A 230,686-nucleotide genomic window follows, 5' to 3' on the forward strand; every position below is an offset into this window, starting at 1 on the left:
TGTGGTTGAGCATCCGGGCCTCTTCCTGGGCCAGGACAACGACACGCCTCGCGCGGTCGGTGAACCTCTCGAACATCTGGCACTCCCTCGCATATCCCGAGTGGATTGCTATACTAAACAATAGTAACATTCGGCCGAGCTGAAGCAAGACGCCGCCACACCGCCGAACGTCGTTGCCACACGCGAACTTCCGCGAGATTGCCCTCTTCCGGCCGATTCGCGCCGCCACGCCGGGGCCGGGTGTCATCATTTTCCCGCTGTCCCCGGTCACCCGCATCGCGTCGAGAGGATCTAGCCATGCCCCTGCCCACCGAACCGATCGGAAGCATCCCTCGACCGGCCGCCCTGCTCGACGCCATCCAGAGCCACACCGCCGGGCGCATCGACGACGCCACGCTCGCCGACCACTACGAGACAGCGGTGAAAGACACCATCGCGCAACTGGAATCGCTCGGATCGCCGATCGTCACCGACGGTGAACAAAGCAAACCGAGCTTCGTGACCTATCCCCTGCACGGCCTGCCGAACCTGGATCCCGATGGCGCGATCATCCCGTTCGCGGACGGCCACACGCGTCAGTTGCCCAGGCTCACCGCCGGACCGTTCCGGTACGCGACCACCATCGACCAATATCTGCGCACCGCACGGAAATTCGCGACGGTACCGATCAAACAACCGGTCATCGCGCCGTCCGCGCTCAGCCTGATCTACCCATCGGACGGCATCGACGGATATCCCCGGGAACAATTCCTCGCGGATCTCCTCGACAGCGCCGAAGCCGATATCCGCGCCGCACTCGACGGCGGCGCCCACTCCGTGCAACTCGACTTCACCGAAGGCCGGCTCTCACTCGCGCTCGATCCGTCCGGCGCACTGCTCGATTCGTTCATCGCACTGAACAACCGCGTGCTCGATCGGTTCACCGCCGAGGAGCGCGGTCGCATCGGAATCCACACCTGCCCCGGCGGTGATCAGGATTCGACGCACAGCCTCGGCGTCGACTACACGCAATTGCTGCCGCGCCTGTTCAGCCTGCACGCGGGGCGGTTCTATGTGCAGCTCGCCAGTGAAGCCGAACCCGATCGCATACTCGCGGTCATCGCCGAACATCTGCCGCCGGAGGCCGCGATCTTCATCGGCGTCATCGATCCGATCGATCCGGCCGTCGAAACCCCCGAGCAGGTTCGCGACCGGGTGCTGGCGGCCGCTCGGCGGCTGCCCGTCGAACGGCTCGGCACCTGCGACGACTGCGGCTTCGCGCCGTTCGGAGACGATGTCTCGACATCACGCGATACGGCCTTCGCCAAAATTCGCGCTCGTATCCAGGGAACTGCCGCGGCATCCGAGACGCTCGGAGTGTGATCGCCGTGGCATATATCGATCTCGGCGTCGACGAGGAACGGAATCCCGGCATAACCGGGCTGCTCACTTACCGCCCGGATACCGGACGGCTGCTGGCCGGCTTGGCCGAAGCGCTGCTGCGCGAACACAATACGCTCGGCGCCGGAGAACGCGAGCTGATCGCGGCATACGTTTCGGCGCGCAACAATTGCACCTTCTGCACCGATTCGCATGCCGCGTTCGCGTCGGCGCAGCTCGACGGCGGTCGGTCGTTGACGGACTCGGTATTGCGGAACCCCGCCACCGCACCGATTTCGGAAAAACTGCGCGCGCTGCTCGCCATCGCCGCAGCGGTACAACAATCCGGACGTGCGGTGACAGCCGACATGATCGCGTCCGCCCGCGAAACGGGTGCGACCGATCGCGAAATTCACGACACCGTCCTCATCGCGGCGGCGTTCTGTATGTACAACCGATACGTCGATGGGCTCGGTACGACCACACCTGCCGAGCCCGCGGCGTATGCGGGCCGGGCCGAGTCCATAATCGGCCACGGTTACCTGCCTGCGGCCGCCCGCGCAGATGCGGAACATTGAGTCGGGCGATCAACCCGAACAGTGGGCCTATTCGTCAATTCCCGCTGGACTCAACGCTTGTGGGCGGCTCGTACTCATGACGAGCACGAGCCGTTCGCATGCCGTTCTGTCCGTGGTCAGTTCGGGAACCGGACGGTACGAAGAAAGGTCGGCAGCAGCCATGGGCGCGGACCTCCCACGATCACCTTGCCGGTGATAGCCGCGCGCGGCCGGCTGATCCGGCCGAACATCATCAGGTTCAACGCGACCGGCTCGAAACGCACGCGAACGTCTGCCGAGCCGTTCCGCACGCCGACGGATACCCGGCTTCTATCCAGCACCAATGTCACCGGTGCCGTGTACCGGGAACGGAATTCGACCGCGACGCACCGATCGTTCGGCGGGCCGGATTTGTCCAGCAACCGCCCGACACCATGTCGCGCCAGCCCTACTACGAACAGATCCATGAACTGCCCGGAGTACTCCTGCGGCATCACCCACCGACATCCGGTGGCTCGCGCGATATCGCGCCCGTGAATCTGCAGTTCATTCGTCAGATGAGCGAATAGCCCGGCGACCGGAACATTCGATCCGCCGAGCCAGCGTATCGGCAGATCGGGATCGACGTCGGCCGTGGCACGCACCACGTCATCGATATGTCCGAGCAACCGGTCGGCGAGCACCCCGACGTCACGTTCCGGAAACCGTTCCATCGTGTGCTCGTTGAGCACGGCGACCGTATCCACATTGGTGATCCGAATCCGATCCTCGAGCACATTCCACGGATAGGGAAACTCGCCTGTCCGCACCAGCGCGGTATCCCACAGCGCGATCGCGGTGACATGGGCGACCACATCCGCCACCGTCCAATCCTTGGTGGCCATCGCATCCGGCGCGACCGAGCGCACCAATTCGGCGAAACGATCCCCGCTGTTTCGAAGAGCTTCCCGCGCCGCCCCCCACTGCCCGGTGGTAATGGCCTCGACCATAACTCCAAGCTAACAATCGCTTCCGCGACAACGCTTCTTCCTGCTTGCGCAATTCATCGTCGCCGCGATGCCGCTGCTCGCGGATCCGACACCGGCACAACACGATTCGACTCGACCCGGGCCTGGACGCCGCATCTCGTCCGAGAGGTCCACACTAGCAACAGTTCCCGGCCCGCGGCCAGGCCCCGCAACTGCGGGCACTTCTGCGGCTATCACGGGATCTATTCTGGTGCAATGGATTTGGGAGACAAAGTCCAATTTCACGAGCTCCGCGTATTTCTGGCGGTCGCGGAGCTACTACATTTCGGGAGGGCGGCACAGCGGCTCGGCATCTCGCAATCGCGGGTCAGTCAGATCATTCGGGAGCTCGAGCACGCCATCGGCGGACCGCTGTTCACCCGGACGAGCCGCCGGGTCGGTCTCACCGCCCTCGGTGAGCGGCTCCGCACCAGCGTCGAGGGCCCGCTGGCTGAACTGCGGCGCGGATTGGGTACCACCGCGGCGGCGGCCGGCGGCCTGCGCGGGCGGGTCCGGATCGGCTTCGCGACACCACTCGCGGCCGGACCGTTGATGCCGGAGATCGCCCGCCGATTCGGCGAGCAGTATCCCGGTTGCGCCATCGAATACATCGATCTCGGCTTCGATCGGGATCTGCTGTCCTGCCTGCGCGGAAACGAGATCGATCTATTGGCCTCCAGGCTGCCGGTGAACCGTGAGGATCTGACGGTCGAACCCGTATTGACCTGTGAGAGAAGGGTTCTCGCGGTTTCCAGGGACCATCCGCTGGCCGCCTACGCGGCGGTGAGTTGGGACGACGTCGCGGACTATCCGGTGCACAATCTGCCGTTCCTGCCCGAGGAGGCCGCCAGGGACCTGGTTCCGGAGTACGCGTCTACCGGTCGCCCGATCCGGCGCGGCCCCGACGCACGGACCTTCAACGAAATCCTGTTACAGGTCGCGCACGGCGATGTCGTGCAGCCGACGGTGGCGTCGTACGGCGACTATCACCGCCATCCGGGGGTGGTCGCCGTGCCGCTGAAGGATCCGACGCCGAGCCGTAGCGGATTGGTCTGGCCCACTTCCGCCATCGCGCCTGCGGCCCGCGCATTCGTGGAATGCGCCTGCGAGATCGTCGCCGAACGGCCCCGGCATCGAATCGATTAGTACGGCTGATCGCAGCGTGCAGTTTCGGATACTTGATCGGCGAACCCGTCGCCACGCAGAATTGCGAGGGCATCGCATTTCCGATCGGCTGTTCTCACCAGGGGGGAGCCAGGATAGTGGGTGGAATGATACAGCAGGATCCGGACTGTTTCGACATCTGCGTTATCGGCGGCGGGGCGAGCGGCGCCGTTTCGGCGGCAGAATTGGTACGGACCGGATTGCGCGTGCTGCTTTTGGAAGAAGGCGACCTGAAACGGGCGCGCCGCATGGGGGATGTCGAACCGGAATGGCCACGCGCCTATATCGTGCAAGACGGTATCCGAAACGAACTCGGGCGGCCGTGGAGTGCGCGGGGCATGGGTGGCGGCACCGCCTTTTACGCGGGCATATCCTTTCGGTACCGGCACGTCGATTTCGATGCAGGCGACCATGTCGCCGCCGATGCGCTCAATCCGAAATGGCCGATTTCATATGACGATCTACTACCCTACTACGATGAAATCGAGCGGCGGATCGGAATCGCACGCGACGACACCGATCCGCTCGCTCCGCCCGGCCCCGCCGCATTGATGCCCGCCCATCCGCCGAGCCTGCCGGGCAGCCTATTGGCCGACGCGGGGCGCACCATCGGCCTGCGCCCCTTCCCTACCCCGTTGGCGATAAATTCCATTCCCTACGGCGGCAGGCCGCAGTGCGCCCGGCTCACCCCGTGCAACGAATACGCCTGTCCGACCGGCGCACGAGCCGATGCCGCCGCACTCTTTCTCGAACCGTTGCGCACCGCGGAGAATCTGGTGATCGCCGCGAGCAGCCGGGCCCTGCGCCTCGAACTGAGCGGGCCCGATCGCGTGGGATGGGTCGAATGGCTGGACCCGGCGACGAAGTCTCGCCGCCGGACCCGGGTCGGCCTGGTGATACTCGCCGCGAACGCCGTCCAATCATCGGCGCTGTTGCTCCGGTCCGCGCAGCGTTGGGCGCCGGCCGGGCTCGGCAATCGGCACGATATGGTCGGGCGCGGGTTATCGTTCAAGGTCAGCGGGTCGGTCGAGGGCAGGCTGCCCGTCCCGCGGAACAGAATCAACACCCCGACCGGACCGCATTCCACCGTCGCATTCTCGGACCACTACCTCGACCCGGACTGTCCATCGGGCCTCGGCGGCATGATGTACGAGGCCAGCCCGGAACAACGCGGGCCGAGCAACGGCCGAATAGTCGTCAGAATGCATTTCGTGGCCGGCGACCAACCCATGCGCGCCAACCGGGTCCGGTTGGCCCGGGAACTCGACGAATTCGGCGTGCCCAGGATCGCGATCGACTACGTCACCCACCCGACCGATGCCGAACGGCTACATTATCTGGAAAAGCGCGCGACCGAAATAATGGTCGCCGCCGGGGCATCCGACACAACGTATCTGGAATCCGAATACGAGCGCGGCAGCCGCCATTTGCAGGGCGGGTGCCGGGCGGGAGACGATCCCGCCGATTCGGTGGTCGATGCCGCCGGACGAATACACGACCTCGCGAACGTCTATGTCGTCGACGGTGGATATTTCCCGTTCGCCGGTGGCGTGAATCCGACGATGACGATCCAGGCTAATTCGCTACGCATTATCCGACAACTGACGGCCGGAAATTTCTAGCCACAATTCACCGAGGTGTACCCATGAGTCACGCGATGTTGGAACGCGCCCGCAAGGTGACCGCGTCACAGAATTGGGAGGTGCATCCTCGTTTCCCGTTCATAATGGACCGCGCGGCCGGGGTGCATATGTGGGATCACGATGGGAATCGATATGTCGATTTCACCTCGTGCAGCGGCGCGGCTCCGCTCGGGGCGGGTTTCCGGGAGGTGTTGGACCGGACCGTCGAGGAAATGTATCGCACCGGCGGAATCGTGGCGGGTCCGCTGTCCACCCTGCGGGTCGAGTTGGCCGAAAGGCTTTGCGCGCTATTTCCCGGCGCGGAGCGTGTCCTGTTCTTCCGCACCGGCTCATGCGCGACAACCGCCGCGGTGCGCCTGGCCCGAATACACACCGGGAAACGGCACGTGCTGACCAGCGGCTTCCACGGTTGGCACGACTGGCACCTGCAATACCGGCCGCATCTGGCCCTGCCGGACCGGGATCCGGACACCACCGATTTCGGTTACGACCTGGCCCGGCTCGCCGAACTCGGCGCGGCGCGGGAGCCCGCCGCCGTCATCGTCACGCCGGAGGTGAATTTCTTTCCGGAAAGCTACTTGCGCGAACTGGCGAAAACGACCCGATCCTTCGGCGCATTGCTGATCGTCGACGAGGTGATGACGGGTTTCCGTTACGCGCCGGGCGGTTACGCGGCCGCCGCCGGGGTGCGGCCCGATCTCATCACGATCAGCAAGGGATTGGCGAACGGCATGGCGCTATCCGCCGTGCTCGGTAGCGATGCGGTCATGTCGGCGCAGGAAAAGACCTACGTCGGCAATACATTCCAGCGTGAGCTGACCCCGTTCGCGGCGGCGTTGGCCACCCTCGACGTCTACCGGCGCGAGCCCCCGCTGGAGCGGATGGACCATATCGGCAAGCTGCTGATGGATGGGCTCAACGACCTGTTCGAGCGCAATGATATTCCCGCTTGGGCGTTCGCGAGATCGACCATGTTCGACCTCGTCTTCGCGGATATCGACAACGGCCACGACTTCTGCACGGAAATGTGGCGGCGCGGCTTTCTCATGCAGTACGGTGGCCGCTTCATGCCCTCGGCCGCCACCGCGGAGGACGATATCGAGCAGGCGTTGCACGCGGCCCGACTGACCATCGAATCGACCTGCGAGCGCGGGCAACGCCCGCCGACGCCGCCCGTCGCGGCCCTGATTCCATTCGCGGGCGAAAACTTCGCCGCGACAAGCGATTCGGTCGAGCGCTGGTCCAGCGATGCCGATCAATAGTTCAGGAGTAGCTGTGCGACAACCACTTTCGACTGCCACACACCCGGATCGCGGTGTCACACTGTGGCTTACCGGTCTGCCGAGCGCGGGAAAGACGACGCTGGCCGGCGCGGTGGCGAGTCGGCTTCGCGCGGCGGGCACGCGCTGCGAGGTCCTCGACGGTGACGTCGTCCGGCAACACCTGGCCCAGGATCTCGGGTACAGCCGCGCCGACCGCGACTCGAATGTGCGCCGGGTCGGCTGGGTGGCCCGCCTGCTGGCCACGCACGGCGTGGTGGCGATCGCCTCGATCATTTCGCCGTATCGCGCGGCCCGCGACGAGGTGCGCGCATACCACCGGGCGGGGGGTATCGGATTCATCGAAGTCCATGTCGCCACACCGCTTTCGGTGTGCGTCCAGCGCGATGTGAAAGGGCTCTACGCGCGTGCCGAGGCCGGCGAGATCACGGGGCTCACCGGTATCGACGACCCGTACGAAGAGCCGGAATCCCCCGATATCCGGCTCGATACCAGCGTCCAGACCGTCGAGCAGAGCCTGACCGAAATTCTCGAAGCGCTCCGCGGCGAGCTGCCACAGCCATCCGGTTCCACGTCCGTCTGACCCGCGAAGGAAGTAATGTCATGGGAGTCCAGCTCGATTCCGATCCGATTCTCCTGGGAGGCGAAAACCGTTCCGGCACGACATTATTCAGTGTCGTACTGGACTCCCACCCGGATCTCACCGTCGGCCCGGAACTCGATTTCGTCGAACCGATGAACCTCGGTTCCCATATCATCGAGGCCTGCGATCTGCTGGTGGCCGCAGATCCTCGGGTGCTCGGCCCCGGAACCGACACCGCCGATCCCTTCTGGTATCACGGTGCGCACTTCGTCAAACAATGCGAGCGCTTCGGCGTCGGACCGGAGGTGCTGCGGACATTGGTCAAGGAGGTCTCGGTGGCCTGTGGTTCCGATTTGGAGACGCTGGCGGACCGGTGCCGGCTCATCGAGGCGATCGGCGAGTACCGCCGGGCCGGGGACCGAACCGCGCGGTGGGGAATCAAATTGCAGCGCAAGATATCCCGGGTGGACGAATTCGGGAGCATCTGGCCCCGCGCGCATTTCGTGCATATCGTGCGCGACGGCCGGGATGTCGCTGCCTCCCACCTGAAGACGGTCACCTGGGGTTATCGCGAACTCACCGCTGCCGCACGCGGCTGGCTGGAGGTCGTCGAGCGGCCGCACACGGTCGCGCCGGCGGATCGCTATCTCGAGATCCGCTACGAGGATCTGGTGGCGGATCCGAAGCGCACGCTCACGCGGGTATTCGACTTCGTCGGCCTACCGTGGCGCGACGAAGTGCTGAACCATTCCGCGCTGAACCACACCCTGTTCGACAAGGCGTGGGGGCATCCGGCGGCCGAGGCCGCGGCGAAACCGCTGTACCGCCAGCGGGTGAGTCGGTATCGCAATGACCTGACCGCCAGCGAGATTCGTGAGTTCGAGGCAATCGCCGGACATCAGCTCACCCGCTTGGGCTACGGCATCGGCGGTGAGGCGTGATCGTACGGCACCTTCGAGCCGCGCCGCCGCGTTGAGCGGGGCCGGTGGACCTCGGTCGTCGACGGCGGAGCTGGGCGCGCCGCCGTTGCGGCGCAATCGGTCCTTCGTGCTGCTCTGGTCGGGTCAGAGCATTTCGCTGATCGGCTCCCAGGTGACAGTTCTCGCGCTGCCGCTCGTCGCCGCGCTGACGCTGGGTGCGAACGCGTGGCAGATGGGCGTCCTGACCGCATGCGGCCGGGCTCCGTATCTGGTGCTCGGGCTGCCGGCCGGGGTCTGGGTGGATCGGCTGCCGCGCCGAAAAGTGTTCATCGCCTGTGCTTTCGGTCAGGCCGCCACCTTGGCGTCGATTCCCGTGGCGGCCGGGCTCGGTCTGCTCTCGCTGGCGCTGCTGTCCGTGGTCGCGTTCACGGCGGGCGCGTTCGCGGTGTTCGCGGATATCGCCACGCTCTCGCTCGTGCCGATGGTGGTGCCGCGCACCCAATTGACCACGGGCCAGGGTGCTTTGGAAACAAGCCAATCCGCGGCGCAGATAGCGGGTCCGGCGCTCGCGGGCTGGTTGGTGCAGGCGCTCACCGCACCGCTGGCCATCCTGGCCGACGCGGCGAGCTTCCTGATCTCCGCGCTGGCGGTGGCGAATATCCGGACCCAGGAAGTCCGGCGCGATCCGGATGCGGTGCCGCAGCGAATGATTCGGCAGATCATCGCGGGCGCTCGCGCCGTATTCGGGCATCGGGTGCTGCGCAATGTCACGCTGTGCACCACCACCCATATCGTCTGCTTCAACGCCTACACAGCGGTTTTCGTGCTGTATCTGGTGCGGGACCTGCACCTGAGCCCCGCCGTCGTCGGAGCCGCGCTGTCCGCCGGCGCGGTCGGCGGCCTCATCGGATCGGTTGCCGCCGTTCATGTCGGCGCCCGGCTCGGCCTGGGGCGGACGATGGCCACGGCGATCGTCGCGACCGGCCTGGCCTCGGCTACCGCGGCCGCCGCCGGACGACTGCCCGTCTCCGCGATCGCCGTGGTCGCGACCGCCCAGCTGCTGATGTGGTTCGCACTACAGATCTACAACGTGCTGCAGGTGCCCATCCGCTACGCGGTAACCCCTGAGGCCATGCACGGCCGGGTCAACGCGACCATCCGCACCACCGTCTGGGGAATCGCTCCGCTGGGCGCCCTCATCGGCGGAACCGCAGGCAACCTCATCGGCCTGCGCACCACCTTGGTGGCAAGCGGTATCGGCGCCGCCCTCGCCGCGCTCTGGCTCATCGCCACCCGCACCACCGCGATCCGCGACCTGGACGCCGCGGCGCAACCCACGTCCTGACCGCGGCATCAGATCGGCAGTGCGTATCACATCCCTGTGATACGGCTGTGCTCGAACAGCGTCTGCTCGCCCAAGTTCCGGAGTTGGATACCGTGGTCCTACGACCATTGGCTCGAGTACGCCGCCGCAGGTTACGGGGAGCACGTTCGGGGAGTCTCACCGATCCTGTTCCCTGGGGACCTCGAGCGGTTTCGATTGCGTAGTACCGCAACGGATTCCGACAGCATGCTCATGGAGATGAGATCGTCGTGCCGGTCGTTGTCCAGTCGCGCCGCCTGCACGCCCTGCGGCCCGAGTCCGACCGTATGTTGCTCGACGAAGGTGAAGGTACGGTCGCCGTTGTTGCGGAAGACCATCGCGGTGGACGGCAGGTATGGCAGTGCGGCGACATCCATCCGGCCGCGGCCGGTGAAATCGCCGACCGCGACCGCGCAGAGACCGATCGGGCCGACGGTCGGCTGGGGCGGACCGAAATTGCCCTGGCCGTCGCCGTACATCACCGCGAAGCCGAACGCCGCGACATTCGCCGAGATCACATCGAGGTTGCCGTCACCGTCGATGTCGGCGACCTTCAGGTCCTCGTCGGGCAGCGGCAGCAGGTTCCATCACGGCGGCAGAAAGCCGCCGTGCCGGTCGTTGAGCAGCACCCAGAAGCCGGTACCGAGTCGGAAAAGGTTGTCACCCACACAGCCGCGGCGCTGACTCCCGTTCGACTGAATCGTGTGACGATTTCGGGCCACCTGAACTCGGGCCGAACCGCTCTCCCAGTCGGGACGGCCCGTATCTGTCATCCAGGCGATAGCGTTGCCCCACTGTGGTTTTCGCGCCTAAACCGGAACCGAGACGCGACCTCGGTTGGCAACTCTTCGGCCAGCATGCCGACGGTCTCGCTGCTGACCCCCCGGAATGTCGTGCCCTCATCGGCCAGCCGCCGACGGGCATGCCGACCAGGATCGACCGCTCGGCTCCGTAGCGGATCTTCTCGACGCCGAGTACGGCCCCGAACACCTCGTAGACCGGACGGAGGTCACCGGCCACGTCCACCCGCACGATCGGCAGTCGCATGGGCAGCACATCCTGCTGGATGGTCCAGATGGCCGCGACATCGCGTTCGAGTGCGAGGCGGCGGATCTCCTCGGGCACACAGCGATCGTGGCGGATCAGCCACACCTCATCGCCGTGGTCCTGCATCTCGTGCTCGGCGACGGTGAACGAGAGGTCGGCGTAGCGCAGCGCGGTCTCGGCGGCCTCGCGCATGGTGGGACAGCTCACCACCGCGAAGAACAGCCTAGCTGATCTTCGCAAATTCCGGTGTGCCGCAATATGTCCGGCGTAGTAAGGCCGCGCCCGGTCGCGTACTCCACCAGTTGAACCGCGCCGGTGATGGATCGCAGCTGGGTCGATCGCTGTGCCGCGTTGCCAGCACTAACCCTATGAATAGTCGCAGACCAGACCGGTGCGATCGGCCGTTACCCGACAGTAGATTGCTGGATGTCACACCTCGATCCCGAACCACGGCACGTCGCCCGGAGACCCGGCAAGTCGGGGAGACTGCATTTCATGTCGAACAAACATAATCTCGTCTACTTCGAAAGTCCGTCCATGCGTGGGCTATATGCCGATATGGAGCAGTGGCAGCAGTCCAATGATCAACGCCTGCTGTCGATCAGCGTTCAGCAGGATGGCGGCAACTACTGTTGCATCGCCCTCACCAATCCGGCCGAGGTCGTGATCACCAGCGTCGACGGACATCATCACGCCAGCGTCAGCCGGTTCGGACTGTTGGCCGTCGACACTCAATCGTGAGTGCGCGGGTCGATCCGTAGTCGTCGACCCGAACGCAACCATGAGAACCGCTGTGCCATAGACCATCCCGTGGGCGGGGCGTCCGCTCCCACCGAGCGCGCACCCCATGGCACGGATTACCCGTCCGCTGCCGGAAGCGGTTCCACCCCAAGCCGATATCGCGACGCCCAGCCCCTCGCGACCGCACCGGATGCCGTGGAGGTCCGCGGCATCTGGATGTCAAGCAATTTCAGGCGGGCTTAACGGCACGGCGAATTCACAGCATTCCCACCGGGATTCGCGTACTCTCTACACGAGTTCGATCGCGTATCGGTCATTTGTTTGCAACTATCGGATAACAGGCAGCTCAGCGGTGCTCGGTGCGCTGGCGAGGTCTTACATGTCTATCGAGGTCATTCCGGATGCGCACAGGGGTGCAGGCGCATAGCGATGCGCGGTGCCGGGCAATCCGCCACCAGTACAGCGGGCCCCAGCTATGCCGAGCGGGTGCGGCATGAGCGGCAGGCCGGTTGACAGCAATGCCACGGGATCGGGCCCGACCACGTGCGCGCGACGCGACGGTCTCCCCTCCACCGGCCCGATCACCAACTGGCACAACGCATTTCGAAGGTTCGGCGGGCGTACCGGCATGCTCAGCGGCCCGCCGTTGATCGAGATCAGAGAGCCGGGCCGCGCGGCTCGCAGCCTGATGCTCACCGGTCCGGTGGTATTCGGCAGCGGCCGCAATGGCGAACCCCTTGCCGACGCAACGGTTTCGCCGCGGCATCTGCGACTGGTGCCGAGTCCCACCGCGCTGTCGGTGGTCGATCTCGGCAGCCGCGACGGCACCACGGTGAACGACGCCCCGCTCACCGGACGGATGGCGCTGACGTCGGGTGACCGGATCCGGCTCGGTCACACGGATATCGTCGTGCTGTACGCCCCGGCGGCGGATCCGCAGGGACGCGAGGACACTCAACCCCAAAAGCCGGTCGCTACAAGCACATCCCCGTCCGCCGATCCCCCGCCATCCCGGCCGATCTCGATCGCCAACCGGATACTCGGCATCGATCCGACCGGCGCCCGCGATCTGTTCCCGGCGTCCACCGAACTGCCGAGCCGACTGCCCGCATCGCTGTGGCCGCTGGTACGAATCGTGAGCATCGCCGCGTACATCGAGGTGGTCGTCGCGATGTTCTTCGCGCCCGCCGAGGGCTTGTTCATCTTCTTCGGCGTGGTGGTGCCGCTGCTGCCGGGACTGTTCCTGATCGCGCCGGGCGGATGGCGCAACAGCTGCCCGCTGGCCGCGATGAATCAGATCCCACGGGCCCTGCGCTTCACGCGCGGACACAATCCGCCCCGATGGCTTTCCGCCCGAAGCTATTTGGTCGCGATGACACTGTTCTTCGGTATCGCAGGCGCGCGGTTGGCCGGCCTGGACCGCAACGGCGCGGCCTCGGGTATCGTGCTGCTGCTGATCGGTGTTTCCGCGTTCACGGGCGGTGTGCTGTTCAAGGGAAAGAGCGGCTGGTGTAGCAGTATCTGCCCGCTGTTCCCGCTGCAGCGCGTCTATGGTCAGACACCATTCGTGACGGTGCCCAACGCGCATTGCAAACCGTGTGTCGGCTGCGCCAAGAACTGTTTCGACCTCAAACCGCGCGCCGCCTACCAGGCGGATCTGGCCGACCCCGATGTGGCGTGGAGTGCGCCGCGCAAGCTGTTCGCGGCCGCGCTACCCGGCTTCGTGCTCGGCTTCTTCACCCTCACCGGGCACCTCGAAACCAGTGTGGCACACCGATATTCGGTGCTTGCGCTGTTCATGCTCGTCGCCGTCGGACTGTTCTTCGCCCTCGACGCGATGACATCGCTGAGCACGGTGATGGTCAGCGCCTGCTATGCCGCGGTGGCGCTCAATATCTTCTACTGGTTCGCCGGAGTGACTCTGGCACGGTCGTTCTCGATGATCACCGGCCTGAACGCGCCGTGGCTACGCTGGCCGATCAGCGCCGTGATCCTGCTCGCGACAATCCTCTGGATAGCCAGAACCCGGGTGGTGGAACTGCAATTCGCGTTGAGCACGGGCGTCCGCACCGAGCCGGTGCTGCTCCCATTCCCGAAGCGGCGGTCCGAGGATGCCGCAAACCCGAGCGAGCCAACGGTTTCGGTGACCTTCGAACCGAGCGGCGCCGAGGTCGCGGGCGATACCGGAATGAGCCTGCTCGATATCGCCGAGCGCGGCGAACAGCCGATCGAGGCCGGCTGCCGGATGGGCGTGTGCGGCGCCGATCCGGTCGCGGTGCTCGACGGTATGGCGTGTCTGTCACCACCCGGACAAGATGAGCGGAATACTCTGCGGCGGCTGGGATTCGGCAACGATGTCCGGATGGCCTGTTGCGCCCGGATCGGCAGCGGGAAGGTGAAGGTCGCGCTGGCGCCGCAGCCGCGGCGCGGAAATGCCGCCAGGCCACGGCGATTCGACCGGTCCATCGTCAGCGTCGCGGTGATCGGCAACGGTATCGCCGGGATGACCGCCGCCGACTTCCTCCGGCGCGGCCACCCGGACTGCGAAATCCACCTCGTCGGCCGGGAATCGCACGCCTTCTACAATCGGATGGGCATCTCGCGGCTGATGTACGGACGCTCGGCCATGCAGGGCCTGTATCTGTTGCCCGAGCAGTGGTGCGACGACCACCAGGTCACCGCGTGGCTGAATACCCTTGCCACCAGCATCGATACGTCCGCCCGCCGGGTCTTCCTCGGCACCGGCGACGCACTGCCCTACGACCGGCTGATCCTGGCCATGGGCGCGAGCAGCGCACTGCCGCCGATCGAAGGTCTCTCGCGGCCGGGCTGTTTCACGCTCCGCGAGGCGGGCGATGCGCTGTGGATCCGCTCCTATGTGCAGCAATTCCATTGCGACCGTGCGGTTGTCGCGGGCGGCGGACCGCTCGGGCTGGAGGCCGCCTACGCCTTGCATGAGCTCGGCTTGCAGGTCACCGTGCTGGAGCGCGGGGATCGACTGCTGCGCAAACAGCTCGACGCGCGCTGCTCGCAGCTGGTGCGGGAACATTTCGCCAGGATCGGGATCCAGGTGCTGCGCCACGCCGAAACCATCGCCGTCACCGGCGATCCCGCGGTGCGCGGCGTCATTCTGCGGGACGATCGCCGACTCGACTGCGATATCTTCCTGACCGCCACCGGAATTCGGCCCAATATCGAGCTGGCCCGGGCCGCCGGTGTGCCCGTCGGGCGCGGTGTGCTGGTCGACGACCGGATGCGCACCGGCATCCGCGACGTGTACGCGGCGGGCGACGTCGCCGAACATCGCGGCCAGGTGCTCGGGCTGTGGCCGATCGCGGCGGAACAGGCGCAGATCGCCGCCGAGAACGCGCTCGGCGGCAACCGGTCGCACACCGAATCGATGCCCGCGATGCTGCTGAAAGGCGTCGGGCTGGAATTGTTCGCCACCGGACGGGTGGAACCGGAAACCGGCGACGAGCTGATCGTCCTCGACCAGCCGGAGTCCTACCGCCGGCTGATCCTGTCCGAAGGGCGGGTCGTCGGCGCCACCGTACTCGGCCACCATCCCGGCGATCTGGCCGCAGCACAGCAGGCCATCGCCCACCGGACCCCGATCCCGGCCACCGCGCTCTCGGCGTTGCGCGCCGGCGACTGGTCCGCGCTCGGATAAGCGCGGTGCTACTGCGGTACTACCATGGTGGCATGAAGATCTCCGTCAGCCTTCCCGACGACCGAGTGACCGAACTGATCAAGGCACAACCCAACGTGAGCGAATTCCTGTACCGCGCCGCGCGGCGGATGCTGGTCGCCGAGGAACTGGCCGCGCTCGCCCCGGACGCCGAGGCGAAGGCGTTCGCCGAAGCGGCCGAAGCCTCGGCGTCGACGGCGTGGGCCGCCGATGAGTGAACCCGCGGTCCAAGGCGAAATTTGGACACTGCGCGGAATAAAGGATCGCGTGCATACCGTCGTGGTTCTCGATTCGGTACCGCAGGTGGTGCGCGGTGGTCTGATCGCGGTCGCGATGGTGATCCCGGCGCGTGAAGCGCCCAACCCTCGTGCGTTGCTGACGGTCCCGATCACCGGCACCCAGGACGCCGTTGCGGTGTTCCGCCTCGGCACATTCAGCGCCGCACTGTTCATCGAGAAGGTGGGGATGCTCGATCCGGCGACGCTGGACAACGTCCGGATGGCGCTGCGGGCGCGGTTCGACCTGTAAGGCCACGAGCCTTCATCGATAGCCGGGTCGGGGTGATCGCTGGACTCTCGGTGCCAGACCCTATCGTTTTGATCTGTCGGTGTCGGGTGGATGGAGGGGGTCGGGGCCATGGGTAAGAATCGACGGCATCGAGCCGCCGCGCAGCGGGCGCGGGCGGGCGGCGGATTCACGCATTCGGCGCTCACCGAGGCGGCGACGGCCGAGCAGATCGAATACGCGATTCTCGCGGGCGCCATGGAGTCCGCACGCGGAAATCCGCGCGCCGCACAACATTTCGCGACGGAACTGGCCGGACGCGGACCGCTCACACCGGAACTGGAGCGGGGTGTGGATCTGGCCGCCCGGCACCTGATCATCGAGACATACCAGAACGGGTGGCTGCCCGGGGATATCCATCAGGCGGCCCTGCGGCGGGTCGACGAGTTCGCGGTGGGCTATCTGCTCGACACCGTCGCCGCTCATATCGAGCAGTTCGCTCCCGAAACAGTTGACGCGACGTGGGTTTCGCAGCTCACGGAGATGGGGGCCGCGCGCTGGTGGTCGCCCGAAGCTCCACATCTGGGTCAATGGGCGGGTAAGCAGCTGCTGATCCCGGTCGAAGCGCTGACCACGGTAATCGAAGCGCTGGCCCTACTTTTCCGGTTCCCGAAGCTGGCGCTCATCCGGCCTTTGCCCGGTACGGCGCGGCCATCTGCCGGACGGCATCGCACCGTCGACGAGAAGGTACTGGGCCGGGTTCGGGGTTTGCTCGCGAAGGCGGAGTCCACCGACTTCCCGGACGAGGCCGAGAGCCTGTCGGCGAAGGCTCAGGAACTCATGACGAAATACGCGATCGACCGCGCGCTGATCGATGCCGAGACCAGCGCGCCCGATCTGCCGGGCGCGCGCAGGCTTTGGTTGCAGACCCCGTATGTCGACGCCAAGGCCCTGCTCGTCGACGCGGTCGCCGGGGCCAACCGTTGTCGCGCGATCTTCTCCGCCGAATGGGGCTTCGTCACCATCGTCGGCGATGAAGCCGATCTCGATGTCGTCGAGCTGTTGACGACATCGTTGCTCGTCCAGGCGACCAGAGCGATGATCGCCAACGGCAGTGACGCCGGACGCGACAGCCATTCCCGCAGCCGGTCATTCCGCAAGTCCTTCCTCATCGCCTACGCCACCCGCATCGGCGAGCGACTGAGCAGGATCAACGACGACACGATCGCGAAATCCGCAGAACCCGAACGCTTGTTGCCGGTCCTGGCGTCCCACCAACTGAAGGTGGACGACGCCTTCGACGCCCTGTTCCCCACGGTCACTGCGGCGCGCGTTTCGGCGGGCAGCGCCGCGGGCTGGGCGGCCGGGCGCGAAGCCGCCGACCGTGCCCAGCTGGTGGCCCGGCGCCCGGTCGAAAAGCAACGCGGGTAGTCTTCGATCGGAATCGACAGAGGAGCCCGCCATGTCCTATATCGTCGACTTCGATACCGTTTCGACCGTCGGTCTGGAATCCTCGCCGGTCGCGGCTGCGCTCGCCGGTCTGCGGGCGAATGAGGCCCGATATTTCAAGAACAAATACGATCACGTCTTCACGGTGGAACCGGCGAGCGAGGCCGAGACGACCATTGATTGGGTGAACCACATCCTCGAGAAAGAACGCGGCATCGTCATCTCCGCGCGCCCGCTCGAGGCCACGAGCTTCCAGGTCGAGAACATCCGGATCGCCTACGTCTTCTACGAAAGCGGCCTCTCGATCAACGTGATGTACACCCTCGACGATGCCAAGAAACGCGCGGTCGGATTCAAACTCTCCGACGGTATGGAAATCCCCGCCGAACTCTCGTCGTTCAAGTTCGCCAGGCAGAAGTCGAAGCTGGCCGGAACCATTCGCGGGTCCTACTTCGTCATCAAGAACGAGTACTGACCGCAGTGTCGGCAGGCTCGAGCCGGCGTAACGTTTATGCAGGTACGACAGTTGGTACCGGCGGCGGGCGAGTGAAGGGCGGCCACGGTGACACTCGACCGGAAACAGATCACCAGGTTCATCCACGATGGGTTCATCCGTCTCGAAGCGGTCTTCTCTCGTGCGATCGCTCGCCAGTGCGTGGATACGATCTGGCCCGACACCGGCTGCGATCCGAACAATCCGGCGACCTGGACGAAGCCGCTGGTGCGATTACCCGGATACGACACCGAACCATTCCGCATCGCCGCCCAAATGCCCGTTCTGGAACGGGCTTTCGACCAATTGGTCGGCCACGGCCGATGGGTGCGCAGGTCCGGGTTCGGCGCCATTCCGGTTCGCTTTCCGCATCCCGATCCGCCGCACGATGATTACTGGCACTTCGAGGGCAGCTATCTACCTCAGGGCTGGACGGGTCATTCGTTCACCAATTACCGTTCCCGGGCCCGGGCATTGTTCATGCTCGTATTGTTCACCGACGTCACCGACCTCGACGCACCCACCCGGATTCGCGTCGGCTCCCACCTGGCCGTACCCAGCCGCCTATACCGCTACGGCGATACGGGTATCGATGCCACCCGAATCGACGAGACCGGAATTCTGGACGCCACCAACGATTTACCGGTCGTGCACGCCACCGGCCACGCGGGCGATATCTACCTGTGCCATCCATTCCTGATCCACGCCGCCCAAGCGCATCGCGGCAGCACGCCGCGCTTCATCGCCACACCGACGCTGGAACCGGCGGTGCCGCTGGATATCGACCGCGCCCACACACCCGTCGAAGCCGCCATCAGACTCGGGCTCGACTCGCGGAGCCCCGTTGGGAGTCCAGATGTATTGCGCCCATAGGCATCTCGGCGCACGACTCGGGTAATTCACCTATCGATGGGTCAGTCGCGCGGTGAGCCAATCCACCGAGGGCGCGCCCGCAAGGACGGCGGCGAGGTTATGTCCGGTGGCCGAGGCACCGAGCGCCGGTGGCAGCACCGGCGTGTCGATATCGGCCTCGGTGACATCCGCCCCGCCCGCACGCCACCTGGCACCGAGGGCTCGGACGCCGCCGTTCGGGACCACATCGTCGTTCGGGCTGGACAGCAGCAGCACCGGTGCGGCGGGCGGGGTGCCGCCGATGACGAGATCGTCCAGGACGGAACGGATCCGGGGATCGGACCGCAACGCGTCGGCAATCGTCGTGCCGCCGACCGTATAGCCGGAGGTCGTGCGGAACCCCTCCTGTACTGCGCTGCCGATGACGCACTGTTGCGCGGTGCGGCGGACGAATTCGAGCCCTTCCTGGTTGAGCAGTGCGGTGATGCGCGGGGCCAGCTCGGGGTAGCTGGCGATCAGACCGTTCACGAAGTACCCGTTCACGCCGACCAGGATCTTCCCCTCGTTGAACCGTAAGGCGGCAACGGGATCACCGGTCGGCGCACCGGCGACCGTGCCGCGCAGATCGAGTTCGGGCGCGTAATCGCGCGCCTGTTCGGCAGCGGCCGCCGCCGCGCTGCCGCCCTGTGAGTAACCCCAGATCCCAACGGGCGCACCGGGATCGGCGAGGCCGAGCCGGATGGCCGCGCGGGCGGCATCGAGCACGTCGTACGCGGCGGGCCTGGGTTGCAGGTACGGGTGCCCGCCGGGTACCCCCAAACCCTGGTAGTCGGTGATCACCACGGTGATGCCGCGGCCGAGCAGGGCGGCGAGATCGAGCAGGGCGTATTCGGCCATCGGCGCCGATGATCCATCCGTCAGCACACCGCTGGACAGCAACTTCGACGGTGCGCAGTTCGCACCGGCGCCGTGCGCGCCGACCGCGAAACTCACCAGCGGGCGCGGCCCCGGTCCCGGCCACGCCACCGCCGGAACCAGCACGGTGCCGGTGACCGCGATCGGCGCGCGGTGCGCGTCCGCACTCGTGTACATCACCTTGCGCGCCTCGGCGATCGGCAGCAGTGTGGCGAGCCGGGCGCGCGCGTCCGCCGCGAAAGGCTCACTGCGCACCACATCTCCACCGCGAGCCCCGGCGACCGGGTTCGGTGGGAGATAGAAATCCTCCCCTGGATCGGCAACGGCCGATGACGCCGGCCCGAGCAATACGGACACCGCCACCAACGCGATCGTCACCACAGCCCCGGCCCCGCGCGAAAAGCGCTTAGACAAAACAACTCCCATTGGTTCGGCTCGGCGCGACACCTCACTCATCGCCGAGTACACCGCTGACCCCCTTCAAGCCAGCGCACCCAGCGTACTCATCGAACGCTCCAGCGGGCTCTCGACGCGGCAGACGCCCTTCGTATTCGGGGCCGGTCCCGTTTCGGCCAAACCCGTATCCGCGCTTTAGAGTTGACTCGGATTACGGATCGGACCACGTCGCGCACACGGAGGGGAGCGATGACGACCCCACAACCGCCCCTCGGGGCAGCGACGCGGTTCGGGCATTATCGGCTGGACCGTCTCATCGGCCGCGGTGGGATGGGCGAGGTGTTCGAGGCCTATGACACCGGCAAGGATCGCACCGTCGCGATCAAGGTGCTGCCCGAGCGGCTCGCCCACGATCCGGTCTACCGCGAGCGATTCCGGCGCGAATCGCACGCCGCCGCTCGGCTCAAGGAACCACATGTCATCCCGATCCACGACTACGGCGAGATCAACGGGCGACTCTATTTGGACATGCGTCTCGTCGATGGTGTCAGCCTGCGCGCGCTGCTGCGGCCGGACGCCCCGCTGGCACCGGAACGCGCGGTGGCGCTGATCCGGCAGATCGCCTCCGCGCTCACCGCCGCACACGCCGACGGCCTGATCCATCGCGACGTCAAACCCGACAACATCCTGGTCACACCGGACGACTTCGCCTACCTGGCCGACTTCGGAATCGCCTACTCGGGCAACCGTCCGGACCTCACCAACGACGGAACGCCGATCGGGTCGTTCCACTATATGGCGCCGGAACGATTCGTCTCCGGCACCGTAACACCCGCCGCCGATGTGTACTCCCTGGCTTGCGTCCTGTACGAATGCCTCACGGGCACTTGGGCTTATCCCGTCGAGAGCGATGGCGAACTGGTGCGGGCGCATATGTTCGAGCCCGTACCGCGACCGAGCACCGTCCGCGCCGACATACCACCCGCATTCGACGCGGTCGTAGCCCGGGGCATGGCCAAGGATCCGCGAGATCGTTACGGCACGGCGGCCGAACTCGCCGCCGCCGCCCATGCCGCCCTCACGGACCGCCCGCCGGTGGCCGAACCCGCGCCGGAGCCCGCGCAGACGCATCGGCCCGATGCACTGACCCAGCCATCGGCACCGACCGTCACCGAATTACCTTGCGGCACTGTGTTGCCCGGCCCCGCCGCATTGCCTGGCGGTCCCGAATCACCGGGCGGTCCCAAACCACCGGGCGGCACCAAATCACCCGGTGGCACCGAAACACCCCGCGGCACCACACCGCCCGGCAGCACCACAACGTCCGGCAGCACCACAACGCCCGGCAGCACCGAAACACCCCGCGGCACCACACCGCCGGGCGGCACCGAACCACCGGGCGGTGCTAAACCACCCAGCGGCACCGAAACACCGCGCGACACCGAAACACCCGGCGGCACCACACCACCCGGCAGCACCGAAACACCCGGCGGCACCGAACCACCGGGCGGTGCTAAACTACCCGGCGACACCAAAGCACCGGGCGGCGCCAAACCAACCGGCGGTGCCGAAACATCGCGCGGCATCGAATCACCCGGCGGCACCGCCGAGTTCGCGAGCCGAGCCGACCTCAAGCCGCACATCCCGCGGTACGTCTTGGCACTTGTCGTCACCGTATTCGTCGCCGCCGCGGCCATTTTCGGCGTGTGGACGCTGACCGGCCGATCGGTCGCGGGCACCGCCGTCGCCGACGACACCGCACTGCGCGGCGCCGATATCGATTTGCTCGGCATCGTCGGCCCCGTTGGATACAAGCGCGCCAACTGCGCACACCAGAATCCGGGCGCGTCGGCCATCGCCATCATCTCGTGCACCGCAAACCCGGTCGCCGGGGATCCGGCCGCGCGCTTCTTCCGGTTCCGCGGACCTGACAAACTGCAGAAGTTCTACCGATCGTTCGTCGAGATCTACCGGACCACAAGCTGTCCCGGAGATTCACCGGGTGCCGATGGACCTTCGATCGTCGACGGCAAGACGGTCGGCCGGAAGGCGTGTTTCGTCGATCGCGCCGACGATCCGAACGTGCCGAAACCGGCGCTCATACTGACCTCCGACAACGGTTCGACCGCCGCCATATATACCTGGGCGACACCGGCCGACGCGCCCTTGCGCGATTACATCGCCGCACGGAACGTCTGGCAGTTCGCGACGATGGACGCCGCCCGCGATCCCGACCGGTTCTCCCCGGCGGATCGCGCGGTATTCGCCCAGCTGCCACCCGATTTCGGCCCGGCCAACTGCCTGCACACCGAGCTGCAGGCCGGACCGGTGAATGCGCGAGTGGTGTGCAGCACCCGGCTCGGCTATCCAACGGCCGCGTTCTTCGGATTCCCGGACCGCAAATCCGCGACGCGGTTCTATCAAGGCGATCTTGGGCAGTTGGCGGGTCACGCCTGCGATGGTGGCGGCGGCCCGGATTCCTTGTGGCTCAAAGATTCCGCGCCAGTCGGCCGCTTCTTCTGCTATCCGGATTACGACACTGACGAGGCGCCGACGACCTGCCTGCTCGCCGTCCACGACGACCGGCTGCTCGGCGTCCTGCTGTGCGCGCTGCGTGCCGACGACGCCGACCCCGGCCCGAAAAACGAAAAGGATCTACTGCGTTGGTTCCAGCGGAATTTCGGCTGAAACCAACCAATTATCGTTGCGGCACAATGGCATTCGGCCGACAATCGGCATCAGCGACGCAGCGGTGCGCCGACGTGGTGCAGGTGCGTCAATGCCTCGCGGTAAGAGGCGATCAACCCGGTCTCGTGGTACGGCACACCGATTTCGGCGCAGTAGTCGCGGACGATCACCTGGGCGTGACGCAGATTCGGCGTCGGCATACTCGGGAACAGGTGATGTTCGATCTGATAATTGAGCCCGCCGAGAGCCAGGTCGGTCAGCACGCCGCCGCGAATGTTGCGGGAGGTCAACACCTGACGACGCAGGAAGTCGGGCCGGTCGTCGCCGGTCAGCGTCGGCATCCCCTTGTGGTTCGGGGCGAAGATGCAGCCCATGTACAGGCCGAAAAGCGCTTGGTGCACAACGAGAAACGCGAATGCCTTGTCGGCGGGCAGCAGCACGAACAGCGTGGCCAGGTAGGCGACGAAGTGACCGAAGAGCAGCGCACCCTCCCGGCCACGATGTTTGACCGCTCGATTTCCCAGCGCACGCGCACCGGCCACATGCAGGTTCAAGCCCTCCAGCATCAACAAGGGGAAGAAAAGGTATGCCTGCGCCCTCCCGATGAGGCGCGGCAGACCACGGCTGGCCCGCGCCTGCCGTTGTGACCACACCAGAATGTCGGGTGCGACATCGGGGTCGAGTTCCTCGTGATTCGGGTTGGCGTGATGCCGGGTGTGCTTGTCCTGCCACCACCCGTAGGCCAGGCCGATGCCCGCGTTGCCGACGATTCGGCCCATGAGCTCCGTCGGCCGCCTGCGCCGCAGCACCTGACGGTGCGCGACATCGTGCATGACGAGTGCGACCTGAGCGAAGCTCACCGCCATGAACGCCGCGATCAGCAGCGTCCACCACGAGTCGCCGACGAGTACGAACGCCACCCAGCCCGCCACGAACGCGACCCCGACAAGACCGAGCCGGACGGCATAGTAGACGGGCCGCCGGTCCATCAGCCCGGCATCGGAGACCCGGCGCAACAGGCGGGCGTAATCCCCCTCGGCGCCACCACGCCGCGCTGACCGCGGAAATGACTCGGGGACAAGTATTGTCATATTCCGGAAGCTATCCGCCGAATTCTCAACCAAGGTAAGCCCTCGGTATGACACGGAATCGGATTGCGGTGTGCTAAAGGACCATTCGTATCCGGCTAACCGCGCCCCGCGTTGCGAGCGGTGCCGCGGTGGGCGGGCACGGTGGTGGGGTCCTCCGGCCAGGCGTGTTTGGGGTAGCGCCCGCGCAGGTCCGCGCGGACCTGGGACCAACCGGTGCGCCAGAAGGATGCCAGATCCGCGGTGATCGCGACGGGCCGTTGGGCTGGCGAGAGCAGGTGCAGCACCACCGGGACCCGGCCGTCGGCCAGCCGCGGTGCGTCCGCCCAGCCGAATGCCTCCTGCACCTTGACCGCGAGCACCGGCGGATCGGTCGAGTAGTCGAGCCGGATGCGGCTGCCGGAGGGCACCGGCAACCGTTCGGGCGCCAGCTCGTCCAAGCGGGCCGCCTCCGGCCAAGGCAACAGGCGGCGCAGCGCCTGTCCGGCATCGATGCGTTCGAGGTCGGCGCGGTCGCGGGCGGCGGCGAGTTCGGGGCCGAGCCAGGTGTCGGCGGCGGCGAGTAGCGATTCATCGTCGACCGCGGGCCACGGAGCGCCGAGGACGCGGTGTAGGAATTCGAGGCGCTGGCGCAATGCGATCGCATCCGAATCCCAATGCAGCAGCCCGAGACCCGTCGAGCTCAGTCCGTGACGCAGCGCGGCGCTGAGCAATTCGGGATCAGGGTCACGAATCGGCTGCTCCGACAATACGATCGCCCCCAGTCGTTCGACCCGCCGGGCTGCCACGTCGCCATCGATCCACGCCACCTCGTCGACGGTCCGCAGCAGGCTCGACGCGGCCCGCCGGGCCAGCTGCTCATCGGCGACCGCGGCCAACCGGATCCACCCCTCGGACCGGCCCGGATCTCGCGTCGCGACACCGACCGCCAGCCACTGCGCATCGCCCAGTCCGGAGCCGGGCGGCAGCGTCACCGCGGTACCGCCCGCCATGAGATAGCTCGCCGACCCCGGGCCACGCCGTCGCGCCAGCCGCTCCGGATGAGCCAGTGCGACAACGAAAGCCGGATCGTCGACGCCCTCCGACGCCTCGACCATGCGGACCAGCCGATCGACCTCGCGCCGCCAGCGGGCCGGGCGCTCACGCCGCAGCACTCGCAGACCGGCCGCGAGATCGACACCGGTGGTGAGGGTTTCGTCGTCGAGGACGGTGACGACCTCGGCGGCCGCCCGCGCACCGACCGTGCGGGCCCCGTCTAGTAATGCCCGAGCCAACCGCGGATGCAACCCGATCCGGGCCATCCGGCGCCCGCGCTCGGTGACCGCACCGTCCGCACCGACTGCCCCCAACGCGCGCAACACATCCCGGCCGGATGCCAACCCACTCGGGGGCGGAGCATCCCACCAGCCGAGACCATGACCGTCGGCCGTACCCCAGCACGCCAGCTCCAATGCCAACCGGGTCAGATCTGCCGTCCGGATCTCCGGCTCCGGGTAGGCGGGTAGCGTGCTGTGCTCGTACTCCGGCCAGCATCGCCACACCCGCCCCGCCGCCTCACGTCCGGCCCGGCCTGCGCGCTGCGCCGCCACGGCGGCCGAAACCCGAACTGTCGCAAGCCCGGACAATCCCCGCCCGCGATCGATGCGCGGTACCCGAGCCAGCCCCGAATCCACCACCGCGCGTACACCGGGCACCGTCAGACTGGATTCCGCCACGGCCGTCGACAACACCACGCGCCGCCGCGGCCCGGGAGATAACGCCGTGTCCTGCTCGGAGGCGGGCAGTCGGCCGTGCAGCACAACGAGATCCACGTCGATATCGGCCAGAAGCGCTGCCGTCCGGCGGATTTCGGCCGCCCCGGGGAGGAAGACCAGCACATCCCCATCGGTCGCGGCGACCGCGGCCCGGGTGGCGCGCGCAACGTGCGCCTCGACCCGTTCCCGCGGCAACGGCGGAACGTAGGTCGTGTCCACCGGATAGGTCCGCCCGTCGACCCGCACCACCGGCGCCGCGCTATCTCCACCCAGCAACTCCGAAAGCCGTTCGGCCGCAACGGTCGCCGATGTGGCGAGCACCCGCAGATCCGGCCGCAATCCGGCCCGGGCGTCGAGGAGCAGCGCCAACAGCAGGTCGGCGTCCAGGTGCCGTTCATGACATTCGTCGAGCACGACCACATCGACCCCCGCCAATTCGGGATCGCCCTGCAACCGGCGCACCAGCAATCCGGAGGTGACGACCTCGACCCTGGTCCCCGGACCCACCCGCCGATCGCCACGCACCGAGTATCCGACCGTCTCGCCCACCGATTCCCCCAGCAGAGCGGCCATCCGCCCGGCTGCGGCCCGCACCGCCAACCGCCGCGGTTCGGCCACCAGCACTCGCCCGGCGGTCCCCACCGCCAAAGCCAACGGCACCAATGTCGTCTTCCCGGTTCCGGGCGGCGCGACCAGCACCGCGGTCCCCTGCCCCGTCACCGTCTCGACAATATGATCGAGGACGCCGCGTACCGGCAGATCGGGAAATTCGGGACGTTTCATGACCGACAAGTCTGCGACATCGGCCCCGGTCCACCCACTCCGACCGCCTGGATTCCTAGCGACCGAGGATCCGGCGCAGCCATCCCCCGCCGCCGGTATCCGGATGGCCGTCGCACCATTCCTCCACCGGGACAACGGCTTTCACCTGATCAATATGTTGGCCGCAGCCTGACCAGGTGGTCTTTCCGCAGCTCTTGCAGCGGACGGGATTACACATCGGTCCTATTCCTTTCGTCCGGCCGGAGTTTCACCGGTGGTGGCGGCATCCCCGAAACGATCACACTGGAGAGGCCGCGCCATCGCGACTTCGAGGAGACAACCATGAAGATCATCGGGCTGGAAGAACATATCGCGACCGAGCGGGTTCTCGATATCTGGCGCACAACCGACCCGCACCTGACCGATCCGGCGTTGCGGCTCACGCTCGGCGGCGTGCTCGGACCCGAAATCGAGGGTCGATTGCTTGATCTCGGTGCGGACCGGCTGCGCGCGATGGACGAGACCGGCCTCGACGTTCAGGTTCTGTCCCTGACCACGCCGGGTTTGCAGGATATGGAGCCGTCCACCGCCCTCGCGCTGCAGACCGAAGTGAACGACGCGATCGCCGCGGCCATCCGCGCCAACCCGGACCGCCTCCAGGGCTTCGCCACCCTCGCCACCCCGGTCCCCGCCGCGGCGGCGGACGAATTGCGGCGCGCGGTAACCGAATTGGGGCTATCCGGTGCCATGCTCTACGGCCGCACCGGCGATCGTCACCTCGATCACCCGGACTTCTGGCCGATTTTCGAGGCCGCGGACGCGTTGCGGGCTCCGCTGTATGTGCATCCGCAGCCGCCACCGGCGCAGGTTCGCGCGTCGTACTACGGCGGATTCGACGAGCTGACCAGCGCGCTGTTCGCCACCGGCGGGATCGGCTGGCACTACGACACCGGCATCGAGATCCTGCGGATGATCATCGGTGGAGTATTCGACCGCTTCCCGAATCTACAAGTGATAGCCGGACATTGGGGCGAGGTCGCACTGTTCTACCTCGACCGTCTCGAACTACTGCACACCGTGGCGAAACTGCCGCGTCCGATCTCGGATTACTGGCGAACGAATATATCGGTGACACCGGGCGGCATTTTCAGCCAGCGATACCTACGCTGGGCCATCGAGGTCGTCGGCATCGACCGCATCATGTTCGCCAGCGACTATCCCTACGGATATGCCGCCGGGTCGGCTTGCCGCCGATTTCTGGCGGAGACCGATCTCACCGAAACCGACCGCGAAAAGATCGCGTCGGCCAACTGGGAACGCCTGCGCGCCGACATCCGTCGATAGCTGTTCTCGCCGCCCTGAACGTGGGGTCATCGCGGACGCATTCCGCATCAGCATCCGCGCGGCGTACCGTTTATGCGGGTACACGTCTCGTGTACCGCGTACAGAGTGATCAACAGCGAGCGAACCTTCTCCGAAAGGAACAGCCGTGAGTGATACGTTGCAGATCGGTGACGAGCTTGGACTGGGTCAGTCTCTTCAGAACGGCGCATACTCCCTGACCCTGCAGAACGACGGCAACCTGGTGTTGACCGAACCGGGTAACGAGGTGTGGGCCTCCGGTACCCACGGCCGGGATGTCCAGCGAGCCGTCATGCAGGACGATGGCAATTTCGTCCTCTACCAGGCCGACGGCGCCGCCGCCTGGTCCACCGAAACGAATGGCAAGGGCGCCGACCGGCTGACCTTGCAGTCGGACCGCAATGTGGTGCTGTACGCGGGCGACAAAGCCGTATGGTCCACCAAGACAGCCACCGACAAACCCATGCCCGAGAGCCGCTCCGATGCGGCGCCCGCGGCGGCGCAACCCCACACCTATACCGTCGAATCGGGCGACACCCTCGAATCGATCGCGGAACGTGAGCTCGGCGACCGCGCCCGTTTTATGGATATCGTGCGCGCCAACGGCATCAGCGATCCGGACATGATCAATGTCGGGCAGGTCCTGACCATTCCTTGACCGGAGGCCGACACGCCTCGACCGGTTCTACGGTCGAGGCGTGTGGGCGGCCCTCATCTGCGAATCGCCGCGATGACCCCGATCATGCCGACCGCCATCAATATGGCTCGCTGCCCGTACGAGAACTGAAAGGTCCGGATAATCGGAATGTAGCGGCCGAGAGCATATCGGCCAGGGCCGGTTATGCCGATTACCACGGCGCCGGCCGCGAACAGCGGCTCGTATTTGACACCCTCCGGAATGAAGAATCCGCCCGCGATGGCGGCGCAGTACAGCATTATCGCCGCGGTGACGAATGCGGCGGGCAACACGAGTATCCCCAGTATCATCCCGAGCCCGCCGATGGTTTCCCCGAGTCCGACGACGACGGCCAGCCGTCCGGCGTCCTTCGGATAGCCCATCTCGGTGAGCTGTTGGGTGGTTGCGGAAAGACCCGCACCGCCGAACCAACCGAAGAGTTTCTGCGCACCATGCGCGAAAATCGCCAGCCCGAGCCCGACCCGCGCGAGCAGCAGGGTGATATCGAGCCCGACCGTCCCACTTCCGGGGACCGCGATTTCCGGTACCCGCATGCGAATTTCCGCGGTATTCGATGACAAGGGCACCTCCCGGTCAGATCGAATTCTCCGAACCACCGCGACGAGCAGATATGTCGAGAAGGAGAATAGCATTCGGCTGCCCGGCCGCCGTCGGCTCAGTATCCCGCGGCGGTAAGCCGGTAATCGGCCTCTAGCAGCATCCACCCGCTCAGCTGTACCGAGAGATCGCGACTCAGGTTCGCGGGCGTTGCGGGCGGAAAGGTTCCGGGATCCTTCGGCGGCGTGACCGCGCGGGTCCAGTCGACGCCGAACAGGGGCAGCCCGTCCACCTCGGCGCGATGTGCCCAGGCCGCCCGCGCGGAGGCGTGCACGATATTCGCCGCGGTGGTGTCGCCCAGTGCCAGCGCGGATTCGGCGAGATATCTGGCGAGGATGCCCATGAAGAGCCCGGAGTCGTTGCCGGAGGCCGCGGCGATAACACCCGCGTCGGTGAGCCGGTGCGCGGTCGCCCGGACGAGCGCCGCCGCACGGCCGCGATGGTCCGATTCGCCTGTGCGCATTGCCAATTCGGTTTCCAGCCCGATGGTGACGCCCTGGCTGTAGGTGTGCACGGTCCGGTCTATGCGACCGCCGGGCTCGTGGATGCCGTCCAGGATCAGGCCGCTGTCGGTGTCGCGCAATCGAGTGTGCAGGAATTCGGCGAGTTGCCCGGCGCGCGGCAGTTCACCCAAGCGCGCCATGGCTATACCGGCCGGGCCGATCGCGGGTGTGTTGTAGAAGTCGTCGCCGGAGCGCCAGGGCACCGCACCGGCGGCCGGATTCCAGCCGGCGACAAGGGCGGAGCGCAGGTCCCCGACGGCGTCGCCGAACCGCACGCCGAGCAGCCGGTCGGCGCGCTCGAGCGCCAGCACCAGCCACGCCATATCGTCGTAGTACTCGTTGGTCCAGCCGGTGAGATTGCGGGTCCGGATGCCGCGCGCGATGGCGACGACCCGGTCGATGTGTTCGGGGGTGCGGGCGCGGCACGCTGCGTCCACCGCACAGTCCAGCAGGTGGGCTTGCCACCAGTAGCACCAGCGCACGAAGGCCAGATCCAGCAGGGATGCGGGCCAGACGAGCAGGCCGAGCCGCGTCCGCGGGCGACCCCACAGTGTGCGCACATGTCGCCGCACGATCGCCCGTTCCGCCAGGGCGGCCCGCTGCCCGGCGTCCTCCGGATCGGCCGATATCTTCCGCGTGATCATCGCGGCCTCTGTCGGCTGCGCCATCGCGGTGAGGGCGATCGAGGCGCCGGCGGCCATCAGCACACTTCTTCGGCTGACTCCCCTGTTCGGGCGGTCCATCGGCTCGGACTCCCTTTACCGAACAACGATCACCGGAGCCGGAAACCGCACGGCCACATTCTATCCCGACGGTCGGATCTCATACCTGTTCGCCGCGTTCGCGGCGAGCATCGAGATCGCGCTGGCGCGCCTCTTCCTGTCGACGCGCCTCGGCGCGCTGTTGTTCGGCACGCTCGCGCAGGCCGCGCAGAAATTCCTCGTCGGCCGCCGGATCCTGGGCGACGTAGCGACCGGGACGGTCGTATTCCGCATATCTGGTCGTGCTGCGTGGGCCGGACCCTTCGTGCAGCGGACGGCCGACGAACAACCACAGCAGAGCGCCGACGGTCGGTAGGAAGATGACGACCAGCAGCCATCCCACCTTCGGCAGGTGCCGGATACCCGGCTCCGGCGCCGTGATGATGTCGATCAGACAGTAAACCCACAGCGCCAGCGTGAGCAGGCCGATAAACGCGTACGGCATGGAAATCCCCTCCGTGTTCGTGTCGAAAATTCTCGCCGTAGCGCCGAGCCGACAGCAGGCATGAGGCTACCGACCCGCCGAACCGGCCACAAGTTCGATTAATCCCACCGGTGGAGGGTGTAATGGACGCGAACGCCGCCCGCGGTGACCCGGAATGTATGACCTATCTTGTCGGCCTTGGATACCAATAGCCCGCAGACTTCCGCCTCATCCTTTCCGGCGACAACGGCGTCCTTGGCGTATGCCTCCAGGGTTTTGCGAATCTCGTGCAGGTCGGCGGCGAGAAATTCGGGAAAGAATCCCGCGCCGCTCGTGTACGCCGTATCCGTCGCACCGGCGAGTGCGAACAGCACCGCCTGTTCGCGGGCGGTGCGGTCGACCTCGACATGCCAGGTCGCCGGGTGCGGGATCACGGCCGTCACCTCCCGGAATTCGCCCGGGCGCAGGCGCCATTGGGTGGGCGGTGAGCCGTTCACGTAGACGTACCAGGTCACCGGATTGCGCTGCCGCGGGGTATCCCACTGCACGATCGGGGGCGCGTCCGGATGCACGGCTGTCACCATCGCGCCGTAGTTGGCATTCTCCCGGGGCACCGCGAATTCGATGCGTTCCGCGTCCGGAAGGACGGTGCGCGCGAACTTCTCCCAGGTCATCACCACCGGCTCGGCGTCGAGATCGATTGTGCCCCTGCGCTTTTTCGCGGGTACGAGGTGGCCGAAGACGCCGCCCGGCGGTGGCGCGTCCTTTGCCGCGGACCAGATCGGGCACACGTCGGCGAGTTTCGCGAAGCGGCGCTCCAACGATCCGGCGGCACGCAGTTCGGCGATGACCCGCTCGGCGCGCGCGATCATCGCCGCTGTCGGGGCCGCGGTGGGCCGACGGTATTGCAGCGGATGCATTTTTTCCGCGAACCGCGCCTTGACGCTGTCGAAGGGCAGTTCGTCGGCGAGATCGCGCAGCAGTGTGCCGATCATTCCGCTCCTGACATGACAGTATCCGGCGGGTGCGGTCGCGGCGGCCGACCAGATGAGGTTGTCGCGTCGCCGCTGCGCGACCTCGCCGCGGCCACCGGCGGTCTCGATCCTCTTGTGCAGTGCCAGCAGCCAGGATCCGGCGCCGAGTATCGCGTCCGAGCGATACAGGTGCTCCGAACGCAGCAGGGCCACAGCCTTTTTCACGACCGGGTGCGGAAACTCTGCGAGTGCGCGGGCGACCGTTTCCCGGTCGGCGTTTTTCGCGGCGATGTACTGTCCGGTCGTGGCGAGAGCCGAGGGGGTGTGCACCTGATGCTCGGGCGGGATGACGGCGAGGTGGGTCCACGGCCCGCGCTCGGGAAATCCCCAATTCGTTGCGCTGGAGCGGAATACGGAGATGATGGGCCGCCGCTCGACCTCGTCCGCGATCGCCGCGACCGCCCGCGCGTATTGGGGCGGCGCATCTTTCGCCGACCACAGCGCCGAGGTCGCCTTCCCCTTGGCATCGACGACTACGAGCCCGCCGTAACGCTTCATGAACGCACGGCATGTGCCGCAGGTGTTCTCCGCGGCCAGTTCCGGTGTGAGCGCGGCGAGGAACATGTCGTACAACCCCCGGCCACCGACGGAGAACAGCGGCGTCCCCACCGTGGCCAGCGCCAGGAACCGGCGCTGAACACCGGCCAGCAGCTCGTCGTATCGGTCGTCGGCGGATGGTCCGGCGCTATCTGCCGCGAGCATGTTCATGGTGAATACCCCCTCGTCTCGATGGCTGGCCCCGACTTCAACGTCCGACCGACACCCGTGGATATTGAATCGGGTTGCCGCTCAGGCGATTTCTGGCACGAAAGTCGAGGAAGCCCCGGGGTGTAGCCTACCCCGGGGCCTCGGGGGCCGCCCAATTGCGGGACACCGACACGTTTAAGAACGGAATGAGTTTCATTGACGTGGTGCTCTTCGATTGAGCTACGGCCGATCGGTGGCTCGGCCGGCGGGAGTTGAACCCGCAACCTCCACGCTGACAATCCGTCCTCTCGATTCGGCGTGCGGCGGCGAATGCTGAAGCTGGAGCGATAATGTGAATTTGCGGGCGGCGGCGCCTCTACCGGTTGGGCTACCCCGCCTCGTGTGGCGGGAGGAGGATTCGAACCTCCACTGTGCCGCTGTGCCTTGTCACATTGAACTTCTGATTCAGCTTGCGCTCTTGCGCACTGCCGACTTTAGCCGGTGCGGTGGGCTCAGCCAAACAAATATCCGAAGACGTCCGCGCCGACCTTGCGCTGGGTGATCTCGGCGTTGTTGGCCTCCTCGCGCGCGAATTTCACCGCCTCCGCGAGTTTTTCGACGCGCTCGGTGAGCTCGTTGACGCGCTTGGCCGGCAGCGCGCCGGAGAACTTGATGGTGCGCCAATAGCCGACGACCACATCCTCGTGATACACCTCGACCTGCGCCGGATGCTTCTCCGTCGCTTCGGCTTTCACGTGGTTGCGCGGAATCTTCTTGGTGCGCACCGTCTGTACCGGCTCGGTGGCGTAGCAGTCCGCGGCGGCGTCGTACTCCCAGGACTCCGCCGCGTCCAGCACCGGCAGCTTGCGCACGAAGGTGTGCAGATCCACCAGCTGCTTCTCCAGGAACAACAGGTAGGTGATGGGCGCGTTCGCGATCAGGGTGCGGCCGTCGACCACCACGTCGGCGGTGGCGGTGCAGTTCGCCCAATCCTTGGTGGCGACAACGTCGAACAGTTTGGTCAGGATCTCCGCCGTGGTCGCGAGAACCTCCTCCGACTTCACCTGGACGCGCGTCGATTCGGGCGGCAGCTGCTCACCCTCCTCGTCCTTGGGCCGGTAGGTACGCGAAATACCGCTCAGCAGCGGGTTTTTCGCCAACTTGTGATGGGCCTCGGTGAGCTCGGAGAACGTACGGGACTTGATCCCTTTCTCGACGGCGACAATCTGATTCAAACGTGTCATTGCGGCACTGTATCGACCGTCTTCCGCTCAGCACCAGCGATTTTCGCGACGCGAAGCCCCCACGCCCACCCGGCAGTGGATGGTGTTCTTTCCCAACCCCGCCGGAAACGCATTGGAGTTCAAACCATTCCACGACGAGTCACAGATATTCATCCCATGAGGCGAGCGTCGGCTCAACCGGGGTGAGCGGCCAGCCATGCATCCGAACCGAGCGGCGCGTCGGAAATTCGCGGGATGCCATTCTGGACAACCGGCAACATGGCGGTAATGATCTCCGGGTTGGTTCCGTTCGATTCGGGGGTTCGATACTCCATGTCCTTGTTGGGAAGGTGCGCGGTGGCCACGGTGACTCCCAGCACGGCCGCCCTGTTCACGGTCGGCCTCGCCCGAATCGAGAAGCCGCTGTTCGGCCTCGACACCATCTGCACCGCGAACGCCAGTTGAGCCCGGCACCCCCAGTCATCATGGATGATCGCGGGGGCGGCCGCTGAGTAGGGAGGTTCGGTGTGGGTGAGTTGATCGTCGGTATCGATATCGGCACGACGGCCGTGAAGGTGGTGCTGTTCACCGGCCGTCACGAGCTCATCGATACCCATGTCACCGAGCATCCGATGACCCACGGCAAGCCGGGTTGGGCCGAACAGGATCCGCGGGACTGGTGGCAGGGTTGCCTGCGCGGCATCGACGCGGTGACGGCGGGCGCCGCGGCCGGGGCGGTGGGCGCGGTCGGCGTCACCAGTCAGGTCAATACCCATGTGTTCGTCGACGCGCGGTTGCGCCCGCTGCTGCCCGCCATCACCTGGCAGGACCAGCGCTGCGCGGAGATCGCCCGCGAGTTGAACCGGACCGTCACCGCCGAGCGAAGGAATGAGATCTGGGGCAGGCCATACGCTTTCGACGCGTCCGGGCTGATACCCCGCGCACTGTGGGTGGCGCGGAACGCGCCCGATACCTGGCGGGCCACCCGCTGGGTGCTGAGCCCGAAGGATTACGTCAACGCGCTGCTCACCGGGGAGATCGCCAGCGATGCGATGTCATCGATCGGGCTTGTCGACACCGATGGCATCGGCTACCTCGACGCGGCGGTCGCACTCGTGGACGGCCTCGGCGACCGGCTGCCACCGCTCGCCCGCCCGACCGATACCGTGGGGCGGATAGGTCTGCCCACGCTAGCGTGCGATGCGGCGGTCGGCACCATGGACGCGCTCAGCGAGATGTATGCCGCGGGCCTGACCACACCGGGCCGGGGGATGATCTCTTGCGGCACTTCACTTGTCGTCGCCGGGGCGGCCGAACTGTCCATACCCGCCAAGGGCATCGTCACCTTCCCGCCCGTCGACGGCCTGCGCATCCACGCCGGGCCGACGCAGGCCGGCGGCGACGCGCTGCGCTGGTGGGCCCGCGCCAGCGGACAACCGATCCAGCAGGTGCTCGCCGATGCGGCCGCGGTCCCGCCCGGCGGATCCGGTGTCGTGTTCACACCGCACCTCATGGGCGAACGAGCACCGCTGTGGGATCCGGATGTGCGGGGCGGTTTCCTGGGGCTCAGCACCGCCACCACCCACGCCGAGTTGAGCAGAGCGGTCCTCGAAGGCGTCGCCATGTCCGGTCGGCAGGTGCTGGCCGAGGTCGAGTCCGCATGCGGAAAACCCTTGGACCCCATTACTTTTTCCGGTGGCGGTGCCAACAGCGAACTGTGGGCGCAGATTTTCGCCGACGTGCTCGGCCGCCCGCTGCACCGGCTGGCCAGCCGCGACTACAGCGCCGTCCTCGGTGCGGCGCTGTTCGGCGCCGGAATCCGGCCCGACCGGACGGCCCCGTCGATCGACCGGATATTCACCCCCGATCCGGTCCATACCCGGCGATTGGACCCGCTGTTCGAGATCTACCAGGACACCTATCCCGCGTTGCGCGAGGTCCACGCGAAACTCGAAAAGTGGCGCTCCGCAACGTCATAGGCCGATCGACTCGGGCGAGAAAATGTGCGAGGACCGCGTGGACCGCTTTCGGATAAACGCGACAATATCTACCAATATCCCGCGGCCGAACACACTGTCTCGCACGACTGGGCCACACCGAGTGGCGATCCGTCCACATATTCATTGGTGCGATTTCCGACATTGCGGCCCGTTGACAAATGCCTCGCCGTATGGCCTCCGACGTCCGAACCATTATCTGCCGGAACGATTTTCAAAATCCACGAAGCGTGTATATGATCGGTGCGGCGGGCCGTGAATCACCGGCCGTGCACGAAAATCCGGGAATGCGAGGAGGTTCTATGGCGGGACCGGAATTTGCGACGCTGCGCGAACAGGTGGCCGCACTGCGGGCCAGGACCATTTCGGCCACCGAAATGCTCGAGCAGACCATTGCACGCATCGAGAAGTTCGACGACAAGGTCAATGCCGTGGTGGTGCGGGATTTCGACCGCGCCCGCGCCGCCGCGCAACAGGCCGACACGGCGCTGGCACGCGGTGAATTCGCGCCGCTGCTCGGTGTTCCGGTGGCGGTGAAAGAATCGTTCAATGTGGCGGGTCTGCCGACCACGTGGGGATATCCGGATGCGAAGGGTTGGCTGCCCACCGAGGACGCGGCGCTGGTGACGCGGGTCAAAGCCGCGGGCGCAGTCGTCATCGGCAAGACCAATGTGCCTCGCTCCCTTCATGATTGGCAGTCCTACAACGACATCTACGGCACGACCAGCAATCCGTGGGATCTGACCCGCTCGCCCGGCGGTTCCTCGGGCGGCTCGTCCGCCGCGCTCGCGGCGGGCTACGTCTCGCTCGCCCTCGGCTCCGATATCGCCGGATCGCTGCGGGTGCCTGCGCATTTCTGCGGCATCTACGCCCACAAACCCTCGCGGACGCTGCTGCCGGGACGTGGAAATACGCCGCCCCGGACACCCGCGCTGCCCGCCCCGCAGGATCTCCCCGTGGTCGGGACCATGACGCGCAGCGCCGCCGACCTGACCATGGCGACCCTGCTGCTCGCCGGACCCGACGAGGTGGAGGCGGTGGCGTATCAGCTGGCGCTGCCGCCGCCGCGCGGCGCCGAATTCGGCGACTTCCGGGTGCTGATCGTCGACACCCACCCGCTGCTGCCGACATCGACCGTCATCCGCGACGGTTTCGACCGGATCGCGCGGGGACTGGAAAGGGCAGGCGCCACCGTCGCCAGGCACAGCGAACTGCTGCCCGACCTCACGTTGACGGCGAAAACCTATCTGACACTGCTGATTTCGCAATTCGGCGCGGATACGCCGGTCGACAACTATCGAATGCTCCAGACCGCCGCCGCCGAAATCCCGCCGGACGACGACACACTGGAAGCGGTCATCGGCCGAGCATGGGTGGCCAGCCACGGGGACTGGATCAAGGCGGACCGGGTTCGCATCGGTCTCGCCGCCGAATGGCGCCGCCTGTTCGGCGAATTCGATGTGGTGCTGTGCCCGGTCACGCCGACACCGGCCTTCCCCCATGACCATTCGGATATGGGCACCCGCACGATCGAAATCGACGGCACCACATATCCATACCATTACCACCTCTTCTGGGCGAGCATCGCGACGCTCATCGGCCTACCGTCCACCGCCGCACCGATCGGCCGCACCCCCGAAGGCCTCCCCTACGGCATGCAGATCATCGGCCCCTACCTCGAAGACCACACCACACTGCGGTTCGCCGAACTTGTAGAGCAGGAATTAGGCGGTTTCACCCCACCACCGGGTTTCGCGTAACGGGGCGATGCCGCAAAGGCGGCAGGTGTGAATATCCGGACCGTAGACTGTCGCGATGTTCGAATACCACGGGTGGATTTCCTTGCGCGCCACCGCCGCAGCAGTCGACGATGAGCCACCGCTGCCGCTGGCGGAGATCGAGGTACTGGTGGGCGAGCTGTCCGGATACGCCCTGATGGACCTGCGTGCGATGAACGGGAACCACTACGTTCACATGGGAGGACACCCCAATCATCGTGGTATCCATGGAGATCGGCTGATCACGATGTTCCGGCGAATCGGTGAATTAGCGCCCGGATCATATGGCCTCCTGTACGTACGCGACGACGAAGACCCGCATCACCCAACGGAATTTCGGGTGTACCGCATGGTCAGGGGCGCCGTCACGGAACAGGCCGACACCCTTCTCTCACCGGTCATCCCGGTTCTGGAAGACCCGGATACCGGATTGGCTGAATCACCGCACTAGTTCACGGGCATCGGGAGTTGAAAATATGCTGCGCCGCAACGGCATCGCTGCGACGACCGCCCCGTAAGCAATACGAGGAGCACACCGAATAGGCGAGAAGTCGCCCTACCTTCATGGTGTTGTCAACATCGCAGTCTATTGACAACCGCCGCAAAGTGCGCCCCTCCTAATGGCAATCACTATCTGCTGCAACGATTTTCGAAATTCTCGAGGTGCGCATAGACTGCCGTCCGGCACGGCGAGTGCCTCGGCCACAAGCTCCCGGTGTACGAATCCGGGGAATTCAAGGAGATTTTATGCCTGGAATGGAATTCGCGACTCTGCGTAATCAAGTGGCCGCGTTACAGACCAAGACGATATCGGCCACCGAATTGCTCGAGCTGACCATCACGCGCATCGAGAAGTTCGACGACAAGGTCAATGCCGTGGTGGTGCGGGATTTCGACCGCGCCCGCGCCGCCGCGCAGCAGGCCGACACGGCCCTGGCACGCGGTGAATTCACGCCGCTGCTCGGTGTTCCGGTGGCGGTGAAGGAATCGTTCAATGTCGCGGGCCTACCGACCACCTGGGGCTTTGCCGATGCGGAAGGCTGGCAGCCCGCCGAGGACGCCGTACTGGTGACCCGGGTCAAGGACGCGGGCGGCGTCGTCATCGGCAAGACCAATGTGCCTCGCTCCCTGAACGATTGGCAGTCATACAACGACATCTACGGCACGACCAACAACCCATGGGACCTGACGCGCTCGCCCGGCGGCTCGTCCGGCGGCTCGTCGGCCGCGCTCGCGGCGGGCTACGTCTCGCTCGCCCTCGGCTCCGACCTCGCCGGATCGCTGCGGATACCAGCGCATTTCTGCGGTGTCTACGCACACAAGCCGTCACTGCCCCTGCTGCCGGGTCGCGGGAACACGCCGCCTCGCACGCCGACGCTCCCGACTCGGCCGGACCTCGCCGTGGTCGGCCCCATGACGCGCAGCGCCGCCGACCTCACCCTGGCGACCCTGCTGCTCGCCGGTCCCGACGAGATGGAGGCGGTCGCCTATCAGCTGGCGCTGCGGCCGCCGCGCGGCGAAGAGTTGCGCGACTATCGGGTGCTGGTCATCGATAGCCATCCGCTGGTGCCGACCGGGACCGTCATCCGCGACGGACTCGACCGGATCGCCCGCGGGCTCGAACAGGCCGGCGCCACCGTCGCCCGGCACAGCGCACTGCTGCCCGACCCCACACTGACCGCGAAAACCTATCTGGCCCTGCTGGTCTCGCAGTTCAGTGCGGATGTGCCCGCCGACGTCTACCGGGCGGCCCAGGCCACCGTCGCGGCCATTCCGCCGGGCACCGACCCCTTGGAGGCCATCATCCGTGGCCCCTTCGTGGCCAGCCACGGTGATTGGGTCGCCAACCACGGTGATTGGGTCAAGGCCGACCGGGTCCGCGCCGACCTCGCCGACCAGTGGCGACGCCTGTTCGGCGAATTCGATGTGGTGCTGTGCCCGATCACGCCGACACCGGCCTTCCCCCACGATCATTCGGATCTCGGCACCCGCACGTTCGAAATCGATGGCACCACATACCCTTACGATCACCACATGATCTGGATCAGTGCCGCCACGGCGCTCGGGCTGCCGTCGACCGCGGTCCCGATCGGACACTCCCCGGAAGGACTGCCCTTCGGCATGCAGATCCTCGGCCCCTACCTCGAAGACCACACGACGCTGCGATTCGCGGAACTGATCGAGCAGGAATTCGGCGGCTTCACCCCACCGCCCGGTTTCGCGTGATGCCTCAGCGGCCGAGCGCGCAGCGGACGCCCGCAAAACCGATCAGCGAATCGCTGTTCCAGGATTCGTAGCCAGCTCGGTGATGATTCGTTCCAGCTCGTGCAGCGGATCGCCCACCGGCTCGGGCGAAGGCGTCGTGGTGTGCGCCTGGATCAATTGGATGACATCGGTGAAGGATGCCTGCCGGATCGGCGGGAGCAGTGAGCCGGTTTTCGCGATGATCGCCTCACGCACCCGGCACAATCGCGCGGCCCGGTCCCAGTCGCGGCGGTCGGCGGCGATCGCCATGACACCCTCGGCGCACCACGACAGGTAGAGCGGATTGCCGAACTCCAGCATGAGCCGGGTGGCCTCGGCGAACAGTTCGAACGCGTGGCCGGTGGCCTGTTGCGCCAGCGCGAGATGACCGGACAGCAGCAGGCTCATGGCGATCGCCCACGGGTCGTCGTAGCGGCGGGAGGCCTCGAGCGAGGTCTCGGCCAGCAGCTGTCCCTGCGCGAAGTCACCCAGGTTCAGCGCCGTATGCGCCTGCACCGCCGCCACCACGCCCGCACGGAACTCGTCGCCGCGATCACGGTGCAGCGCATAGCTTTCCGCCAGCAGCGCCTCGGCCTCCCGGTAGCGACCACAGGTACTGGCCGAGGTGCCGAGCACGCGCATCACCTCGGCGAGCTGTCCGGATTCGCCCAGGTCGCGGTACAGCGCCAGCGCCTCGTTCCCATACGCGTCGACGCGGTCGGGTTGGCGACCGTGGAAGGCGAGCCAGGCGAGCATCTGCAGCATGTCGGCTCGTGCGCGCGGATCCGCCAGGTCACGCGCGGCGGCGTCGGCCTGCTCGGTCAGCGCGGCGGCTCGCTCCAGATCACCGCTGATGGAGGTGACGTAGGCCAGGCCGACCGAGATCTTCGCGACCGCCGCCATATCGTTCAGATCGATGGCCAGCGCGAGCGCCTCCTCGTACGCGGCGACGGCATCGGGATGGCGGGACCGATGCCGGGCGATCAGGCCCTGTGCGGTCAACGCGAGCATCAGATCGGCCCGGTCGTGACTGCGGCGCGCCGCCTCGACCGCAGGCCCGCACAGCTCGCAGGCCCGGTCGAACGCACCCTGCTCGACGGCCAAAGTCGTTGCGCCGACCAGTACTTCGGTCAGGGCCGAGACGTTCGTCTCCACATCCGGCAGTCGCAGTATCGCCTCCAGCCAGCGCCGCCCCTCGGTCAACTGCCCCCGGCGGGACCAGTACCGCCACAGCGCCCCACCGATATCCAGTGCGATCGCGGTATGTCCGGTGGCCACCGCCCAGCTCAGCGCGGCGCGCACATTGTCGATGTCGGGCGGCTCCGGACCGGGGTGCGGCGGTACCGCGCCGCCACGGACCAGCTCCGCGAAATACCGGGCATGCCGGGTATGGATCGTGTCGGTCTCGCCCGCGGCGTCGAGCCGTTCGAGCCCGTATTCGCGGATGGTCTCCAGCATCGTCATGCGGGACGGATCACCGGTGGTCAGCGGTCGGAGCATGTTCTGCCTGGTCAAGCCGGACAACAGGTCGAGAACGCCGCCCTCGGCCTCGGTGGCGACCGCCGCGATGGCCGTTTCGTCGAAACCTCCGGTGAAGACGCTCACCTGCCGGAACAGTCGTTGTTCGGCGGGTGTGAGCAGGTCATAGCTCCACGCGATGGCGTCGCGCATCGTCCGCTGGCGGGTGGGCAGGTCGTGCGGACCGTCGGTCAGCACCGGCAGCCGGTGACGCAACCGGGCCAGCAGCGCGGCCGGGTGCAGCACCGCACTCCTGGCCGCCGCCAGCTCGATCGCGAGCGGCAGGCCGTCCAGGTGACGGCAGATCGCGATGATCGCGGCGTCGGTGTCCGGATCGGACGCGATCTCGACACCGGCCGCCTCCGCGCGTTCACGAAACAGTACGACCGCGGCATACGCCCGGCCGGGCTGGTCGGTCCCCTCGAGCGGGGGCAGTTCCAGCGGCGCGATCCGATAGACGCGCTCACCGCGGACCGCGAGCGGAATTCGGCTCGTGACCAGGACCGTCAGCCCCGGACATGCCGCGAGCAGCTCGAGGATCCTGGTCCGCGCCCGCACAACCTGCTCGACATTGTCCAGCAGAAGCAGCAGCATGCGGTCACCGACGGCGGATACCACCCGCTCCCACAGCGACATGGGTCCCTCGTCGGTGACGTCCAGCGCCGCGGCGATCCTGGACTCGACCTCCGGCACCTCGCGCGCGGGCGTAAGGTCAACCGGCACAACGCCATCGGGAAAGTCGGCCGCCAGCTGCCCGGCGACCTCCATGGCGACTCGGGTCTTGCCGACACCACCCGGCCCACTCACCGTCACCAGCCGGTAGCGCCGCTCGCGGACCAGATCCACCAGCGTCCGCACCACCCCGGCGCGCCCGATCAACGGGTTCGGCGGACACGGCAATCGGCTGGGCGCCGCGCCGCCCCGCGGCGGTCGAGCCGCGACAACACCCGGCCTGGCCGCCGCCAGCAGCAGAGCCCTGCCGTCCGCGTCCTGCCCCAGCGCCTCGGACAGTGCCACCACGGAATCCAGCCGCGGTTTACGCGCCGGATCGCGCTCCAGGTCGCTGATGGCTTTCGCGCTGATTCCGGACCGCTCGGCCAAACCCTCCTGGGTCAACCCCGCCGATACTCGAAGCCGCCTGAGCAGTTCCCCGAATCCGGCATCCGCCATCTCGGCCAGCACCCCCGATCAGTCCGGCAGTCGGTGCCACAGTACCGCGCGTCACGTTCGGACAGAACGGGGAGAACTCGGGGAGTGAACGTCCTGTCCCGTCGCCGATGCCGGAGCGCACCCTTACCTCGAACGAACACTCGGTGAGGGAAGGTGGCACATGACGCCCGAGGATCTCAAGGAACGCAACCGCCGATTCGTCGACGAGGCCTGGGTGCAGGGCGATCTCGCGGTCGTCGATACCCTCTTCGGGGCGGACATCGTGCATCATGTGGCAGGTCCGCGGCCTGCTCCCGGTCCACAGGGCGTCAAGGATTTCATCACCGGGCTGCGCTCGGTATTCGCCGACATGCACGTGACCTACGAGAACGAGGTCGTCGAGGGCGACAAGGCGGTGCAACACATCACCGTCGCGGGGATCCACGCCGGGGAGTTCCTCGGCATCGCGCCGACCGGACGCCGGGTCGCGTTCGAGGTCGTCGATATCAACCGCTTCGATCGCGACGGCCGGATCGTGGAACAGTGGTCGATCGCCGACCTGTTCTCGGTCCTGCGGCAGATCGGCGCACCGACCGATCCCGGGCACGAATGATCACCGCAGCGACGCCCCGTATGCCGGAAACCGTTCCGGCAGTGCCGGATCACGATCGGGCCGGACTGTTCTACCGGGTTCTCGGACCGGTGGAAGTGGAGGTGAACGGCACCCCGGTGCGGACCGGCCCGACGGTGCGCCGGGCGCTCGGCGCACTACTCGCCGCCGAGGGGCAGGCACTCACCGATGATCGGCTGATCGACCGGATATGGCCCGAGCCGCCGCGCGATCCGGTCGCGGCGCTGCGGCTGATCGTCTGGCGCATTCGCAATCTTTTCGGCCCGGCGCTGCGAGATACCTTGCGCCGCACCTCGATCGGATACGTGCTGGCGGTGCCGCCGCACGCCACCGACCACGCCGTATTCACCGCCCGGGTAACGGCCGGACTGTCGGCCCTGTCCGAGGGCGAATTCGATTATTCCGAAAGGACTTTCGAGGCCGCGCTGGCGCTGTGGTGCGGCGAGCCGTGGTCCGAATTCGGTGAGGACGCACCGTTCGTCCGAAACCGGTTGCGGTTGACCGAACTCCGCGACATAGCCGTCGAGGAGCTGCTGGCCGCCCGGCTGGCACGCGGGCAGCTCGGCCCCACCGTCGCCGCCTTACGAGCGGCGGTCGGGGAAGCGCCGTATCGCGAACGCCGCTGGGAACTGTTGGCGCTGGGGCTGTATCGCAGCGGACGGCAAGTGCAGGCGCTGGCCGAACTGCGCCGAGTGCGGGATCTGCTCGCCACCGAAATCGGCATCGAACCCGGTCCGCGACTGCGCACACTGCAACAACGCATGCTCACACACGATCCCGGCCTCGCCGCCGATTGTCCGCCGATACTGTTGCGGGCCGGGTGATTCCGAAACGGCTTTCAGCGGCCGGAGCCGTTTCCGGTGCGCGGCGCCGACGGCGTGATGTGGTAACGGCGGCCCCGGATACGAGCGGGCCGGAATCGCACCGCCGGATCGGTTATCACCGTCCAGTCATCGGAAGTTCCCGCGATCATCCTGATAGTGCTGGAAATAAACACCGCACCTCCCTCATTCGCCCAGATGAACGATTGGGCCGAATTGTTGTTCATAGTTGCTCATGCTGTCGTTGAGTGTTTGCATCAGGCGAAAGATCATCGACGGCGGGAATTTCACGCGCGCCACCACTTGCACGGGTTGCCGCATCAGGGGCCTGCCGCTGTCGTCGACACCGGGATCGGTGGGCAGATGTACGACGAAATCCAGCGTGAAATCCGTCCGGTTGTACCAGCAGGTGAAACCGTTGGCGTATACCCCGGCGCTCAGCGCCTCGGGCACGATCACCTCGACGTTCACCGGCGGATTCGTCTCGTCCATTACCGAACCTGTCCCCGATGGTCGGAAGGGCCACCCCTGCGGTGACCCTTCCTGTGCACGTGACTATCGGGCGGCCATCCGTGTTTGATGCCGCATCTGGCTCAGCTGCATCTCCCCTTGACTTGCCCGGTCTTGTGCGCGGGTGGCCTGGTCATCGGCTTGTTGAGCCAATTGGTTGGCCTGGTCGGCCTGATCCTGAGCCGACTGCGCCCGCTGCTGCGACTGGTTGGCCTCGTTCTGCGCCTGCTGGGCCTGGTTCTGCGCCCGGTCGGCTTCGTTCTGGGCCTGCTGCGCCTGGTTCTGCGCCTGTATGGCCTGCTGGCGGGCCTGTTGAGCCTGCTGATTGGCCTGGTTCGCCTCACTCTGCGCCATGCTGGCCTGATGCTGGACCTGGCGCGCCTGCTGCTGTGCCTGACGAGCCAGATTCTGTGCCTGCTGGGCGGATTGACGAGCGCTCTGCGCTTCCAGGCGCGCGTCTTCGACCTGCATTCTGAGCATTTCGATATCCCGGATACCCGACATGTCCTCGCGCCCGGTTTCGGCCGTCTCTTGTGCCATCTCGACTTCCCCTACCTCGGTGGGTATGTGGTGTCCGCTGCGTCGATGGAGTTGGGACCAGAAAATCATCACTCCCCGGTTGATCCGCACGCAAAGCATTGGAAATATTCCCGAAACAATTGAATGCGAAGGCACGACTCGCGATCCGTGATTCATCCGACCTTTTTCGCAGCACATCTCCGGCAGTTCCCAACGATCGGGGCAGACCCGGATCGCACGGATCCGGCGCCGAACGGCAAACACCGGGCAGCCGGACATCGTCGAAACCAATTGCGTTTCTTGCATTTTCAACGGTAATTTTTCCGGTGCGCTCGGGCACGCCCGCCGGTGATTCCGGTGGCGCACACACCGTGCCGCGCGGGTTCCCCCGCCTACCGCCGACGCCGACGATCCGCTGACCAGGAAGGCTTGCCGACCGGCCACACCGGACGGGAGGTCGCCGATGGCGGACACGTAGTCGCCGAACCGGCTACCGGCCGCGAAGATCGGCCGCGCGATCACTGCGCCGACCACTCCGGTCGCAATCGATCAAGTCTTCTCGATATCGCAGCATTATTTTCCGAAATATGTCGATCGTTGTCGATCTTGTGCGCACAGAGTTAGTCTCATTCGGAAACCGGTCTGTTTCACGCTCATTCGACCCGCAGTCCTCATCGACCTACCGGGAAAGGCGTGTGGCTGTTATGACGGTGGATGAAGTTCCTGATGTCGGCATCTCGGCCGACGACACAGAGGCAGCCTATAGAAGTAGAGTCGTCGAGCTGTCCGAGGCGTCGGTGACGCGACGGTTCAATCCCTACGTCGACATCGACTGGGACGCGCCCGATATGACCGTCGTTCCGAACGATCCGAGCTGGATCCTGCCGGATACCAGCCTGCCGATGGGCCACCATCCCTGGTATGTGAGCCTTCCCGACGATCGCAAGGCCCAGATCGGCATGTGGCTGCATATCAATACCCTCCGGCGGCAGCGGCAGTTGGAGCTGCTCCTCGTCAACGGGCTCGCGGAGCGCCAATTTGCACTGCCCGACGGGTCCCCCGAAATTCGCTATATGACCCATGAGATGGCCGAAGAGTGCGGCCATACCCTGATGTTCCAGGAGATATGCAAGCGGACCGGACTCCATGTCCCCGGCGCGGGCCGGCTGGTGTGGCTGCTTTTCCTATTCTCCCCGATCATCGCTGCCATCATGCCGTTGACTTTTCTCCTCTCGGTGCTGGCCGCCGAGGAGATCGTCGACTACTACCAGCGCAGTGTGCTTCGGGCCGGGGCGGAAGCCGGGCGCATTCCGCCGATGCTGGACCGGTGTTTCTCCGCGCATATCGCCGAGGAGGCCCGGCACATGTCCTTCGCCAGCGACTATGTCCGGCAGCGGGTCCCTTCGCTGAGCCGGATCGGCCGACTGTGGCTGTCGGTGACGGCAGCGTATGTCTCCCGGGTGGAGGCCGATATCCAGCTGTTTACGCCGAAACAGTTCTTCCGCGACTGCGGGGTGCCCAGGGAGATCGAGCGGGATTTCCGGCTCCGGTCGCCATACATCAAAGCGGAACGACGCCGCGCGCTCGGCAGCATGCGCCACCTCGTCGCCGAACTCGGACTGATGAATCCGGTGGGGAAACTGGCGTGGCGACTGTACGGCGTCTCCGGGCCGCCGACGCGCCATCGACTGGAACCGAAGCGGAAGGCGGTGTGACCCGATGCCACACGTGGTGACGCAACCCTGCTGCAGCGACGGATCCTGTGTGTACGTGTGCCCGGTCAACTGCATCCACCCGACCCCCGACGAACCCGACTTCCTCAGTGCCGAAATGCTTTACATCGATCCGGGAACCTGCATCGACTGCGGAACCTGCATGTCGGCGTGCCCGGTCGACGCGATCGTCTCGGACCGGGACCTGACCACGGCGCAACGTCCGTTCATCGATATCAACGCCGCGTTCTATCGGGAGCCGCGCCCGCGCCCTCGGCTCGCGCCGCTGATTCCGTTGCCCGCCATGAATACGGGCGGGGAACGGGTCCGGGTGGCGATCGTCGGTTCGGGACCCGCGGCGATGTACGCCGCCGACGAACTGTTGTCGCAGCGCGAGGTTCGGGTCAATATCTTCGACCGCTGCACGGTGCCCTATGGCCTCGTGCAGAACGGCGTGGCACCGGATCAGCGGGAGGTCAAAGAGATTCGGCACCTGTTCGACAAGGTGTCGGCCCGGTCGCGGCTGAATATGTATCTGGGTGTGGAAATCGGCACCGACGTCTCCCACGATGAACTACTCGCCTACCACCACGCCGTCATCTACGCGGTCGGTGCGTCGGCGAGCAAACGGCTCGGCATCCCCGGCGAGGATCTGCCGGGCTGCGAATCCGGAATCGACTTCGCGGCCTGGTACAACGGCCATCCCGATTACGCGCAGAGCTCATGTCAACTGTCGACGCGCCGGGCCGTGATCATCGGCAACGGCAACGTTGCACTCGATGCCGCCCGCATTCTCACCCTCGACCGGGATCGGCTGGACGAATCCGATATCGCGCCTGCCGCGCTGAGCGCGTTGCGGCACAGCAAAATACAGGAAGTGATCATCGTCGGACGACGCGGTCCGGCGGAATCGGCGTTCACCGTGCCGGAATTCGTCGGCCTGCTCGGACGCGATATCGATATCGTCGTCGACGCCGACCTGCCCGATCCGCACGCCTACCCCTACGCGACCGAACAGAAGCTGCTCTTGTTGCAGCGCGCGCAACAACGCACGGGCGGCCACCGCAAGCGGATCGTATTCCGCTATCAGCTCTCCCCCACCCGGATATACGGCAAAGACCGGGTGACCGGAGTCTCGCTGGTACACAACGAAATTCGCCGCAGCGGTGGCCACGAGCAGGTGGTGCCGACCGACCGGTCCGAGCGATTGTCCTGCGGGCTGATCCTCACCGCCATCGGCAATCGCGGCGTCGGCGTCGCCGGACTGCCCTTCGACGAGCACACCGGCGTCATTCCGAATACCGACGGGCGGGTGCTGGCCGCCGATGGCCGGTCGACATTGCCCGGGGTGTATGTGACCGGCTGGATCAAGCGGGGTTCGGTGGGTTTCATCGGCACGAATCGGAGCTGTGCGCAGGAGACGGTCCGCAAGGTGGCCGAGGACGTCAACAGCGGTCTGCTGCGCAGGCGCACCCTCACCCGGCGCGATCTGGAACAGATGTTGAGCCGCCGCAAACCGACCACGCTTCGCAACGCCCTGCGGCGGTCTTAGCCGAGACAGGAGGTCCCATGACGGTACTGGCGAAACCTGAGCCGTTATCGCGAAACGCGCGGATCGCGGCGCTGGTGGCGCTGTGTCTCGCGGAACTACTTGTCGTCCTGGACAATACGCTGGTCAATGTGGCGCTGCCGACGATGGCGGTGCGGCTGCACGCCTACATGAGCGGACTGCAGTGGATCGTCGACGCGTTCACCTTGGCGTTCGCCGGGCTGCTCCTCGCGATGGGCCATCTGGGTGATCGGTACGGGCGACGCCGGATGATGCTGATCGGCTTGTCCGGAGTCGCGGTCATGTCGGCCGTCGGCGCGCTGTCCACCGGACTCGGGCAGGTGATCGCGGCCCGCGCGGGCATGGGGGTCTTCGCGGCCGCGGTGTATCCGTCGACCTTGGCGATGATCACCAATATCTTCACCGATGCCCGCGAGCGCGCCCAGGCCATCGCCGCGTGGTCCGCGATGGCCGGTATCGCCATCGCGCTCGGGCCGACCGTCGGCGGTTGGCTGCTCGGCGTGTTCTCCTGGCACGCGGTGTTCTGGATCAACATCCCCATCGCGCTGGTCACCATCGTCGCGATCGTGACGCTGACACCGGAGTCCCGAGCCGATCACGGCGGCCGCCTCGATATCGTCGGATTGGCACTGTCGCTGATCGGGGTGACATCGCTGGTGTACACGATCATCGCCGCGCCGCGGTGGGGCTGGTTGTCGACCGCGAGCCTGGCGGGTTATGCGATATCGGTCGTATTGCTCGTGCTTTTCGTGGCCTGGGAGCTGCGAGTGGCCGCACCGGTGTTGGATGTGCGGCTGTTCCGGAATCCGCGTTTCGCGGTGCCCGCCTTCGCGATCACCGTTTCCTTCTTCTCCGGGTTGGGATTCCTGTTCCTGTTCACGCAGTACTTCCAGGGCATCAAGGAATTGTCCGCATTCGAATTCGGCGTGCACTCTTTGCCGTTCGCGGCCGCGGTCTGTGTCGCCGCACCGGCCGCGACCCTGCTGGCCCAGCGTATCGGCGCGACGGCGGTGATCGTGACCGGGCTGGCGCTGATGGCCGCCGCCATGGCGATGATCATGCTGATCACGGTCGACACACCGTATTTGGGGCCGGTGCTCGTCACGATGGTGGTGCTCGGGGTCGGCTTCGCCGTGGTGCAGGGGCCGGCCACGGATTCGATCATGGCCTCGGTACCGGTCGAACAGGCCGGAGCGGGCTCGGCGGTGAACGACACCACCCGGGAGACCGGCGGTGCGCTCGGCGTGGCCGTCCTCGGCTCGGTGATGGCCTCCGTCTACACCGCCCGGGTCGGCGCGCGCATCGACGCCGTACCGTCCGCGCTCATGACCGCGCAGCAGAAGGATCTCGCCAGGCACAGCCCGATCAGCGTGGTGGATATCGCCGCCGCGCGGGTGAGCCCCTTTCTGGCGGGCCCCCGCGACGACCTGGTCCGGGCAATAAAGGTCGCGGCGATGACCGGGGCGCATCTGTCCGCCGCCGTCACAGTCGTCGTACTGCTTATCTCCGCGATCACGGTCGCGGTCCTGCTGCCGTGGCGGCCGGAGCGCACCGACGATATCGGGGAGCGCGCCATTACGGACCGTGACCGTGAATTCGCCACCGCCGCTGGAGATTCCACGCGCACACCGGCGGACCGCCATCTCGTCGCCGATCCGGTACGTTCCAGCCGAGGGTTGCCGAGATCCGCGAACAGGCCCCGTGTCGAAGTCAGGCGGCGGATGAGACTTCGACGCAGGGCCTACAGGTCGAGAAGGCGATCGAACAGCGGATTGGAGAAGCGCCGGTAGGAGTCGGCGGAGGAGACGCCCCCTTGGGCGTGGATGCGGGACATGCGGGATTTGAAGTCGGCGAATTGCTGGGGGTAGGCGACGTTCTTCAGATAGTCCTCGGCCGGGCGGCCCCGAAAGGTCAAGTGCTGCCACTGTTTTGCCCAATGCGGGCGGACGTTCAGCGGGTTGCCGAGATGGTCGGTTTCCGAACACCAGCGGTCGGTGATGGCTTGGGTGAAGGCGTTCCAGAGGGGTTCGGGGGTGTGCAGGCTGGTGAGGACCTCGATGGAACAGGTGCCGAAGGTGTTACCGCGCTCGGGAGCCAGGTCCATGGCGGAATCGCCCATGACGCGCATCTCCAATGCGATGCGCATGGGTCCTTCGGGCCAGCGGTAGACCTCATCGATGGCGTTCCACCAGGCGCGGCGGCAGACATCCCAGTCCGGGCGGGTGGGGTCGTCGGCGCGGGCCGGAATCGGGATGAGAAGTTCGACATCCAGAACGCGCCAGTTCTGGATGCCGCGGCGGAAATGCAGGGCGTCGATCAGCGGGGCGACGATACTCGGTTCGAAGTCCTCGACGCCGGGGAGCTGGATCATGGCGGTGTTGGCGAGGAACGATGCCTGGGTCGGGCCGGGGAGGGCCTGGAACGGCGGAAAGTCGTTGATACCCGAGGCAATCCAGGATTCCAGCCACTGCTGCAGCGCCTCCGGCGGGGACGGGTAGTCGACGGCGGCCGCGCGCGGGGCGTCATTGTTCCAGGAGTGGGTCCAGCCCTCCCGGTGATAGGGGAACCAGAACCATTCGGAGTAGAAATCCTCCGCACAGCGGCGCTCGAAATCCACTCGGGCCGCTTCCATCTGATCGGGCGTGACCGCCGGATCGGCGAGGGCGGGTGGTATGGGGAAACCGGGCGGCGGCGGCACGGTCAGCAGAATCGACTGTTTCACCGGGCGCATATCGGCGAAACTCATGGGGTCGAGTTTCAGCGTCAACGAGGTCACCACGCCGAGCAGGCCGAAACATCCGGCGGCGGCGCGCAGCAACTCCGGATCGGACACCGTTTGGAATTCGCCGTTCGCGTTGACGAATTCGATTTCGTGGACCAGATCGCTGAGGGTTCGATTCCGCAATCCCGCGCCGTGACACATCGGCCCGTTGCTGCCGCCGTAGGTGATTTCGACCATGATGACGTTCAGCGGCAGCGTCCACTGCCAGCGGCCGCCGGAATCGCTCAGACACCATTGCCGGAACTGTTCATTGGTGGTCCCGGCGCCGATACGGCACAGCGCCTTCGTGACGCCGTCCTCGGCGATCGTGCCGACGATATTTATGCCCTGCAGTTCGTTCGCCGGATCCAGCGGCGTGGGAAAGGACGGGATCTGTTCCGCCTCGCGCAGCGGCAGCAGGGAGATCAGCACGCAGCCGTCCTCGCCGAAAATATCGGTCCAGCTGTGCCGGTATCCGGCGACCCGCACCCGTTTGTCGTGCTCGCGGGCCCAGCGCACCAGATTCTGGATACCGCCCCGCGTGCGCGGTAGAAAGGTGACGGCGGGCCGATTCCCCACCGTCAATCCCCAGTTCGCGAAATCGTGCGCGAATACGCAACCCATTGGCGTGCCGTCACTTTCCGACACTTCCGGGTGGCCAGACGCGTTATTCAGCAGCCAGCGCTGCAATTCCACGGTCGGCGGACTGGGCGGAAACGCACCGCCGGGCGCCGAAACGATATCGCCGCCCGCGCGCAGATGCTCCGCGACCGCGCGCACCTGCGGCGGTAACTGATCCAGGGAGGCCAGCTCTGGATGCGCGTCGACGAAATCGAGCAGCCGCCGCAGCAAGATATCCCGCGTCATCCCACCCGCGGCCGATTCGGCCAGCAACGGTTGCATCGGATCGAAAAGTCCCGGGAGCTCGGGTAGACCCGGCATCGCGGATGCCTTGCCCGCGGCGGCAAGGCCGAATGCAGCCAGAAACGCGGTAACGAAACGGCGACGGTCCATGGACGCAGACTATTCAGCAAATAGTTGGTAATCGTGAGGGCGCGCCGGATTCGATCGTGTTCCAGCCCGAGCCCGCACTCGCAGCGTTCCGGTGTGGGATTGCCAGCGTATTCCAAGACTGCGTCCGCACTCTGGTCTCCAATCGGGCACCCCGACCCGGACCGACGAATAGAGCGCAACCATGAAGCCAACCCATCCCGGCCGGCGAGCCGGGCGTGCCGCCACCATGACGCTGGTGGCGTTCGCCGCCGTCGGCACCGTCGCCGCGGCGGCGGCCGCCTATCACGACACCGACACCGGCACGACGGCGAACAGCACCGGCGATCAATCGGCCGACACGGGCGATCCGGCCCCCGCCGCCACCGACGGCTCGGCGCCGCAGTTGGGATCCGGCTCCGGGCCGGTGCACGCCCACTCGCACGGGTCGTGATGATTCCAGCACACCGAGCCGATCAGGTCGGCACGAGCGAATGGCAGGTCTGGGGAACCACCGCGCGGGTCGTGGTGACCGATCCGGCGGCGCTGACGACTGCCAAGGCGCTGATCGTCGACTATCTCGGCGCTGTCGACAAGGCGTGCAGCAGATTTCGCGACGACTCGGAGATCAGCGAGGTGGCGGCGCGTCCGGGACGGCCCGTTCCGATCGGCGCGCTGCTCGCCGAATATCTGCGGGTCGCGCTCGCGGTGGCCGACGAAACCGACGGCGATGTGGATCCGACGGTGGGAAATGTGTTGCGGGACTTGGGTTATGACCGCGACTTCGCACTTCTCGCCGGTGCGGCCGCTCCGGTCCGGGCGGTGGTGACTCGCCGCGCCGACTGGACACAGGTGCTGCTCACCGACCAGGAGGTGACGGTACCGCCGGGTGTGCTGCTCGACCTCGGCGCCACCGCCAAGGCGCACGCCGCGGACCGGTGCGCGCGGCTCGTCCGCGATCGGCTGGGCTGCGGCGTTCTGGTCGCCCTCGGCGGCGATATCGCGACCGCGGGCCCGGCGCCCGGCGACGGCTGGCAGATCCTGGTCCGGGACGAGCCCGCCGAGCCGAGTTCGCATATCCGGTTACCCGGCGCGGCGGCGCTTGCCACGTCGAGTACGGTGCGGCGTCGCTGGTTGCGCGGCGCAGAGTTGGTGCACCACATCGTCGACCCGCGCACTTGCGTTGCCGCCGAACCCATTTGGCGGACGGTATCGGTGGCCGCCGCATCGTGTGTGACGGCCAACGCCGCGAGCACCGCCGCGATCGTCCGCGGCGGATCCGCGCCGGCCTGGCTGCGCGGGCGCGGCCTGCCCGCACGGCTCGTCGCCCGCGACGGCAAGGTGATCACGCTCGGCGGCTGGCCCGCGGACAGGGGCAGGCGATGACTCGGGCGGGAATCGACCAGGCGCTGTGGGCATTCGGGCGCGGCAGCGGCATCGTGGCGCTGGTGCTGCTGACCATCGCGGTCGCGGCCGGAATCGCGGCCAGGTCGGGGCGCGCGATCCTGCTGCCGCGCACCGGTTTGGCCGAATTCCACCGTGGCGCAGCGCTTTCGGCGACCGCACTGGTCGGCCTGCATATGCTCGGTCTGCTCGCCGATCCGCGGGCACAACTGCGGCTGATCGATCTGCTGGTGCCGTTCGCCGGACAGTACCGGCCGATGTGGTTGGGGTTCGGGACCGTCGCGGTCGATCTGCTCGCCGCGGTCGTGCTCTCCGCGCTGCTGCGACATCGCATCGGGCCGTTGGCATTCCGGATCGTGCACTGGGCCGCCTATCTCCTGTGGCCGGTGGCGCTGCTGCACGCGGTGGGCACCGGCACCGACAACACACGGCCGTGGCTGCTCACCGTGGTGGCCGCATGCGTCCTCACCATCGCCGCCGCCGTCATCTGGCGGACGAGCGGCGAATTCACCGAGTACCGCCGGAGTCCCCGATGACCACACAGCTGCCGTACCCACGCTCGGCCGCGCCGGTGGGCGCCCGCAGGCTGCTCGCCGCCCCGGATCCGAGCCTGGCCGCGCACCTCGCCTGTTACGGACAACAACCGCCGCAACGGGATTCGGCCGCGCTGATCGCCGCCGTCGTGGCGGCGGGATTGCGGGGCCGCGGCGGCGCCGGATTTCCGGTCGCCCGCAAATTGGCCGCCGTGGCCGCGGGTCGGCGCGCGATCGTCATCGCCAACGGGGCCGAGGGGGAACCGGACAGCCACAAGGACGCGACACTGCTGACCCGCGCACCACACCTCGTGCTGGACGGCCTGTCCGCCGCGGCCGCCGCGGTCGGAGCCCGCGAATGTCACCTCTACGCTCCCGCGCCGCTGCTCGAACCGGTCCGGCGCGCGCTCGACGAGCGTACGGCATCCGGATACGACCGCACGCGCGTCGAAATCACCACGGCCGCAGACGGTTTCCTTGCCGGTGAGAAGACGGCCGTCATCAACCGACTTGCGGGCCGCGCACCCATCCCGTCCGACCAGTTGATCAGCACTTCGCAGGCCGGGCTGCGGGGACGCCCGACGCTGATCCAGAACGTGGAAACGCTGGCACATCTGGCGTTGATCGCCCGCTACGGGCCCCGCTGGTATCGCGGCGCCGGAACCGGCGACGAGCCGGGCACCATGCTCGTCACCCTTTCGGGAACCGCCGTCACCGGCGTCGTCGAGGCCGAATTCGGCTGCAGTCTAACGGATTTGATCGAGAACGCGGGCAAGACCGACCTCGCCGGTGTCCGTGCCGTCCTGATCGGCGGCTATCACGGCTCCTGGATTCCGCGCGCCGCGCTGCATCGCGCGACGCTCGCCACGGCGACTCTGCGACCGCTGCATGCGAGTCTCGGCGCGGGCGTCGTCAGGGTGCTGTCGCGCACCGAATGCGGTCTGCGCGCCACCGCCGACATCACCGCATATCTCGCCGCACAGAGTGCCGGGCGCTGTGGTCCCTGCCGAAACGGACTCCCCCAGTTGGCCGCCCGGCTCACCGAACTGGCCTACGGCCCGGCCGGAGATCCCTCCGAGATCGCCCGGCTGGCCGGGTTGGTCGACGGTCGCGGCGCCTGCCACCACCCCGACGGCACCGCCCGCCTGGTGCGCTCCGCGCTCACCGTCTTCGCCGACGACCTCGCGCCGCACCTGCGCGGCGCCTGCCATGCCTCGGCCCGAACCAGAGAGACCGTGCCGCGATGACCCCGAAAACCTGGCGACTGCATATTGATTGGACCCGCTGCGACGGCCGCGGCCTGTGCGCCGAACTACTTCCCGAACTCCTCGCCCGCGACGACTGGGGCTACCCGCTCGCACCCGGTCGCGGCGATCCCGCACTCGAAATCCGCCAGCTCGGGGCCGCCACCGACGCCGCGGCCCTGTGCCCGCGCCTGGCCCTCACCCTCATACCGCCCTCGCGGTGACGTAGGCACAGCAGGTCACACCGTCAGGGGACCATCGGCCTCCGTCGATGGTGGCGATATGCCCTCCTGGCGGTGGGTGAGCGGGCGGACAGTGAACATGTCGGGCGGTTTACCGGCCCCGGCCGTCTTACCACGGTTACCGAACTCCACTCCGCTATCGAGGTCCGGCATGACAACCACCGAAATCGCCTCCGCGCCACTGTTGTTACGCGGGGAAGAGCTGATCCTTCCGGCCGGGGACGCCGAATTGGCCGGGCTGCTGCGGATTCCCGAGCAGCCGACCGGCGTCGTCGTCTTCGCGCACGGCAGCGGCAGCGACCGGCGCAGCCCGCGCAACAGGTTCGTCGGCGACATCTTCGCCGGGCACGGCCTGACGACGGTGACGATCGACCTGCTGACCCCCACTGAGACAACCGATCTCACGAAGATATTCGATATCGAACTGCTCGGCGGCAGGCTCGCCGCGGTGCGCCGCCTGCTGTGGGCGCTGCCGGGTTGCCGCAGACTTCCCGTGGGACTCTTCGGCGTCGGCACCGATGCGCCCGTAACGCTTTGGGCGGCAGCCGAACTCGGCGGCGATATCGGCGCCGCCGTGGTGCGCGGCGGCCGGCCCGATCTGGCCGGTGACCGGTTGGCCGACATACTCGCCCCGACGCTGTTCCTGGTCGGCGGGCAGGACCCGCGGGTGCGCGAACTCAATCGGCGTGCGGCGAAATCGCTCTGCTGCGTGCACCGCGTCACCGAACTGACGGGCCTCGGCAGCGGGCCGAACGAATTCCGGCTGTCGAGGTCGGCCGCGTATCTGGCGGCGGTCTGGTTCGCCGAGCACCTGACACCGATGGCGCAACCGTACGACGTGTCGGCGATATCGGCGACGCGATGATCGCGGCGACCAAAGTCTTCGGCGCAGCGGCCGAATTGCTCTCGATTCGAGTGGCCGTTCGGCGGACCGTTCCAGGTATGCGGACAACAACGGCATTCGGGGTCGGTGTGGCGACCTACTTCGCGGGACTTGCGATCGGATATCAGGTTCTGCTGCGCAAGAAGTGTCTGACCTGGGGTGCGAGCGCCGACGAGGTGGCGCGGACCATGCCGGGTGACGAACTGCTCGGCAGGCCCGACATCGTGACGACCAGGGCGATCGAGATCGAGGCGGAGCCGGCGCGGATCTGGCCGTGGCTGGTGCAGATGGGACCCGGGCGCGGCGGTGCGTACACCTACGACTGGGTCGAGAATCTGCTCGGCCTGGATATGCACAGTGCGGACGAGATCCTGCCGCAGTTCCAGAATCTGTGCGAGGGCGATGTTCTCGCGCTCGGCGAGCAGGGCCCGAAAATGCGGGCCGCCATCGTCGAGCCGCCGCATATCCTCGTTTTCGCCTCGACGGACGGGAATTGGGTGTGGGCGTTCAGCCTCTATCCGAGTGAGCGCGGTACTCGGCTGGTGAGCCGCAATCGCATCGCGCTGCCCGGCGCGAACGTCGCATCCCGCCTCTTCTACCGGCTGATCATGGAGCCGGGCAGTCTGATCATGGAACGAAAGATGTTGCTGGGGCTCAAAGAACGGAGCGAACGAGCGCGGCCGACAGAGCGGGCCACCCAACCGGCCACCGCGGCGCAGAGCTGAATTCTGGATCCGGCATGTACGACTCCGCGCGACCCGCGGCCAGCGGTCCCCGCGGCACCCGACCGCCTTACGACGCCGTACTTTTCGATATGGACGGTGTGGTCACCGATACCGCGAACATCCACGCGGCGGCGTGGAAGCAGCTGTTCGACAGCGTCTTACCGCGGATCGAAACCACAACGCCGCCACGCCCTTTCGGCGGCGACGACTACAGTAGGCTGATCGACGGCAAGGCGAGGATCGACGGGGTGACCGCCTTTCTGAAATCCAGGGGCATCACCCTGCCGCCGGGCGCCGCCGACGACCCGGACGACGCGCTGACCGTGGCCGGACTGGCCGATCGCAAGAACACGATCTTCCTGGAAATGCTTGCCCGGCAACCGGTTCACGTCTTTCCCGGCACGGTGGACCTGGTGCGCAGGCTGCGGCGGGGCCGGGTGCGCACCGCACTGGTGACGGCGAGCAAGAACGCCCGCGCCATCCTGCGCTCCGCGGGTCTGAGCGAGGACTTCGACACCGTCGTCGACGGCACCGTCGCCGAAGAGCTCGGACTGCCCGGAAAACCCGATCCCGCGATGTATCTGGAGGCGGCACACCGACTCGGCGTGCCGCCGGGGCGCACGGTGGTGGTCGAGGACGCGCCGTCGGGGGTGCGCGCGGGCGCGAACGGCGGTTTCGGGCTGGTGGTCGGCGTCGACCGGGTGCACCATCCCGACGTGCTGACCGCCGCGGGCGCCGATATCGTCGTACACGACGTCAGCGAATTGGATCTCGGTGTGCTGCTGACCGATCCGTGGGTGCTCGGTTACGGCGGCTACGATCCGGCGCACGAGGGTCAGCGCGAGGCGCTCACCGCGCTGTGCAACGGCTACCTCGGCACTCGCGGCGCGGCGCCCGAATTCCGTTGCGACGACGCGCATTACCCAGGAACCTACCTTGCGGGCGTGTACAACCGGTGCACAGGTTCCGCCGGCGGCCGGGTCATCGAGGACGAGCATATGGTCAACGCACCGGACTGGCTGCCGTTCGATGTGCGCGTCGGCAACGGCTGGTTGTCCGAAGGTCTGCTCACGGTGCGCGACGAGCGCCGCGACCTCGATCTGCGCACCGGCGTCCTCACCAGATCCGCGGTATTGGTCGAACCGCTCGGCCGCGCCCTGCGGCTGACCCAGCGGCGCCTGGTTTCGATGGCCCGGCCACACCTGGCCGCCTTGGAGACGACGCTGCAGGCGCACGGGTGGAGCGGTCAGGTGGAGATACGCTCCGGCGTAAACGGCGGGGTGACGAACGCCAATGTTCCTGAATATCAAGCATTTTCGCATTGCCACCTGACCAGGATCACCGGCGAGGCGGTCGATCCGGCGACGCTGCTGGTCCAGGCGGAGACGAGCAGCAGCCGGATCCGGATCGCGCTCGCCGCCCGCACCAGGGTGCGCGGACAGCCCGGAATACTGCCACGGCTCGAAACCCTCGGCGTCGCACAGTATTTCCACCGCTTCCCGATACGATTGCGGGATGGATACCCAGTGGTCGTCGACAAGATCGTCGCCATCGTCACCTCGCGCGATACCGCCATCGCCTCCCCCGCGCTCGGGGCCGCTGCCGAATTAGCGCGTGCACCAAGGGATTTCGAGGCGCTGCTGCCCGAGCACCGCGCCGCGTGGCGGCAGCTGTGGGACCAGTTCGGAATCGAACTCGACGGCGCGGACACCAGGACCCGGCTGGTGTTCGACCTGCACCTGTTCCACCTGGCGCAGACGATCACCCGGCACACCGCCGACCTCGACGCCGGCGTGCCCGCGCGGGGCCTGCACGGCGAAGGCTATCGCGGGCACGTGTTCTGGGACGAGCTGTTCGTGCTGCCGGTGCTCACACTGTATCTGCCGGAGGTGGCCAAGGCGGTGCTGCGCTATCGGTCACGGCGGCTGCCCGCGGCCCGATTCGCCGCCGCCGGAGCGGGTTTGGCGGGCGCGCTGTTCCCGTGGCAGAGCGGCAGCGACGGCAGGGAGGAGACCCCGGCCCGGCTGTTCAATCCGCGTTCGGGACACTGGATCGCCGACAACTCCGCTCGGCAACGCCATGTCGGGCTCGCCGTCGCCTACAACGCCTGGCAGTTCTACGAATGCACCGGCGACCTGGACTGGCTCGCCGAATACGGCGCCGAGTTGATCGTCGAGGTGGCAAGGCTTTTCACCGCGCTGGCGAGTTACGACCCGATCGAGGACCGATATCACATCGCGGGCGTGATGGGTCCCGACGAATACCACGACGGCTATCCGGACACGCCGGGCAGCGGTGTGCGCGACAACGCCTACACCAATGTGCTCACCGCCTGGGTCTGCGGCAAGGCGGTGGAAACCCTCGACCTGCTGAACGGGCATGGTCGCGAAACCCTGTGCGCCAGACTGGGAATCGACGACCCGCAGGAGTACGCGGCATGGCAGGGGCTCAGCGCCAGAATGGCCGTGCCGTTCCACGACGGCGTCATCAGCCAGTTCGACGGCTATGCCGATCTCGCCGAATTCGATTGGCCCGCTTACCGGCAGCGCTACGGCAATATCGGCAGGCTGGATCTGATCCTGGAGGCCGAGGGCGACAGCACCAACCGCTACAAGCTGTGCAAGCAGGCCGATGTGCTCATGCTCATCTACCTGCTCGGCCCGGGAAAGCTGCTGGCCGTACTCGACCGGCTCGGCTATCCCGGCGACCGCGCGACCCTCGACCGCACCCTCGACTACTATCTGGCGCGCTGCGCGGACGGTTCGACGCTGAGCGAGGTGGTGCACGCCTCGGTACTGGCCCGGATGCGGCCCGACGCGGCCTGGTCGGTGTTCCAGCAGGCGCTCGTCGCCGATCTGGACGACACCCAGGGCGGCACCACGGCGCACGGCATCCACCTCGGCGCAATGGCGGGCACCATCGATATCGTCATCCGGTCCTTCGCCGGGCTGCGCTGCCACGGCGATCGGCTCACCTTCGATCCACGCCTGCCCCGCGAGCTGACCGGCGTGCGTTTCGGCCTGCACTATCGCGGCCAGCGCATCGATATCGCGCTCGATCACCACCGGTTGCGGCTCACCAGCAGGCATGGCGCCCCGGTGGCGGATATCGAAATCGATGTCGCGGGCGCCAAGGCCACACTCGGCGCCGGGCAGATGCGGGAATTCGACCTGCGCCCGCCGGACGGCGGCTACCCGCTGCCCGCCGAATAGCCCGAGGACGCACGGCCTTCGGACCGGTGACCTTCGCCCGTCTCCGGCGGCGGCGATCCGCGCGAGGCTGGAGGAAACCCGATCGACGGAGGTCATCGTGCAGACATTCAGCGGAAGAAGTGCGATCGTCACCGGCGGCGCGCGCGGAATCGGCGCGGCCATCGTGCGGGCGTTGGCGAAGGAGCATATCGCGGTCGTCATCGCGGATCTGCTCGAGCGCGACGGCACCGAACTGGCCCGCTCGCTCGGCGGCGACGTCATGTTCCAGCGCCTCGACGTCACCGACGAAAACAGTTGGCGCGCCGCGATAGACCAGACCGAGGCGACCTTCGGCCCGCTCGCGGTGCTGGTCAACAATGCGGGCATCCTCGACTTCGGCGGTGTCGAATCCGAATCGCCGGCGCTGTTCCGGCACGTGATCGATGTCAACCTGTACGGCTCCTGGCTCGGCATGCATCTGGCCGCGCCGCGGCTGCGGGCCGCCGGCGACGGCGTGATCGTCAATATCTCCTCCACCGCCGGGCTGATCGGCTATGCGGGCATCGGCGGTTATGTGGCGAGCAAATGGGGGTTGCGCGGACTGACCAAGGCGGCGGCCGTCGAACTCGGCCCGGCGGGGATCCGGGTGTGCTCGGTGCATCCCGGGCCGATCCATACCCCGATGACCGCCGGCCTCAGCGAATCCACTGCCGCCGCACAGCCTTTGGCCCGTTTCGGCGAACCGGAGGAGGTGGCCGCGATGGTCCGCTTCCTGATCACCGAGGCGACCTTCTCCACCGGATCGGAATTCGTACTCGACGGCGGCGCGACCGCGGGCCAAACCCTGCCGCTGCCGAGCTGATCGGCGAATACGACCGTCATCGACGATAAGGAACGAATAATGCTCAGCAGGCATCCCGATCACGAAACCATCCGTGCCGCATTGGCATTGGCCGTGCGCGCGCCCTCGGTGCACAATACCCAGCCGTGGCAGTGGCGGGTCGGGGACACCACCGTCCACCTGTACGCCGACGAGACCAGACGGCTGGCGCTCACCGATCCGGACGGCCGCGATCTACTGCTCAGCTGCGGCGCCGCGCTGCACCACTTCCGGGTGGCCATGCGCTCGTTCGGCTGGCATACGGTGGTGCACCGGCTGCCGAATCCCGCTGAGCCGCAACATCTCGCATCGATCGAATTCAGCGCGGCCACCCCGACCGCCGATGTCGTCGAGTTGACGAGGGCGATCAATCACCGGCGCACCGATCGGCGCCGCACCACCTCGTGGGAGGTGCCGCGATCGCATATCGACGCGATCCGCGCGGCGGGTGACGCCGAGGGTGCGCTGGTGTCCGAGATTCCGGGTGGACAGCACCGCACCCGCCTGGTCCGGGCGTTCGAAACGGCCGCCGCACAGCATCGCGACAGCCGCGGCTACCAGGCCGAGCTCGCCGCGTGGAGCGGACGGCACGCGGCGCTGGAGGGTGTGCCGTCGCGCAACGCCGTCCTCGCCGACGATCCGCTGACCAGGGAATTCCACGGACCGACCCTCGTCGAGGCCGTACTGCACGACCTGAACGACCGCGGCGATCTGCTGCTCGTGCACACCGCCTCGGACGACCGGATATCCCGGCTGCGCGCGGGTGAGGCGGCCAGCGCGGCACTGCTCACCGCGACCTCGTTCGGTTTGGCGACCTGTCCGCTCACCGAGCCGTTCGAAGTGCCGGGCACCCGCGACCTGGTGCGCGCGGATGTGCTGTCCGACAGCGGTTTTCCACAGCTGATCATCCGGATCGGCTGGGCGGCAACAAGTGCCGCGAAGGTTCCGCCGACACCGCGCCGGCCGCTCGCCGACGTCGTACGATCGCTCTGAAGTTCCGGAACCCGGTAGTGACGGCTACCGGGTTCCGTTGTGTCGCGCGGCATTTCAACGATTATCGAGCACACCCTTGACGACCATCAGGCCGAATGCGCAGGCGATCACCACGATCAGCGCCCAGGACGGCAGCAGGCCCACCGCGCCGACGATGATGGTCACGGCCACCAGCGTCACACCGAGCAATACGATCAATTGACCGGGCAGATCCCGATGTTCACCGCGGGCGCTCATCGTTCGGCCTTCGTTCCACCGTTGGCGTGCAGTGTCGCCAACCTGGCGGTGTATTCCTGCTCATCGATCTCCCCACGGGCGAAGCGTTCCGCGAGCAGATGTTCCGCGGTCGGCGGCGCGGCCGGATGTGGATGATTCGCGATCGACCTGAGCAGGTAGCGAATCGCGACCACGAACGCCACTATCAGCAATGCCCAGAACAGCACCATTCCGATACCCATGCCGGCGTATCCCCAGCCGCTGACACCGTCGTCGTACCAGCCGCACATCGTCGTCTCCTTTCGATCGGTTCGCGGCACCGCCGCGTTCCTTCACTGTCGAGGCGGCCGCGGGCCCGGCGGCAGGGCCGATCGCCACCATTGCGCGGGTACAAGGCCCGCAGGTGGCGGGGCCGTGCGGAATCGGGGTCCGACGACTCGGCGAGCCGGGGACTTTCTTCCCTGCTGAGCGGGCCGCCACCGGCGGGATGCTCATAGCCGAGAAGGGATCGACACCGCCGGAAAGAGGTAGCTCACATGTCCGCGTATCCGTCGCTCGCGCTGCGCACTTGGCGGATCCTGCCCTGGAGTCCGAATCCGCTGATGCGGATGACCGATCGGCTCGAATCGCTCGTGCGGTGCGTGCTGCTGATCGGCTGTCTGCTCGCCGTTCCGATCGCGGGTGCGGTCGGCACCACGACATATACCGCCACCGCGGCCCGGATCAATACCGAGAACCAGGGCAAGACCGCTGTCGCCGCGACCCTGCTGGCCGATCCCGAATTCGACAAGGCCACCCACGGTTACACCGCATCCGCCGACTGGACCGGCGCGGGCGGCACGATCACCGCGCCGGTGCCGACGGTGGCCACCGCGGCCCGCGGCGACCGGGTCACGGTATGGCTCGGCCCCGACGGCAAACCGGTCGCCGACCCGCGCCGGCCCAGCGACGCCGCGGTCGCCGGAATAGGCGCCGCCGCAGCGATTCTCATGTCCGCGCTGATCATCGCCGTCGGCGCCGACCTCGGCAGCCACTGGGTCGCCGACCGCCGCCGCCACGCCCGATGGGATCGCGAATGGCGTCAGGTGAATCGCCCGCTGAAGGAGGACAGGCAGTAATGACAACCGCGATGCGCGGCGGCGCAACCGAACACCGGTGGCCGTCGATCGAGAAATCCGAGATCCAGCGGGCCGAGGCGAATCTCACCGACTACGACCGCGCGCGGCGCGAATTCGACTGGGCAGACGCGCGATCCGAATTAGCGGGGTTACCGGGCGGCGGGGTGAACATCGCCTATGAGGCGGTCGATCGGCATGTGGGCGGCCCACTCGCCCACTCGATCGCGCTGCGCTGCCTGCGCGCCGACGGCGGCGAAACCACCTACGATTACGCCGAACTCGCCGCGGCCAGCGATCGTTTCGCCGCGGTACTGCGTTCGCTCGGGGTACACCGCGGCGACCGCGTCTACACCCTGCTCGGCCGGACACCGCAGCTGTACATCGCCGCACTGGGCGCCTGGAAGGCGGGATGCGTTGTCTGCCCGCTGTTCTCCGCGTTCGGGCCGGAACCGGTGCGCCAGCGGCTGAGCATCGGCGCGGCCACCGTACTGGTCACCTCGTCGGCGCTGTACCGGCGCAAGGTCGCGCCGATCCGCGCCGCCGTGCCGGAACTGCGGCATGTGCTGCTCACCGATACCGAACTGCCGGGCTGCCTGGATCTCGGCGCGGCCATGAACGCGGCCGATCCGTCCTTCCCGATCACCGCGACCGCGCCCGACGACCCGGCGCTGCTGCACTTCACCAGCGGAACCACCGGAAAACCCAAGGGCGCCATCCATGTTCACGGCGCCGTCGCGGCGCACCGGGTCACCGCGCGCTACGCGCTCGATCTGCGCGCCGGCGACACCTTCTGGTGTACCGCGGATCCGGGCTGGGTCACCGGCATGTCCTACGGTGTCATCGCACCGTTGTGCCTGGGCGCCACCATGATCAGCGACGAGGCGGAATTCGACGCGCGCCGCTGGTATCGGATCCTGACCGCGCAGCGGGTCACCGTGTGGTACACCGCGCCGACCGCGCTGCGCATGCTGATGCGCTACGGCGACGAATTACCTTCGGGCACCGACCTTTCGGCACTGCGGTTCATCGCCAGCGTCGGCGAACCGCTCAATCCCGAAGTGGTGGTGTGGGGCGATCGGGTGCTCGGGCGCCCGGTGCACGACAACTGGTGGCAGACCGAGACCGGCGCCATCATGATCGCGAATCTCGCCGCGGCACAGGTCCGTCCGGGTTCGATGGGCCGCCCGCTGCCCGGCGTCGACGCGACCGTGCTGCGCCGCGGCGCGGACGGCCGGGCGGCACTCGACAACGGTTCGGTGACCCCGGCGGCCGACGACGAGCCCGGTGAACTGGCGCTACGGCCGGGCTGGCCGTCCATGTTCCGCGGCTACTGGAACGAATCCGAGCGTTACGCGAAATGTTTCGCCGACGGCTGGTATCTGAGCGGGGATCTGGCGCGGCGTGATTCGGATGGTTACTTCTGGTTCGTCGGACGCGCCGACGACGTCATCAAGACCGCGGGGCATCTCGTCGGGCCGTTCGAGGTGGAGAGCGCGCTGATGGAGCATCCGGCGGTGGCCGAGGCCGGTGTCATCGGCACACCGGATCCGGTGGCGGGCGAGCTGGTCAAGGCGTTCGTACTGCTGCGGCCCGGATTCGCCGAGTCGGAGCAGCTGCGCGCCGAGCTCACCGCGTTCGGCCGCAAGGCGCTCGGCGCGGTGGCGCCCAAGGAGATCGTGTTCACCGACGCGCTGCCGCACACCCGCAGCGGAAAAGTGATGCGGCGCTTGCTGAAGGCCCGCGAGCTCGGTCTGCCCGAGGGCGATATCTCGACACTGGAGGGGGCCTCATGACCGGCACCGACCGCCGGAGCGCGCACAAGCGACGGCTCCCGTCCGTGGCGGTCGTCCCATCCGCCGACGGCGAGGACGAACCGCACATCACCACACCGCAATTCAGCGATGACGAGCGAATCGACATGCTGCGGCAGATGATTCGCATCCGCCGCTTCGAGGAGCGGTGCGTGCAGCTGTACAGCGCCGAGAAGATCCGCGGCTTCCTGCACCTGTACATCGGTGAGGAGGCGGTGGCCGCCGGGATCCTGCGCGAGATCGGACCGGAGGACGCGGTGGTCTCGACCTACCGCGAACACGGGCACGCCATCGCCCGCGGTATCCCCATGACCGCGCTGATGTCCGAAATGTACGGCCGCACAACGGGTTGCAGCCATGGCCGGGGCGGGTCCATGCACCTGTTCGACGCCGGTCGCCGGTTCTACGGCGGCAACGCCATCGTCGGCGGCGGGCTGCCGCTCGCGGTCGGGCTCGGACTCGCCGACGCGATGCGGGGCCTGCCGCGCGTAACGGTCTGCCTGTTCGGCGACGGCGCGGTCGCCGAGGGCGAATTCCACGAATGTCTGAATCTTGCCGCGCTGTGGCGGCTTCCGGTGCTGTTCGCCTGTGAGAACAACCGCTACGCGATGGGTACCGCGCTGGCCCGCGAGCACGCCGTGACCGATCTGGCGCTGCGCGCCTCGACCTACGGTCTGGTGTCCTGGCCGGCCGACGGCATGGATCCGGTCGCCGTCGCGGCGGCCGCCCGGCGGGCGGTGGAATCCATTCGGGCGGGCGGCGGTCCGTGCTTCCTCGAGCTGCGCACCTATCGGTTCCGCGCCCATTCGCTGTACGACGCCGACCGCTACCGCGGCAAACCGGAGATCGAGGAGTGGAAGAAGCGCGATCCGATTCCACTCGTGCAGGCGGCCCTGGTGGAGTCCGGCGCGCTGGACGTAAAAGCCTGCGCCGCACTGACTTCCGCCGCCGACGCGGAGATCGACGCCGCTATCGCCGCCGCCGAATCGGCGCCGCTGGAACCCGTCACCGAACTCACCAGGCACCTCTACGCGGAGCGATCATGACCACCACCTACCGGGATGCGATCCGGGACGCTTTGCGCGAGGCCATAACCCGTGACGATCGCGTCTTCCTCATGGGCGAGGACGTCGGCGCGTACGGCGGCTGCTTCGGGGTGAGCCGTGGCCTGCTCGACGAATTCGGTCCCGAACGAATCCGCGACACACCGCTGAGCGAATCCGCCTTCGTCGGCGCGGGAATCGGTGCGGCGCTGGGCGGTATGCGCCCGATCGTCGAAATCATGACGGTGAACTTCAGCCTGCTGGCGCTCGATCAGATCCTCAACAACGCGGCGACGCTGCGGCACATGTCCGGCGGCCAGTTCGGGGTGCCGCTGGTGATCCGGATGGCCACCGGCGCGGGACGCCAACTGGCGGCACAGCATTCGCACAGCCTGGAGGCGTTCTACGCGCACATCCCCGGATTGCGGGTGGTCTCCCCCGCGACGCTCACCGACGCCCGGACCATGCTGTGGGCCGCACTGCGAGATCCGGATCCGGTGCTCATATTCGAACCCATCGCCCTCTACAACCTGGAGGGCGAGCTGCCCGACGATCCGGCGACCACCGACCTGGTGCACGCCGCGATCCGGCGGCCGGGATCCGATGTCACCGTCGTCGCGTACGGCGGCGCGCTGCGGGTCGCGGAGGCCGCCGCGGCCGAACTCGCAACGGCCGGAATCGATGCCGAGGTCATCGACCTTCGCACGCTGCGGCCCATCGACGAACCCACACTGCTGGAGTCGATTTCGCGGACCCACCGCCTGGTGATCGTTGACGAGGGTTGGCGTAGCGTCGGTGTCGCGGCCGAAATCGCCGCGCGCGCGGCCGAATCCGGCTACTACGAGCTCGACGCGCCGATCCGGCGAGTGTGCACGGCCGAGGTGCCGATCCCCTACGCGCGGCAGCTGGAGGAGGCCGCGCTACCCCGACCCGCCGCCGTCGTCGCGGCGGTCCACGCGGTGGTGAACTGACGTGGCCGACTTCCGGATGCCATCGCTGGGCGCCGACATGACCGAGGGCACGCTACTCGAATGGCGGGTCCACCCCGGCGATACCGTGCACAAGGGCGATATCGTCGCCGAGGTCGACACCGCCAAGGCGGCCATCGAGATCGAATGCTTCGACGACGGGGTGATCGGCGACATCCTGGTGGACGCGGGCGCGACGGTGCCGGTCGGCACGGTGCTCGCGACCATCCGGGCCGCTGCGGAATCGGCGAACTCCGTTGCCGCCGTGCCGGACTCCCGTGAACACGATGCCGCGATCCCTGCGGCACCCGAGCCGGTTACCGCGCCCACCCAGCATCTCGACGACGAACCCTTGGAAATCCGTGCGACACCGCTGATCCGGAAGCTCGCCGAGGCGGCCGGGTTGGACCTGGCGGCCGTGCACGGCTCCGCGCCGGGCGGGCGCATCGTGCGCGCCGATATCGATCGCGCGGTCGCCGAGCAGGGTGTATCGCTACTGGGCTCTACCACCACAGAACCCGAGAGGCACACCGCCGCAGCGTCTTCCGCGGGATCACGGCACGACCGGAAGCGCGTCGGCGCCCATGTGCGCGCGACCGGCTACGCCCGCCGCCTCGCTGCCGAACTCGGCATCGAGCTCGGCGGTATCACCGGAAGCGGCCCCGACGGCGCGGTGCGGGCGGCCGATATCCGTGCGGCACAGTCCAAATCGAAGTCCGGAGCCGACACCGCCGCGCCCACCGGGGACGGATCGGCCGCCGCGTCCCGGCCACACACCGCCGAGCGCGATGCCGCCGCCATGCGCAAGCTCATCGCCGCCGCCATGACCCGGTCGAAACAGACCGTGCCGCACTACTATCTGTCGCGCACCGTCGATATGTCGGCCGCGCTGACCCGGCTGCGCGAAAGCAACAGGCAGGCACCGGTTTCCGAGCGGGTGCTCGCACCTGCCCTGCTGTTGCGGGCGGTCGCGCTGGCCGCGCGCAAGGTGCCCGAGCTCAACGGCCACTGGCGCGACGACGCGTTCCATCCCGCCGCCACCGTCGATCTCGGGATGGTGGTGTCGCTGCGCGGTGGCGGCATCATCGTGCCGACCATCGCAGGCGCGGATCGGCTCTCGGTCACCGAGACCATGGCCGCCATGCGCGGCGCGGTCGCGCGCTGCCGCGACGGTCGCCTGCGTTCCGCCGATGCCGCCCCGGCCACCATCACGGTCACCAATCTCGGTGATCTCGGCGCGGAAACGGTGTACGGGGTGATCGCGGCGCCGCAGGTCGCCATCGTCGGCTTCGGCGCCATCAGCGAACGCCCGTGCGCGGTGGACGGCATGCTCGGGGTCCGGCCGCAGGTGACAGTCACCCTTTCGGCCGATCACCGGGCCAGCGACGGCGCCGTCGGATCCCGCCTGTTGAACGTCGTAGCGGATCTGCTGCAACATCCCGAGGAGTTGTGAATCACCATGACCGTCACCATGTCCCGCGATCAGGCCGACACCGCCGTGCGTGCGGCGCTGCAGGGTTTCGCCACCGACGCCGAGATCGCGGCGCTCGCCCCCGACGAACCGCTGCGCGAAGCGTTGGAACTCGATTCGATCGATTTCCTGACCTTCGTCGAACGACTTTCCGCGCGAAAGGATTTCCGAATCGAGGAGGACGACTACCCGAGGCTGACGACCGTCTCCTCCTGCGTCGACTTCCTCACCGCGCACTGAGGAGGATCAGCATGACCGCCGCACCATCCGTGAAACGACTCGGCGACTTGCCTTTCCAGCAGCGGGCGGCCCCGAGCGCCCTGCGGCGCATGCGCGGTGCCATCCTGCTCGCCGCATCGGTGGGTGTGCTGACCGCGGCGGGCGGCATCGCCCGGATTTTCGGCACGACGCCCGCGGATCTGTGCTGGCTCGGCGCGGACGCGGTGGCGCTGGTCCCGGCCGCGTACTGGGTTTACCTCGATCTGCGTAAGCGGCGCTACGGCGCGGATCTGCTCGCGCTGCTCGCGCTGGTCGGTGCGATCGCGGTCGGCGAGTACTTCGCGGGTGCGCTGATCGCGCTGATGGTCGTCACCGGACGGGTATTGGAGGCGTATGCGGGTCTACGGGCCGGGCGCGACCTGTCGGCGCTGCTGGAACGCGCACCGGCACAGGCGCATCGGCGGCGCGGAACCGAACTCGAATCGGTGCCGGTGGCCCAGATCGTCCCCGGCGATATCGTCGTCGTGCTGCCCGGTGAGACGGTGCCGGCGGACGGCGCGCTGGAGACCGAGGGTGTCTTCGACGAATCGGTATTGACCGGCGAATCGGTGCCGGTGGTCCGCCGCGACGGCGCTGATGTGCGCAGCGGTGTGGTGAATTCCGGTGCGGCCGTTGATATCCGGGCCACCGCGACGGCCGAGTCGAGCACCTATGCCGGAATCGTCACGCTGGCCGGTCAGGCGGCCGCCGCGGCGGCGCCGGTGGCCAGGCTGGCCGACCGGGTCGCGGTGTGGTTCCTGCCGCTGGCCGTCGGGATCGCGGCCGTCGCCTGGCTGGTGACCGGTGATCCGGTGCGGGCCGTCGCGGTGATCGTCACCGCGACGCCGTGCCCGCTGCTGCTGGCCGTGCCGGTCGCGATCACCGCGGGCATGTCGCGCACGGCCAGGGCCGGGGTGGTGGTCAAGGACGGCGCGGCACTCGAAACGCTCGGGCGCACAAGGTGTCTGGCGATGGACAAGACAGGAACCATCACGGTCGGCAGGCCCGAACTGCTCGATACGATCACCGCGCCGGGGCTCACCGCGACGGATGCGCTGCGCTGGGCCGCCGCCGTCGAACAGTATTCGCCGCATGTACTGGCCCAAGCCGTGACCAGGGCCGCGCGCGATATGGATATACCTGCCGCACAAGATGTTTCGGAGCAACCCGGGCGCGGCGCGAGCGGACTGGTCGACGGCGCGCGAATCGCGGTGGGCCGCTGGCCCGCGGCGGCCGATTCGGCGCCGTGGGCCGATGCCGCCCGCCGCCGCGCCGCACTCGACCTGGCCGCGGTGATCTGGGTGTCCCGCAACGGAATTCCGGTCGCCGCGCTGCTGGTGCGCGACCGCATCCTGCCCGACGCGGCGCGCACCATGCGCCGCCTGCGCGCCGCCGGATTCCGGAAACTCTTGCTGCTCACCGGCGATCGCGTGGACAACGCCACCGAGGTCGCGCACCTGCTGGGAATCGGTGAGGTGATCGCGGACGCGGATCCGGCCGATAAGATCGCCGCGATCCGGGCCGAGCGACAAGACGGCACCACCGCCATGGTCGGCGACGGGGTGAACGACGCGCCCGCGCTGGCCGCCGCCGATATCGGCATCGCGCTGGGCTCACGTGGGTCCACCGCCGCGGTGCAGGCCGCCGATGCGGTGATCGTGGACGACCGGATCGACCGGCTCGCCGACGCGGTCGAGATCGCGCAGCGCGCCCACCGGCTCGCGGTGCAGAGCGCGATCGCCGGTATGACGCTGTCGCTGCTGGCCATGGTCGCCGCCGCCACCGGACTCCTGATGCCGGCGGCGGGTGCGCTGACGCAGGAGGCCATCGATATAGCGGTCATCCTGAACGCGTTGCGCGCCTTACGTATTCGACGCGGGCCGGCCACCGGCACGATCGATCCGCTCGTCGCCCGCTTCGCCCGCGAACACGACCGACTGACCACGGCCCGCGCCTCGGTACGCGCCGCCGCGGACGCGCTCGACGGGGGCACGGGCCCGGCCGCCGACGCGGCGGTGCGCCGCGCCGCGCAGCTGCTCGACGAACATCTCCTGCCGCACGAGCATGCCGAGGAAACCCAGCTGTATCCGGCGCTGACCTCCTATCTGCGCGATCCCGAGGCCCTGGTCACCATGAGTCGCGAACACACCGAGATCGAGCGGCTCGTCAACCGCCTGCACCGCCACCTCGCCACCGGGCACGGCATCGCCGCCGACCAGATCGACGACCTGCGCGCCACCCTCTACGGACTCGACGCCATCCTCACCCTCCACTTCGCCCAAGAGGACGAGGCGCTGTTCACCTTGGCACGTCAGCCGGGCTCATCGGCCGATTGATGACATTCGGCCACCGGATCGGGATCACCGGACTCCGTTGTCGGACGCCCGTGGCGGAGAAGCTGGAGACGACGACTCGGTAGGAAGGCACGGCGATGGCGGCGATCATACGGACCGAGGACTTGACCAAGTCCTATCGCGGCAAGCCCGCGCTGATCGATCTCACCCTCGAGGTACCGCCCGGGGTGGTGTTCGGATACCTCGGCCCGAACGGTGCGGGAAAGACGACGACCATCCGGCTGCTGGCGGGGCTGATCCGGCCGACCCGGGGAACGGCGGCGATCGCGGGCATCGATACGGTGCGGGAGCGGGCCGCCGCGCAACACCGGATCGGCTATCTGCCAGGCGAATTCGTCGCCTACCCGGATCTCACCGCCGAGCAGTATCTGACCTATCTCGGGAATGTGCGGGGCGGGGTGTCGCCGAAGACGCGGACCCGGTTCTGCGAACGACTCGAGCTGGATCCCAAGGCGCGAATCGGCGCCATGTCGCACGGCAATCGGCAGAAGGTCGGCATAGTCCAGGCGTTCATGAGCGAGCCGGAGCTGCTCGTGCTCGACGAGCCGACCGCGGGCCTGGATCCGCTGGTACAGCGCGAATTCCACGCGATGATCCGCGAGGTCAAGGCGGACGGACGTTCGGTCTTCCTGTCCTCGCATGTGCTCTCGGAGGTGCAGGAGGTGGCCGACTCCGTCGGCATCCTCCGGCAGGGCCGGCTGGTGGAGGTGCGTTCGGTGGCCGAGCTCACCGCGCAACCGCTGCGTCGGTTGGATCTCGTATTCGACGGTGCGCCACCGGATCTCGATACGCTCAGGCGGATACCCGGGGTGCGAACGGTGCGCGGGACCGGCCGCGCCGTACATGTCGAGATCGCCGGGCCCACCGCCGAACTGTTGCGGACGGTCGCGCCGTACGGCGTCGACGACATCGTCAGCCGGGAACCGGATCTCGAGGAAATCTTCCTCACCTACTACGGACGGAACTGAATCGCCATGCTGCGCAACGTCTACACCAAATGCCTGCGCGATCAGCGCCGCGGATTCCTCGGCTGGAGCATCGGCATCGTCGCCCTGGTATTACTGGAATGCGCTCTGTGGCCGTCCATTTCGCGGATGTCGGGGGTTCAGGAGTTCCTGCGGAGCTACCCCGAGCCGCTGCGCAAGCTGTTCAATATGGATCAGTTCATGACCGGCACCGGATTCCTGAACGCCGAACTGTTCAGCATGATGCTGCCGATACTGTTCCTGGTGTTCGCCATCGGCCGCGGCGCGCGCGCCATCGCGGGTGAGGAGGAGCGCGGCACGCTGGAAGTCCTTCTGGTCAACGGTATTTCGCCGAACCGGCTGGCGCTGGAGCAGGCGGCCGTTGTGCTCACCTCGGTGGCCGGGCTCGGCGCGGTCCTGTTCGGCTCGATCGTGATCTGTTCGGCGCTCTTCGATCTCGGTGTCGGCATCGGCGCCGCCGCGACCGGCGCCCTTTCGATGACATTGCTCGGCATCGAATTCGGTCTGCTGGCGACCGCCGTCGGCGCGGCGACCGGCCGGCGAGCGGTGGCCATCGGCGCGACATCGGTGCTCGCGGTCGCGGCCTACGTGCTGTACGTAGCGTCGAAACTCGTTGCGGCCGTGCGTCCGTGGGGTCCGTGGTCACCCTTCCACCAGGCGGTCGACGCCGGCCCGCTCGGCGCCGGACTGCCGATGGCCTATCTGTGGCTGCCGCTCGCCGGAATCGCCGTCCTGCTCATCGCGCTGCCGGTGTTCGACCGCCGCGATATCGCGGCGGCGTGACCGCCGCCGCACCAGCATCCTGCGCAATTCGTCCGCGCCCCAGACGATGAACGGGAACGGGGCCGCCACGGCCAGCATCTCCGGGGTGAGCGCCGCGGTGCCGAGCATCGCCTGCAGCGGCGGTAGATAGCTGATCGCGAAGGTGAGCGCGAGTTCGAAGGCTATGCCCCACAACAGCATCGGGTTGGAGAACACTCCGATCGAGCGCAGCGAGACGCGTTCGGTGCGCGCCGCGAAGGCGGTGCCGATCTGGCCCATCACCATCCCGTAGAACGTCATCGTGGTGGCTTGCCGGTACGCGTGATGCAGGCGCGCACCTTCCCCCGTCGGATCGCCCGGGTGCCATCCGGCGTGCAACAGCACGAAGAAGAATCCGGCCAGCGACAGCGCGGCGCACAGCACACCGAGAAACAGCCAGGCGCGCACCAGCATTCGGCCTTGGATCACCGACTCGCCGCGCCTGCGCGGCGGCTGGCGCATCAGGCCGGGCTCGGCCGGTTCGCGGCCGAGGGCCAGCGCGGGCAGCGTCTCGGTGCCGACGTCGAAGGCCAGCAGTTGCAGCACCGGCAGCGGCACCGGGATGGTGCCGCCGGACAGCGCGAACACCATGACCGGAACGACCTCCGGGGTGGCATGGGCGAAGATGTAGAAGATGAATTTGCGGATATTGTCGTAGACCCGCCTACCGGACTGCACGGCGGCGGCGATGGTGGCGAAATTATCGTCGGTGAGCACCATGGTCGCGGCCTCGCGGGCCACATCGGTGCCCGAGCGGCCCATCGCGATGCCGATATCGGCACGGCGCAGCGCGGGCGCGTCGTTGGCGCCGTCACCGGTCATCGCGACGACGTGCCCGGCGGCCCGCAGCGCGTCGGCGATCCGCAGCTTGGCCTCCGGCGAGGACCGCGCGAATATGAAATCACCTGGGCGAGCGAGTAATTCGTCGAGTTCCCGCTCGCTCATCCGGTCCAGCTCGGCACCGGTGACAATGATCGGCGTGCCGCGCACGATGCCGACCCGCTCCGCGACGGCGGCGGCGGTCAGCCCGTGATCGCCGGTGATCACGATGATGCGAATACCCGCCTCGTGGCAGCGGGCCACCGCCGCCGGCACCTCGGCGCGCGGCGGATCCACCATCGCCATCAACCCGAGCAGGGTGAGATCGTGCTCGGCCGCCGCGCCGTCGGTGGGCGCGGGATCGGCGGATTCGAGCCTGCGATCGGCGACCGCAAGCACCCGCAGCCCGGCGCGCGCGTCCGCGTCGACCTGTGCGGCGAGTTCCGCGCGCCGGGCCGCGGTGAGCGGCCGGACGCGGCCGTCCGCATCCAGCTCGGTCGTGCAGATCGGCAGCACCGCCTCCGGTGCGCCCTTGACATGCACCCAGCGCCCGTCTGGCCGCCGGTCGAGCGTCGACATCCGCTTGCGCACCGCGTCGAACGGGAACTGTGCGCACCGATCGCGTTGCCGCTCTTCGAAATCCAGTGGGCCACCGAGCGCGACGGCGGCGGCGAGCATGGCCGTCTCGGTCGCGTCGCCGACCATGCCGCCCTGCTCATCGATGCGGGCGTTATTGCAGGCGAAGACGGCGGAGGTCAGCCGATCCAGCCCGGAATCTCCTGCGCCCCAGTCGGTTCCGGTGAGGTCCAGCTCACGTCCCGCGGTGCGCACCGCGACGACGCGCATATGGTTCTCGGTGAGCGTTCCGGTCTTGTCGGTGCAGATGACATCGGTGGAACCCAGCGTCTCGACGGCGCTCAGCCGCTTCATCACCGCACCCTGTTCGGCGAGTTTGCGCACGCCCATGGCCAGCGCCAGCGTGATCACCGGCAGCAGACCCTCCGGCACATTCCCCACCAGCAGCGCGACCGCGAAGAGGATCGAGTTCACGAACGACAACCCGGCCCCGAACGCGGCCAGCGGAATGAACGCCGCCCCGAGCAGCACCGAAACCAATGCGATCAGCCAGGCCACCCGGCGCACCTGCGCCTCGAGCGGGCTCTGTTCCTGCGTCACCCGCTCCGACAGCGAGGCGATGCGGCCCAGTTCGGTGCGCATACCGGTGGCGAAAACCACGGCGCGCGCATTTCCCGCGGTGCAGGTGGTGCCGCTGAAGACGAGATCGCGGGCCTCCAGCAGCGGCACCCGGGCATCGACCAATTCGGCGGCGCGGAACACCGGGACCGATTCTCCGGTCAAGGTGGACATATCGACCTCGATACCGCCGTCGAGCAGGCGTGCGTCGGCCGAGATGCGGTCGCCCTCTGCAAGCGCCAGAATATCGCCGGGCACCAGCTCCACGGCATCGATGGTGTGCTCGACACCGTCGCGGATCACGTTGGCGCGCTGCGGGATAAAGGCCGCGAGCACCTCGACGGCATGTTCGGCGTGCCGCTCCTGGATGAAGGCGAACGCGGCATTGACCACGATGATGACCACGATCGCGATGGCGACCGGCACGATGCCGATCGACCAGGCCAGCCCCGCCGCGGCCCACAACAGCAGCGCGAGTGGGTGGGTGAACTGTCTGGCCAGTTCCTTCGGCCAGCGCCGGCCGCCGCGGCGCCGCAGCCGGTTCGGGCCGTGATGGACCAGCCTGCGCTGCGCCTCCCGGCCGGACAGCCCGGATCGCGTGGTCCGCAGATCGCGAAGCAGCAGGTCCAGCCGCTCCGTCGGGGTGAAGACGGCGGTGTCGTATTCCACTTCTGCCGAGTCGGGCATCGTTACCTCCGAGACGGTCACGCCGGTGGGCATGCGTCGGCGACCGGGGCGGTTCCGGCATCTCGACGCTACGGAGCCCCACCGCACCGCCCCAGGGCCGAAACGATGTCCGGCGAGGGACTTTCGGCCGTCGGGTGGTCGGCCTTGGCCTCTCGTACCCGCGATCGCGGACCGGCACAGTCGGATCATGGAATTCGTACGTGACATCGCGGACATCCGATTGACCGATGAGGTCGAGGCCGGCGGTAAGGGCGCCAACCTCGGCGAGCTGACGGCGGCGCGACTGCCGGTGCCCGCCACCTTCGTCGTACTGCGGTCCGGCTACCTGGACGCGATGCGGCGTGGCGGTGTCGCCGAGGATTTGGCCGCCGAACACAAGGCTGCGCTGGCCGCCGTCGGCTCCGACGCCGAACTCACCCACCGCTGCGAGCGGCTTCGGGAGCTGGTCGGAAATGCCGGTATACCAACGGATTTGGCCAAGCAGATCCGGCGCGCCTACGCGGCGCTCGGCACCGAGGACGAGCCCGCCGTCGTCGCGGTGCGGTCATCGGCCACCGGTGAGGACAGCGCGTCGGCGTCGTTCGCGGGCATGAATGTCACCGCGACGAATGTGCGCGGGGCCGACGAGGTGGTCGAGGCGGTGCGCGCCTGCTGGGCCTCACTGTTCAGCCCGCGCGCCGAAACCTATCGCGCCGAACGGAAATTCGACGGCGCACCGGCCATGGCCGTCGTCGTGCAGGTGATGGTGGACGTGCGCCGCAGCGGCGTCGCCTTCACCGCGGATCCGGCCACCGGCGATACGGATCGGGTGGTCATCGAGGGTGCGCGCGGACAGGGCGAGGTGGTCGTCTCCGGGGCGGTCGAACCCGATCATTACGTGGTCGCCAAGGATGATCTGCGGATTCTGGTGGCGCACACCGGAAATCAGCGCTTCGAGATCGTCCGCGACGCGGCGGGCGGCGGTGACAAGACGGTCGAGCTCACCGACCCGAACGAGCGGGTGCTCAGCGACGGCGACGTCCGCGGCATCGCCCGGCTGGCCATCGCGGCCGAAAAGCATTACGGCAGACCGCAGGACGTCGAATGGGCGATCGACGGCGGGCAGATCTGGCTGGTCCAGGCCCGGCCGATCACCACGCTCGGCCCGGCCGCGGTGCCCGAGGCGCCGCAACACACCGGAGCCGTCCTGGTGTCCGGACTGCCCGCGTCGCCGGGCACCGCCACCGGAACGGTCCGGGTGCTGGCGGGCCCGGAAGAGGGACATCTCTTGCGGGACGGGGAAATCCTCGTCGCCGAACGCACCACACCCGACTGGGTGCCGACCATCCGCCGGGCGGTCGCGCTGGTCACCGACAGCGGCGGCGTCACCTGTCACGCGGCGATCGTCGCCCGTGAGCTCGGCGTACCCTGCGTCGTCGGGACCCGCACCGCGACAACGGATCTGCGCAGCGGACAGGTCGTCACCGTCGACGGCGGCAGCGGCCGGATCCTCGAGGGCGCGCTGCCGCAACCGGTGCACATGCGCGAACCCGCGCCGGTCCCGTCCGCGATCGCACCCACCACCGCCACCAAGATCTACGTCAACCTCGCCATGCCGGACCTCGCGGAACACGTTGCGGCGCAGCGGGTCGACGGCGTCGGGCTGCTGCGGGCCGAATTCCTGCTCACCCGTGCGCTCGGCGGCTATCACCCGCACGAGCTGATCACCCGCGGCGAACAGCGGACCTTCGTCGACCGGATGGCCGACTCGCTCGGCCGGATCGCCGCCGCTTTCGCACCCCGTCCGGTGATCTATCGGGCAACCGACCTGCGCAGCAACGAATTCCGCGCGCTCACCGGCGGCGCGAGCTACGAACCGGTCGAGGACAACCCGATGATCGGGTACCGCGGCTGCTTCCGCTACGTGCGCGAGCCGGAGATGTTCCGGCTGGAGCTGGCGGCGCTGGCCCGGGTCCGGGAGCGGACGCCCAACGTGCACTTGATGATTCCGTTCGTGCGCACCCGCTGGGAGCTGGAGGCGTGCCTGGAACTGATCGACGCCGGCCCGCTCGGCAGGGCACGCGGCCTGCACCGCTGGGTGATGGCCGAGGTGCCCTCGGTGGTGCACTGGCTACCCGAGTACATCGGCCTCGGCATCGACGGCGTCTCGATCGGCAGCAACGACCTGACCCAGCTCATGCTCGGCGTCGATCGCGATTCCCAGTTGTGCGCCGACATTTTCGACGAGGCCGATCCCGCGGTCCTCGCCGCCATCGAACAGATCGTGCACATCGCTCGCGCACACGGCATCACATCGTCGCTGTGCGGCCAAGCCCCTTCCACCCGCCCCGATTTCGCCGAACATCTCGTACGGATGGGCATCACTTCGATCTCGGTCAACCCCGACGCGATCGAGCAGGTGCGCACGGTGGTGGCCGCCGCCGAACGCCGCGTGCTGCTCGACGCGGCCCTCGACCGCCCGCACGCGCGGTAACCACATCGTCGGATCGGAGGACGCATGCCGGGATGGCAGGATTTCCTCGACCGCTTCCGGCCCGCGGGCGCACCGGGATCGGCCGTGCCGCGCGGGATTCCCGCGGATCGGCCCGCGGAGGCCGCCGCCGAATTGCTGCCGGTGCTCGCCCTGCTCGATGACGCGCAGGATCGGGCCGACCGGATCCGCCGTGATGCGATCGCCTTGGCGGCTCAACTGCGCGGGGAAGCCGCGGCGGAAGCGCGGGCGATCGTCGAAAGGGCAAGGGAACAAGTCGAATTCGTCGCCCAGCAAGCCACCGACCGACTGCTCGCCGCGAATCCGCCGACGGATACCGCACCCACCGCCATCGAGCTCCGGGCCGAGGACCGGCTGCCCGCCTATGTCGCACGGGTCACCGCCCGCGCACACCAGCTGATCGCGGAATTGTGCACCGCGACAGGGCCGGTGGCCCGATGAGCGCCGGATGGGTCGCGGGAAACGTTCGCGCCGTCGCACTTTCGAACCGTTGTCTCGGCGCCGCGCGCGCCAGGGAGCTCGCCGCATCCGGATCGCTCACGGCCGCACAGCGATACCTCGCCGACGGCCCGTACCGCAGGGGTATCGATGTCGGTGCGAGCCTGGCCGACACCGAGGACGCGATAGCCGCGACCGCGCTCTGGCAGCTGCGGGTGCTGGCGGGCTGGCAGCCACGACCGGGCGCGCGGATGATCCGCACACTCGCGGGCGGTTTCGAACTGGCCAATATCCGGACCCTCGCGGCCGCGCTCGACGGCCGGATCACCGAGTCGAGACCCTTCGAACTCGGCGCCCTCGCCATCGCCTGGAATCGGCTGCGCGACAGTGCATCCACCACGTCGCTGCGGGCCGCGCTGCGGCAGACCCCGTGGGGCGACCCGGGCGGCGACTCGGCCGCCGACATCGCCGTCGGCACCGCACTCACCTGGGCGAACCGGGTGGTCACCCAGGTGCCCGCCGCGGTCAGGTGGGCATCCGGCGGGGCGGCGCTGCTGGTGGCCCGGCATCGGCTGCTCGAATCCCGAACACTCACCGAACCCGGTGCGCGGCAGGCGGTTCGGCTCCTCGGCTCGGCCGCCGTCACCGCCGCGGACCTGACCGCGTTCACCGCGGCGCTGCCCGTCGCCGCGCGCTGGGCACTCATCGGAACCACCTCGATCGACGAGCTGTGGCGCGCCGAGTTCCGCTGGTGGTCCACCGTGGCCCGGGACGGCGCGGAACTGTTGCACGCCAACCACTTCGGTGCCGCGAAACCGGTCGGCGCGGTCGCGGTGCTCGGCGCCGACGCCTGGCGCGTCCGCGCCGCACTGCACTTCGCCGCGGCGGGCGCCCCGGCCACGGAGGCATACGATGAGCTGGTCTGAAGCGCTTACGCCGGTTCGGATGCGCCGGATCGCGCTGGTCGCGCCGGCGGACTCGCTGCGGGCGGTCCTGGTACGGGTGGCCGCGACCGGCGTCGTCCAACTGGACCGAATTTCCGATACCGACACCGTCTCCGGGACTCCACGGCTTTCGCGTACCGAGCCGGATCTCGCGGAGCTGACGCGTACCGGTCGCACCGAACTACTCGCAGGCGAACACCAACTGCGCGGCTATCTCGACGCGGCGGTGCGCCGCCGGTCCGTCGCCGCGGTGGCCGGATGGTGCCCGGAGACCGAATTGCCCGCGCTCACCACGCTGCTGCGCCCGCTCGGGGCCGCCGTGGTTCCGCTCGCCACCCCGCGCGGCATCGACCCGCCCACCCTGCTCACCGAAAATCGGCCGCTGCGTGCGAGTTTCGCGCCGCTGGTCCGGATATACGGCACCGTGCCCTACCGCGATATCGACCCGACGATCCCCGCCGGGCTGGCGTACGTCGCAATGTTCGGGATGATGTTCGGCGACGCGGGCCATGGGCTGCTGCTGCTCGCCGCGGCGCTGGTGCTGCGCGGCGGCTGGATTCGGCGGCTCACCGCACTGCGCAGGCTGTGGGTCTTCGTCGCCTGCGCGGGCGGCACCGCCACCGTATTCGGACTGCTCTACGGCGAATTCTTCGGCCCGACGAGGGTACTGTCGGTGCTGTGGCTGGACCCGATCGACGATCCGGTGCGCCTCATGGTCGCCGCGGTCGGGGTGGGCGCGGCGCTGCTCGCATTCGCCTACGGGATCGGGACGGTGAACCGCTGGCGCGAGGGCGGTATCCGCGCTGCTCTCTACGCCACCTCCGGAATAGCCGGGGCCACAACATTTCTCGGCCTCGGTACGACGACATGGGGCGTACTCGCCCACACCATCGGACTACTGATCGCGGGCGCGACGAGCACCGTCATCGGCCTGGCACTCTCGGTGATCGGTATGTTCACCGAATCCGGCGGCGGCGCAACCGGTATCGCGCGATCCGGCATCGGCGTGTTCGATCTGGTGTTGCGCATCGGCGCGAACCTGGTGTCCTTCGCCAGGCTGGCCGCCTTCGGCATGACCCATGCGGCGATCGGCTGGGTGATCTGGCAGGCCGCCACCGCGGTCGCCGGTCGCGGAATAGCCGGAATCGTATTGGCGGCAGCCATTTTCGTCGTCGGCAACGCATCGGCCTTCGCGTTGGAGGCCCTCGTCGCCGGAATACAGGCCCTGCGCCTGGAATTCTACGAACTGTTCTCCAGAGTCTTCGAGGGTACGGGGCAGCCGTTCACGCCGTGGCACATTCCGGTTGACGAATCGGAGCACACCCCATGCTGAGCCACCTGATCATCGCTACAGCCGACTACGGATCGGAGAGCTTCCCATGACGACCTGGATCATCGCGCTACCCGCCCTGGTGATCGTCGCGACCGTCAGCATCTTGGTGCTGCGCCACCGCGGCCGGTCGGCCCTGCGGCCGTTCGCGTTCATGACCGCCGCCGTACTCGCCGCCGCGATGGTGGCCATGCTGATCGCCACCTCGGCCGGACCGGCCGCCGCACAGGCCGCGACGGGATCCGGTGGCGGCGCGGCCGATTGGGCCGCGCTCATCGGCGCGGCCATCGCCGTAGCCGGGTCTTCGATCGCCGCCGGTATCGCAGTGGCCTACACCGGTGCGGCCGCACTGGCCGCGATGAGCGAGCGCCCGGAGATCTTCGGCCGCGCCATGGTCGTGGTCGGCCTCGCCGAGGGCATCGCGATCTACGGCCTGATCGTCGCGGTCATGCTGATCGGGAAGGCCTGAGATGGGTGCGGTCGCGGTGATCGGCGAACCGGACCTGATCGCGGGTTACCGGCTGGCGGGCGCGCGGGCGATACCCGCGGCCGAGCCGGATGCCGTTCGCGCCGCTTGGCATTCACTCGGCCGCGACACCGCGCTGGTAATCGTCACCGCGACGGCCGCACGGTCTCTCGCCGCCGAACTCGCCGCGGGTCGGCCGCTCGCCGTTGTGCTGCCGGAATGAACACCGCCTTACGCACACCTGTTGCCGTACAAAATGATTCGGAGGTCACGACACCATGAACTCCACGAGCGACCCGGCGACCGCGCTGCGACCGCTGCGCGACGAACTGCTGCGCGCCGCGGCCGCCGACGCCGAACACACCCTCGCCGCCGCGCGGATCGACGCGCGGACAACCGTCGAGCAGGGCCGGACGGAGGCGGCCGCGATCACCGCGCGCGCCGAGGCCGCCGGTACCGCGCGGGCCGAGGACCGACTGGCCGTCCGCCGCCGCGACACCGAACGCGCAAGGCGCACCGAACTTCTGGCCGCGCAGCGCACCGCCTACGACCGCTGGCGGGCCGCCGCGACGGACGCCGTACTGGCGCTGCGCGACACACCGGACTATCCGGTGATCCGAGATGGTTTGCGCACCAAGGCAGCCGAACTGCTCGGCGAGCGCGCGGCGATCACCGAGGACGCCGAGGGCGGGCTGACCGCGACAGCGGCCGGGCGGGTAGTCGATTTCCGGTTGCGCACCATCGCATTACGGGCCATAGAGGATGTCGAGCCCGGCATCGGCGGGCTGTGGACATGAGCGCACCGCATGTGCTGCGCGTCGCGGGGCCGCTCGTCGAGGTCGGCGCCTTCACCGGTGCCGCGATGAACGACCTCGTCGCCCTCGGCGAATCCGCGTCGCCCGGGGAGATCGTCGCGATCCGCGACGACCGGGTGACGGTTCAGGCATACGAGGCGACCGGTGGGCTCGGGCCCGGCGCACCCGTCGCACCTCTGCACCATCCGCTGTCCGCGCGATTGACGCCCGAACTGCTCGGGGGCGTATTCGACGGGTTGTTGCGTCCGCTGCATACGGCCCCCACCTGGCTCACGCCCGGCGGCTTTCGGGAAACGGACGGTCGCCGCTGGCATTTCCGACCCACCATCGGGTCCGGTCGCTCGGTCGGACCCGGCGAGCAGCTCGGCGCGGTCGAGGCGGGGCCGATCGAATATCGGGTGCTCGTACCGTCTTCGCGCGATGGCATCGTGAATTCAATTGTCCAGGAAGGTGCTTACTCGGCGGACCAGGAACTGGCCTGCATCGGCGGAACGGCCGTCACCATGTCCGAGCGCTGGCCGGTGCGCAGGGCACGCCCCTTTCGCCGTCGCGACGCCGCCGCGGCGGCACTGCGCACCGGACAGCGCGCGGTGGATCTGCTGTTTCCGGTCGCGAAGGGCGGAACGGTCGGCGTGCCAGGCGGATTCGGCACCGGTAAGACCATGCTGCTGCAGCAGCTTGCCAAGTGGTGTGATGCCGACGTCATCGTCTACGTCGGTTGCGGCGAGCGCGGTAACGAGATGGCGCAGATCGTCGCAGAACTGTTCGCGCTCACCGATCCGCGCACCGGCGGCCCGTTGGCCGCGCGTACCGTGGTGATCGCCAACACCTCGAATATGCCGATGATGGCGCGGGAGGCCAGCATCTACACCGGTGTCACCGTCGCGGAATTCTTCCGCGATATGGGTTATCACGCCGTGGTGATCGCCGACTCCACCTCCCGCTGGGCGGAGGCATTGCGCGAATTCGCCTCCCGCACCGGCGTATTGCCCGCGGAGGAGGGTTACCCGGCGGATCTGGCGTCGGCGCTGGCCGCCTTCTACGAGCGCGCGGGAGCGGTCACCACGCTCGGTGGGGCGGCGGGCTCGGTGACGATCGTCGGCGCGGTCTCACCGCCGGGCGGCGATCTGTCCGAACCGGTCACCGCGCAGACCGAGCGTTTCGTCCGCACCCGCTGGACACTGGATCGCGAACTCGCCTATGCCAGACACTATCCCGCGCTCTCCTGGTCGGCGTCGTTCTCGCACGACGTCGACGCGGTCGCGGCGGGCTACGCCGCGGCGGGCGATCTCGACTGGTCCGCTCGGCGCACCAGGGTGGTGGGGCTGCTGGCCGCCGCCGACCGGCTCACCGCGCTCACCGAATTGGTCGGCGTCGAAACCCTTCCGCCGGACGAACGCATGGTGCTGCTGGGCGGACGCCTGCTGCGCGAGGCGGTGCTGCAACAGAACGCTTTGTCCGCCAACGACTCCCATTGTTCGATGGCGAAGGCGACCGCGCTGGTCGATGCCGTGCTCGTGGTGCTGGACCGCTGCCGGGAACTGGCCGCCGCCGGCGTCGCGCCCGAGCGGATCGAGGCGCTGGATTTCGGACCGCTCGTCCGCGCCCGCGAGGCCGCTGGTCCGGCGGACACCGCGGCGGCCGGGCGGCTGCGCGACGCGATGCTGACCCGGCTGTCCGCCCTGACCACCGAGCCTGCGGGAGACCGACCATGAGTGCAGCGGCGCACCAACGCTGGATCCGCTACACCGACATTCGCGAACTGCGGGGGCCGCTGCTCGTGGTCTCCGGTGTCACCGATATCGGCTGGGACGAATTCGTCGCCATTCGGCTGGCCGACGGCACGGTCCGCCACGGTGTCGTGCTCGACGCCGATCGCGATCTCGCCCTCGTCGAGGTGCTGGAGGGTACGGCGGCGATCGATCCCGCCCGCGCCGCAATAGAATTCACCGGCGCTCCATTCCGGATCGCGGTCGGCCCCGGCTGGTTGGGCCGGGTGTGCAACGGCCGCGGTGAACCGCTCGACGGCGGACCGCCGGTGCTCGGCGCGCCCGTCGCGGTCTCCGGTGCGCCGCTCAACCCGCTGCGTCGGGAGCCACCCGCCGAACCGGTACTCACCGGGATTTCGGTGATCGACGCCATGATGACGCTGGTGCGTGGACAGAAGCTACCGGTGTTCTCGGTGCCCGGGCTGCCGCATCTGCGGCTCGCCTGCCAGATCGCGGCGCAGGCCGATGCGGGCGGGGATCCGTTCAGCGTCGTCGTCGCCGGGCTCGGGCTGACCAACGCCGATGCCGCATACGTGCGCGACGTACTCCAAGAGCGCGGCGCCGCAGGAGAATTGGTGCTGCTGCTGAATCTCGCCGACGATCCGGTGATCGAACGCCTGCTCACCCCGCGGCTGGCGCTCACCGTCGCGGAGAGCCTCGCATTCGGCGATGCGACCGGTGCGGGCGGCGGGCGCCACGTGCTCGTCCTGCTCGCCGATATGACCAACTATGCGGAGGCGCTGCGCGAGGTGTCCGCGGCGCGCGGCGAAATCCCTTCCCGCCGAGCATATCCCGGATACCTGTACAGCGATCTGGCCACGCTGTACGAGCGCTGCGGCCGGATCTCGGGCCTGCCGGGTTCGGTCACCGTGTTACCGGTTTTGACGATGCCCGGCGGCGACATCACCCATCCGGTGCCCGATCTCACCGGCTACATCACCGAGGGCCAGATCGTGCTCTCGGCGCAGGCGCAGGCCGATGACGCATATCCCCCGGTGGATGTGCTCTCCTCGCTGTCACGGCTGATGCGCGACGGGGTCGGCGCCGAGCGGACCCGGGCCGACCATCTGCCGGCGGCCGGGCAGCTGTTCGCCGCGCTGGCCAGGGCTCGCCAGGTGCGCGAGCTGAGCGAGCTCATCGGCACGGCGACGTTGAGCGAAATCGACCGCGCGCATCTGGCTTTCGCCGATGCGTTCACCGATGAGCTGATGCGGCAGGGCCATACCGAGTACCGCTCGCTCGACGAAACCATGGACCGCGCCTGGCGGGCGCTGGCCACCCTGCCGCGCGGCGCGCTCACCATGCTGCCCGGCGAACTGCTCGACGCACACGGCGTCGGCACCGAGGAAGCGAAATAATATGACCGCCTTACGGATTCCACCCGGCCGGGCCGGACGTCTTTGGCTGCGAGAACGGCTCGCACTGGCCGGTGACGCGCTGTCGCTGCTGGAACGCAAACAGGCCGTCCTCGCACACGAGCTCACCCGTCTGCGCTCCCGGCAACAGGAGACCGGCCGGGCTTGGACCGCCGCCACCGCCACCGCGCGCACCTGGCGGCTGCGCGCCGCAATGCTCGGCGGCGAGCGCGCGCTCGACCTCGCCGCCCCCGCCGCGCCCGCCGAGCTGACGGTGCACTACGCGACGCTGGCCGGTGTCCGCTACCCAACCGATATAGATTGCCCTGTCCCCCAAGGCTCTTCGATCACAATGAGCTCAGCCGCCGTACACGCCCGCGCAGCACACGCCACGGCACTCAGCGCAGCAGCCGCACATGCCGCGGCATCGGCCGCCGTCGACGCCGTCCAGTCCGAACTCACCGCCACCCGCATCCGCGCCCAGGCTCTCCGCCACCGCCGCATCCCCGATCTCCGATCCGCGCTCGCCACACTGGAATTCACCCTCGCCGAACGCGAGCGCGCGGAACTGCCGCGCTCCCATACACATTCGACCTACGGGTGAACCGTCGTCGCCTGGGGCTGCGGAAGGCCCAGCGCTCGGGCGATTCCGGCGGACCAGGCGGAGATCGCGGCCCAGTCGCGCAGGTCGCCGTAGCGGGTGCCGCCGAGCAGGCGGAAGAGGGTGCGCGCCCACAGGGAGACACCGGCCCGCTCGTAATGGCCTGCGAAGGCCGCGTATTCCACGGGGGCGATCGAATCACGCAGCACCGCGATCTTTTTCGGCACCGTGCGGCCGATGCGGCGGCCGATCGGGCCGCGCAGCGCGGGGCCGAGCCCGACGCTGAACAGCCACACCCGCGCCGGGGTCAGCTCGGCCCGGTGGTCGCGCACGTACGCGACGGCGGCGGGCAGCAGGTCCATATTGTGCACGGCGCTGCCGAGCACCACCGCGTCGAAGCGGGACAGTGCCGGTGCGTGTGCCACATCGTGCAGCTCGACCTCGGCGCCGCGGGCGGCGAAGTCGGCGGCGATGAATTCCGCGATATCGCGGGTCGAGCCCTGTGCGGTCGCGTAGATGACCGCGATGCGCATCTTGTTCGAGTCCATACCATCAGCCTGCGACGCGGGACCCGCGCCATGCAGAGCCATCGGACCCGGGCCCGGAGGACCAACGGCCTGTCCGAGCGCGGCTCCCGGCAACCCTCGGCGAGGGACCGATGACTATTCGGCCGATGCCCTTCGGACCTGTCGCCGCACCGCACCGCCGGGCGATCCTTGACACATGACATCCAGCATGCCCCGTTACCGCACACCGGGTTTCGGTGCGACCGCGCTGCTGACGGCACTGCATTCGCCGATCGGCCGCAGCCTGCGCCACAGCCGGTGCGAGCTGCGCTATGTGGCGCGAAAATCGGGGCGGGCCATCGCATTACCCGTTTCCTATGCCCGCTCGGGCGACAGCGTCGTCGTCCTGGTAGGTCACGCCGGCACAAAGACGTGGTGGCGCAACTTCCGTTCCGAACGGCCGGTGGAGATCTGGCTGGACGGCCGGTGGCATAGCGGGACCGGGCATGTGGCCCAGCCGGATTCGCTCGAACACGAGGAGGTGGCCGCGATCTATCAGCAGGCCTTCCCACGCACTCCGGCGCCGATCACGGATCCGTTCGTGGTGGTCGACGTGGTGACCGCGCGCCCGGCCGGGTGAAGACAGCCGCCAGATCGGCCTCGGACTCCGGCTCGGCGAGCACGAGCACCTCGTCACCCGGCAGCAGCACGGTTTCGGCGCTGACGTTCACCAGACGGCCCTGCCGGATGATGACGCTGACCCAGAAGTCGGCCGCCGGTATGTCGGCGACGGTGACGCCGTCCGCGGCCGAACCCGCCGCGACGACGAAGCGCCGCAGCCCGTCCGGCTCCTCCTCGAAGCGCACGCCCAACGCCCACGGCCGCGGGTTCACGATGCGCAACGGAACACCGAGTCGCCCGGCCAGTGCGGGCACCACGCCGCCCTGCACGATCACCGAGCAGGCGACGACGACGAAGATGATCTCGTACGCACGTGCCGCGTCGGTGACCCCGGCCTGAAGTATGAAGGTGCCCAACAGAATCGGCACCGCACCCTTCAACCCGGTCCAGAGCACGAAGGCGCGTTCACCCCGGGTCAGATCCACCCGCCACAGCACCAACCCGACCAGCGCGGGCCGGATCACCAACAGCAATCCCGCCAACCCGAGCCCGATCCACAGCGCATCCTCCGCGAGAACGCCGTGCGGACCGGTGATCTGGATGGTCAGGCCCAGCATCACGAACGCCACGATTTCGGCCAAACTCGCCAGCGCCGAATGGAATCGCTGGATCTCCGGCTTGTACGGCGCCCGCTGGTCGCCGATCACGATCCCGGCCACCAGCACCGCGAGGAAGCCGGACCCGCCTGCCAGCGTGGCGATTCCGTAGATCGCCATCGCGCACATCAGCACCCGCACCGAATACAGCCCGGCCGACGGCAGCGGCACCCGGCGCATGAACCACAGCAGGGCGAGCCCGCCCACCGCACCGGCCAGCACTCCGACCGTCATCTGCAACACGAAGGCACCGAATGCGAATCCCACTGCGCCCAAATCGAAATGGGTCGTGCCGAGCAGTACCGCGAGCAGGGCGATACCGACCGGATCGTTCGCGCCGGACTCCCCCTGCAACAGCACACCGCTGCGGCCGCCGATCTCGCGGCGACCCAGTACCGAGAACACCACGGCGGGATCGGTCGGCGACAGGGCGGTCCCGAGCAACATCGCGATCCGCCAGTCCAGGCCGAAGATCAGATGCGCGGCCAGCGCCAGCGCGACGGCCGTCAGCAGAGTTCCCGCGACACCGATCAGAACGATCGGCCCGGCGGCGGATCGGAAACTGCGCCAACCGATCTGCATACCGCCGTCGAACAGGATCACCACCAGCGCGACCGTCACCACCCGGCCGACCAGGCCGACCGGCACCGACTCCAGCCACGGCCACACATCCGAGACCACCGCGGCGCCCAAGAGGAACAGCGCGGGCGCCGGGATGGGGATCCACTCGCCGAGCCGGTTCGACAGGACCGCGGCGAGGCCGACCAGCGCGGTGATCAGCAGAGCCATCGCGAACGGTGTCACATCAGCCATCGCCGCCCACTCGATATGGGAGATACGGGCACGCGGGTCCTCTCGTAGCTCGAGCGAAAGCGGGAGCCGCCGACCAGACTTCCCGGCACACCTGTACCAACCTTAACGGGCGGCCGCCGGGGCCGACGCGGACAGGTGAGAGGGTGGCCGCGTCGGCCCCGGTGCTCTCTCATACCCGAATACCTTGCGCTCCTCCTTTCCTCGACTGTTCAGTGCCGGTCACAACCCTGTCGGGTACGTCTCCGGCGTCATGCCGGTACTCCATTCGCTCGTCGGCTCCAGCGGTTCCAGCGCGGTGGTGTGGTCGATGTGGATGAGCGCGTCGAATTGATCGGCCACTCGGCTGTGGTAGTAGTGGCTCTGCCGTTCGGTGCCCGGCCGGTAGACAACGCCGATGGCGCGTTGCAGTCGCGGATGGCGCAGCGCTTCGGTCGCGTCGCCCGGAATATCGAAGCGCAGCAGGAATTCCGGCATACCGACGTCGTGCGCGAGCTCCTCGGCGCTGGAGGGCAGCGAGGGCCGCACCGATTCGCGGATGGCGGGCCCGCCCCACTCCCGCGCCGCGGTCACCGTGCCGATATGGGTGCTGAAACCGATGCAACGGCATGCGGCGCCGTGTCTTTCGCGCACCAGCTGGCCGAGGGTCAGTTGATCCTCGGTGCCCATCTCGGTGGCGCGCGCGTCGCCGACGTGGGAGTTGTGCGCCCACACCACGATTCGCGCGGCGGGCCCGGCCCGGTCGACGGCCTGTTCGCCGTAGCGGTGCAGGTGGCCGACCAGCGCGTCGAGGGTATCGGCCATATGCCGGTCCCGCAGGTTCCACGACGACACCCGGTCACCGAACATGGCCCGGTAGTAGACCTCCGCGTCGCGCACCGACCAGGCATTGCGCAGCGCGTCGAATTCCGCGTCCGCCGCGACGGGTTCGAGCCCGGTATGCGCGAGGCCGGCGCGCTGCATCTCGACGAGTTGCCGGATCGCCTGCGCCGCACAGGATTTGCCCGCGCCGAAGGCCGCGGCGAAACCGTATGCCTCGCCGTCGTCGCCTGCGACGTGATCGAAGCAGGCGTAACGGATCCTGGCGCGCTGGGCCGCCCGCGGATCCACCCGGTCCAGATAATGCACCACCTCCTGCATCGATCGATGCATGCTGTAGAGGTCGAGGCCATAGAAACCGGTGCGCGGCTTGCCGTTACGGATCTGCTCCCGGTTGTGCGCGTGCAGCCATTCGATGAAGTCGCGCACCACGGTGTTGCGCCACATCCAGGCCGGGAAGCGTTCGAATCCGCGCAGCGCCTCCTCCGCCGAGATATCGCCGCCCCGATCGTGCAGATAGCGGTTCACCCGGTAGGCATCCGGCCAATCGGCCTCGGCGCAGACGGCGGTGAAACCCTTGTATTCGATCAGCCAACGGGTGATCTCCGCCCGCGCCGCGTAGAACTCGTGTGTGCCGTGCGAACTTTCACCGATCAGCACGATGCGGGCGTCGCCGATCAGCTCGTCGAGGACATGTTCCGGCGGCACCCCGCCGGGCGCTTCGATCGCCGCGGCGCGCACCGTCGCCACGATGTCGAGGGGCGGCACCGCCGTCCCGGTGGTGTCGGTGCCGAGCAGTACGCGCACCTGCTCGTCGGTGACCTGGGTGAAATCCCAGAACGAGTCGCCGACCGCACGGAACGGGGAAGGCACTGTCGCGCAGACCATTTCGTCGACATAGCCGCCGAGCTCACGGCACGTCGATTCGGGCGCGGCGGGCACCGCGACGACGATCCGTTTCGGCTCACCCATCCGGATCGCCTCGACGGCGGCGAACATGCTTGCGCCCGTTGCCAATCCGTCGTCTACCAGAATCACCGTCCGGCCCGCGACGGCCAGCGGTCCGCGGCCGCCGCGATAGGCGGCCTCCCGCCGATGCAACTCCTCCGCCTCGGTGTTCGCGATGGACCGCACTTGTTCCGGCGTCAACCGCAGCGCGCGCACCAGATCGTCGTTGAGCACGATGCGGCCGTCGGCGGCCAGCGCGCCGATCGCGAATTCCGGATTGCCCGGCGCACCCAGTTTGCGGACCACCATGGCATCCAGCGGCGCGTCGAGCGCCGCGGCGACCTCCCAGGCCACCGGAACGCCGCCGCGCGCCAACCCGAGCACCAGCAGGTCCGGCTCGCCGCGATAGTGCTCGAGCAGTCCGCCCAGCACCCGGCCCGCCTCGTGTCGGTCCCGGAATACGCGGCGATGCGCGCCGGACCGCACCTCGGTCTCGGTCATCGTTCCTCCTTATTCGAATGTCGTGTCGGTCAAGCGATTACCGCGCGCTGCTCGTTCGGTCCCCGAGGTCTCCGGCACGGACCGGCAGGCCGAGCGCGCTGCGATGGCAGGCCAAGGCCAGATCCGTCGCCGTCACCACCCCGGACAACCGGCCGAAGTGGTCGACGGCGGCGATCAGGTCCAGATCCGGCCGCAGCACGGCCCGCGACGCGGCCTCGCTCAGCAGGGTGTCCTCGTCGACCTTCGCCGCGGGCGGCAGCGGCCGGGCCGTCTTCGCGATCAGCGCGGTGGGTCCGGCGGCGGTTAATTGGGCGGACAGATCGGCGTAGGACAGCACCGCGACCGGACGGCCCGCCGAATCCACTACCGGGAACACCCGGTGGTGGGTGCGCATCGCGGGCGACGCGAGCACGTCGCCGATCGACCAGCCGATCGGAACGGAGACCGGATGTTCGCTCATCACATCGCGAATCCTGATGTCGCCCAACCGGTGTCGCAGTCCGGCCAGCGCCAGCTCACCGTTCGCCGCCGATAGCAGGAACCAGCCGAGCAGGATCAGCCACAGCCCGCCGAAATTGCCGGAAATGATCAGCTCGGCCGCGCCGAGGAACAGCATGACCATGCCGAGGATCCGTCCGTTGCGGGCCGCGACCGTCGCGGCGCGCAGCCGGTCCCCGGTGGAACGCCAGACCAGCGCCCGCACCACCCGGCCGCCGTCCAGCGGGGCGCCGGGCAACATATTGAATACGGCCAGCACCAGATTCACCGACGCGGCCCACACCAGCATCTGCAGCACCGGCCCCGTCGTGCCGAAGGCGACCAGCCCGGCTAGGCCGAACAGCAGCGCACCGATGCCGACGCTGGTGAGCGGGCCCGCGAGCGCGATCCACAGATCCGAGCGCGCGTCCTTCGGTTCGTCGTCGAGTTCGGACACTCCGCCGAGCAACCACAGCACGATCCGCTCCACCCGCACCCCGGATCGGCGAGCCACGATCGAATGCGCCACCTCGTGCGCGACCAGCGAGACGAACAGCGTCACCGCGCCGATCAACGCGATCATCCAGGCGCCCAACGAATTTCCGTTGTCGTGCACCAGCGAGTGCCCGAGCAGCAGGGTGAAGATGGCGAGCGTGACCAGCGCGCTCCAGTGCGCGCCGATCCGGATGCCCGCGATGCGCCCCAGCGGGATGGTTTCGTGCAATGGCATGGCCTGTCTCCTCATGGCTCGCGGCGCTACTCGTGCGCCATACCCGCTCAGCCTGCGACGTCAACGTCCGCGGCCAAAGGGTCCAAGGTTGCCGACCGATGGGGCGATTGTCATGTCGCCGGATTCGCGCCGCCCGCGACCTTCGGCCACCGACCGGGAGAACTAATGCCCTGTGCGCGGTCACCGAATCCGGATCGGATGGATGGCGTCCGCACAGCAAACTCTTTCGAGGAAGGCAGTTCCATGTCCGATCGATCCGATTCGACCGTATATCTGGTGGGCGGGGGTATCGCGTCGCTGGCCGCGGCCGCGTTCCTGATCCGGGACGCCGGCGTGCCCGGTAGCAATATCCACATACTCGAGCAGCTGCCGATCACCGGCGGCTCGATGGACGGCGCGAAGGCGCCCACCGCCGAGGGCGGCTACGTCACCCGCGGCGGGCGCATGTTCGAGGAGGAGCATTACTCCTGCCTGTGGAATCTGCTGGAGTCCATTCCGACCATCGAGGATCCGGAGAAGTCGGTGCGCAGGGAGTTCCTGGAATTCAATGCCGCACATCCCACCCATGCGCGCGCCCGGATCATCCGGCGCGACCATTCCATTCCCGATGCCGAGGAATTGGGCCTCACCCTGCGCGACCGCGCGGATCTGACGCGCCTGGTCGCGCTGCCGGAGCGGGTGATCGGCGCGCGGCGCATCGAGGATTTCTTCCAGCCCGCCTTCTTCGAAACCAATTTCTGGTGCATGTGGCGGACCACGTTCGCCTTCCAGAACTGGCATTCGGCGATCGAGCTCAAACGCTATTTCCTGTGCTTCGTGCAGGAATTCGAGCGCATCCACACCCTGGCCGGCGTGCGGCGGTCCAGGTACAACCAGTACGACTCGGTGATCGCGCCGATCGAGGCCTGGCTGCGCGGGCACGGCGTGCGGATCGGATTCGGCGTCACCGTCGACGATATCGGATTCGACTTCACCGATCCGCGTGCCCGGCGCGCGATTTCGCTAGACCTGACCGAAACCGACGGCGTCGGAAGACATATCGAGCTCGGACCGAACGACTACGTCTTCATCACCAACGGCTCGATGACCGCCGACGCCACCTACGGCGACCGCAATACCGTCCCGGAACTGATCCGGGACAAGCGGGACGGATCGTGGCGGCTGTGGGAGACGCTGGCGAAGAAGGCCGACGACTTCGGCCGCCCGAATGCCTTCTGCGGCAATATCGACGAGAGCAAATGGGAGTCGTTCACGCTCACCATGTACGACCGGACGCTGCTGGACCGGATCCAGAAGTACAGCGGCAACCCGCCGGGCGAGGGCGCGCTGATGACGTGGAAGGATTCGTCCTGGCTGCTGTCGATCGTGGTGCCCGCGCAACCGCATTTCCGCGACCAGGAGCTGGGCACCTACACACTGTGGGGCTATGCCCTATTCGGTGACGTGCCGGGCGATTACGTCGCCAAGACGATGGACGAGTGCACCGGCTCGGAGATCCTCGACGAACTGCTCGGACATCTCGGCTTCGACGATATCGCCGACGACGTGCGGGCGGCTACCAAGGTGACCACCGTCCAAATGCCTTATATCGACGCGCAATTCGAGCGCCGGGTGGTCGAGGACCGGCCGCTGGTCGTGCCGGAGGGCGCGGCGAACTTCGCCTTCATGGGCCAGTTCGTGGAGATCCCGGAGGCGGTGGTGTTCACCGTGGAGTATTCGGTGCGGGCCGCCATGCTGGCCGTGTATCACCACTTCGGGGTGGACAAGCCGATCCCGCCGCTCTACCGGGGTCTGGATCATCCCGAGGTCGCCTGGCGGGCGCTGCGCACCGCGTTCCGCTGATCCCTCGAAACGATCAGGCGGGCACTCCGATTCCAGTGCCCGCCTGATTTCCTGCCGTCGACTATCGAGCAGGCGTCGCGCTCCGGCGTTCCCGCAGCGTCTCCGGGCCCGCGTCCAGCGACCGGCCGAGCCCTTCCAGCGCCCGCACGGTCGCGCCGTGCTGGGCGACGAACCGCTCCCGCGCCGGTCCGCGCCGGAAGCTGATCAGCGCCTTCCCGCTGTGCAGCTGCCACATGTGCCAGAACAGATACGGCACTACCAGCACGAAATTGATTGCGCCCCAAACCATCCAGATCTTCTCGTCGAACCATCCGGTGGACGGCATCACCTTCGGGAAGATGTTGTAGATGCCGATCACCAGCATCAGCGCCGCCAGCGTGTAGATCCGCGCGGTGATGTACAGCTCGGGCCTGCGCATAACCAGCGGATAGATCTCGGCCACCGCCAGAATGCAGATACTGCCCGCGAAATGTTCCTCCTGCGGCGGGTAGCCACCGTAGGTGAAGCACAAATTCCACGAGGTATAGAGGAAATTCCAGGCCATGGTGGTGAAGGCGATGAGTTCCGCGTTGCGATCACTGCCGATTTCCCAGAACCGCGGCGCATACGGAATCGTCAGGCACAGGGCCAATCCGACGGCCGCATTCCAGTAATTGCCGATCTGCGCGTCGCGGACGGTGGCCTCGGTGATGTTCAGGAAAAGAATTCCGTACGGGAACCACAGCGCCTTCGGGTGACGCAGCAACCGCCAGATCGGGCCGTCGCGCAGTTCCGCCATCGAGACTCGCATCGCGCCGACGATGGTAAGCGGTATGAGTACGGACAGTATTTTGGCCCAGGAGAACCAATTCACCAGACCGATATGCCGTCCCGGACCCCAGATCCACAGCGGGAACGTCAGTATCGACAGTCCCCAAACCCACAGCGAGGCCCGCGGATGCAGTTGCATATAGCGGACCAACCCCCACAGGATCGCGCAGAACACGATCATCGATAAAGCGGTTACCCAGGTGAACGGCGCCGGGTTCCCGGTCACCGCCTCGGACGCGGCCAGCAGCATGGCGAAGACCCTTCGTTAGCAGTGTCGTTTGCTTCAGCAAACTGCGCGCGCATCGATGCCGGACAGGGAATTCGGTCCCCACATATGGCGGCCCGAGGTCCCGATTCGGTCGCGGCTAGCACGTCGCCGCCGGATTCGCACAGAGCATCAGGCCTCCTGTTTCCGAGGATTTCGGCGTAGCGCACAAGACGAATCGACCCTTCTGCGGAATACCGCCCCGGCGGTGTGCTGAATGCACTTCCGGATTCACCGGGTCAAAGGAGCTGCTATGCGTATCGGCCTGATCGCACCACCGTGGGTTCCCGTTCCGCCGCCCGCATACGGCGGAACCGAAGCGGTGGTGGACAACCTCGCCCGCGGCCTCGCCGCCCTCGGGCACGACGTCCGCCTGTTCACCGTCGGGGAATCGACCTGCCCCGTGCGCAAGTCGTTCCTCTACGACGAGGCGTTCACCCCGATCGGCGTCGCGGTGCCCGAGGCGGCGCACGTGCTGGCCGCCTACGAGGCGCTGGCCGATGTCGACATCATTCATGATCACACCGCGCTCGGCCCGCTCATCGGCCCGACCATCGACGGTCCGCCGGTGGTGTCCACCTGCCACGGGCCGTTCGATCCGATGAACGCGCGCAATATCGCCAGCTTCGCCGATCGCGTTGCGGTGGTGACGATTTCACACAATCAGAAGCGCACGGCCGCACCGATTCCGATCGAGGCGGTGATCCACCACGGCATCGACCTCGACACCTATCGGTACGGTCCGGGCGGCGGTGGGTTCCTGCTCTTCGTCGGCCGGATGAACGCCGCGAAGGGCGTGCATCGCGCGGTCGAATTCGCCCGGTTGGCCGGACGAAAGCTGGTGATAGTCACCAAGATTCGCGAGGCCGAGGAACACGCCTACTACGAGGAGCGGGTCCGCCCGCTGCTCGGCCCGGACGATCCGGAACCACGCGAGCTCGCCCTGCCCGACCGGGTCCGGTTGATGCAGGCCGCCGACGCGCTGATCAATCCGATCGATTGGCCGGAGCCGTTCGGTCTGGTGATGGCCGAGGCACTGGCCTGCGGCACACCGGTGCTGGCCTTCTCGAACGGCGCCGCACCCGAGATCGTGGACCACGGCCGTACCGGATTCCTCTGTGCCGATACCGATTCCATGCTGGAGGCGATCGCGCATATACCCGATATCGATCGCCGAGACTGCCGGGCCGCCGCCGAGCGTCGCTTCGACATGCACCGCATGGCCCGCGACCACGCGGCCCTCTACAGCCGCGTCCTGGCCACCGCCCGGGCCCGCGAGCTCGCCCTGGTCGCACCCGAAACCGCGACGCTCACAACCGAAACGATCGCGATCGCCGGATGACGTTCGGCTACCACCACTATTTGCGCTGGCTCTACCGCACGGGGCGGCCGAATCTCTTCGCCCGCGTCCAGAATCGCTGGTCGGCAAGGGTTTTCGCCGCAGGCATCTGGCCGCGCCGGGTGGCCGCACTCGGAATCAGTGGCCGCCGCAGCGGCCGGACGATCTGGTTCCCGGTGGTGGTCACCGAATTCGAGGGCGCCCGCTACATCGTGTCGATGCTCGGCGACAAGGTCAATTGGGTGCGCAACCTGACCGTCGCCCACGGGCATGCCGAGCTCCGGCACGGCATACGGGAGAAGGTCTGCCTGGTTCCCGTCCCACCGGAACAGCGCGCGCCGATCCTCTGGCGTTACTTGAAGGTCGCGCCGGGCGCGCGGCCGCACATTCCGGTCGCGCCGAATGCCGCACCCGCCGAATTCGAGCGAATCGCGGCCGATTTTCCGGTGTTTCGTATCGAATCCGAAGAGCCAGGGCCGCAGCGCTGAGCTCCTGCCCGACGCGACCGGGGCCGCGCATCGACGGATCCGCAGCCCCGAAGTCGTGCGCGAGCCAGGTGCTCAGTGATCCTTGTGCCGCGCGAAGACACCGACGTTCACCGGCGGTGGCGGCGGGATATCGGTGTCGTCGTAGTCGGCGGTGAGTTCGTTGCGCACGTCGACGATGCCGTCGACGGCCGCCGTGAGCGCGGTGATGGTGCCGATCATGCTCTGCCGCTCCACTTTTCCGCGCAGCGTGACAACTCCGTCGCGGGACTCGACCGTCACCGTGCCCGGCTCGAGATACATCGAATGCTCCAGCACCTCGGTCTCGATCTCCGCGACGAGGTCGGCGTCGGTGCGGTCGTAGACCGACAGCACGTCCCGGCGGGCCAGGATGCCGACCAGCGCACCGGAGTCGTCCAGCACCGGCACTCGCTTGATGCCGTGCCGGGCCAGCGTCGCCGCCGCAACGGTGAGCCGATCGTCCGGGCGTACGGTCACCGCGGGAGTCTTCATCAGATCGTGCGCGGTGAGCCCGACCGGGGACAGCCGCGACCTGTGCCGTACCAGCATCCAGAACGAGCCGATCCAGGCGCCGCCGTCACGGGCCTGCTTGCCGAGCAGATCCGATTCGCTGACCACGCCGATCACCCGCCCGCGCCGGTCCAGCACCGGCGCACCGCTGATCCGATGTACGGCCAGGGTGCGCACCACCTCCCGGAACGGGGTGCTCGCCGAAACCGACACCACCTCCCGGGTCATCACATCGGCGACGGTGCGGCGCTTCACGACCGGCCTCCCTCGCCCGCCAGCGGAAGATGCTGTGCGCAAACGGCTTCCACGAATTCACCGACCACCTGTTCGGGCAGTCTGCGCGCCAGGTCGGCCTCGGTGATGATGCCGACCAGTTTGCCGCGCTCGGTGACCGGGAGCCGCCGGATCTGCATCCGCTGCATCAGCTCCATCGCATCGGCCAGATCGGTCGCGACGTCGACGGTGTACAGTGCGGCGGCACCCTGCGCCAGCTCGCCGGCCGTGGTCGATTTCGGATTCTGGCCGAGGGCAACGCATTTCACGACGATATCGCGGTCGGTGACGATGCCGACCGGATGTCCCTCGCCGTCGCAGATCGGCAGCGCGCCGATATCGAGCGTGCGCATCCGTTCGGCGGCGGCGGCCATGGTGTCGCGCACGCCGATGTGCACCACATCGGGCTGCATCACGACTTGTGCCGTGGTCATGGCGAGTTTCCTTCCTGCGGAGGATATTTCGATGATTCGACCATCGTCGCGACCGCAGACCCGCCACCGATAGGGAAGAAGGTCGCCGTTCGCCGGGATGGACGATTCGGCAATCCGGGTGACAAAGGTCCTCGGCGGCCAGGCACTTCCTGCCCTGGCCCGCCGCGGCGGCCGAGCGCACAGTTGCCGGTACCGACGTCGAACGGATGCGAGGCGATGAACGATGATGGATATGTCCACCGATCTGGGACGGTTCCTGCACATGATGATGATGTGTCTGCACATGATGGGCGTGTTGCCGCCGATGCGGATGTGACCTTCGCGCCGTCTCCCGTCGAGATACGGTTCGACCCGGCCTGGACGATCGCGGAGGAGCCTGGAAACCCCTTGCGCCGCAGGGTATCCGAGGCACTTTTCACAATCGGCGACGGCGGTGTGGCCACCCGCGGCTCGGTCGAGGAGGACGGACCGGATACCGCGCCCGGCGTGCTGGTCAACGGCGTATACACCGGAACCGGCCCGGACCAGCACCTGCTCGAATGCCCACGCTGGACCGGCCTCACCATCGATCCGCCGATCGTCGCCGACGAACGCGTCCTCGACCTGCGCGACGGCATACTGTACCGCCGGGAGCTGAGCGGCGACTTCCGGAGCCTGCGCTTCGCCTGCGCCGACCGCCCCGGCGTCGCGGTACTGCGCGCGGAGGCCGCCGCCGGGCGGCTGGAACCGGAACCCATGTTGGAACCCGCGCCGAGTTCGACGGACACCACCACAACAACCGCCCACGAAGATCAAAGCCGCTGCCTGCGAACGGAATCCAGCACCGGAGGTGTCGTCGTGGCGGTCGCCGCCCAGCGGGTTACCGACGAGGCCACGCACCGCCGGGTCGACCGTATCGTCGCCTATCAGGCCCGGCCCGGCATACCCGACCATTTCGCGTCCGCCCGTGAGCTCGGTGTCGACCGGCTGCTCGCCACCCACCGCGCCACCTGGGCGCACCGCTGGGAGCGGGTCGGCATCGATCTCCCCGACGACCCCGAAGTCGAACTGGCCGTGCGGTTCTCACTCTTCCAACTGTGGAGCAATGCGGATGCGCACGGCGAATCGGCGGTCGGTGCGCGCGGGCTGTCCGGCCCGGGCTACCGCGGTCATGTCTTCTGGGACGCCGATGTGTTCGTGCTGCCCGCCGTGGCGAGCATCGATCCCGACGCGGCGGCGGCCATACTCGCCTATCGGTCACATCGGCTGCCCGCGGCCAGAGCCCGAGCCCGCGCGGAAGGCGCACGGGGAGCACGGTTTCCGTGGGAGTCGGCCGCCGACGGCACCGATGTGACACCGCGCAACGGCTACCTCGGCGGGGTGCCGGTACCGATACTGACCGGCACCCGGGAGGAGCACATCACCGCCGATATCGCCTGGGCGGCAGACCATTTCGCCGAGTGGACCGGCCGCGTGGACTGGCTCGGCGCCGAAGGCCGGGAGCTGCTCACCGACACCGCCCGCTACTGGGTGTCCCGGTTCCGGCTCGATCCGGACGGCCGCGCCCACCTCGACGACGTCATCGGACCCGATGAGTACCACGAATCGGTGTGCGACAACGCCTTCACCAATGTGCTCGCCCGCTGGAACCTGCGCCGCGCCGCCCGGCTCGAACCGCGCGACGCGGCCGAGGCCGCCGAATTCGCGGCCTGGCGGTGGCTCGCGGAACGCGTTGTCGACCAACATCATCCGGACGGCCGCTACGAACAGTTCACCGGCTACTTCGATCTGGAGCCGCTGCTGGCCGCCGAAATCGCGCGGCCACCGGTCGCCGCCGACGTGCTGCTCGGCCAGGCCAGGGTGGCCGGATCCCAGCTGATCAAACAGCCCGATGTGCTGATGCTGCACCACCTGATTCCGGAGGAGGTCGATTCGCTCGTCGCGAACCTCGATTACTACGGCCCGCGCACCACGCACGGATCCTCGCTGTCCCCCGCCATCATGGCGGCGCTGCTGGCCCGTGCCGGACGCCCGGACGCGGCGCTGGACATGCTGCGCCGCGCCCTGCGGATCGATATGGACGATCACACCGGAACCACCGCGGCGGGCCTGCATCTCGCCGCGCTGGCCGGGGTGTGGCAGGCGATGCTCACCGGATTCGCCGGTATCCGGGTGCGTGACGGGGTATTGCGTATCCGCCCCGCATTGCCCGGCGGCTGGGGGCGATTCGGTATCGCGTTCGGCTGCCTCGGCAGATGGGTCCGGCTCGATATCGGCCGGGACGGCGTCGGCATCCGCTGCGACGGTCCGCTGACCGTCGCGGTGGACGATGCCGCCGCCATCCGGGTGTCGGGCGAAACCTGGTGTGCCACAAAGCGACAGGGAGCCTAGATGAACTCATCCGAACAACTGCCCCGCGACGCCGTCCACGGTCCGGCGACCGCGGCAGCGCCCTACTATGTGCTGTGCCGCGGCTCGACGACCGTCGCCGCGGTGGCGGACGCGCTGGCCGACGTGATCTGCGGCCAGGTATACCGCCAATCCGGCGACGCGCCCGCCGAGGTCTTCCTGCGCGCGCTGGCCGATCCGGCCATCGCGCTCGGCGTACTCGCCCGCGATGCCGCGGCCTGGCCGATCGTGCAGGCCACCGCCAAACCGGTAGTACTTGTGCCGGAAGGTATTCCGCATTCAGTGATCCAGCGGGTGCTGGTACCCCTCGACGGGACCGAGGAGGCGACCACCGCGGTCGCCGAGACCGTGCGGCTGTTCCGCACCGCGGGCATGGAAATCGTCGTGCTGCATGTGTTCGACCGGAAAACCGTTCCGGCGTACTGGGATCAGGCGGCGCACGCCAGGGACGCCTGGGAGGAGGAATTCCTCGCCCGCTACTGCACTCCGTATTTCTCCGGCCCGAAGCAGAAACTCACCCTCCGCAACGGAGCGCCCGGTGAGACGGTTGTCGATGTGGCCGCCGCATCCGCCGATCTGATCGTCCTCGGCTGGTCGCAGCAGGTGCGACCGGGCCGCGCGGAGACCGTGCGGCGCACCGTCGCCGCGGCCACGGTGCCCGTACTGCTGGTACCGACGTCACCGCACGAGAGGTCTTCCGGCACTGGGACGAACCGTCCCGCGAGAGGTTTCCTCTTATCATGACCTACACGGCGAATCTCGACTTCGGCAAGGCGTTCGGCGCATCCTCGGTCTGCCCCGGCTGCGGCGCGGACGACGTCTTCATCGCGGACAATCCCAGCGATGTCCTGTTCCGTTGCCGCAGTTGCGGTATGCAGTGGCATGTTCCACACGAATACGAGCAGCAGCCCCAGCCGATAGCGGGCTAGGCTCACGTTCGCGGCGCCGCCATTTCGGGATCCACTAGAGCAGGCATTCCAGTGCGGCGGTCAGCAGATACGTTGTCTCGTCCGCGATTCGGTGCAGTTCGGCGCTGGCCGACTCCGCGAGTCGCGGGGCCACCACGTCCACCGTCGTCTGCCCGGCCACCGTGCGGACCAGCACGGGATTCGTCAGCAGCGGCACCGCGCCCCGGGCGTCGGCGCCCAGCGCCCGGCGGACCAGCCGGGAACCGCAGGCCACCAGTACGGCCTCGTCGGCGTCGCGCCCGTGTCCGGCAGGGTCCAGATCGAGGGTCGTGATCATGTCGAATCCGTGCTCGTGCAACGCATTCGCGATTCGCGGCACGGCGGCCGCGAGCGGCTCGCTCATCCGGGCAGAGATAGTGGGCTCCGGTGCGACCGGAATCATCAACTCGATGGTCAGCTCGGATACGGTGTCGATATCCTCCGGCGCGATGTGGAAGACCTCGGTCAGCGGTCCGGTGGTGCGCATATTCGACGCGCGAACCCACTGTTCCAGCGCCCGATACGCGGTGTCGATACCGCCGTATCCGCCGCGATGCCAGGTCCTGGCGACCAAACCCGGTGCGACCGTGCGCACCTCGGTATCGGGCGTCGGCGCGGGCGCCCGCATGATCGGCACCGCGAAATCGACCGCGACCCGGTCGGAGCCCGGGATCTCGCGGAAGGTCGCCGACGGCGCGCCGACCATCGCCAACCCGGCCGCGTCGACCAGCTCGAACAGTTCGCGAATACCCGCGATGATCTCGGAATCGTCTCGGCGGCCGGGTATTTCGCGCCGCAGCAGCAACTCGGTGTACGCGGTCGCCTCGGCGACACCCACCGGGTCGGTGGTTCTGGACAGCACGGATATCGCATCGGCATCCGGAACGACGAGTCGCGCGCCGTCGCGCCGCGACCGATCCGGATGCGCCGACCGGTCTATCCCGATCACCGCGGCGAAACCGCCGCCGCTCGCGACAGCCGCGGCGTCCTCGAGCACAACCGTGCGGGACGGCAGCACACCGAGCTGCCGAGCCGCCTCGTAAAGTAGTGCGGGCGAGGGCTTTCCAGGAAGCTCCAGCTCGGCCGCGGTCCGCCCGTCGACACAGGCGATGAACTCGTGCGCCATCCCGGTGGCGGCGAGGATATCCCTGCCGTTCCCGTGCACCGAGTACACGCCCGTCGCGATCCCGGCCTGGTGCAGCCGTCGGACCAGCGACATGGTCGACTTTTGTACCGGCACACCGCGTTCCAATTGTTCCCCGAGCAGCTGCCGTTCGCGATTGGCGACCGCGTGCGCGGTCCGCGCGCCCGGCGGGTCGGCCGGATCGCCGAGCGGTAGCGAAATCGACCGCGACGCCAGGAAATGCGTTATCCCATCCAGTCGCGGCTTACCGTCGAAGTAGGTGTGGTAGTCGGCGGCTCGGAACGGTTGGCGATCAGCGCCGGCGCGGCGGGAAAGCACATCGTCGAAGACCTCGCGCCAGATATCGGTACGCAGCGCAACGGTATCGACGACGACGCCGTCGAGGTCGAATATCACCGCATGGTGCACCCACGGATCGATCACGGTCGATATCGTGTCCATCTCGATGCCTTTCTTCCGGTCCCGCCCATGGGCGGCGGCCGCGACCGCCGCCCCGGATTCCATTGCCGCTCAGGAGGATTTGATCGCGATATGCTTTTCGGCGGGCGCGACCGTCTCGGCGACGGGCACCGAAACGGTGAGGATGCCCTTGTCGTAGGTCGCGGCGATCTCGTCTTCCTTGGCGCCGGCCGGCAGCGCGACCGAGCGGACGAAGGAGCCGTAGCTGAACTCCGACCGTCCCTTGGTCTCCTGCCGTTCGCTGCGCTCGGCCTTGATGGTCAGCACACCGTCGCGGACGGTGATGGTGACGTCCTTATCCGGATCCATACCCGGCATTTCGGCGTGCACCAGGTACTTGCCATCGGCCATCTCGTCCTCGACCCGGAGCAGCTTGCCCTCCATGACCGGGCGCACGGTCTCGAAGAAGGGGAATCCGGCGAAGAAGTCGGACAGGTCGGGGAATACCGACTGGGAGCGGCGATGCGCGGGAAGCAGACTCATGATTCACTCCATTTATATTGGGAGACTGATACTTTCGATTCGAGCAGAGGTCCGGTCCGCCCGGCTAGGGACCGGGGTCCCGGCCGCCGGTGTCATTTGTCGTCACCGCGGTAGCCCTAAGTCCGCACGGGTTCGGATCTCCGGTCCTCGGATACCGTGCGAACTTCCGCGATAAACGCGTCGACGGTCGAGCGCTGGAATATATCGGTGCCCGGCAGCAGCACGGTCGCGGCAGCGGCGGCGACACCGTATTCGCAGGCCGCCAGGCAGGACGCGCCGGCGGCCAGCCGATAGGTGAGCGCGCCGATCAGGCTGTCGCCCGCGCACGCGTCGCTGCGCGGCGGCAGCGGCGGCGGTGGCGCGGAAATCCGGTGGTGCGCTTCCTCATTCGAATACACCGCGCCGAGCGCGCCGACCGTCGTCACCGCGTGCACCGTCGCGCCGAGATCCAGTAGATACTCGTTGGCGGCACGGGCCGCGGCGAACCCGTCGATCGGCGCACCGATCAGCGCGGACGCCTCCCTGCGGTCGAGCCGGATCAGGAACACCCGCTCGCGCAACACATTTCGCAGCTGTGCGCCCGCGATATCCAGCACGATCCTGGTGTCGTACCGCCGCATCCGTTCGACCAGCTCGGCGCAGAAGTTCTCGTCGAACCCGGACGGCACGCTGCCGGTGACGACCAGATACGGATAATGCGGCGCCACCGCGAGTATCGCCTCCATACAGCGCCCGCTGTCGGCGGCCGACAGCGGCGCGCCGTCCGGCACGATGTGAAAGCTGTGGCCGGTGAACTGTTCACCGACCACGAAGGCGTTCCTGGTCTCGGCGCCCACCTCGATGGGTTGATGCGGGAGTCCTTCCGCGTCGAGCAGCCGGTTCAGCAGCTGCCCGACCTCGCGCCCCGCGGTGTGCAGGGCCATCGCGGACCCGCCCAACCGGGTGACGCATCGCGCGACGTTGATGCCGCCGCCCCCACCGCGCACCGAACACACCCGCGCCCGGTTCTTCCCCTCGCCGACCAGCCGGTCCACCTGGAAAGCGGTGTCGACGGCCGGATTCAGCGTCGCTGTCAGAATCATGCGATCAGCGTCGGTATTCGGAGGCGGTGCGCCGTAGAGCCGAAGGACCCCGATCGGACGTCATTGGTCGCGCGGCGCAGCGACAGGGACCATCGTCCCCGGAGTACGGGCGCAAGTTCCATATCGGTCGCGCGCGGATCGGCCGACACTGACTTGCATGACCGACAGCACCGCGTTCACCGAGCAGTTCGTACCGGATCGACCGACCATGCTGGCGGCCATGCGGTTGGCCGGTCGAGCACCGTCGGTGCACAACACCCAGCCGTGGCGCTGGGTGTTCGACGGCACCCGGCTACATCTGTTCCGCGATAACGATCGGCTGCTCGTTTCCGCCGACCCGAACGGCAGGCAGCTGGTGATGAGCTGCGGCGCGATGCTGCACCACCTGCGGACCGCCTGCGCCGCGTACGGGTGGCACACCGATACGCTGCGCCTGCCCGATCCCGGGCGGCTGGACTACCTCGCCGTCGTCGACTTCCGCCGCTGGCCGGATCCGCCCGCCGGGGTGCGGGCCCGCGCCCGCGCCATCGAGCACCGGCGCACCGACCGGCTGCCGATGCTGCCCCCGGCGGACTTCGACGAACTCCTGCACGCCACTCGCATGCTGGTACATCCGCACAACCTCGAACTCGACGCCCTGCCCTCGGACGCGCGCGACCGGCTCACCGTCGCCTCGCAGCACGCCGCGGCCGTGCGCCGCTACGATATGGAGTACCAGACCGAATTGCATTGGTGGACAGGGCATACCAGCGGCCCGGAGGGTGTGCCGAAGAGCGTCCTGGCCTCGGATGCGGAGTTCGCCCGCGTCGGCGTCGGCCGCACCTTCCCGTCGGCGCCGCATTCGGCCCGCCGCGGCGAACTGGCGACGGATCAGGCGCGGCTGCTGGTGCTGAGCTCGACCGGAGATTCGATGCTGGAGTGGCTGCACACCGGTGAGGCGCTCTCGGCGGTACTGCTCGAATGCACCGCCGCCGGGGCGGCCAGCTGCGCGCTGACTCACATCACCGAACTGCCCGCGGAACGGAAAACCATTGCGGCACTGCTGCCGAACCCCAACCTGCCACAGGTGGTGATCCGGGTGGGCGCCGCGCCCGCGGACGAGGACCAACAGCTCTCGCCCCGCCGCCCGGTCGCCGACATCCTCACGTTCCACCAGCTCTGAGCCGCACACAGACTCGGCCGATGCGCCGAGCGGGATCCGGCCGTGGCGGTCCCTTCTTCGTCCTCCGCCACGGCCATTTCCCGTACATCTCCGCACGGCCCGGAACAGGTTGCGCGGGTGGATCTTTCGCTTACCCGACCGGCACGGCCACCGCTCGCGCACGGGCGAGCAGTTCGGCGGTCGCGCGCTCGATACCCTCGGCGATCAGAGCAATATCGGGTGTGCTGTCGAAGTCGCCGGTGATGCCGTAGGCCAACTGGTCCCGGTAGCTCAGGATGGCGATGCCGGTGCGCAGGCGCATCGCGATAGGCGCGTATGCCAGGATTTCCAGCACCTCCCGGCCGAGCAGGCGCAGCGTTTTACGCGGCCCGGGAACATTGGTGGCGAGCCCGGCGACCGAATGCTGCGGGTAGCGCAGCACCGACCGCACGATCCAGGCGATCGACGCGAACGGCAGCCAATTCGCCAATTCCAGTATCGAATTCGCGGCCGACGCCTCGCCGCGACGCTTGTGCCGCGCCATCCGCTCGTGCACCGCGGCCAATTGTGCCACCGGGTCCGCCAATTCGATCGGAAGTAAGGGCAGCATGGCCGAAACACGGTTGTCCAAAACATTTTTCGCCTCCGTCGCACGCGTGGAGACCGGCGCGAGGATGCGCAGCTTGTCCGGCGTCGGCTCTTCACCGCGGGCCAGCAGCACCGCGCGGAACGCCGCCGCCACCGCGGCCAGCGCGACATCGTTCACGGTGGCCCCGAACGCCGCGCCGATCTCACGCACCGCCGAAAGGCTGGTGCGCGCGACGGCGTAGCGGCGCTGGCGGCCTATCGGCCCGTTCAACGACGAATCCGGCGCCGGCGCAAAGGCATCCATTATCAGCGGCACCGCGCCGAGCACCGCCTTCGGCGCATCGATCGGCAACCGCAACCCCTTGGCGAGCAGCCCGAGCGGATCCGACCGGATGCGTTCGACCGCCGGGCGCACCGAATTCCCCTGCCGCCCTTCGCAGAGCCGTTCGAACAGGGTGATCCCGGAGATACCGTCGACCATGCTGTGGTGCACCTTCACGATCAGCGCCCAGCGTCCGCCGGTCAGCCGTTCGACGACGATGCACTGCCACAGCGGGTGATCCCGGTCCAGTCGCTCCTCCATCACGGACGCGATCAGCTCGTTCAGCGCCGCGTCGTCGCCGGGCTCCGGCAGGGCCATCCACCGAATGTGATGGGCCAGATCGAAATTCGGATCGTCCACCCATTCGGGTGCGGCCAGGTCCCAGCGCGCCCTGCGCACCTTCTGGCGCAGCCTCGCATCGGCGTCGAGGTGATCGCGCAGCGCCGCGATCAGTTCCGCACGGCCCGGCTGCGCACCGGCCACGATCGCCACCGCACAGATCCCGGCACTCACGTGTCGATCCGTGTCCTCCAGTTCCATGAATCCCGCATCCAACGGGCCCAATCCGGTCATCGCCCAATCCGTCCTGCGTCGACGTGGCGTCGATCGCGCGGCGCCGATTCGGCCGGGACGACTCACCACCGCTTCATGGTGCCGGTGTGGCCGGGCGCCGCGGCAGATGCGTTGGCCATCACGACGCGGGACGTTCGCCCCCGCGCACCACGATCATCGGGCATTCCGCCGAATGCAGCAGCGCGTTGCTGGTGGAGCCGAGCACCATACTCGCGAATCCGCCCCGGCCCCGGCTGCCGACCACCAGCAGTTGCGCATGCGCCGACTCCTCCAGCAATGAACGAACGGGACGGTCGCTCTTGACGATTCGGCGCACCGACACCTCCGGATACCGCTCCGCGAAGCCGGCCAGGCTCTCCGCGAGCAGCGCCTCCTCGCTCGGCCGGGCGGCATCCCAACCGGCCAGCGGCATTTCGATACCGCTGGCATCGCTCCAGGTGTGCAGCGCGACCAGTCCGACCTTGCGCAGCGACGCCTCGGCGAAAGCGAGTTCGACTGCGGGCACGCTGTTTTCGGTGCCATCGACGCCGACCAGCACCGGTTTCGTCATCGAGACCGCGTCGATCGCCGAAATGCCGTGGATGACCGCTACCGGGCAGCGCGCGTGCCGGGTGACCGCGGTGCCGACCGAACCGAGCAGCCCGCGCTGGAACGCGCCGAGCCCGCGGCTGCCGACCACCAGCATCGCCACCTCGGCCGAGCGGTCCAGCAGGGTCGGGATGACAAGGGCGAAGGACAGTTCCGTCGTGATGTGCAGTTCGGTACTCGAGGTCGCCTGCCGGGCGACGCGTGCGGCCTCGGCCAGGATGCGTTCGCCGTCGCGGCGCAGCCATTCCAGATCGGCCTCGCCGAGCGACATTTCGGGCCCGGAGCCGGTGGAGATCGCCATCGAGGTGAGTATGTGCAGCGGGCGGCGGTGCAGCGCCGCGTCGACCGCCGCCCAGGCCACCGCCTGATACGAGCTCGCCGAACCGTCGACCGCCGCGAGTATCTGATTCGTTGACATGACTCCAGGCTGCTACGCACCACCCACCGATGGCAGGGACCAAGGTCCCCGGACGACATGCCATCGGTGACCGACCGGGCCGACACGGGCCGAAAGTCACCGTGCGGGTGGCGGTTCGGCACTGTGCCCGGCGATCACCCCGCCCGTAGCGTCGAGATATTCCGCTGCCCGGAATATCGGGTCCGGCGAAGGAGAAAAGGATGCGGGCACGCGTCGTCTACGAATCGATGTGCGGCAGCACCGCCGCGCTGGCCGCCGCCATCGCCGATGGGCTCGGCGAATACGGAACGGTCGATGTGGTGAGCGTGGCGGCCGCCGGTGAGCAGCCGGAGCCGACGGTGGATCTGCTGGTGGTCGGCGGGCCGACGCATCTGCTCGGCATGAGCCGACCGTGGACCAGGCGGCGCACCGCCGGACAGACCGATGCCGAGGTCGTCACCGATCTCGGCATCCGCGAATGGCTGGCCGGCGCGCATCCGGCGTTACCCGGCGCGCGGGCGGCCACCTTCGACACTCATGTCCTGCGGCCGGCGCGGCTGGCCGGTTCGGCCGCGCGTGATGCGGCAAAACACCTGTGCCGCTTGGGTTATGCACTCGCCGACGATCCGATGGACTTCGTCGTCGACCGGGTCGGCGGCCCACTGCGCGCCGGCGAGCTGGCCCGCGCGCGGGCCTGGGCCCGACGGCTGGCCCGCACCGAGGCCGCATATCTCGCATCACAGGAAGGGTAGGAAATCCCATGTCATACCGCATCACCGTGGTCGAGTCGAGCCCGCACACCCTGCTGGAACTGCGCCGCGCGGTCCGCGCCGAGCACGCGGGCGACGATATCGCCGCGGGCATGCGCGAACTCTACGCCCTGGCGGCCCGCACCGGCCTGGCCCCCGCAGGCCCGCCGTCGACGACCTATCGCGGCGCGGTCGGACCCGGCCGGGCCACCGAGGTCGTCTTCGGGCTTCCGGTCACCGCCGGACTGGTAGACGGTGTGGCGGAACAGGTTTCGGTTCGCCGGATCGCGCCCGGGCTGTTCGCGTACACCACCCATCACGGCGACTTCCAGCGGATCGGCGAGGCCTACCGCGCGCTGGAGGAATGGGTGCGCGCCTCGCGCTTCCGTCCCGTCGGCCCATCCACCGAGGTCTATCTCGTCGCCCCGGACGAGGCGGTGCATCCGCACGATCTGGTGACCGAGATCCGGATACCCGTCGCGGCCGCCGAACTGGCCACCCGCATCGCCGTATCCTTCGGCCAAGCCGTTGGCCTGACTCGAGATGCTTTGGCGGAACAGGGTTTCGGCATACTCACCGAAATCGACGTGCGGGCGACGATGCGGGCGAAACTCGGCGTAGAGATGGAGGACTACCTGATCCTCGGCGCCTGCAACCCCGAACTCGCCTATCGCGCACTGGATATCGACCGGCAGATCGGGCTGCTGCTGCCCTGCAATGTAGTGGTGCGCGCGGCCGAAGGGGCGGTCATTGTCGAGGCGATGGACCCGGATCTGTTGCTGGGCCGGGACGCTCGGCCCGAGCTCTACTCGGTCGCGCGGGAAGCCAGGTCCCGGTTGGCGGTAGCGCTCGAGAACATCGAAAAGCGATCGGCCACCACATAAATCAGCAGGCAGCCCGGTCACTGTCGAAAGGGTCGAGCAGCTCATCGATCGGCCGCCGCGGCGCGGATGGCAGCCGCGTCGCGCCCGCGGGCAGCCACCCGATCCGGATCACCGCCTGTGGGTGGGCGCGGTTGTCCAGCACCCCGGCCCGGATCCGGCGGCGCAGTTCGGGGATCTCCAGCGGTTCGGTGAGCAGGCAGGTGGCCAGGCCGACGTTGGCCGCCGTCAGCAGCACGGCGCTCACCGCCTCCCCCGCCGCCAGTCGGGACGGCCGGTCGTCGTAGGCGGTGCCGAGCACCAGCAGTTCCGCGTAGTCCGGTTCGTTGGTCGGATCGACGAGCAGCGGCCCGGCGAACTCCCTGGTCGGAATGCCCTGTCCGGCGCGCGGCGGCGGCGCGGTCCAGGATGGCACGCCGTCGTTCGTATCCTGCCTGCCGCTCCAATTCGCCAGCTCCAGTCGATATTCCGAATTCCCCGCATGCCTGCGGCCCGCCTCGTACATCGCCGCGACCAGACAATCCCGCGCGGCGTTCGCGGCCCGCCGGACGATGCCGCCCTGCGCCGCGGCCCGCTCGCTGACCAGTCCGAGATATCCGGGCGGAATCGGCCAGGAGCTGAAGTGTCTGCGGTCGGTCTGTCGAGTCGAAATGGCCTCGGCGAGCGCGATTTCCGTGTCGGTCGGCCGGTGCCGTACCAATTCCAGCATGGCCAGATGCTCAGGATCGGACCGATCCGGCAGCCGGTGCACAACGGCCGACCAGCCGAGCGAGGCGAATGCGATGCGCAGATGATGTATAGCCGCACCGCAGCTCACCAGCGCGTCGCGCTGATCGGGATCGGTCGCCCGCAGCGTTCTGGCCGCGTCGAGATATATGTGTACCGCACCGTCGCCGATCTGAAAACGCCAGGGCTGGGTGTTGTGCACCGAAGGCGCACGCACCGCGAGCGACAGTGCCGCCCGGATCGTTTGCTCATCGGGCCGTACACGGTTCATTGTGGTTCCATCCGTTCCCTTCGTCGCATCGACACCAAGGCTGCCATCGGATACCCCGTGCCGGTTAGGGCAGGAATGCCCGAACTCACGGGACTTCTCGAAACAGCCGGAAGTCCCGCCCAGCCGGTGGCCTTCGGCCATCACCTCGCACCCCGCGAGCGCGACATGCTTGGGCTACCACTCCGACAGGTCGAAAGGGACTGCCCCATGCCGGAATTCGCGGCGCCCGCACAGGTGCGGGAAACCCACACCGGGCTCGTGCTGCTCTACGGTGACCGGGCCTACAAAATCAAGAAGGCCATCCGCACGGACTTCCTCGACTTCGGCACCCCCGAGCTACGTGAGCGCGCCTGCGCGCGTGAGGTCGGGCTGAACCGCCGCCTCGCACCGGATGTCTATCTGGGCGTCGCACACCTGACCTCACCCACCGGCGGCCCCGACGAACCCGTCGTCGTCATGCGCCGGATGCCGGAGGACCGCAGGCTCACCACCGTCCTCGCCGATCCGGAACGAGTCGGCGCGGAGCTGACGGCGCTGGTCCAGGTGCTCGCCCTGTTCCACCACAGCGCAAGGCGCGGACCGGAAATCGACGCGGAGGGCAGGCCCGACGCGCTGCGCACCCGCTGGCAGATACTCCTGCACGGCCTGGGCGAGCAGCCCGCCGACATCGTGGATCCGGCGCTGCTCGCCCGGATCGACGAACTCGCCATGCGCTATATCGACGGTCGAGAGCCGCTGCTGCACAACAGAATCGCGGAGGGCAACCTGCTCGACGGACACGGCGACCTGCTCGCCGAGGACATCTTCGCGCTGCCCGACGGTTTCCGGGTGCTCGACTGTCTCGACTTCGACGACCGGCTTCGTTATGTCGACCGGATCGACGATATCGCCTTCCTGGCAATGGATTTGGAATTCCTCGGCCACGCGGACCTGAGCGAGCGCCTGCTCGACGACTACCTGGCGATCACCGGCGACCGGTCCCCCGCGTCGCTGCGGCACCACTACATCGCCTACCGCGCATCGGTTCGCGCGAAGGTCGATACCATCCGTTTCGCACAGGGCGAGCTCGCCGCGCGGCATCGCGCGCACCGGCATCTGCGGATCGCGCTGGATCATCTCGAGGCCGCCGAGGTGCGGCTGATGCTGGTCGGCGGCCTCCCCGGGACCGGGAAATCCACTGTGGCGCGCGAACTTTCGTCCGCCACCGGTGCGGTGACGCTATCCGCCGACCGGCTGCGCCGGGAGCTGCGCGCCACCGGCGAGGTGACCGGCGCGACCGGACTCCTCGATGCCGGAACGTATTCCGCGGCAGCCAAGGCCCGGGTGTACACCGAACTGCGCACCCGCGCGCACGCGCTGCTCACGGCCGGTGTCTCGGTGATCATGGACGCCAGCTGGATCGCTCCGGACGAACGGAGGCGCGCCGCGGAGCTCGCCGCCGCCGCGCACGCCGAACTCCGGCAGATCCGATGCGTCTGCCCCGCGACCGTCGCGAACCACCGGCTCCGGGACCGCGCCGCGGGCGATTCGGACGCGACCCCGGCCATCGCGGCAGCCATGGCCGCCGAAGCCGCCGATTGGCCCGGCGCGACCGTCATCGACACCGGGCGCCCGCTGCCCGACACGCTCACCGACGCGCTGCGCGAGTGGTACGCCGATCCCGCGAAAACTAGGGACTTTGGTCCCGAATCGGAGGTCGAGCGCCCCTGTGTCGGTGGGAAAATCTCCGTAGGCTGAGGAAATGGCGAAGACAGGTGACTACCGGTGATAAAGGTATTTCTGGTCGACGATCACCACATCGTGCGGCGCGGCGTCGCCGATCTGATCGGCGCCGAACCCGATCTCGACGTGATCGGTGAGGCGGGCAGCGTATCCCAGGCGCTGGCCCGCATCCCCGCGCTGCGCCCCGACGTGGTGGTGCTGGACGTGCGACTACCCGACGGCAACGGCATCGAACTCTGCCGCGACCTGCTGACCCAGCATCCGGAACTGCGCTGCCTGATCCTCACCTCGTTCACCGATGAGCAGGCCATGCTCGACGCCATCCTGGCCGGCGCCAGCGGCTACGTGGTCAAGGATATCGGCACGCTGGAATTGGTCGACGCCATCCGCGAGGTCGGCGCGGGTAAATCCCTGCTGGACAACCGGGCCGCGGCCGCGCTGATGGCGAAGCTGCGCGCGGAGGCCGAGGCCAAATCCGGCCCGCTGGCCGGGCTCACCGAGCAGGAGCGCACGCTGCTCGAGCTGCTCGGCGAGGGACTCACCAACCGGCAGATCGCGAGCCGAATGTTCTTGGCGGAGAAGACGGTCAAGAATTACGTATCCCGGCTGCTGACCAAATTGGGAGTGGAGCGGCGCACCCAGGCGGCCGTGATGGCCTCCAAGCTCAACGCTCCCACGAAGAAGGAGTGAGCCGCGACCCGGGGACGCCGCGCGCAAGCGCGCCCGGCCGATGTACCGTGCGAAAATGCTCGGTATGGAAGGCGAATCGTCCGAGACAGCACCGGGCGACCAGTCACCGGTCCTCGAGACGCTGTCCCAGCTGCGACTGCGTGAGCTGCTGAGCGAGGTCCAGGACCGCATCGCGCAGATCGTCGGCGTGCGCGACAAGATGGACCGGCTCATCGAGGCCATGCTCGTGATCACGGCCGGACTGGATCTGGACAATACGCTGCGTTCGATCGTGCACACCGCCATCGAACTGGTCGACGCCGACTACGGCGCGCTCGGCGTCCGCGAATCGGATAAGTCGAGCAAGCAGCTCGCCGAATTCGTCTACGAGGGCATCGACGACCGCACCCGGGTGCTGATCGGCGATCTGCCGCGCGGTCACGGGGTGCTCGGGCTGCTCATCGAACAGCCGAAACCCATTCGGCTGACCGATCTTTCGACCCACCCCTCGTCGGTGGGCTTCCCGGAAAACCATCCGCCGATGCATACCTTCCTCGGCGTGCCCGTCAAGGTGCGCGACGAGGTGTTCGGCAATCTGTACCTGACCGAGAAGGCAGGGGGCCAGGAGTTCACCGAGGACGACGAGGTGGTGGTGCAGGCGCTGGCCGCGGCGGCCGGTATCGCCATCGCCAACGCCCGCCTCTACGAACAGTCCCGCATCCGCCAGCAGTGGCTGGAGGCGACCCAGGATGTGGCCACCGAACTGCTCGCGGGCGGCGAACCGGCCGAGGTGCTCGCGCTCGTGGTCGACCGGGCCTTGAAGTTGACCGAATCGTCCTGTGTCTTCCTCGCCCTGCCGGAGGATCCGGATATCCCGCACGCGGAGGTCACCGAGCTGAGGATCGCGGCAGCCGCCGGAATGGATGCGGAATCCCTTCCCGGACAAGACATTCCGGTCGCCGACTCACATGCCGGGACGGCGTTCTTCGAGGGTAGGGCGGTAGCGGCCGACCGACTGCGCTACACCCCCATCTTCGAATCGTCGATCGAATTCGGCCCGGTGCTGGTGCTGCCGCTGCGGGCCGAGGGCACCGTGATCGGCGTGCTGACGATGCTGCGTCCACCCGAACTCAAACCGCTGGACGCCGCGGGCCCGTCGATGATGACCGCATTCGCCGATCAGGCCGCGCTGGCCCTGCAACTCGCCAATACGCAGCGGCGAATGCGGGAGCTCGATGTGCTCTCCGACCGCGACCGCATCGCCAGGGATCTGCACGACCACGTCATCCAGCGGCTGTTCGCGGTCGGACTGTCGCTGCAGGGCACCGCACAGCGCGCCCGCGCGCCCGAGGTCAAGACCCGGATCACCGACACCATTCTGGATATCCAGTCGATCGTGCAGGAGATCCGGCACTCCATCTTCGATCTGCACTCCAACAACGCCGCCGACACACCGACCCTGCGCAAGCGGCTGCACGGGGTGATCGCCGAGATGACCGAGGATTCCGGGCTGCGCACCACGGTCCGGCTGGCCGGGCCGGTCTCCGTGCTCGGACCGTCGCTCGCCGAGGATGTGGAGGCGGTGCTGCGCGAGGCCGTGAGCAATGTGGTGCGGCACGCCGCTGCGAATACCGTCTCGGTGAATCTCGTTGTCCGCGACGATGTCTCGATCGAGGTATCCGACGACGGCATCGGCATCGCCGCCGACAACACCCGGGCGAGCGGCCTGCGCAACCTCGCGGTCCGGGCCGAACAGGCGGGCGGCTCGTTCACGGTGCAGCCCGGCCCGGAGCGCGGCACCGTGCTGCGCTGGACCGTGCCGCTGCCCTGACCCACAAACAGCCTTAGGGCCTGCTGATTCGGGACCAACGCCAGGCGAGCGGGACCATCGGAAATTCCTAACCTACGGGTACAGATCGCACCCGAAGGGATTCCGCCCATGTCCAGCCGCAGCACCGACACCCACCTGCTGGCGACCGCCCCGGTGGTGGTCGGCGTCGACGGTTCCGAACCGTCCGACCTGGCCGTGCGCTGGGCCGCCGAAATCGCCGCCGCGCGCAATCGGCGGCTGCGCATCGTGCACGGGTTGGCACTGGATCCGCACTCCACCGTTTTCGGCATCTACGAGCTGCTGACGCCCGCGGTCACCGATGCGATGCGCAAGGCGGGCCTCGACCTGGTCGCCACCGCACGCCGCCTGGCCGTGCAGGTCGATCCCGGCCTTACCGTGGAAACCGAGGTATCCCCCGACCAGCCCGCCGAACTCCTTGTGCGCGAATCGAATTCGGCGCATATGGTGGTCATCGGCGCGGGCCGGGCCGGCGAATTGGCGCATATCGGCTCCACGCTGCTCGCGGTGGCCGCGCACGGGCACGGCAATATCGTGGTGGTCCGCGACACCGGCAGCGAGCGGCAGATCCGGCAGACGGGCCCGGTCGTCGTCGGCATCGATGACAGCCGCACCTGTGCGCCCGCGGTGGCGGCGGCCTTCGCCGAGGCGAGCATCCGCGAGACCGCACTCGTCGCCGTGCACGCCACCGGCGACATCACGCTCACCGGCTACGCGAATCTCGCTGCCACCCTGCCGATCCGGGAAATGGAGGCGGCCGCACACGAGGTGCTCGCCGAACATTTGGCCGGCTGGCAGGAGAAATATCCGGACGTCCACGTCACCCGGAAGGTCTATCCGGCAGGCCCGGCCCATCAGCTCACCAGTTGGTCGAAGGCGGCGCAATTGGTCGTCGTCGGTTCCAGGGGCCGCGGCGGATTCCGTGGACTGTTGCTCGGCTCGACCAGCAATTCCCTTGTCCAGCATGCCCATTGCCCGGTGATGGTCGCGCACGCCAACTAGCGAGAGGCGAAATCCCATGTCCGCAAGCATCAATCCCCCGGTACTCGTCGGCAGCGACGGTTCCGATCCGGCCCTGGCGGCCGTCCGCTGGGCCGCGGGTGAAGCCGTCATGCACCGCGCGCCGCTGACCATCCTCCACTGCATCGGCGCGCCGATCGATTTCGGGCCCGGTATCGCGTTCTCCCGCTTCGATTACGAGGTCTACCGCCAGGCCGGGATCGCGGCGCTCGAGCAGTCACGCGCGGCCGCCGCCGAGGCGATCCGTTCGGCAGGCGAGCTGGAGATCACCACCGAACTCCTCGAAGCGCCGCCGATTCCGGTGCTGCGCGACCGATCGAAGGATGCCAGGTTGCTCGTCGTCGGCACCCAGGGGCTCGGCGCGTTCCGCCGCGCGCTGCTCGGCTCGGTCAGCACCGCGCTGGCCCGGCACGCCGAATGCCCGGTGGCGATCGTGCCCGAATCGCCGAAATACGACACGCGCGATCAGCGCGTCGTCGTCGGCGTCGACGGCTCGGCCTGCAGCGCCCGCGCCATCGAAATCGCCTTCGACGAGGCGGCATTTCGCGGTGCGGCACTGACCGCGGTACTCGCCTGGACGGAATTCCCGCCGTATATTCCGCGCGAGGATATGCGGCAGGAGGCCGAGGCGATCCTCGCCGAAAGCCTCGCCGGATACGGCGAACGCTATCCGGAGGTCGCGGTGCGGCGGATGGTCGCCGCGGACCGTCCGGCAAAGGTCTTGCTGGAGCTGGGATCCGGCGCCCAGCTGGTCGTGGTCGGCAGCCACGGCCGCGGCGGATTCGCCGGGATGACGCTCGGCTCGGTCAGCCAGGCCGTATTGCACGCGACCACCGCGCCGCTGATCATCGCCCGCTCGCACGCCTGAACCGCCTGTCGCCGAGCAGATTCGGAATCTGGACCGATGCAGACCCTTCTCGAAATCCGAGCCGCGGCGCCGGGCGGCCCGCACCCGCTGTCCGCGCGGGCCGCCGCCGCCATGACGACCGATCAGGTGCTCACCGCGCTGGCGGCCTCGGCGGACGGACTGTCCGAGAGCGAACGTGTCCGTCGGCGACAGCTGTTCGGCCCCAATGCAATTCGCACCCACAAGACCCGTCTGCTGCCGGTGTTGCTGCGGCAGCTGCGTTCTCCGCTGCTGCTGTTGCTCGCCGTCACCGCCGCGGTGTCGTTCTTCGTCGGTGAGCGCACCGACGCGATCATCATCGGGGTGATCCTGGCCGCCTCGGTCGGACTGGGCCTGATCAACGAGTACCGGGCCGAGCGCGCGGCCGACGCGCTGCACGAACGGATCCGGCATCGAGCGGTGATCCTGCGCGGCGGCACACCGGAATCGGTGGATCTGGCCGAGCTCGTACCCGGCGATATCGTCGAGCTGCGCGCGGGTGAGCTGGTGCCCGCCGACCTGCGACTGCTGTCGGTGACCGGACTGCGCTGCGACGAGTCGGTGCTGACCGGCGAATCGGCGCCGGTGTCGAAATCGGCCACGCCGGTCGCGCCGGAAAGTCCGGTGGCCGAACTGGTTTCGTGCGCGCTCATGGGAACGGTGGTGAGCGCGGGCCGCGGCCGCGGCCTGGTCACCGCGACCGGGACGACCACCGAATTCGGCCGCATCGCGGCCGGTTTGAGCGAACGTCAGCCGGAAACCGAATTCCAGATCGGGCTGCGCAAATTCTCCATGCTGCTGGTGTGGGTCGCCGCGGCGCTCACCACCGGCATCTTCGCGGTGAATCTGGTGCTGCAGCGACCGCTGCTCGACGCGCTGCTGTTCTCGCTGGCCATCGCCGTCGGCATCTCGCCACAACTGCTGCCCGCCGTGGTGTCCACCGCGCTCGCCGCCGGTTCCCGGCAGCTGGCCAACTGCAAGGTGCTGGTGAAAAGGCTGGTCTGCATCGAGGATCTGGGCGATATCGAGGTGCTGTTCACCGATAAAACCGGCACCCTCACCGAGGGCCGGATCGAATATATGCGCGCGCTCGATCCGGACGGCGGGGCCGACGGACACACCCGGCTGCTGGGGATGCTCTGCACCGACGGTGTCATCAGTGGCGAAACCCTTTCCGCCGCGGACCCATTGGATACCGCACTGTGGGCATCACCGGGCGCGCCCACCGCGACCGTCGCGAAATACCGGCGGCTGGCCACACTTCCGTTCGACCACGAGCGCAGGCTGCTCTCGGTGCTGGTCTCCGACGACCGGGGCGAGCCGTCGATCATCACGAAGGGCGCGCCGGAGGCCGTGCTCGCCCGGTGCCCGCGAATACCCGCCGGCGCGAAGGCGGTGCTGGACGCGGAATTCGCTGCCGGGCACCGGATTGTCGCGGTCGCGACCCGACCAGCCGATCCCACGGCGGCGGCGCTCGAGCCCGCCGACGAACGCGACCTGACGCTGTGCGGATTTCTCGTCTTCCTCGATCCACCCAAAGGCAGTGCACGCGAGGCTCTTTCGCGGCTGTCCGGCCTCGGGGTGACGGTCAAGATACTCACCGGCGACAATCCGGCCGTCGCGCTGCACGTCTGCCGCGAACTGTGCCTGCCCGCCGAGGCGGCGGTCACCGGCACCGATCTGGACCGATTCGACGATCGTCAGCTCGCCGAATGCGTGAAAACCACAACGGTTTTCGCTCGCGTATCCCCCGAGCAGAAGGCGCGGATCGTGCGCTCACAGCGAGCGGGCGGGCTGGACGTCGCCTTCCTCGGCGACGGCGTCAACGACGCACTCGCACTGCATGCCGCCGATGTCGGCATCTCGGTCGACTCCGCCACCGACGTCGCCAAGGACGCCGCCGATGTGGTGCTGCTGGAGAAGGATCTCGGCGTACTCGCCGACGGCGTCGTCGCTGGGCGGCGCATTTTCGCCAACACCATGAAATACGTGTTGATGGGCACCTCCAGCAACTTCGGCAATATGTTCAGTGCCGCAGGGGCTTCGGCATTCCTGTCGTTCCTGCCGATGCTGCCGTCGCAGATCCTGCTCAACAACCTGCTCTACGATTCCAGCCAGCTCGCCATCCCCACCGATCATGTCGACGAGGAGCAGCTGGCCCGGCCCGCGCGCTGGAATATCGGCCTGATCCGCCGCTTCATGCTGATCTTCGGACCGATCAGTTCGGCATTCGACTTCGCCACCTTCGGCGTGATGCTGTGGCTGTTCCACGCCGACGAAACCCTTTTCCACACCGGATGGTTCGTCGAATCGCTGGCCACCCAGACCCTGGTGCTGTTCGTGATCCGCACCCGGCGCAGCCCCTTCTTCCGCAGCGGGCCGAGTACGCCGCTGCTGCTCGCCGCTTGCGCCGCGGTCGCGGTCGGTGCGCTGCTACCCGTGACGCCATTGGCCGCCGATCTCGGATTCCGGCCGCTGCCAGGGGCGTTCCTGCTCGTGGTGGTGCTGCTGATCATCACCTATCTCGGCCTCGCCGAGCTGGCCAAACGGTGGTTCTTCCGCACACCGCCGTCCGTCGCCACCGAGCGCGAACGCACCGAGGGTTATCGAATCCGCAGGCGCGCAGCACGTTTCAATGCCGAGCAGCCCCGGAATCGGCGGCGCGACCACAACCATCGATGACAAGGAGACCGCATGCACGCCACGGTATTACCCGAAACCGCCATGCACCCGGCCATCCGGCAACTCGGACCGGCCGACGCCGAGGCCATCCGAGCGCTGCACGCCGCGATGGACGCCGAGGACGGCTACTTCCGGTTCTTCATGCCGCCGCCGAAGGATCTGCACAAGGTGGCGCATGCGATCGCGCTGCGCGATCCGGAGCACTGCGCGGTCGGCGCGTTTCTCGGCGGTCAACTGGTGGGGGTCGCGAATTTCATTGTCCTGCCGGGGACTCGGTCCGCGGAGGTCGCGCTCGTTGTCGCCGCGGAGGATCAGCAGCACGGCATCGGCACCGCCCTGCTGCGCAGGCTCGCCGAACTCGCCCGCGAGCGCGGCATCGAACGCTTCGTCGCCGAGGTGCTACCGGCCAATTCGCGGATGATGCGACTGCTCATCGACGGCGGATTCCCGGTGACGACGTATCGGCAGAACGGCGTCGTCCAGGTCGGCATCCAGCTGTGAATTCCCTATCCAAGCAACAGATCCCGAGGACGGGCGATATGACAACACCACCCTACGAGAATCCGCACCGGCTGGCATCGGCGGCGGTGGTCGTCGGCGTCGACGGCTCGGAGGGGGCCGACCTCGCCGTCGGCTGGGCGGCCGAAACCGCTGCTCACCGCCACCGTGATCTGCTGCTCGTGCACGGCCTCGACCTGGCCTCGACGCGCTCGATGGTCGGCTACTACGACGTGCTCACCCCGTCGATCACCGAAACCGTTCACAAACAGGGCCGCCGCATCGTCGACGCCGCCCGGCGTCTCGCGCAGTCGGTGAACCCGGATTTGGTTGTCGCCGTCGAGGTTTCCGAAGCGGGCGCGGCCGAGCTGCTGATTCGGCATTCGAAGACGGCGCATCTGCTCGTCATCGGGGCCACCGGCAACGCGGGCGCCTTCGCCCATATCGGCTCGACCCTGCTGGCGGTGAGCGCACACGGGCACGGCTCGGTGATCGTCGTCCGCGACACCGCGATCCGGCACACCGGCCCGGTCGTCGTCGGCGTCGACGGTACCGAGACGGCCGACGCCGCCATCGCCGCCGCATTCGACGAGGCCGCCGAACGCGAAACCGAACTCGTCGCCGTACATGCCCGCGCCGCAACGCCATCCACCACCGATGAGAACGACGCGGCCGATACGGTTCTGGCCGAACGGCTCGCCGGCTGGCAGGAGAAATATCCGAACGTCCGCGTCCGCCGCGAAGCACGCCCGGCACAGTCGACCCAGCTCCTCATGGACTGGTCCGACACCGCCCAGCTGATCGTCGTCGGCACCCGCGGCCGTGGCGCACTCACCGGCCTGCTACTCGGCTCCACCAGTAATTTCCTTGTGCAGCACGCCCATTGCCCCGTCCTGGTCGCCCACCGAGACCACTCCGACTAGCGACCGAGCACTCACGGCGCGGCCAACAGTCCCTTTGCCAAGGCCGCCGTGACCGCGGCCGTGCGGTCGGATACTTCCAGCTTCGAAAATGCCCGCTGTAGATGTGTTTTCACGGTCGCTTCGCTGATGTGCAGGGTTCGGCCGATCTCGGCGTTGGTCGCGCCGCGGGCGACATATCCGAGAACCTCCACCTCACGGGCCGACAACAGCGCCTGCGGGTTTCGACGGTGCAGCCGTGCGCCGACCGAGGGCGTCAGCACCGTCTCGCCGCGTGCGGCCGCCCGCACGGCGGCCGCGAGCTCCGCGCGCGAACTATCCTTCAGCAGATATCCGGAAGCGCCCGCTTCAACGGCGCGCAGGATATCGGTATCGGTGTCGTAGGTGGTGACGACGACCACCCGGCTCTCGGGACAGGCGGCCAGGATCCCCTCGGTCGCCGCGGCGCCGTCGACCTCCGGCATCCGCAGATCCATAAGCACCACATCGGGACGCAGCACCCTGGCGACCGCAACGGCCTCCGCGCCACCGGCCGCCTCGCCGACGACAACGAGATCGGCTTCGCGGGACAGTATTCCGCGCATACCCTCACGCACCACCGGATGGTCGTCCACGAGCAGGACGCTGATCACGCCGGAACCTCGACGGCCACCCGGGTACCCGCGCCCGGGCTCGTCGTCACGGTGACCACCGCGCCGATCTCCTGTGCCCGGCTGCGCAGACCGGGCAGGCCGAATCCGCCGGCATCGGCCACGGCGAAGCCGATTCCGTTGTCCGCCACCGACAGTCGCACGCCCTGCCCGGTTCGAGTGAGGTCGACGGTCACGCTGTCGGCACGTGCGTGCTTGCTCACGTTCGTCAACGCCTCCTGCGCGGCGCGCAACAGCACCACCTCGGTTCCGGTATCCAATTGGGGCACAGTCGAATCGACATTCACGACGACGGCGATACCGGTCTCGTCGGCGAGTTTGCGGCAGCGTCGCCGCACCGATTCGGCCAGCGATCCGCCACCCAGATCGGGCGGTGTCAACGTCTCGACCATGGTGCGCGCTTCGATCAGGTTCTCCCGTGCCGTGGCCGCGATAAGTGCGATATGCCTATGGGCGGCAACGGGATCGGTATCGAATTCGGATTCGACGACCTCGGCCAGCGTCGCGATTCCGGTGAATCCCTGGGTCAGCGTGTCGTGGATTTCCCTTGCGAGGCGGGCGCGTTCGGCCATCGAACCCGCCTCCCTGGACAGTCGCGCGACATCGGCGCGGCTGCGTTCCAATTGGTCGAGCAGTATCGCCAATTGCTCACCGCGGTCCAGGGCGAGCGTGATCGTCGCCCCGATCGCCGGATTGAATACGACAGCGACCAAGGATATCGCCAGCCCCATCGGCACCTCCGTCTGTGCGACGAGCGCGAATACCAGGGGCGTGAAGCTCACCGCCCCGGCGACCACCATCGCGGCCCGCACCGGCAGCGCCATGTAGATCAGCGCGTACACCACCATCACCGCCGCGAGGGCCGGTGGTGACCACCAGGCGGCGACGTCGAAGAACAACAGCACGCCGACCACGAAAAGCACCGAATTCCGGCTCACCCTACGGCGATAGAAGGCATCGGGATTGTCGCGGCGCGGCGACAGCAACGCCGACCAAGCCAGCAGGCAGGTCAGCGCCGCCAAGGCCACCCATGTCTCACCGGCGTACACGCGGCGCAGGACGATGACGAGAACTCCGGTGGCGATGATGCCGCCCACCACATAGGCGCTCCAGATCCGGTACCAGATATCCCACCGCCCAGGCGCTCTCATCCTCCGACGATAGCCCGGATCGTGCGGCCCCGAGTCCTCCGAACAGTGGACACACACCCCGCGCGCATCGGCATACGCTGCGACAAAAGCCCACGGACACAAGGGAATCGACCGTGACGATCGCACCCGACACCACCGTCTACCCGCCCCGATGGCAACCCGCGCCGCTGCGCTGGCACCGCACCCGGGTGTCGTGGTGGCAGTCGTGGAAACTTGCCGCCCAAGCGCTTCGGCTGTTGGGCGACCACAACCCGGCCAACGCATACGGCGCCCGGCTCCCCGGACAGGACGACGTCATGGTGGCCCGAATACCGTTGCAGCGCTATGTCGTGATTCGCAGCCCCGAACTCGCCCGGCACGTCCTGGTGACCAATCAGGCCAACTACACCAAGAGCGCGGACTACGACATGCTTGCCGTCGCATTCGGGCGCGGTCTCGTCACCGAGCCGAACGAGGCCCGCTGGCAACGCAATCGCCGCCTCGTCCAGCCCGTATTCGGGAAACGGAATATCGCCACGCTCGCGGGTCCGGTCACCGATGCCGCCCACGACTGCGCCGCGCGCGTCCGCCGGCTCGGCGCGAATGCGGCGCCGGTGGATATGAACGCCGAGATGAGCAGGCTCACAGTCGATATCGTCGCGCGCACGATGTTCGGACTGGATCTGACCGGGCCGATGTCGGAGATCAGACTGTCCCGGCTGCTCGCCATGTTCGGCTTCGGGTTCGTCACCGGCGTCGCCCATCGGCTGCACGCGCTCGCCGAACTCACGAACCGGCACGACCTGCCCATGCGCGTCATGCGTTGCGCCTCATGGGTTCTCGCGCCGCGCATGATGGCCGACCTGCGGCACCTCGAGCGGGTGATCGACCAGCTCATCGCGGATCACCGCAGCGGTGCGATCACCCGTCGCGACAACCTGCTCGCACTGCTCATGGACGCGCACGACCCGGAAACCGGGCACCACTACACCGACGCCGAAATCCACGACGAGCTCATGACTTTCCTCGGCGCCGGGACCGAAACCACCGCGACGGCACTGGCCTGGACCTGGAAGCTGCTCGCCGAAAATCCGGACGCCCGCTCCCGCCTACACGCCGAACTCGACGACGTCCTCGCGGGCCGCACCCCGACCGCCGCCGACGTAGACCTCCTACCTTGGACGAAAGCCGTTATCGCCGAGGCGATGCGACTGTATCCGCCGGTCGTCGCGCTGGGCCGGGTCGCGAAAAACGATGATCTGCTCGGCGACTTCCCGATCCGCGCGGGCACCACCATCATGATCAACCTGCATGCCATCCATCAGCACGGCGGCGTCTGGCCGGATCCGGAAACCTTCGACCCGACTCGCCACCTGACCGAAAGCCCGACAATCGCACAACGCCACGCCACCCTGCCATTCGGAGCGGGCAAACGCATGTGCGTCGCCCACGTCTTCGCCAACACCGAAGCGGTTCTCGCACTGGCGACCATCGCCCAGCGCATCGAGATGGATCTGGCTACCACCGAACCGATCCGCCCGCAATTCTCGTTCACCGGCGGCCCCGACGGACCGCTTCCCATGGTCGTGCGTGACCGACCCGCCCGAGCGGAGTTGGTTAACTGAAAGTTGTCCATGAGGGCGGAGTCGATGGATAAGCTACCGCAATGGCCCCTCTTCGACGCAGGTCAACGATCTCGAAGCAGATAATCGCCATCCTCGGCGTCATAATTGCCATCCTCGGTCCGGCCGCATGCGGCAAGAGCTCCGACGGCAACAGCAGTGCCTCGGCACGTCCCGATGCGAGGCGGCCCTTCGATCTGCAGGCGCATCGCGGCGGTCGCGGGATGACCATCGAGGAGTCGCTGCCCGGATACGCCGAGGCGATCCAATTGGGCGTCAGCACACTGGAACTCGACATCGTGCTGACCAAGGACAACGTTCCGGCCATCTGGCACGATCCGGTGATCCAGTCCGAGAAATGCGCCGATACCGCGCCTTTCACGCCCGGCGACCCGATGTACCCCTACGTCGGGAAGGTGCTACACGACCTCACCTATGATCAGATCCACACGCTCGACTGCGGCAAGAAGCTGGCGGGCTTCCCGGAGGCCACTGCACTGCCGGGTAACCGGATCGCCCGGCTGCCGGAGCTGTTCGATCTGGTGAAGTCCTATCCCGGCGCGTTCGATGCGCTGCGCTACAACATCGAGACCAAGATCGAGGCCGCGAAACCGGAGCAGTCGGCGACGCCGCAGGAGTTCGTCGATGTCATCCTCGCCGCGGTCGAAACCACGGGCGCCACCGGCAAAGTGGAGATTCAGAGCTTCGACTGGCGCAGCCTGCCGCTGGTGAAGGCGAGGAATCCCACGATCCCGACCGTCGCCCTGTACGACGATTCGACATTCGAACCGGGCAGCCCGTGGTTGAGCCCGATCCGGTACGAGGACCACGCCGGTGATCCGCTGGGCGCGATCAAGGCGCTCGGCGCGAACATCTCCTCCCCCAGCTATGTGAATCCATGGGACAGCGCGGCCAAGGTCGGCGATCCGGGCTTCAAGCTCACCACCACAGCGGAATACGTGAAAAAAGCCCATGAGTTGGGGCTGACGGTCATCCCGTGGACGGTCAACGACAAACCGACCATCGCCCTGGTGCTCGACCAGGGCGTCGACGGCATCATCACCGATTATCCGAACCGCGCCCGAGAAGTGATGCGGGACAAGGGTATGCCACTACCGAACGGGTTCACCAAGTAGCGCGCCGGATGTCCGCGCGGCGGACGGGATCGCCCGCGGCGCGCGGTACGCGCACAGCCATCCGAGAGTTGCCGAAAACAGTACGAGCACAACGCCGCCCACCACCGCGTACACCGTGGGCAGCCCGGTGCCGGCGTCGCCCAGAATCGCACGGGCCGTCCACGGCGCGAGCACCAGCCCGACGAATGATCCCACCGCACTGATGATCCCGGCCTGCCAAGCCGAAATCGACTGGCAGGTCCGTGAATTCGCTTCGCTCTCGCGCAGATCCACTGATCCGTCGCGCAATTCGGTGCTCGATAGTCCGATACCGGTGAGCACGATCAGCAGATACAGTCCGGCCAGGACGGGTGCGGCCGTCTCGGCGAGCGTGATCATCCGCTCGGGCACGGCGTCGCCGCGTTCCACGTCGAGCCAGCCGGAGCTGAGCAGTTCGGGTTCGTGTTGGGTGAGTATCGAGGCGGCCTGATGTTCGGCCGCCGAGTCGGGGCGGCGCGGCGAGCGGAACAGGTACTGGTAATCGCCGGTCGTCGTATCGAGGCCGTTCGCCCTCGCAGCGCCCTCCGATATCAACGCCATCGGCGAACCGGCGTATTGTTCGTCGGCAATTGCCAAGCCGGACAACGGAATCCGAATGTCCTCGGCGCGCTTCCCGTCCGATTTCGGCGGCGGTGTCGCGGTGAGCACGGCCTTTCCGGCCGAGTCGAGCAGTGCGGGATGCAGCACCAGTACCGTGCCGCCGTCGAATGCGGTGGCCTCGGCGGGGGTGAGTTCACGGCCGATGATGATGACCGCGGCCCGCCGGTCGACGGCCGCGACAGTGGGGACGCCCTTGAAGTCCCGGTGGGCCACGCAATCTCGGAAACGGCTCGCGGATCCGCGGAATCGGTCCGCGCACACATCCGCCGGATCCCGCAACCGGACGACGGCGGATCGGCCCGAATCGCTGTCCGGCTTGGTCACCCGCCGAAATTCCGCGACACCGGTGGCGCCGAGCCGTTCGGCCGCGCGGCGCACGGCCGCCTCGGGCACCGCTTGATGATCGGTGAACAGGGCCGAGCCGACCGGCCCCTTCGGCAGATGGGCGTCGGTGGCTGTCAGATAAAGGATCGAAGTCGTTGCGCACGTGGCGATTCCGGCGACGGCGACGATGAGCGCCGCATGCCGGACGGGCACGGCGACGGCCGCGCGCACGGCGAATCGCAGTGCGAGTGGCCCCCGGCGCATATCGGTTCCCCAGCGGCGCAGCAGCCAGACCACCAGCAGCCCGCAGGCGAGGACGACGGCGCCCGCACCCGCCGCCGCCATGATCGGCTGTCCGCTCGCCGCGCCGCGGCCGAGCGCGGCGCAACCGAGTATCCCCGCGAGCACCGCCGCCACAGCCGGTCCGGAACGTGAGCCGCCCGCGGGCCGCCCGGCCAATCCGCCGCAGAGCGTCACGGCCAGCGCGGACAGCCCAGCGATCGCCGCCAATCGGCCTGCGGGCAGGCATAAGCGGCCGTACTGTCCCCATCGCAGTACGACCGCCAGCCCGATCCCGGTGACCAGCCCGAACAGCACCGGAAACGACCCCGCCACGGCTCCGATCGCGAAAGCCGTTGCGGCATCTCGCTTTCGGTCCGCCAGCCGCCGATAGACGTGACACCGCCGCCGCGCCATGGACGCGAATATCGCCGCGAGCACGGCCAAGACCTCGGCGAAACCGGCGATGAACAGCCAGAGCGCGACCGACCCGGCACCGCCGCGCGGCACCGACGAGGCCGCACCGCGCGAGGCAGCCACCGCGCCGCCGAGCCGCTCCTTGGCCACGGTCACACCGGCGGCCGGTGTAACCAACCAGGCGACCCGGACCTCGGCCTCCCGCGCGTGCGCGACGAGATCGGTTGCGGCGCCACCCGAAGTCGGCAGCACCGCGAATGCCAGCGTCGCGTCCAATGGATCGAGACCGATGCCGACGACGCGCATCCGCAGTCCCGGCAACGGCAGCGCCACCTCGTCGCCGATCGATACGTGCAACCGCTCGGCGGCGGCTTCGGACACCATGATCTCGTCGGACGCGTGCGGAGCCGTACCGGACCGGGTCACGAACATCCGCTGTGTCAGAACGCTTTCGGTATCCATTACATGGATCGGCATCGGCAGCTCACCCCGCTCGGCGCGCACGGTGACCCGCCCGTCGACGAGCGCGGTGGCCTGCGCACCAGGGCCGAACGCGCGGCCGATCACCCTCCTCGATTCGGACAGCCGGTCCTCGGCCGAACCGTCGGCGGGCAGCGTCACCGGCACCCGATATTCGGCCGTGCCGAATTCCCGGTCCGCTCTGTCGGCGCCGCTGATCGCCGAACTCGCGTCGATGGTCAGTACCGCGCTGATCGTCGCGATCGGCGCCGCCACCAGCACCGCAATCAAGATCGCCGAAAATTTCCGTGTCAGCAATTCCCGGATGGCCGCCCGCAATGCCATCGCGCATCCAAATCGCATATCCGCCACCGCTCGAGGAAGTGGGGCGGGCCCGAACCCGCCCCACCGGAATTCAGGACCGTCGATCAGGCGACGTCGTGATTCACGTGCACGTCCTGTGCGTCGTGCCCGAAGCCGCAATCATCGGTCCACAGATCCTGCCCGGACGTATCCCGGATCTTCCAGCTGTATGCCTCACCCGCCGGGAATCCGCAATCCGCGCCGAGATACACGTAGTACTCCGACGGCGCCCAGCAGCCCCGACCGCGACCCTTCCGTCCGTCCACCCACGTCTGGTTGCAATCGCCGTGATCATCCTTCGGATCGGCCTGCAACTTGACGGTCGAGGTGTCCTGCGCGGTGGCGCCGCTGGTCATCGCCGGGAAGAACATGAGCGCCGCCGTCGCGGCCGGTACCGCCGCCGCGGCAATTATGGTTCGAAACATGGAAATTTCCTTTCCTTTGTTTTCCGGAAGAAATTTATTGCCAGACCGCCGATGCGTTTCGACCCCTCGTCGCAATCGGTGATCACCCCGTCGCCGCGACGTCGCGGCGTGTACTCGTCCATGTCTAACCCGCACGGAATTGTTCGACACCGCTCGCTCGATACCGAACGACAACCACCGAACAACGTCCACCCGTGTCGAACACGCAAAACCGTCCAGTTTTGTTATCGTTTCGCCCGAATCACATTCGTTGAGCAGGTCGGTACCTCACTATTTCGGAGGATCGGGCATGGCGGAGATTGTGATCGGCCGGCGCACGCTGCTGTCGACGGCGCTGGCGGCGAGCGCCCTCGCCGCGACGACGACGGCCTGCCAGACGCCGATGGCCAGGCCGGATTCGGACCGCGCACTCGACCGCAGCCGGGTCCTGGCCCAGGAAATGCTGCGAGTCGACGACAACGGCAACGACCTGACGTTGGCGAGCCTGCGCACGCTCATCGACACCGGGCTGCCGAAAACCGCCGCACCCAAACGCGTTATCGTCGTCGGCGCGGGCCCGGCCGGGTTGACGGCGGCGACGCTGCTCGCCGACGCGGGACACCGGGTGACGGTGCTGGAGGCCAACGGCAGCCGCACCGGCGGCCGGGTGAAGACCTTCCGCGGCATCTTCACCGATCCCGCGCTCTATGCCGAAGCCGGCGCGATGCGGCTACCGAGTTCGCATCCGCTGGTGCTCGCATTGGCGGATAAGCTCGGCGTGCGCCGCCGCCAGTTCCACAATGTCGATGTGCTCCCGGACGCGCCGACGATCCAGGCCACGCCGGTCGTGTATCGATCGTTCTCCGGCGAGCAATGGTCGAACGGTCCGGCCGCCGACTGCGTCCTGCCGCCCGGCGCGGGCCGCAGCTTGATCATGGTCAACGGATCCGCCGTCCGCCGCACCGATTACGCCGCGGATCCGGGACGGGTGCACGCCGGATTCGGCGTTACCCTCGCCAGTCCCAGCCGCGTCGCCCTCGACCAGGCCATGAGTAGGACGGCGGTACCCGACAACCTGCCCATCGAGCGCCGAATCGACGGCTGGACAAAGGTTTTCAGCACCTATGAGGACTATTCGACGCACCGGTACCTGACCGAGCAGGGCTGGTCGACCCGGCAGGTCGAAGCGGTCGGCACGCTGGAGAACCTGACCTCCCGGCTGCACTACGGTGTCATTTCCGCCCTGGTCGACCACGCGCTGATCCGCCCCGACGCCACCTTCTGGGAGCTGGAGGGCGGCACCGCCAGCCTCACCGACGCGCTCACCCGCAACCTCGGCCCGGCCGTACTGCTCGGCAAGCGGATGACCCGCATCGAACACACCGAGCAGGGTGTCCGGGTCTGGACCACCGCGGAGTCCGGCAACGAGCGCTCCGACGGCGCACCGATCGATCCCGTCGAATCCTTCGACGCCGATTACGCGATCGTGGCGATCCCGCTCACCTCGGCCCGATTCTGCACCTTCGATCCGCCGCTGTCCTATGCCAAACGCCGCGCCATCGTCGAACTGCATCACGACGCCGCCACCAAGGTGCTGCTGGAGTTCAAAACCCGCTTCTGGGAACAGGGATCCAACGGGTTCCGCGGCGGCGGCTGCGTATCCGACTCCCCCAACCGATTCATGTACTTCCCCTCACACGTCGAAGGCTCCGACGGCGGCGTCGTACTGGCCGCCTACACCTGGTCCGACGACGCGATGCGCTGGGATTCGCTCACCGAGGGCGAACGAATCCACTACGGGCTGGCCGGAATGCGGGAAATGTTCGGCCCGGTCGTCGACGCCGAGTTCACCGGAATCGGCATCTCGCAGAGCTGGCAGCGCGCCCGTTACGCGCTCGGCGAGGCCTGCATCCCGACACCGGGTCAACTGCACGAACACCACGGCGCGACCAGAACGGTCGAGGGCAGACTGCATTTCGCCGGTGATCACACCAGCCTCAAACCCGCTTGGATCGAGGGCGCGCTGGAAAGCGGCGTCCGGACCGCACTCGAAATCCATTGGCGCTGAAGACCGCTCCGGCCCCCACCCGGCGCCGGACGCGTAACCCGGTACGGCCGCTGTGGCTTTGGCTGACATCGGCCGCGATATCGTTGTGCTTCACCGCCATCACGGTGCACACGTGGATCGATGCCGCCGATCAAAACACACCGATAACCTCCCGAGGCGTCACCGTCCAGAATGCGGCCGCCGCGAATCGCGTGATAGCGAAGCGTTTCGCCGCCCACCGGCCCGTATATCTCATCCCCACCGGCGTCCTGCTGCACTCGATCGAATTCGTCAACTCCAACAACGTCAAGGTCACCGGTCATATCTGGCAGCGGATCCCACCCAGCCTGCCCGACGAGGTCGCGCGCGGCGTCATGCTGCCCGAGGCCGACGACACCCATCCGCTCAAACCGGCCTTCGACTTCACCGAGGGCGCGGACCACATCATCGGCTGGTCCTTCACCGCGACGCTGCGCCAGCAATTCGACTACCGCGACTATCCCCTCGACCACCAGGACGTCTGGCTGCGCATGCGTCCCGACGATCTCGCGCATCCGGTGCAATTGATCCCCGACTTCAAGGCGTATCCGGCGTGGAACCCGACCGCCATGCACGGCTTGGACCCGGGACTCCTGTTCGGCGAATGGCAGCCCCACTACACGACTTTCAGCCTCGAACACCTCGAATACGGACTGAGCGACCAGCTCGCCATGCAGGCCGACGAACTCTATTTCAATGTCGGCGTCTCCCGCGGCCTGCTCGGGCCCACCATCGGCCGGATCGTCCCGGTCGTGCTGCTGGCGATACTGATGTTCCTGTCGCTGTTCGTCATCACCACCGACCCCGATCGCCGCCTCGTCTCCGGATTCACCGCCTTCGCCATCATCGGCTTCGCCGTCACCACCGTGCTCGTCGTCGCCGTCAACGACAACGGCGCCAGGACCGAAACCGGTTCCGCCGGAATCGCTTACATCGAATTCTGGTACTTCACCCTCTATCTGATGACGCTGCTCGTCGCGGTCAACGCCACCCTGCTCGTCGCGGGGGCACTGCGCCGGTTGATCGCCTGGCGGGAGAACCTGCTGCCCAAACTCCTGTTCTGGCCGCTGTTCACCGGCGTCATGCTCGCCGCCACCATCGGCTGCCTCGGCATCTAGGGATTGGTTAGCCTGGCCGAGTGCAAGCAGATACCGCATGGGATTTCGCGAGGCCGGCCGATATCGCGCCGGGCGGTGGCGCCGCGATGATCGGATATCGCGATAGCCGGGGCGGCGGAATGGATATACGGGTGGGCGGGATTCCGGCGGTCACCATGCTGATCGGGTTCGGGGACGAGGATCTGGTGGTCGAGAATGCCGCGGGTCGGCAGGCGGTCACCGGGTTCGTGACGGGGTATTCCAGCGGCGGTATGCGGATCAGCAGTGCACGGGCCGAATGCGTCGAGGTGCGGTTGTCACCGCCGCGGGCCCATTCGCTGCTCGGTATCGACCCCGCCGAATTGGGTAGTGCGGTAGTCGAATTGACGGATCTGTGGGGCGAGCGGGCGGTGCGGCTGCGGGAACGGCTCGGCGAAACCACGTTGTGGGAGGAGCGTTTCGCGCTGACGCGGGCGTTCCTGGCCGAATGCGCCGAGCCCGCGCGGCTGCCGGATCCGGAGGTGGTCGCCAGCTGGCGGCGCATCCTCGTCAGCCACGGCCGGGTCCGGGTCGGCGAACTCGCCGAATCCTGCGGATGGAGCCGAAAACGACTGTGGGCCAGGTTCGAATCCCAGCTGGGCCTGACCCCGAAGCGCGCCGCCATGCTGGTCCGTTTCCGGTACGCGGTCGACGGCCTGCTGACCGGCCTGCCCGCCGCCGAGGTCGCCGCGGCCTGCGGCTACACCGATCAGCCGCATCTGTGCCGCGACATGTCGAACTTCGCGAACCTCACCCCGGGTGCGCTGGCGGCCCAACCTCGTACCGAGGTCATGCGGTACCGAAACCGCGCGTGGGGAACATTTTTCCAATACCGGGGGCGACTGGTCGATCGATAGTTGTGCGCACGGTTCGGTGCACCTGGCCCGAATCCATCGATGACGAGAGGACCCATGTCGTGAACAACCCGCTCGATCCCGCCGAGCTGAAAGCCGCGCTGGAGCACGTCCACCGTGCGGGAATGCCCGGAATATTCGCCGAAGTGCGTGCGGGCGATCAGATCTGGCGCGACGCCGCCGGTGTCGCCGATATCGTCACCGGCCGCCCGGTCACCGCCGATATGCGCCACCGCGTCGGCAGCATCACCAAAACCTTCACCGCCGCAGCGGTTTTGCGGCAGGTCGACAGCGGGGAAATCGGGCTCGATACGCCGATCGGGCACTACCTGCCACGGCTGGTTCCCGGCGAACGCGGCGCGGCGATCACGGTGCGGATGCTGATCAACCACACCAGCGGCCTGCCCGACTACCTCCAATATGCCTACCCGTCCTTCAAAGGGTTTCCCGCGGCTGCCGATACGCGACCCGACAGCATGGAAGCCAACCGGTTCACCAGATTTCAGCGGACCGACCTGATCGAAATGGGAGTCGCCGCACCGGCCGCCGGTGCGCCCGGCGCTACGCCCGGGGTGTACTCCAACACGAATTACCTTCTCCTGTGCGAACTTCTGGAGCGAGTAACCGGTACAACGGCGGAAAAATACATCACCCAGGACGTCATCGAGCGCGCAGGACTCCGGGACACCGAACTTCCGGACGGACCATACGTGAACGGCCCGCACTCACTGCTGTACGAGTCGTGGTTCGGCATGATCGAACCCCCCTGCGATTTCAGCGTTTTCGACATGTCCTTCGTCGGCCCCTCGGCCTCCCTGATCTCGACCGTCGCCGACCTCAACCGCTTCTTCGCCCTGCTGCTCGGCGGCGAAATAATCAGCAGGTCGTCCTTGGCGCAGATGCAGTGCACCGTGCCGGTCATATCCTTCGAACAGAAATTGATCGAATACGGCCTCGGCCTGCACAAGGTCGAGGTACCCGGCCACGGCACCTTCTGGGGACACGACGGCTCGGTCTGGGGTGGCGGCGCGATCTCCATGACCCGCGCCGACGGCCACCGGCAAGCGTCCGTCGCGGTGAATATGCAGCGCTGGAATCGCCTCGACCCCAACGGAACACCCCAACCACACCCCATCGACGAACCGCTTGCGGCGCTACGCCAGTTGGTGATGTGCGGGTAGGGATGTCCGGATCGCGGATGGCGCTCAGCTCATCAGCTTCTCGAGCTGCGCCAATGCCGTTTCGAATTCGGCGCCCACCGCGGATTCGATGGCGTCGATGGGCACCTGTTCCAGGACCGGCCCGTCGAGCTCCAGCTCGAATGTCACCGCGCACCGGCTCTCGTCGACCGCATCGACCCGCGTGACGAACACCATCGACAGACCGTGCTGACCGACCGCGGCCAGCCGGATCGCCTGCGGCGGCGTCCAGTCGGTGACCGTCCATTCGATGGTGTGGGTCGAACCGAACACCGTCACCTGTTCGAGGATGCCGCGACCGCGCGACACGGGGGCAGGCGGCTCCCGCAGCCACCGGTCGTGCCAGGGCACCCATTCCGCGTTCCGGGCCGGATCGGAGACCACCGTCCAGACCTCGTCCCGGGACGCCGGTATTTCACCGGCGGTCCTGCTGATCGATTTCATCCGACGACATCCGTTTTCGCTAGACACCATTCGCAGAACGCATCTTTACACGCCGTGCCGGTCATGTCACCCAGTGCAGAACCTGCGAACTCGCTGTGTGCGCAACAAAGGCTCGGCGGCGACCCGCCGATATTCGCTTTCTGGATTCATCGACCCTGGCCGGCCGGAATTCACCCCGGCGTACGCGTCGCGCGAACTGGACGTACGTCCTGATCATCGTCGTCGCGGGGCCGATGCCGAATATGAATTGGCCGCAATAGTTATTGGAATGGATCTAGACCGCGTCGAAGGTGATCTCGATGCCGATCGTCGCCGGCCGATTGCCGGTCACGATATCGCGGAGCAGCTTTTTGGACGGCCGGAAATACGACGGCCACGGCCAGCGCACGGCCAGCCAGCCCCACATCCCGTACTTGTGCGCCAACATCTTTCGCACGCGATCGGTACCCGCCTCGTCGAGCAGTTCGGCACGGCCGCGGCGCGGCACACCGTGGGCGGCGCCGCGAAATGTGCAGGGCTGCACGGTTACCGCCGGATCGCGCCGGATGCGCCGGACCTTGAACGAATCCGTCTCGGTCCACAGATACAGCCGACCCGCATCTTCGACCGCCCACAACGGCGACCCCCACCGCCGTTCCATCCCGCCGGTACGTCGTCAACAGCACATAGTGCGATCGCGAAATCTCCTCGGACACAGCGGCAACGCTACCGACCACGCGCCGATGCCGAGCCGTCCCATGGCGTGCGCCGCGCCAGCAGGTCGGGGAATTCGGTTTGCAGTACGCAGAATTCGTTGTCCCAGGGATCGCGCAGCACCCAGAAGTCGTAACCGCGTTCCCGCTGGTGATCCCATCTGGATGCGCCGAGCGCCTCGAGGCGACGCACCTCGGCCTCGACATCGTCGGTTTCGATATCGATATGGACCCGTTCCTTCGATGCCTTGGCGTCGGCGGTCGCCTGCAGCAATATCCGGATCTCGGAGTCGGGCAGCCGCAGCTGCCGATAGACGCGGTGGCTGTCCGGGCGCAGGCTTTCCTCGGTCGCGCCGAGGGCACGTCCCCAGAACACGGCCGCCCGATCCAGGTCGGATACGTCGATCACGATGTGGCACAGTCGACTTCGATGGCTCACGACTCGACTGTAGCCGACGATCGATCCGGTCGACCGGACCAGCGGTTATAGCCGGACGGCTCGGTTCCGCCGCGGCTGCGGCAAGCTCAAGCGAATGTAAATTTCGCCTCGTCGCGCACTGCCCATCATCTATCGGTGCCACGATGAGCACGAGGCGAATCCGTTGTGCCTCATCGGAGTTAGTCAGGAAGTAGACATGGGTGACTACGACAACCTGTGGAAGAATGTGGCACAGGCCGGGCGCGACGGAACGGTGAAGGTGAGCAAGGATGTGGCCAACGAGGCCGCGAACTTCGCCGCCGACGCGGCCTACTGGGTATCGGTCGCCAAGGATTTCACCTATCTCTTGAAAGACCATCAGGGCTTCAGCGACAACGGATTTCTGCAATCGGCGCTGAGCCTCGCGGACCGCTTCAATATCGAGGGCGGGCGGCTGGGCGACATTCTCGACAAGCATATGAAGCTGTTGCAGGACATGGTCGACGCGTTCTACACCGCGGGCAATCTGTACGACAGCACCGACCACGACTCGGCGGCGAATTTCGACAAGCTGCAGCACGAGGCCACCGCGCGGGCATACGACACCGGCGGCTCGATCCCGTTGGACGGCGCGGTGAAGCCGCCGCAATTCAACAATCAGAAGCTGGATGGCCTGCCGTCCTACGACGACAAGAATCTGATTTCCGATCTGGCCATTCAGAGCCAAGGTAAATACCGGATCGACAAGCTGGCGGCCATCAGTTCGAGCAAAGATGGCCACTACACCGATCCCATCCGGGTCGAGGACCCGTACAACAAGGATACGGAGTGGTTCTATCACGCGGGTCTCGGCATGAACCCGCAGAAGATCGCGGACAAGAGCACCGTCTGGTCGTGGGTCGGCGACAACATCAGTTCGGCCTTCGGCAATCTCACCGACCGCCTCGCGCGGATGGAAGTGAACAAGGAGTGGACCGGCGACGGGATCCAGGGCGCGATCAACGCGGCCAAGATCTACAACGCGCAGGCCAACGCGCTCGCCGACGACGTGACGGCCATCGGGCACGGCCTGTGGCTGTGTTCGGGATGGTTGGACAACACCAAGTCGTGGATGCCGGGGAACTGGGATCCGGCGTGGCGCGGCACCGAAATGGACCAGTCACCGACGTCCCAATTCGCCTTCACCAATTGGTATCAGCCCGGAATCAACCAGTCGGGCACCGCGATTCCGAAGCTGCCGGATCCGACGGTGGCGCCCGCGGATCTCACCACGGCCGGTCCAGGACCCGGACCCGGGCCGTTCGCCGGACCAGGACCCGGCCCGGGTCCTGGCACCGTGCATTTGGGTCCCGGGCCCGGAATCGATCCAACCGCAATGCATCTGGGACCAGGACCGGGAATCGACCCAGCCGCACGACATCTGGGACCCGGAATCGACCCAGCCGCACTTCATACCGGCCCGGGTGGACCGGGAAGGCTCCCCGGCGGCCTGCCCGCGGGTCCCGGTTCACTGCCGCCGATCCGGTACAACGGCCCCACCAACATCGGGCCGGATCCCACCGCACATGCCGGTCCGGGCGGACACCTGCCCACGCTCCCGATGGGGCCGGGTCTGAATTCCGGTGCGCTGCATACGGGTCCGGGACCGGGTATCGATCCGGCCGCGCTACGCACCTACAACGGACCGTCCAACCCCAAGTTGCTCGACGCACCGGGCGGGCAGAGCGCCCGGGATCTGCAAGCCATGCAGGACGCCGAAAATAAAGCGCAGCAACAGGAATTGGCCCGCGAACAGGCCTGGGCGACGCAGCAGGCCGCCGCACAGCAGGCCGCCGACAAACAGGCCCAGGCCCGCGCGGACGAGGAACGCGCACAGCAGCAGGCCGCCGATCTGCAACGCCAGTCCAACCAGTCGGCCCAGCAGGGCATGCAAGGCATGGACCAGGCCGTGCAGCAAGCGACCCAGGGCCTGTCCGCCGCACAGCAGGCGCTCGCCAACGGCCTCCGGGATCAGGCGAAAAACCTTGCGGCGGGCCTACCTTCGGCCAATGCCGCGGACCTGAAGAACCTCGCGTCCGGACCGGGGATCAAAGCGGGTCCGGGACCGGGCCCCGGATCCGCCGCGCCGCTGTCGCGCGAGGCTTTGCAGGCGTCGAAATTGTTTCCGCGCGCGTCGATTACACCGGGTTCGGTGGTCGGCCGGGCCGGAGTGCCCGCCGTCAGCGGGCTGGCGGGCACGCCCGGCGCCGCGGGCGCGCCCGGCAGCGCCGCCAAGAGCGCGGGCCAGGAGAAGGAACACAAGCGGCCCCACTATCTCGAATCCACCGAATATCTGGTCGAGGCATTCGGCGAAGCGCCCATCGTCACCAAAGACGTTATCCAGGACGAGGATTGAGTTCGTTGCGGACCGCGTGGAAATTCTCCGATATGGAATTCTTCGTGCTGTGGGAGGATCAGCGCGCCGGATTTCTGCCCAAGCCGTTGACCTTCGCCAGCCGCACCGAATGGTTCGACGAACTGCTGGAGGACAAGGCCAAGGCCCGCGACGCGCTGTACGCCCGCGACGACCCGGAGATAAAGACCGTACTCGCCGCACTGCAGCGACCGGAACTGCGGATCGAGCTCAACGCCTGGGACGATCGCGACCGGGTGCGGGCCGATGCGCGCATCCGGCTCTACGGCGTCCGGCTCGACTACCGGTGCTATCTGGTCACCCAGCTGCCGGGCGAAACTTACCGGCACAGCAGCGGTTTCGTGATCAGCGAGGGTGATGCGCACGAGTTGGCCGCCGCGGTGGTCGCCGCACTGCCCGACTGTCCGCCGGGGCGCGATGCCGAGGTGGTGCTGTCCACCATGGACACCGCCGGGGAGATCGACTATCGGTTCGGCCGCTCACAGGTGCGCGCCTCCTTCGACGACACGGTGCGGGAACGCTCGAAACGATTTCTGAGCACCCCGGCCGAACGGCTCGGAACCATCGAAATCATCCAGGCCCATTCGCTTTTCGGTCCGCGCGGGATGACAAGGCACCGGCTGGAGCTGCGTGACCTCGAGGGCGATGGCCGCTACCTCGTCGAGGGGGAACATCCGCCGATCGCCGTCGCCGCGGACCGCAAGCGGATGGTCGCCATGATCGACAGCAGGATCGAGGAGGTGATGGCGGTCATCGACGATGAGCGACGATGACCCGCTACACCGCCTCGAGGATGCCGCGCCGCATGACGCCGACCAGATCCAACTCCCGATTCAGCAGCACGAGATCGGCCCACAGCCCCGGGCGCAGCTGACCGACCTCGGTCAGGCCCAATGCCGTGGCCGGTGTCGCCGCCGTCATCCGGACGGCCGCGACGAGCGCCGCGTCCGGATCGGGTCCGGCGGTGCGCGCGGCGGCACGGAAGAGTTGATGCATGGTCGCGGTGCTGCCCGCGATGGTCGACGTCCCGGTGACGTGCGCGACGCCGCATGCCACCGTCACCTCGACCGGGCCGAGCCGGTACTCCCCGTCGGCGGCGCCCGCCGCGGCCATGGCATCGGTGACCAGGGCGATCCGCTCGGCACCGATGCTGCGCACCAGATGTGGCGGCAGCGACGGATGCAGGTGCACGCCGTCGGCGATGAGTTCGACCGTCACACCGGGATTTTCGAGCAGCGCGAGGGTCGGTCCCGGTTCCCGGTGGCCGAGCGGGCGCATCGCGTTGAACAGATGGGTGCCGACGCTGGCGCCCGCGCCGATCGCGGCCCGCGTCTGCTCGTAGGTCGCATCCGTATGCCCCACGGCGACAACGACATTCGCGGCCACCAGCCGTTCGATCGCCGCCAGCGCGCCGGGCAGTTCCGGTGCGATCGTCACCATCCGGATCGCGCCGCGGCCCGCCCGCAGCAACGCATCGATCTCCGCGAGGTCCGGATCGCGCAGCTGCCGTTGCGCGTGCGCGCCGCGCCGGGCCGGGTTCAGCCACGGACCTTCCAGATGGATTCCGGCGATGGTGCCCGCGTCCACCTCGTCGGCGAGTCGCGCTACCGCACCGAGCAATTCGTCCGGGGCGGCGGTCACCAGGCTGGCCATGGTTGTCGTGGTGCCGTGCCGCAGATGGAATCGGGCCGTGGCGCGGATGTCCGCGACGGTGCCCGCCGAATAGGACGCGCCGCCACCCCCGTGCACGTGCATATCGACGAAGCCGGGCACGACAATGCCATCGGGCAGCTCGATATCCGCTGCGCGGGAAGGTGTTCCGGCACCACACGCGTGGATCCTGTTGTCCACCACCTCGATCCAGCCGGGTCGGCAGATCCGGCCGTCGAGCACCGCGGTGCCCGCGCTGATCAGCGTCACAGCGTCTCGGTCACCTTCTTCAGCCCGCGCGGCCGGTCCGGGTCGCCGCCGCGGGCGATCGCCAGGTGCAGCGCGAGCTGTTGCAGCGGAAGGATTTCCAGCAGCGGCGAAAGCGGTTCGGGCACACCGGTCGGCAGCACGACCCCGCCCGCCAGCTCGGATACCGCATCGGCCGCGCCGACGCCGAACACATCGGCGCGCAATTCCGCGAGCCGGGCGAGCACCGGCCGCATCGCCGTGCCGCCCGCGCCCTCCGGCACGATCGCCAGCACCGGCACCGAGGGGTCGACGGTGGCGAGCGGCCCGTGCAACAGGTCGGCGCCGGAAAACGCCTGTGCCGAAAGGTAGGACGTCTCCATCAGTTTCAGCGCGGCCTCCCGAGCGGTCGGGTACGAGTAACCGCGCGCCGAGGTGATCAGGCGCTGGGCGAACCGGTAGCGCTCGGCGGCCGCGGCCAGACCCGCTCCGGACTCGAGCACCCGGGTGCCGAGCGCGGGCAGCCGATCAGTATCGGCGCCGTCGCGACCGCGCGCGTAGTCGAGCAGCAGATACAGCGCGAGCAGCTGCGCGGTGTACGACTTGGTCGCCGCCACCGCGCGTTCCGGGCCCGCCAGGATGTCGACGTGGATTTCGGCGGCGGCCGCGAGCGGGGATGCGGGATTGTTGGTGAGGGCGACGGTGAGCGCGCCCTGACGCCGCGCGACCTCGACCGATTGCACCAGGTCGGGCGATCCGCCGGACTGGCTCACCGCGATGAACAGCACGTCGCGCAGATCGGGCGCGGAACCGTAGATGGTCATGGTGGACGGGGAGACGAGCCCGGCGGGCAGGGCGTGCTGGATTTCCACCAGATATTTGCCGTACAGCGCCGCGTGGTCGCTGGTGCCTCGGGCCACGAACAAGACGAAACGCGGCTGATATTCGGCGATCCGGGCGGCGGCCTGCCGGATGGCGTCGGTGCCCTCACTGAGCAGCCGCTGCCAGGCCGCGGGCTGTTCGGAGATTTCGGCCGCCATGAGCGCGCCGGGCTGGTCCTGGTCGGGCCCGCCCGTCACCCGACCACCGCCCCTCATCGAATCGCTACGCGATGCTGTATTCATTTCACTCCTTGATGTGGTTGGCAAGTTTCGAGCAGGCCTCGCGCCAGCCGCAGTGCGCCGTGCACCGGGTCGGCATCGAGTACCCGCATATCGTCGATACCCCGCTCGGCCAGCGTGCGACGCAGTTCGCGTTGCAGCAGCGGTTCGTTCACCGCGAGTCCGCCCGCGGCGATCACCGGTCCGGCGCAGCGCAGCCGCCCGGTGACGGTGCCGACGAGATCTGCGAGGTCGGTGACCGCCCTGGCGGCGATCGCCCGGCCCACCGGATCACCGGCCGCCGCCAGCTCGAATACCACGTGCGCGCGCCGAGCCCAGTATCTGCGGTCGGAGTTGTTGTAGAAGTGTTCGAGCAGTTGTTCGGTCGAGCGCAGCCCGCATTCGGCGGCCATCGCCAGCCCGAGCCGGTCCGCGGGTTCGCCGCGGTCGATTCGGGCCAGCGCGGCGCGCACCGCCTCGCGGGCCACCCAGTAGCCGCTGCCCTGATCGCCCAGCTGATAACCCCAGCCGCCCGCGCGTGCCGTGCGCCCGGCGTACCTGCCCCAGGCGACCGAGCCGGTTCCCGAGATGAGTACGACGCCCTCGTCCACCCCGGCGGCGGCGAGCACCAGCTCGCTGTCGTGCACCACCTGAATTTCCGCGTGCGGCAACCGTTCTGACAGCAGCTCCCGCAACCGGTCGCGCATCTCCGGGGTATCCGCGCCGGCGGCCCCCGCGCACACCGCCCGAATGTCGTGCCCGCCAACGGCTTCCAGGATCACGTCGAGCTGGCGACCCGCCTCGGCCCGGCCGACCGAGGCGATATTGGCGCTGCCCGCCCGCGCCCGCGCGATGACGATCCCGGCCTCGGCCAGCACCGCCATCGTTTTCGAGCCGCCGATATCCAGGCCGAGAACGGCGTTCATCGCCGCACCTTCGCACCCGGCCAGCGCGCGCCGTTCTCCCAATACTCCTGGATCTCCTCCAGTCTGCGGCCCCTGGTTTCCGGCGCCAGCCGGTACACGAAGCCGAACCCGCACACCGCGAGCGCCCCGAATACCGCGAATGTGCCTGCGCCGCCTAGAGATTCGAGCATGGTCAGGAAGAAGCCCGCGACGATGGCATTGGCGACGAGATCGGTGGTGAGCATCGCGCTCGAACCCATCGACCGCAGCCGCGCCGGAAAGCTCTCGCCCGCATAGACCCACACCAGCGAACCGAAGCCGAAGGTGAAGCCGACGGTGAACAGCAGCACCCCGCCGAAGCCGAGAACCGTGAGCACACCGCCGAATTCGGATCCGGCCGTGAAGACCGCGATCAGCATGACGTTCGCCGCGATCATCATCGCGATGCCGGACAACAGGATCGGCCGCCGACCGACCCGATCCACCAGCAGCAGCGCGACGAGCACCGCGGCCAGCGCCGCGACCTGCACCAGCGCCGGCAAGACGAGCAGTGCGAAATAGCCGTGGAAACCCATTGCCTCGAACAGTCGCGGACTGTAGTAGACGATGGCGTTGATACCGGTGATCTGGATGAAGAAGCCGAGCCCGACGACGAACACGGTCGCCCGCAGGTAGGGGCGCCGCAGCATTTCGCGCAGGGCGCCACGGGATTCCTCGGACAGGCCGCGCTGGATTTCGGCGAGTTCGGTTTCGATATCCGCGCTCGGATCCACCCGCCGCAGCACCCGGCGCGCCTGTTCGATCCGGCCCTTCATCACATACCAGCGCGCGGTGTCGGGCAATCCGATCAACAGCGCGGTGGTGAATACCGCCGGAATCGCCGCGAGACCGAGCATCCAGCGCCAACTGTGCGATCCGGCCAGCAGGTAGGCCGCCAGATATCCGATGACGATGCCGATCACCGTCGCCATCTGATAGGCGACGAGCAGCGCGCCGCGCACCCGCACCGGCGCGGCCTCCGCCACAAAGACCGGAACCACCACCACCGAGATACCGATCGTGATCCCGAGCGCCAGCCTGGCGGCCACCAGCATGGGCAGCGCGGTCGAGAACGCGGACAGCAGCGCGAACGCCCCGTAGGTCGCGGCGACCAGAACCATGGATCGCTTACGGCCGATCCGGTCGGCGAGCATGCCGCCGCCGATCGCGCCCGCGATCTCCCCGATCACCACGGCGGTGGTCAGCAGCTCCTGCTGATGGGTGGTCAGGCCGAATTCGTCGGTGATGAACAGCAGCGCACCCGCGATATTGGACAGGTCGTAGCCGTAGATCACCCCGACGCTGGCGGCTGCTACCCCGACCAGCACGCCAAGCCGGGGCGATGCCCGCAGCTCGTCAACGAACCGCATATCTTCGCCTCTCACCGTTGATCAGGGGAAGGAATTGGTGTACACCAATTTGTCGGACACGAGATTGGCATACACCAATTCGACCGTCAAGCGGAGGGTTGAGCGGTAGGTTCTACGCATGGGTAACGACACCGGGGCCGCCCTGCGATCCACGCAGCCCCAGCCCCGCTATTACGACACCAAACTGGCCCTGCGCGAGCTCATCGGCACGATGCGGTCGTCGAGCCCGCTCCCGCCGGAACGCGCACTCGCCGAACAACTCGGCACGTCACGGACCACGCTGCGCAAAGCGCTCGCCGAACTCGCCGCCGAGGGGGTACTGCGCCGGGTGCAGGGCAGCGGCACCTTCGTCGCGCCGCCGAAGGTGGTGCACATCCGGCAGCTGACCTCGCTCACCGACGATCTGCAGGCCCGCGGCCAGCAGATCGGTTCCCAGATCCTGTCGCTGACGCGGGTGCCCGCCGACGAGACCGTCGCCGAACAACTCGCCATCGCCCCCGGCCGCCGCGTGCACCGCCTGGAGCGCCTGCGCTCGGTCGCGGATGAACCACTGGTCTTCGAAATCGCGTATCTCGCCGACCGATTGCCGAAGCTGGAACGGCATCTCGCCGAGAAGGGTTCGCTCTACGCCACTTTGCGCGAGTGCTACGGGATCGAGGTGGCCGCCGTGGAGGACACCGTCGAAACCGCGCTCACCACACCCACCGAGGCGAATCTGCTGCACGTCGCGACCGGATCGCCGATTCTGCTCGTCCACCGGCGCGCCTGCGATCCGGCCGGACGCCCGATCGAATGGACCCGTTCGGCATTCCGCGGCGACCGATTCCGGTTCGTCGCCCGCGCATAACCTTGTGCGCCATCAGGCGTTTCGTGGTCTGATCAGGCCGGATTCATAGGCGAGCACCACGGCTTGGGCGCGGCTGCTGAGCTGAAGTTTCGTCATCGCGCGGTACAGGTGGGTTTTGACGGTGCCGTCGCTGACGCTGAGGTGGCTGGCGATCTCGGTATTCGATATGCCGGTGCCGACCAGCCGGAGCACCTCGATCTCCCGGGTGGTCAGCGCGGCCAGATCCGGATGCGGTTGCCTGCGCAGGCCGGTCCGGTTCGCGAACTCCTCGATCAGCCGCCGGGTGACGGTCGGCGCGAGCAGGATGTCGCCCGCGGCGACGGCGTGGATCGCGGCCAGAACCTGTTCTGGCGACGCGTCTTTCAGCAGAAATCCGGACGCGCCCGCACGCAGCGCGGTGTAGACGTATTCATCGAGATCGTATGTGGTCAAGATGAGTATCTGCGGCCGATAGGTGGTCGCCGCGGCGAGAATGCGTTCGGTGGCGGTGATGCCGTCGGTGCCGGGCATGCGGATATCCATCAGGACCACATCGGGTCGATGGGCCGCCGCCATGGCGATCGCCTCGTCACCGGTGGCCGCCTCGCCCGCCACGTCGAGTTGTGGGCTCGAGCGGATCAGCGCGGCCAGACCGCCACGGACGAGTGGCTGGTCGTCAACGACCAATACGCTGGTCACCCGACCGCCCATCGCCCGCGGACCGGGTGGTCCCCTCCGGTCCGCGGGCGACGGTCCCGGCGGACATCGGCAGCGTCAGCACAACTCCAAACCCCTTCTGCACCTGGGTATTTGCTGTGAGTGTACCGCCGTACAGCTTCGCTCGCTCCCGCATGCCGATCAGCCCGTGCCCCTGCGTAGCCGAATTCCCGCCCGGCACAGCGCCGCTGCCGTCGTCGACGATCCGGACCACCACCTCGGACGGGCGGAAATCGACGGTCACGGCGGCGTGCGTGGCGCCCGCGTGTTTGAGCACGTTGGTGAGGGATTCCTGGACGACCCGATAAATGCACAGTTCGGCGCCCGAGGTCAGTTCGCGGACCGCCCCGGTGACGGCGAGGGTGGTCGGCACGCCCGCCGCGGTGATGCCGTCGACGAGCTCACCGAGTCGATCGATGCCGGGCTCCACTTCGAGCAGTTCCGCGTTCGGTGGCTGATCGGGGTCGAGACGAAGCAGGGTCAGCAGCCGCCGCATGTCCGCCATGGCTTTTCCGCTGGCATCGCCGATGGCCTGTAGGGCGGTGTAGGCGGTGCCGGGATCGGTATGGAAGACGTAGCGCGCCAGACCGGCCTGGATCGAGATCGCCGACATGTGGTGTGCCACAACATCGTGCAGTTCCCGTGCGAGCCGGACCCGCTCCTCGACGACCGCGCGACGGGCACGCTCGATTCGGTCCCGCTCCAGCTGCTCGGTCAACGCCGCCAGCCGCTCGTTGCGCTCGTCCAGCACCCGTTTCAGATTCCCCAACACCCACGCGCCCGCGCTGAACATCGGTGCGAGCACCAGGATCAGCCACAGCGCGACCGCCCCGGTGATCATTGCCGCGAAGACCTGGGTGGCGGCGTGCAGTGCCGCCGCCGGGACCGACCTGGTCGACCGGTAGCGCGTGGCGACCGTGTACATCGCCCATAACGACCCCGAACCGTTCAACGCCTCCCAATATCCCGACGCCGCGAACAGCGCCATACCGGCGCAACACACCACCAGTGCCGTGATCGGCGCCCGGCGGCGCAGCATCACCGGCAGATTCGCGACCGCGATGAAGACGGCGCCGAGTGCATCCAGCCGCACCGGCCCCGTCGCATAGTTACTGGCCGCCGCCAGCAACACCGTCGCGGTGATGACGATCGACCCACCGATATCGAGCAGCAATGGCGCCGCAGCCTTCCAACGCCGTCCCGGCGCCGCACCGCTCCACACCGGATCACCATATTCCGCCGCCGGTCGCGCGGTCATCAACCGACGGTGTGCTGCCGCCTACCACCACGGTTGACCCACCCCCCGGACTACCAAACCAGTTACACCGAAAACACCACCTCCGCCGGATGCGGCGCCATCCGGAACCTTTGTAATTTCGCATCAGCGGTGGCGGCGCGGCGGTCCGCGCCCCGAATTGGAGTTCGCGATGGAAATCGAAGACGTGGAACGCCTTGCCACGGAGATAGAAAAGCAACTGGAAGCGGCGCGCAGCCGGGAACATGCGGCCCTGTCGGATATCGAAAGCCGGACCTTCAAGGGGTGGTCCGGTGACGGCCGGGTCACCGCGATCGTCTCCCGTGACGGCCGGATCCTCAGTATCGATCTGCCGCGTGGACTCGGCCAACGTCCACCGGCACGCACTCAGGTCACCCAGTGCGCGCTGGAGGATTCGAGCGAAAGCCTGGGCGCGACCTGCCGAGCAATGGTGGAGGCGATCAACGGCGCACGACGCAACGCGGCCGATGCCGCGCTCGCCGCACTCCGGCCGGAGTTTCCTCAGCTCTTCGATCTGATAGCCGAACTGAAGTCGCCGTCCACGACTCCGGCAAGCTAGCAGGAGAGTCCAGCGATGTCGAATTTCGACAAAATATATGCGCGTGTCCGAGAAATGAACAGGGATTGGAATCTGGCTGTCCAAAGCATTCGTGACGGACATCCTGAGCTGGCGCGTCAACTGCACCGGACCGCGATCCTCGACCCCTATTCAGGCGTCGAGTTCGGAACCGTGACAACCGATGGCCGAGGGATCCTTCGAAGCATCGTTCTCGACCCCGACGCCGTCTTCGACATCTATGAAGCCGACGTCATCAATGCCGTTATCGGCGCCGCCAACGACACATGGGAAAAAGTGCGATCGACGGGTCGATCAGGAGGACACCAATGACCGATGATCCACGCGTCCGCCTGAACGCGCGCGCGATACGGATAGAGGGCATCGCGGTCACCGACTGCTCGGAACACTACCGGGCCGCACACAACTCAATAGGCAGCGCCCATCTGAATTCAGACGATCTCGGAATCCTCGGCCGCGGCCTCATCGACCAGTTCAACCAAGCGTTCGACAACGTGGCGGATAAAATAAAGAAGGCCGAAGACGCAGTCGCTTCGGCCGGTACCGGCCTCGGGAACGTGGCAACAGCTTTCGGGGATATGGATGACGAATCCGCCGGGGAGCTGGAGCGCCTGACACAGGAGGCAGGACACTCGACATGAGCGGCACCAGTATTTCCACAGCTCCACCCTTTCCGGAATCGCAGGCCTCGGTATTGGAAATTGCGGCGAGAGCGGTCGGCGCGCCTGGAATTTTCGAATTGCTGAACCAGGTCCGTGATCTTGTCGGCCATCCCGCGGCGGTTCAGTCAGCAATCAAAAACTGGATAGAAGCGAAAGCGCAGTTGACCCTCGCCGTCGATGGAAGCAGCGGCAGCGATATCCATGTCGGCTTGAACAGCTCACTGTCGAATCTCAAGGCCACTTGGGATGGCGTCGGCTCCCAGGCCGCACAGGACTATGTCGGGCTAATCATATCGTCGACCAATGATACCAAAAAAGTTGTCGACCAAGTGATCTCGCAGCTCGTAGCGGTAGGCGATCGTGTCGTGCGAGCCTATACCGATAGCATCGAGCGGATCAATCAGTTCTCCGATACAATCCTCGATTATTTGGGCGGCTCCCTCGCAGCAGTTCTCAATGTCAACCCAGGTGGCGCCGCGACGACAATCACCAATGAGCTGAAAGGATTCTCCGATGAGACGACCAAAATTCTGACGACGCTTATCAGCGACCTGCAGCAATATGTCGACAATATTACGAATATAAATAGCGCCGCCGCCGGGCTCAACGTTCCTGGACCGATTGCTCCGTCCGCATTGGACTACCATCTCTGGCATCAGCGAACCTAGTGCCTGGTCCAGGTCGACGGCCATCGAACATTCGTCGTGGATATCGCAGCCCTGTCACAGGAGAACCACCAAACCAGTTGCGCGGACCTGGCCAGAGCTCATCGATGGCGCGATATGTGGGGTGTTTGTCGTTGACGCCATCTCCGGGGCCCGGAGATGCTGTAGAGGTGCAGCAGCGGCGGATCGTTTTCGTAGTCTTCGATCGATTCCAGTCGTTGGACCTCGTCGGACCGATGGAGGTCTTCGACGCGGCGAATCAACGTGCGGACCAGAGCTACGATGTGCGCGTCATGGCGGCGCGGGCCGGGCTGGTCGAGGCCAGCAGTGGCCTGGGAATCGTTGCCCCGCACGGGGTTCGGGATCTCCCGCCCGAGCGGATCGATACGGTCGTCGTGGTCGGCGGCTCCGGCGTGTACCAGGCGGTCGACGACACCGACCTCACGCAGTGGCTGCGAGCCGCATGCACCGGCGCCCGGCGCATCGCGTCGGTCTGCAGTGGCGCATTTCTCCTCGCGGCGGCAGGACAGCTCGACGGCTGCCGGGTGACCACCCACTGGTCTCGGGCGCGGCAGCTGGCCGACGAATATCCCAACGTGCTCGTCGATCCCGATCCGATCTTCATCAACAGCGGCAAGGTATGGACCTCGGCGGGCGTAACCGCGGGGATGGACCTCGCCCTGGCGTTGGTCGAGAACGACCTCGGCCACGATGTGGCACATGCGGTGGCGCGTCACCTGGTGCTGTTCCTGCGACGCCCCGGAAACCAGTCCCAGTTCAGTGCGGCGCTGAGCACACCGCCCGCGACCAGCGACCCGATCCGTATGGTCGTGTCCAGAATTCACGCCCGCCCCGGCGACCGGCACCGCCTCGACGATCTCGCCCGCTACGCCGGGCTCAGCACGCGGCATCTGCAACGGCGATTCACCGCCGAGCTGGGTATCGCGCCGGCGGGTTATCTGGAGCGCGTACATCTGGAAGCCGCGCAGCGAGCGCTCACCGAAAGCGACGACCCCCTCGACACCATCGCGCGCCGATGCGGATTCGGCACCGCCGAATCCATGCGCCGAACCTTCCACCGCCACCTGGGCCTCGCCCCGTCCGATTACCGAGACCGGTTCTCTTCCAACGCAACCCGAATCTGACAACCTTGGAGCAGCCATGACCACATACGGACTATTGATCTTCGACAACGCCGAGGAACTCGACATCGTCGGCCCGTGGGAGGTGCTCACCACCTCCGCGGCACAGCGCGGCCACGCCGATACCGCTGTCTTGATAGCCGAACAGCCGCAACCGATCCGCTGCGCGAAGGGGCTGCGGATGATTCCCGATCACACCCTCGACGACCACCCGCCCCTGGATGTGGTCCTGGTCCCCGGCGGCGCCGCGGCCCGGGAAACCTTGCCGCAGAACAAGAACGTCATCGACTGGCTGGTCCAGACCTCGGCCACCGCCGCGTGGACCACCTCGGTGTGCACCGGCACATTCCTGCTCCGCGCGGCCGGACTCACCCACGGTCGGCGCGTCGCCACCCACTGGGCCTACGAAGATCAGCTCGAAGCCCTCGGCGACCACACCGTCGTGCGCGACGCGCGCTACGTGGTCGACGGAAACCTGCTGACCAGCCAGGGCGTCTCCGCGGGCATCGACAGCGCTCTCTGGCTGATCGGAGCCCTGCACGGCCGCGACCACGCCCGCGCGGTCCGCCGCGTCCTCCAATACGAGCCCGCGCCGCCCTACCTCGCCGACGAACCGCTGCCGACACCGGCCCGCTGAGTCGACCTCAGACCAACTCGGACTTGTAGTAGATGCTGGCCACCCGCGCACCCACTCGACCCGAGGCGAATCCGAAGCACAAATGCGGTGTGCCGGAGTCGATTCGGATGGCCATGCCTTCCGGTTCGCGGTAGTCCAGTGACTTGCCCGCTCGGCTCAGTTCGTGTTGGATCTGCCGTCCGGTGCGTAGGTCGACGCTGGTGATGTAGGTGTTGCCGGGTGTCGGATTCGAGTCGCCGTATGGGTCGCCGGACAGCAGGTAGAGGTAGTTTCCGTAGGTGGTGTGTCCTTGGAAGGTGCCGAGGCCGTCCGGTTGGGCGATGTCGTACAACCGCGTCGCCGAACCCGCTTCGACGGCCGCCAGATCGAACACCGCGTATCGGAAGGCGCCCGCCTGTTCGTAGCGCATGGTGAGGTGGTTGGTCGAGGGATCGATCGCCGGGGTCGTCTTGATCGCGCCGGGGACCAGGGTGTACTTCGTGAGCTCCGCCGACGATGTGGTCAGCGTCGCGCCGTCGGCGAACTCGAATCTGGCGATCCTGTTGCCCTGGGTGACATCGCCGTCACCGGGCGGCGCGGCATCGGTTTCCGTCCACAGATATGCGGACGACCCCGCGGGCTCCACCCCGATCTGGACGCCGTGACCGAAGCCCAGCAGATACATATGCCCGAGGATCTCCCCACTCATCGAGAGCTTGGTCAGGCACATATCCCCCGCCGCACCGGAACCCGAGCCGTTCTTCAACTGCACCGCGTAGATATGCCCGTTGTCGTTGTCGAATGCGAAGGACTGCAGCACCGTTCGGTCGTGCAATGCCCGCTGGCGGATCAGCATCGCCGAAGGCGCGGTGAGCTCGAAGCGCCCGTCGACGGGCGCGGCATCCGAGAGTCCGCGATCGGCGACGGTCAGCGCGACCGTCGCCGCCCCCAACTTCAACACTCCTCGGCGAGATATGGTCATCGACACGTCCATTCGGAAGGTTCGTTTCGCTGGCCGAACAAGTCGGATCATGCCCGCCCGCTCCCCGGCGCCACCATCGTCAATCCGACAACCCACCGCCCGATCACCTGGTCGAACGCACCAACCGGCCGCCGCGTTTGGCCGCTAGTTTCCCGGGGTATCGCGGCCCCGTGGCTCAACCCGCGGATGCTCGACTCGGTTTGCCGGCCGCCATTTCGGTGGCGCTGTTCGATCTAGACGGTGTGTTGACGAACACCGCTGTCGCGCATCGGCGCGCGTGGCGGGAGGTGTTCGACGGATTTCTGGCGCGCCGGTACGGGGCCGGATTCCGGCCGTTCACCGACGACGATTACCTGCGGTACGTGGATGGGCGGCCGCGGGCGGACGGCGTCCGAGAGTTCCTGCGCTCCAGGAGTATTGCCCTGCCGGAGGGCGAACCCGATGACCCGCCGAGCGATTCGAGCATGCAGGGTCTCGGTAACCGGAAGAATCGGCTGCTGCTTTCGATCATCGATCGCGAAGGCGTGCATGCGTATCCGGGTGCGGTGAAATATTTGTCCGCGGTGCGCGCCGCGGGCCTGAAGATCGGCGTGGTGACCTCGTCGGCCAATGCGGTCGCGGTCTTGGCCGCCGCCGACCTCACCCGATTCGTCGACGCGCGGATCGATGCGCAGGAGATCGCGCGGCGCGGACTGCGCGGCAAACCGGCGCCGGACGCCTTCCGCGCCTGCGCGGAAGCGCTCGGCGTGCGACCGCCGCGAGCAGCGGTTTTCGAGGATGCCGTCGCCGGCGTCGCGGCGGGCCGGGCCGGGGATTTCGGCTTCGTGGTGGGCGTCGACCGAACCGGCGGCGGTGCGCATGCCGAGGCGTTGCGCGCGGCCGGTGCGGATATGGTCGTCGCCGATCCGGCGGAGCTGGCGCGATGACCGCCGGGTTCGATATCGCGCCATGGCAATTGCGCTGGTGCGGAATGGATTTCGACAGGCTGCACCGCGCGGAGTCGATATTCGCGCTGGCCAACGGCCATCTGGGCCTGCGCGGCACCCTGGACGAGGGTGAGCCGATCGGGCTGCCCGGCACATACCTCAACGGATTCTACGAAACACGGCAATTGCCTTATGCGGAAACCGGATTCGGCTATCCGGAACAGGGCCAGACCGTGGTGAACGTGACCGACGGCAAGATCGTCCGGCTGCTCGTCGAGGACGAACCGATGGATATGCGCTACGGCAAGACCATCGATCACGAACGCGTGCTGGACTTCCGGTCCGGCACGATGCGGCGCATGACGGTGTGGACCTCGCCGACGGGCCGCACGGTGCGCATTCGCTCGGAGCGGCTGGTGTCGTTCACCGAACGCGCGCTCGCGGCGATCCGGTACCAGGTGGAGCCGCTCGACGCCGATCTGGAGCTGGTCGTCCAATCGGATCTACTCGCCAACGAGCCGGTGGAGTCCACGCCCGGCGACCCCAGACTCGCCGCGGCACTCGACCGCCCGCTCGTCGCGGATTTCGCCGCGGCACACGACCTCGCCGCGGTCCTCGCCCATCACACCCGCCGTTCCGGGCTGCGGATGGCCGCCGGTATGGACCATGAACTCGACTTCGCCGGGTCCGCACGATGCGATGTGCGCGCCGGCGAGGATCTGGCCCGGGTGACGATCGCGGCCGACGTACCCGAGGGTCAGCGGCTCTGTCTGACGAAATACTGCGCGTACGGCTGGTCGAGCAGGCGCTCCACGCCCGCGCTGCGGGCGCAGGTGGATGCGGCGCTGGCCGCGGGCCTCGACACCGGCTGGGACAGGTTGCTGGCCCGCCAGCGCGCCTACCTCGACGAATTCTGGCGCACCGCCGATATCGAGATCGATGGCGATCCGGAACTGCAGCAGGCCGTGCGGTTCGCGCTGTTCCATATCCTGCAGGCGGGTGCGCGCGGCGAGACCCGCGCGATTCCGGCGAAGGGCCTCACCGGACCGGGCTACGACGGCCATTCCTTCTGGGACACCGAGACTTTCGTACTTCCGGTGCTCACCTACACGGTGCCGAACGCGGCCGGGGACGCGCTGCGCTGGCGCCATGCCACGCTGGACAAGGCGCGACGGCGGGCCAGCGAACTCGGCCAGCCGGGGGCCATGTTCCCGTGGCGTTCCATCAACGGCGACGAGGGCTCCGGCTATTGGCCGACCGCGACCGCCGCCGTGCACGTCGATGCCGATATCGCCGACGCCACCGTCCGATATCTCGCCGCCACCGGTGACGAACAGTTCGAAACCGACTGCGGCGTCGAACTTCTGGTCGAAACCGCGCGATTGTGGGCCGGTATCGGCCACTTCGATCCCTCGGGTGATTTCCGGATCGACGGCGTGACCGGTCCCGACGAGTATTCCGCGCTGGCCGACAACAACATCTACACGAATTTGATGGCGCAGCGGAATCTGCACGAGGCCGCGCAGGCCTGCGCCCGCCGTCCGGACGTGGCGGGGCGGTTGGGCGTCAGCACCGAGGAGACCGCCCGGTGGCGCGATCAAGCGAAACGAATGTCGTTGCCCTACAACGAGGATCTCGGGGTGCACGAGCAGTCCGAGAACTTCACCCGTTACGCGCGTTGGGATTTCGCCGCGACCCCCGCCGAGAACTACCCGTTGCTGCTGCACTATCCGTATTTCGATCTGTACCGCAAACAGGTCGTCAAACAGGCCGATCTGACGCTGGCAATGTATCTGTGCCCCAACGCGTTCACCGCGGAAGAGAAGGTTCGCGACTTCGACTACTACGAGGCGGTGACCGTCCGCGATTCCTCGCTCTCGGCGGGTGTCCAGGCGGTGCTCGCCGCCGAGGTCGGGCACCTGTCGCTGGCCTTCGACTACTTCGCCGAGGCCGCGCTCACCGACCTGCACGACCTGCACCACAATGCGGCACACGGACTGCACATCGCCTCGCTCGCCGGAACCTGGATCGCGTGCGTCGGCGGATTCGGCGGCATGCGCGACAACGACGGTGAGCTGCGCTTCGCGCCTCGGCTGCCCACCGCACTGAACCGTATCTCGTTCCGAATTGTCTGGCGCGGCAGCTGCATTCGCATCGATATCGATGCCGCGACCGCCACCTATCGGGTGTTGTCCGGCGCCGCGGTCGCGCTGCGGCACCACGGCGAGCGCCACACGATCGGCGATACCCCGACGACACTGCCGATTCCGCGGCGCCCGGGCCGACCGGGCCCACAACTGCCACCCGGACGCGAGCCTTACCGCAGGCGCTGAACACTTCTCGCAAATCCGGCACTCGGCGAACAACGAATGTTCAGCGATCGACCATCCACGGCCACCGGCGAAAAGGAGTACGGATGCGCGCTGTCACCGTGTCGTCCTTCGGCGCGCCCGCCGAACTCACCGCGACCGACCGGCCGACGCCCGGCCGCGATGAACTGCTGGTCCGGGTGGAGGCGGCCGCGCTCAACCCGGTGGACCGGCGCATCGCGAACGGCGATCTGCGCGTTCGGCTGCCGCATCGTTTTCCGCTGGTGCCGGGAACCGACGGCGCCGGTGTCGTCGTCGGAATGGGCAGCCGGGTAACGGGTTTCCGCATCGGCCAGCGCGTCGCGGGCAGGTTCGACACCCCGCCGCTCGGACGCGGCTGCTTCGCCGAATACGCCGTGATCTCGGCGCACGGGCTCGTCGCCGCGATCCCGGATGGGCTGTCGGCCCATATCGCGGCGGCGGTTCCGGTGGCCGGGACCGCCGCGCATTGCCTGTCCCAATGGGTGGGCACCGAAGGCCGTAAGACGGTGTTGATCGTCGGCGCGGCCGGGGGTGTGGGATCCTTTCTGGTGCAGCTGGCCGCCTTGCGCGGCGGCTACGTCATCGCGACCGCACGGCGCCCGGATACCGAACGACTGCGCGCACTCGGTGCGGCGGAGGTGGTCGAATACACCGAATCCATTGTGCTCGACCAGGTTACGGCCGGTTACCCGGACGGCGTCGACGTCCTGATCGATCTGGTCGGCACTCCGGCACAGTTCCGGGTATTCGCCCGCACCGTTCGCCCCGGCGGCGTCGCGCTGAGCACGACCGCATCCGCCGACGCGACCCACCTGCACCGACTCGACCTCGAAGGCGGTAATTTCCAGAACACCGCAGGCGCAGGCGATCTCGCCGAACTGCTCCGCGACATCGCGGACGAACGGATCACGGCGCCGATCGAGTACGCGGCGCGTCTCGATGAGATACCCGCCCTCCTCGGGCGGGTGCGCGGCGGCCGGGGCAAGACGATCGTCACGATCTGAACGGCCCGCTCCCCGCGAATACCTTCGCCGCGAAACGCTTGCCGATGCGCTGGTGGGTCGCGGCATCCGGATGCAGGCGATCAGGCAGCGGCAGCTCCGCGAAATCGGCTTCGCCGTACAGCTCCAGACCATCGAGGTAGTGCAGGTTCGGATCTTCGCCGGCGCGCCGGGTCACGATGCGCGACAGCTCGTCCCTGACCCGGGTCAGGGTCAGTCGGGTCGGGTCGGCGGGATCGCCGGTGGCGCGGAAAAGCACTGCGCCGTCGACGATTTCGGGTTCGATCGGGCCCGGAGTGTGCTCGTGTATCGGGCACAGGATCGGCGAAACGATCAGCAGCGGTGTGTCCGGGTGGCCGTCGCGGACGGTGTCGAGGAAACCGTGCACGGCCGAGGCGAGGGTGCGCAGGCGCATGGCGTCGGCATTCACCAGGTTGATGCCGATGGCCAGGCTGATCGCGTCGGCTCGGATATCGCGGATAGTGCGGGCGACGAACTGATCGAGGAGCGCATTGCCACGCAATCCCAGATTGATCAGATCGACGCCTGCGGTGCGGGCGGCGATGGCGGCCCATGTCGCGGTGGGGCGTTCGGCGTTGGAGCCGTGGCTGATCGAGCTGCCGTAGTGCAGCCAGGTCCGGTCGCGAGCGCGCGCGGGCGCGACCGGTGCGTCGGTGCGCAGCGCGATCAGCTCGGCGACTTCCGTATGCGGCAGCCAGATTTCGATTTCCTTGTCCCCCGCGCGCAGTCCGTCGAAGCGGACGACCCCGGGTGCGCCCGCTTCGACGGAGGTGCCGCCCGCGGCGTCGATCAGGTGCACGATTCCGGTGGAAATACTTGCCGCACCGGATAATTCGCCGTCAACGACGAGTTCGTACACACCTTCCGGCAGGGCGAGACCATTCGTGAAGGCGACCCGGGTCGGCAACGCCGCCAATTCGACAACCGTTGCGCGAGTGCGCAACGCCAGGCGCACGCCGGTGGGCTGGGCCTCCACCATGGTCAGGAAGGTGTCGTCGAATTGCCGCCGCGCCGTGGCGGGCAGCCGATGCGGCACTACGCCGCGCGCGGTGCGCTCCAGTTCGAGCGCACCGCGCACCAGGCGTTCGTCGATCGGCGTCGCGATCAGGTCGGTCATGATGTCCTCGAATCGTTCAGAGCGTCAATTGATATGTGCGCGAGGCGGTTCCGGAGAACAGGTCGGCGAGTTCGAAGTCCGACGCCCCGGCGGCGAGCCGTTTGAAGGTGTTCCACAGGGTCGCGTAGCCCGTGCCCATCTTCTCCACGGGGAAGTTGCTTTCGAACATGCAGCGCCGCGGGCCGAAGGCATCGATACACACGTCGAACCACGGATGCCACAGGGCGGCAAGCTCTTTCGAAGTCGGCGGCACAGCGGCGCGGAGGTAGTCGTACGCGGCGGCACAGCCGAGGATGCCGCCGAGCTTGCACACGACATTCGGCCTGCGGGCGAGCGCGCGAATCCCTTTTTCCCACCGCGCGAAATGCTCCGCGCGCCGGTCCGCGTACGGGCCGAAGCCGAGCGGGCCGCCGCAGTGGTCCAGCACCAGCCGCGCCTGTGGCAGCGCGTCGGCCAGTTCAGCCGCATCATCGAGCTGCGGGAAGAGCAACCAAAGATCCAGCGCCAGATCGAATTCCGCAACCGTGCGGGCACCCGCGCGAACGGCGGGGTCGGCCAGCAGGTGCGGGCGGGCGGTGGGCGGCCCGAGCCGGATGGCCGGGCTCGGATCCCAGCTCGCGTTATACCGCACACCTCGGAACCTGCCCTGCCCGGCGGAAATATGCGCCTCGAGCACTCGGCCGACGGCGGCTCCGAGGCCGAGGTCCGCCGCGCCGATGATCCCGGCCGCCACCCGCGTCGGACCGCAGGCTTCGGCGGTCGAGGCCGCGATATGTTCGGTCTCCCCCACTGGACGCAGCTCCGGGGGTCCGTCGGTGCGGTAGGCGGAATGACATTCGGCGTGCACCGTGGCCGTCACCCGATGGCCGCTACCGATATCCGTCGCGAAATCCGAAGTGGTGTAACGGAATCCGAGCGAGTCACCCAGATGGTGGTGCGGATCGACGATGGGCAGTTCAGGTAGCAGGATCTCCTCCGGGTCCTGCCGGGCCAGCCAATGCTCGTCCGGCGGATAGATCCGGCCGAATCGAGTCGGTCGCATGCTCATGAGACCTCACGGTATTTCAGCTAGAGTCTCTAGGCAAATAGCTTGATAGCCTATGCCTTAGGGTTGGGTCCATGGCACGCGCCCGTTTGAGCACCGACACACTGATCCAGGCCGCGGCGGAGATGGCCGACGAGGTCGGCTTCGACAACGTCACCGTGATGGCCCTGGCCCGCCGCTTCGGCGTGAAGGATGCGAGCCTCTATTCGCATCTCAAGAACGTGCGCGACCTGCGCGAACGCATGGCCGGATCGGCACTGACCGAACTCGCCGACCGAGCCGCCGACGCACTGGCCGGCCGCTCCGGCAAGGAGGCGCTCATCGCCTTCGCGGGCGCCTACCGCGACTACGCCAAACAACATCCGGGCCGCTACGCCGCCTGCCTCCTCGATATCGACGCCGATTCCCCCGCCGCCGCACCCGCCCGCAGGCATGCCGAACTCACCCGCGCCCTGCTGCGCGGCTACAAACTCGACGAACCCGATCAAACCGATGCCGTCCGATTCGTCAGCGGCGCATTCCACGGCTACGTCGGCCTCGAGAAATCCGGCGGCTTCCGCCACCACCCCCGCGACACCGACGCCTCCTGGACCCGCGCCCTCGACGCCGTCGACTCCGTCCTGCGCAACTGGCCGCCCGCCGACCCGAGCGCGCCCGAATAATCGTTTGGCCGGACGGCTCGCCGGATATAGGCTCCCGACCGTGAATTACCTGTTCTTCCTCTGATTCCCACGGGCACTGCTGCGCCGACGGCGACGAGCAACCCACATCGATGACCTGGCACCCACGACGTGCCCCCATCGAATCAAGGTGCACCCCTGTGGTTCTCGCGTATCCGAGACACGGGTGTGCCCGGAGGAAGAACATGAACATCTCGACTCACCCTGCCCGCGAACGGGCACAGCTGAGCTGCTCGGGCATCCGTGTCGAACGCGGTGATCGCGTCGTGCTCGACGGCGTGGATATGACGGTGACGCCGCGCTCGCGGTGGGGCATCGTCGGCGAGAACGGGCGCGGCAAATCCACCCTCCTGCATATCCTCGCCGGTGACCTGACACCCGACGCGGGCACCGTACACCGCATCGGCTCGCTGAGCCTGGCCACCCAGGAAATGCCCGCCGACGACGAACGCACCATCGGCGACACCATCGACGAACAGCTCGCCCCGGCGCGGGCGGCCCTGCACTGCCTCGATGCGGCCACCGCCGCCCTCGCCGCCGAACAGCCTTGTGCGGCAGATGAATACAGCGCGGCGCTCGACCTGGTGCAGCTCCTCGACGCCTGGGACGCCGACCGGCGGGTCGATATCGCGCTGGCGGGACTCGGTGCGATCACCGATCGAGAAAGACCGCTCGCGACCTTGTCGGTCGGACAGCGGTATCGAGTCCGGCTGGCCGTAATGCTCGGCGGCACAGCCGATTTCCTACTGCTCGATGAGCCGACCAACCATTTGGACCATGCCGCACTGGAATTCCTCACCACCCAGCTGCGCGCCTTCCACGGCGGCGTCGTGGTGGTGAGCCACGACCGAGCGCTGCTGTCCGACGTGGCCGAGACGATCCTCGATCTGGATCCGACGCGGGACGGCGCACCGCGCGTATACGGCGGCGGCTACTCGGGTTACCGCGAAGGTCGCCGCGCCGAACTCGAGCGCTGGGAGCACGAGTACAAGCAGCAGCAGACCGAGCGTGCTCGGCTGGCCGACGATCTGTCGGCCGCGCAGAACCGCCTTGTCACCGGCTGGCGGCCGGACAAGGGCACCGGAAAACATCAGCGGGCCACCCGCGCCGGCGCGTTGACCAGATCCGTCCATCGCCGCCAGGACGCGCTCGACCGGCATGCGATCACGGCTCCCGTTCCGCCGCAACGCTTCGCCATGCCGGAATTGCCGTCGCGCTCGGGCGTGACGTTGATTCGCGCCGATCAGGTGACCGTCGACGAACGGTTGCGCCGCCCAGTCGATCTCACCATCGATTCCGGTGACCGCCTGGTGATCACCGGCGGCAACGGTGCGGGCAAGTCGACGCTGCTCGCGGTGCTCACCGGAACGCTCACGCCGACAACGGGATCGGTGCACCGCGCCCGCAAGGGTCGCCTCCGGCTGCTGCGCCAGGAGTCCGAGCTGCCGCCGCGACGCCGCGCCCGAGACGTATATGCCACGCACACAGCGCAATTGGTGACCGATGGGCTCCTGCCGGAAGGCGAAGTGGTCCCCTTCTCCGCCCTCGGTCTGCTCTCGTCACGGGATGCGAACAAACCCATCGCCGACCTGTCGATGGGCCAGCGACGCCGCCTCGACTTGGCGCTGGCCCTGGCCGCACGCCCGCATGCGCTCCTACTCGACGAGCCGACCAACCACCTGTCCATCGCACTCGTCGACGAACTCACCGACGCGCTGCACGCCACCGCCGCCGCCATCGTCGTCGCCACCCATGATCGCCAATTCCAGCGTGATGTCGGCGGCTGGCCGCGCTTGAACCTCTAGGCACAGTCGATCGGGCCATTTGGGGATTGCTTCCCCAATGGGTCTCGGCAAGATCGGCCCGCATCGGTGTCGCGCTGGTGGGGGTGAACCTTGCTGTTCGCGTATCGGTGGATGCCGAACGGGACTTGGACGGGCCGCGATCGAGATCCCTAACGTGATCTCCCAGGCTGCGGGGATATCTACTGTGGGCCAACACATCCCGCGGCACGGGAAGGATCCTCCGATGCGCGTGACAAGGAAATCTTCGGTCGTGATCGTGGCGCTGGCCGCGCTGGTGTGCACCGTCGTCCGGCCGCAAATACACACGGCGGCAGCGGATGTCGTGCAGTTCCAGCATCCCGGCGTGCTGGTCGGCGATAAGCAGCTGACGTTCGTCGAGGATCGGCTGGCCGCCGGCGCCGAACCGTGGAAGTCGGCCTTCGCCGACCTACAGGCCAGCCGATACGCCGCACTCGATTGGCAGGCCAAGCCGCGCGCCACCGTCGAATGCGGCTCGAGCTCCAAACCGAACAACGGCTGCTCCGATGAACGCGACGATTCGATGGCCGCCTACACCGATGCCCTCGCGTGGGCGCTCACCAAGGATCAGCGCTACGCGGACAAGGCGATTCAGATCATGGACGCCTGGTCGGCGACCATTCGGGAACATACGAACACCAACGCGCCGCTGCAGACCGGATGGTCCGGCAACAACTGGTCCCGTGCCGCAGAGCTCATCCGCTACACCGGTGCGGGCTGGGCCCCGGCCTCGATCGATCGCTTCGCCACCATGCTGCGCACTGTCTACGCGCCGCTGCTGACCCCGGGAAGCCCACGCAAGAACGGCAATTGGGAACTGATCCAGGCCGACGCGCTGCTCGGCATCGCGGTATTCCTCGACGACAACGACCTCTTCGGCCAGGCGATCACGCTGTGGCGCAACCGATTACCCGCATACATCTACCTGACCACCGACGGCCCGCAGCCGGTGCCCCCGCCGAACGCCGGCATCACCGATCCCGACGCGCTGATCAAATATTGGCAGGGCCAGTCGACGTTCGTCGACGGACTGGCCCAGGAGACCTGCCGTGACTTCGGCCACACCGGATGGGGTTTCGAGGCCGCGGCGCAGGCGGCCGAAACCGCGCGGATGCAGGGCGTCGACCTGTGGTCCGAGGGCCGTGACCGCCTGGTCAAAGCGCTGGAGTTCCACACCGCCTACGATAACGGCGCGGATGTGCCGGACTGGCTGTGCGACGGCAGCGTGAAAACCGGACTCGGCCCCGCGGTGCAACTTGCCTTCAACGAATACCACTCCCGCGAGGGCCTGCCGATGCCGCAGACCGAACGCTATGTGGCCGCGCACAGCCCATTCGAGGTCAACTACTTCATCGGCTGGGAGACGCTGACCGACACCGGCGCACTCTGACGAGTGCGGGCAGACTGGAGCCTGTGCGATTCGTGATGCGGCAGCGCGTATTGAGCCTGGGCCAGGACTACTGGGTCACCGACACCGCGGGGAACCGGGTATTCCTCGTCGACGGCAAGGTGCTGACCTTCCGTCGGCGGTTCCAGCTGCGTGGCCCCGGCGGCGAGATATACGCCGTGGCGCATCGCAGGCTCATCGCACTGCGCGACACCATGGTGGTCAGGTCCGGCGGGCGGCACGCGGCCACCGTGCGCAAGAAGCTGTTCAGTCCGGTCCGCCACAGCTTCACCATCGCCCTCGCCAACGGCGAACGGTGGATCGCGCGCGGCGATCTCATCGAGAAGAACTACACGCTGGAGGGTCCGCAGGGCGTGGTCGCGCACACCTCGCACAAATGGTTCCGGATCCGCGACAGCTACGGCGTCGAGATCTACCACCCCGACGTCCCACTGGCCCTGGCCCTCGTCGTATGCATCGACGAAATGGTCGCCGCCGAACGCGCTCGGGAGTAGGCCCGAATGTACAGACCCCTGCCAGGGTGCTGCCCGGTTGTGATGTCACTGGTTGTGCTCACAGCCGGGCGGCTGGCCAGGCGAAATCAGCTGCGCACTAGCGAAACGGCTTGCGGCACAACGTGTGATGCACCATCTCGGTGAGGGTGACGATATCGAAGACGGGTAGGCCGATGCGGGATCGGATGGCGTGGGCGTACGGGACCAGATCGGTGCATTCGATGACGAGCGCGCCCATATCCGGATTGCGTTCGGCCAGCTCGGTCACCTCGTCGAGTACTTCGCGGCCGAGCCGTTCGGCATCGAGTTCGGTGCGGCGGCCTTCGAGGACCACCTCGCGGAATTCGGGATGCTCCGCCATGCCCGCGATACGGACCGGCACGGATTCACCGCCGATCGCCGCCAGATGACGCTGGGTGAGCGACTCCTTCCTGGCGACGAGCAGACCCACCGTGCGATCTGCGGCCAGCATGCGGTGAACCATCGGCAGCTGGATCAGGCTGGAGCTGAACAGCGGAACGCGCACGGCGTCGGCCAGTTGTGCCTGAAAGATGACGAGGAAGCCGCATGCGGCCGTAATCGCCGCGACGCCTTCGGATTCCAGTTTCCGCGCGGCGTCGACGAATGGGCGCAGCAGTGCCGGATCGGCCTCGGCCACCACCCGCCGCGGTGTCGCGCCCCGCACCACCTCGTACACGACCGGAAAGTCGAATGTCGCCGGATTCCGGATATGGCCCGGATTTTTGGTGAACGCGGTGTCGAGGCACAGCACACCGATCGCAGCTGTCATATCAGCCTCGTTTCGCATGACCGCCGCCGAAGCGGTTCGGCCGCAACGGAATCGGATCGATGACCGGTTGCGCACCGGATAGCAGCTGGCCCACCAGTTCCCCGCCCGCGGGCGCCAGCCCCATGCCGATATGCCCGTGGCCCGCCGCGACGAGCAGATTGCCGAAATCACCGGCGCGTCCGATCAGCGGCAGGCTGTCCGGGGTGCACGGCCGAAATCCGCTCCAGTTCTCCAGGATTCGGGTTTCCTCCAGCGCGGGCAGATAGTCGCGGACGGTTCGCAGCATTGTCCGCACCCTGCGATCGGCGGCGCCGCCGTTCATCCCGGTGAGCTCGAGCCGTCCACCGACCCGCAGGCGCTGGCCCAGCGGAACCATCGCAATCCTGCCCTCGCTCAACAGCACCGGACGACTGGGCGCGTTCGCCGGGCGCTCCATGGTGACGCTGTAACCCTTCACCGGCTGCAACAGAAGGCCGATACCCGCCATCCGGGCGCAGTCGGCCGACCACGCGCCCGCGGCGACAACCACGTCCGCGGGACGGAATTCGCCCCGATTCGTTCGGAGCAGCCGGACTCGCCGCCGCTCGGTCTCGAATCCGGTCACCTCGGTGTGCTCACAGATCTCGACGCCCAAATCCCGTAGCATCCGGCCGAATTCGGTGACGAACGCCGGTACGTGCAGATAGGCGCCCTCCGGGTTGTACAGGGCGCCATGAATGTCGAACCGCGTCTTCGGTTCGAGCTCGTCGAGTTCATCCCGGCCGAGTACCCGCAGCGGTATTCCGTTGTCCACCGCACGCGATACCGCCCGGCTCGCCTCGGCGAAACCGCGCGCGGATTTGAACGTCAGCACGATGCCTGGTGAATCCAGTTCGGCGGCAAAGTTTTCCGATGAACACAGGGCGTCGAGCAATTCGAGGCTGCGCCGCTTCATCCCGGCCAGCATCCGGAATCCGGCCGCCGCGGCCTCGGCCGAACACGCCCGCCGGAAATGCCAGAGCCAGCGCAGTAATTCGGCATCCGCGCGCGGTGCGATATACCAGGGCGCGTCCGGGTGCAGCATGCCGAGCGCGCGCAGCGACCGCATGCCCGGCTCGGCCAACGGCGCGGCGCCGTGGCTGCCGACGAATCCGGTATTCCCGTAGGAGCACGACTGCGGCCCGCCGAGCGCGCCGCGCTCCAGCACGGTCACCGACGCACCGCCGAGGCGCAGATAGTAGGCACAGAACAGTCCGGCGACCCCGCCGCCGACGACCACCACATCCGGATCTTCGCGCACGGGATCCGGATCTCGGCTCACCACGTTTCCGGCCTACACGGTGACGACGAAGAAGTTCGTCGGCAGGTTGACCACCACCCGCTCGTAGATCTGCGCCATCAGCGCGATACCCGGATCGGCGAAGGTGCCCTCGGGCGGTTCGGCGAAGCGGATGACCGAGCGCCCGGCGTCGAAAAGCTGTGCGCCGTGGCCGAAATCGCCGACGATCGCGGTCCCCGGCTCGACAAGGCGGGTGCGCACGATGAACACCCCGTTCTGCTCGAGATCGTCCATCAGCCGACCGTTGCCCATGGCCAGGTAGTAGTCGACGGGGTTGATGATCAGGCCGTCGGCGGTGCCGCCCATCTGCTCGACCTCGTTGCAGGCGCGCAGGATCGTCGAGGCGAACGGCGCCGGCGCGGTCATCCGTTCGATGCCGGGCATATTCAGCAGCCCGCCCTCGCCGCTGATGATGGTGTGATTCTCGGCGGTGCACAACCGGACGATCAATCGATAGTTGATGAAGTTCTCGAAGGTTTCCGGATCCGTCCACAGCTCGGGCGGCACCCTGACCCACGCCGTGGTGGTGAGCAGTTCCGGAATCGGCGACTTGTGGAATCCGCTGGCCAGCTCGCGCCGCACCTCCGCGCCGGCGATCGGCGCGTCACCCGCGCTCTCGTGCCAGTAGAAGCGGCGCGGATCACGGGACAGGTCAATGGTTTTCAGCATATTGCGGGCCGGGTTGCGCGGTTTGCGCCGCGAGCTGGTGAGTGAGTCGGTGATGGTCACGTCGTACTCGACGGCCGCGTCGAGCCCCTTTTCCGCACAGCATTCGGCGAATACCCGGCCCGGCGATTGCTCGTTCTTCCGGTCGGCGACCACCTGCGCCAGAGTCTGCTTGATACCTTCTGTTTTCAACATCTTGCCTCCTGAGAAATCCGGCGCCGCTTGCTATTTCGCCGGCGCGTAGGACGAGCCGAGCACACTCGCGCCGCCGTCGATCAGTTGCACCGTTGCGGTGATGTACGCGGCCCGTTCACTAGCCAAAAAGGCGGCGAGGGCGGCGATTTCGTCCGGGCGCGCGATCCGCCCCACCGCGGTGTGCGCGTCGAGCGCGGCCAATTCCGCATCGATCGCGCCGTCCGCGGATCGCTGTGCCAGGACCCGTTCCAGTAACGGGGTGCGGGTGGAACTCGGCGCGAGCACGTTGACGGTTACGCCGTCGCGCCCGACCGCCGCGGCGAGGGATTGGGCGAACCGCGTGATCGCCGCCCTGGTCACGCCGGACAGCGCCAGCCCGCCGATCGGCACCGCCGCCGTCTCCGATGCGACGAAAAGCACACGGCCCCAGCCTTTTTCCTGCAAATAAGGCAGCGCCGCCAGCGCCAGTTCGACGGCGGGCATCAGCACCTCGTCGACCGCCGCCCGGTAGGTCGCCGGGTCGAAGGCCACCGCGCTGCCGGTGGGCGGGGTGCCGCCGCTCACCGCGACGATATGCAGCCCGCCGAATTCGGCGGCCACCTCGTCGACCCACCGCCGTGCCGCAGCGCCATCGGTGATGTCGACGCTCGTGGCATGTACCCGGCCGAGCGCCGTCTCCCGCACGACGCGCTCGGCCGCCGCGAGCCGGTCCGGATCGCGCGCGCCGATCGCGACGTGCGCGCCCTCGGCCGCCAACTCCCTGGCGATCGCCAGACCTATACCGCTCGAACCGCCGGCCACCAGCGCGACCTTGTTCGTCAGACCGAGCTCCACCGCTAGGCTCTTCCGTTGCGGTCGGTGTAGCCGTATCGCCGCAGCAGCGGCCAGGACAGCGCGGCCACCGTCTTCTGCGCGGATTTCGGCAGCGCCGTCCGCCAGGTGTCGTCCGTCGGCCGGATGATGGTGACGCCGGTGTTGAAGCGGTCCGGATTGCCGGTCACTGTGTGGTTCGCGCGCAGTTCGATCGTTCGATCGGTGAGCGGATTCGCCGACGGGTCGGTTTCGCACAGCCGCAACAGGTCGTCCACCGTCCCCGCCGGATCGGCGATGAAGTCCTCGTACCGCAGGAATATCGACCGCTCCGGATGGCGGCGGGTGATCGCATGCGCGGCCAGATTGAATCCGCTCCAGTAGCCGGTGCTCTTGGCCGAGGACATTGTGTATACGTATTCCTTTGGCCTGCTCCATGATTGGGCGACGGCACGGGGATCGCGCACCAGATGGACGTAGTACGGGACGATCCCGTCGAGGTATCCGAGCAGCGCCGCCTCACCCGGGATCTTCGTGGTATCTACGATCACCCGCGATTCGCTGCGCTCCGCGATGGCCCGATAGATCCGCGTCATCAGGTCGGCATGCGCGCGGATCTCTTCGTTGTGCAGGCCGCGGCCCAGCACTTGCCAGGTGTGCCGGGTCCGGACATTGCCGAGCTGCCGCCGGATCACCACATCGGCATGGGCTTGCATGCTGAACCCGGCGGGCCTGCCGATCGGGAGGATGGTGGACCAGAACGGGCATTCCACCAATTTCCGCCCGCAGCCGCAACTTTCGTTCGCGCCGCGGCCCGCCGCGTTCTTCCAGAGAAAATGCAGTTCGCCGACGTGGAAGAAGCCCGGGATCTCGTTGAGGATATTGCCCATGATGGTGCTGCCGTTGCGGCACCACCCGGTAATGCACAGAACCTCGAGTGGTGCGTTCGTCATCTGCCGACCTCCTGTCCGAGCGATTGCCGGATCGTGCGTGCCAGCGCCGTGGCGAGCAGCGCGCAACCCGCGCTGACGACGAAGACCGCCGGATAGCCGAATCCGCTCGCGATCGCGCCGGTCACCGGACCCCACACGAACAGGCCCAGATCCCAGAACGAGGTGTAGGCGCCAAGGGCCGCACCCTGTTTCGACTTCTCCGTATTGTTCATGACGATCAGCGCGAGCGACGGATGCAGCAGCGAGAATCCGGCTCCCATGACGACCGCGCCGAGCACCGCCACCGGCAGGTTCGGCGCCCAGGCGATGATCAGCAGTCCGGCGGCCTCGCCGGCACCGGACCAGGACGCCACCCGCCGCGGCCCGAGCTGGTCCGGCAGCCGCCCGATCACCAGCCGCGTGCCCGCGTAAACCGCGCTGAAGATGCTCAAAACGACCGCGCCGGAACCTATTCCGCGCAGCTGCAGTTCGCGGATGACGAACGCGGCCAGCCCGACATAGCCCGCGGCCGCGAGGCAGAGTGCGACACCGGGCAGTACCGCGGGCCGCACCAGCAGCCCGCCGCCACCGCCGGACGATTCGGCGCGCGCGGGCGCCGGCACCACGCTGACGAGTACCAGACCGACCAAAGGCATTGCGGCACAAAAGCTCCACACCGCATCGATGCCGAAATGCCGCAGCGCGGCCCCGAGCGCGGTGCCCGCCGAGATACCACCCCACATGGCGACGCCGTACAACCCGATCAGCTGGCCGCGGCGTTCGTGCGGCGCGAGCGTGACCGTCCACACGGCGCCCGCGGTGAACAGTGCCGCCTCGCCGACGCCAACCAGCAGGCGCACCGCGATCAGCCCGATGAATCCCAGCGGCAGAAAGTACAGCAGCCCGCCCGCCGCGATGGCCATTGCGCCGGACCGCATCACGAAGCGATGCCCGTACCGGTCGGCGAGCCCGCCGAAAACCGGCCGGGTGAGCAGCGCGGTGAGCGCGGTCGCCGTCACCGCGAGCCCGACCGCGAGATCACCTGCGCCGAATTGATCCCTGACATAACCGGGCAGCACCGGAATCGCCGCGGACAGACCGAGATATCCGCAGAACAATCCGCCGTACACCCCGGCGAGCGCGAGACGCGGGTACGCGCCCGTCCCGGAGGAGACCGTCATCGTTGCCCGGCCCACGAGTTCGCTTCGGCGCCAAGGTCTTCCGGGTCCGGTAGCGCGGCGGCCACCTTGCCGACCGCGGCGACGAGATGATCGCAGTCCGCCCGCGACAAGGTGGACGAGAGCGGAATGTCAACGGCCCCTTGCAGATAGCGGGTCGTATTCGGCAGCAGTTCCTTGACCGCCGCGGTATCCGTCCCGCCGAACAGGAACCGCCAATTCCAGAACGCCCGGATATTGTGATCGGAATCCGAGCCGAGGTTGCGCGCCTCGATACCCTCGTGGCACAGCGCCCGCGCGAACCACTCCGCGTGGCCGCCGGGGACCTGGAAGATGAACGCCTCACCGAGATACGCGCCGGGCGCGACCGGGCGGCGGATCCGGATTCCGTCCAGATCGGCCAGCGCCGCGGCGACGTAGTCGTAGTTCTCCCGGAAGGCGGCGAGGCGGATCGGCAGCCGTCCCAGTTCGGAGCGCAGCAGGGCGGCCCGGATCTCGTCCATCCGGAAGCTGTACAGCGGCAGCTCCAGATCGGTCACCAGCGGCGGCTCGCGGTCCGGGAAGTGCCGCCGCAACCGACCCTCGTACGCGCCGGAAAGCACTGTGGCACGGGCGAAAAGGGCGCTGTCGTCGGTGATCAGGAAGCCGCCCTCACCGCTGTTGAGCGATTTGTCCGACTGGGTGCTGAACGCCCCGGCCAGACCGAAGGTCCCGAGTTTGCGGCCGTCGAGTTCCGCGCCGAGCGCGGGCACCGCGTCCTCGAAGACCGGCACACCCATCTCCTCGGCGAACCGCGTCAGCGCGGCCATATCCCCGGCGAATCCGCGCATGTGCACCACCACGATCGCCCGCACCGCCGGCGTCCACCGGCAACGCAGGTCGGCGACGTCGAGGTGCAGGTTCTCGTCGACGTCGACCAGGAACGGCTTACATCCGGCGAGCATGATGGAGCTCGGCGTTGCGGCGAAAGTGAAACCGGGACAGGCGATCAGGCTGCCCGGCTCGATTCCCGCCGCCATGATCGCCAGCGCGAGGGCGGTGGTGCCGCTCGAGGTGGCCAGCGCGTGGCGGCAGCCGAAGTAGCGGCACAGCTCCGCCTCGAACCTGCCGCATTCGGTCTCGTCCGGCGGGCGATAGTCGTATCGGAAGTAGAGGTGGCTGCGGATCGCGCGCAGCGCCGCCGCCTCATCGTCGGGGTGGACGCACACCGCACCCCTGTCGTACGTCGGCCAGGCGGTGAGCCGAACCGGATTTCCGCCGTAGATAGCCAAAGGTGAACCGTGGGCCGACCGTGTGCCGGGAAGAACCGGAGCCGATGCCGAATGGTGACTCTCGTTGTCCGCCATCGTATTCCTTGCCGAAAATGCCGGTCCGTGAACCGGCGGGTAACGCTCGATTCGAGCCACGGTACGCCAACATTCCGCCATTCGTGCCCGGAATGTCCGAACCCATTTTTGGGGGCACGGCGAACTCCTCGGCACACATGGGATGAGTGCCGGACGGCGGGCATTCTTGCGGGACAAACGATTACCGTCTGCTTTAACGAATATGACTGTGCCGCAGGCACTTTACTCTTCTATCTGCTCACTGTCCTCGAAACCTGTAATGCGCGAGTAGGTTTCAAGTCCGCGAGCAGTTCGCTCAGCGGGACCGTCCCCGGAAAGCGGTTCCGCACCGAAACCATCGCCGGTGATATGCCATCGGGTTGCCCGAATGCTTCGATCGAAATCCGCACGCCGGACGGCCCGAACGCCGATAATGGACTAGCGGGGGGTTCGATGAGGATGCGGGGAGTTTCCATGCGCGGCATCGTTATTGCTCGAGTCATCGCACTCGCCGGTGTGGCGGGTTTGGTTGCGTGCGGCGGCGGCGCGACACCCAAGACCGTGACGCCCAGCAGCAGCGTCACCACACCGAACCAGGCTCCGGCGATCAGCACCGAGCCGTTCGGTCAGGTGGGCGGGGCCGATGTGCTCCGCTACACGTTGACCAACGGCCGCGGGATGCGGGTGCGAATCCTCAACTACGGCGGCATCATTCAGTCGCTGGAGGTACCCGACCGCAACGGCCACACCGACGATGTGGTGCTCGGCTTCCCGACGCTGGCCGGCTATGTCGCCAAGAACGGCTCGGGCGGGCCGTACTTCGGTGCGATCGTCGGGCGTTACGGAAACCGGATCGCCAAGGGCGCCTTCACGCTCGACGGCACCGAATACCACGTGCCGATCAACAACAACGGCAACAGCCTGCACGGCGGCACCAGCGGATTCGATCAGAAGGTGTGGCAGGCGAGTATTCAGCAGGGCGGCGACACCGTCGGCCTGAAATTGCAATACATCAGTCCCGCAGGCGAAATGGGCTATCCGGGCACGCTGACCACGACCGTCACCTACACCCTCGACCAGAACAACCGGCTGAATATCGACTACCAGGCGACCACCGATGCGCCGACGGTGCTCAACCTGACCAATCACACCTATTGGAACCTCGCGGGTGAGGACACCCTCGGCATCTACGCGGATAAACTCATGCTCAACGCCGACAATTACACCCCGACCGACGCCACCCAGATCCCGACGGGACGGATCGCCCCGGTCAAGGGAACGCCGATGGACTTCACCACCCCCACCGAAATCGGCGCGCGAATCACCACAGACGATCCACAGCTGATGATCGGCCAAGGCTACGACCACAATTGGGTGATCAACCGCACCGACGACACCTCGCTGGTCAAGGCGGCCGAAGTAGTGGATCCGGCGTCGGGCCGCACCCTCACCGTCCGCACCACCCAACCCGGAATCCAGTTCTACTCGGGCAATTTCCTGGACGGAAAATTCATCGGCACCGGCGATCACGCCTATCGGCAAGGCGCGGGACTGGCGCTGGAAACCCAGCACTTCCCCGACTCCCCCAACCACCCCGAATTCCCGACCACGAGGCTCGATCCGGGCCAGACCTATCATCAGACAACGGTTTTCGAGCTCGGCAGAGGCTAGCTCAGCAACCCTCTTGATCCGGTCCGTCGCCCGGCATGACCGTGACGGATATCTCGGCCGCGCAACCGGCGACTTTCAGCTCCGCGGCATGCCGCTCGGACACCTGACGACCCCCGATGATCCGGACGTGATATCCGCCCGGATACGACCGGTGCGGCGTGCTGATCACGGTGACCGAACCGTCGGGGAATCGCCCGTCATTGTCGGCGCGGCGGGTGTCCCACCGATAGGTGAACTCGCGGCCGGATACGTCGTAGCCCCATTCGATCGGGGTGCCCGAGGTCAGCTTCGGGTAGGGCCGCACCAGCGCGTCGAGATTGGATTCGCGTACATTGCCCGGAGTTCGCGGCTGATGTGCGTCGATCACGATCGCCTGGTCGTCCGGATTCTTGGCGACGGTCGCCGGATCGCCGCCCAAATACGTCCAGTTGAACCAGCCGACGCGGTCCTGGTCGAACAGATCGAGATTGCGCACCAGCGCACCTCGATCCCCGGTCGCGCCGAATTCGGTGACCACCGGCGGGATTCCGACCGCGTCGGTATAGACCGCGGCCTGGTTGATATCCGATTCCCACTGCGGATCGCAGCCACCGCTTCCGCCGCCCTGCAAGGCCTGGACCACGCAATACACATTGAATCCGTATGCGGTGCCCGCCACCGGCGGCGCACCGAGATCCGCCGCGGTGCCGTAGTTCGTCGTGATCACGCCCGACAGCCAGATCGGGGTATCCGGATCGATCGATCGGATGGCGACGCCGACATCGCGATCGAATGCGCGCAGCGAATCGATGATCGGCGGCGGGCATGCGTTGGCCAGGCAGGGTAGGAAGGCTCCGCCCGCCGGCGGTTGATTGAGCGGACCGTAGCCGATAACTCCCGGTTTGCCCTTGAAATAGCCCGCCACGTGCTGCCACATCTGTATGAATCGTGTCTGGATGCCGACGCCATCGGGTCCGGGCGCATTGCCGAAGAAGTTCTGGGTCGCGTTCCAGAACGCCGGATTGCCCAGGTTCGCGGCGACCAGGTCATGCGAGGTGTCGGGTGCGCCGTTGGTGATCGTCGCCCAGGCCGGTGCGCCCTCCCCGCCTAGCACGCTCGACCAAAGGTCTTGGTGGAATTCGATTTCCACGCCTATGTCATACCGATGCAGCGTGGCGACGGTGTCCGCGATATCGGCGAGGTACGCGTCGTCGTATTGTCCGGGCCGCGGTTCCACCGCCTCCCACACAATCGGCAGGCGCACCGCGTCGAACCCCTCCTCGGCCAGCAGTTCGGCATCGGGTTCACCGAATCCGGTGGCCGACGGCGTATATGGCGGCTTCTTGTTCGCCACGTTCTCGCCGTGGAATACGACGACGCGTCCCGAGGCGTCGGTGAACCATTTCCCGGCGGTGCGGACCGCTCCGGCCGCCGCCGGATCCGCGGCGCCGTACCCGCTCGACAGGAATGTCGCGGCCACGGCGACGACGACACCGAGAACTGTCCTGCGAACCACCCGGGGCTGCGACATTCCGCCAAGATACAACGCACCTTCGCCCGGAATCGATACGCGGCGATGATCCGATAATTTCGTCGCAGCTGGCGAATTTCCCCCACTATCCGGTGAAATGAAATACATCACACCGAAACGGCGCGTCCGAGGATTAATCTCGTTCGGCATGAGCACTCGTCTTCTGCTCGCGCTGACCACCGTGCTGCTGGCCGGTGCGCTGATCGCGCCGCGGGCGAATGCGGATGATTATGTCGAGCGCGTCTACGCCAATGCCGCGGGCGCTCGACACTACTACCTGCATCTGCCGCCCGGCGATGCCACCGGGAAACCATTGATGATCTTCCTACCCGGCTGTATCGATCCGGTCGAGGAGAATCGGCCCGCGGTACTCCCGCTGATTCCTCAGTCCGATCAGATGGGATTCGTGCTCGCGTATCCGCTGCAGGATCAGGCCGCGAATCCGGGCTGGTGCTGGAATCCGTGGAATCCGAACGACAATCGGCGCGACAGCGGCGAGCCGTCGATAATCGCCGGAATCACCACCTCGCTGATCGACGAATTCAAGCTCGACAGGTCGCGCGTCTATGTCGGCGGTTATTCGGCGGGCGGCGCCATGTCGACGGTCATGGCCGCGGCCTATCCCGACCTGTACGCGGCGGCCGCGCCGTTGGCTGGTACGCCGTACCAGCTGACCGGAGACGGCGGCGCGATCGTCGCCCAGATGGGTCCGCGGGCGCGGGCGGTGCCGGCATTCTTCATGCAGAGCCTGTTCGACGAGGCGAGCATCTATCCGGTGGGCCGGATCAACCTGTCCCAGTGGCTGCAGGCCGACAATATGATAGATCCAGGATCCGTTGCGCCCCAACCGACTTCGACAGAATTCAGCGGTCCGCCGCAGGGTGTGCCGATTCCCGCCGTCGTCGAGCGCTACCGCAGTCCGGCCGGGTGCGAACTGGCCCAGTTCTGGACGCTCACACTGTCCGAACATCAGCTCGGCGCGCTGCTGGTGCAGCAGCCGTGGGGCGACCAGTTCCGTCGGGACATGATGACCTTCCTGCTCTCGCATTCGATGACGCAACCGCACCATCCGTGCGGTTGACCGGCTCGATCAGCGGGCCGCGCGGCGCCCGCGCTTGGTGGCGCGCCGGAACAGCCAGCTCGACAGCCCGGTGACGGCCAGCGCCAACGGTGTCAGCCCGAAGGCCAGCCAAATGAGCCGCCACCAGCCGTTCACCAGCCAGCCGAAGTGTGCGGGCTCGAAAACCTTGGCGTAGAACGTATTTGCCAGCGGCCGGTCGCGACCGGCATCCACCACCTTCAGATCGGCGGCGTCGGCGGCATTGATGTAGACCAGGACATCGCCGCTGTAGAACGCGCGGTGTTCGTAAGGCGAGTACGCGCCCGCGATCGCCGCGCGGTAGTACGGTGCGGCCTCGGTGGGCAGCATCAGATACGCCAGCCGTCCAGGAGCCGCGCGCAGCGCGATCTCGCCGACGTCGGTGATCGACACCGGAGCGCCGCGATCGGTCACGCGTGGTGTGAAAACATCTTGCGGCCGTTCGAGATTCGTATCGCCACCGGTGGCGCCGAGCCAGGCCCGTTCGACGGCGGGCCATTCGATCGCGGTCCCGGTGATGCCCCACATCAGCAGGAACGGCACGCTGAGAATTCCGATCACATCGTGCAGATCGCGGTCGCGGGCGAAGCGGCCCTTGCGCAACCGGACCCGGAATCCGTGCCGCAGCCGCCGGATCGATGGCCACCAGATGATGGCGCCCGATATCGCGAGCAGCACCAACAGCAGCCCCATGATGCCGAGAATCACTGCGGCCCAGGTGATACCGATCAGCGGCGGCTGGTCGTTCATGATCGGCAGCGCACCGGAGTAGCGCGGACATCCGAATGCGCAGTCGTGCAGGTTGATCAGCCAGCCGAGCACACCGTCGGTCAACCGCACCCGGCCGTTGAGCAGGCCGGTGCCGGGATCCACCGCGTAGACGGCGGTGAAATCGCTGTTGCCCACCACGATTACGCCGCCGTCCGACCCGGCCCAGCCGATATCGAAACCGGGATCCTCGGCCCGCACCAGCGCGACCGCCCGCTCGGTGTCGATCACCGGCGGCCCATCGGTGTGCCGGTAGAACGACGCGTGCCCCGCCCGGAACAGCTCCGCGTGATAGAGCAGGATCGCACCGGACGTCGACTGGACGACCAACACGATCCCGAGGATCAGTGCGGACCAGCGATGCAGCGATACGAGACCGCGCCGCAACGGTTTACGCGCACGCCGCGGCGACCGGACCGGCCCGCGGCCACCTGCTCGCCCCTCCTCCATACTCATAAGGGTAGGCTAAGCTAAGTGATGATGGCCTGTATATCGGCCCTGGTTTCAGCCGGTCACGAGGGTACGAGGCACCAGTGCGGCGACGACCGGTGCGAGCGTCTCGGCATAGGTGACGGTGAGGTGGTTGTCGTCGCGGTAGATCAGGTCCTTGGCGGCGATCAGCGGGCAGCGGTCGGCGGTGCAGAACAACGCGGTGAGATCGGCGTAGCGTCCACCGCCCGCCTCGGTCGCCGCCGCCTCGGCCGCGATACCCGCGTCGTTCACGGCCACCGATCGGGTCGGCGCACAGGCGAGCGCGTCATCGAGGTGACCGGACAGACAGGTCGGCACGGTGGTGTGCGGATCGGGAATCGGACCGAGCACCACAACGGCCGCACCGCTCGCGCGCAACCGCGCCACCAGCCGCCGGAGGCTGTCGAGCCAGGCCGGATCGTAGGCGGTGAATCCGAAATCCGCGCCGTAGCGCCGCGACATGCTCATGACGATCAGCCGTGGGCGTTCGGCGCGCAACCGATCCATGACGAGCGTGCGCCACTGCTCACATTCGGTGTATTCGCGACCGAGATACGGGCTGTCGATGGGTAATTCGAGCAGCGGGCAGGTGACCTTGCTCATCGTCTCCAGGCGCCAATTCCGCTGCGCGGCAATCCTTTCGAATGCCGGGCTCCACATGGCCGCATGCGAGTCGCCGACCAGGGCGACCGTGGTGGACGATCCGGCGTCGCCCGCGACGCATTCGGGTTGACCGAGATCGCGCCAGGAACGCACGCATCCGTTGTCGAACACCCTCGCCCGGTCCCCCGGCGCATCCGCCAGCGCCGGGGTGAGATTCGAAGGGACGGCGCGAGTCTCGGCCGAGGCGACGATCGCGGCCTGCACCTGCGCGATCAGCCGTGCGGCCGGATCGGCGGTGGGCGAGGGCCCGGCCGTCGGCGACGATTCAGGCGTCGGTTCGGCGGTGACAGTGAGCGCCTGCGCCGCCGCGCCACGGCCGACCGGGGCGGGTACGAAGACGAGCAGCGCCGTGCTCACCGCGCCCGCGGCGACCGTCACCGCGGCGCCGCAGGCGAGACTGCGCGCCGCGGAACGCCGCAGCGGCGCGGCGAAACGAATCGGGTTCTCGATCAGCCGGAGCGTCACGACCGCCAGCGCACCCGACAGTCCGACCGCGCCAACGGAATCCAGCGGACCGAGCAGATGGCCGAGCGCCGTGGGCGCGAGTGTCAGCACCGGCCAATGCCACAGATACCAGGAATAGGACATCCGCCCGAGCGCTCGCATCGGCGGCAGCGCGAGCATTCGGCCGACGCCGAAAGATGGTGCGCCGCAACCGCCGACAATGACGAGCGCGGTCCCGGCGACGGGTAGCAGCGCCGCGGTGCCCGGATACGGCGTCGCATCGCCCAGGTGTAGGCAGCCGAAGACGATCGAGCCGAATCCGAGCCAACCGGCGACGGCGCTCAGCGGCGCGGGCAATCGGCGCCAGACCGGCACAGATAGCGCGATCAACCCACCGGCCGCCAGCTCCCAGGCCCGTGCGGGCAGGGCGAAGAAGGCCCAGGGCGGCGACGTGCGCGTCCAACTCAGCGAGATCGACCAGGACGCCGCCGAAATCAGCACGAGCACCGCGAAATACGGCAACGCCGTCCGCCGCGCGTGCCGCCCGCCCCCGCGTCCGATCAACCAGGCGATGCCGAGAATGACTGCGGGCCAAAGCAAATAGAATTGCTCCTCCACCCCCAGCGACCAGTAGTGCTGGAACGGCGAAGGCGGCGCATCGGCATTCAGATAGTCGGTGCCGCGCACGGCCAGCCGATAGTTGCCCGCGTACAGCGCGCTCGCGATACCGTCGCCGAGCACGGCACGGGCCCGCAACGGCGGCAACAGCGCCGCGGCCGCAATTCCCGTGACCACCAGGACAATTCCCGCGACGGGCAGCAGCCGCCGCGCCCGAGCACCGTAGAACCGCGCCAAATCGAGAGCGCCGGTATCCCGCACTTCCCGCCACAGCATGGCGGTGATCAGGAATCCGGAGATCACGAAGAAGATATCGACTCCGACGAATCCGCCGCCGATTCCGGGCAGGCCCGCGTGGAACAGCACGACCGCGAGCACCGCGACCGCCCGCAGCCCCTCGATATCGGACCGGAAGGCCCGCTCCGGCCGCGCACCGGCCAACCGTGACTCGGCCTGCCGAAATCCCGGCCCCCGATGCACGGCTGCCACCATGGCAAGCATGGTGTCGGCCGATTCGGTGGTACCGCAACAACTTCAAGCCGGTCTAACAGCGGTTGCGGACGCGCTTACGAGCAGGCGGCCTGGCGATCAGGCCACCGTCGGCCATCCATACCGGGTAAGTCGGGTCATGCGAGCGGAACGGACCGCCGCATACCGTCGGCTATCAAGATCGCGAAAAGGGTTGGAGTGGAATTGAACAGGGACAGGGCACTGATCGCGGCGGCGCTGGGCGTGATCCTGATGACGGGATCGACGCTGCCCGCGCACGCGGATACGGGCGCGACGGTCACGATCGACTTCAACGCGGCGGGCATACCGACACCGGCGACCTCGATCGGAACCTCGATTACCGGCTACGGCCAGGGCGATTACATCACCAACAGCCAGAACCACCGCGCCAGGATGGCCGCGCTCGCGCCGCGAACGCTGCGGATGGAACTGGCCTACGCGACGCCCGGCGATCCGGCCAGCCATCTGCAATGCGGCGGCGGCGACTGCGCGACCGACCAGTCCGCCGACGACTGGGTTGCCGCCATGGTCGGCTTGGGCGCCGCCCCGATCATCGTCCTGCCCTTGGACGGCAGGCATGCCGCGCAGCTCGACGTCACCGACGCGGTGAACATCTACAAGCATTTCGCCGCGACCGCCACCCCGGTGACGCGTTTCATCGTCGGCAACGAGCTGGACAACGATCAGAACCCGAAGCACATGGCCGCCACCGAATACAGCTCGCGGTTCAACCAGATCAACGACGCGCTGAAGGGGATCAACCCGAATATCACCATCGGCGGCCCGGCAACGGCCTCCTACAACACCGGATACCTGGACACCTTCCTGGTCAACTCCGGCCAACGCGCCGACTTCATCGATATCCACGATTACGGCCGGGGCGGCGGCACCAACTATTCCGACGCGGATCTGCTCGGCATGGTCGTGCGTGGCTATGGCACCACCCTGGCCGATATGCGCGCCAGGATCGATGCCGCGGTGCCGGGCCGCGGGCTCGGCATGCAGATCGGCGAATTCAATCTGTCCTGGTCGGGCGATCCACGCACGCTCACCCATTTCAACACCGTATGGGGCGCGGCCGTACTCGGCACCATCCTCGGAAAGGGCGCTGTCGCACTGCAATTCGGCGACAAGAATGGGCAGCTCGGGCTCACCAGCGAGAACGGCGAGGGCGGATTCGCCCGGAATCAGCCGCTGCCGATCTACCACGGGATCGGTATGTTCACCGGCGAGGGCCTGTTCCGCTCGTTCGGCTCGGCCATGATCCCCACCAAATCCGATACGGCGACCCTTTACGCATTCGCCTCGACCAATCAGCGAAATATCGTGCTGGTCAACACCGCGACCGCCGCCCAACCGACCACTATCAACTACCAGGGCCTGTCGGCGGGCAGCGCCGTCGAATGGCAGAGCACCGACGCGAACGCCAACGCACCCCAGAACATCGGCACCATCGCCATCGACGGCACCGGCCCGATCTCCCTCACCCTGCCCCCGATGTCGGTGACCACCATCGTCATCGGCTGATCCGGAGCACTCAACGAAAGCGCTGCGCGATCGCCGTCGCGATCGCGTCCGGTGCGTATTCCTGGATGAAATGCCGCGCGTTCGGCAGCTCGACCAGGTCGAGATCGGTGAAGGCGGAACGCATTCGGGGGATGCAGTCGTTCGGACGGAACACCATGTCGCGCATCCCCCACACCAAAAGGGTCGGCTTATCGCCGAGTTGGGCGGGCACGTCGCGCGCGAGTTGGTCCAGCAGCGGGCGGGCGGCGCGAATCTCCTTGGGCAGCACGGCGAGTCCGCGCCGGGCGGCCGCGGTGGGCTGCACCGCGCGATAGTGGTCGGCCTCGGCCGGGGTGAGCGCGTGCCCCAGCTCCGCGAGCAGCACGCGCTCGATGAGGAAATTCCGTTCGAGGATCCGGCGCTGCATCGGACGACTGCTCATGACCATGCTGAAGGCTCGATTCGCGAGCGCTTCGATCGGCCAGAATACGGTGTTGCCCAATACGATTCCGCGCACCCGGTCCGCGCGCTCGGTGAGCGCGCCGAGACCGATCGGCCCACCCCAATCGTGTCCCATCAGTACGAAGCCGTCGAGCCGCAGATGATCGATCAGCTCGCCGAGAACCGCGGTGTGCTCGGCGACGGTGTAGCCGAAACCCGCAGGGCGCTCGGACAATCCGAAACCCAGGTAGTCGACGGCGACACACCGATACCGGTCGCGCAGCCGTTGCACGATATGGCGGTAGAGGAAACTCCACGCCGGAGCGCCGTGACAGAACAGGATCGTCGGCCCGGCCCCCTCGTCGATGTAGTGCACTCGGCCGACGGACGAGTCGAACCACCGCGACTCGAATGGGTACAGGTCCCCGTCGGGAACGAAATCAATCAGCATTGGTCCCTCCTTCGGACGCCATACTACATATGTAGTACGCGCCGAGCGCAATGGTTCCGTATCGAATCGGGCGAATGCGGCGAAGCGCCCGTAGGATCCGCGGGGTGAGGAGAGTGATCGTTGCTGTCGCGATGCTGTTGGCGGGTGCTGTCGCCGCGGGATGTGCGTCCCCGCAGCCGAATCCGGCGCCGTGGCCCGCGTATCCGACGTTCCTGTCGGCACCGGACCGGGAGACGGTCGCCCTACGCGATTCCTTCCGCCCGCTGGATCCGTGCGGTTACGTCGACGACGCGGTGATACAGCGGATCGGGACACCGTCCTACTTCGGTGCCACGGATTTTTTCGGCGGCTGTGTCGTGGTCTTCCGTACCCCTGACGGTCCCAACCGGAGCTGGATCAACGCCGGGCCGGAGTTCCCGCTGCTGCCGCCGACGCCTCAGCCCGACATCGGTCGAATCTTTTCTACGGCCTACCATTCCGAAAAAGACAGCTGCGGTGCCAGCGTGACCCTCGACGAAAACCTGCGTTTCAGCGTGGACGTCAGGCATCTGCCCGATGCGTGCACGGTGGCGCGGGACCTCGCCCAAACGGCTTTCGACCACCGGCTCGAGCGCCCGCTGCGAGCGACATCGCAACGCGCATACATGAACTCGCGACTCGCCACCCTCGACCCCTGCGCCGTGCTCGGCAAAATCGGGCAAGGACACCGGCCTTCGCTGATGACGCAAGATAACGACCATCCTGCGCGGACCGGAGACGTTTATTTCAGGGCGCAATGGAATGCCAATCCGTGGGTATGCGCCTTCCAGTTGGATGATGGCGACCCCTCGACGTTCCAGTACATCCAATACCAGTTCGTCAATGACGAATACAAGTTCGCCGTCAGCCACGTCGTGCAAGAGGGAGCCCGCGATGGGAAGGAGGTCGAGATCGGCGGACTGCGGGCCCTCGAGAACCCCAAGGGCGGCGACGCTTCTTCCTCACTCGATGGCGTGTCCTACGGTTATTGCTCGATCGAAATCGCGGTCCCGCCACAGCCGTCCGTGCGCGACAACCCCGGGAAGTTCGAGAAGATCCGGATCACGGCCAACAGCGGTTGCGCCGCCGCCCGGACCACCGCCGAGGAGCTCGTGCGGCTCTACCATCAGCTCTCCTTCGCCTGAGAACCGTTCGGCCGGGCGCCACCGTTCGGAATACGGTGGCGCCCGGCCGATTTCGGCGGTGGCCGCGGTCAGATCACCGGCGTGAAATCGCGGCTGGCGATATAGGTGGGGCGGGGAGCGTCCGCCGCGTACGGTGCGTCGAGGGTGTTCTCGACGCTGTTGAACACGATGAACAGGTTCGAGCGCGGGAACGGTGTGATGTTGTTCGCCGAGCCGTGCATGATGTTCGAGTCGAACAGCAGTGCCGCACCGGCCTTTCCGGTGAACTGCGCGATGCCGTGCCGGTGCGCGAGCTCGGTGATGTCGGCGGGTGCGGGCACACCGATCTGCTGCTCGCGCAGCGATTCCTGATAATGCTTCGCCGGCGTGCGGCCCTGACACGGCACGAACGTGCGATGCGATCCCGGGATCAGCATGAGGCTGCCGTTGTAGGGAACGTTGTCGCACAGTGCGATCGAAAGGCTCACCGCGCGCGGCGACGGCATTCCGTCCTCGGCGTGCCAGGTCTCGAAATCGGAGTGCCAGTAGAATCCGGCGCCGCGGAAACCCGGCATGTAGTTCACCCGGCTCTGATGGATGTACACCTCCGAGCCCAGCACCTGCCTGGCCAATCCGGCGATCCGCGACTCCCGCACCAGATCCGCGATCAGCGGGCTGATCCGGTGTACCTCGAAGATCGAGCGCACCTCGTCCGATGTCTTCTCGGTGATCACCCGCTCATCCCCGCGCAGCGCGGGATCGCTTGCCAGCCGGTCGATTTCGGCGGATACCCGATCCACTTCGCCGATGGTCAGCAGACCGTCGATGATCGCGAAGCCGTTATCGCGGAAGCCGGCCAGCTCCGGGGTTTCCACGGCACCCCATACCGTCGGGTCGGGCCGCTCGACGGCGACGGCCCGGTCCACGGTGCGCGTCGGATACCGATCGACGGCCGACTCCGCGAAACGATTGTCACTCATGGTCATTCGGCAATACTCCCGTTCCCGACGGCGACCAGCGGATAGACGCCGTCCTCGTCATGAACCTCCTGCCCGGTGACCGGCGGGTTGAATACGCACATCATCCGCATGCCGACGCGGACCTCCAGCCGGTGCCGCTCGTGCCCGTCCAGCAGATACATCGAGCCGGGTCGCAGCTCGTAGCGGACGTCGTTGTCGAGATCGGTCAGCGTCCCTTCGCCTTCCACCAGCCAGACCGCCTCGATGTGGTTGCGGTAGTGGAATTCGTGTACGGTGCCCGCCTCGATGGTCGTCTCGTGGAAGGAGAAGCCGACCCCGTCGCCGCCGAGCACGATTCGCTTACTGCGCCAACCGGTTCCGGCCACATCGCGCTCGGTCCCGGTGATTTCCTCGGTGCTGCGCACGATCATGTCAGCGCCCCGCTCCGATGGTGGTGGTCACGGCCGCGCTGAGGATATCGAGGCCCTCGGTGAGCTCCGCGTCGGTGATCGTCAGCGGCGGAAGCAGTTTCACCACTTCGTCGCAGGGACCCGACGTCTCCAGCAGCAGGCCGTTCTCGAATGCCCACTGGCACACCTTGCCCGCGACCGATGCGTCGTCGAAGGCCAGGCCGTGTACCAAACCCCTGCCGCGCGTGGTGATTCCATCGGACAAATCGGCCAGACCACGCAATGTTTCGCCGACGATCGCGCCCTTGCGCAGCGTCGCCTGTTCCAGTCGATTGTCCGTCCAGTAGTGGTCGAGGGCCGCCTTTGCGGTGACGAAGGCCGGGTTGTTGCCGCGGAAGGTGCCATTGTGCTCACCCGGCGCCCACTGATCCAGTTCCGGCCGCATCAGCACCAGCGCGAGCGGTAAACCGTAACCGCCGATCGACTTCGACAGCGTCACGATATCCGGCGTGATGCCCGCGGCCTCGAAGGAGAAGAACGGCCCGGTGCGACCGCAACCCATCTGCACGTCGTCGACGATCAGCAGAATGCCTCGGGCGGAGCATAGTCGGGCGAGATGGCGCAACCACTCCGGGCGGGCCAGATTCACCCCGCCCTCGCCCTGCACGCATTCGACGATGACCGCCGCCGGCGTGTCGATGCCCGAGGACGCGTCGTCGAGGGCGCGCTCGATCCACGCCAGATCGATATCGCCGGTGTCGAAATATCCGTCGTAGGGCATCGGCGTCGCATGCACCAGCGGCACCCCGGCGCCCGCCCGCTTGGCGGCATTGCCGGTGACCGCGAGCGAACCGAGCGTCATCCCGTGAAATGCGTTGGTGAAGTGGACGATTCCGGTGCGTCCTGTCACCTTGCGGGCCAGTTTCAGCGCCGCCTCCACCGCATTCGTTCCGGTGGGTCCGGGGAACTGCACCTTGTAGTCGAGGCCGCGCGGCGCGAGCACCACTTCATAGAGCGTGCGCAGGAAGTCGCGCTTGGCCACGGTGGACATATCGAGTCCGTGGGTAATGCCATCGCGCGCAATGTATTCCAGCAGTGCCGCTTTCAGTTGCGGGTTGTTGTGGCCGTAGTTGAGCGCGCCCGCGCCCGCGAAGAAGTCGAGGTAGTCACGGCCGTCCTCGTCGCGCAGCCGCGCGCCCCGCGCGGTGTCGAAGACGGTCGGCCAGGCGCGGCAGTACCCGCGGACGTTCGATTCCAGCAATTCGAATATCGTCGCTTCAGCAGTAGTCATCGGTGTATCTCCTGTCGGTTCAACGGCGCGATCCGGTACAGCTCTTCGGCGGCGTGCCGGTCGGGGAAGTCGGCGGCTTCGAACAGCGGGCGCTGGGTCAGTTGCGCACCATGGCGGCGAGCCAGCGACGTGAACATCGCGATGGATGCCCGATTATCCGGCGAGATGGTGGTCTCGAGTTTCGAAACACCCTGGCGCACAAGGCTGCCGACCAAATGGTCGAGCATGGCCGCGCCCGCGCCGCGCCCGCGGCAGCGGTGGTCCACCGCGACCTGCCAGACGAACAGGGTGTCCCGCGCCGCGGGCCGCAGGTAGCCGCTGACGAAACCGACTACCTCGCCGTCCATTTCCGCGACGACGGATGTGGTGCGAAAGTCGCGACACCACAGCACATATGCGTAGCTCGAGTTCAGATCGAGCACCCGGGAATCCCGTGCTATCCGCCACATCGCCGCACCGTCTGCGGCGACCGGATGCCGGACGACCGGCCTCGTGTCGATGGAATGCGAAGGCGCGGTAGTGGAAATCGGCGCGCTCCGCGAGGATTGCTGCGTTTGCGTGCTTGATTCGTTGTGCATGACGAATCCAGGCTTGCCGACGAACTTTGAGATCATCGGGGCGAGAACATTACAGTCGTGTGACATCCGGGTCACGAGCTGCGAAATCATGTGTTCTCGGACACGAAAGGTTTGAACCATCCGGCGAATGGCTAAGGAACTCAGGGAAATTCGGGTCGATCAGTCCGGCGGGTCGAGCCGATAGCCCAGACCGCGCACCGTCACCACGATGCGCGGCTCGGACGGATCCCGCTCGATCTTCTTGCGCAACCGTCGGACATGGACGTCGACGATCCGCTCGTCGCCGAAATACTCGCCACCCCAGACACTTTCGAGCAGGGCCGGGCGGCTCACCACCCGCCCCGCATTCCCGGCCAGCTCGCACAGCAGCCGGTACTCGGTCAGCGTCAACTGCAGATCCTTCGTGCCGCGGCGTACCGTGCCGCGGTCCTGCGCCAGCTCGAGCGGCGCCACCGGGTGCGCGTCGAGCACCAGACGCTCCCGGTCCGCATCGCGCGGCATCGCCCGCTCGGCGCGGCGCCGCAGCGCCCGCACCCGCGCGGTGACCTCCTTGACCTCGAACGGCTCGGAGACGAAATCGTCGGCGCCCGCCTCCAGCGCGGCGACGACGTCGTGTGTGTCGTCCCGGTCGGTCACCACCATGATCGGCACGTCGTGATCGCGCCGGATCTCCCGGATGCAGCTGAAGCCATCCATATCCCCCAGCACCAGATCGACGAGCACCACATCCGGCGCACCGTTGGCCCGCAGCTGGTCGAGCGCCTCCGCCCCCGCCGCTGCCGCCGCGATCCGGTATCCCTCCCCCGCCATCGCATCCCGCAATTCCGCACGGGCCCGCCCGCCGCCCTCGACGAACAAAACCCTCGCGCCCATGCCTCGACCCCAATCCCTGCCCGCACCGCGGCACGCACGGACAGCGCAACAATCAAGCCAACACCGCTCTTCGGGGTACCACCCCGGCAATCCCGCCAAACACCGGCGACCGGGCGATATCGGCCACATCGGGGCAAACGGCGCGCGCGAGCGATCGGCGTGTTGCACGACACCGAGCCAACCGGATCAATCGGACCTACCATCAGCTATCAGACGGCAACAGAACATCGCTTCACCAAGATCACCGGTGGCGGTCGGTATTCCGTACGGGCCAGCACGACGCCGGGGGCGCAGGCAAACATCTCGTTCGGCTCACCCCGACAGAGGAGGCGGCACCTTGAACGTCCTCGGCGGCGCGATTATGGTCAACGTCCCCGATCCGGACGCATCGGCGGCCTTCATGATCGATCTGCTCGGCTTCACCGAGACGATCACCGACGACGGCCTGGCCGTGATCTTCAGCGCCGAGGCGGATCTGCACATCGCCTATCTGCGCGTCGGCATGCCGGACTTCAAGCCCGAATCCGTGGCCGGCCCGCTGACCAGGGGCATGATCATTGTGATGGTCGTCACCGGTGTCGACGCCGAATACGACCGGCTGCGGGCGGCGGGCGTGGAAATCGTGACGCCGCTCGACTATTCGGAGTGGGCCGAGAATTCCGGCGAACGCTACTTCCAGATGCGGGACCCGAACGGGATCATCGTCCGCCTCACCGAATGGGTTTGAACTCGGCTGCGGCGCAGCAGGTTTCAGGACGCGTACCCGCGGATGAGCGGCAGGTACACCGTATCGACGATCTCGACGAGCACCTCGTCGGGCACGCTCGGCACGCCACGCGTGACGAATTCATTGCGCAACAGGTCGATCGGGACCGCCGCGACCCGGGGGTGCCGGGCCGCCGCGGGGGCCTGCCCGCGCGCGATGGCGCGGTCGAGAATCATCAGCCAAGGCGCTTCACCGGATCGTTCGCGCAGCTGGGCGAGCAGTCCCGGTTCCGGTGCGAGTTCGGCGAGCAGATTGCGCAGGATCTCGCCGAGGGGTGAGGCGAGATGAGAGTTGGCTCCCCGCAACAACTCCAGCGCATCCGTGCGCAGGTCGCCGGTGTCGGGGACGATCAGCGCCGCGGTACTGAGCTGCTTGTACGCGGCGACGCCGAGTGCGGCGCGGTGCGGCCAGCGGCGGTAGATGGCGTTCTTGTTGGTGCCGGCCCGCCGGGCGACGGCGTCCATGGTCATACCCGGGTAGCCGGATTCCAGGAGTTCGTCGGCGGCCGCGCGCAGGATGGCCTGTTCGAGTTCGGCGCCGCGGCGGCGAGTTGATCGGGTGTCGTCGGCCATAACGGTACTCAGCGTACCTTGCGAAGCCGTCGGGGCTTCGCTACGGTCACCAGTAAGGTACTGAACGTACCTTAATGACTCAGGAGGTACCGATGCGCGCCATCGGAGTGTGCTATGACACCGGCTTCGTCCATCGCGGCAACACCACGCACGAACCGTTCGATCCGGATGCCGTGCTCCGGGATATGCGAGCCATCCACGACGACCTGCACTGCGACGCGGTCCGCATCACCGGCGGATACCCCGAGCGGCTGAAGCGGGCGGCCGCACTGGCCGCGGATGTCGGATTGGAGGTGTGGATCTGCCCGTTCGTCAACGGCGTCACACAGGACGAACTATTCGAAATGGTCGCCGACATCGCGGAATTCGCCGAACGCCTGCGGGTCCAGGGCGCGAATGTGGTGCTGGCCGTCGGCTCGGAGCTGAGCCTGTTCGTCGACGGCTTCTTCCCCGGCGACGATTTCGAACAGCGCGCCGCCGCGCTGCCCACCCCGGCGGGCCGGACGGCCATGGCGGCACTACCGGGGCCCTTCAACGAATTCCTCGCTCGCGCAACCGCGATCGCGCGGGCCCGCTTCCACGGCACGCTCACCTACTGCTGTCTGCCGTTCGAGCAGGTGAGCTGGGAGATGTTCGACATACTCGCCACCGATGCCGGATACCGGTCCGCGGCGCTCGCCGACCGCTATCCCGATCTCATGCGCACCTTCGCCGCCGCGGGCGCGAAGCTCGGAAAGCCGGTGGCCGTAACGGAATTCGGCTGCGTCACCTACCGGGGCTCGGCGGACCGGGCCGACAAAGGCGCGGAGGTCATCCAATGGGATCCCGACACCGCCACGCCGCTACGCCTCGACGGCGAATACGAGCGCGACGAGGAAGGGCAGGCGGCGCATCTGCTCGAAATGCTGGCAATCCTCGACGAATCCGGTATCGACACCGCCTTCTGGTACTGCTTCGCCCGCCCCGACCTCGTCCACCGCGACGAGCCGGTGCTCGACCTCGATCTGGCCAGCGGCGGCCTGGTCAAGGTGTTCGACAGCGTCGGCGGCGCGGCCAAGACCTGGGAGCCCAAGCTGGCCTTCGCGGCGATGGCGAACCGCCCCCGCTGACAGCACGCTCACGAAAGGGCTTGGGCCAGAGCCGTTCCGGTGTAGTAGGCGCCCAGCCCGCCGATGATGGTCGCGGCCAGGTTGGCCACGGCCTGGAAGCGTGCTCGGGTGCGGGCCAGCTGCAGGGTTTCGTAGCCGAAGGTGCTGTAGGTGGTCAACGCGCCGCACAGGCCGGTGCCGACGAGCACCTGAACGTGCGGGTCCGCCGCCATGCCGCTCAGCGCGCCGAGGATCAAGCTACCGACGATGTTCACGGTGAAGGTGCCCCACGGGAAGATCGTGTCGTGCCTGGTCTGCACCGCGCGGTCGGTGAGATACCGCAGGGGCGCGCCGACGGCGGCGCCGAGAATCACCAGCAGCCAACTCATTTCCGGTGCTCCGTCCGGCCGACATAGCGAATGACGTCGACCTCGTCGAGGATGACCAACCCCTCGGTGACGAGCTCGTCGAGCTGCGGCAGGAATGCGCGGACGCGGTCGGCGTCGTCGACGATCACGATCGCCACCGGCAGATCCTCCGACAGCGAAAGCAGCCGGGTGGTGTGGATATGCGATGACGCGCCGAATCCCTCGACGCCGCGAAAGACGCTCGCGCCCGCCAGGCCCGCGCGGTGGGCGCGGTGCACGATCTCGCTGAACAGCGGTTTGCGATGGTAGGTGTCGCTCTCGCCGATGAACACCGTCAGGCGCAGGGCGGGTCCGGTGAGCCGGGTCATGACATCCTCCTGGTGAGCAGGCGGCGAGTGAGGGTGGCGGTGGTCCAGGTCGCGGTGAGCGCCGCGATCGGGGTCGCGGCGAGATACACCAGCGCGGGCGCGGCGTGCCCGAGGCCGACGAGACGTTCGATATCGGCGGTGTAGGTGGAGAAAGTGGTGTAGCCGCCGAGGATGCCGGTGCCGAGGAACGGGCGCAGCAGCCGGTGACCGGTCCAGATCTCGGTGATCAGCACCATGACGATGCCCATCAGCGCGCATCCGGTGACGTTGACGACGAGGGTGGTCCACGGGAACGCGGCGCCCGCGGTCGGCCACAGCAGGCCCGCGGCGTAGCGGGCGGTCGCGCCGAGCGCGCCGCCCGCCGCGACGACCGCGACCACCGGGGCCTGTTCGCGCCACCGATTCGGCCGCGCACGCGCGGCGAACGGAGTGCGGGTGGTGGTGTCGGGGTGCGGTGCCGCCATATCTGCTCCTACTCGATCGTCGAGGCACTGCCCCGGGCATGCCGGGCTGGTCGAGTAGGGACCGTTGGCGGCCGATCGCCGCGGTTGGGTACGGCGGGCCCCACCGCCGCGCGAGCCACCCACCGGGTGGACCCGCTGGCCGGAAAGCATACGACACACCGGCTTCCGCCTGTTGATCACCGTGCGGGTTGCGCCAGGTGTCCGTTCACCCTCTCCCCTGGCCCGGGCGGCGCTGTCGGCTTCTGCTCGAATCACGAGGCACGTAGATCGCGGAGCTGGTCAGCGGGCGTAGTCGAAACGGACGCCGGAGGCGAGTAGGGCGGTGGCGGACAGTCCGAACATGCGGTGGAAGTCGGCGCTGAAGTGGGAGAGGGAGGCGTAGCCCGCGTCGACGGCGCTGCGGGTGAGGTCGTGGCCGGCGGCGAAACCGGCTGCCGCGCTGAGCATTCTGGCCCATTGCCGATAGCGACGGAAGGTTGTTCCGGTCTGCTCGGAGAAGGTGCGCAGCAGATGGGAGGTGGAGACGCCGACGATGGATGCGGCGTCGACGGCGCTCATCTCGCGGGCCGGGTCGTCGCGAATCAGTTGGGCCACCTTGGTGATTCGCGGATCGACGGCATTCGGCGCGGGCAGGCTCGCGTACCGCAGCACCGCTTCGACATCCGGTTCCGCGGCGGCGCACGCCGTGATCAGTTGTCGTTCGTTGCGGTGTTCGAAGCCGAAACCGGCCCGCATGCATCGCATTTCGGCCATATCGCGCTCCCCGGCGAGCGGATCGACGAATAGGTACAGCATGCGTCCGTCGGGTGCGGGGATCTGGTGCGTGACCCGGGCCGGCGCATAGGCACTGCGGACACGCACCGCTCCCAGCGCCTCGGCCCGGAATTCGAACGGCCCGTCCAGGCCGACGGCCAGGCAGCCGATGGACGTGGAATGCGGATCGATGGCCAGTCCGGGCCCGACGTATCCCGCGTGCCCGTGCCGGATCCACATGACGGCCCGGTTCACACCGCACGTTTCTGAAAGCGCGACACCCTCCATCCCTGCCAGGCTAATCGCACAGGTTCGAGCGAAGGATGGTGACGTTGTCGACAACCACAGCCCCGCCGGGCGAAATGACCCGCGACGTGGCGGCGTTGACCCGGCTGGACCGGCGCACCACCCGCCCGGGTGAACGCGACTCGGCCGAATTACTCGCGGCACGGTTGACGGAGTCCGGTGCGGTGGCGGTCGAGGTCACCGAGTTCCGTGGCCAATCATCCTGGGTGCCAGCGCATCTGGCCCATCTCATCGGAGCGGTGGCGGCAAGTGCGCTGCCGGGAACCGCCGGACGGCTCGCATCGGTCGCGGTCGCCGCCTCGTACGAACTGGAAGTCGGCGGCCGCTCCCAGTGGGTGCGGCGACTCCTGCCCGCGGGACGCGGCGTATCGGTGTCGGCACGGGTGCCCGCCGCGAACGGGCCGCGCCGCACCCTCGTGCTGATCGCGCACCACGACGCCGCGCACAACGGTCTGGTGTGGCATCCGAAAACCGTTGCGCTGAACCGCTTCCGGTCACACCGCACGGGCCGTTCGACGCCGAGTCACGCCCCCGTCCTGCTGGCAATCCTCGCCTCGGCCGTACCGCATACCGGTGTCCGGCGCGTCGCGCGACTGGTGTTGGGCGGGCTCGGACTGGCGATGATCCAGTCGATGCGCAGCCCGACCACACCCGGCGCGAACGACAATGCCACCGGGGTCGCCGCCGTGCTCGAGCTCATTCGGCGGCTGCGGGCGGCGCCGCTGGCCGACACCGAGGTGCTCATCCTGCTGCCCGGCGGTGAGGAGGCCGGGAATGTCGGCATGCGGGCGTTGACCCGGCGCGCCCGATTCGACCCCGCCCATACGCTGGTGATCGGCCTCGATTCCCTCGGCAGCGGTGAGCATTTGGTGGTCGCGCGCCGCGAAGGACTCACCGGCCGGATGGCCGAACGCGATATCGCCGCGGCACAGCGCGTCGCCGCGCGGGCCGGAATCGAGCTGCCCGCGGTGACGTTCGCCAACATCTGCGATACCACCATCGCGAAACGCGCCGGTATGCGCGCGATCTCGCTGCTGTCCTACGAACGCGGCTGGATCCGCCATCTGCACCTGAAATCCGACACCGCCGACGCCGTCGGCTGGCGCACCGTCATCGACGCCGTCGAGCTCACCGAACACCTCGCCCGCGCGTGGGACCGCGGCGAGATCGATTGAGGGACCGGAGATATGGATCAGCGAAAGACCATCGCCGTCTACGGCGCGACCGGCTACTCCGGTCGCGCGATCGCGAAGGAACTCGTGGCCATGGGTCACGACGTGCTGCTGGCCGGCCGTTCGGCGCAGGCGCTGCGGCGGCTATCGGCCGAACTCGGCGATATCGACCAGCACCGGGTCGCACTGCACGATCGAAATGGTTTGGCCGACTTGGCAGCAGGGGTCCGCACGCTGGTCAATGCCGCCGGGCCGTTCGCCGACACCTACGCCCCGGTGGCCGCCGCGGCGATCGCGGGCGGCTGCCACTATGTCGACATCAGCGGCGAACAGCGGGCCATCCGAGGCCTGTTCGACGATTACGGATCCGCCGCCGCGGCGGCCGGTGTCGCGCTGGTGCCGTCGGCCGCCTTCTACGCCGCGCTGGCGGACCTGCTGATCGCACTGGCCGCAACCGAATTCGAGCAGGTCGATGATCTCGACATCGCGTATCACATCACCGATTGGGTGCCGAGCGGCGCGGCCTTCGAGGCCCGGCTGCGCGGGCTCACGCAACCGGTGCTCCAATTCGACGACGGTCTGGTGGAACTCACCACTCAGCCGGCGGCCCGGTGGGCGGACTTCCCGGCGCCGATCGGCCGCCGCCGGGTCGTCGCGTATCCGCTTCCCGACGTGCTCACGATTCCGCGGCATGTGCCGGTGCGCCGCATCCGGCCCGCCATGACGGCATCGACCGTGCTGCCACCCTTCGCCGTTCCGTTCGTTCCGCAACTGTCCCGGTTGTATCGGTGGGGTATGCGGACGCCGCTGTCCCGCGTCTTCGAACGGGCGGGGGCGGCCGCCACCGGCGGCGTTCGCACCCGAATCGCGAACGATCCCACGCAATTTCATATCGTCGCCCGGTTGTCCGGTGGCGGTGCACACCGCACCGCGACGCTCTCGGGCCCGGGCATCTTCGATATCACCGGTCCCATCGCCGCACGCATCGCCGCACGCACGATCGAGGCCGATTTCACGGCGTCCGGACCGTTGGCGCCCGCACAGGTCGTCGATCCGGCGGAATTCCTGAATGCGATGCGGGACAGAGGGGTTCGGTACCGGATCGAGGCAGGCCGATGAACGGCTACGAAGGGTTGCGCATCGAGCAGCAGGGCCGGGTGCTGGTGGTGCGGTTCGACAATCCGCCCCGGCACTTCTTCGACGAGCGGATGAGTGTCGAGCTCGACGAGCTGACCCGGCGGTTGCGACACGATCGGACGACGCGCGCGGTGGTGTTCACCGGCCACGGCGACAACTATCTGACCCACTTCGATGTGCCGGAACTGCTGCGCGGCTCCGAGCGTCTGCCTTTTCGCGTGCCGTACGCGGTGGCGAAGGCGGTTGTCGCGGACGCCATGCTTGGGCGCCTGCGGCCCGCGGACCGCCTGCTGCGCCGCACCCCGGCCCGCGAATTGCTGCTGATGACAAGGACATACGCCGCGCTGCGCCGAATGAACCGGATGGACAAGGTTTTCGTCACCGCCATCAACGGTCTCGCGCTCGGGATGGGCTGTATCTTCGCGCTCGCCTGCGATATTCGGTTGATGGCCGACGATCGGCAGCTCGGCATGCCGGAATCCGGGCTCGGCATACTCGCGGCGGCGGGCGGCACCCAGCGCCTGGTTCGGATGGTCGGCCCGGGACGCGCCCTCGAATTACTGCTCGACGGACGCTCGTTCGGCGCGGCCGAGGCGGCCGATCTCGGCCTGATCCACCGCGCGGTGCCCGCCGCCGAACTGATGCCCGAGGCGTTGGCGATCGCGCGGCGTCTCGCCGACAGACCGCCGCTGATCGTCCGCGAGATCAAGCGCATGGTCTACGACGCGGGTACCCGGCCGTTCGCTACGGCCACCCGGATGGAGGCCGCGAGCCTGCTCGCCACGTTGACATCCACCGTGGCCGGAGATCGCCTGCGCACCTACGGTGATTTCCTGGCCGCCGCCGATCCGATAACGGACGACGTTGTGCACCAAGGTTTTTCCGCCCTGCTCGATGGCACACCGGAGCCGTGACGACAACCGGCCACCGCACGTGTGTATCGAGGCTCCCACCGGGTAGGCGACGCATGGACCTTGTGGTCGGCACCATACTCTACTACAGTTTGTAGTATTCAGGCGATCCGTGGAGGGGACCATGCCGGATTCAGATGCCAACAAACCGATTTCGGACCAGCACCGCCATCGGGCCCGAGGTTACGTCCGCCACCTGGCCACGCTGCTCGGTCCGGATACCGCCGCCGGTATGCGGGTGGCGCTGAGCCGGGACGCCGGACCGCGGCTGAGCCGCGGCTACCGTCTCGCCGTCGATTCGATCCGGGAGCGATGGCGGCCGACCAGGGAACGGATGCGGGCGTTGACGGTGTCGCCGGGTGGTCGCGTCTACTGGCGCGATGTGCCCGTACCGCCACCGCCCGCTCCCGGCGGCGCGATCGTGCACCCGATCGCGGTGACCACCTGCGATCTGGATCGGCCTCTGGCGCTGGGCATGTCGCCGCTGCCGTTGCCGCTGTGCCCCGGGCACGAGTGCGTGGCCGAGGTGGTGTCGATCGGCGACGGGGTGCGGACCGTCGCACCCGGCGACCGTGTCGTGGTCCCCTGCCAAATCAGCTGCGGCACTTGCACTTCCTGCGCCAAGGGCGACACCGCACACTGTCTGTCCGTGCCACCGGTCTCGATGTACGGACTCGGGGTGACCACCGGCAGTTGGGGCGGCGCCCTCAGCGATCTGCTCGCGGTGCCCTACGCCGACGCCATGCTGGTACCGCTGCCGGACGGCATCAGCCCGGCCGCCGCGGCGGGGCTGGGCGACAATGTCAGCGATGCCTATCGCCGCATCGCGCCGCATGCGGCGGGTCTGCTCGCCCGCGGCGACGACGCGCGGGTGCTGATCCTGTGCGAACTCGGCCGCCGCCCACCGTACGGGACCGGATTGGCCCTCTCCACCGGGCTCGTCGCCAAGGCCCTCGGCCTGACCGACGTACACCTGGTCGACCGCCGTCCCGCACTGCGTCGACAGGCGGAAGAGCTTGGCATACAAGCACATTCACCGGACGAGCTGACCAAACTTCCGCTCGCGCCGCTGGTCGTCGAGGCGACGGGCACCCGCTCGGGCATGGCCACCGCCATCCGGCACACCGCACCCGACGGCGACTGCACCAGCATCGGCACCCTGCACAGCGGCATTACCATCCCGACCTCACTCATGTACCTGCGCGATATCTCGCTGCACATCGGGCTGCCGCCCGCCCGCACGCTCATCCCGGACGTCCTCGACCTCATGACATCGGGCCGATTCCATCCCGAACACGTCATCACCGACGAGGGCAGCCTCGACGACGCCGAAAACACCATGCGCCGCTACATCTTCGGTGATTCGGTGAAGACGGTCTTCGTCGAGTAGCCGTGCGGGCGCACGCATCCGGGAATAGTTCACCGCCCGGATCGGCTGATGTTGGTCGGACCTGACCCGAGAGCGACTGGAGGACCCACATGGCGGTGCGGATCGGCTTGATACTGCCCACCTCGACGCCCGATCCGGCACGACCGATCATCGGTGACGTGCGGGCCGCGGCACGGCTGGCCGAACGGATCGGCGTCGAATCCGTGTGGGCCACCGATCATCTCATCGCCAGCGCGCCGATCCTGGAGACCACCGTCGTGCTGGCGACGGCCGCGGCGGTGACCGAGCGAATCCTGGTGGGATACAACGTGATGCTGCCCGCGTTGCGCGGGGTGGCCTGGGCCGCAAAGCAGATCGCGTCGCTGCAACTGGTATCGGGGAATCGGGTGCTGCTCGGGGTCGGCACCGGGAATCCGGCGCACGGGGATATCGGCTGGCGGGCGGCGGGTGCGTCGTTCGAGGCCCGCGGGCAGCTGACCGATGCGGCCTTGGCCGCCTTGCCCGGGCTCGTCGAGGGCAGGCCGACGACCCTCGCCGACGGACTGGAGGTGACGCTCTCGCCCGGCGCTCCGATGCCGCCGGTGCTGGTGGCGGGCACCGGGAATCGGGTACGGCGCCGGGCCGCCGCGCACGGTGACGGATGGATTCCGATCGCACCCGACCTGACGCGGCTGCCCGCCGAAATCGCCCGGCTGGGCGAGCTAGCGGCGGAGTTCGGCCGTCCGGCGCCGACGGTAACCGTTGTGGCACCGGCATTGTCGGACGATCCGCGCCGGGCCGCCGAGCAGTTGACGGAGTACGGGGCGGCCGGTGTCGAGCGGGTGATCCTGCGGCCGACCGGACCGGATTGGGAACGGGACTACGCCTTCGCCGCGGATGTCATCATCGTCGCGCGGTAGATGAACGGTTCGGCCCCGGCGGTCTGTCCGCCGGGGCCGACTCACGATACGAACGCCGAATTACCCTGCCATAACTCGTGATTCGCGATATCTCGTACCGATGTGGGCGTCACCGAGCAAGGCATCCACGCCGATGCCGAGCCGTCCGGTGACCGTCGATAGCGCGGTCCGCACGGTTTGCGGCACCGTAGCCGATCGCGCCTGCAGCCGCACCGGTTGCGCTGCCCACCCTTCGATACCGACATTGCATAGGTAGCCGATACCGGTCGATTCCGAAATCCTTTGCGGCGTGTTGATCGTCACCCGAACCCGTCGCCCACCGACATCGAGCTCCCGCACCACGAGCACATCACCTGTCATAGCTGAACAGTATTTGCCCAGCTCTTCATGGTCGAATCCGGGTGCGCGTGTCGCTCGCGGGCGTGTTCGAATCGATACGCGATGGGCCTCGGCGCGAACACTCGTCGGCAGAGGTCGCCGCCATCGTGCTGTGTACGAGCGAAACTGGAACCGGTCGGAACCGTTACCAAGCATTCAGGGCCGCTTCGTTTCAAGTTGATGTTCAATTATGTTGTCTTACAGCGACAGTACAGCGTTATCACCGTTCGACTACGATATTAAGTTACTATCTATTCTTCATAGACTACTGGAGATTCAGCACAGCGAAGGAACCGGGTCCATGACTGCCGCTGCGAATTCGCGGGAATCCATTGCGCACGAGCCTGCGCTCACCACGGAGCGGACCCGCATCCGCATTCCGGCGGTCCACCGCTCGGCGACCAAACGCCCGCCGCGACTGCCGGACGCGCTCGACTTCTGGCAATTCGCCGGGGCCGCCGCGAATGTCGCCATGCAGATGGCGCGGCCCGGCGTCGGCCACGGCGTCGCGGACAGCAAGGTGGAATCCGGCGCGCTGCTGGTGCATCCGTGGAAACGCCTGCGGACTACCGCCTCGTATCTGGCGGTCGCGATCCTCGGCACCGAATCCGACAAGGAGGCGTTTCGCGAGGCCGTGAACGTGGCGCACCGCCAGGTGCGGTCCGAGCCGGGCGCGCCGGTCCGGTACAACGCATTCGACCGCGACCTCCAGTTGTGGGTGGCCGCCTGCCTCTACATCGGTTTCGAGGATTCCTATCAGCTGCTGAACGGCCGGATGAGCCCGGAACAGGCCGAGGCGTTCTATCGGACATCCGCGACACTCGGCACCACGCTGCAGGTGAGCCCGGATATGTGGCCCGCGACCCGCGCCGAATTCGAAACCTACTGGAATCGCGCGGCCGAACAGGCGGTGCTCGACGACAAGGTCCGCGCCTACCTCGACGAGCTACTGCACCTGCGGATGATCCACTGGTACCTGCGGGTGATCTTCGGTGGGCTGCTGCGATTCCTGACCGCGGGCTTCCTCGCGCCGTATTTCCGTGCGCAGATGGGTATCGAATGGTCCGATACCGATCAGCGGCGGTTCGAACACCTTTTCCTGTTCGTCGGATTCGTGAACCGCTTCATACCGCGCTTCATCCGCTTCTACCCGACCCACTTCCTGATCCGGGATGTGCGCCGCCGAATTCGCAAGGGCAAACCGCTCATCTGAACCGGGCCGTCACTGCTGTGGCCGCGGAGCGAGCGGCGCGTCGACCTTGTTCACCAGCCACCGATCGCCCGACCGTTCCAGCCGCATCACCATCGACAGCTGCCCGGGCGCCGGTTTGCCCTTGGTGCCCAGGCTCGTGATGGTCTGCCCGATCACCACGATCGCCTCCGCGGAATTGGTGTCGCCGCCGCGGATCGCGCACTGGACCTCGTTCACCTTCGACACCACCTCGCCCTGTGCGAGCACATCGCGCAATTCCTTACTGGTCGAATCGAATTGCTTACGCCAGTCGCCGGTCGCCCCGTCGAGCACCGCGCTCACGTAGCCGTCGAGATGTTTCGCGTCGTAGTCGGCCAGCACCGGCGCGTACCGGCACGCCGCGGCGCGCGCCTGCTCCTGCGCGGACAGCAGATCCTCGTGCTTCTTGTTCTGGAAGAACAGATATCCGGTGCTGCCGAGCGATGCCACGAGCAGCAGTGCGGCCGCCGCACCCGACGCGATACGGGTGCGGCGTCCGAACTGCGGGCGAGTTATCAAGCGGTGGAAGCCTTTTCGTTCGGCACCCGGTTCAGCCCCGGCCACCGGATCGACGTCGGATGCCGAGTTCGCCTGGACGGCAGGGTCCGCCGCGGCCACTGCTGGTTTCGCCGCAGCCGCTACCACCGCCGGTTCCGATTCAGCCGCTGGCTGCGATTTCGTCACCGGCCGCACCACCACCGCCGAATCCGCCGCCACCGATGCTGATTCGGCTGGCACACCGGGCTCGCTCGCTGTCGCCGGGCCCGCCTCCGCCGCCGATTGCGGCGGCATTTCGGCTTCTCCTGCGGCCGAGCCCGATTTCGCCGACGCGCCGTGCGTCGACATATCGGTCGCCGAATCCGTCGCGTCATCCTTGTTCACCATGTCGCTCATAGCGTTTCACCTCTATCGAGTCGGTGCGGGTTGGGACAGCTCGTTACCGGTCACGCCGGGCGGCGGGCCCGATCCGTTATCGGGCACGTCGGGGCGCGGGGCGTTGGCCGAGCCGCGGATCTGCAGGGCCGGGTTGCTGGTGACGCAGTAGTTGTAGAGCCGGACCCGGGTGTCGGTGGTCCTTTCGGTGGGGACCACCGGGATGGTGTCGTATTCGCACCACGGTCGCGGCCAGGGATCGACCAGCGTGTAGAACTGGCCGTCGTGTGCCGGGATGCCGAGCGCCTCCGATCCGACGCGCAGCGCGGGGAACAGTGCGGCGATCGCCGGCGCGCGCAATTTCGCCGCCTTGGTGATCGCGACGAAGTTCGTCACCAGATCGGTGATCGGATCCTGTGTGCGCGAAACGAATTCGTTCAGCGTGGCCAACTGTCCCGGCCCGGCGTCGATCAGGTGGCGCAGTTCCCGATCGGCCGCGGTCGTCTGTTCGAACAGCACGCCGCCCGCTCGGGTGAGCGTGGCCAGGTCGGGTTGCGCGTGCGAGGTGGTTTCGGCGATCACCTCGAGATTCGCGATGAGGGCGCGGGTCTGCGGCAGCAGGCCGTCCAGCCCCGCCATCGCCCGGCTCATCCCGGATATCATGTCGCGCAACCGATCCGGGCCTCCGGCCAGCGCCCGGTCGAGCTCGTCGATGATCGTGTCGAGCCGGTCCGGGTTCATTCCGCCGATGAAATCGCTCAGGTTCGCCAGCACCGACTGCACCGGTACCGGCACGGTCGTGCGCGCACGCTCGACGACGGCGCCGTCGCTCAGATACGGCCCGGTTTCGGAGTCGGGGCGAAAGTCCAGATACTGTTCACCGGCCGCGGACAGCCGCCCGACGGCGACCGTTCCGCCGACGGGAATGCGGGCCGCCGCGTCGATTTCGGCGATCGCCGCCACGCCGGTGCCGGAAATCCGGAGCTCACGCACCTTTCCGACCCGGACGCCCCGGAATGTCACGTCGTTGCCCCGCGACAATCCGCCCGACGACGGCAGCTCCACCGTCACGGTGTAGCCGCGCGCCAACGGATTCCACCGCAGCACGCCGGCGGACAGATAGGCCGTGCCGAGCACCAGCGCGACGATCAAACTGATATTGGCGACCGCTATCCGGTGCCGCACCAACCATTGCCACAGCGGCGGATTCACCGCTCGCCCCCAGGCCGAGGCGGGCTGGTCAAGCGCCCGATGACCTTTTCGATCACCTGGGCCAGACTCCCGATGAATGCCGCGGCGTCACCGAATTCGGGCCAGCGGCTGCCGTTCGGATCCGTCAACGCGCCGACGCTCAGATAGGAAACGGTCGCCGCGACGGCGAGGGTCGGACCGCTCATGCTGGCCATCACCGGCGGATAGATTTCGTGCAATCCGTCGAGGGTGCCCGCCAGATCGTCACCCATTCGGGTGAAGCCCGACATCAGCCGCTGGATGCTGTCGAACAGGCTCACCGCCTGCGGTCCGGTGCTGTCGGCGAAATCCCCGAGTGCCGCCATGGTTTCCGACACCTTTCGCAGCAGTGTGACGATGCTCTGCGTGTTCTCGCCGAGCAGTGCCAGCAGTTGCGGGAACGAGTCGGCGGCCGCGCCGAGTTCGGCCTTGCGCCTGGATAATTCGCCGCTCAGCACGTTCAGCCCGGTCAGGGTGCTGTCGATATCGGCGGTTCGCTGATTCAATGCCGTTATGGCATCGGTCATTTCGCCGATCAGGTGAGCCAGCTGCGGGGCCCGGCCCGCGAACATGGAGTTCAATTCCGCCGCGATCTTCGCCGCCTGGTTGATGCCGCCCCCGTTGATCAGCATGGACACCGACATCATCAACTGCTCCACCGATGCGGCCGCCGCGGTGTGCTGAAGATCCAGCGTGTCGCCGGGCCGCAGCGGCGGACCGCCCGCCCCCTCCGGCGGCAGCGTCATCGCGACGAAGATATCGCCGAGCGGCGTCGCCTGGCGCAGCTCGGCGGTGGTCCCCTGGGAAAGCGAGATGTCCTCGCGGATCAGCATTTCCACATCGGCGACGAAGTTGGTCGTGGTGATGCGGGTGACGACGCCGATATCGGTTCCGCCGATCCGGATGTGGGCGCGCTGCGGCAGATTCAGCGCATCGCGGAAGGCGGCGTGAATGGTGTATCCCGGCGCGCCGAGACCGGGTTCCGGCATCGGGACATCCTCGACGGTTACCGCGCATCCGCTCGCGCTCACCGCCACCGCGAGCACGGCGGCGATGATTCGAATTCGCTTGATCCGCAGGGTCATTTGGCGATTCCCAGCAGTGCGGCGGTGAGCCCGAAGTCGGGGCCGAAATCCTGGATGCGGCCGGTGCGGCAGCCGTCGAGCCGCAGCTGGATACGCTCGCAGAACAGCGAAAGCGCCTCGCTGTCCAGCACTGTCTTGTCGAGCAGGCCGTGTAATCGCAACGCCTGGTCCTCGCGGCTCACCGCATTGGACAGGTTCTGGAACAGCAGCGGACCGACGTCGACGATTTCGGTGAGCCCGCGCGCGTTCGCCCGCATCTGCGCGGTGACCTCGGCGAATCGGTTCATGGCCCCGGCCAGCTGATCCTGATTCTGCCCGACGAGCGTCGCGGTGTCGGTGACGAATTGGTCCAGTTGGTCCAGCACCGCCTGCAGCCCGGGCGCCTGATCGCCCATCAGCTGGACCAGTTCGGTGAGCCTGCCGCTGAAATCGCGGACGGTTTGGTCGTTTTGGGCGATGATCTCGGTGATGTCGTTGAGTTTGACGATGGTGTCGCCGATCTGGTCCTTGTTCGCCAGGGTGACCTGGAATGCGGCGGACAGCGCGTCGAGGGTCTGTTTCAGCTTGTCGCCGTTGCCGTTCAGCAGCGGGAACAGCACCCGGCTCGCCATCGGCCCGGTCCGGTCGTCACCTTTGAGCGCCGCGCCGAGCTGATCGAAGTTCTGCAGTATCCGGTCCAGCTCCACCGGAGTCCTGGTGTGCGCCAACGGGATATGCGCCCCGTCCGCGAGCACCGGCCCGTTACCCGGATAGGCGGGCGCGAGTTCGATGTGCCGATTGGTGATCAGCTGCGGGTTCACCAGGGCCGCAATGGCATCCGCGGGGATACGGATGTCCTTGTCGATGCTCATGGTCACCTGCACGTAACTGCCCTTGGCCTCGATCGTGTCGACCCGCCCCACCGGGACGCCGAGCACGGCGACCTCGTTGCCCGCGTACAGCCCGGCGACATTCTCGAAATCGGCGCTGATACGCAGATGTTCACCGAGATACTGTCCGGGCAGTGCCGTCAGGCCGGCGGGCAGCAGTCCGCATCCGGCGGTGAGCAGCATGCTCGCGCACAGCGCCATCATCTTCATCGCGACGCGCGCCATCAGCCACAACCCTGTACCGCTCGGGCGAAACATAACCAGTTGTCCGGAAAGATCCACGGCGCGTAGACATTTCCGTACGGACCGTCGCCGAGGACATTGTTGAACTGCCGCAGCGCCACCGGCATGATCTCGTAGAGCCGGTCGAGATTCCGCCGGTTCTTCGTCAAACCCTCGGACATGGTGTTCAGGTCGTTGATCAGCGGGGCCAGCCGATCGTTGTTCTCCAGGCCCATCTCCTGGAGCACCTTCGAGAGCGCGGCCACATTGTCCAGCAACTGTTTCAGCAGTTCCTGCCGTCGCTGCACCGCCGTCCCGATCGCGTCGCCGCGGGTGAGCAGCAGCAATACGCTGTTCTGGTTGTCCGACACCAGCTGTGCGACCTGATCCATACCCTTCAGCAGGGTGTCCACCTCTTCGCGGCGATCGCTGACCACCTTCGCCAGCGCACCGATGCTGTCGAGCGCCTGCACGGCCAACTGCGGGGAATCGCCCATCTGCTGGTTGATCACGTCCAGCGCCTGCCGCAACTTGCCCGGGTCGATCCGCTCGATCCGCTCGAACGAATTCTTGTACTGCGGATCCTGGATGACCTTGCTGAGGTTGTACGGCACCGCCGTGTTCTCGATTCGAATGCGGTTGCCCGGCAAGCCCTTTCCATTGCCAGGCACCAGATCGATGTGCAGCTTGCCCAATATGGTCGACATCTTGATGGCCGCGTGCGCGTCCGGCCCGAGCCGCAGATCGCGGCGGATCTTCAGCTCGGCCACCACCTTGTCGCCGTCGAGCCGGATCGAACGCACCTGGCCCACTTCGATTCCCGATACGTCGACGGTCGCGCCGGGCCGTAATCCGGCCGCCTGCGCGAATTCCGCCTGGATCGTCCGGTCGCCGAGCCGCACCTGTTCGAGCACGCTGGAGCCGACCAGCAGCAGCGCGACCAGCGCCGCCGCGGTGATGCCGAGCCGCAGATATCGGTTGCCGAGAAAGCCCGGCAGCCTTCGCTTTACCGTCATCGGCACACCTCCGATTGCTGATCGCCGCCCACCTGGGAGAACAGCCCGGGCGGTAGCAGCACGCCCCACAGCGAGACGTCCAGGCGGCAGATGTAGGCATTCCCGTACGCGCCGTAGCTGGTGAAACGGGCGATGCCGTTGAGGATCGTCGGCAGCTCGACCGCGGCCCGATCCAGCGACGCGCCGTTGAGCAGCAGCAGCGCCACACCGGATGTCGCATCGCCCTGCGCCCGCGCCAGCCCCGGCTCGAGCTGGGTGATGAGGCGGGTGAGCGAATCGGTCGAACCGGCCACCCGATCGACCGAACTCTTCAGCGATTCCCCTTGGCTATAAAGCGCTTCCACCAACGCACGGGCCTGGGTGAGCAAGGTTTCGAACTCGCCGCTGCGGCGCGCGAGGCCGGAGATCACCCCACTGAGGTTGGTCAGCACCTCGCCGAGGATCTTGTCGCGCTGCCCGAAGGTGCCCGCGAGCTCGGCGGCCTGCGTCACCAACGCGCCGAGCGAGACCTGATTGCCCTGCAAGGCCTGAATCAGCGTCTCCGACAGCGAATTCACCTGATCCGGTCGCAGCACATCGAACAGCGGCTCGAATCCGGACAGCAGCGCCGACACGTCGAACGACGGTTCGGTGCGGGCGAGCGGGATCTCGCCGTCCGGCGGCATCGGCGTCCCCGGATCGGCGCCCGGCAGCAGCGCGATATACCGTTGGCCGATCAAATTCTGGTATCGGACAACGGCTTTCGTGGTCGAGGTGAGATGCTGCCCGTCTTGGACGCGGAACCCGACCCGCGCCTGGTAGCCATCCCCGAAACCAATGGTGTCCACCCGGCCGACGCGCACACCGGCCATCCGCACATCGTCACCGACCCGCAGCCCCAGTACATCGGAGAACACCGCCGAATACGATCGGGTGCCACCGGCGACCGGTCGCTGCAACGTCGACCAGATCGTATAGGTCAATACGACGGCCATGACCGCGAACAAGCCGAATCCCACTGTCGCCCTGGTCGATTTCATCGCGGACCGCCTTCCTGGTCGTAGACGGTGACCGCGCCGCCCGCCAGCAGCGGACCGATCAGCAGCAGCTGCGCCGCCGTCGGCCGATCGCCGACGACGGCGGCTACCGCGGCGGGCCCGCGCAGCGCCGCCGGATCGCGGTCCGCGGCGGGCACGGTGATCCCCGGAATCGCTGGCAGGCCAGGGATACCCGCGAGCGGAGGCTGCGCACCCGGCGGGACGGGCAGCGGAGGCGGTCCGGCCGAATCCAGCCACCCCGGGCGCAGCGATTCCGGAAACTCTTGCGGCGGTGCGGAATCCGGGACAGTAGGACCACCGCAGCGCGGGCCGCTCAGCTCGCCGTAGTGCGGGCAGTCCCGGGCGGTGTATTGCTGGAACGGCGTGAACGACACATCCATTCGCCACACCATCTGGCGGTGCGGCCCGAAATTGAATGTGGTGGCCAGCTTTCGGAGCGCGAAATTGAAATTGGCGGCCGTATACGGGATCGCGTCCGGATCCCGCGCCAGGCTGCCGAACAGCTCATCGGTGCCCGCGACGAGGAATTTGCCCGCGTCAGGGTTGCGCGCGAACAGCGAATTCACCGCGTCGACGGCCGCATTGCCGTTCGTCAGCAGCGCCACCAGCCCGGCCCGGCGTTCGGCGAGCGTGCGCGCGGTGGTGACCGATTCCGAAAGCACCCCGACCAGATCCGGCGCCGATCGGCTCAACGCCTGTGCGGCGCGGCCGAGATCGCCCAGCAGAGTTCCGATTCCGGGAATCGAGCGCACCGCGGTGAGCCACGCGTCGAGCCGCTCTACAGTCGAACCCGGTGTGCGCGCGGCGGAATCGAGGGCGGCCGCCAGGGTGGCGAGCACCCGGCCGAGCTTTTCCGGTTCGATCTTGTCGAGCACGTCGCGCAGCACGTTCAGCGTGGTCTGCAGTTGGACGGTGCCGCCGCTCGTATCCTCGGCGATCGTCGCGCCGGCCCGCAGCCTGCCCGGCGCGGGCCCGTTGTCGACCAATTCGATCGCGGTCACGCCGAAAAGGTTGTTGGGCACCACCCGCGCCGTCACATTGTCCGGAATCGAGCCCGCCAGCCGCGGATCCAGGTCGACGCTCGCGTGCTGGCGCGCCCCCTTCGCGACGACCTCCACCCCGGCCACCCGGCCGACCAGCAGGCCGCGGAATTTCACATCAGCGCGCGCGGGCAGGCCGTCACCGGTGCTGGTCAGGGCGACGGTGACCGCGACGCGTCGTTCGAAGGCGCCGGTGTATCGCAGGGTCAGCAGGCCGAGCAGCACCGCGACAACGGTCAGCATCGCCAGTCCGGCCATGCTCAGCTGACGGCCGCTCGGGCCGCGGCCGCTGGGATCGAGAAGTATCGCCATACCGCTACCCCGAGATCCGGAATCCCGGGTCTATGCCCCAGATCGCCAGTGTGAGAAACAGATTCGCGAAAACCATGACGACGATCACCATCTTGATCGCGCGGCCGGCCGCCATGCCGACACCCTCGGGTCCACCGCTGGCGACATATCCGTAATAGCACTGGATGAAGGTGGAAAGCAGCACGAACACAACCACTTTCAGCAGCGACCAGAACACGTCGGGTCCGATGAGGAACTGGAAGAAGTAGTGGTCGTAGGTGCCCGCCGAGGTGCCGCCGAGAAAGAGCACCGACAGTTTCGTCGCCAGATACGCTGCCGCGAGGCCGATTCCGTACAGCGGGACGATGGTCAGCGTCGCCGCGACCATGCGGGTGCTCACCAGGTATGGAACTGGCCGGATGGCAAGCGATTCCAGCGCGTCGATCTCCTCCGCGATCCGCATCGCGCCGATCTGCGCGGTGAACCGGCATCCGGCTTGGATGGCGAACGCCAGGGTGCCGAGGATCGGCGCCAGCTCGCGTGTGGTAGCGAAGCCGGAGATGGCGCCGGTCAACGGGCTCATCGTGAGCAGGTTCAGCGCCGTGTACGACTCCATCCCGACGATGATTCCGCCGAAGGCGCACAGGATGAATACGACGCCGATGGTGCCGCCGCCGACGATGAGCGACCCGTTGCCCCAGCCGACGTCGGCGGTCAGCCGCAGCACTTCCTTCCGATAGTGCCTGAGTGCGAAGGGAATTGCCGTCACCGCCCGAACGAAGGTGATCGTCTGGTGACCGAGCCGCTGATTGGCGTGCACCGGAACCATGGCGGCGCCCGCGACGGCGCGGAAGGGTTTCAGCGAAGGCGGGACGTATGTGCTTGCCATGCTCAGACCACCTTCGCGGGCAACAGCGTGTTGTAGAGCTGGGTGAGAATGATGTTGGTGGCGAACAGCATCAGGGCCGAGCTCACCACGGCGGAGTTCACCGAATTCGCGACGCCACCCGGGCCGCCGCTGGTGTGCAGGCCGATATCGCAGGCGATGATCGCGGTGAGCGCGCCGAATATCGCGGCTTTGACCAGGGCGACGACGAGATCGTTCGCCACCGCGAAGGAGGCGAACGAGCCGATGAAGGATCCCGGCGTGCCCGACTGGGCGTAGACGTTGAACAGGTACGCGGTGGCGAATCCGACGAAAACGACGAAGCCGCACAGCAATACGCTCACCAGCACCGCCGCGGCCAGGCGCGGGGCCACCAGACGGCGCACCGGGTCGACGCCCATCACCATCATCGCGTCGATCTCCTCGCGAATGGTGCGCGAGCCGAGGTCGGCGCAGATCGCCGACCCGACGGCGCCCGCGATCATGAGCGCCGAAACCAGCGGTGCGCCTTGGCGAATGATGCCGAGACCGGCCACCGCGCCGACGAAGGTGGTCGCGCCGACCTGATTCACCAGCGCGCCGACCTGGATCGAAACCACCACCGCGATCGGTATCGCGACGAACACCGTGGGGGCCGCGGACACACCGGCCATGAAGGCGCACTGCTTGATGAACTCCTGGAACGGAAACCGGCCACGGACGATCGAAATCACCAGCTGGACAAGGGTTTCCCGGCCGAGCAGCACCTGCCTGCCGAGGGTTTCGAGCGAGCGTTGCGGGTGACGACGCCACAGTCCCATTGCGGCGCCGGCGATTCGCTCCAGCTCCCCCGTCTCCGACTCCGGATCGGATCCCGTGACGACCGCCATCTCAGCTCCCCAACCCGACGAGCCGGTGTTGCAGCGCGACGAGCAGCCCCGCGACCACCGCGAATCCGGCCGCGAGCACGGTCAGGACGGCCAGCCACAGCCCGAACCGAAGCACCGGATGCACCCGCATCCGGCCACCGAGGATCTTGACGCCGATCACCAGGACGTCGATGAAACACACCAGCGCCATCATCAGGTCATGCACACATTCGAGAAGGTGAGCACCGGCCAGCACACGATCGAACCGAGAAATGAGATCAGCACATCGATTCCGTGCATATTCCGCAGATGACTCGTATGGGTCAGGGACCAGACCACCCCGACGAGACCGTACGGCACCGCGAGAATGATCAACGTCCCGAGGAATTCCGAGACCTTCATCTCGTAGCTCAGCAACCGATCCAGCCTCTTCAGCATCCGTCGCCGCATCCTTTCGTCCCGGGGCAGTGGAACCGAGCCTGTATGTTACGCATGATTCTTGTCAATGTGGGTCGATTTCGGAGAACTTTTCGACCGGCCTATTTGGGTTCGATCAGCTTAGATACCACACCGTCCACCTTCTGTAAGTTGATACCGATTTACACAGAATATGAGGCACAGCCGGCGGGAACGCCACCGTGTCGCGGGTTTGCCGGGCGGTCAGCGCGGAATCCCGCCACTGCGGCGATAGCGAGCGAGGGTTGATGCCGATGCGGGTGATCACGCTGAATCTGTGGGGTCGCTGCGGTGACTGGCCGCGGCGACGGCGGGTGCTGCGGAACGGGTTCGCCGAGCTGGCACCGGACCTGGTGGCGTTCCAGGAGGCGATCCGGATCGCCGAGGTCGATCAGGTCCGTGAGGTGTTGGGCGGCAATTGGCATGTCGCACACCAGGTTCGGCGCGGCGAGGCGGGCTCCGGGGTCACCGTCGCGAGTCGCTGGCCGATCCGCGCGGTGCGTGAGCTCGATCTGCGGGTGTCCGGCCGCACCGCCGACTCACCTTTGGCCACATTGGTGGCCGATATCGAGGTGCCCGGGCTCGGGCCCGTCGTGCTGGTCGATCACAAGCCGTCATGGCAGCTCGGATACGAACTCGAACGGCAGCGGCAGGCTGTGCTCGTCGCGGGGCCGTCGGGGCCGAGCATGCGCATGTGGTGCTGGCGGGCGATTTCGACGCGACACCGGATTCGGCCGGTGTCCGCTTCCTGACCGGGAGGCAATCGTTGGCGAATGTCAGCGTCTGCTATCGGGATGCTTGGGCCGCAACGCATCCCGATGCCGCCGGACACACGTTCACTCCGCGCAACCCGCTCGTGGCCGATGGCGTGGAGATGCCGCTGGAGCGCGGGCGGCGCATCGACTACGTGCTCGTCCGCTGCGGTGACCGCGGCCCGACGCTCGAAATCACCGACTGCCGACTGGTTTTCGACCGGCCGCACGACGGTGTCTGGCCGAGCGATCATTTCGGCGTCCTCGCCGACCTCACCGCGAGCGGCCTGCCGATCGACGGTCAACCCATCGGGTAGCCGAACGACTCCAGCGACAGTACCCGCGCCGTTCGCGGGCGCGGCGCGACCCGGCTCCCCACTTCCGGACTGGGGAGTTCGCGGGCGCGGCTTTCGTGTCAGAATTCTTCCGGTTGTCCACACTTGGCGGGAGACCGCAACCGGCGGCGAATCTTAGTGCGCGGCTGGTGATTTGGTCGGCGTGCTGACGCGCGCGACAGTTCGGCGCGGGCCACGATCGGCACTGCCGCGCTCGACGGCTACGAGGGTTTGGTGTTGCCGATGCGCATATCCGGTCCGATTACCGCATCGGCTCTGGTGATGGCGGGATTGCTGGCCGCGGCGTCGGCCCCGCGCTCCGACAGACCAGCACCCGATTCCATCGCCGCGCAGCTGGCGGCGGTGACCGCGCAGGTGGCACAGACCAGTCCGACGACCGACCAATCCATCGGCCTGCTGCCCGCCACGCCGGACCCGCCGCGGCAATTGCGCGCGATTACGCCCCCGGCCAATGGTGCGCTGACCTCGGGCGCTGTACCGCTGCACGATATCTCGCTGCCGCGCGGCGGCACCCTCGGAATTCCGGAGATCGTGCTCGCCGCCTACCGCAATGCCGAACTCGCGCTGCAATCCTCGCTGCCCGGCTGTGGCCTCACCTGGTACCTGCTCGCCGGCATCGGCAAGATCGAATCCGATCACGCGAACAATGGACGCACCGACGCCGACGGCACCACCATCGGCATCATCTACGGTCCGGCATTGGACGGCACACTGCCCGGCAACGAGGTGATCAAGGCGACCGACGGCGGTTATGTGCGCGCAGTCGGGCCGATGCAGTTCCTGCCCGCCACCTGGTTCCAATACGCCTCCGACGGCAACGGCGACGGCCGGGCCGATCCCAACAACGTTTTCGATGCCGCCCTCGGCGCGGGCAAATACCTCTGCTCCGGCGGCTCGGATCTGCGCGATCCGCAGCAGGAACTACAGGCGATCCTGCGCTACAACAACTCGCTCGACTATGCGACACAGGTGCTGAGTTGGGCCAATGCCTACCGGACCGGCGGTGTTCCGCAACGAATGCCCATCTCCCCCAACCCGACTCGACCCGACCCGCGGTCCGGCCGAAGCATGCTGACGGGTGCGGGGTCGAGTATGGGCACGCCCAAGGCGGCCACCCCGACAACGGCCGTACCACCGACCTCGTCGACTTCGCCGACCTCGCCGTCGACTTCGCGGACCTCACCACCGAGTTACCCACCGAGTCCGCCGACCGCGACATCGACGCAGCCGCTCCAAATCCAAATAATGATCATCATCCCCGGGCTGCCGCCGATACCCTGTGGCATCTTCTGCGTGCTGGAGCCGGATCCCGCTGACCCCTCGACCATTCCGTTGCCTACGACAAGCAATCCCGGCGACTGCCAAGGACTGTGGATACCCACCTGCCCACCCAGTACACCGCCGAGCCCGTCGACATACCAAACACCGACCGTGACAGTACAACCCACGTCCCCCTGGTATCCGCCGACGCCGACCACTCCCTGGTACACGCCGACCACCTCTCCAGGGCCCGTGCCGACATCGACCACGCAGCCCACGCCGAGTCAGCCAACCAACCCGCCACCCACACCATCCGAAACACCCACCACGACAGCACAACCCACACCGCCACAGCCGACTACACCTGGGTCTGCTCCGAATCAACCGAGTAACCAGCCGCCGACGACTTCCCCAAGCCAACCACCGCTCGAAACATCCACCGCGACAACGCAGAGCGAGCCCACCGCACCGACGACTACTCCGGGGCAGCCGAGCAACCAACCCCCAGCCGCGCCGCCGCCGAACCAACCGCCACCCGGGGCACCCTCTGCGGCACCACAGCCCACACCAACCGAAGCCACCGCACCGGCACCGAGCCAGCCGGCTCCACCGGTCGCTCCACCGGCATCGGTATCGCCGGACGACGGGCAGTCCGCAACCCCGGCTCCTGCCCCGCCACCCACGGCACCCGTGCAACCAACGCCGATTCAGCCGACCAGCCAGCCACCGCTGCCGCCAACGGATCCGGTCCCATCCCGAGTACCAACGGCGGCAACCGAACCCGCACCACCCGGCCAACCCGCGTCGCTGCCGCCGAACCAGCCCGCACCGAGCCAGCCGGGCGCTCAGCAGTCCGAGTCGACCCCGATCGCACCAGGCCGGACTGCCGAGCCCAAAGCGCCTGCGACCGATTCGAACTCATCGGCGCCCAGCCAACAGCCGATCGCACCGGCGCCACCGACTCCCGAGCCCCGCCCATCTCGAATACCCAGCACAACATCGAAACCCGTCCCCGCAGCACCGGCCGAGCCCACCCGAACAACCGTTCCGATACCACCGCCCGATGAGCCCGAGCCGTGAGTTCGCCCAACGGGACCGAAACCCGAGATCGACGGCCTACATGGACATTTCGCGGATCATCAGCGCATAATCCCGGCACTCGGATCGGCCACGGCTGTCAGAGTCCGGCGCCGCCGGTCGCGTCGATTACTCGGCCGGTGACCCAGCGGGCGTCGTCGGAGCCCAGGAACGCGACGATATCGGCGATATCCTCGGGCTCGCCGACCCGCCCGAGCGCGGCGAGTGACGCGGCGTGGGCTATGGCCTCGGGGTTGTCGCGCAACCATCCGACGTTCACGTCGGTGTCGACGATTCCGGGTGCCACGGAGTTGACTGTAATGCCCTGTGGGCCCAGGTGTTTGGCGAGGTTCATGGTGAAGTTGTCCAGAGCAGATTTGGTCGCGCCGTATGCGATGGCGTCCGGCATCGTGAGCCGGGCCGCGCCGCTCGAGATGTTGATGATCCGTCCGCCCGCGCGCAATCGCCCCAGCCCCTCCTGGACGACGAAGAACGGTGCGCGCACGTTCACCGCGAAGACGCGGTCGAAGTCGGCGGCGGTCAGCGCGGAAATGTCACGGGGGCAGCCGATTCCGGCGTTGTTGACGATGATGTCGACCGTCGCGCCGCCCGTCGCGGCGTCGAAGGCCGCCGGGAGCATGGCTATCACGCCACCTCGCTCAGCGAGCTGACCGAGGCCATGGGCATTCGCTCCGCGAGCCTGTACAAGGCGTTCGGCGACAAGGCGTCGCTGTTCCGCGCGGTCGTCGACGCGTACGCCGCACTCCCGACCGCTGACTTCGTCCGCCGGGCCCTGGACGAAGAACCTTCCGCCCGAACCGCGTTCGAGCGAATACTGCGCGAGGCGGCGGACAACTACACCGATCCGGCGCACCCGCCCGGCTGCCTGGTGATCACCGCGGCCACCAACATCACCGATGCGGACGCGGATATCGAGGCATTCCTGCGCGGGCTGCGCGCACAGAACCTGGAAACCTTCCGCGCGCGCCTCGCCGCCGCGCAGCGCGCAGGCGAGCTGCCACCCGACGCCGACACCACGGCGCTGGCCGAGTATTTCGCCGTCGTCATCCAGGGCATGTCGCAGCGGGCCCGCGACGGCGCCGATGCCGCCGCGCTCGGCCGCGTCGCCCGCCTCGCGCTTACCGTATGGCCTTGACGCACAACGGTATTCGGATCAGCAGCTGAACGCGTAGGTGGTGCCCGCGGATTTCGCGACGCCGCTGCGCACATCCATCACGACAACCGTCGCGGTCTTGTTCCGCGGCAGATCGCAACGGACGTCGGCCAATTGCTGCGGCCCGAGCGCGCCGTGCCCGTCGGCCTGCCGCTCACCCAGTTGCCGCGGGTTGCCGGTATTCACACCCGCGGCGTAGAAGATGACCTTGCCGCCCTCGGTCAGACCCGTTGCGCCGTCGAGGAAAATGGTTCCACCCGTCAGGGTCAACTCCGTCCGCACGTGCACGCCGCCCGCGGGCAGTTGTGTCGGATCGGCCAAATGCGTTACGCCCTCGGCATTCTGGGCAGCGGCGCGGTCGCGCCGGGATGGATCGGCGCATACGTGATCGGACGGCCGGGTCTCCCGCCACACGAAGCCCGGCAGGCAAGTGTCCGGACCGTAAGCGCCGCCGTTCGGTGAGCGATGCGAGGGGCCCTGGACGTTTTCGGAGTGCGCGATGTCGCGGTCGCCGGGGGTGACACAGACCTGGTCGCCGTCGTAGGCCTCGCGCCATACGAATCCCTGCGCACAGGTGTACGGACCGTACGGCAGCGCGGAGGCCGGGGCGCCCGGCAGCAGCGCGACCGATCCGGCGAGCGCGGCGAAACCGATGGCGACGGGTGCGTACCGGCGTACGGATGCGAGCATTTCGGATCCTTTCGGAGAGGGTTCAGCCGAATTCGGCTGCGACCACTGTGCGGAAAGGACCCAACGGGGTTCTAAGCGCCGGCCAACGGCGCGACATGCAGCGTCAGCTCGCAGTCCCCGATTCTGATCACATCGCCGTCGGCCAGCGCGGCGCTATCGACAATGCGCACGCCGTTCACCCGAATACCATTGACCGACAGTAGATCTCGAATAATATAGGCCACGCCGTCGAATACGATCACCGCGTGTTTACGGCTCACCTTGCCGTGGTCGAGCACGATATCGTTCTCCGGCGACCGCCCGATCTTCGTTCGCGGCCCGCACAGCGGATAGGTATGTCCGCGGCTGTCGCGCAGCACCGCGGCGCGGACCGGAATCGACTGCTCGACAACCGTATCGCTGCCGTCCGATGCGGTCGCCGCGCGGACGATCAGCGGCTCCTGCCGCAGGATCCGCCCCTCCAGCAGCTGAATCGACGGGCTCGGATCGATGCCGAGTTCACCGGCCAGCGTCGCGCGCAGCCTGCGCGCCGCCTCCAGCGCGTCGGACTGCCTGCCGTTCAGGTACAACGCCGTGATCAATTGCTTCCAAAGACGTTCGCGCAGTGGGTATTCGCCCACCAGCACGGTCAATTCCGCGACCACGGCGTCGACCCGGTCGCGGGCCAGGTCGGCCGCGGCGCGCGCTTCGATGGCGCCGATGCGTTCGTCGTCCAGTGCGGTGGCGTACACCTGCGCGAACTCGAATCCGCGCAGATCGGCCAGCGCGGGCCCACGCCATTCGCGCAAGGCCTCGGTGACCGCGGCGCTCGCCGCGTCGAAGCGACCCTCCGCGAGCGCACGCAGTCCGCGCTCCTTGCCCGCACGGAACCGGTCGACGTCGCAGGCCGCGTCGGCCACCGAAATCCGGTAGCCGGCACCGATCTGGGATAGCACGGCGCGCGCGTCGAAACCCGCGTCGCGCAAGGGTTTTCGCAGATTGGACACGATGGTGTGCAGGCTCACCCTGGCGTCCGGCGGCGGATTGTCCGCCCACACCGCGCGGGTCAGGGATTCCACCGCGACCGGCCGGTTCGCGTTGAGCACCAAATATGCCAGGGTCGCACGCTGTTTCGGCCCGCCCAGCGGGCGGTCCACGCCGTCGATGGTCAGTTGCACCGGACCGAGGATCCCGAACCGCACCCGCGCATCCGACATCGAAATATGATAGATCCGTCCGCCGCGATCCCGTTGTGCGGCACGAGTTCCTACCGCTCGGTCCGGTCGCGCACTACTTCGTGCCGAGTGCCAGCGAACCCAAACCGTCCATATAGACGAAGGTCATCTCGTCGGCAACCGGAATTCGGCGAACGCGCGCCCGGTCCCCACCGCCGCGCCCGAGCACCCGCCTCAGCTCTCCCGAATACGTTGCGGGACTCCGCAGTTCGTGTCCGCAACGCGATTCGCATCGACCGGTTCGGACCGCCGCCGACGACCCGAGCCGAGGTCACTGCTTGGGTCGCGCGATATCGGCGAGCGCACCGAATACCGCTTCCAGTACCCGCGCCGTTCGCGCGATGGCGGTGCGCATGCCGCCGAGCACGGTGCGCCGCGACGTCGGGAACACCACCGTGGCGGTCCCGCCGACCGCGGACAGGGCCAGGGCGATGCCGCCTGCCGCGGTTTCGGCGCCGATCAGCAGCAGAAAGGCCACGAACAGCAGGGACAGCGTCAGCACCCCCATCAGCAGCCAGGCCGCGATCCGGAACACCTCCGCACTCGGCGAGGCCGTCATCGGCAGGGCACCCGGCAGCGAGACCATACCGCCGTGCACCTGTTCGGCGTCGGCCGTCGCGGGTTCCGGATCGGCACGTCCCGATGACGCGCCCACCGCCTCGCTCGGCGATTCGGCCTGCGGCGTATTCGCGATCGGATGCTCCTGGTCGAAACCGTGAACATGCGACGTCATTGGTTGCGAATTCCTTTCGTGGGTAAGGCGCGAATTCCGATCGGCGATTCCGGATTCGCGATTCCCGCCGACAACGGGGACGGCATCGATCTTAAGCGCAATCGACCCTGTCGGCGCAATCGCCGAATCGTCTGGGAAACAGCAATTTTCGGGAGCCGCGATCGAAACCTGTTGACACGCCATTTCCAAGACCGTTCCAACAGTTGAACCAGTTGCACGTCATCGGATTCCAACGACCCGGTTCCGCAGGTGCAAATAGGGTTCTACCTGCACCGATCTGTAGTTCACCCCCGTACCTCAACCGTTTGGAGGGGATACACCGCATTCCATCGTCCCCGTCGCCGACTCCGGCCCATCAGATTCGTCCGATCAACGCCCAGGAGCACCCCCACCGGTAATCGCAAGACGATCTCCGAATCAATTACACGTTCATGCAATCAGGGAAATACGAAAAGAAATTAGAGTCGTAAATAGAGAAGTAATTAGCGGGCCCACCGAGCGAATACCCGGAACCGGTTGGTAGCGACGGCTGTTCGGTGTGCATCCATCGACTTCGAGTTCCGTCACCGGACGCATCGGCCGAGCCGGGCGTGCATCTCGCGCCGGAGCCCGGGCGGCCAGGCCCTGCGTGAAGTCAGGCACCGGATGGGACTCGACACAGGGCCTATGTCGGCGCGCCGTCCCGAAGATCCAGCGGCCGTTCACGATCGAGCGTCGCCATCAGCTCGCGCACGGTCACCTGGTCGGCATCGCCGTCCTCGCGGTGCCGGTGTCGCCGTCGTATGACCGGTACGGGCTCGGCCGCAGAGGGCGCGTCCGGCAGGACACTTTCCCGCCCCGCGAATTCCTCCAGCAGGCGCCGCATGTCGAACGGCCGGGCGGCGGCTTCATCCAGCGGATCGCGGTCTGCGCCAGGAAACTCCGCCGGTGCGCCGAAATCCGGCCACGGCAGCTCTCCGGCGACCTCAATCCACCACCGCGGGCATGCGTCTGGTATCTGCCATCCCGCGTGTTCCGTTGCGGGCGTTGCGGATTCATCGTCGAGCAGGCACCGCCGAGCGATGGAGACGGTACGGTCCAGCTTCCGGTAGATCACCGGCGCGCCGAATTCCGGTGCCAGTACCACCCTTTCGTTACCCGTGTAGATGCCCGAACAGCTGTCTCGGGCGTCGTGTATGACGATCAGATCGCCGCGCACGAGATCGCCGAGCAGGACCGGAATTCCGATGGCGGACTGACCGAATACGGTCTTCGGCACCTCGATACCCGCCTTGCGGAAGGCGAATTCGACGAAGCGCGCGGAGACGGTTCCGCGGTCTTCGGGCATGTATTTGTCGTCCGGATCGTGGAATACGGTCCCGAGCAACGCTTCTCCCACCGCCGCCGCGGCAGCGGCCGCCGCATCCCGCGATGCCGACCGTTCGTCGCCGGCACGATCGGACAACACCGCCCGCCCTCGGCGCATGCCATCGTCGTCGACGACCAGCCCGGCAACCACATTCGGAAGCTGATGTATCGGAACTACCGCACGGCGTCGTCGCAGCAGCAACACGGAGATGGGCAGCACCAGCGCCGCCCGCACCGGGCGCAGCCAGCGTGCCGAGCGCGAGGATTTGGCATGCCTGCGCCGTCTGCGCTGCCCGCTCGCCTCGATCCGGACTCCACCTGGCCGAGCGGCACCGCGCTCAATTCCGCGGCGCCGCTTCGATATCCGAGCCCGTATCGGGACCACCGCCCGCCCGCCGACGACCACGATCGCGCAGCACGATAGCGCGGGCAGCGCCACCGATTCGAGTACCGCGACGCTCTGACCGCCCAACCACGGATACAGCAGCACCACCGCGATGGCCGCGATATGCGACAGGAGCGATCCCACGACCGCGTCCCGCACCCGGATCGGCGACATCGTTTTCCCGCGCCGGGCCCGAACATGCCGGGCAGCAACGATTTCGGGTACCGGCGTTTCCACCGCACTCGGCGACGGTTCGCCTGCGGCCTCGGGCGCGACCATCACGATGACGGGGTCCGGCACCATCACGGGTGTCGGACCGTTCGCCGGTTCCGGCGCGATCGCGTTGCCGGTCAGCCGATCCCACGCGGCCACCAACCGCACCACGTCCCTCGGCTCGAGTCCGCACGCGACGAACCACGCGCGAGCCATCTCGCGGTGTTCGGGCAACCGCCGATAGTCGGGGCGCCGATAGTTGTAGACGGTGGATTTCGACAGCGCGCCATCGCATCTGCGCAGGATCTCCGCGCCGGATATGCCCGCGGCGGCGGCGACCATCGCCACACGGAATTCGGCGCGGGTCAGCGGGTCCCGGGCGGTATCGAGCACACCGCTCGACCGGGCGGCCCCGGTCATGCCCGGGTCGGCGTGCGGTCCCGGATCCGGCCGAGGTGCGATAGCGATACGAAACCGGCTCCGGCGCGCACCATCTCGGTTCGCGGGAACCACACCGACTCGACGATCACACAGCCGAACACGAAAACCTCCCAGCTAGCGGGAGTTCGGGGTGCGACCGGACAGCGCTCCGCATCCGGTCACCACGTCCCGGGCCGGGGCCACACTCGCACCTGGCGAACTCCCCGGCCACGACCAGCGGTGAACAGAGGGGACTTCGACACCAAACGCGCCACCCGGCGATGCCGGCAACCTGTGCGCGACCCCTGCCGCAGGCGGGAGCACGGCAATTCTTCCACGCGAATCCGCTACCGGCCACCCTGAAACGACCAGTTTGAAATTCGCGGGCGGCCCGCCGTGTCCAACACGATACGACCAGCGGTTTGTTCGCGAGTCCAGCTGTTGCACAACCGGCTTGGACAACTTCCTTGGACATGTCTACCGCGCGACCGCGCCGACCTGGCCGGATGCCGGTCCAACACGTTTGCATCCGCGCTTACATCCGCACATGCATCGGGCGTCTGCCCACCGGATCGCCGCCGCGGTGCGACACCTACTCGACAGCCATCCTCCGCAACCTTTCAGCGACCACATGCCGCGCCCCGCACCAGGACAGCGATCGGCGAACGCGCACCGACCGCGCGTTCGCTTCGATACGCTTATCGCACAACGACTCCCGCTGCGCACCGACGCGAGGCCATTGGAGTCCATGGCGGCCGGATCGTACGATCGGCCCGGCCGGGGACGAAAATCATTGCAGGGGAAGGACATCCACAAATGACGGCGCGGTGGACAGCAGCGGGTGTCGTGGCGGGGATAAGCGCACTGGTGTGCGGGCTGGCGGCGGCGCCCGCCGACGCGGATCCACTACCGCAGTGGGCGCCGCTCGGCACCACGCTGCACACCTTCGGCGATGCGAATTTCTGTGCGGGCACGATCGGCGTCGCACTGGAGGCCGCGCCCAACCTACCCGGCCACGTGCTCGCACATGTCACCCCGCTGGGTTATCAGCGCGGCCCGTGCGGCAATCACGTGATGCTGGGCTGGGTCGGTTCGGCGGGCGCGCGGTCCCAGGACGTCTATGTGCGCACCGGCGCGGCGCCCGGCGAGACCGTCACCGTCGACCTCTGGTTCGGGATGGGTCCCGCGAAACTGATGGCCGACACCTGGCCGATCCAGGGACCGTTCGCGGAATGGTATCTCTGGGTGCCTTGAATCAGTCGGTCTTGCGCTCCTGTTGAGCGAGGATGAAGGCGCCCTGGCCGTCCGGGTCGAGGCCGGTGTCCAGGATCTTGTCGTCCAGGAATGCGGCCGCCTGCTGATCCAGGTAGATCCGCGACCCCTCGGCGGTCAGCACCTCGTCGTCGTCGCGCGGTTCACCGACGATGGCGAGTTGCAGTGTCTCGGCGCCGTCCGTCGTCGAAATGCGCAGTCCGGCGTTCTCCGGTGCGTCCTGCGCCGAGGTGATGGTGCGAACCGCCTCGACGGCATTCGGGGTGAGCATCAACATATGTCTGGTTCCTTCCGCTCTCGTGACAGTCAGCCGGTAGCCGACGGACTCCAGTTCCCGCAGATCGGCCGTCATCGTGCTCGGCGGCGCGGGCGTTCTCCCCCGGGTTACCCACAGCCGGTTCCCGAAACCTCGACACGAGTGTGATCAGCATCGCGCAGCGATTCGATGAGGGTGGTGGTCGGGCGGCGGGTGGGCTCACATCACCGACCTTCGAGCCGGGCCTCGAGGATCGCCGCGATTTCGGCCGCTCGGTCGGCGTTCAGCATGCCGGTGTGCCATTCATCGATCGATATGTGTTCGATCCGTCCCGTGATGTGCGCGCGCCAGCTTTCCGCGAGCCGGTCCCGGTCGGATTCGCGGGCGGCGGTGAAGAGCAGGGCGTCGCCCGCGAAGCGTCCCGGAACGTATGGGACCGGCCGCGAGAAACTTTCCAACACCCGTTCCACCTGCGTGGACGACAGCAGTCCGGCCCGGCTGATCCGGTCGCCGAGCAGCGCGTAGAACTCCGCCAGATCCTCGATCTCCGGCACGTCGTCCAGGCCGAGGGCGTCGCGCCAGCCGCCGAGTATCCGCGCGGCGGCGGTCGCGACCTCGCGCCGCGTCGGTTCGGGCGCCTCCGCCGGACCCGATTCCGGACTCGCGTCGACGAGCGCCAGCAGGCCGACGGGATGCCCCAACTCCTGCAGTCGCACGGCCATCGCATGCGCGATCTGACCACCCAGCGACCAACCGACCAGGTTGCATCGGATGTCCGGGAACCGCGCCAGGATCTCGCGGACGTACCGATCCGCATATGCCCCAACGGATTCCGGCCGCGGCTCGGCGGCGACGATGTACGGGTCCTGCAGCCCGTAGACCGGGCGGTCCGGGTCGAGCTGTCCCGCCAGGGCCCCGTATACCCAGGCCAGGCCGCCGCCCGGATGCACGCAGAACAGCGGCGGCCTGCTGCCCGACGAGCGCAGCGGCGTCAGCACGCCGAGCGAGATATTCGGCCCGTTCTCCATGGCCTTCGCCAATGACGCCGGTGTCGCATCGGAGAAGAGCTCACCGTATTGCAGTTGTCGGCCGGTCCGGGAACGCACCAGCGAAACGACCTGTATCGCGGTGAGCGAGTTGCCGCCCAGCGCGAAGAAGTCGTCGTCGGCGCCGACCCGTTCGACGCCGAGCACCTCGGCGAAGACGGCGGCCACGAGTTCCTCCGCCGCCGTCGACGGCGCGCGGAACACCCGCGGCGTGCGTTCCGGTTCGGGCAGTGCCCGCCGATCGATCTTTCCGCTGCCGGTGAGCGGCAGGTCGTCGAGTACGAGCACGACGTCCGGCACCATATAGCCCGGCAGCCGCTCGGCCACCGACCGGCGCACGGCGGCCGGATCCAGCTCACGTCCCGCCACGTAACCGATCAGGCGCACGCCGTCGTGGATCACGGCCACCGCCTGTTCCACGCCCGCGACACCCGCCAGCGCGGCCTCGACCTCGCCGAGTTCCACACGCTGCCCGCGCACCTTCACCTGCGTATCGGATCGGCCGACGTATTCCAGAACCACCGCGCCCGAACCGGATTCGTCGACGATCCAGCGCACCAGGTCACCGGTTCGGTACATCCGGCGTCCCGGCTCGCCGAACGGGTCGGCGACGAACCGCGACGCCGTGGCCCCCGCCCGGCCCCGATAACCCCGTGCCACACCGGAACTCGATACATAGAGCTCACCGACCACTCCGGCGGGCACCGGACGCAACCATGCATCCAGTGCGACCACGCGCACACCCGCGATCGGGCCACCGATATCGATCGGGCGTCCCGGAGTCAGTCGCGCACCGGTCACCCAAATGGTGGTCTCGGCCGGACCGTACAAATTGTGCACCCGACGCAAACCCGCACAATCCGTACCCACCCACCGCGACACCACCTGCGACGAACACCGATCACCACCGGTCAACACCACCCGCAAATCATCCAAACCCACCGGATCCACCGTCATCGCCACCACAGGAGTCAAAAACGCATGCGTGATATGCCGGTCGCGCAACAGATTCCGCAACGGCTCGCCGCCGTACACATCGGGTGGCGCGATCACCAGCGCCCCGGATCCGGTTACCGCAAGCAGCAATTCCAGGATCGCCGCATCGAAGGTCCGCGCGGCGACACCCAGTATCCGCGAATCGGCGTCGACCGCACCGCGATCCAGGTGATCGGCGACCACGGAGGCCAACCCGGCATGCGTGACCTCGACGCCCTTGGGCTGTCCTGTCGAACCCGACGTGTACACCACATACGCCGTGTTCTCCATCCGCAACCTTCGGTCGGTCAACGGAGTTCGCGCACACCGTTCGATCCGGTTCGCGGTGGCGGGATCGTCGAGTACCAGCCACGAAAGCCCTTCCGTAGGAAGCGCCGCACGATGGCTGTCCATCGTAATCCCGAGCAGCACTCCGGAGTCGGCGCACACGAATCGATTGCGCTCCAGCGGATGCGCCGGATCCACCGACAGGAACGCGGCCCCCGCCTTGGCGATCGCCCACACCGCGACCACCCATTCCACCGACCGCGGAACCGCCACCGCGACAACCGATTCCGGACCTGCGCCGCATTCGGTCAGGTAGCGCGCCAAGCGGTTCGAGTGCTGGTCGAGGTCCCGGTAGGAAAGCCGCCGATCATCGTCGAATACGGCCACCCCATCCGGGTTCGCGGTCACGGCGGCCGCCAGCAAGCTCGGGAGCGTCACATCAGGCGTGACGGCTCGGTGGTTCCGACCCCATTCGTGCAGTTGCGCGCGTTCGGCTGTCGACAGGGTTTCGATATCCCGCAGCGGGACAGTGGGATCGTCGGCGATCGCCGCCAGTACCTTCCCCAGCCGTCGCGCCAGCGACGCGATGGTGGTCGCATCGAAAAGGTCTGCGGCGTAGCTGATCCCGACAGGCATCGCGCCGTCGCGATCAGGTGCGTCGGTGAGGGTGAACGTCAGGTCGAAACGCTCGGTGCCGGTGTCGGCATCCGCGGGCGTCACGCTCACCCCCGGCAGTTCCAGACCGGCCTGATCCAGGTTGTGGAAGGCGAGCATCACCTGGAACAGCGGATGGTGCGCCTGGCTGCGCGGCGGATCCAGCGCCTCCACCACCTGCTCGAACGGCACCTCCGCATGGGCGAACGCGTCCAGATCCACCGCGCGGATCTGTTCGAGCAATTCGGCGAACGACACCGATTCGTCGACTCGGGTTCGCAACACCACCGTATTCACGAACATGCCGATCAGGTCGTCCAGCAGTGCCGATCCGCGACCGGAAACCGGTGTGCCGATGGCGATGTCGCCACCACCGGACAGTCGGGACAACACCAGCGTCAATGCCGCGTGGAAGACCATGAACACCGTCGCGCCCCGTGCACGCGCCAACCGCCGCAGCCCGGATACCACGCTCGGTTCGATCGCGAAGCTGTACCGCGCGCCCCGGTGGGTGGCGACGGCGGGGCGCGGCCGATCGGTCGGCAGTTCCAGCACCTCGGGCAGATCCGCCAATCGGCCGGTCCAATACCGGATCTGCCGCGCCAGCGGCGATTCGGCATCGTCGGCCGAGCCGAGCAGTTCCCGCTGCCACAGCGTGTAGTCCGCGTACTGCACCGGCAGCGGTTCCCAATCCGGTTGCCGCCCAGTGCATCGCGCCGTGTACGCGGTAGCGAGATCACGGGCCAGCGGAGCCATGGAGAACCCGTCGGCATTGATGTGGTGCACGACGAGCACCAAGACGAATTCACGCCCGTCGTCGATCGACAGCAACCGCATCCGCAGCGGGACACGTTCGGCCACATCGAATCCTTTTGCTACCACATCGGAAACCGCTGCGGCCCAGTCATTTTCGGCTACCGATGCGGGAGCGAGATCGATATCGGCCGCGTCCGCCAATTCCTCGACCGGAACCACCGACTGGAACGGCACGCCGTCGATATCCGGATACCGCGTCCGCAGTACCTCGTGCCGCGTCAGCACATCCCATACCGCCGCCGACAAGGCCGCGACATCCAACGCACCGGACAGGCGCAGCACCAGCGGGATGCTGTAGGCCACCGATCCCGGCGCGAATCGGTTCACGAACCACATCCGCTGCTGCGCGAATGAGAGGGGCACCCGCGCGGGCCGGACCCGGGGACCCAGCGGCAGTCCCGGCGCGGCACCGGCGCCAGCCACCTGCGCGGCCAGCTCGCCGACGGTCGAGGCATCGAATACGTCGCGGACCGCGATCGCGACGCCGACCCGATCCGACAGTCGCGCCGACAACCGAGTCGCGGACAGTGAGTTTCCGCCCAGCGCGAAGAAGTCGTCGTCGATGCCGACCCTTTCCACCCCGAGAACCTCGGCGAATACGGTCGCGACGAGTTGCTCCAGCGGGGTCGACGGCGCCCGGTAATCGGCCTGCGCGAACACCGGTTCCGGCAGCGCCGCCTTGTCCACCTTTCCGTTCACCGTCAGCGGCAATTCGTCGACCGCCATCACCAGGTCCGGCACCATATATGCGGGCAGCCGGGCGCCTATGTGTTCGCGCAGCAACCTGCCGAGAGATACTGGGCCGCACCATTTCTCATGTGGTCGCAGCACATCCGTCGTACCGTGGCCCCGATCGAGATTCCGGCGCAGCGCGTAGACGAGGTACAGGCCGGTGCCGGTCATATTGGGCGAAACGCGATTCGCGACTTCGAATCCGTGTTCGCACAACAGCTTTTCGACACACGCCAACCGGTCCTCGACATCATGGACCTCGAGCACCATCCGATCGATCAACGACCAATGACACGGCTCGATACCACGCAACGCATCCAACTCACTACCCTCCACATCGATCTTCAGCAGATCGATGTGATCGATCCCGTATTCGCGGATGATCTGCGACAAGGTTCGAACCGGCACCTCGATGTGCTCGCAGCGCAGTCTGTTCTCGATCAGCTGCTCGAGTGAGCCGAGATCATCACTGTCCGTGTGGGGTTCGTGCTGGATGAAGGATTCGAGGAGGTCGCGCTGCACGCTGCGGTCGGTGCCGCGACCGGACAGCATCGACATCTCCGGGTAGTAGGTGAAGGTATCGGTGGTCGATTCCGCGCCGACCGCGTAGGGCACCAAAGTCGCGTCCAAATCGTGCAGTGCCGAATTGGCCTCGTACATCCGCCTGAGCTCCGGCATCGGCTCGACCGCATAAATTTTCACGGCCGGTGCCATCCGTTTCGCATAGATCGAGAACATGCCGATATGCGAACCGAGATCCACCACACAACCCGACTCGGGCATCGTCATACCGGCGTGGCAGTACTCCGCGCGTTCGAAGATCTCCTCGTACAGGAATTCGACATTCGACCGGTTACGGCCGACCACCGGCATACCGTTCGGCAGCTCGTGCAACTCGTGTGCTTCGATCACGCCATCGCGCTGTAATTCAAGGCATTTCAGCGCTGCAGGTGCGATGTCGGGGTCGGGAACCGCGTACGCGATGAGCTGTTTGGCCGGGGAACCGTCCGGCATCAGGGTGTCGCGGGCCGTGACTACGGCGCGGGCGACAGCGTCCTCGGCCGCGAGGACGGCCTCGATCTCGCCGAGTTCGATACGGTAACCGCGGATCTTGACCTGCTCGTCGGCGCGGCCGACATACTCGAGCACACCCGTCTCGGTCCATCGCACCACGTCACCGCTGCGATACAACCGGCTGCCGGTCGGGTCGAACGGGTCGGCGACGAAGCGCGACGCGGTCAGGCCCGGCCTGCTCAGGTATCCTCGCGCGACCTGATTACCGGCGACATACAGCTCGCCCGCGGCGCCTATCGGTACCGGGCGCAGCCACGAATCCAGCACGTACACACGCAGATTCGCCAACGGCACACCGATGGGGCTCACACCCGGATCACCCGACCAATGCTCCGCGGCGAGCACCTGTTTCGTCACATGCACGGTGGTCTCGGTAATGCCGTACATATTCACCAGCACCGGACCAGGCCGCCCTTCGATGGGCCGCCAAGCCTGTAATCGGCTGGGATCCAACGCCTCACCGCCGAACACCACCATCCGCAGAGCCGACTCCGCACAGTCGCACCCGGACTCCAGCAATGCGTAGAACGCCGACGGCGTCTGGTTGAGGATCGTCACGCCCTGCTCGACAACCAGATCCCACAGTTCGGCAGGCGAATACGCCACCTCACGCGGCACCACCACCACACGACCACCGTGCAGCAGCGCACCCCAGATCTCCCACACCGAAAAATCGAACGCCTGCGAATGACACCACGCCCAAACGTCATCGGACCCGAATTCACACCAAGCTTGCGTCCCGTCGAACAGCGACACCGCATTCGCATGAGTTACCGCAACACCCTTGGGGTTACCCGTCGTACCCGACGTATAGATCACATACGCCACGTTCTCCGGACGCAACCTGCCCGAATCGACGGGCCCGTCCGCGGAGTCCGTCAGCTGATCGATACGCAGACACGCTGTGCCGCCGATGAGATCGGTTGTTGTCTCGTCGACGACAACGAGTCGCGGTTGTGCGTCCGCGACGATATAGGTGAGCCGGTCGGCGGGCGCTGCGGGATCGAGCGGCAGGTAGGCCGCGCCGGCTTTCAGCACCGCGAGTAGTGCGGTGATCAGATCGATGCCCCTCGGCAGCGCCACCGCGACAATGCTTTCCGGCCCAGCGCCCTGTGCGGCAAGTGCCGACGCCAGGCGATGCGCACGAATATCGAGCTCTCCGTAGCTGATTCGTTGTGCTCCGGAGATCACCGCGATCGCATGCGGCGTCCGGGCGGCCTGCCGATCGAACAGATCGACAAGGGTCGCACCGGAATCGATCGGGACGGCGGTGTCGTTCCACTCCCGCAGCAGGCGCTCGCGTTCGCCCGCCGACAGCTGCTCGATCTCGCGCACGGGCCGTGCCGGGTCCTCCGCGATGGAGCCGAGCAACTGTTCCAGGCGTCCGGCGAATGCGGTCATCGCGGCGGAGTCGAACGCCTCCGGCCGGTATTGCAGACGGATCCGCAGTGTGTCCTGCAGGATCATGGTGCAGGTCAACGGGTAATGGGTGGAGTCGGCGGCGACCACCTCGGTGACTTCCAGGTCGCCCTCGCCGGTGATCCGCCGGATGTGCTGGGTGTCAACGGGATACGACTCCAGCACCATCACGGTGTCGAACAGGCTGTCGTAGCCGGTGAGTTCGTGGATCTCGGTCAGGCCGAGATGCTGATGGTCGAGCAGCGCGGTCTGCTCGCGGTGCAGCCGAGACCACAGCTCTGTGACGGTCTCGGCCGGGTCGAGCCGCACCCTGGCCGGAATCGTATTGATGAACAATCCGATAGTTCGCTCGGCAGCAGGCAATTCACCCGGGCGCCCGGATACGGTGGCGCCGAAAACGATATCGGTCCGGCCGCTGAACCGCGCGATCATCATCGCCCACACCGACTGCAGGACAGTGTTCACCGTCACTCCGGCCGCGGCCGCAGCCGCCGTCAGCCGTCGGGTGCCCGCGCTGTCGATCGTGATCGACAGATCCACGACCGTACCGGACGCGGCGGTGTCTGCGATAAGGGTGGGTTCGGCCCCGGCGAGGGCCTTTGCCCACGCCGCCTCTGCCGCCTCCCGATCGCGAGTTGCCAACCACGCCAGGAAGTCTCGATACGATCCCGGTTCCGTGTCGGTGGCACCGGCGTAGCCGGTGAACAGATCGGTGATCAGCAGCGGCAGCGACCAGCCGTCCACGATCGCGTGGTGGTACGTCACGATCAACGCCCAGCGACCGGCGGCCAACTGGGCGACGGTGAACCGCAGCAGCGGCGCGGTAGCGAGATCGAACCTCCGGCCCTTCTCGGCCGCGGCCAGCTCGCCCAGCGGGCCGTCAGGATCGCGATGGCCCGCGAGATCGATTACTTGCCAAGGCAGTTCGAGGTCGTCGCCGATCACCGCGACGGTCGCGCCGCTGCCGGTGGTGGTGAAGGCGGTCCGCAAACCGTCGTGCCGCGTCAACAGCGCCGCTGCCGCCGCGTGCAAGCGTTCCGGGTCGAGCTCGCCGGACAGGTGCAGAACGACCTGTGCGGCATAGGAATCGGTTGCGGCCAGTTCGGCGTGGAACAGCATTCCGGCCTGCAGCGGGGTCACCGGCCACACATCGGTCAGTGCCGGGTAGCCGCGGTCCAGCGCGGCGATTTCCGGCCGGCTCAGCGTCACCAGCCCGAAGTCGGATGGGGAATGTCCACCGGCACCGGGTTTTTCGGCGTGTTCGGCGATCGCGGTCAGTATCCGCGACCACAGCCCGGCCAGTTCCGCGATCGCGACGTTGTCGAGGAGTGTGCGGGGGAACCGGAACGTGGCCCGCAGCCGGTCCTCCAGCACTATCGCGCTCACATCGAGCGCCAGGGTTACCGGCACGTCCGGATCCGGCGTCACCCGCAATTCCCCCAGACCGCCGTCGAGACCGCCAGCGAGATCGGCGGTCGAGACCCGGCCGAGATAGTTGAACCCGATGCGCCCGGGCATCCGGGCAGGCAACAGATCCGCGGTTTCCGGGTTGAGGTAGCGCAGCATTCCGTAGCCGATGCCTTTGTCCGGGATCGAACGCAGGGTTTCCTTCACCGAGAACACCGCCGCCGCAACCGCATCACCACCGGCGGCCACGTCCGCGAGATCGATACCGGTCAGGTCGAAGCGGGCCGGGAACATCGTGGTGAACCAGCCCACCGTCCGCGACAGGTCGGCGCCCGCGAGCACCTGCTCCTCACGGCCGTGTCCCTCCAACCGAATCAAGACCGACGGCTCGGTGATTCCCTGCCGCTCGCGCCAAATCCGCAGGGCCACAGCGAGTCCAGCGATCAAGCCATCGTTCACGCCACCGTGGAACACGGTCGGAACCCGGGTGAGCAACGACCGCGTCACCGATTCCGGCAGTTCGACTTCGAGCTGATCGAGCGTTGCAGCGGTGTCGATCTCCGGATCCAGTTCCCGGCCACCCAGCGCCGGATCGACACCCGACACCATCGACCGCCACAACCCCAACTCCGCAACGCGAGTCGGGTCCCCGGCGGCAGCGACCAACCCGTGCGCCCAGCGCCGCATCGATGTGCCGACCGGAGCCAGCACCGGCACCGCGCCCGCCCGCGCCTGTTCCAGCGCCGACAACAGATCCGGAACCAGCACCCGCCACGACACACCGTCGATCACCAGGTGATGCGCCACCACCACCAAATATCCCGGCGTGTCACACCCGGCGGCGTCCAGCCAGACGAACTGCACCATCACCCCACCGGCCGGAGCCAACCGGCCCAGCGCGGAATCCAGTGCCGCCGCAACAAAACCGGAGTCGAGGTCGACGCCCGGATCGATTGCGCGACGATGCAGCACGCCGGGCGTCGATTCGCCATCCGGCGGCGCGACCACCAACGACCATTCCCCGGAATCATTGCGCCGCAACCGGGAACGCAACATGTCGTGCCGCGCCATCACCGCGCGCACCGCCTCGGCCATCTCGGATTCGGCGACGGCTTCCGGTAACCGCAATACCACATGCTGGTCGAACCGATCGAATCCCTTACCCCACTCCACCATCCACCGCGCCACCGGCAACAGCGGCATCTCCCCCACACCGCCACCGGCCAATTCGGCCAAACCACCGGGCTCATCGGTCAGGCGCGCATGCGCCGCCAACCGGGCCGGGGTCCGCTGCTCGAACACATCCCGCGGGCCGAACACCACACCGAGCGCTCGCGCCCGGGAGACCACCTGGATCGAGACGATCGAATCTCCGCCCAGCGCAAAGAAATCCTCGTCGACACCGATCCGCTCCACCCCGAGTACCTCGGCGAAAACCCTCGCCACGATCTCCTCTACCGGATTCGACGGCGGCCGGAATGCCCGCGGGCTCGATTCGGGTTCCGGCAGCGTCCGACGATCGATCTTGCCACTGCCGGTCAACGGCAATTCATCCAATACCAGCACCACATCCGGCACCATGTAGCCCGGCAGCCGCGCACCCACCTGCCGCCTGATCTCCGCCGGATCGACGGCATGACCCGGTGCGGCCACGACGTACCCGACCAACCGGACACCGCCGCTGCCGGAGGCGTTTTCGGCGGTATGCACGATGACGACGGCCTGCTCGACACCGGTGACGGCGGTGAGCGCGGCCTCGACCTCCTCCGGTTCCAGCCGCTGCCCGCGCAGCTTCACCTGGAAATCGGATCGGCCAACGTACTCCAACTCGCCTGTGCCCGAGCCGGTTTCGTCGACGGTCCAGCGGACCAGATCACCGGTCCGGTACAGTCGGCCGCCCGGCGCGCCGAAGGGGTCGGCGACGAAGCGGGCCGCGGTCAGCCCCGCCCGGCCCAGGTACCCGCGCGCGACACCGCGTCCCGATACGTAGAGCTCACCGACCACTCCGACGGGCACTGGGCGCAGCCACGGATCCAACACCACCGCGCCGACACCCGTGATCGGGCCGCCGATCCGCACCGGCCGGCCGGGCGCGAGTTCGGCCGCCGTCACCCAAATCGTGCTCTCCGCAGGACCGTACAGGTTGTGCACCGTGCGTGATCCCGACGCGTCGGTGCCCGCCCACCGCGACACCAGTTGCGGTCCGCACCGGTCGCCGCCGGTCAGCATCACCCGCAGATCGTCGAGACCCGCCGGATCCAGCGACAGCGCCACCGACGGGGTGAGGAACGCATGGCTGATCCGCTCGGCGCGCAACAGCTCCCGAAGCGGCTGTCCCCCATACACATCCGGCGAGGCCAGCACCAACGTCGCACCACCGGACAGTGCCAGCAACAGCTCCAGGATCGCCGCGTCGAAAGTCCGCGCGGCGACGCCCAGCACCCGTGAATCGGCATCGACGGCACAGCGACGCACATGATCGGCGACCGCAGCCGCCAACCCCGCATGCGTGACCGCCACGCCCTTGGGCTGCCCGGTCGAACCCGACGTATAGACGACATAGGCCGTATTCGCCACCCGCACCGGCCGATCCACATTGGTCGGCGCGCACTCATCGAGCCGTGCCGCGACCGCCGGATCGTCCAAGACCACCCAGGTCAGGTTCTGATCCGGTAAAGCGGGCCGTTGCGCTTCGGTTGTAATGCCAACTCGCACACCGGAATCGGCGCATACGAATTCGTTCCGCTCGATCGGGTGGGCCGGATCCACCGACACGAACGCGGCGCCCGCCTTCGCGATAGCCCATACAGCCGACACCCACTCCAGCGATCGCGGGACCCCGATCGCCACCACCGATTCCGCACCCACCCCGTACCGAATCAACAACCGTGCCAATCGGTTCGAGTGTTCGTCCAGCTCCCGGTACCACATCGACCGGGTGCCGTCGATCACCGCGATACCGTCCGAACCCGCAGCCACCGCCGCGGCCAGCAGATCGGGCAGCGTGACCGAATGCTCGACGACATCGTCGTCCGCGGTTCCGTTGCGACCCCATTCGCGCACCAGCCGAATTCGCTCGGATTCGGGCAGCGCGTCGATATCGCGCACCGACGAGGCCGGGGCGTGCGCGAATGTCCGCAGCAGCCGCAGCATTTGATCGGCGAGCCCGTCGATCGTGGCCGCATCGAGTATCTCCGGCCGGTACTGCAATCGGATTCGCAGCGTATCCCGCAGCATCGCGGTACACGTCAGTGGATAGTGGGTGGCATCGGCGGCGGTTATGCCGGTGATCGCGAGATCGCCGCTGCCGACGGTGTTTTCGATGCTGTCGAAATCGATCGGGTACGACTCGAGCACCATCAGGGTGTCGAAGAGGCCGTCGTGGCCCGTCAGCGCATGAATATCGCGCAGCCCGATGTGGTGATGGTCCAGCAACGCGGCCTGCTCGTGCTGGACGCGGGCCCACAGCTCGGCGACGGTCTCGCCGGGATTCAGCCGGATCCGGGCGGGAATCGTATTGATGAACAGTCCGATAGTGCGCTCGGCGCCGGGCAATTCGGCGGGACGCCCGGAAACCGTCGCGCCGAAGACGATATCGGTCCGGCCGCTCAGCCGCGCGACCATCATCGCCCACGCCGATTGCAATACGGTGTTCACCGTGACCCCGGCGGCCGCGGCCGCGGTCATCAGCGCGCGAGTATCGGCACCGTCGAGCGCGATCGATCGCTGCGCCACCGACGGTGTAGCGCCCGTCGCGTCGCTGCCGATCAGGGTGGGTTCGACGCCGTCGAGAGCATCCGCCCATGCGGCGAGGGCGGCGTCTCGGTCACGAGTTGTCAACCACGCCAGGTAATCCCGGTACGAGCCGGGCGCGGTGTCCGAATGCCCGCCCGCGTATTCGGTGAACAGCTCGGTGATCAGCAGTGGATAGGACCAGCCGTCGAGGATGACATGGTGGTTGGTGATGATCAGCGCCCAGCGATCGCCGCCCAGTGCGGCGACTGTGAAACGCAACAGTGGCGGCGTCCCGAGGTCGAAAGGCCGCGCCTTCTCCCGCGCCGCCAGCTCGTCCAACCCGGCCGCCGGATCGGCAGTATCGCTGAGATCGACTATTTGCCAAGGCAATTCGACGCCATCGCAGATAACCGCAACGGTCGTGCCCGCGTCGGTCGTGCCGAACGCGGATCGCAAACCCAGGTGACGTCGCACGAGAGTTTCCGCCGCCGCACGCAGGCGCGGCAGATCCGGTGCGCCGGACAGGTGCAGAACCAGCTGCGCGATATAGGCATCCGCCTCCCCGCCCGCCAGGTGGGCATGGAAGAGGAGTCCGGCCTGCAACGGGGTCACCGGCCATATGTCGCTCAGTGACGGGTAGGCGCGGTCGAGCGCGGCGACTTCCGATCGATTCAGCTCGACGAGTTCGAAATCGGATGGGGAATGCCCACCGGCGCCCGGTGTTTCGGCGTATTCGGCGATCGCGGTCAGCACCCGCGACCACAATTGCGCCAGCGCTTCGACCTCGTCCGGATCGAGCAGGGTACGCGGGAATCGGAAGGTCGCGCGCAGCCGCTCCTCGAGCACGATCGCGCTCACGTCCAGCACGGTTGTTACCGGCATGCCGGGATCCGGCGATGCGTGCAACTCGCCCAAGCCGCCGTGGATCTCGGCCGCGCCGGTATCGGCGTTAGTGATTCGGCCGAGGTAGTTGAATCCGATGCGCCCGGGCATCCGGGCGGGCAACAGATCCGCGGTTTCCGGGTTGAGGTAGCGCAGCATTCCGTAGCCGATGCCCTTGTCCGGGATCGAACGCAGGGTTTCCTTCACCGAAAACACCGCGGCCGCAACCGCATTCCCACCGGCCACTACCTCATTGCAGTCGATTCCGGCCAGATCGAAACGGACCGGGAACATCGTGGTGAACCAGCCCACCGTCCGCGACAGATCCGCACCGGCGAGAACACTCTCCTCACGACCGTGGCCCTCCAACCGGATCAACACCGACGCTTCGGAGACTCCCGCCCGCTCACGCCAAATCCGCACCGCCACAGCCAAACCCGCGAGCAGACCATCGTTCACGCCACCGTGGAACACCGTCGGAACCCGAGTGAGCAACGACCGCGTCACCGATTCCGGCAGCTCGAGTTCGAGCTGATCGAGCGTTGCGGCGGTATCGATCTCCGGATCCAGTTCCCGGCCACCCAACACCGGATCGACACCCGACACCATCGACCGCCACAACTCCAACTCGTCAACGCGAGCCGCTTCGGTCGCGGCGGCGGCCAACCCGTGCGCCCAGCGCCGAACCGAGGTTCCGATCGGCGGAAGTGCCACCGCCCCAGCGGATTTCACCTGTTCGAGCGCTGACATCAAGTCCGGGACCAGGATCCGCCACGACACACCGTCGACCACCAGATGGTGCGCCACCACCACCAACCACCCCGGCACGCCGGCTCCGACCGGGTCCAGCCACACGAACCGCACCATCACCCCGCCGGTCGGATCCAACTGACCCAGGGCCGAATCCAGTTCCGTGACAGCGATTTCGGCCACCCGCGCCGTACCGCCGGTCGCAATATCCTGGTCGAGCACTCGGCGATGCAGCACCGCAGCCGGATCCACCTCTCCCGGCGGGGCGACCGTCAGCGACCATTCCCCGGACTCGTCGCGCCGCAACCTGGACCGCAACATGTCGTGGTGGTCGAGCACCGCGCCGATGGCCGCGACCAAACCCGGCTCGTCGACGT

The 230,686-nt window shown here is 67.5% G+C and carries 200 protein-coding genes and 2 pseudogenes (1 of these 202 cut by a window edge); 113 read left to right on the forward strand and 89 right to left on the reverse strand.

The window, feature by feature from the left end:
• Positions 1–277 (reverse strand): hypothetical protein (locus tag LGY53_RS23710; RefSeq protein ID WP_225728904.1); only part of this gene is annotated, 277 nt, incomplete at its 3' end.
• Positions 278–297: 20 nt separating this feature from the next.
• On the opposite strand from LGY53_RS23710, the gene LGY53_RS23715 reads away from it, so the two are divergent.
• Entirely contained in the window at positions 298–1,362 is a 1,065-nt protein-coding gene (locus LGY53_RS23715; protein ID WP_225728905.1) for a cobalamin-independent methionine synthase II family protein, read from the forward strand.
• Positions 1,359–1,937, forward strand: coding sequence for a carboxymuconolactone decarboxylase family protein (locus LGY53_RS23720; RefSeq protein WP_225728906.1), 579 nt, complete (start codon positions 1,359–1,361; stop codon positions 1,935–1,937). Before LGY53_RS23715 ends, LGY53_RS23720 begins: the two co-directional genes overlap by 4 nt.
• A 116-nt stretch (positions 1,938–2,053) precedes the next feature.
• On the opposite strand, the gene LGY53_RS23725 is transcribed toward LGY53_RS23720, so the two are convergent.
• Positions 2,054–2,905, reverse strand: a complete 852-nt coding sequence (locus tag LGY53_RS23725; protein WP_225728907.1) for a maleylpyruvate isomerase family mycothiol-dependent enzyme — start codon at positions 2,903–2,905, stop codon at positions 2,054–2,056.
• Positions 2,906–3,139: 234 nt separating this feature from the next.
• Between LGY53_RS23725 and LGY53_RS23730 the strand changes: the two genes are divergently transcribed.
• Genes LGY53_RS23730 through LGY53_RS23755 form a run of 6 tightly spaced genes read left to right on the forward strand, consistent with a single transcriptional unit; the run spans position 3,140 to position 9,858 of the window.
• Positions 3,140–4,069, forward strand: a complete 930-nt coding sequence (locus LGY53_RS23730) for a LysR family transcriptional regulator (RefSeq protein WP_225728908.1) — start codon at positions 3,140–3,142, stop codon at positions 4,067–4,069.
• Positions 4,021–5,709, forward strand: coding sequence for a GMC oxidoreductase (locus LGY53_RS23735; protein WP_225728909.1), 1,689 nt, complete (start codon positions 4,021–4,023; stop codon positions 5,707–5,709). The genes LGY53_RS23730 and LGY53_RS23735 overlap by 49 nt, the downstream gene beginning before the upstream one ends.
• Before the next feature lie 23 nt (positions 5,710–5,732).
• Complete coding sequence (locus LGY53_RS23740; RefSeq protein ID WP_225728910.1) at positions 5,733–6,992, forward strand: aminotransferase class III-fold pyridoxal phosphate-dependent enzyme; 1,260 nt, start codon at positions 5,733–5,735, stop codon at positions 6,990–6,992.
• Between the two features lie 13 nt (positions 6,993–7,005).
• Positions 7,006–7,593, forward strand: coding sequence for an adenylyl-sulfate kinase (gene cysC / locus LGY53_RS23745; RefSeq protein ID WP_225728911.1), 588 nt, complete (start codon positions 7,006–7,008; stop codon positions 7,591–7,593).
• Positions 7,594–7,613: 20 nt separating this feature from the next.
• On the forward strand, positions 7,614–8,534 hold the full coding sequence (locus LGY53_RS23750) for a sulfotransferase (protein ID WP_225728912.1): 921 nt from the start codon (positions 7,614–7,616) through the stop codon (positions 8,532–8,534).
• Positions 8,524–9,858, forward strand: coding sequence for an MFS transporter (locus LGY53_RS23755; protein WP_225728913.1), 1,335 nt, complete (start codon positions 8,524–8,526; stop codon positions 9,856–9,858). The genes LGY53_RS23750 and LGY53_RS23755 overlap by 11 nt, the downstream gene beginning before the upstream one ends.
• A 131-nt stretch (positions 9,859–9,989) precedes the next feature.
• On the opposite strand, the gene LGY53_RS23760 is transcribed toward LGY53_RS23755, so the two are convergent.
• Both LGY53_RS23760 and LGY53_RS23765 read right to left on the reverse strand, forming a co-directional pair.
• Complete coding sequence (locus LGY53_RS23760; protein ID WP_308102989.1) at positions 9,990–10,457, reverse strand: VCBS repeat-containing protein; 468 nt, start codon at positions 10,455–10,457, stop codon at positions 9,990–9,992.
• A gap of 79 nt (positions 10,458–10,536) precedes the next feature.
• On the reverse strand, positions 10,537–11,262 hold the full coding sequence (locus LGY53_RS23765) for an AraC family transcriptional regulator ligand-binding domain-containing protein (RefSeq protein ID WP_308102990.1): 726 nt from the start codon (positions 11,260–11,262) through the stop codon (positions 10,537–10,539).
• 156 nt (positions 11,263–11,418) lie between these two features.
• Between LGY53_RS23765 and LGY53_RS23770 the strand changes: the two genes are divergently transcribed.
• The 7 genes from LGY53_RS23770 to LGY53_RS23800 all read left to right on the forward strand — a co-directional run bounded on the left by LGY53_RS23770 (position 11,419) and on the right by LGY53_RS23800 (position 18,671).
• Positions 11,419–11,664: a hypothetical protein gene (locus LGY53_RS23770; protein WP_225728914.1), complete on the forward strand. Its 246-nt coding sequence runs from the start codon at positions 11,419–11,421 to the stop codon at positions 11,662–11,664.
• Positions 11,665–12,310: 646 nt separating this feature from the next.
• Entirely contained in the window at positions 12,311–15,334 is a 3,024-nt protein-coding gene (locus LGY53_RS23775) for an FAD-dependent oxidoreductase (RefSeq protein ID WP_225728915.1), read from the forward strand.
• Positions 15,335–15,366: 32 nt separating this feature from the next.
• Positions 15,367–15,570, forward strand: a complete 204-nt coding sequence (locus tag LGY53_RS23780; protein ID WP_225728916.1) for a hypothetical protein — start codon at positions 15,367–15,369, stop codon at positions 15,568–15,570.
• Between the two features lie 49 nt (positions 15,571–15,619).
• The gene (locus LGY53_RS23785; protein ID WP_225728917.1) at positions 15,620–15,880 is read left to right on the forward strand and encodes a hypothetical protein; all 261 of its coding nucleotides are present in this window, start codon (positions 15,620–15,622) and stop codon (positions 15,878–15,880) included.
• A gap of 108 nt (positions 15,881–15,988) precedes the next feature.
• A complete protein-coding gene (locus tag LGY53_RS23790; protein ID WP_225728918.1) occupies positions 15,989–17,287 on the forward strand; it encodes a DUF2786 domain-containing protein in 1,299 nt (432 codons plus the stop codon).
• Positions 17,288–17,318: 31 nt separating this feature from the next.
• The gene (locus LGY53_RS23795) at positions 17,319–17,780 is read left to right on the forward strand and encodes a phage tail protein (RefSeq protein ID WP_225728919.1); all 462 of its coding nucleotides are present in this window, start codon (positions 17,319–17,321) and stop codon (positions 17,778–17,780) included.
• Between the two features lie 87 nt (positions 17,781–17,867).
• Positions 17,868–18,671, forward strand: coding sequence for a phytanoyl-CoA dioxygenase family protein (locus LGY53_RS23800; protein ID WP_225728920.1), 804 nt, complete (start codon positions 17,868–17,870; stop codon positions 18,669–18,671).
• Between the two features lie 30 nt (positions 18,672–18,701).
• Here the strand turns inward: LGY53_RS23800 and LGY53_RS23805 are convergent, their stop codons facing one another.
• Positions 18,702–19,943 (reverse strand): lipase family protein, encoded by a 1,242-nt coding sequence (locus tag LGY53_RS23805; protein ID WP_225728921.1) that lies wholly within the window; start codon positions 19,941–19,943, stop codon positions 18,702–18,704.
• Positions 19,944–20,210: 267 nt separating this feature from the next.
• On the opposite strand from LGY53_RS23805, the gene LGY53_RS43975 reads away from it, so the two are divergent.
• Positions 20,211–22,649, forward strand: a complete 2,439-nt coding sequence (locus LGY53_RS43975; RefSeq protein WP_305082715.1) for a serine/threonine-protein kinase — start codon at positions 20,211–20,213, stop codon at positions 22,647–22,649.
• Between the two features lie 50 nt (positions 22,650–22,699).
• Here LGY53_RS43975 and LGY53_RS23815 read toward each other — a convergent pair whose 3' ends face one another.
• Both LGY53_RS23815 and hrpB read right to left on the reverse strand, forming a co-directional pair.
• Positions 22,700–23,740, reverse strand: a complete 1,041-nt coding sequence (locus LGY53_RS23815; RefSeq protein WP_225728922.1) for an acyl-CoA desaturase — start codon at positions 23,738–23,740, stop codon at positions 22,700–22,702.
• A 95-nt stretch (positions 23,741–23,835) separates the two neighbouring features.
• Positions 23,836–26,274 carry an ATP-dependent helicase HrpB gene (gene hrpB, locus LGY53_RS23820; RefSeq protein ID WP_225728923.1) on the reverse strand — a complete coding sequence of 813 codons (2,439 nt, stop codon included), beginning with the start codon at positions 26,272–26,274 and terminating at the stop codon, positions 23,836–23,838.
• A 321-nt stretch (positions 26,275–26,595) separates the two neighbouring features.
• On the opposite strand from hrpB, the gene LGY53_RS23825 reads away from it, so the two are divergent.
• Both LGY53_RS23825 and LGY53_RS23830 read left to right on the forward strand, forming a co-directional pair.
• Positions 26,596–27,597: an amidohydrolase family protein gene (locus LGY53_RS23825; protein ID WP_225728924.1), complete on the forward strand. Its 1,002-nt coding sequence runs from the start codon at positions 26,596–26,598 to the stop codon at positions 27,595–27,597.
• A gap of 145 nt (positions 27,598–27,742) precedes the next feature.
• Positions 27,743–28,273 carry a LysM peptidoglycan-binding domain-containing protein gene (locus LGY53_RS23830; protein ID WP_225728925.1) on the forward strand — a complete coding sequence of 177 codons (531 nt, stop codon included), beginning with the start codon at positions 27,743–27,745 and terminating at the stop codon, positions 28,271–28,273.
• Positions 28,274–28,326: 53 nt separating this feature from the next.
• Here LGY53_RS23830 and LGY53_RS23835 read toward each other — a convergent pair whose 3' ends face one another.
• The 6 genes from LGY53_RS23835 to LGY53_RS23860 form a co-directional block, all read right to left on the reverse strand.
• The gene (locus LGY53_RS23835) at positions 28,327–28,845 is read right to left on the reverse strand and encodes a DoxX family protein (RefSeq protein ID WP_225728926.1); all 519 of its coding nucleotides are present in this window, start codon (positions 28,843–28,845) and stop codon (positions 28,327–28,329) included.
• A 122-nt stretch (positions 28,846–28,967) separates the two neighbouring features.
• Entirely contained in the window at positions 28,968–30,113 is a 1,146-nt protein-coding gene (locus tag LGY53_RS23840; RefSeq protein WP_374111225.1) for a glycoside hydrolase family 76 protein, read from the reverse strand.
• Positions 30,114–30,234: 121 nt separating this feature from the next.
• Positions 30,235–30,618, reverse strand: coding sequence for a PLD nuclease N-terminal domain-containing protein (locus LGY53_RS23845; protein WP_225728928.1), 384 nt, complete (start codon positions 30,616–30,618; stop codon positions 30,235–30,237).
• Between the two features lie 98 nt (positions 30,619–30,716).
• The gene (locus LGY53_RS23850; RefSeq protein WP_225728929.1) at positions 30,717–32,339 is read right to left on the reverse strand and encodes a hypothetical protein; all 1,623 of its coding nucleotides are present in this window, start codon (positions 32,337–32,339) and stop codon (positions 30,717–30,719) included.
• 491 nt (positions 32,340–32,830) lie between these two features.
• Entirely contained in the window at positions 32,831–33,562 is a 732-nt protein-coding gene (locus tag LGY53_RS23855) for a hypothetical protein (protein WP_225728930.1), read from the reverse strand.
• Between the two features lie 173 nt (positions 33,563–33,735).
• Positions 33,736–33,906: a hypothetical protein gene (locus LGY53_RS23860; protein ID WP_225728931.1), complete on the reverse strand. Its 171-nt coding sequence runs from the start codon at positions 33,904–33,906 to the stop codon at positions 33,736–33,738.
• A 162-nt stretch (positions 33,907–34,068) separates the two neighbouring features.
• On the opposite strand from LGY53_RS23860, the gene LGY53_RS23865 reads away from it, so the two are divergent.
• From LGY53_RS23865 to LGY53_RS23880, 4 genes are all read left to right on the forward strand, one after another.
• Positions 34,069–35,520: an FGGY-family carbohydrate kinase gene (locus tag LGY53_RS23865; protein WP_225728932.1), complete on the forward strand. Its 1,452-nt coding sequence runs from the start codon at positions 34,069–34,071 to the stop codon at positions 35,518–35,520.
• 320 nt (positions 35,521–35,840) lie between these two features.
• Entirely contained in the window at positions 35,841–37,298 is a 1,458-nt protein-coding gene (locus LGY53_RS23870; RefSeq protein WP_225728933.1) for an amidase, read from the forward strand.
• Between the two features lie 55 nt (positions 37,299–37,353).
• Positions 37,354–37,767 carry an Imm7 family immunity protein gene (locus LGY53_RS23875; RefSeq protein ID WP_225728934.1) on the forward strand — a complete coding sequence of 138 codons (414 nt, stop codon included), beginning with the start codon at positions 37,354–37,356 and terminating at the stop codon, positions 37,765–37,767.
• A 296-nt stretch (positions 37,768–38,063) separates the two neighbouring features.
• Positions 38,064–39,542 carry an amidase gene (locus LGY53_RS23880; protein WP_225728935.1) on the forward strand — a complete coding sequence of 493 codons (1,479 nt, stop codon included), beginning with the start codon at positions 38,064–38,066 and terminating at the stop codon, positions 39,540–39,542.
• A 42-nt stretch (positions 39,543–39,584) separates the two neighbouring features.
• Here the strand turns inward: LGY53_RS23880 and LGY53_RS23885 are convergent, their stop codons facing one another.
• Complete coding sequence (locus LGY53_RS23885; RefSeq protein ID WP_225728936.1) at positions 39,585–42,260, reverse strand: helix-turn-helix domain-containing protein; 2,676 nt, start codon at positions 42,258–42,260, stop codon at positions 39,585–39,587.
• 148 nt (positions 42,261–42,408) lie between these two features.
• Here LGY53_RS23885 and LGY53_RS23890 point away from each other — a divergent pair, with 148 nt between their 5' ends.
• A complete protein-coding gene (locus tag LGY53_RS23890) occupies positions 42,409–42,840 on the forward strand; it encodes an ester cyclase (RefSeq protein ID WP_225728937.1) in 432 nt (143 codons plus the stop codon).
• Between the two features lie 41 nt (positions 42,841–42,881).
• Positions 42,882–43,682 carry an AfsR/SARP family transcriptional regulator gene (locus LGY53_RS23895; protein WP_225728938.1) on the forward strand — a complete coding sequence of 267 codons (801 nt, stop codon included), beginning with the start codon at positions 42,882–42,884 and terminating at the stop codon, positions 43,680–43,682.
• Between the two features lie 183 nt (positions 43,683–43,865).
• Here the strand turns inward: LGY53_RS23895 and LGY53_RS23900 are convergent, their stop codons facing one another.
• Together LGY53_RS23900 and LGY53_RS23905 are read right to left on the reverse strand one after the other, a co-directional pair.
• Complete coding sequence (locus tag LGY53_RS23900) at positions 43,866–44,150, reverse strand: DUF3467 domain-containing protein (RefSeq protein WP_167475178.1); 285 nt, start codon at positions 44,148–44,150, stop codon at positions 43,866–43,868.
• An 84-nt stretch (positions 44,151–44,234) separates the two neighbouring features.
• Positions 44,235–45,230, reverse strand: a complete 996-nt coding sequence (locus LGY53_RS23905) for a hypothetical protein (RefSeq protein WP_225728940.1) — start codon at positions 45,228–45,230, stop codon at positions 44,235–44,237.
• Between the two features lie 65 nt (positions 45,231–45,295).
• On the opposite strand from LGY53_RS23905, the gene LGY53_RS23910 reads away from it, so the two are divergent.
• The 3 genes from LGY53_RS23910 to LGY53_RS23920 are packed head-to-tail and all read left to right on the forward strand — an operon-like array spanning position 45,296 to position 49,780.
• The gene (locus LGY53_RS23910) at positions 45,296–46,423 is read left to right on the forward strand and encodes a diiron oxygenase (RefSeq protein WP_225728941.1); all 1,128 of its coding nucleotides are present in this window, start codon (positions 45,296–45,298) and stop codon (positions 46,421–46,423) included.
• Positions 46,424–46,472: 49 nt separating this feature from the next.
• Positions 46,473–47,972 (forward strand): FAD-dependent oxidoreductase, encoded by a 1,500-nt coding sequence (locus tag LGY53_RS23915; RefSeq protein WP_225728942.1) that lies wholly within the window; start codon positions 46,473–46,475, stop codon positions 47,970–47,972.
• A gap of 17 nt (positions 47,973–47,989) precedes the next feature.
• The gene (locus LGY53_RS23920; protein WP_225728943.1) at positions 47,990–49,780 is read left to right on the forward strand and encodes an MFS transporter; all 1,791 of its coding nucleotides are present in this window, start codon (positions 47,990–47,992) and stop codon (positions 49,778–49,780) included.
• On the opposite strand, the gene LGY53_RS23925 is transcribed toward LGY53_RS23920, so the two are convergent.
• The gene (locus LGY53_RS23925; protein ID WP_225728944.1) at positions 49,732–51,765 is read right to left on the reverse strand and encodes an FAD-binding protein; all 2,034 of its coding nucleotides are present in this window, start codon (positions 51,763–51,765) and stop codon (positions 49,732–49,734) included. The genes LGY53_RS23920 and LGY53_RS23925 overlap by 49 nt on opposite strands.
• A 181-nt stretch (positions 51,766–51,946) precedes the next feature.
• Here LGY53_RS23925 and LGY53_RS23930 point away from each other — a divergent pair, with 181 nt between their 5' ends.
• The 10 genes from LGY53_RS23930 (at position 51,947) to LGY53_RS23975 (ending at position 61,836) form a co-directional block, all read left to right on the forward strand.
• Entirely contained in the window at positions 51,947–52,195 is a 249-nt protein-coding gene (locus LGY53_RS23930; RefSeq protein ID WP_225728945.1) for a hypothetical protein, read from the forward strand.
• Positions 52,195–53,127 carry an FAD:protein FMN transferase gene (locus tag LGY53_RS23935; RefSeq protein WP_225729125.1) on the forward strand — a complete coding sequence of 311 codons (933 nt, stop codon included), beginning with the start codon at positions 52,195–52,197 and terminating at the stop codon, positions 53,125–53,127. Before LGY53_RS23930 ends, LGY53_RS23935 begins: the two co-directional genes overlap by 1 nt.
• Positions 53,124–53,681 (forward strand): ferric reductase-like transmembrane domain-containing protein, encoded by a 558-nt coding sequence (locus tag LGY53_RS23940; RefSeq protein ID WP_225728946.1) that lies wholly within the window; start codon positions 53,124–53,126, stop codon positions 53,679–53,681. The genes LGY53_RS23935 and LGY53_RS23940 overlap by 4 nt, the downstream gene beginning before the upstream one ends.
• The gene (locus LGY53_RS23945) at positions 53,678–54,925 is read left to right on the forward strand and encodes an NADH-ubiquinone oxidoreductase-F iron-sulfur binding region domain-containing protein (RefSeq protein WP_225728947.1); all 1,248 of its coding nucleotides are present in this window, start codon (positions 53,678–53,680) and stop codon (positions 54,923–54,925) included. Before LGY53_RS23940 ends, LGY53_RS23945 begins: the two co-directional genes overlap by 4 nt.
• Positions 54,922–55,146, forward strand: a complete 225-nt coding sequence (locus tag LGY53_RS23950) for a ferredoxin (protein ID WP_225728948.1) — start codon at positions 54,922–54,924, stop codon at positions 55,144–55,146. Before LGY53_RS23945 ends, LGY53_RS23950 begins: the two co-directional genes overlap by 4 nt.
• A gap of 169 nt (positions 55,147–55,315) precedes the next feature.
• Positions 55,316–56,029 carry a dienelactone hydrolase family protein gene (locus tag LGY53_RS23955; RefSeq protein ID WP_225728949.1) on the forward strand — a complete coding sequence of 238 codons (714 nt, stop codon included), beginning with the start codon at positions 55,316–55,318 and terminating at the stop codon, positions 56,027–56,029.
• A 77-nt stretch (positions 56,030–56,106) separates the two neighbouring features.
• The gene (locus LGY53_RS23960) at positions 56,107–56,772 is read left to right on the forward strand and encodes an SRPBCC family protein (RefSeq protein WP_225728950.1); all 666 of its coding nucleotides are present in this window, start codon (positions 56,107–56,109) and stop codon (positions 56,770–56,772) included.
• A 14-nt stretch (positions 56,773–56,786) separates the two neighbouring features.
• The gene (locus tag LGY53_RS23965) at positions 56,787–59,984 is read left to right on the forward strand and encodes a beta-phosphoglucomutase family hydrolase (protein ID WP_225728951.1); all 3,198 of its coding nucleotides are present in this window, start codon (positions 56,787–56,789) and stop codon (positions 59,982–59,984) included.
• Between the two features lie 97 nt (positions 59,985–60,081).
• Entirely contained in the window at positions 60,082–60,825 is a 744-nt protein-coding gene (locus tag LGY53_RS23970) for an SDR family NAD(P)-dependent oxidoreductase (protein WP_225728952.1), read from the forward strand.
• Positions 60,826–60,864: 39 nt separating this feature from the next.
• Positions 60,865–61,836, forward strand: coding sequence for a nitroreductase family protein (locus tag LGY53_RS23975; RefSeq protein WP_225728953.1), 972 nt, complete (start codon positions 60,865–60,867; stop codon positions 61,834–61,836).
• 54 nt (positions 61,837–61,890) lie between these two features.
• Here the strand turns inward: LGY53_RS23975 and LGY53_RS23980 are convergent, their stop codons facing one another.
• Both LGY53_RS23980 and LGY53_RS23985 read right to left on the reverse strand, forming a co-directional pair.
• Positions 61,891–62,073 carry a hypothetical protein gene (locus LGY53_RS23980; RefSeq protein ID WP_225728954.1) on the reverse strand — a complete coding sequence of 61 codons (183 nt, stop codon included), beginning with the start codon at positions 62,071–62,073 and terminating at the stop codon, positions 61,891–61,893.
• Positions 62,070–62,342: an SHOCT domain-containing protein gene (locus LGY53_RS23985; RefSeq protein WP_225729126.1), complete on the reverse strand. Its 273-nt coding sequence runs from the start codon at positions 62,340–62,342 to the stop codon at positions 62,070–62,072. The genes LGY53_RS23980 and LGY53_RS23985 overlap by 4 nt, the downstream gene beginning before the upstream one ends.
• A gap of 246 nt (positions 62,343–62,588) precedes the next feature.
• On the opposite strand from LGY53_RS23985, the gene LGY53_RS23990 reads away from it, so the two are divergent.
• From LGY53_RS23990 to LGY53_RS24030, 9 genes and pseudogenes are all read left to right on the forward strand, one after another.
• Entirely contained in the window at positions 62,589–63,170 is a 582-nt protein-coding gene (locus LGY53_RS23990; RefSeq protein ID WP_225728955.1) for a hypothetical protein, read from the forward strand.
• A gap of 11 nt (positions 63,171–63,181) precedes the next feature.
• Positions 63,182–64,963 (forward strand): acetate--CoA ligase, encoded by a 1,782-nt coding sequence (acsA, locus tag LGY53_RS23995; RefSeq protein WP_374111230.1) that lies wholly within the window; start codon positions 63,182–63,184, stop codon positions 64,961–64,963.
• On the forward strand, positions 64,960–66,027 hold the full coding sequence (pdhA, locus tag LGY53_RS24000) for a pyruvate dehydrogenase (acetyl-transferring) E1 component subunit alpha (protein WP_225728957.1): 1,068 nt from the start codon (positions 64,960–64,962) through the stop codon (positions 66,025–66,027). Before acsA ends, pdhA begins: the two co-directional genes overlap by 4 nt.
• Entirely contained in the window at positions 66,024–66,995 is a 972-nt protein-coding gene (locus LGY53_RS24005; protein ID WP_225728958.1) for an alpha-ketoacid dehydrogenase subunit beta, read from the forward strand. The genes pdhA and LGY53_RS24005 overlap by 4 nt, the downstream gene beginning before the upstream one ends.
• A gap of 1 nt (position 66,996) precedes the next feature.
• Entirely contained in the window at positions 66,997–68,445 is a 1,449-nt protein-coding gene (locus LGY53_RS24010; RefSeq protein ID WP_225728959.1) for a 2-oxo acid dehydrogenase subunit E2, read from the forward strand.
• Positions 68,446–68,451: 6 nt separating this feature from the next.
• Positions 68,452–68,703, forward strand: a complete 252-nt coding sequence (locus tag LGY53_RS24015) for an acyl carrier protein (RefSeq protein WP_225728960.1) — start codon at positions 68,452–68,454, stop codon at positions 68,701–68,703.
• A gap of 89 nt (positions 68,704–68,792) precedes the next feature.
• Positions 68,793–71,057, forward strand: a complete 2,265-nt coding sequence (locus tag LGY53_RS24020) for a heavy metal translocating P-type ATPase (protein ID WP_225729127.1) — start codon at positions 68,793–68,795, stop codon at positions 71,055–71,057.
• 95 nt (positions 71,058–71,152) lie between these two features.
• Complete coding sequence (locus LGY53_RS24025) at positions 71,153–72,043, forward strand: ABC transporter ATP-binding protein (RefSeq protein ID WP_225728961.1); 891 nt, start codon at positions 71,153–71,155, stop codon at positions 72,041–72,043.
• A gap of 6 nt (positions 72,044–72,049) precedes the next feature.
• A pseudogene (locus tag LGY53_RS24030) lies at positions 72,050–72,652 on the forward strand (ABC transporter permease subunit); the annotation flags it as partial.
• Between the two features lie 51 nt (positions 72,653–72,703).
• Here the strand turns inward: LGY53_RS24030 and LGY53_RS24035 are convergent.
• On the reverse strand, positions 72,704–75,562 hold the full coding sequence (locus LGY53_RS24035; RefSeq protein ID WP_225728962.1) for a cation-transporting P-type ATPase: 2,859 nt from the start codon (positions 75,560–75,562) through the stop codon (positions 72,704–72,706).
• Between the two features lie 187 nt (positions 75,563–75,749).
• Here LGY53_RS24035 and ppsA point away from each other — a divergent pair, with 187 nt between their 5' ends.
• From ppsA to LGY53_RS24085, 10 genes are read left to right on the forward strand one after another with little or no spacing between them, the layout of a single operon-like run.
• On the forward strand, positions 75,750–78,035 hold the full coding sequence (gene ppsA, locus LGY53_RS24040; protein ID WP_225728963.1) for a phosphoenolpyruvate synthase: 2,286 nt from the start codon (positions 75,750–75,752) through the stop codon (positions 78,033–78,035).
• A 24-nt stretch (positions 78,036–78,059) separates the two neighbouring features.
• Positions 78,060–78,494: a hypothetical protein gene (locus LGY53_RS24045; protein WP_225728964.1), complete on the forward strand. Its 435-nt coding sequence runs from the start codon at positions 78,060–78,062 to the stop codon at positions 78,492–78,494.
• Positions 78,491–79,417, forward strand: a complete 927-nt coding sequence (locus LGY53_RS24050; RefSeq protein WP_225728965.1) for a V-type ATPase subunit — start codon at positions 78,491–78,493, stop codon at positions 79,415–79,417. The genes LGY53_RS24045 and LGY53_RS24050 overlap by 4 nt, the downstream gene beginning before the upstream one ends.
• Positions 79,404–80,768: a V-type ATPase 116kDa subunit family protein gene (locus LGY53_RS24055; RefSeq protein WP_225728966.1), complete on the forward strand. Its 1,365-nt coding sequence runs from the start codon at positions 79,404–79,406 to the stop codon at positions 80,766–80,768. Before LGY53_RS24050 ends, LGY53_RS24055 begins: the two co-directional genes overlap by 14 nt.
• 46 nt (positions 80,769–80,814) lie before the next feature.
• Positions 80,815–81,234 (forward strand): ATP synthase subunit C, encoded by a 420-nt coding sequence (locus LGY53_RS24060; RefSeq protein WP_225728967.1) that lies wholly within the window; start codon positions 80,815–80,817, stop codon positions 81,232–81,234.
• A gap of 1 nt (position 81,235) precedes the next feature.
• Positions 81,236–81,454 carry a V-type ATP synthase subunit F gene (locus tag LGY53_RS24065; RefSeq protein ID WP_225728968.1) on the forward strand — a complete coding sequence of 73 codons (219 nt, stop codon included), beginning with the start codon at positions 81,236–81,238 and terminating at the stop codon, positions 81,452–81,454.
• 55 nt (positions 81,455–81,509) lie between these two features.
• Complete coding sequence (locus LGY53_RS24070; protein ID WP_225728969.1) at positions 81,510–82,028, forward strand: hypothetical protein; 519 nt, start codon at positions 81,510–81,512, stop codon at positions 82,026–82,028.
• Entirely contained in the window at positions 82,025–83,761 is a 1,737-nt protein-coding gene (locus LGY53_RS24075) for a V-type ATP synthase subunit A (RefSeq protein WP_225728970.1), read from the forward strand. Before LGY53_RS24070 ends, LGY53_RS24075 begins: the two co-directional genes overlap by 4 nt.
• Positions 83,758–85,173: a V-type ATP synthase subunit B gene (locus LGY53_RS24080; RefSeq protein ID WP_225728971.1), complete on the forward strand. Its 1,416-nt coding sequence runs from the start codon at positions 83,758–83,760 to the stop codon at positions 85,171–85,173. Before LGY53_RS24075 ends, LGY53_RS24080 begins: the two co-directional genes overlap by 4 nt.
• A gap of 1 nt (position 85,174) precedes the next feature.
• Positions 85,175–85,774: a V-type ATP synthase subunit D gene (locus LGY53_RS24085; protein WP_225728972.1), complete on the forward strand. Its 600-nt coding sequence runs from the start codon at positions 85,175–85,177 to the stop codon at positions 85,772–85,774.
• Here the strand turns inward: LGY53_RS24085 and LGY53_RS24090 are convergent.
• Positions 85,765–86,319 (reverse strand): flavodoxin domain-containing protein, encoded by a 555-nt coding sequence (locus LGY53_RS24090; RefSeq protein ID WP_225728973.1) that lies wholly within the window; start codon positions 86,317–86,319, stop codon positions 85,765–85,767. The genes LGY53_RS24085 and LGY53_RS24090 overlap by 10 nt on opposite strands.
• 175 nt (positions 86,320–86,494) lie before the next feature.
• Between LGY53_RS24090 and LGY53_RS24095 the strand changes: the two genes are divergently transcribed.
• Entirely contained in the window at positions 86,495–86,917 is a 423-nt protein-coding gene (locus tag LGY53_RS24095; protein ID WP_225728974.1) for a nitroreductase/quinone reductase family protein, read from the forward strand.
• Here the strand turns inward: LGY53_RS24095 and LGY53_RS24100 are convergent.
• The 3 genes from LGY53_RS24100 to LGY53_RS24110 form a co-directional block, all read right to left on the reverse strand.
• On the reverse strand, positions 86,865–88,367 hold the full coding sequence (locus tag LGY53_RS24100) for a cation:proton antiporter (protein WP_225728975.1): 1,503 nt from the start codon (positions 88,365–88,367) through the stop codon (positions 86,865–86,867). The two genes, LGY53_RS24095 and LGY53_RS24100, sit on opposite strands and share 53 nt — an antisense overlap.
• Positions 88,368–88,586: 219 nt before the next feature.
• Positions 88,587–90,632, reverse strand: coding sequence for an erythromycin esterase family protein (locus tag LGY53_RS24105; RefSeq protein ID WP_225728976.1), 2,046 nt, complete (start codon positions 90,630–90,632; stop codon positions 88,587–88,589).
• Between the two features lie 37 nt (positions 90,633–90,669).
• A complete protein-coding gene (locus LGY53_RS24110; RefSeq protein ID WP_225728977.1) occupies positions 90,670–91,839 on the reverse strand; it encodes a site-2 protease family protein in 1,170 nt (389 codons plus the stop codon).
• A gap of 198 nt (positions 91,840–92,037) precedes the next feature.
• On the opposite strand from LGY53_RS24110, the gene LGY53_RS24115 reads away from it, so the two are divergent.
• Positions 92,038–93,681 carry an oleate hydratase gene (locus LGY53_RS24115; protein ID WP_225729128.1) on the forward strand — a complete coding sequence of 548 codons (1,644 nt, stop codon included), beginning with the start codon at positions 92,038–92,040 and terminating at the stop codon, positions 93,679–93,681.
• 61 nt (positions 93,682–93,742) lie between these two features.
• Here the strand turns inward: LGY53_RS24115 and LGY53_RS24120 are convergent, their stop codons facing one another.
• Positions 93,743–94,741: a hypothetical protein gene (locus tag LGY53_RS24120; protein ID WP_225728978.1), complete on the reverse strand. Its 999-nt coding sequence runs from the start codon at positions 94,739–94,741 to the stop codon at positions 93,743–93,745.
• A 268-nt stretch (positions 94,742–95,009) separates the two neighbouring features.
• Here LGY53_RS24120 and LGY53_RS24125 point away from each other — a divergent pair, with 268 nt between their 5' ends.
• Together LGY53_RS24125 and LGY53_RS24130 are read left to right on the forward strand one after the other, a co-directional pair.
• Positions 95,010–96,098, forward strand: coding sequence for a glycosyltransferase (locus LGY53_RS24125; protein WP_225728979.1), 1,089 nt, complete (start codon positions 95,010–95,012; stop codon positions 96,096–96,098).
• Positions 96,095–96,583 carry a nitroreductase family deazaflavin-dependent oxidoreductase gene (locus LGY53_RS24130; RefSeq protein WP_225728980.1) on the forward strand — a complete coding sequence of 163 codons (489 nt, stop codon included), beginning with the start codon at positions 96,095–96,097 and terminating at the stop codon, positions 96,581–96,583. The genes LGY53_RS24125 and LGY53_RS24130 overlap by 4 nt, the downstream gene beginning before the upstream one ends.
• Positions 96,584–96,655: 72 nt before the next feature.
• Here the strand turns inward: LGY53_RS24130 and LGY53_RS24135 are convergent, their stop codons facing one another.
• Complete coding sequence (locus LGY53_RS24135) at positions 96,656–97,366, reverse strand: CBS domain-containing protein (protein ID WP_225728981.1); 711 nt, start codon at positions 97,364–97,366, stop codon at positions 96,656–96,658.
• On the reverse strand, positions 97,363–97,818 hold the full coding sequence (locus tag LGY53_RS24140) for a CBS domain-containing protein (RefSeq protein ID WP_225728982.1): 456 nt from the start codon (positions 97,816–97,818) through the stop codon (positions 97,363–97,365). Before LGY53_RS24140 ends, LGY53_RS24135 begins: the two co-directional genes overlap by 4 nt.
• Before the next feature lie 273 nt (positions 97,819–98,091).
• Here LGY53_RS24140 and LGY53_RS24145 point away from each other — a divergent pair, with 273 nt between their 5' ends.
• Genes LGY53_RS24145 through LGY53_RS24155 form a run of 3 tightly spaced genes read left to right on the forward strand, consistent with a single transcriptional unit; the run spans position 98,092 to position 101,135 of the window.
• On the forward strand, positions 98,092–100,188 hold the full coding sequence (locus tag LGY53_RS24145; protein WP_225728983.1) for a glycosyl hydrolase family 65 protein: 2,097 nt from the start codon (positions 98,092–98,094) through the stop codon (positions 100,186–100,188).
• Positions 100,189–100,950 (forward strand): universal stress protein, encoded by a 762-nt coding sequence (locus tag LGY53_RS24150; RefSeq protein ID WP_225728984.1) that lies wholly within the window; start codon positions 100,189–100,191, stop codon positions 100,948–100,950.
• Positions 100,947–101,135, forward strand: a complete 189-nt coding sequence (locus tag LGY53_RS24155; protein ID WP_225728985.1) for a hypothetical protein — start codon at positions 100,947–100,949, stop codon at positions 101,133–101,135. The genes LGY53_RS24150 and LGY53_RS24155 overlap by 4 nt, the downstream gene beginning before the upstream one ends.
• Before the next feature lie 34 nt (positions 101,136–101,169).
• Here LGY53_RS24155 and LGY53_RS24160 read toward each other — a convergent pair whose 3' ends face one another.
• The 3 genes from LGY53_RS24160 to LGY53_RS24170 form a co-directional block, all read right to left on the reverse strand.
• The gene (locus tag LGY53_RS24160) at positions 101,170–102,738 is read right to left on the reverse strand and encodes an HAD family hydrolase (RefSeq protein ID WP_225728986.1); all 1,569 of its coding nucleotides are present in this window, start codon (positions 102,736–102,738) and stop codon (positions 101,170–101,172) included.
• A gap of 69 nt (positions 102,739–102,807) precedes the next feature.
• Positions 102,808–103,242 (reverse strand): Hsp20/alpha crystallin family protein, encoded by a 435-nt coding sequence (locus LGY53_RS24165; RefSeq protein WP_374111231.1) that lies wholly within the window; start codon positions 103,240–103,242, stop codon positions 102,808–102,810.
• Between the two features lie 113 nt (positions 103,243–103,355).
• On the reverse strand, positions 103,356–104,321 hold the full coding sequence (locus LGY53_RS24170) for a 1-phosphofructokinase family hexose kinase (protein ID WP_225728988.1): 966 nt from the start codon (positions 104,319–104,321) through the stop codon (positions 103,356–103,358).
• Positions 104,322–104,478: 157 nt separating this feature from the next.
• On the opposite strand from LGY53_RS24170, the gene LGY53_RS24175 reads away from it, so the two are divergent.
• Positions 104,479–105,483 carry a hypothetical protein gene (locus LGY53_RS24175; RefSeq protein ID WP_225728989.1) on the forward strand — a complete coding sequence of 335 codons (1,005 nt, stop codon included), beginning with the start codon at positions 104,479–104,481 and terminating at the stop codon, positions 105,481–105,483.
• A gap of 130 nt (positions 105,484–105,613) precedes the next feature.
• Here LGY53_RS24175 and LGY53_RS24180 read toward each other — a convergent pair whose 3' ends face one another.
• The gene (locus LGY53_RS24180) at positions 105,614–106,945 is read right to left on the reverse strand and encodes a wax ester/triacylglycerol synthase family O-acyltransferase (RefSeq protein WP_225728990.1); all 1,332 of its coding nucleotides are present in this window, start codon (positions 106,943–106,945) and stop codon (positions 105,614–105,616) included.
• Positions 106,946–107,063: 118 nt separating this feature from the next.
• A complete protein-coding gene (locus tag LGY53_RS24185; protein ID WP_225728991.1) occupies positions 107,064–107,951 on the reverse strand; it encodes a universal stress protein in 888 nt (295 codons plus the stop codon).
• 200 nt (positions 107,952–108,151) lie between these two features.
• Here LGY53_RS24185 and LGY53_RS24190 point away from each other — a divergent pair, with 200 nt between their 5' ends.
• Together LGY53_RS24190 and LGY53_RS44195 are read left to right on the forward strand one after the other, a co-directional pair.
• Complete coding sequence (locus LGY53_RS24190; RefSeq protein ID WP_225728992.1) at positions 108,152–108,682, forward strand: hypothetical protein; 531 nt, start codon at positions 108,152–108,154, stop codon at positions 108,680–108,682.
• A gap of 8 nt (positions 108,683–108,690) precedes the next feature.
• Positions 108,691–109,563, forward strand: a complete 873-nt coding sequence (locus tag LGY53_RS44195; protein WP_308102979.1) for a DUF302 domain-containing protein — start codon at positions 108,691–108,693, stop codon at positions 109,561–109,563.
• A gap of 1 nt (position 109,564) precedes the next feature.
• Here the strand turns inward: LGY53_RS44195 and LGY53_RS24205 are convergent, their stop codons facing one another.
• Positions 109,565–110,557, reverse strand: coding sequence for an NAD(P)H nitroreductase (locus tag LGY53_RS24205; protein ID WP_225728993.1), 993 nt, complete (start codon positions 110,555–110,557; stop codon positions 109,565–109,567).
• A gap of 207 nt (positions 110,558–110,764) precedes the next feature.
• Between LGY53_RS24205 and LGY53_RS24210 the strand changes: the two genes are divergently transcribed.
• From LGY53_RS24210 to LGY53_RS24245, 8 genes are all read left to right on the forward strand, one after another.
• Positions 110,765–112,294, forward strand: coding sequence for an AAA family ATPase (locus LGY53_RS24210; protein WP_225728994.1), 1,530 nt, complete (start codon positions 110,765–110,767; stop codon positions 112,292–112,294).
• A 27-nt stretch (positions 112,295–112,321) separates the two neighbouring features.
• On the forward strand, positions 112,322–112,969 hold the full coding sequence (locus LGY53_RS24215; RefSeq protein WP_225728995.1) for a response regulator transcription factor: 648 nt from the start codon (positions 112,322–112,324) through the stop codon (positions 112,967–112,969).
• Positions 112,970–113,024: 55 nt separating this feature from the next.
• Positions 113,025–114,779 (forward strand): GAF domain-containing protein, encoded by a 1,755-nt coding sequence (locus LGY53_RS24220; RefSeq protein ID WP_374111228.1) that lies wholly within the window; start codon positions 113,025–113,027, stop codon positions 114,777–114,779.
• 108 nt (positions 114,780–114,887) lie between these two features.
• Complete coding sequence (locus LGY53_RS24225; protein WP_225728996.1) at positions 114,888–115,799, forward strand: universal stress protein; 912 nt, start codon at positions 114,888–114,890, stop codon at positions 115,797–115,799.
• Positions 115,800–115,815: 16 nt separating this feature from the next.
• Positions 115,816–116,685 (forward strand): universal stress protein, encoded by an 870-nt coding sequence (locus LGY53_RS24230; RefSeq protein ID WP_225728997.1) that lies wholly within the window; start codon positions 115,816–115,818, stop codon positions 116,683–116,685.
• Between the two features lie 36 nt (positions 116,686–116,721).
• On the forward strand, positions 116,722–119,385 hold the full coding sequence (gene mgtA / locus LGY53_RS24235) for a magnesium-translocating P-type ATPase (RefSeq protein WP_225728998.1): 2,664 nt from the start codon (positions 116,722–116,724) through the stop codon (positions 119,383–119,385).
• Between the two features lie 12 nt (positions 119,386–119,397).
• Entirely contained in the window at positions 119,398–119,886 is a 489-nt protein-coding gene (locus tag LGY53_RS24240) for a GNAT family N-acetyltransferase (RefSeq protein ID WP_225728999.1), read from the forward strand.
• A 38-nt stretch (positions 119,887–119,924) separates the two neighbouring features.
• Entirely contained in the window at positions 119,925–120,806 is an 882-nt protein-coding gene (locus LGY53_RS24245) for a universal stress protein (protein WP_225729000.1), read from the forward strand.
• Between the two features lie 11 nt (positions 120,807–120,817).
• Here the strand turns inward: LGY53_RS24245 and LGY53_RS24250 are convergent, their stop codons facing one another.
• Together LGY53_RS24250 and LGY53_RS24255 are read right to left on the reverse strand one after the other, a co-directional pair.
• Entirely contained in the window at positions 120,818–121,435 is a 618-nt protein-coding gene (locus LGY53_RS24250; RefSeq protein WP_225729001.1) for a response regulator, read from the reverse strand.
• Positions 121,432–122,604 (reverse strand): sensor histidine kinase, encoded by a 1,173-nt coding sequence (locus LGY53_RS24255; RefSeq protein WP_225729002.1) that lies wholly within the window; start codon positions 122,602–122,604, stop codon positions 121,432–121,434. The genes LGY53_RS24250 and LGY53_RS24255 overlap by 4 nt, the downstream gene beginning before the upstream one ends.
• A 113-nt stretch (positions 122,605–122,717) precedes the next feature.
• Between LGY53_RS24255 and LGY53_RS24260 the strand changes: the two genes are divergently transcribed.
• Both LGY53_RS24260 and LGY53_RS24265 read left to right on the forward strand, forming a co-directional pair.
• Positions 122,718–124,208: a cytochrome P450 gene (locus LGY53_RS24260; protein ID WP_225729003.1), complete on the forward strand. Its 1,491-nt coding sequence runs from the start codon at positions 122,718–122,720 to the stop codon at positions 124,206–124,208.
• A gap of 41 nt (positions 124,209–124,249) precedes the next feature.
• Positions 124,250–125,341 (forward strand): glycerophosphodiester phosphodiesterase, encoded by a 1,092-nt coding sequence (locus tag LGY53_RS24265; RefSeq protein ID WP_225729004.1) that lies wholly within the window; start codon positions 124,250–124,252, stop codon positions 125,339–125,341.
• Here the strand turns inward: LGY53_RS24265 and LGY53_RS24270 are convergent.
• A complete protein-coding gene (locus LGY53_RS24270; RefSeq protein WP_225729005.1) occupies positions 125,318–127,804 on the reverse strand; it encodes a hypothetical protein in 2,487 nt (828 codons plus the stop codon). The two genes, LGY53_RS24265 and LGY53_RS24270, sit on opposite strands and share 24 nt — an antisense overlap.
• Positions 127,805–127,887: 83 nt before the next feature.
• Complete coding sequence (locus LGY53_RS24275; RefSeq protein ID WP_225729006.1) at positions 127,888–128,247, reverse strand: hypothetical protein; 360 nt, start codon at positions 128,245–128,247, stop codon at positions 127,888–127,890.
• Between the two features lie 289 nt (positions 128,248–128,536).
• Here LGY53_RS24275 and LGY53_RS24280 point away from each other — a divergent pair, with 289 nt between their 5' ends.
• From LGY53_RS24280 to LGY53_RS24295, 4 genes are all read left to right on the forward strand, one after another.
• Positions 128,537–130,294 (forward strand): FAD-dependent oxidoreductase, encoded by a 1,758-nt coding sequence (locus LGY53_RS24280; RefSeq protein ID WP_225729007.1) that lies wholly within the window; start codon positions 128,537–128,539, stop codon positions 130,292–130,294.
• A gap of 104 nt (positions 130,295–130,398) precedes the next feature.
• Complete coding sequence (locus tag LGY53_RS24285) at positions 130,399–131,430, forward strand: hypothetical protein (protein WP_225729008.1); 1,032 nt, start codon at positions 130,399–130,401, stop codon at positions 131,428–131,430.
• A 20-nt stretch (positions 131,431–131,450) separates the two neighbouring features.
• Positions 131,451–132,305 (forward strand): AraC family transcriptional regulator, encoded by an 855-nt coding sequence (locus tag LGY53_RS24290; RefSeq protein ID WP_225729009.1) that lies wholly within the window; start codon positions 131,451–131,453, stop codon positions 132,303–132,305.
• Positions 132,306–132,364: 59 nt separating this feature from the next.
• Positions 132,365–133,483: a serine hydrolase gene (locus LGY53_RS24295; RefSeq protein ID WP_225729010.1), complete on the forward strand. Its 1,119-nt coding sequence runs from the start codon at positions 132,365–132,367 to the stop codon at positions 133,481–133,483.
• Between the two features lie 24 nt (positions 133,484–133,507).
• On the opposite strand, the gene LGY53_RS24300 is transcribed toward LGY53_RS24295, so the two are convergent.
• From LGY53_RS24300 to LGY53_RS24310, 3 genes are all read right to left on the reverse strand, one after another.
• A complete protein-coding gene (locus LGY53_RS24300) occupies positions 133,508–133,945 on the reverse strand; it encodes an SRPBCC family protein (protein WP_225729011.1) in 438 nt (145 codons plus the stop codon).
• 274 nt (positions 133,946–134,219) lie between these two features.
• On the reverse strand, positions 134,220–134,561 hold the full coding sequence (locus LGY53_RS24305) for a PPOX class F420-dependent oxidoreductase (RefSeq protein ID WP_255664250.1): 342 nt from the start codon (positions 134,559–134,561) through the stop codon (positions 134,220–134,222).
• An 89-nt stretch (positions 134,562–134,650) separates the two neighbouring features.
• Positions 134,651–135,076 (reverse strand): VOC family protein, encoded by a 426-nt coding sequence (locus tag LGY53_RS24310; RefSeq protein ID WP_225729013.1) that lies wholly within the window; start codon positions 135,074–135,076, stop codon positions 134,651–134,653.
• A gap of 196 nt (positions 135,077–135,272) precedes the next feature.
• On the opposite strand from LGY53_RS24310, the gene LGY53_RS24315 reads away from it, so the two are divergent.
• Together LGY53_RS24315 and LGY53_RS24320 are read left to right on the forward strand one after the other, a co-directional pair.
• Positions 135,273–137,450 (forward strand): hypothetical protein, encoded by a 2,178-nt coding sequence (locus tag LGY53_RS24315; protein ID WP_225729014.1) that lies wholly within the window; start codon positions 135,273–135,275, stop codon positions 137,448–137,450.
• Positions 137,447–138,241: an ESX secretion-associated protein EspG gene (locus tag LGY53_RS24320; RefSeq protein WP_225729015.1), complete on the forward strand. Its 795-nt coding sequence runs from the start codon at positions 137,447–137,449 to the stop codon at positions 138,239–138,241. The genes LGY53_RS24315 and LGY53_RS24320 overlap by 4 nt, the downstream gene beginning before the upstream one ends.
• A 4-nt stretch (positions 138,242–138,245) precedes the next feature.
• On the opposite strand, the gene nagA is transcribed toward LGY53_RS24320, so the two are convergent.
• The 4 genes from nagA to LGY53_RS24340 form a co-directional block, all read right to left on the reverse strand.
• Entirely contained in the window at positions 138,246–139,388 is a 1,143-nt protein-coding gene (nagA, locus tag LGY53_RS24325; RefSeq protein ID WP_225729016.1) for an N-acetylglucosamine-6-phosphate deacetylase, read from the reverse strand.
• Complete coding sequence (locus LGY53_RS24330; RefSeq protein ID WP_225729131.1) at positions 139,385–140,404, reverse strand: SIS domain-containing protein; 1,020 nt, start codon at positions 140,402–140,404, stop codon at positions 139,385–139,387. The genes nagA and LGY53_RS24330 overlap by 4 nt, the downstream gene beginning before the upstream one ends.
• Before the next feature lie 80 nt (positions 140,405–140,484).
• A complete protein-coding gene (locus LGY53_RS24335; protein WP_225729017.1) occupies positions 140,485–141,390 on the reverse strand; it encodes an N-acetylglucosamine kinase in 906 nt (301 codons plus the stop codon).
• On the reverse strand, positions 141,387–142,778 hold the full coding sequence (locus LGY53_RS24340; protein WP_225729018.1) for a sugar porter family MFS transporter: 1,392 nt from the start codon (positions 142,776–142,778) through the stop codon (positions 141,387–141,389). The genes LGY53_RS24335 and LGY53_RS24340 overlap by 4 nt, the downstream gene beginning before the upstream one ends.
• A 118-nt stretch (positions 142,779–142,896) precedes the next feature.
• Between LGY53_RS24340 and LGY53_RS24345 the strand changes: the two genes are divergently transcribed.
• A complete protein-coding gene (locus LGY53_RS24345; protein WP_225729019.1) occupies positions 142,897–143,625 on the forward strand; it encodes a GntR family transcriptional regulator in 729 nt (242 codons plus the stop codon).
• Between the two features lie 12 nt (positions 143,626–143,637).
• Here LGY53_RS24345 and LGY53_RS24350 read toward each other — a convergent pair whose 3' ends face one another.
• Positions 143,638–144,303, reverse strand: coding sequence for a response regulator transcription factor (locus tag LGY53_RS24350; protein ID WP_225729020.1), 666 nt, complete (start codon positions 144,301–144,303; stop codon positions 143,638–143,640).
• Positions 144,281–145,579 carry a sensor histidine kinase gene (locus tag LGY53_RS24355; RefSeq protein WP_225729021.1) on the reverse strand — a complete coding sequence of 433 codons (1,299 nt, stop codon included), beginning with the start codon at positions 145,577–145,579 and terminating at the stop codon, positions 144,281–144,283. The genes LGY53_RS24350 and LGY53_RS24355 overlap by 23 nt, the downstream gene beginning before the upstream one ends.
• 169 nt (positions 145,580–145,748) lie before the next feature.
• Between LGY53_RS24355 and LGY53_RS24360 the strand changes: the two genes are divergently transcribed.
• From LGY53_RS24360 to LGY53_RS24385, 6 genes are all read left to right on the forward strand, one after another.
• A complete protein-coding gene (locus LGY53_RS24360) occupies positions 145,749–146,156 on the forward strand; it encodes a YbaB/EbfC family nucleoid-associated protein (protein ID WP_225729022.1) in 408 nt (135 codons plus the stop codon).
• Between the two features lie 15 nt (positions 146,157–146,171).
• The gene (locus LGY53_RS24365; protein WP_225729023.1) at positions 146,172–146,486 is read left to right on the forward strand and encodes a hypothetical protein; all 315 of its coding nucleotides are present in this window, start codon (positions 146,172–146,174) and stop codon (positions 146,484–146,486) included.
• Positions 146,483–146,815: a hypothetical protein gene (locus LGY53_RS24370; protein WP_225729024.1), complete on the forward strand. Its 333-nt coding sequence runs from the start codon at positions 146,483–146,485 to the stop codon at positions 146,813–146,815. The genes LGY53_RS24365 and LGY53_RS24370 overlap by 4 nt, the downstream gene beginning before the upstream one ends.
• A complete protein-coding gene (locus LGY53_RS24375; protein ID WP_225729025.1) occupies positions 146,812–147,504 on the forward strand; it encodes a hypothetical protein in 693 nt (230 codons plus the stop codon). The genes LGY53_RS24370 and LGY53_RS24375 overlap by 4 nt, the downstream gene beginning before the upstream one ends.
• Before the next feature lie 182 nt (positions 147,505–147,686).
• A complete protein-coding gene (locus LGY53_RS24380; RefSeq protein WP_374111232.1) occupies positions 147,687–148,646 on the forward strand; it encodes a GlxA family transcriptional regulator in 960 nt (319 codons plus the stop codon).
• A 16-nt stretch (positions 148,647–148,662) separates the two neighbouring features.
• Complete coding sequence (locus tag LGY53_RS24385; RefSeq protein ID WP_225729027.1) at positions 148,663–149,280, forward strand: DJ-1/PfpI family protein; 618 nt, start codon at positions 148,663–148,665, stop codon at positions 149,278–149,280.
• Between the two features lie 7 nt (positions 149,281–149,287).
• Here the strand turns inward: LGY53_RS24385 and LGY53_RS24390 are convergent, their stop codons facing one another.
• Positions 149,288–150,241 carry a hypothetical protein gene (locus tag LGY53_RS24390; protein ID WP_225729028.1) on the reverse strand — a complete coding sequence of 318 codons (954 nt, stop codon included), beginning with the start codon at positions 150,239–150,241 and terminating at the stop codon, positions 149,288–149,290.
• Between the two features lie 170 nt (positions 150,242–150,411).
• Between LGY53_RS24390 and LGY53_RS24395 the strand changes: the two genes are divergently transcribed.
• From LGY53_RS24395 to LGY53_RS24405, 3 genes are all read left to right on the forward strand, one after another.
• Positions 150,412–151,167 (forward strand): beta-phosphoglucomutase family hydrolase, encoded by a 756-nt coding sequence (locus LGY53_RS24395; protein ID WP_225729029.1) that lies wholly within the window; start codon positions 150,412–150,414, stop codon positions 151,165–151,167.
• A complete protein-coding gene (locus tag LGY53_RS24400) occupies positions 151,164–153,500 on the forward strand; it encodes a glycoside hydrolase family 65 protein (RefSeq protein WP_225729030.1) in 2,337 nt (778 codons plus the stop codon). Before LGY53_RS24395 ends, LGY53_RS24400 begins: the two co-directional genes overlap by 4 nt.
• A gap of 83 nt (positions 153,501–153,583) precedes the next feature.
• Positions 153,584–154,522: an NADP-dependent oxidoreductase gene (locus tag LGY53_RS24405; protein ID WP_225729031.1), complete on the forward strand. Its 939-nt coding sequence runs from the start codon at positions 153,584–153,586 to the stop codon at positions 154,520–154,522.
• On the opposite strand, the gene LGY53_RS24410 is transcribed toward LGY53_RS24405, so the two are convergent.
• The gene (locus LGY53_RS24410; protein WP_225729032.1) at positions 154,512–155,657 is read right to left on the reverse strand and encodes an SGNH/GDSL hydrolase family protein; all 1,146 of its coding nucleotides are present in this window, start codon (positions 155,655–155,657) and stop codon (positions 154,512–154,514) included. The two genes, LGY53_RS24405 and LGY53_RS24410, sit on opposite strands and share 11 nt — an antisense overlap.
• A gap of 16 nt (positions 155,658–155,673) precedes the next feature.
• The gene (locus LGY53_RS24415; protein WP_225729033.1) at positions 155,674–156,705 is read right to left on the reverse strand and encodes an amidohydrolase; all 1,032 of its coding nucleotides are present in this window, start codon (positions 156,703–156,705) and stop codon (positions 155,674–155,676) included.
• Positions 156,706–156,776: 71 nt separating this feature from the next.
• Here LGY53_RS24415 and LGY53_RS24420 point away from each other — a divergent pair, with 71 nt between their 5' ends.
• The 4 genes from LGY53_RS24420 to LGY53_RS24435 all read left to right on the forward strand — a co-directional run bounded on the left by LGY53_RS24420 (position 156,777) and on the right by LGY53_RS24435 (position 161,107).
• On the forward strand, positions 156,777–157,364 hold the full coding sequence (locus tag LGY53_RS24420) for a TetR/AcrR family transcriptional regulator (RefSeq protein ID WP_225729034.1): 588 nt from the start codon (positions 156,777–156,779) through the stop codon (positions 157,362–157,364).
• A 203-nt stretch (positions 157,365–157,567) separates the two neighbouring features.
• Positions 157,568–159,187: an ATP-binding cassette domain-containing protein gene (locus tag LGY53_RS24425; protein WP_225729035.1), complete on the forward strand. Its 1,620-nt coding sequence runs from the start codon at positions 157,568–157,570 to the stop codon at positions 159,185–159,187.
• A 223-nt stretch (positions 159,188–159,410) separates the two neighbouring features.
• Positions 159,411–160,595, forward strand: coding sequence for an alginate lyase family protein (locus LGY53_RS24430; protein WP_225729036.1), 1,185 nt, complete (start codon positions 159,411–159,413; stop codon positions 160,593–160,595).
• Positions 160,596–160,618: 23 nt separating this feature from the next.
• Positions 160,619–161,107: an LURP-one-related/scramblase family protein gene (locus LGY53_RS24435; RefSeq protein ID WP_225732634.1), complete on the forward strand. Its 489-nt coding sequence runs from the start codon at positions 160,619–160,621 to the stop codon at positions 161,105–161,107.
• Positions 161,108–161,204: 97 nt separating this feature from the next.
• Here the strand turns inward: LGY53_RS24435 and LGY53_RS24440 are convergent, their stop codons facing one another.
• From LGY53_RS24440 to LGY53_RS24470, 7 genes are read right to left on the reverse strand one after another with little or no spacing between them, the layout of a single operon-like run.
• Positions 161,205–161,897, reverse strand: coding sequence for an aspartate/glutamate racemase family protein (locus LGY53_RS24440; protein ID WP_255664248.1), 693 nt, complete (start codon positions 161,895–161,897; stop codon positions 161,205–161,207).
• 1 nt (position 161,898) lies between these two features.
• The gene (locus LGY53_RS24445; RefSeq protein WP_225729038.1) at positions 161,899–163,197 is read right to left on the reverse strand and encodes an FAD-dependent oxidoreductase; all 1,299 of its coding nucleotides are present in this window, start codon (positions 163,195–163,197) and stop codon (positions 161,899–161,901) included.
• A gap of 12 nt (positions 163,198–163,209) precedes the next feature.
• Positions 163,210–164,076, reverse strand: coding sequence for a family 3 encapsulin nanocompartment shell protein (locus LGY53_RS24450; RefSeq protein ID WP_225729039.1), 867 nt, complete (start codon positions 164,074–164,076; stop codon positions 163,210–163,212).
• 30 nt (positions 164,077–164,106) lie between these two features.
• Entirely contained in the window at positions 164,107–164,910 is an 804-nt protein-coding gene (locus LGY53_RS24455) for an SDR family NAD(P)-dependent oxidoreductase (protein ID WP_225729040.1), read from the reverse strand.
• A gap of 2 nt (positions 164,911–164,912) precedes the next feature.
• Positions 164,913–165,839 (reverse strand): sulfotransferase, encoded by a 927-nt coding sequence (locus LGY53_RS24460; protein WP_225729041.1) that lies wholly within the window; start codon positions 165,837–165,839, stop codon positions 164,913–164,915.
• Positions 165,836–166,999: an MFS transporter gene (locus LGY53_RS24465; protein WP_225729042.1), complete on the reverse strand. Its 1,164-nt coding sequence runs from the start codon at positions 166,997–166,999 to the stop codon at positions 165,836–165,838. The genes LGY53_RS24460 and LGY53_RS24465 overlap by 4 nt, the downstream gene beginning before the upstream one ends.
• Complete coding sequence (locus LGY53_RS24470) at positions 166,996–168,267, reverse strand: DegT/DnrJ/EryC1/StrS aminotransferase family protein (RefSeq protein WP_225729043.1); 1,272 nt, start codon at positions 168,265–168,267, stop codon at positions 166,996–166,998. The genes LGY53_RS24465 and LGY53_RS24470 overlap by 4 nt, the downstream gene beginning before the upstream one ends.
• A 528-nt stretch (positions 168,268–168,795) precedes the next feature.
• Between LGY53_RS24470 and LGY53_RS24475 the strand changes: the two genes are divergently transcribed.
• Positions 168,796–169,992 carry an aldose epimerase family protein gene (locus tag LGY53_RS24475; RefSeq protein WP_225729044.1) on the forward strand — a complete coding sequence of 399 codons (1,197 nt, stop codon included), beginning with the start codon at positions 168,796–168,798 and terminating at the stop codon, positions 169,990–169,992.
• A gap of 1 nt (position 169,993) precedes the next feature.
• Here the strand turns inward: LGY53_RS24475 and LGY53_RS24480 are convergent, their stop codons facing one another.
• The gene (locus LGY53_RS24480; protein WP_225729045.1) at positions 169,994–171,502 is read right to left on the reverse strand and encodes a cellulase family glycosylhydrolase; all 1,509 of its coding nucleotides are present in this window, start codon (positions 171,500–171,502) and stop codon (positions 169,994–169,996) included.
• 148 nt (positions 171,503–171,650) lie between these two features.
• Between LGY53_RS24480 and LGY53_RS24485 the strand changes: the two genes are divergently transcribed.
• Positions 171,651–172,583 carry a PHB depolymerase family esterase gene (locus tag LGY53_RS24485; RefSeq protein ID WP_225729046.1) on the forward strand — a complete coding sequence of 311 codons (933 nt, stop codon included), beginning with the start codon at positions 171,651–171,653 and terminating at the stop codon, positions 172,581–172,583.
• Positions 172,584–172,592: 9 nt separating this feature from the next.
• On the opposite strand, the gene LGY53_RS24490 is transcribed toward LGY53_RS24485, so the two are convergent.
• On the reverse strand, positions 172,593–173,825 hold the full coding sequence (locus LGY53_RS24490) for a PepSY domain-containing protein (RefSeq protein WP_225729047.1): 1,233 nt from the start codon (positions 173,823–173,825) through the stop codon (positions 172,593–172,595).
• A gap of 48 nt (positions 173,826–173,873) precedes the next feature.
• Positions 173,874–176,057, reverse strand: coding sequence for an acyltransferase family protein (locus LGY53_RS24495; protein ID WP_225729048.1), 2,184 nt, complete (start codon positions 176,055–176,057; stop codon positions 173,874–173,876).
• A gap of 201 nt (positions 176,058–176,258) precedes the next feature.
• Between LGY53_RS24495 and LGY53_RS24500 the strand changes: the two genes are divergently transcribed.
• Positions 176,259–177,602 (forward strand): hypothetical protein, encoded by a 1,344-nt coding sequence (locus LGY53_RS24500; RefSeq protein WP_225729049.1) that lies wholly within the window; start codon positions 176,259–176,261, stop codon positions 177,600–177,602.
• A 10-nt stretch (positions 177,603–177,612) separates the two neighbouring features.
• Here LGY53_RS24500 and LGY53_RS24505 read toward each other — a convergent pair whose 3' ends face one another.
• Positions 177,613–178,473: a haloalkane dehalogenase gene (locus LGY53_RS24505; RefSeq protein ID WP_225729050.1), complete on the reverse strand. Its 861-nt coding sequence runs from the start codon at positions 178,471–178,473 to the stop codon at positions 177,613–177,615.
• Positions 178,474–178,586: 113 nt separating this feature from the next.
• On the opposite strand from LGY53_RS24505, the gene LGY53_RS24510 reads away from it, so the two are divergent.
• The gene (locus LGY53_RS24510) at positions 178,587–179,636 is read left to right on the forward strand and encodes a DUF3558 domain-containing protein (protein ID WP_225729051.1); all 1,050 of its coding nucleotides are present in this window, start codon (positions 178,587–178,589) and stop codon (positions 179,634–179,636) included.
• Positions 179,637–179,704: 68 nt separating this feature from the next.
• Here the strand turns inward: LGY53_RS24510 and thpD are convergent, their stop codons facing one another.
• The 5 genes from thpD to LGY53_RS24535 form a co-directional block, all read right to left on the reverse strand.
• On the reverse strand, positions 179,705–180,601 hold the full coding sequence (gene thpD / locus LGY53_RS24515) for an ectoine hydroxylase (protein WP_225729052.1): 897 nt from the start codon (positions 180,599–180,601) through the stop codon (positions 179,705–179,707).
• On the reverse strand, positions 180,598–181,005 hold the full coding sequence (locus tag LGY53_RS24520; protein ID WP_225729053.1) for an ectoine synthase: 408 nt from the start codon (positions 181,003–181,005) through the stop codon (positions 180,598–180,600). The genes thpD and LGY53_RS24520 overlap by 4 nt, the downstream gene beginning before the upstream one ends.
• A 1-nt stretch (position 181,006) precedes the next feature.
• A complete protein-coding gene (gene ectB / locus LGY53_RS24525; protein WP_225729054.1) occupies positions 181,007–182,275 on the reverse strand; it encodes a diaminobutyrate--2-oxoglutarate transaminase in 1,269 nt (422 codons plus the stop codon).
• Positions 182,272–182,724 carry a diaminobutyrate acetyltransferase gene (gene ectA, locus LGY53_RS24530; RefSeq protein ID WP_255664247.1) on the reverse strand — a complete coding sequence of 151 codons (453 nt, stop codon included), beginning with the start codon at positions 182,722–182,724 and terminating at the stop codon, positions 182,272–182,274. Before ectA ends, ectB begins: the two co-directional genes overlap by 4 nt.
• A 288-nt stretch (positions 182,725–183,012) precedes the next feature.
• On the reverse strand, positions 183,013–183,726 hold the full coding sequence (locus LGY53_RS24535; RefSeq protein ID WP_225729055.1) for a response regulator transcription factor: 714 nt from the start codon (positions 183,724–183,726) through the stop codon (positions 183,013–183,015).
• Between the two features lie 337 nt (positions 183,727–184,063).
• Here LGY53_RS24535 and LGY53_RS24540 point away from each other — a divergent pair, with 337 nt between their 5' ends.
• On the forward strand, positions 184,064–184,453 hold the full coding sequence (locus tag LGY53_RS24540) for a VOC family protein (protein ID WP_308102983.1): 390 nt from the start codon (positions 184,064–184,066) through the stop codon (positions 184,451–184,453).
• Positions 184,454–184,476: 23 nt separating this feature from the next.
• On the opposite strand, the gene LGY53_RS24545 is transcribed toward LGY53_RS24540, so the two are convergent.
• A complete protein-coding gene (locus LGY53_RS24545) occupies positions 184,477–185,064 on the reverse strand; it encodes a TetR/AcrR family transcriptional regulator (RefSeq protein ID WP_225729056.1) in 588 nt (195 codons plus the stop codon).
• Between the two features lie 92 nt (positions 185,065–185,156).
• Here LGY53_RS24545 and LGY53_RS24550 point away from each other — a divergent pair, with 92 nt between their 5' ends.
• Positions 185,157–186,173 carry a hypothetical protein gene (locus LGY53_RS24550; protein ID WP_225729057.1) on the forward strand — a complete coding sequence of 339 codons (1,017 nt, stop codon included), beginning with the start codon at positions 185,157–185,159 and terminating at the stop codon, positions 186,171–186,173.
• An 8-nt stretch (positions 186,174–186,181) separates the two neighbouring features.
• On the opposite strand, the gene crcB is transcribed toward LGY53_RS24550, so the two are convergent.
• The 4 genes from crcB to LGY53_RS24570 form a co-directional block, all read right to left on the reverse strand.
• Entirely contained in the window at positions 186,182–186,541 is a 360-nt protein-coding gene (crcB, locus tag LGY53_RS24555) for a fluoride efflux transporter CrcB (protein ID WP_225729058.1), read from the reverse strand.
• Entirely contained in the window at positions 186,538–186,888 is a 351-nt protein-coding gene (locus tag LGY53_RS24560) for a DUF190 domain-containing protein (RefSeq protein WP_167475269.1), read from the reverse strand. Before LGY53_RS24560 ends, crcB begins: the two co-directional genes overlap by 4 nt.
• On the reverse strand, positions 186,885–187,352 hold the full coding sequence (locus LGY53_RS24565; RefSeq protein ID WP_225729059.1) for a CrcB family protein: 468 nt from the start codon (positions 187,350–187,352) through the stop codon (positions 186,885–186,887). The genes LGY53_RS24560 and LGY53_RS24565 overlap by 4 nt, the downstream gene beginning before the upstream one ends.
• 279 nt (positions 187,353–187,631) lie before the next feature.
• Entirely contained in the window at positions 187,632–188,393 is a 762-nt protein-coding gene (locus LGY53_RS24570) for an AraC family transcriptional regulator (RefSeq protein WP_225729060.1), read from the reverse strand.
• 44 nt (positions 188,394–188,437) lie between these two features.
• Between LGY53_RS24570 and LGY53_RS24575 the strand changes: the two genes are divergently transcribed.
• The 5 genes from LGY53_RS24575 (at position 188,438) to LGY53_RS24595 (ending at position 193,920) form a co-directional block, all read left to right on the forward strand.
• Positions 188,438–189,586 (forward strand): M28 family peptidase, encoded by a 1,149-nt coding sequence (locus LGY53_RS24575; protein ID WP_225729061.1) that lies wholly within the window; start codon positions 188,438–188,440, stop codon positions 189,584–189,586.
• Between the two features lie 12 nt (positions 189,587–189,598).
• Entirely contained in the window at positions 189,599–190,702 is a 1,104-nt protein-coding gene (locus tag LGY53_RS24580) for a saccharopine dehydrogenase NADP-binding domain-containing protein (protein WP_225729062.1), read from the forward strand.
• Complete coding sequence (locus LGY53_RS24585) at positions 190,699–191,634, forward strand: enoyl-CoA hydratase/isomerase family protein (protein WP_225729063.1); 936 nt, start codon at positions 190,699–190,701, stop codon at positions 191,632–191,634. The genes LGY53_RS24580 and LGY53_RS24585 overlap by 4 nt, the downstream gene beginning before the upstream one ends.
• 121 nt (positions 191,635–191,755) lie before the next feature.
• A complete protein-coding gene (locus LGY53_RS24590) occupies positions 191,756–193,021 on the forward strand; it encodes a zinc-binding dehydrogenase (protein WP_225729064.1) in 1,266 nt (421 codons plus the stop codon).
• Positions 193,022–193,110: 89 nt separating this feature from the next.
• Positions 193,111–193,920: an LLM class flavin-dependent oxidoreductase gene (locus tag LGY53_RS24595; protein WP_225729065.1), complete on the forward strand. Its 810-nt coding sequence runs from the start codon at positions 193,111–193,113 to the stop codon at positions 193,918–193,920.
• 60 nt (positions 193,921–193,980) lie between these two features.
• Here the strand turns inward: LGY53_RS24595 and LGY53_RS24600 are convergent, their stop codons facing one another.
• Entirely contained in the window at positions 193,981–194,280 is a 300-nt protein-coding gene (locus LGY53_RS24600; protein ID WP_225729066.1) for a hypothetical protein, read from the reverse strand.
• 319 nt (positions 194,281–194,599) lie between these two features.
• On the opposite strand from LGY53_RS24600, the gene LGY53_RS24605 reads away from it, so the two are divergent.
• Positions 194,600–195,511 carry an oxygenase MpaB family protein gene (locus tag LGY53_RS24605; protein WP_225729067.1) on the forward strand — a complete coding sequence of 304 codons (912 nt, stop codon included), beginning with the start codon at positions 194,600–194,602 and terminating at the stop codon, positions 195,509–195,511.
• A 9-nt stretch (positions 195,512–195,520) separates the two neighbouring features.
• On the opposite strand, the gene LGY53_RS24610 is transcribed toward LGY53_RS24605, so the two are convergent.
• From LGY53_RS24610 to LGY53_RS24660, 11 genes are all read right to left on the reverse strand, one after another.
• The gene (locus tag LGY53_RS24610; RefSeq protein WP_255664281.1) at positions 195,521–196,423 is read right to left on the reverse strand and encodes a hypothetical protein; all 903 of its coding nucleotides are present in this window, start codon (positions 196,421–196,423) and stop codon (positions 195,521–195,523) included.
• A 12-nt stretch (positions 196,424–196,435) separates the two neighbouring features.
• Positions 196,436–197,614 carry an MCE family protein gene (locus LGY53_RS24615; RefSeq protein ID WP_225729069.1) on the reverse strand — a complete coding sequence of 393 codons (1,179 nt, stop codon included), beginning with the start codon at positions 197,612–197,614 and terminating at the stop codon, positions 196,436–196,438.
• The gene (locus LGY53_RS24620; protein ID WP_225729070.1) at positions 197,611–198,717 is read right to left on the reverse strand and encodes an MCE family protein; all 1,107 of its coding nucleotides are present in this window, start codon (positions 198,715–198,717) and stop codon (positions 197,611–197,613) included. Before LGY53_RS24620 ends, LGY53_RS24615 begins: the two co-directional genes overlap by 4 nt.
• Entirely contained in the window at positions 198,714–199,811 is a 1,098-nt protein-coding gene (locus LGY53_RS24625; protein ID WP_225729071.1) for an MCE family protein, read from the reverse strand. The genes LGY53_RS24620 and LGY53_RS24625 overlap by 4 nt, the downstream gene beginning before the upstream one ends.
• Positions 199,811–200,824, reverse strand: coding sequence for an MlaD family protein (locus tag LGY53_RS24630; RefSeq protein ID WP_225729072.1), 1,014 nt, complete (start codon positions 200,822–200,824; stop codon positions 199,811–199,813). Before LGY53_RS24630 ends, LGY53_RS24625 begins: the two co-directional genes overlap by 1 nt.
• The gene (locus tag LGY53_RS24635; RefSeq protein WP_225729073.1) at positions 200,821–201,843 is read right to left on the reverse strand and encodes an MlaD family protein; all 1,023 of its coding nucleotides are present in this window, start codon (positions 201,841–201,843) and stop codon (positions 200,821–200,823) included. Before LGY53_RS24635 ends, LGY53_RS24630 begins: the two co-directional genes overlap by 4 nt.
• Positions 201,840–203,207: an MlaD family protein gene (locus tag LGY53_RS24640; protein ID WP_225729135.1), complete on the reverse strand. Its 1,368-nt coding sequence runs from the start codon at positions 203,205–203,207 to the stop codon at positions 201,840–201,842. Before LGY53_RS24640 ends, LGY53_RS24635 begins: the two co-directional genes overlap by 4 nt.
• Positions 203,208–203,217: 10 nt before the next feature.
• Positions 203,218–204,081, reverse strand: a complete 864-nt coding sequence (locus tag LGY53_RS24645; RefSeq protein WP_225729074.1) for an ABC transporter permease — start codon at positions 204,079–204,081, stop codon at positions 203,218–203,220.
• A gap of 2 nt (positions 204,082–204,083) precedes the next feature.
• Complete coding sequence (locus tag LGY53_RS24650; protein ID WP_225729136.1) at positions 204,084–204,878, reverse strand: ABC transporter permease; 795 nt, start codon at positions 204,876–204,878, stop codon at positions 204,084–204,086.
• A gap of 70 nt (positions 204,879–204,948) precedes the next feature.
• Positions 204,949–205,152, reverse strand: coding sequence for a hypothetical protein (locus LGY53_RS24655; protein ID WP_374111229.1), 204 nt, complete (start codon positions 205,150–205,152; stop codon positions 204,949–204,951).
• On the reverse strand, positions 205,140–205,364 hold the full coding sequence (locus LGY53_RS24660) for a hypothetical protein (protein WP_167475286.1): 225 nt from the start codon (positions 205,362–205,364) through the stop codon (positions 205,140–205,142). Before LGY53_RS24660 ends, LGY53_RS24655 begins: the two co-directional genes overlap by 13 nt.
• Before the next feature lie 272 nt (positions 205,365–205,636).
• On the opposite strand from LGY53_RS24660, the gene LGY53_RS24665 reads away from it, so the two are divergent.
• The 3 genes from LGY53_RS24665 (at position 205,637) to LGY53_RS43685 (ending at position 208,830) form a co-directional block, all read left to right on the forward strand.
• A complete protein-coding gene (locus tag LGY53_RS24665; RefSeq protein WP_225729075.1) occupies positions 205,637–206,134 on the forward strand; it encodes an endonuclease/exonuclease/phosphatase family protein in 498 nt (165 codons plus the stop codon).
• Positions 206,080–206,451: a hypothetical protein gene (locus LGY53_RS24670; protein WP_374111233.1), complete on the forward strand. Its 372-nt coding sequence runs from the start codon at positions 206,080–206,082 to the stop codon at positions 206,449–206,451. Before LGY53_RS24665 ends, LGY53_RS24670 begins: the two co-directional genes overlap by 55 nt.
• Positions 206,452–206,712: 261 nt before the next feature.
• A complete protein-coding gene (locus LGY53_RS43685; protein WP_255664245.1) occupies positions 206,713–208,830 on the forward strand; it encodes a lytic transglycosylase domain-containing protein in 2,118 nt (705 codons plus the stop codon).
• 97 nt (positions 208,831–208,927) lie between these two features.
• On the opposite strand, the pseudogene LGY53_RS24680 reads toward LGY53_RS43685, so the two are convergent.
• A pseudogene (locus LGY53_RS24680) lies at positions 208,928–209,518 on the reverse strand (SDR family oxidoreductase); the annotation flags it as partial.
• Between LGY53_RS24680 and LGY53_RS24685 the strand changes: the two are divergent.
• Positions 209,507–209,983 carry a TetR/AcrR family transcriptional regulator gene (locus tag LGY53_RS24685; RefSeq protein WP_255670201.1) on the forward strand — a complete coding sequence of 159 codons (477 nt, stop codon included), beginning with the start codon at positions 209,507–209,509 and terminating at the stop codon, positions 209,981–209,983. The pseudogene LGY53_RS24680 and the gene LGY53_RS24685 overlap by 12 nt on opposite strands.
• Positions 209,984–210,001: 18 nt before the next feature.
• Here LGY53_RS24685 and LGY53_RS24690 read toward each other — a convergent pair whose 3' ends face one another.
• The 4 genes from LGY53_RS24690 to LGY53_RS24705 form a co-directional block, all read right to left on the reverse strand.
• On the reverse strand, positions 210,002–210,691 hold the full coding sequence (locus LGY53_RS24690; protein WP_225729077.1) for a hypothetical protein: 690 nt from the start codon (positions 210,689–210,691) through the stop codon (positions 210,002–210,004).
• 71 nt (positions 210,692–210,762) lie between these two features.
• Positions 210,763–211,887: a BTAD domain-containing putative transcriptional regulator gene (locus LGY53_RS24695; protein ID WP_225729078.1), complete on the reverse strand. Its 1,125-nt coding sequence runs from the start codon at positions 211,885–211,887 to the stop codon at positions 210,763–210,765.
• 289 nt (positions 211,888–212,176) lie between these two features.
• Positions 212,177–212,638, reverse strand: a complete 462-nt coding sequence (locus LGY53_RS24700; protein ID WP_225729079.1) for a hypothetical protein — start codon at positions 212,636–212,638, stop codon at positions 212,177–212,179.
• Between the two features lie 664 nt (positions 212,639–213,302).
• The gene (locus LGY53_RS24705; protein ID WP_225729080.1) at positions 213,303–215,003 is read right to left on the reverse strand and encodes a hypothetical protein; all 1,701 of its coding nucleotides are present in this window, start codon (positions 215,001–215,003) and stop codon (positions 213,303–213,305) included.
• An 816-nt stretch (positions 215,004–215,819) separates the two neighbouring features.
• Here LGY53_RS24705 and LGY53_RS24710 point away from each other — a divergent pair.
• Positions 215,820–216,257: a hypothetical protein gene (locus LGY53_RS24710; protein ID WP_225729081.1), complete on the forward strand. Its 438-nt coding sequence runs from the start codon at positions 215,820–215,822 to the stop codon at positions 216,255–216,257.
• Between the two features lies 1 nt (position 216,258).
• On the opposite strand, the gene LGY53_RS24715 is transcribed toward LGY53_RS24710, so the two are convergent.
• The gene (locus tag LGY53_RS24715; RefSeq protein WP_225729082.1) at positions 216,259–216,627 is read right to left on the reverse strand and encodes an iron-sulfur cluster biosynthesis family protein; all 369 of its coding nucleotides are present in this window, start codon (positions 216,625–216,627) and stop codon (positions 216,259–216,261) included.
• A 128-nt stretch (positions 216,628–216,755) separates the two neighbouring features.
• Positions 216,756–230,686: the end of a non-ribosomal peptide synthase/polyketide synthase gene (locus LGY53_RS24720; protein ID WP_225729083.1), read on the reverse strand. The gene runs 15,298 nt beyond the window's last position; 13,931 of the gene's 29,229 nt are visible here — the last part of the coding sequence; its start codon lies off the right edge, out of view; it ends in the stop codon at positions 216,756–216,758.

The organism is Nocardia sp. JCM 34519.1 (genome assembly GCF_020361265.1).
GTDB classification, from domain to species: Bacteria; Actinomycetota; Actinomycetes; order Mycobacteriales; family Mycobacteriaceae; genus Nocardia; species Nocardia arthritidis_A.

Excerpts from the sequence above, each read along its gene's own strand:
- LGY53_RS24225 (WP_225728996.1), top strand. The coding sequence starts at position 114,888 with ATGTCCAGCCGCAGCACCGACACCCACCTGCTGGCGACCGCCCCGGTG.
- LGY53_RS24705 (WP_225729080.1), bottom strand. The coding sequence starts at position 215,003 with ATGACCGGGGCCGCCCGGTCGAGCGGTGTGCTCGATACCGCCCGGGAC.
- LGY53_RS24550 (WP_225729057.1), top strand. The coding sequence starts at position 185,157 with ATGCGCGCCATCGGAGTGTGCTATGACACCGGCTTCGTCCATCGCGGC.
- LGY53_RS24055 (WP_225728966.1), top strand. The coding sequence starts at position 79,404 with ATGAGCTGGTCTGAAGCGCTTACGCCGGTTCGGATGCGCCGGATCGCG.
- LGY53_RS23875 (WP_225728934.1), top strand. The coding sequence starts at position 37,354 with ATGTTCGAATACCACGGGTGGATTTCCTTGCGCGCCACCGCCGCAGCA.
- LGY53_RS24710 (WP_225729081.1), top strand. The coding sequence starts at position 215,820 with ATGACGGCGCGGTGGACAGCAGCGGGTGTCGTGGCGGGGATAAGCGCA.
- LGY53_RS24695 (WP_225729078.1), bottom strand. The coding sequence starts at position 211,887 with ATGTCGGATGCGCGGGTGCGGTTCGGGATCCTCGGTCCGGTGCAACTG.
- LGY53_RS23815 (WP_225728922.1), bottom strand. The coding sequence starts at position 23,740 with ATGACAATACTTGTCCCCGAGTCATTTCCGCGGTCAGCGCGGCGTGGT.
- LGY53_RS24660 (WP_167475286.1), bottom strand. The coding sequence starts at position 205,364 with ATGCTGAAGAGGCTGGATCGGTTGCTGAGCTACGAGATGAAGGTCTCG.
- thpD (WP_225729052.1), bottom strand. The coding sequence starts at position 180,601 with ATGACCATGAGTGACAATCGTTTCGCGGAGTCGGCCGTCGATCGGTAT.
- LGY53_RS24150 (WP_225728984.1), top strand. The coding sequence starts at position 100,189 with ATGAACTCATCCGAACAACTGCCCCGCGACGCCGTCCACGGTCCGGCG.
- LGY53_RS24495 (WP_225729048.1), bottom strand. The coding sequence starts at position 176,057 with ATGGTGGCAGCCGTGCATCGGGGGCCGGGATTTCGGCAGGCCGAGTCA.
- LGY53_RS24115 (WP_225729128.1), top strand. The coding sequence starts at position 92,038 with ATGGATGGCGTCCGCACAGCAAACTCTTTCGAGGAAGGCAGTTCCATG.
- LGY53_RS24600 (WP_225729066.1), bottom strand. The coding sequence starts at position 194,280 with ATGACAGGTGATGTGCTCGTGGTGCGGGAGCTCGATGTCGGTGGGCGA.
- LGY53_RS23795 (WP_225728919.1), top strand. The coding sequence starts at position 17,319 with ATGTCCTATATCGTCGACTTCGATACCGTTTCGACCGTCGGTCTGGAA.
- LGY53_RS23855 (WP_225728930.1), bottom strand. The coding sequence starts at position 33,562 with ATGACACGTTTGAATCAGATTGTCGCCGTCGAGAAAGGGATCAAGTCC.
- LGY53_RS24360 (WP_225729022.1), top strand. The coding sequence starts at position 145,749 with ATGGAAATCGAAGACGTGGAACGCCTTGCCACGGAGATAGAAAAGCAA.
- LGY53_RS24480 (WP_225729045.1), bottom strand. The coding sequence starts at position 171,502 with ATGTCGCAGCCCCGGGTGGTTCGCAGGACAGTTCTCGGTGTCGTCGTC.
- LGY53_RS24210 (WP_225728994.1), top strand. The coding sequence starts at position 110,765 with ATGCCGGAATTCGCGGCGCCCGCACAGGTGCGGGAAACCCACACCGGG.
- LGY53_RS24270 (WP_225729005.1), bottom strand. The coding sequence starts at position 127,804 with ATGGCATTGCGGGCGGCCATCCGGGAATTGCTGACACGGAAATTTTCG.
- LGY53_RS24665 (WP_225729075.1), top strand. The coding sequence starts at position 205,637 with ATGCGGGTGATCACGCTGAATCTGTGGGGTCGCTGCGGTGACTGGCCG.
- LGY53_RS24490 (WP_225729047.1), bottom strand. The coding sequence starts at position 173,825 with ATGAGTATGGAGGAGGGGCGAGCAGGTGGCCGCGGGCCGGTCCGGTCG.
- LGY53_RS23840 (WP_374111225.1), bottom strand. The coding sequence starts at position 30,113 with ATGGCCGCCGGCGCCTCGATCGCCCTCACCGCGATGGCGCAGCCGACA.
- LGY53_RS24370 (WP_225729024.1), top strand. The coding sequence starts at position 146,483 with ATGACCGATGATCCACGCGTCCGCCTGAACGCGCGCGCGATACGGATA.
- LGY53_RS23730 (WP_225728908.1), top strand. The coding sequence starts at position 3,140 with ATGGATTTGGGAGACAAAGTCCAATTTCACGAGCTCCGCGTATTTCTG.
- LGY53_RS23740 (WP_225728910.1), top strand. The coding sequence starts at position 5,733 with ATGAGTCACGCGATGTTGGAACGCGCCCGCAAGGTGACCGCGTCACAG.
- LGY53_RS24345 (WP_225729019.1), top strand. The coding sequence starts at position 142,897 with ATGGGTAACGACACCGGGGCCGCCCTGCGATCCACGCAGCCCCAGCCC.
- LGY53_RS24245 (WP_225729000.1), top strand. The coding sequence starts at position 119,925 with ATGACAACACCACCCTACGAGAATCCGCACCGGCTGGCATCGGCGGCG.
- LGY53_RS24715 (WP_225729082.1), bottom strand. The coding sequence starts at position 216,627 with ATGACGGCCGATCTGCGGGAACTGGAGTCCGTCGGCTACCGGCTGACT.
- LGY53_RS24690 (WP_225729077.1), bottom strand. The coding sequence starts at position 210,691 with ATGCTCGCATCCGTACGCCGGTACGCACCCGTCGCCATCGGTTTCGCC.
- LGY53_RS24570 (WP_225729060.1), bottom strand. The coding sequence starts at position 188,393 with ATGGAGGGTGTCGCGCTTTCAGAAACGTGCGGTGTGAACCGGGCCGTC.
- LGY53_RS24190 (WP_225728992.1), top strand. The coding sequence starts at position 108,152 with ATGCGGGCACGCGTCGTCTACGAATCGATGTGCGGCAGCACCGCCGCG.
- LGY53_RS23990 (WP_225728955.1), top strand. The coding sequence starts at position 62,589 with ATGTCCGCGTATCCGTCGCTCGCGCTGCGCACTTGGCGGATCCTGCCC.
- LGY53_RS24605 (WP_225729067.1), top strand. The coding sequence starts at position 194,600 with ATGACTGCCGCTGCGAATTCGCGGGAATCCATTGCGCACGAGCCTGCG.
- LGY53_RS24045 (WP_225728964.1), top strand. The coding sequence starts at position 78,060 with ATGCCGGGATGGCAGGATTTCCTCGACCGCTTCCGGCCCGCGGGCGCA.
- LGY53_RS23960 (WP_225728950.1), top strand. The coding sequence starts at position 56,107 with ATGCGGACAACAACGGCATTCGGGGTCGGTGTGGCGACCTACTTCGCG.
- LGY53_RS24100 (WP_225728975.1), bottom strand. The coding sequence starts at position 88,367 with ATGGCTGATGTGACACCGTTCGCGATGGCTCTGCTGATCACCGCGCTG.
- LGY53_RS24580 (WP_225729062.1), top strand. The coding sequence starts at position 189,599 with ATGGATCAGCGAAAGACCATCGCCGTCTACGGCGCGACCGGCTACTCC.
- hrpB (WP_225728923.1), bottom strand. The coding sequence starts at position 26,274 with ATGAAACGTCCCGAATTTCCCGATCTGCCGGTACGCGGCGTCCTCGAT.
- LGY53_RS23715 (WP_225728905.1), top strand. The coding sequence starts at position 298 with ATGCCCCTGCCCACCGAACCGATCGGAAGCATCCCTCGACCGGCCGCC.
- LGY53_RS23825 (WP_225728924.1), top strand. The coding sequence starts at position 26,596 with ATGAAGATCATCGGGCTGGAAGAACATATCGCGACCGAGCGGGTTCTC.
- LGY53_RS24315 (WP_225729014.1), top strand. The coding sequence starts at position 135,273 with ATGGGTGACTACGACAACCTGTGGAAGAATGTGGCACAGGCCGGGCGC.
- LGY53_RS24650 (WP_225729136.1), bottom strand. The coding sequence starts at position 204,878 with ATGGGACTGTGGCGTCGTCACCCGCAACGCTCGCTCGAAACCCTCGGC.
- LGY53_RS23870 (WP_225728933.1), top strand. The coding sequence starts at position 35,841 with ATGGCGGGACCGGAATTTGCGACGCTGCGCGAACAGGTGGCCGCACTG.
- LGY53_RS24170 (WP_225728988.1), bottom strand. The coding sequence starts at position 104,321 with ATGATTCTGACAGCGACGCTGAATCCGGCCGTCGACACCGCTTTCCAG.
- LGY53_RS24090 (WP_225728973.1), bottom strand. The coding sequence starts at position 86,319 with ATGGACTCGAACAAGATGCGCATCGCGGTCATCTACGCGACCGCACAG.
- LGY53_RS24105 (WP_225728976.1), bottom strand. The coding sequence starts at position 90,632 with ATGACCGAGACCGAGGTGCGGTCCGGCGCGCATCGCCGCGTATTCCGG.
- LGY53_RS24110 (WP_225728977.1), bottom strand. The coding sequence starts at position 91,839 with ATGCCATTGCACGAAACCATCCCGCTGGGGCGCATCGCGGGCATCCGG.
- LGY53_RS23945 (WP_225728947.1), top strand. The coding sequence starts at position 53,678 with ATGACCACACAGCTGCCGTACCCACGCTCGGCCGCGCCGGTGGGCGCC.
- LGY53_RS24465 (WP_225729042.1), bottom strand. The coding sequence starts at position 166,999 with ATGACGGTCTCCTCCGGGACGGGCGCGTACCCGCGTCTCGCGCTCGCC.
- LGY53_RS24595 (WP_225729065.1), top strand. The coding sequence starts at position 193,111 with ATGGCGGTGCGGATCGGCTTGATACTGCCCACCTCGACGCCCGATCCG.
- acsA (WP_374111230.1), top strand. The coding sequence starts at position 63,182 with ATGCGCGGCGGCGCAACCGAACACCGGTGGCCGTCGATCGAGAAATCC.
- LGY53_RS24450 (WP_225729039.1), bottom strand. The coding sequence starts at position 164,076 with ATGTTGAAAACAGAAGGTATCAAGCAGACTCTGGCGCAGGTGGTCGCC.
- LGY53_RS24440 (WP_255664248.1), bottom strand. The coding sequence starts at position 161,897 with ATGACAGCTGCGATCGGTGTGCTGTGCCTCGACACCGCGTTCACCAAA.
- LGY53_RS24230 (WP_225728997.1), top strand. The coding sequence starts at position 115,816 with ATGTCCGCAAGCATCAATCCCCCGGTACTCGTCGGCAGCGACGGTTCC.
- LGY53_RS24410 (WP_225729032.1), bottom strand. The coding sequence starts at position 155,657 with ATGACCGACCTGATCGCGACGCCGATCGACGAACGCCTGGTGCGCGGT.
- LGY53_RS23750 (WP_225728912.1), top strand. The coding sequence starts at position 7,614 with ATGGGAGTCCAGCTCGATTCCGATCCGATTCTCCTGGGAGGCGAAAAC.
- LGY53_RS24545 (WP_225729056.1), bottom strand. The coding sequence starts at position 185,064 with ATGGCCGACGACACCCGATCAACTCGCCGCCGCGGCGCCGAACTCGAA.
- LGY53_RS23965 (WP_225728951.1), top strand. The coding sequence starts at position 56,787 with ATGTACGACTCCGCGCGACCCGCGGCCAGCGGTCCCCGCGGCACCCGA.
- LGY53_RS24130 (WP_225728980.1), top strand. The coding sequence starts at position 96,095 with ATGACGTTCGGCTACCACCACTATTTGCGCTGGCTCTACCGCACGGGG.
- LGY53_RS24240 (WP_225728999.1), top strand. The coding sequence starts at position 119,398 with ATGCACGCCACGGTATTACCCGAAACCGCCATGCACCCGGCCATCCGG.
- LGY53_RS24520 (WP_225729053.1), bottom strand. The coding sequence starts at position 181,005 with ATGATCGTGCGCAGCACCGAGGAAATCACCGGGACCGAGCGCGATGTG.
- LGY53_RS24255 (WP_225729002.1), bottom strand. The coding sequence starts at position 122,604 with ATGAGAGCGCCTGGGCGGTGGGATATCTGGTACCGGATCTGGAGCGCC.
- LGY53_RS24405 (WP_225729031.1), top strand. The coding sequence starts at position 153,584 with ATGCGCGCTGTCACCGTGTCGTCCTTCGGCGCGCCCGCCGAACTCACC.
- LGY53_RS24060 (WP_225728967.1), top strand. The coding sequence starts at position 80,815 with ATGACGACCTGGATCATCGCGCTACCCGCCCTGGTGATCGTCGCGACC.
- LGY53_RS24565 (WP_225729059.1), bottom strand. The coding sequence starts at position 187,352 with ATGGCGGCACCGCACCCCGACACCACCACCCGCACTCCGTTCGCCGCG.
- LGY53_RS24425 (WP_225729035.1), top strand. The coding sequence starts at position 157,568 with ATGAACATCTCGACTCACCCTGCCCGCGAACGGGCACAGCTGAGCTGC.
- LGY53_RS24355 (WP_225729021.1), bottom strand. The coding sequence starts at position 145,579 with ATGACCGCGCGACCGGCGGCGGAATATGGTGATCCGGTGTGGAGCGGT.
- ectA (WP_255664247.1), bottom strand. The coding sequence starts at position 182,724 with ATGTGGCGGATAGCACGGGATTCCCGGGTGCTCGATCTGAACTCGAGC.
- LGY53_RS24070 (WP_225728969.1), top strand. The coding sequence starts at position 81,510 with ATGAACTCCACGAGCGACCCGGCGACCGCGCTGCGACCGCTGCGCGAC.
- LGY53_RS43975 (WP_305082715.1), top strand. The coding sequence starts at position 20,211 with ATGACGACCCCACAACCGCCCCTCGGGGCAGCGACGCGGTTCGGGCAT.
- LGY53_RS24475 (WP_225729044.1), top strand. The coding sequence starts at position 168,796 with ATGCGCGGCATCGTTATTGCTCGAGTCATCGCACTCGCCGGTGTGGCG.
- LGY53_RS24645 (WP_225729074.1), bottom strand. The coding sequence starts at position 204,081 with ATGGCAAGCACATACGTCCCGCCTTCGCTGAAACCCTTCCGCGCCGTC.
- LGY53_RS24415 (WP_225729033.1), bottom strand. The coding sequence starts at position 156,705 with ATGAGCATGCGACCGACTCGATTCGGCCGGATCTATCCGCCGGACGAG.
- LGY53_RS24635 (WP_225729073.1), bottom strand. The coding sequence starts at position 201,843 with ATGAAATCGACCAGGGCGACAGTGGGATTCGGCTTGTTCGCGGTCATG.
- LGY53_RS24015 (WP_225728960.1), top strand. The coding sequence starts at position 68,452 with ATGACCGTCACCATGTCCCGCGATCAGGCCGACACCGCCGTGCGTGCG.
- LGY53_RS24005 (WP_225728958.1), top strand. The coding sequence starts at position 66,024 with ATGACCACCACCTACCGGGATGCGATCCGGGACGCTTTGCGCGAGGCC.
- LGY53_RS24620 (WP_225729070.1), bottom strand. The coding sequence starts at position 198,717 with ATGACCCTGCGGATCAAGCGAATTCGAATCATCGCCGCCGTGCTCGCG.
- LGY53_RS24080 (WP_225728971.1), top strand. The coding sequence starts at position 83,758 with ATGAGTGCAGCGGCGCACCAACGCTGGATCCGCTACACCGACATTCGC.
- LGY53_RS24535 (WP_225729055.1), bottom strand. The coding sequence starts at position 183,726 with ATGGGCGCGAGGGTTTTGTTCGTCGAGGGCGGCGGGCGGGCCCGTGCG.
- LGY53_RS23925 (WP_225728944.1), bottom strand. The coding sequence starts at position 51,765 with ATGGACCGTCGCCGTTTCGTTACCGCGTTTCTGGCTGCATTCGGCCTT.
- LGY53_RS24140 (WP_225728982.1), bottom strand. The coding sequence starts at position 97,818 with ATGACCACGGCACAAGTCGTGATGCAGCCCGATGTGGTGCACATCGGC.
- LGY53_RS24025 (WP_225728961.1), top strand. The coding sequence starts at position 71,153 with ATGGCGGCGATCATACGGACCGAGGACTTGACCAAGTCCTATCGCGGC.
- LGY53_RS24020 (WP_225729127.1), top strand. The coding sequence starts at position 68,793 with ATGCGCGGTGCCATCCTGCTCGCCGCATCGGTGGGTGTGCTGACCGCG.
- LGY53_RS24205 (WP_225728993.1), bottom strand. The coding sequence starts at position 110,557 with ATGAACCGTGTACGGCCCGATGAGCAAACGATCCGGGCGGCACTGTCG.
- LGY53_RS23725 (WP_225728907.1), bottom strand. The coding sequence starts at position 2,905 with ATGGTCGAGGCCATTACCACCGGGCAGTGGGGGGCGGCGCGGGAAGCT.
- LGY53_RS24560 (WP_167475269.1), bottom strand. The coding sequence starts at position 186,888 with ATGACCCGGCTCACCGGACCCGCCCTGCGCCTGACGGTGTTCATCGGC.
- LGY53_RS24160 (WP_225728986.1), bottom strand. The coding sequence starts at position 102,738 with ATGGACACGATATCGACCGTGATCGATCCGTGGGTGCACCATGCGGTG.
- LGY53_RS24685 (WP_255670201.1), top strand. The coding sequence starts at position 209,507 with ATGGGCATTCGCTCCGCGAGCCTGTACAAGGCGTTCGGCGACAAGGCG.
- LGY53_RS24175 (WP_225728989.1), top strand. The coding sequence starts at position 104,479 with ATGACCGACAGCACCGCGTTCACCGAGCAGTTCGTACCGGATCGACCG.
- LGY53_RS24485 (WP_225729046.1), top strand. The coding sequence starts at position 171,651 with ATGAGCACTCGTCTTCTGCTCGCGCTGACCACCGTGCTGCTGGCCGGT.
- LGY53_RS24590 (WP_225729064.1), top strand. The coding sequence starts at position 191,756 with ATGCCGGATTCAGATGCCAACAAACCGATTTCGGACCAGCACCGCCAT.
- LGY53_RS24275 (WP_225729006.1), bottom strand. The coding sequence starts at position 128,247 with ATGTTTCGAACCATAATTGCCGCGGCGGCGGTACCGGCCGCGACGGCG.
- LGY53_RS23930 (WP_225728945.1), top strand. The coding sequence starts at position 51,947 with ATGAAGCCAACCCATCCCGGCCGGCGAGCCGGGCGTGCCGCCACCATG.
- LGY53_RS24125 (WP_225728979.1), top strand. The coding sequence starts at position 95,010 with ATGCGTATCGGCCTGATCGCACCACCGTGGGTTCCCGTTCCGCCGCCC.
- LGY53_RS43685 (WP_255664245.1), top strand. The coding sequence starts at position 206,713 with ATGCGCATATCCGGTCCGATTACCGCATCGGCTCTGGTGATGGCGGGA.
- LGY53_RS23735 (WP_225728909.1), top strand. The coding sequence starts at position 4,021 with ATGCGCCTGCGAGATCGTCGCCGAACGGCCCCGGCATCGAATCGATTA.
- LGY53_RS24120 (WP_225728978.1), bottom strand. The coding sequence starts at position 94,741 with ATGCTGCTGGCCGCGTCCGAGGCGGTGACCGGGAACCCGGCGCCGTTC.
- LGY53_RS24460 (WP_225729041.1), bottom strand. The coding sequence starts at position 165,839 with ATGACGAACGCACCACTCGAGGTTCTGTGCATTACCGGGTGGTGCCGC.
- LGY53_RS24280 (WP_225729007.1), top strand. The coding sequence starts at position 128,537 with ATGGCGGAGATTGTGATCGGCCGGCGCACGCTGCTGTCGACGGCGCTG.
- LGY53_RS23890 (WP_225728937.1), top strand. The coding sequence starts at position 42,409 with ATGACGCCCGAGGATCTCAAGGAACGCAACCGCCGATTCGTCGACGAG.
- LGY53_RS24330 (WP_225729131.1), bottom strand. The coding sequence starts at position 140,404 with ATGGCGGCCGAAATCTCCGAACAGCCCGCGGCCTGGCAGCGGCTGCTC.
- LGY53_RS23845 (WP_225728928.1), bottom strand. The coding sequence starts at position 30,618 with ATGCCGTACGCGTTTATCGGCCTGCTCACGCTGGCGCTGTGGGTTTAC.
- LGY53_RS23955 (WP_225728949.1), top strand. The coding sequence starts at position 55,316 with ATGACAACCACCGAAATCGCCTCCGCGCCACTGTTGTTACGCGGGGAA.
- LGY53_RS24065 (WP_225728968.1), top strand. The coding sequence starts at position 81,236 with ATGGGTGCGGTCGCGGTGATCGGCGAACCGGACCTGATCGCGGGTTAC.
- LGY53_RS24385 (WP_225729027.1), top strand. The coding sequence starts at position 148,663 with ATGACCACATACGGACTATTGATCTTCGACAACGCCGAGGAACTCGAC.
- LGY53_RS24265 (WP_225729004.1), top strand. The coding sequence starts at position 124,250 with ATGGCCCCTCTTCGACGCAGGTCAACGATCTCGAAGCAGATAATCGCC.
- LGY53_RS23835 (WP_225728926.1), bottom strand. The coding sequence starts at position 28,845 with ATGCGGGTACCGGAAATCGCGGTCCCCGGAAGTGGGACGGTCGGGCTC.
- LGY53_RS24035 (WP_225728962.1), bottom strand. The coding sequence starts at position 75,562 with ATGCCCGACTCGGCAGAAGTGGAATACGACACCGCCGTCTTCACCCCG.
- LGY53_RS24335 (WP_225729017.1), bottom strand. The coding sequence starts at position 141,390 with ATGAACGCCGTTCTCGGCCTGGATATCGGCGGCTCGAAAACGATGGCG.
- LGY53_RS23850 (WP_225728929.1), bottom strand. The coding sequence starts at position 32,339 with ATGAACATGCTCGCGGCAGATAGCGCCGGACCATCCGCCGACGACCGA.
- LGY53_RS44195 (WP_308102979.1), top strand. The coding sequence starts at position 108,691 with ATGTCATACCGCATCACCGTGGTCGAGTCGAGCCCGCACACCCTGCTG.
- LGY53_RS24400 (WP_225729030.1), top strand. The coding sequence starts at position 151,164 with ATGACCGCCGGGTTCGATATCGCGCCATGGCAATTGCGCTGGTGCGGA.
- pdhA (WP_225728957.1), top strand. The coding sequence starts at position 64,960 with ATGACCGGCACCGACCGCCGGAGCGCGCACAAGCGACGGCTCCCGTCC.
- LGY53_RS24700 (WP_225729079.1), bottom strand. The coding sequence starts at position 212,638 with ATGACGTCGCATGTTCACGGTTTCGACCAGGAGCATCCGATCGCGAAT.
- LGY53_RS23975 (WP_225728953.1), top strand. The coding sequence starts at position 60,865 with ATGCTCAGCAGGCATCCCGATCACGAAACCATCCGTGCCGCATTGGCA.
- LGY53_RS23940 (WP_225728946.1), top strand. The coding sequence starts at position 53,124 with ATGACTCGGGCGGGAATCGACCAGGCGCTGTGGGCATTCGGGCGCGGC.
- LGY53_RS24300 (WP_225729011.1), bottom strand. The coding sequence starts at position 133,945 with ATGAAATCGATCAGCAGGACCGCCGGTGAAATACCGGCGTCCCGGGAC.
- LGY53_RS24505 (WP_225729050.1), bottom strand. The coding sequence starts at position 178,473 with ATGCTGATTGATTTCGTTCCCGACGGGGACCTGTACCCATTCGAGTCG.
- LGY53_RS23880 (WP_225728935.1), top strand. The coding sequence starts at position 38,064 with ATGCCTGGAATGGAATTCGCGACTCTGCGTAATCAAGTGGCCGCGTTA.
- ectB (WP_225729054.1), bottom strand. The coding sequence starts at position 182,275 with ATGACTACTGCTGAAGCGACGATATTCGAATTGCTGGAATCGAACGTC.
- LGY53_RS24610 (WP_255664281.1), bottom strand. The coding sequence starts at position 196,423 with ATGAGCGACATGGTGAACAAGGATGACGCGACGGATTCGGCGACCGAT.
- LGY53_RS24430 (WP_225729036.1), top strand. The coding sequence starts at position 159,411 with ATGCGCGTGACAAGGAAATCTTCGGTCGTGATCGTGGCGCTGGCCGCG.
- LGY53_RS24180 (WP_225728990.1), bottom strand. The coding sequence starts at position 106,945 with ATGACCGGATTGGGCCCGTTGGATGCGGGATTCATGGAACTGGAGGAC.
- crcB (WP_225729058.1), bottom strand. The coding sequence starts at position 186,541 with ATGAGTTGGCTGCTGGTGATTCTCGGCGCCGCCGTCGGCGCGCCCCTG.
- LGY53_RS23770 (WP_225728914.1), top strand. The coding sequence starts at position 11,419 with ATGTCGAACAAACATAATCTCGTCTACTTCGAAAGTCCGTCCATGCGT.
- LGY53_RS24390 (WP_225729028.1), bottom strand. The coding sequence starts at position 150,241 with ATGACCATATCTCGCCGAGGAGTGTTGAAGTTGGGGGCGGCGACGGTC.
- LGY53_RS24075 (WP_225728970.1), top strand. The coding sequence starts at position 82,025 with ATGAGCGCACCGCATGTGCTGCGCGTCGCGGGGCCGCTCGTCGAGGTC.
- LGY53_RS24375 (WP_225729025.1), top strand. The coding sequence starts at position 146,812 with ATGAGCGGCACCAGTATTTCCACAGCTCCACCCTTTCCGGAATCGCAG.
- ppsA (WP_225728963.1), top strand. The coding sequence starts at position 75,750 with ATGGAATTCGTACGTGACATCGCGGACATCCGATTGACCGATGAGGTC.
- LGY53_RS23920 (WP_225728943.1), top strand. The coding sequence starts at position 47,990 with ATGACGGTACTGGCGAAACCTGAGCCGTTATCGCGAAACGCGCGGATC.
- LGY53_RS24340 (WP_225729018.1), bottom strand. The coding sequence starts at position 142,778 with ATGCGGTTCGTTGACGAGCTGCGGGCATCGCCCCGGCTTGGCGTGCTG.
- LGY53_RS24050 (WP_225728965.1), top strand. The coding sequence starts at position 78,491 with ATGAGCGCCGGATGGGTCGCGGGAAACGTTCGCGCCGTCGCACTTTCG.
- LGY53_RS23980 (WP_225728954.1), bottom strand. The coding sequence starts at position 62,073 with ATGAGCGCCCGCGGTGAACATCGGGATCTGCCCGGTCAATTGATCGTA.
- LGY53_RS24155 (WP_225728985.1), top strand. The coding sequence starts at position 100,947 with ATGACCTACACGGCGAATCTCGACTTCGGCAAGGCGTTCGGCGCATCC.
- LGY53_RS24220 (WP_374111228.1), top strand. The coding sequence starts at position 113,025 with ATGCTCGGTATGGAAGGCGAATCGTCCGAGACAGCACCGGGCGACCAG.
- LGY53_RS24085 (WP_225728972.1), top strand. The coding sequence starts at position 85,175 with ATGACCGCCTTACGGATTCCACCCGGCCGGGCCGGACGTCTTTGGCTG.
- LGY53_RS24585 (WP_225729063.1), top strand. The coding sequence starts at position 190,699 with ATGAACGGCTACGAAGGGTTGCGCATCGAGCAGCAGGGCCGGGTGCTG.
- LGY53_RS23985 (WP_225729126.1), bottom strand. The coding sequence starts at position 62,342 with ATGTGCGGCTGGTACGACGACGGTGTCAGCGGCTGGGGATACGCCGGC.
- LGY53_RS24095 (WP_225728974.1), top strand. The coding sequence starts at position 86,495 with ATGACATCCAGCATGCCCCGTTACCGCACACCGGGTTTCGGTGCGACC.
- LGY53_RS24185 (WP_225728991.1), bottom strand. The coding sequence starts at position 107,951 with ATGTCAACGAATCAGATACTCGCGGCGGTCGACGGTTCGGCGAGCTCG.
- LGY53_RS23780 (WP_225728916.1), top strand. The coding sequence starts at position 15,367 with ATGAAGATCTCCGTCAGCCTTCCCGACGACCGAGTGACCGAACTGATC.
- LGY53_RS23910 (WP_225728941.1), top strand. The coding sequence starts at position 45,296 with ATGTCGATCGTTGTCGATCTTGTGCGCACAGAGTTAGTCTCATTCGGA.
- LGY53_RS23790 (WP_225728918.1), top strand. The coding sequence starts at position 15,989 with ATGGGTAAGAATCGACGGCATCGAGCCGCCGCGCAGCGGGCGCGGGCG.
- LGY53_RS24420 (WP_225729034.1), top strand. The coding sequence starts at position 156,777 with ATGGCACGCGCCCGTTTGAGCACCGACACACTGATCCAGGCCGCGGCG.
- LGY53_RS24365 (WP_225729023.1), top strand. The coding sequence starts at position 146,172 with ATGTCGAATTTCGACAAAATATATGCGCGTGTCCGAGAAATGAACAGG.
- LGY53_RS23935 (WP_225729125.1), top strand. The coding sequence starts at position 52,195 with ATGATTCCAGCACACCGAGCCGATCAGGTCGGCACGAGCGAATGGCAG.
- mgtA (WP_225728998.1), top strand. The coding sequence starts at position 116,722 with ATGCAGACCCTTCTCGAAATCCGAGCCGCGGCGCCGGGCGGCCCGCAC.
- LGY53_RS24625 (WP_225729071.1), bottom strand. The coding sequence starts at position 199,811 with ATGGCGCGCGTCGCGATGAAGATGATGGCGCTGTGCGCGAGCATGCTG.
- LGY53_RS24630 (WP_225729072.1), bottom strand. The coding sequence starts at position 200,824 with ATGACGGTAAAGCGAAGGCTGCCGGGCTTTCTCGGCAACCGATATCTG.
- LGY53_RS23950 (WP_225728948.1), top strand. The coding sequence starts at position 54,922 with ATGACCCCGAAAACCTGGCGACTGCATATTGATTGGACCCGCTGCGAC.